The organism is Ruegeria sp. YTSA075, assembly GCF_059610245.1.
In genome coordinates this window covers 223,704-453,741 of record NZ_JBXWNG010000004.1, presented here as the reverse complement: position 1 = coordinate 453,741, position 230,038 = coordinate 223,704, and the positions used below count along the sequence as shown (strand labels likewise).

Annotated in this window: 215 protein-coding genes, 2 tRNA genes and 1 pseudogene (2 of these 218 only partly in view); 103 read left to right on the top strand and 115 right to left on the bottom strand. The window is 57.2% G+C overall.

The window, feature by feature from the left end:
* From AC2FGE_RS10755 to AC2FGE_RS10720, 8 genes are all read right to left on the bottom strand, one after another.
* On the bottom strand, window positions 1-559 hold the 5' end (the start) of the coding sequence (locus tag AC2FGE_RS10755) for a M81 family metallopeptidase (protein WP_496819217.1). Its footprint begins 998 nt before the window's first position; 559 of the gene's 1,557 nt are visible here — the first part of the coding sequence; it begins with the start codon at window positions 557-559; its stop codon lies beyond the left edge, outside the window.
* On the bottom strand, window positions 559-2,205 hold the full coding sequence (locus AC2FGE_RS10750) for an amidohydrolase (RefSeq protein ID WP_496819216.1): 1,647 nt from the start codon (window positions 2,203-2,205) through the stop codon (window positions 559-561). The genes AC2FGE_RS10755 and AC2FGE_RS10750 overlap by 1 nt, the downstream gene beginning before the upstream one ends.
* A gap of 11 nt (window positions 2,206-2,216) precedes the next feature.
* Entirely contained in the window at window positions 2,217-3,140 is a 924-nt protein-coding gene (locus tag AC2FGE_RS10745; RefSeq protein WP_496819215.1) for an oligopeptide/dipeptide ABC transporter ATP-binding protein, read from the bottom strand.
* Entirely contained in the window at window positions 3,137-4,117 is a 981-nt protein-coding gene (locus AC2FGE_RS10740; RefSeq protein ID WP_496819214.1) for an ABC transporter ATP-binding protein, read from the bottom strand. The genes AC2FGE_RS10745 and AC2FGE_RS10740 overlap by 4 nt, the downstream gene beginning before the upstream one ends.
* Window positions 4,114-4,971: an ABC transporter permease gene (locus tag AC2FGE_RS10735; protein WP_496819213.1), complete on the bottom strand. Its 858-nt coding sequence runs from the start codon at window positions 4,969-4,971 to the stop codon at window positions 4,114-4,116. The genes AC2FGE_RS10740 and AC2FGE_RS10735 overlap by 4 nt, the downstream gene beginning before the upstream one ends.
* A 10-nt stretch (window positions 4,972-4,981) precedes the next feature.
* Window positions 4,982-5,920: an ABC transporter permease gene (locus AC2FGE_RS10730; RefSeq protein WP_496819212.1), complete on the bottom strand. Its 939-nt coding sequence runs from the start codon at window positions 5,918-5,920 to the stop codon at window positions 4,982-4,984.
* 84 nt (window positions 5,921-6,004) lie between these two features.
* Window positions 6,005-7,570, bottom strand: coding sequence for an ABC transporter substrate-binding protein (locus tag AC2FGE_RS10725; RefSeq protein ID WP_496819211.1), 1,566 nt, complete (start codon window positions 7,568-7,570; stop codon window positions 6,005-6,007).
* A gap of 21 nt (window positions 7,571-7,591) precedes the next feature.
* Window positions 7,592-9,568: a CocE/NonD family hydrolase gene (locus AC2FGE_RS10720; RefSeq protein WP_496819210.1), complete on the bottom strand. Its 1,977-nt coding sequence runs from the start codon at window positions 9,566-9,568 to the stop codon at window positions 7,592-7,594.
* 131 nt (window positions 9,569-9,699) lie between these two features.
* On the opposite strand from AC2FGE_RS10720, the gene AC2FGE_RS10715 reads away from it, so the two are divergent.
* Entirely contained in the window at window positions 9,700-10,461 is a 762-nt protein-coding gene (locus AC2FGE_RS10715; protein WP_496819209.1) for a helix-turn-helix transcriptional regulator, read from the top strand.
* Between the two features lie 559 nt (window positions 10,462-11,020).
* Here AC2FGE_RS10715 and AC2FGE_RS10710 read toward each other — a convergent pair.
* Window positions 11,021-11,866: a LysR family transcriptional regulator gene (locus tag AC2FGE_RS10710; protein ID WP_496819208.1), complete on the bottom strand. Its 846-nt coding sequence runs from the start codon at window positions 11,864-11,866 to the stop codon at window positions 11,021-11,023.
* An 86-nt stretch (window positions 11,867-11,952) separates the two neighbouring features.
* On the opposite strand from AC2FGE_RS10710, the gene AC2FGE_RS10705 reads away from it, so the two are divergent.
* The 3 genes from AC2FGE_RS10705 to AC2FGE_RS10695 all read left to right on the top strand — a co-directional run bounded on the left by AC2FGE_RS10705 (window position 11,953) and on the right by AC2FGE_RS10695 (window position 13,780).
* Window positions 11,953-12,420, top strand: coding sequence for a c-type cytochrome (locus AC2FGE_RS10705; RefSeq protein WP_496819207.1), 468 nt, complete (start codon window positions 11,953-11,955; stop codon window positions 12,418-12,420).
* Window positions 12,421-12,514: 94 nt separating this feature from the next.
* Entirely contained in the window at window positions 12,515-13,342 is an 828-nt protein-coding gene (locus tag AC2FGE_RS10700; protein ID WP_496819206.1) for a c-type cytochrome, read from the top strand.
* A gap of 165 nt (window positions 13,343-13,507) precedes the next feature.
* Window positions 13,508-13,780 carry a cation efflux transmembrane domain-containing protein gene (locus AC2FGE_RS10695; protein ID WP_496819205.1) on the top strand — a complete coding sequence of 91 codons (273 nt, stop codon included), beginning with the start codon at window positions 13,508-13,510 and terminating at the stop codon, window positions 13,778-13,780.
* A 54-nt stretch (window positions 13,781-13,834) separates the two neighbouring features.
* Here AC2FGE_RS10695 and AC2FGE_RS10690 read toward each other — a convergent pair whose 3' ends face one another.
* Complete coding sequence (locus tag AC2FGE_RS10690; RefSeq protein ID WP_496819204.1) at window positions 13,835-14,734, bottom strand: hypothetical protein; 900 nt, start codon at window positions 14,732-14,734, stop codon at window positions 13,835-13,837.
* 188 nt (window positions 14,735-14,922) lie between these two features.
* On the opposite strand from AC2FGE_RS10690, the gene AC2FGE_RS10685 reads away from it, so the two are divergent.
* Both AC2FGE_RS10685 and AC2FGE_RS10680 read left to right on the top strand, forming a co-directional pair.
* The gene (locus AC2FGE_RS10685) at window positions 14,923-16,119 is read left to right on the top strand and encodes a DUF3800 domain-containing protein (protein WP_496819203.1); all 1,197 of its coding nucleotides are present in this window, start codon (window positions 14,923-14,925) and stop codon (window positions 16,117-16,119) included.
* A gap of 171 nt (window positions 16,120-16,290) precedes the next feature.
* Complete coding sequence (locus tag AC2FGE_RS10680; protein ID WP_496819202.1) at window positions 16,291-17,634, top strand: hypothetical protein; 1,344 nt, start codon at window positions 16,291-16,293, stop codon at window positions 17,632-17,634.
* A gap of 141 nt (window positions 17,635-17,775) precedes the next feature.
* Here the strand turns inward: AC2FGE_RS10680 and AC2FGE_RS10675 are convergent, their stop codons facing one another.
* Together AC2FGE_RS10675 and AC2FGE_RS10670 are read right to left on the bottom strand one after the other, a co-directional pair.
* Window positions 17,776-19,545: an AAA family ATPase gene (locus tag AC2FGE_RS10675; protein ID WP_496819201.1), complete on the bottom strand. Its 1,770-nt coding sequence runs from the start codon at window positions 19,543-19,545 to the stop codon at window positions 17,776-17,778.
* A gap of 131 nt (window positions 19,546-19,676) precedes the next feature.
* Window positions 19,677-21,653 carry a hypothetical protein gene (locus tag AC2FGE_RS10670; protein ID WP_496819200.1) on the bottom strand — a complete coding sequence of 659 codons (1,977 nt, stop codon included), beginning with the start codon at window positions 21,651-21,653 and terminating at the stop codon, window positions 19,677-19,679.
* Window positions 21,654-21,901: 248 nt separating this feature from the next.
* On the opposite strand from AC2FGE_RS10670, the gene AC2FGE_RS10665 reads away from it, so the two are divergent.
* Window positions 21,902-24,178 carry a TIR domain-containing protein gene (locus tag AC2FGE_RS10665; protein WP_496819199.1) on the top strand — a complete coding sequence of 759 codons (2,277 nt, stop codon included), beginning with the start codon at window positions 21,902-21,904 and terminating at the stop codon, window positions 24,176-24,178.
* Between the two features lie 21 nt (window positions 24,179-24,199).
* The gene (locus AC2FGE_RS10660) at window positions 24,200-25,783 is read left to right on the top strand and encodes an autotransporter outer membrane beta-barrel domain-containing protein (RefSeq protein ID WP_496819198.1); all 1,584 of its coding nucleotides are present in this window, start codon (window positions 24,200-24,202) and stop codon (window positions 25,781-25,783) included.
* A gap of 111 nt (window positions 25,784-25,894) precedes the next feature.
* Here the strand turns inward: AC2FGE_RS10660 and AC2FGE_RS10655 are convergent, their stop codons facing one another.
* Window positions 25,895-26,563: a hypothetical protein gene (locus tag AC2FGE_RS10655; protein ID WP_496819197.1), complete on the bottom strand. Its 669-nt coding sequence runs from the start codon at window positions 26,561-26,563 to the stop codon at window positions 25,895-25,897.
* A gap of 102 nt (window positions 26,564-26,665) precedes the next feature.
* On the opposite strand from AC2FGE_RS10655, the gene AC2FGE_RS10650 reads away from it, so the two are divergent.
* Window positions 26,666-28,198 carry an RNA-directed DNA polymerase gene (locus AC2FGE_RS10650; protein ID WP_496819196.1) on the top strand — a complete coding sequence of 511 codons (1,533 nt, stop codon included), beginning with the start codon at window positions 26,666-26,668 and terminating at the stop codon, window positions 28,196-28,198.
* Between the two features lie 968 nt (window positions 28,199-29,166).
* Here AC2FGE_RS10650 and AC2FGE_RS10645 read toward each other — a convergent pair.
* Together AC2FGE_RS10645 and AC2FGE_RS10640 are read right to left on the bottom strand one after the other, a co-directional pair.
* Window positions 29,167-29,988, bottom strand: a complete 822-nt coding sequence (locus AC2FGE_RS10645) for an HNH endonuclease (protein ID WP_496819195.1) — start codon at window positions 29,986-29,988, stop codon at window positions 29,167-29,169.
* 90 nt (window positions 29,989-30,078) lie between these two features.
* Entirely contained in the window at window positions 30,079-31,395 is a 1,317-nt protein-coding gene (locus tag AC2FGE_RS10640; RefSeq protein WP_496819194.1) for a hypothetical protein, read from the bottom strand.
* A gap of 311 nt (window positions 31,396-31,706) precedes the next feature.
* On the opposite strand from AC2FGE_RS10640, the gene AC2FGE_RS10635 reads away from it, so the two are divergent.
* Complete coding sequence (locus tag AC2FGE_RS10635; RefSeq protein ID WP_496819193.1) at window positions 31,707-32,450, top strand: hypothetical protein; 744 nt, start codon at window positions 31,707-31,709, stop codon at window positions 32,448-32,450.
* Between the two features lie 253 nt (window positions 32,451-32,703).
* On the top strand, window positions 32,704-36,495 hold the full coding sequence (locus AC2FGE_RS10630) for an anti-phage protein Upx-like protein (protein ID WP_496819192.1): 3,792 nt from the start codon (window positions 32,704-32,706) through the stop codon (window positions 36,493-36,495).
* Between the two features lie 462 nt (window positions 36,496-36,957).
* On the opposite strand, the gene AC2FGE_RS10625 is transcribed toward AC2FGE_RS10630, so the two are convergent.
* From AC2FGE_RS10625 to AC2FGE_RS10610, 4 genes are all read right to left on the bottom strand, one after another.
* A tRNA-Arg gene (locus tag AC2FGE_RS10625) sits at window positions 36,958-37,034 on the bottom strand.
* Between the two features lie 64 nt (window positions 37,035-37,098).
* Window positions 37,099-38,481, bottom strand: a complete 1,383-nt coding sequence (locus tag AC2FGE_RS10620) for an ATP-binding protein (protein WP_496819191.1) — start codon at window positions 38,479-38,481, stop codon at window positions 37,099-37,101.
* Window positions 38,482-38,500: 19 nt separating this feature from the next.
* Window positions 38,501-39,919: a dihydrolipoyl dehydrogenase family protein gene (locus tag AC2FGE_RS10615; RefSeq protein WP_496819190.1), complete on the bottom strand. Its 1,419-nt coding sequence runs from the start codon at window positions 39,917-39,919 to the stop codon at window positions 38,501-38,503.
* 4 nt (window positions 39,920-39,923) lie between these two features.
* Complete coding sequence (locus AC2FGE_RS10610) at window positions 39,924-40,655, bottom strand: TVP38/TMEM64 family protein (protein ID WP_496819189.1); 732 nt, start codon at window positions 40,653-40,655, stop codon at window positions 39,924-39,926.
* Window positions 40,656-40,951: 296 nt separating this feature from the next.
* On the opposite strand from AC2FGE_RS10610, the gene rpmH reads away from it, so the two are divergent.
* The 13 genes from rpmH to AC2FGE_RS10545 all read left to right on the top strand — a co-directional run bounded on the left by rpmH (window position 40,952) and on the right by AC2FGE_RS10545 (window position 51,678).
* Window positions 40,952-41,086 (top strand): 50S ribosomal protein L34, encoded by a 135-nt coding sequence (gene rpmH, locus AC2FGE_RS10605; protein WP_005980833.1) that lies wholly within the window; start codon window positions 40,952-40,954, stop codon window positions 41,084-41,086.
* 26 nt (window positions 41,087-41,112) lie between these two features.
* The gene (gene rnpA, locus AC2FGE_RS10600; RefSeq protein ID WP_496819188.1) at window positions 41,113-41,538 is read left to right on the top strand and encodes a ribonuclease P protein component; all 426 of its coding nucleotides are present in this window, start codon (window positions 41,113-41,115) and stop codon (window positions 41,536-41,538) included.
* Window positions 41,535-41,780: a membrane protein insertion efficiency factor YidD gene (gene yidD / locus AC2FGE_RS10595; protein WP_496819187.1), complete on the top strand. Its 246-nt coding sequence runs from the start codon at window positions 41,535-41,537 to the stop codon at window positions 41,778-41,780. The genes rnpA and yidD overlap by 4 nt, the downstream gene beginning before the upstream one ends.
* 57 nt (window positions 41,781-41,837) lie before the next feature.
* Window positions 41,838-42,731, top strand: coding sequence for a tRNA 2-thiocytidine(32) synthetase TtcA (ttcA, locus tag AC2FGE_RS10590; protein WP_496819186.1), 894 nt, complete (start codon window positions 41,838-41,840; stop codon window positions 42,729-42,731).
* Between the two features lie 64 nt (window positions 42,732-42,795).
* Window positions 42,796-44,349, top strand: a complete 1,554-nt coding sequence (locus AC2FGE_RS10585) for a putative bifunctional diguanylate cyclase/phosphodiesterase (protein WP_496819185.1) — start codon at window positions 42,796-42,798, stop codon at window positions 44,347-44,349.
* A gap of 111 nt (window positions 44,350-44,460) precedes the next feature.
* Complete coding sequence (gene yidC / locus AC2FGE_RS10580) at window positions 44,461-46,290, top strand: membrane protein insertase YidC (RefSeq protein ID WP_496819184.1); 1,830 nt, start codon at window positions 44,461-44,463, stop codon at window positions 46,288-46,290.
* Entirely contained in the window at window positions 46,287-47,024 is a 738-nt protein-coding gene (locus AC2FGE_RS10575; protein WP_496819183.1) for an MOSC domain-containing protein, read from the top strand. The genes yidC and AC2FGE_RS10575 overlap by 4 nt, the downstream gene beginning before the upstream one ends.
* Complete coding sequence (yihA, locus tag AC2FGE_RS10570; protein WP_496819182.1) at window positions 47,021-47,674, top strand: ribosome biogenesis GTP-binding protein YihA/YsxC; 654 nt, start codon at window positions 47,021-47,023, stop codon at window positions 47,672-47,674. Before AC2FGE_RS10575 ends, yihA begins: the two co-directional genes overlap by 4 nt.
* Window positions 47,671-48,039, top strand: coding sequence for a DUF2946 domain-containing protein (locus tag AC2FGE_RS10565; RefSeq protein ID WP_496819181.1), 369 nt, complete (start codon window positions 47,671-47,673; stop codon window positions 48,037-48,039). The genes yihA and AC2FGE_RS10565 overlap by 4 nt, the downstream gene beginning before the upstream one ends.
* 67 nt (window positions 48,040-48,106) lie before the next feature.
* Complete coding sequence (locus tag AC2FGE_RS10560; protein WP_496819180.1) at window positions 48,107-49,513, top strand: PepSY-associated TM helix domain-containing protein; 1,407 nt, start codon at window positions 48,107-48,109, stop codon at window positions 49,511-49,513.
* Between the two features lie 114 nt (window positions 49,514-49,627).
* Window positions 49,628-50,491: an acetylglutamate kinase gene (gene argB / locus AC2FGE_RS10555; protein ID WP_496819179.1), complete on the top strand. Its 864-nt coding sequence runs from the start codon at window positions 49,628-49,630 to the stop codon at window positions 50,489-50,491.
* A gap of 18 nt (window positions 50,492-50,509) precedes the next feature.
* Complete coding sequence (locus AC2FGE_RS10550) at window positions 50,510-51,184, top strand: ferredoxin (RefSeq protein WP_496819178.1); 675 nt, start codon at window positions 50,510-50,512, stop codon at window positions 51,182-51,184.
* Window positions 51,181-51,678 (top strand): SixA phosphatase family protein, encoded by a 498-nt coding sequence (locus tag AC2FGE_RS10545; protein WP_496819177.1) that lies wholly within the window; start codon window positions 51,181-51,183, stop codon window positions 51,676-51,678. Before AC2FGE_RS10550 ends, AC2FGE_RS10545 begins: the two co-directional genes overlap by 4 nt.
* 46 nt (window positions 51,679-51,724) lie before the next feature.
* Here the strand turns inward: AC2FGE_RS10545 and AC2FGE_RS10540 are convergent, their stop codons facing one another.
* The 7 genes from AC2FGE_RS10540 to AC2FGE_RS10510 all read right to left on the bottom strand — a co-directional run bounded on the left by AC2FGE_RS10540 (window position 51,725) and on the right by AC2FGE_RS10510 (window position 58,832).
* A complete protein-coding gene (locus AC2FGE_RS10540) occupies window positions 51,725-52,516 on the bottom strand; it encodes an amino acid ABC transporter ATP-binding protein (RefSeq protein WP_496819176.1) in 792 nt (263 codons plus the stop codon).
* A 12-nt stretch (window positions 52,517-52,528) separates the two neighbouring features.
* Window positions 52,529-53,827 (bottom strand): amino acid ABC transporter permease, encoded by a 1,299-nt coding sequence (locus tag AC2FGE_RS10535; protein ID WP_496819175.1) that lies wholly within the window; start codon window positions 53,825-53,827, stop codon window positions 52,529-52,531.
* Window positions 53,828-53,830: 3 nt separating this feature from the next.
* Window positions 53,831-55,063: an amino acid ABC transporter permease gene (locus AC2FGE_RS10530; protein ID WP_496819174.1), complete on the bottom strand. Its 1,233-nt coding sequence runs from the start codon at window positions 55,061-55,063 to the stop codon at window positions 53,831-53,833.
* Window positions 55,064-55,185: 122 nt separating this feature from the next.
* On the bottom strand, window positions 55,186-56,202 hold the full coding sequence (locus AC2FGE_RS10525; protein ID WP_170531599.1) for an amino acid ABC transporter substrate-binding protein: 1,017 nt from the start codon (window positions 56,200-56,202) through the stop codon (window positions 55,186-55,188).
* 207 nt (window positions 56,203-56,409) lie between these two features.
* A complete protein-coding gene (locus AC2FGE_RS10520) occupies window positions 56,410-57,117 on the bottom strand; it encodes an ATP12 family chaperone protein (RefSeq protein WP_496819173.1) in 708 nt (235 codons plus the stop codon).
* Between the two features lie 3 nt (window positions 57,118-57,120).
* Complete coding sequence (locus tag AC2FGE_RS10515; protein ID WP_496819172.1) at window positions 57,121-57,792, bottom strand: HAD-IA family hydrolase; 672 nt, start codon at window positions 57,790-57,792, stop codon at window positions 57,121-57,123.
* Complete coding sequence (locus AC2FGE_RS10510) at window positions 57,789-58,832, bottom strand: RluA family pseudouridine synthase (protein ID WP_496819171.1); 1,044 nt, start codon at window positions 58,830-58,832, stop codon at window positions 57,789-57,791. Before AC2FGE_RS10510 ends, AC2FGE_RS10515 begins: the two co-directional genes overlap by 4 nt.
* Before the next feature lie 199 nt (window positions 58,833-59,031).
* Between AC2FGE_RS10510 and AC2FGE_RS10505 the strand changes: the two genes are divergently transcribed.
* Window positions 59,032-60,072, top strand: a complete 1,041-nt coding sequence (locus AC2FGE_RS10505) for a serine hydrolase domain-containing protein (protein ID WP_496819170.1) — start codon at window positions 59,032-59,034, stop codon at window positions 60,070-60,072.
* Between the two features lie 8 nt (window positions 60,073-60,080).
* On the opposite strand, the gene AC2FGE_RS10500 is transcribed toward AC2FGE_RS10505, so the two are convergent.
* The 10 genes from AC2FGE_RS10500 to AC2FGE_RS10455 all read right to left on the bottom strand — a co-directional run bounded on the left by AC2FGE_RS10500 (window position 60,081) and on the right by AC2FGE_RS10455 (window position 68,888).
* Window positions 60,081-61,394, bottom strand: coding sequence for a replication-associated recombination protein A (locus AC2FGE_RS10500; RefSeq protein ID WP_496819169.1), 1,314 nt, complete (start codon window positions 61,392-61,394; stop codon window positions 60,081-60,083).
* A gap of 4 nt (window positions 61,395-61,398) precedes the next feature.
* Complete coding sequence (locus AC2FGE_RS10495) at window positions 61,399-62,784, bottom strand: trypsin-like peptidase domain-containing protein (RefSeq protein ID WP_496819168.1); 1,386 nt, start codon at window positions 62,782-62,784, stop codon at window positions 61,399-61,401.
* Window positions 62,785-62,926: 142 nt separating this feature from the next.
* Window positions 62,927-63,346 (bottom strand): 50S ribosomal protein L17, encoded by a 420-nt coding sequence (gene rplQ, locus AC2FGE_RS10490; RefSeq protein ID WP_496819167.1) that lies wholly within the window; start codon window positions 63,344-63,346, stop codon window positions 62,927-62,929.
* A gap of 130 nt (window positions 63,347-63,476) precedes the next feature.
* Window positions 63,477-64,493, bottom strand: coding sequence for a DNA-directed RNA polymerase subunit alpha (locus tag AC2FGE_RS10485; RefSeq protein WP_010437127.1), 1,017 nt, complete (start codon window positions 64,491-64,493; stop codon window positions 63,477-63,479).
* Between the two features lie 114 nt (window positions 64,494-64,607).
* On the bottom strand, window positions 64,608-64,997 hold the full coding sequence (gene rpsK, locus AC2FGE_RS10480; protein ID WP_008757289.1) for a 30S ribosomal protein S11: 390 nt from the start codon (window positions 64,995-64,997) through the stop codon (window positions 64,608-64,610).
* A gap of 15 nt (window positions 64,998-65,012) precedes the next feature.
* Window positions 65,013-65,381: a 30S ribosomal protein S13 gene (rpsM, locus tag AC2FGE_RS10475; RefSeq protein ID WP_170377641.1), complete on the bottom strand. Its 369-nt coding sequence runs from the start codon at window positions 65,379-65,381 to the stop codon at window positions 65,013-65,015.
* 569 nt (window positions 65,382-65,950) lie between these two features.
* Window positions 65,951-66,526 (bottom strand): adenylate kinase, encoded by a 576-nt coding sequence (locus tag AC2FGE_RS10470; RefSeq protein WP_480545392.1) that lies wholly within the window; start codon window positions 66,524-66,526, stop codon window positions 65,951-65,953.
* Window positions 66,523-67,887 (bottom strand): preprotein translocase subunit SecY, encoded by a 1,365-nt coding sequence (gene secY, locus AC2FGE_RS10465; RefSeq protein ID WP_496819166.1) that lies wholly within the window; start codon window positions 67,885-67,887, stop codon window positions 66,523-66,525. The genes AC2FGE_RS10470 and secY overlap by 4 nt, the downstream gene beginning before the upstream one ends.
* 109 nt (window positions 67,888-67,996) lie before the next feature.
* Window positions 67,997-68,470, bottom strand: a complete 474-nt coding sequence (gene rplO, locus AC2FGE_RS10460) for a 50S ribosomal protein L15 (RefSeq protein ID WP_496819165.1) — start codon at window positions 68,468-68,470, stop codon at window positions 67,997-67,999.
* A 202-nt stretch (window positions 68,471-68,672) separates the two neighbouring features.
* Window positions 68,673-68,888 (bottom strand): DUF1127 domain-containing protein, encoded by a 216-nt coding sequence (locus tag AC2FGE_RS10455; protein WP_496819164.1) that lies wholly within the window; start codon window positions 68,886-68,888, stop codon window positions 68,673-68,675.
* A 174-nt stretch (window positions 68,889-69,062) separates the two neighbouring features.
* Between AC2FGE_RS10455 and AC2FGE_RS10450 the strand changes: the two genes are divergently transcribed.
* Window positions 69,063-69,362: a hypothetical protein gene (locus AC2FGE_RS10450; protein ID WP_496819163.1), complete on the top strand. Its 300-nt coding sequence runs from the start codon at window positions 69,063-69,065 to the stop codon at window positions 69,360-69,362.
* Between the two features lie 243 nt (window positions 69,363-69,605).
* On the opposite strand, the gene AC2FGE_RS10445 is transcribed toward AC2FGE_RS10450, so the two are convergent.
* Window positions 69,606-71,888, bottom strand: coding sequence for an adenosylcobalamin-dependent ribonucleoside-diphosphate reductase (locus tag AC2FGE_RS10445; RefSeq protein ID WP_496819162.1), 2,283 nt, complete (start codon window positions 71,886-71,888; stop codon window positions 69,606-69,608).
* A 128-nt stretch (window positions 71,889-72,016) separates the two neighbouring features.
* Between AC2FGE_RS10445 and AC2FGE_RS10440 the strand changes: the two genes are divergently transcribed.
* Window positions 72,017-72,448, top strand: coding sequence for a DUF1489 family protein (locus AC2FGE_RS10440; protein WP_496819161.1), 432 nt, complete (start codon window positions 72,017-72,019; stop codon window positions 72,446-72,448).
* Here the strand turns inward: AC2FGE_RS10440 and hisG are convergent, their stop codons facing one another.
* From hisG to hisS, 3 genes are read right to left on the bottom strand one after another with little or no spacing between them, the layout of a single operon-like run.
* The gene (gene hisG, locus AC2FGE_RS10435) at window positions 72,449-73,138 is read right to left on the bottom strand and encodes an ATP phosphoribosyltransferase (protein WP_496819160.1); all 690 of its coding nucleotides are present in this window, start codon (window positions 73,136-73,138) and stop codon (window positions 72,449-72,451) included.
* Window positions 73,135-74,223: an ATP phosphoribosyltransferase regulatory subunit gene (locus AC2FGE_RS10430; RefSeq protein ID WP_496819159.1), complete on the bottom strand. Its 1,089-nt coding sequence runs from the start codon at window positions 74,221-74,223 to the stop codon at window positions 73,135-73,137. Before AC2FGE_RS10430 ends, hisG begins: the two co-directional genes overlap by 4 nt.
* Window positions 74,224-74,226: 3 nt before the next feature.
* Window positions 74,227-75,714 carry a histidine--tRNA ligase gene (gene hisS, locus AC2FGE_RS10425; protein WP_496819158.1) on the bottom strand — a complete coding sequence of 496 codons (1,488 nt, stop codon included), beginning with the start codon at window positions 75,712-75,714 and terminating at the stop codon, window positions 74,227-74,229.
* A 125-nt stretch (window positions 75,715-75,839) separates the two neighbouring features.
* Between hisS and AC2FGE_RS10420 the strand changes: the two genes are divergently transcribed.
* A complete protein-coding gene (locus AC2FGE_RS10420; protein WP_496819157.1) occupies window positions 75,840-76,034 on the top strand; it encodes a SlyX family protein in 195 nt (64 codons plus the stop codon).
* 4 nt (window positions 76,035-76,038) lie between these two features.
* On the opposite strand, the gene AC2FGE_RS10415 is transcribed toward AC2FGE_RS10420, so the two are convergent.
* The 3 genes from AC2FGE_RS10415 to dnaE all read right to left on the bottom strand — a co-directional run bounded on the left by AC2FGE_RS10415 (window position 76,039) and on the right by dnaE (window position 80,209).
* A complete protein-coding gene (locus tag AC2FGE_RS10415) occupies window positions 76,039-76,416 on the bottom strand; it encodes a hypothetical protein (RefSeq protein WP_496819156.1) in 378 nt (125 codons plus the stop codon).
* Window positions 76,413-76,625 carry a YMGG-like glycine zipper-containing protein gene (locus AC2FGE_RS10410; protein WP_496819155.1) on the bottom strand — a complete coding sequence of 71 codons (213 nt, stop codon included), beginning with the start codon at window positions 76,623-76,625 and terminating at the stop codon, window positions 76,413-76,415. The genes AC2FGE_RS10415 and AC2FGE_RS10410 overlap by 4 nt, the downstream gene beginning before the upstream one ends.
* Before the next feature lie 83 nt (window positions 76,626-76,708).
* Window positions 76,709-80,209 (bottom strand): DNA polymerase III subunit alpha, encoded by a 3,501-nt coding sequence (dnaE, locus tag AC2FGE_RS10405; RefSeq protein ID WP_496819154.1) that lies wholly within the window; start codon window positions 80,207-80,209, stop codon window positions 76,709-76,711.
* Window positions 80,210-80,553: 344 nt separating this feature from the next.
* On the opposite strand from dnaE, the gene xdhA reads away from it, so the two are divergent.
* The 8 genes from xdhA (at window position 80,554) to AC2FGE_RS10365 (ending at window position 91,144) form a co-directional block, all read left to right on the top strand.
* Window positions 80,554-81,915, top strand: coding sequence for a xanthine dehydrogenase small subunit (gene xdhA, locus AC2FGE_RS10400; RefSeq protein WP_496819153.1), 1,362 nt, complete (start codon window positions 80,554-80,556; stop codon window positions 81,913-81,915).
* Entirely contained in the window at window positions 81,912-84,314 is a 2,403-nt protein-coding gene (gene xdhB, locus AC2FGE_RS10395; protein WP_496819152.1) for a xanthine dehydrogenase molybdopterin binding subunit, read from the top strand. The genes xdhA and xdhB overlap by 4 nt, the downstream gene beginning before the upstream one ends.
* Window positions 84,314-85,249, top strand: a complete 936-nt coding sequence (xdhC, locus tag AC2FGE_RS10390; RefSeq protein ID WP_496819151.1) for a xanthine dehydrogenase accessory protein XdhC — start codon at window positions 84,314-84,316, stop codon at window positions 85,247-85,249. Before xdhB ends, xdhC begins: the two co-directional genes overlap by 1 nt.
* Entirely contained in the window at window positions 85,246-86,763 is a 1,518-nt protein-coding gene (locus tag AC2FGE_RS10385) for an ABC transporter ATP-binding protein (RefSeq protein ID WP_496819150.1), read from the top strand. Before xdhC ends, AC2FGE_RS10385 begins: the two co-directional genes overlap by 4 nt.
* Window positions 86,764-86,835: 72 nt before the next feature.
* Window positions 86,836-87,918 carry an ABC transporter permease gene (locus tag AC2FGE_RS10380; protein WP_496819148.1) on the top strand — a complete coding sequence of 361 codons (1,083 nt, stop codon included), beginning with the start codon at window positions 86,836-86,838 and terminating at the stop codon, window positions 87,916-87,918.
* Window positions 87,918-88,838 carry an ABC transporter permease gene (locus tag AC2FGE_RS10375; protein ID WP_480548726.1) on the top strand — a complete coding sequence of 307 codons (921 nt, stop codon included), beginning with the start codon at window positions 87,918-87,920 and terminating at the stop codon, window positions 88,836-88,838. The genes AC2FGE_RS10380 and AC2FGE_RS10375 overlap by 1 nt, the downstream gene beginning before the upstream one ends.
* 31 nt (window positions 88,839-88,869) lie before the next feature.
* On the top strand, window positions 88,870-89,943 hold the full coding sequence (locus AC2FGE_RS10370; RefSeq protein ID WP_496819146.1) for a BMP family ABC transporter substrate-binding protein: 1,074 nt from the start codon (window positions 88,870-88,872) through the stop codon (window positions 89,941-89,943).
* Between the two features lie 202 nt (window positions 89,944-90,145).
* Window positions 90,146-91,144 carry a LacI family DNA-binding transcriptional regulator gene (locus tag AC2FGE_RS10365; RefSeq protein WP_496819145.1) on the top strand — a complete coding sequence of 333 codons (999 nt, stop codon included), beginning with the start codon at window positions 90,146-90,148 and terminating at the stop codon, window positions 91,142-91,144.
* Here AC2FGE_RS10365 and AC2FGE_RS10360 read toward each other — a convergent pair whose 3' ends face one another.
* Both AC2FGE_RS10360 and AC2FGE_RS10355 read right to left on the bottom strand, forming a co-directional pair.
* A complete protein-coding gene (locus tag AC2FGE_RS10360; RefSeq protein WP_496819143.1) occupies window positions 91,145-92,278 on the bottom strand; it encodes a Gfo/Idh/MocA family protein in 1,134 nt (377 codons plus the stop codon).
* Between the two features lie 37 nt (window positions 92,279-92,315).
* Entirely contained in the window at window positions 92,316-93,419 is a 1,104-nt protein-coding gene (locus AC2FGE_RS10355) for a Gfo/Idh/MocA family protein (RefSeq protein ID WP_496819142.1), read from the bottom strand.
* A 113-nt stretch (window positions 93,420-93,532) separates the two neighbouring features.
* Here AC2FGE_RS10355 and iolC point away from each other — a divergent pair, with 113 nt between their 5' ends.
* From iolC to AC2FGE_RS10335, 4 genes are all read left to right on the top strand, one after another.
* On the top strand, window positions 93,533-94,513 hold the full coding sequence (iolC, locus tag AC2FGE_RS10350; RefSeq protein WP_496819141.1) for a 5-dehydro-2-deoxygluconokinase: 981 nt from the start codon (window positions 93,533-93,535) through the stop codon (window positions 94,511-94,513).
* A 9-nt stretch (window positions 94,514-94,522) separates the two neighbouring features.
* Window positions 94,523-95,359 (top strand): 5-deoxy-glucuronate isomerase, encoded by an 837-nt coding sequence (locus AC2FGE_RS10345; RefSeq protein WP_496819140.1) that lies wholly within the window; start codon window positions 94,523-94,525, stop codon window positions 95,357-95,359.
* Window positions 95,356-96,198: a class II fructose-bisphosphate aldolase gene (locus AC2FGE_RS10340; protein ID WP_496819139.1), complete on the top strand. Its 843-nt coding sequence runs from the start codon at window positions 95,356-95,358 to the stop codon at window positions 96,196-96,198. The genes AC2FGE_RS10345 and AC2FGE_RS10340 overlap by 4 nt, the downstream gene beginning before the upstream one ends.
* 190 nt (window positions 96,199-96,388) lie before the next feature.
* A complete protein-coding gene (locus AC2FGE_RS10335; protein WP_496819138.1) occupies window positions 96,389-97,087 on the top strand; it encodes an ImmA/IrrE family metallo-endopeptidase in 699 nt (232 codons plus the stop codon).
* 34 nt (window positions 97,088-97,121) lie between these two features.
* On the opposite strand, the gene iolB (AC2FGE_RS10330) is transcribed toward AC2FGE_RS10335, so the two are convergent.
* The 8 genes from iolB (AC2FGE_RS10330) to iolG (AC2FGE_RS10295) form a co-directional block, all read right to left on the bottom strand.
* Complete coding sequence (gene iolB / locus AC2FGE_RS10330; protein ID WP_496819137.1) at window positions 97,122-97,928, bottom strand: 5-deoxy-glucuronate isomerase; 807 nt, start codon at window positions 97,926-97,928, stop codon at window positions 97,122-97,124.
* A gap of 44 nt (window positions 97,929-97,972) precedes the next feature.
* A complete protein-coding gene (locus AC2FGE_RS10325; protein ID WP_496819136.1) occupies window positions 97,973-99,154 on the bottom strand; it encodes a phytanoyl-CoA dioxygenase family protein in 1,182 nt (393 codons plus the stop codon).
* A gap of 49 nt (window positions 99,155-99,203) precedes the next feature.
* Window positions 99,204-100,103 carry a myo-inosose-2 dehydratase gene (iolE, locus tag AC2FGE_RS10320; RefSeq protein ID WP_496819134.1) on the bottom strand — a complete coding sequence of 300 codons (900 nt, stop codon included), beginning with the start codon at window positions 100,101-100,103 and terminating at the stop codon, window positions 99,204-99,206.
* Complete coding sequence (gene iolD, locus AC2FGE_RS10315) at window positions 100,100-101,932, bottom strand: 3D-(3,5/4)-trihydroxycyclohexane-1,2-dione acylhydrolase (decyclizing) (RefSeq protein ID WP_496819133.1); 1,833 nt, start codon at window positions 101,930-101,932, stop codon at window positions 100,100-100,102. Before iolD (AC2FGE_RS10315) ends, iolE (AC2FGE_RS10320) begins: the two co-directional genes overlap by 4 nt.
* A gap of 148 nt (window positions 101,933-102,080) precedes the next feature.
* Window positions 102,081-102,899: an ATP-binding cassette domain-containing protein gene (locus tag AC2FGE_RS10310; RefSeq protein WP_480500018.1), complete on the bottom strand. Its 819-nt coding sequence runs from the start codon at window positions 102,897-102,899 to the stop codon at window positions 102,081-102,083.
* 1 nt (window position 102,900) lies between these two features.
* Entirely contained in the window at window positions 102,901-104,025 is a 1,125-nt protein-coding gene (locus AC2FGE_RS10305; RefSeq protein WP_480548690.1) for an ABC transporter permease, read from the bottom strand.
* Window positions 104,026-104,110: 85 nt separating this feature from the next.
* Entirely contained in the window at window positions 104,111-105,052 is a 942-nt protein-coding gene (locus AC2FGE_RS10300; protein ID WP_480548688.1) for a sugar ABC transporter substrate-binding protein, read from the bottom strand.
* 124 nt (window positions 105,053-105,176) lie between these two features.
* Complete coding sequence (iolG, locus tag AC2FGE_RS10295) at window positions 105,177-106,190, bottom strand: inositol 2-dehydrogenase (RefSeq protein ID WP_496819132.1); 1,014 nt, start codon at window positions 106,188-106,190, stop codon at window positions 105,177-105,179.
* A gap of 684 nt (window positions 106,191-106,874) precedes the next feature.
* Between iolG (AC2FGE_RS10295) and AC2FGE_RS10290 the strand changes: the two genes are divergently transcribed.
* Complete coding sequence (locus tag AC2FGE_RS10290) at window positions 106,875-107,372, top strand: BLUF domain-containing protein (RefSeq protein WP_496819130.1); 498 nt, start codon at window positions 106,875-106,877, stop codon at window positions 107,370-107,372.
* A gap of 132 nt (window positions 107,373-107,504) precedes the next feature.
* Here AC2FGE_RS10290 and AC2FGE_RS10285 read toward each other — a convergent pair.
* The 3 genes from AC2FGE_RS10285 to AC2FGE_RS10275 all read right to left on the bottom strand — a co-directional run bounded on the left by AC2FGE_RS10285 (window position 107,505) and on the right by AC2FGE_RS10275 (window position 108,391).
* Window positions 107,505-107,581 (bottom strand) — tRNA-Arg (locus tag AC2FGE_RS10285).
* 21 nt (window positions 107,582-107,602) lie between these two features.
* Window positions 107,603-108,079: a GNAT family N-acetyltransferase gene (locus tag AC2FGE_RS10280; RefSeq protein WP_496819129.1), complete on the bottom strand. Its 477-nt coding sequence runs from the start codon at window positions 108,077-108,079 to the stop codon at window positions 107,603-107,605.
* The gene (locus AC2FGE_RS10275) at window positions 108,080-108,391 is read right to left on the bottom strand and encodes an ETC complex I subunit (protein ID WP_353011777.1); all 312 of its coding nucleotides are present in this window, start codon (window positions 108,389-108,391) and stop codon (window positions 108,080-108,082) included. It lies immediately after the preceding gene.
* A 142-nt stretch (window positions 108,392-108,533) separates the two neighbouring features.
* Between AC2FGE_RS10275 and AC2FGE_RS10270 the strand changes: the two genes are divergently transcribed.
* Together AC2FGE_RS10270 and uvrB are read left to right on the top strand one after the other, a co-directional pair.
* A complete protein-coding gene (locus AC2FGE_RS10270; protein ID WP_496819127.1) occupies window positions 108,534-109,490 on the top strand; it encodes a thermonuclease family protein in 957 nt (318 codons plus the stop codon).
* A 285-nt stretch (window positions 109,491-109,775) separates the two neighbouring features.
* Entirely contained in the window at window positions 109,776-111,962 is a 2,187-nt protein-coding gene (gene uvrB / locus AC2FGE_RS10265) for an excinuclease ABC subunit UvrB (RefSeq protein ID WP_496819125.1), read from the top strand.
* Window positions 111,963-111,995: 33 nt separating this feature from the next.
* Here the strand turns inward: uvrB and AC2FGE_RS10260 are convergent, their stop codons facing one another.
* Window positions 111,996-112,727 (bottom strand): hypothetical protein, encoded by a 732-nt coding sequence (locus AC2FGE_RS10260; protein ID WP_496819124.1) that lies wholly within the window; start codon window positions 112,725-112,727, stop codon window positions 111,996-111,998.
* A gap of 182 nt (window positions 112,728-112,909) precedes the next feature.
* Between AC2FGE_RS10260 and AC2FGE_RS10255 the strand changes: the two genes are divergently transcribed.
* Both AC2FGE_RS10255 and AC2FGE_RS10250 read left to right on the top strand, forming a co-directional pair.
* A complete protein-coding gene (locus tag AC2FGE_RS10255; RefSeq protein WP_496819123.1) occupies window positions 112,910-113,068 on the top strand; it encodes an ORF6N domain-containing protein in 159 nt (52 codons plus the stop codon).
* A 50-nt stretch (window positions 113,069-113,118) separates the two neighbouring features.
* Window positions 113,119-113,547: a hypothetical protein gene (locus tag AC2FGE_RS10250; protein WP_496819122.1), complete on the top strand. Its 429-nt coding sequence runs from the start codon at window positions 113,119-113,121 to the stop codon at window positions 113,545-113,547.
* A gap of 27 nt (window positions 113,548-113,574) precedes the next feature.
* Here AC2FGE_RS10250 and AC2FGE_RS10245 read toward each other — a convergent pair whose 3' ends face one another.
* From AC2FGE_RS10245 to AC2FGE_RS10220, 6 genes are all read right to left on the bottom strand, one after another.
* Window positions 113,575-113,979: an excalibur calcium-binding domain-containing protein gene (locus tag AC2FGE_RS10245; RefSeq protein WP_496819121.1), complete on the bottom strand. Its 405-nt coding sequence runs from the start codon at window positions 113,977-113,979 to the stop codon at window positions 113,575-113,577.
* 120 nt (window positions 113,980-114,099) lie between these two features.
* A complete protein-coding gene (locus tag AC2FGE_RS10240) occupies window positions 114,100-114,426 on the bottom strand; it encodes an antibiotic biosynthesis monooxygenase family protein (protein WP_496819119.1) in 327 nt (108 codons plus the stop codon).
* Between the two features lie 102 nt (window positions 114,427-114,528).
* Window positions 114,529-116,814 (bottom strand): glycosyl hydrolase family 28-related protein, encoded by a 2,286-nt coding sequence (locus AC2FGE_RS10235; RefSeq protein WP_496819118.1) that lies wholly within the window; start codon window positions 116,812-116,814, stop codon window positions 114,529-114,531.
* 137 nt (window positions 116,815-116,951) lie between these two features.
* Window positions 116,952-117,353, bottom strand: coding sequence for a DUF4864 domain-containing protein (locus AC2FGE_RS10230; protein WP_496819117.1), 402 nt, complete (start codon window positions 117,351-117,353; stop codon window positions 116,952-116,954).
* A gap of 48 nt (window positions 117,354-117,401) precedes the next feature.
* Complete coding sequence (locus tag AC2FGE_RS10225; RefSeq protein ID WP_496819116.1) at window positions 117,402-118,976, bottom strand: lysine--tRNA ligase; 1,575 nt, start codon at window positions 118,974-118,976, stop codon at window positions 117,402-117,404.
* Window positions 118,977-119,241: 265 nt separating this feature from the next.
* A complete protein-coding gene (locus AC2FGE_RS10220) occupies window positions 119,242-120,372 on the bottom strand; it encodes a zinc ABC transporter substrate-binding protein (protein ID WP_496819114.1) in 1,131 nt (376 codons plus the stop codon).
* A 56-nt stretch (window positions 120,373-120,428) separates the two neighbouring features.
* Here AC2FGE_RS10220 and AC2FGE_RS10215 point away from each other — a divergent pair, with 56 nt between their 5' ends.
* The 4 genes from AC2FGE_RS10215 to AC2FGE_RS10200 all read left to right on the top strand — a co-directional run bounded on the left by AC2FGE_RS10215 (window position 120,429) and on the right by AC2FGE_RS10200 (window position 122,996).
* Window positions 120,429-120,941, top strand: a complete 513-nt coding sequence (locus AC2FGE_RS10215) for a transcriptional repressor (RefSeq protein ID WP_496819113.1) — start codon at window positions 120,429-120,431, stop codon at window positions 120,939-120,941.
* A 2-nt stretch (window positions 120,942-120,943) separates the two neighbouring features.
* Window positions 120,944-121,684 (top strand): metal ABC transporter ATP-binding protein, encoded by a 741-nt coding sequence (locus tag AC2FGE_RS10210; RefSeq protein WP_496819112.1) that lies wholly within the window; start codon window positions 120,944-120,946, stop codon window positions 121,682-121,684.
* A complete protein-coding gene (locus AC2FGE_RS10205; protein ID WP_496819111.1) occupies window positions 121,684-122,478 on the top strand; it encodes an iron chelate uptake ABC transporter family permease subunit in 795 nt (264 codons plus the stop codon). Before AC2FGE_RS10210 ends, AC2FGE_RS10205 begins: the two co-directional genes overlap by 1 nt.
* Before the next feature lie 95 nt (window positions 122,479-122,573).
* Window positions 122,574-122,996, top strand: coding sequence for a tellurite resistance TerB family protein (locus tag AC2FGE_RS10200; protein WP_496819110.1), 423 nt, complete (start codon window positions 122,574-122,576; stop codon window positions 122,994-122,996).
* A 12-nt stretch (window positions 122,997-123,008) separates the two neighbouring features.
* Here AC2FGE_RS10200 and dacB read toward each other — a convergent pair whose 3' ends face one another.
* The 3 genes from dacB to AC2FGE_RS10185 all read right to left on the bottom strand — a co-directional run bounded on the left by dacB (window position 123,009) and on the right by AC2FGE_RS10185 (window position 125,677).
* A complete protein-coding gene (dacB, locus tag AC2FGE_RS10195; protein WP_496819109.1) occupies window positions 123,009-124,487 on the bottom strand; it encodes a D-alanyl-D-alanine carboxypeptidase/D-alanyl-D-alanine endopeptidase in 1,479 nt (492 codons plus the stop codon).
* Between the two features lie 81 nt (window positions 124,488-124,568).
* On the bottom strand, window positions 124,569-125,174 hold the full coding sequence (locus AC2FGE_RS10190; protein ID WP_496819108.1) for a nicotinate-nucleotide adenylyltransferase: 606 nt from the start codon (window positions 125,172-125,174) through the stop codon (window positions 124,569-124,571).
* A 32-nt stretch (window positions 125,175-125,206) separates the two neighbouring features.
* Window positions 125,207-125,677, bottom strand: a complete 471-nt coding sequence (locus AC2FGE_RS10185) for an MOSC domain-containing protein (RefSeq protein WP_496819107.1) — start codon at window positions 125,675-125,677, stop codon at window positions 125,207-125,209.
* Between the two features lie 138 nt (window positions 125,678-125,815).
* On the opposite strand from AC2FGE_RS10185, the gene ettA reads away from it, so the two are divergent.
* The 4 genes from ettA to AC2FGE_RS10165 all read left to right on the top strand — a co-directional run bounded on the left by ettA (window position 125,816) and on the right by AC2FGE_RS10165 (window position 129,906).
* Complete coding sequence (ettA, locus tag AC2FGE_RS10180; protein ID WP_496819106.1) at window positions 125,816-127,483, top strand: energy-dependent translational throttle protein EttA; 1,668 nt, start codon at window positions 125,816-125,818, stop codon at window positions 127,481-127,483.
* On the top strand, window positions 127,480-128,496 hold the full coding sequence (locus AC2FGE_RS10175) for a hypothetical protein (protein WP_496819105.1): 1,017 nt from the start codon (window positions 127,480-127,482) through the stop codon (window positions 128,494-128,496). Before ettA ends, AC2FGE_RS10175 begins: the two co-directional genes overlap by 4 nt.
* 482 nt (window positions 128,497-128,978) lie before the next feature.
* On the top strand, window positions 128,979-129,185 hold the full coding sequence (locus AC2FGE_RS10170; protein WP_142635630.1) for a cold-shock protein: 207 nt from the start codon (window positions 128,979-128,981) through the stop codon (window positions 129,183-129,185).
* Between the two features lie 166 nt (window positions 129,186-129,351).
* On the top strand, window positions 129,352-129,906 hold the full coding sequence (locus AC2FGE_RS10165; RefSeq protein ID WP_496819104.1) for a L,D-transpeptidase: 555 nt from the start codon (window positions 129,352-129,354) through the stop codon (window positions 129,904-129,906).
* A gap of 4 nt (window positions 129,907-129,910) precedes the next feature.
* Here the strand turns inward: AC2FGE_RS10165 and AC2FGE_RS10160 are convergent, their stop codons facing one another.
* The gene (locus AC2FGE_RS10160; RefSeq protein WP_496819103.1) at window positions 129,911-130,525 is read right to left on the bottom strand and encodes an SOS response-associated peptidase; all 615 of its coding nucleotides are present in this window, start codon (window positions 130,523-130,525) and stop codon (window positions 129,911-129,913) included.
* A gap of 9 nt (window positions 130,526-130,534) precedes the next feature.
* A complete protein-coding gene (locus AC2FGE_RS10155; RefSeq protein WP_496819102.1) occupies window positions 130,535-131,170 on the bottom strand; it encodes an arylesterase in 636 nt (211 codons plus the stop codon).
* Window positions 131,171-131,220: 50 nt separating this feature from the next.
* Between AC2FGE_RS10155 and AC2FGE_RS10150 the strand changes: the two genes are divergently transcribed.
* Window positions 131,221-131,916, top strand: a complete 696-nt coding sequence (locus AC2FGE_RS10150) for an ABC transporter ATP-binding protein (RefSeq protein ID WP_496819101.1) — start codon at window positions 131,221-131,223, stop codon at window positions 131,914-131,916.
* Window positions 131,913-134,441, top strand: a complete 2,529-nt coding sequence (locus AC2FGE_RS10145) for an ABC transporter permease (protein ID WP_496819100.1) — start codon at window positions 131,913-131,915, stop codon at window positions 134,439-134,441. Before AC2FGE_RS10150 ends, AC2FGE_RS10145 begins: the two co-directional genes overlap by 4 nt.
* A gap of 2 nt (window positions 134,442-134,443) precedes the next feature.
* Here AC2FGE_RS10145 and AC2FGE_RS10140 read toward each other — a convergent pair whose 3' ends face one another.
* Window positions 134,444-134,890: an RrF2 family transcriptional regulator gene (locus tag AC2FGE_RS10140; protein ID WP_480548644.1), complete on the bottom strand. Its 447-nt coding sequence runs from the start codon at window positions 134,888-134,890 to the stop codon at window positions 134,444-134,446.
* A 93-nt stretch (window positions 134,891-134,983) separates the two neighbouring features.
* On the opposite strand from AC2FGE_RS10140, the gene AC2FGE_RS10135 reads away from it, so the two are divergent.
* The gene (locus AC2FGE_RS10135) at window positions 134,984-135,595 is read left to right on the top strand and encodes a gamma-glutamylcyclotransferase family protein (protein WP_496819099.1); all 612 of its coding nucleotides are present in this window, start codon (window positions 134,984-134,986) and stop codon (window positions 135,593-135,595) included.
* Between the two features lie 21 nt (window positions 135,596-135,616).
* Here AC2FGE_RS10135 and gltX read toward each other — a convergent pair whose 3' ends face one another.
* Window positions 135,617-136,942: a glutamate--tRNA ligase gene (gltX, locus tag AC2FGE_RS10130; RefSeq protein ID WP_496819098.1), complete on the bottom strand. Its 1,326-nt coding sequence runs from the start codon at window positions 136,940-136,942 to the stop codon at window positions 135,617-135,619.
* Window positions 136,943-137,147: 205 nt separating this feature from the next.
* On the opposite strand from gltX, the gene AC2FGE_RS10125 reads away from it, so the two are divergent.
* Complete coding sequence (locus tag AC2FGE_RS10125; RefSeq protein WP_496819096.1) at window positions 137,148-138,080, top strand: MBL fold metallo-hydrolase; 933 nt, start codon at window positions 137,148-137,150, stop codon at window positions 138,078-138,080.
* Here the strand turns inward: AC2FGE_RS10125 and AC2FGE_RS10120 are convergent.
* From AC2FGE_RS10120 to AC2FGE_RS10110, 3 genes are all read right to left on the bottom strand, one after another.
* The gene (locus tag AC2FGE_RS10120; RefSeq protein WP_496819095.1) at window positions 138,058-139,416 is read right to left on the bottom strand and encodes an NAD(P)/FAD-dependent oxidoreductase; all 1,359 of its coding nucleotides are present in this window, start codon (window positions 139,414-139,416) and stop codon (window positions 138,058-138,060) included. The genes AC2FGE_RS10125 and AC2FGE_RS10120 overlap by 23 nt on opposite strands.
* A gap of 143 nt (window positions 139,417-139,559) precedes the next feature.
* Window positions 139,560-139,769, bottom strand: coding sequence for a hypothetical protein (locus AC2FGE_RS10115; protein ID WP_496819094.1), 210 nt, complete (start codon window positions 139,767-139,769; stop codon window positions 139,560-139,562).
* Between the two features lie 311 nt (window positions 139,770-140,080).
* Window positions 140,081-141,739 (bottom strand): NAD+ synthase, encoded by a 1,659-nt coding sequence (locus AC2FGE_RS10110; RefSeq protein ID WP_496819093.1) that lies wholly within the window; start codon window positions 141,737-141,739, stop codon window positions 140,081-140,083.
* 153 nt (window positions 141,740-141,892) lie between these two features.
* On the opposite strand from AC2FGE_RS10110, the gene AC2FGE_RS10105 reads away from it, so the two are divergent.
* A complete protein-coding gene (locus tag AC2FGE_RS10105) occupies window positions 141,893-143,371 on the top strand; it encodes an MORN repeat-containing protein (protein WP_496819260.1) in 1,479 nt (492 codons plus the stop codon).
* Between the two features lie 4 nt (window positions 143,372-143,375).
* On the opposite strand, the gene AC2FGE_RS10100 is transcribed toward AC2FGE_RS10105, so the two are convergent.
* Window positions 143,376-144,041, bottom strand: a complete 666-nt coding sequence (locus tag AC2FGE_RS10100; RefSeq protein WP_496819092.1) for an SDR family NAD(P)-dependent oxidoreductase — start codon at window positions 144,039-144,041, stop codon at window positions 143,376-143,378.
* A gap of 289 nt (window positions 144,042-144,330) precedes the next feature.
* Here AC2FGE_RS10100 and AC2FGE_RS10095 point away from each other — a divergent pair, with 289 nt between their 5' ends.
* Entirely contained in the window at window positions 144,331-145,899 is a 1,569-nt protein-coding gene (locus AC2FGE_RS10095; RefSeq protein ID WP_496819091.1) for a 2-isopropylmalate synthase, read from the top strand.
* 225 nt (window positions 145,900-146,124) lie between these two features.
* Here the strand turns inward: AC2FGE_RS10095 and AC2FGE_RS10090 are convergent.
* The 10 genes and pseudogenes from AC2FGE_RS10090 to iolG (AC2FGE_RS10045) form a co-directional block, all read right to left on the bottom strand.
* A pseudogene (locus AC2FGE_RS10090) lies at window positions 146,125-146,271 on the bottom strand (IS30 family transposase); the annotation flags it as partial.
* Between the two features lie 253 nt (window positions 146,272-146,524).
* Window positions 146,525-147,304, bottom strand: coding sequence for a TIM barrel protein (locus AC2FGE_RS10085; RefSeq protein WP_496819090.1), 780 nt, complete (start codon window positions 147,302-147,304; stop codon window positions 146,525-146,527).
* A 1-nt stretch (window position 147,305) separates the two neighbouring features.
* Complete coding sequence (iolB, locus tag AC2FGE_RS10080) at window positions 147,306-148,112, bottom strand: 5-deoxy-glucuronate isomerase (RefSeq protein WP_496819089.1); 807 nt, start codon at window positions 148,110-148,112, stop codon at window positions 147,306-147,308.
* A 12-nt stretch (window positions 148,113-148,124) separates the two neighbouring features.
* The gene (gene iolE, locus AC2FGE_RS10075; RefSeq protein ID WP_496819088.1) at window positions 148,125-149,027 is read right to left on the bottom strand and encodes a myo-inosose-2 dehydratase; all 903 of its coding nucleotides are present in this window, start codon (window positions 149,025-149,027) and stop codon (window positions 148,125-148,127) included.
* Window positions 149,027-150,856, bottom strand: coding sequence for a 3D-(3,5/4)-trihydroxycyclohexane-1,2-dione acylhydrolase (decyclizing) (gene iolD / locus AC2FGE_RS10070; RefSeq protein ID WP_496819087.1), 1,830 nt, complete (start codon window positions 150,854-150,856; stop codon window positions 149,027-149,029). Before iolD (AC2FGE_RS10070) ends, iolE (AC2FGE_RS10075) begins: the two co-directional genes overlap by 1 nt.
* A 4-nt stretch (window positions 150,857-150,860) precedes the next feature.
* Window positions 150,861-152,771: a bifunctional 5-dehydro-2-deoxygluconokinase/5-dehydro-2-deoxyphosphogluconate aldolase gene (locus AC2FGE_RS10065; RefSeq protein ID WP_496819086.1), complete on the bottom strand. Its 1,911-nt coding sequence runs from the start codon at window positions 152,769-152,771 to the stop codon at window positions 150,861-150,863.
* Between the two features lie 116 nt (window positions 152,772-152,887).
* Window positions 152,888-153,709 (bottom strand): ATP-binding cassette domain-containing protein, encoded by an 822-nt coding sequence (locus tag AC2FGE_RS10060; protein ID WP_496819085.1) that lies wholly within the window; start codon window positions 153,707-153,709, stop codon window positions 152,888-152,890.
* A 1-nt stretch (window position 153,710) separates the two neighbouring features.
* On the bottom strand, window positions 153,711-154,820 hold the full coding sequence (locus AC2FGE_RS10055; protein WP_496819084.1) for an ABC transporter permease: 1,110 nt from the start codon (window positions 154,818-154,820) through the stop codon (window positions 153,711-153,713).
* Window positions 154,821-154,892: 72 nt separating this feature from the next.
* Window positions 154,893-155,813 (bottom strand): substrate-binding domain-containing protein, encoded by a 921-nt coding sequence (locus AC2FGE_RS10050; protein WP_496819082.1) that lies wholly within the window; start codon window positions 155,811-155,813, stop codon window positions 154,893-154,895.
* Window positions 155,814-155,917: 104 nt separating this feature from the next.
* The gene (gene iolG, locus AC2FGE_RS10045) at window positions 155,918-156,940 is read right to left on the bottom strand and encodes an inositol 2-dehydrogenase (RefSeq protein WP_496819081.1); all 1,023 of its coding nucleotides are present in this window, start codon (window positions 156,938-156,940) and stop codon (window positions 155,918-155,920) included.
* A 167-nt stretch (window positions 156,941-157,107) separates the two neighbouring features.
* On the opposite strand from iolG (AC2FGE_RS10045), the gene AC2FGE_RS10040 reads away from it, so the two are divergent.
* Complete coding sequence (locus AC2FGE_RS10040) at window positions 157,108-158,115, top strand: LacI family DNA-binding transcriptional regulator (protein ID WP_496819080.1); 1,008 nt, start codon at window positions 157,108-157,110, stop codon at window positions 158,113-158,115.
* 447 nt (window positions 158,116-158,562) lie between these two features.
* Here the strand turns inward: AC2FGE_RS10040 and rlmJ are convergent, their stop codons facing one another.
* Window positions 158,563-159,387, bottom strand: a complete 825-nt coding sequence (rlmJ, locus tag AC2FGE_RS10035; protein WP_496819079.1) for a 23S rRNA (adenine(2030)-N(6))-methyltransferase RlmJ — start codon at window positions 159,385-159,387, stop codon at window positions 158,563-158,565.
* Between the two features lie 155 nt (window positions 159,388-159,542).
* Here rlmJ and AC2FGE_RS10030 point away from each other — a divergent pair, with 155 nt between their 5' ends.
* Genes AC2FGE_RS10030 through AC2FGE_RS10005 form a run of 6 tightly spaced genes read left to right on the top strand, consistent with a single transcriptional unit; the run spans window position 159,543 to window position 166,109 of the window.
* The gene (locus AC2FGE_RS10030) at window positions 159,543-160,589 is read left to right on the top strand and encodes a rod shape-determining protein (RefSeq protein ID WP_170535929.1); all 1,047 of its coding nucleotides are present in this window, start codon (window positions 159,543-159,545) and stop codon (window positions 160,587-160,589) included.
* A gap of 58 nt (window positions 160,590-160,647) precedes the next feature.
* Complete coding sequence (gene mreC, locus AC2FGE_RS10025; RefSeq protein WP_496819078.1) at window positions 160,648-161,550, top strand: rod shape-determining protein MreC; 903 nt, start codon at window positions 160,648-160,650, stop codon at window positions 161,548-161,550.
* Complete coding sequence (locus AC2FGE_RS10020; RefSeq protein WP_496819077.1) at window positions 161,543-162,079, top strand: rod shape-determining protein MreD; 537 nt, start codon at window positions 161,543-161,545, stop codon at window positions 162,077-162,079. The genes mreC and AC2FGE_RS10020 overlap by 8 nt, the downstream gene beginning before the upstream one ends.
* Window positions 162,076-164,025 carry a penicillin-binding protein 2 gene (gene mrdA / locus AC2FGE_RS10015; protein WP_496819076.1) on the top strand — a complete coding sequence of 650 codons (1,950 nt, stop codon included), beginning with the start codon at window positions 162,076-162,078 and terminating at the stop codon, window positions 164,023-164,025. The genes AC2FGE_RS10020 and mrdA overlap by 4 nt, the downstream gene beginning before the upstream one ends.
* Window positions 164,022-165,161: a rod shape-determining protein RodA gene (gene rodA, locus AC2FGE_RS10010; protein WP_496819074.1), complete on the top strand. Its 1,140-nt coding sequence runs from the start codon at window positions 164,022-164,024 to the stop codon at window positions 165,159-165,161. Before mrdA ends, rodA begins: the two co-directional genes overlap by 4 nt.
* Window positions 165,162-165,176: 15 nt before the next feature.
* Window positions 165,177-166,109, top strand: coding sequence for a 2-hydroxyacid dehydrogenase (locus tag AC2FGE_RS10005; protein WP_496819073.1), 933 nt, complete (start codon window positions 165,177-165,179; stop codon window positions 166,107-166,109).
* 13 nt (window positions 166,110-166,122) lie between these two features.
* Here the strand turns inward: AC2FGE_RS10005 and AC2FGE_RS10000 are convergent, their stop codons facing one another.
* The 6 genes from AC2FGE_RS10000 to AC2FGE_RS09975 form a co-directional block, all read right to left on the bottom strand.
* On the bottom strand, window positions 166,123-168,138 hold the full coding sequence (locus AC2FGE_RS10000; protein ID WP_496819072.1) for a M3 family metallopeptidase: 2,016 nt from the start codon (window positions 168,136-168,138) through the stop codon (window positions 166,123-166,125).
* A gap of 77 nt (window positions 168,139-168,215) precedes the next feature.
* Complete coding sequence (locus AC2FGE_RS09995) at window positions 168,216-169,253, bottom strand: HesA/MoeB/ThiF family protein (RefSeq protein WP_496819071.1); 1,038 nt, start codon at window positions 169,251-169,253, stop codon at window positions 168,216-168,218.
* Window positions 169,253-169,711, bottom strand: coding sequence for a dUTP diphosphatase (gene dut, locus AC2FGE_RS09990; RefSeq protein ID WP_496819070.1), 459 nt, complete (start codon window positions 169,709-169,711; stop codon window positions 169,253-169,255). The genes AC2FGE_RS09995 and dut overlap by 1 nt, the downstream gene beginning before the upstream one ends.
* Before the next feature lie 28 nt (window positions 169,712-169,739).
* The gene (coaBC, locus tag AC2FGE_RS09985; protein ID WP_496819069.1) at window positions 169,740-170,936 is read right to left on the bottom strand and encodes a bifunctional phosphopantothenoylcysteine decarboxylase/phosphopantothenate--cysteine ligase CoaBC; all 1,197 of its coding nucleotides are present in this window, start codon (window positions 170,934-170,936) and stop codon (window positions 169,740-169,742) included.
* 63 nt (window positions 170,937-170,999) lie between these two features.
* On the bottom strand, window positions 171,000-171,824 hold the full coding sequence (locus AC2FGE_RS09980) for a ChaN family lipoprotein (protein WP_496819068.1): 825 nt from the start codon (window positions 171,822-171,824) through the stop codon (window positions 171,000-171,002).
* A complete protein-coding gene (locus tag AC2FGE_RS09975) occupies window positions 171,821-172,699 on the bottom strand; it encodes an RNA polymerase factor sigma-32 (RefSeq protein WP_496819067.1) in 879 nt (292 codons plus the stop codon). The genes AC2FGE_RS09980 and AC2FGE_RS09975 overlap by 4 nt, the downstream gene beginning before the upstream one ends.
* A gap of 100 nt (window positions 172,700-172,799) precedes the next feature.
* On the opposite strand from AC2FGE_RS09975, the gene cobU reads away from it, so the two are divergent.
* The 4 genes from cobU to AC2FGE_RS09955 are packed head-to-tail and all read left to right on the top strand — an operon-like array spanning window position 172,800 to window position 176,401.
* Complete coding sequence (cobU, locus tag AC2FGE_RS09970; RefSeq protein ID WP_496819066.1) at window positions 172,800-173,321, top strand: bifunctional adenosylcobinamide kinase/adenosylcobinamide-phosphate guanylyltransferase; 522 nt, start codon at window positions 172,800-172,802, stop codon at window positions 173,319-173,321.
* The gene (locus AC2FGE_RS09965) at window positions 173,318-173,896 is read left to right on the top strand and encodes a histidine phosphatase family protein (protein WP_496819065.1); all 579 of its coding nucleotides are present in this window, start codon (window positions 173,318-173,320) and stop codon (window positions 173,894-173,896) included. Before cobU ends, AC2FGE_RS09965 begins: the two co-directional genes overlap by 4 nt.
* A 58-nt stretch (window positions 173,897-173,954) precedes the next feature.
* Window positions 173,955-174,839, top strand: coding sequence for a glutathione S-transferase (locus AC2FGE_RS09960; protein ID WP_496819064.1), 885 nt, complete (start codon window positions 173,955-173,957; stop codon window positions 174,837-174,839).
* A gap of 47 nt (window positions 174,840-174,886) precedes the next feature.
* Window positions 174,887-176,401, top strand: a complete 1,515-nt coding sequence (locus tag AC2FGE_RS09955; protein WP_496819063.1) for a YifB family Mg chelatase-like AAA ATPase — start codon at window positions 174,887-174,889, stop codon at window positions 176,399-176,401.
* Here the strand turns inward: AC2FGE_RS09955 and gshB are convergent.
* The 3 genes from gshB to rsmI form a co-directional block, all read right to left on the bottom strand.
* Entirely contained in the window at window positions 176,398-177,330 is a 933-nt protein-coding gene (gene gshB / locus AC2FGE_RS09950) for a glutathione synthase (protein WP_496819062.1), read from the bottom strand. The two genes, AC2FGE_RS09955 and gshB, sit on opposite strands and share 4 nt — an antisense overlap.
* Window positions 177,331-177,391: 61 nt before the next feature.
* On the bottom strand, window positions 177,392-177,763 hold the full coding sequence (locus AC2FGE_RS09945) for a YraN family protein (RefSeq protein WP_496819061.1): 372 nt from the start codon (window positions 177,761-177,763) through the stop codon (window positions 177,392-177,394).
* A gap of 1 nt (window position 177,764) precedes the next feature.
* Window positions 177,765-178,622, bottom strand: a complete 858-nt coding sequence (rsmI, locus tag AC2FGE_RS09940) for a 16S rRNA (cytidine(1402)-2'-O)-methyltransferase (RefSeq protein WP_496819060.1) — start codon at window positions 178,620-178,622, stop codon at window positions 177,765-177,767.
* Between the two features lie 88 nt (window positions 178,623-178,710).
* Between rsmI and AC2FGE_RS09935 the strand changes: the two genes are divergently transcribed.
* The 3 genes from AC2FGE_RS09935 to murJ are packed head-to-tail and all read left to right on the top strand — an operon-like array spanning window position 178,711 to window position 184,200.
* Window positions 178,711-179,883 (top strand): penicillin-binding protein activator, encoded by a 1,173-nt coding sequence (locus AC2FGE_RS09935; protein ID WP_496819059.1) that lies wholly within the window; start codon window positions 178,711-178,713, stop codon window positions 179,881-179,883.
* Complete coding sequence (locus AC2FGE_RS09930; RefSeq protein ID WP_496819058.1) at window positions 179,843-182,662, top strand: [protein-PII] uridylyltransferase; 2,820 nt, start codon at window positions 179,843-179,845, stop codon at window positions 182,660-182,662. Before AC2FGE_RS09935 ends, AC2FGE_RS09930 begins: the two co-directional genes overlap by 41 nt.
* The gene (gene murJ, locus AC2FGE_RS09925; RefSeq protein ID WP_496819057.1) at window positions 182,659-184,200 is read left to right on the top strand and encodes a murein biosynthesis integral membrane protein MurJ; all 1,542 of its coding nucleotides are present in this window, start codon (window positions 182,659-182,661) and stop codon (window positions 184,198-184,200) included. Before AC2FGE_RS09930 ends, murJ begins: the two co-directional genes overlap by 4 nt.
* Here murJ and AC2FGE_RS09920 read toward each other — a convergent pair whose 3' ends face one another.
* Window positions 184,201-184,887 carry a rhomboid family intramembrane serine protease gene (locus AC2FGE_RS09920; protein ID WP_496819056.1) on the bottom strand — a complete coding sequence of 229 codons (687 nt, stop codon included), beginning with the start codon at window positions 184,885-184,887 and terminating at the stop codon, window positions 184,201-184,203.
* An 86-nt stretch (window positions 184,888-184,973) separates the two neighbouring features.
* On the opposite strand from AC2FGE_RS09920, the gene trpS reads away from it, so the two are divergent.
* The 13 genes from trpS (at window position 184,974) to AC2FGE_RS09855 (ending at window position 196,467) form a co-directional block, all read left to right on the top strand.
* On the top strand, window positions 184,974-186,002 hold the full coding sequence (gene trpS, locus AC2FGE_RS09915) for a tryptophan--tRNA ligase (protein ID WP_496819055.1): 1,029 nt from the start codon (window positions 184,974-184,976) through the stop codon (window positions 186,000-186,002).
* A gap of 58 nt (window positions 186,003-186,060) precedes the next feature.
* Window positions 186,061-186,924: a branched-chain amino acid aminotransferase gene (locus AC2FGE_RS09910; protein WP_496819054.1), complete on the top strand. Its 864-nt coding sequence runs from the start codon at window positions 186,061-186,063 to the stop codon at window positions 186,922-186,924.
* A 76-nt stretch (window positions 186,925-187,000) separates the two neighbouring features.
* A complete protein-coding gene (locus tag AC2FGE_RS09905) occupies window positions 187,001-187,456 on the top strand; it encodes a universal stress protein (protein ID WP_170535882.1) in 456 nt (151 codons plus the stop codon).
* A 1-nt stretch (window position 187,457) separates the two neighbouring features.
* A complete protein-coding gene (locus AC2FGE_RS09900) occupies window positions 187,458-188,051 on the top strand; it encodes a 2-hydroxychromene-2-carboxylate isomerase (RefSeq protein WP_496819052.1) in 594 nt (197 codons plus the stop codon).
* A gap of 69 nt (window positions 188,052-188,120) precedes the next feature.
* A complete protein-coding gene (locus AC2FGE_RS09895) occupies window positions 188,121-188,684 on the top strand; it encodes a NifU family protein (RefSeq protein WP_496819051.1) in 564 nt (187 codons plus the stop codon).
* Entirely contained in the window at window positions 188,674-189,264 is a 591-nt protein-coding gene (gene tsaB, locus AC2FGE_RS09890) for a tRNA (adenosine(37)-N6)-threonylcarbamoyltransferase complex dimerization subunit type 1 TsaB (protein WP_496819050.1), read from the top strand. The genes AC2FGE_RS09895 and tsaB overlap by 11 nt, the downstream gene beginning before the upstream one ends.
* A gap of 11 nt (window positions 189,265-189,275) precedes the next feature.
* Window positions 189,276-189,680, top strand: a complete 405-nt coding sequence (locus AC2FGE_RS09885) for a GNAT family N-acetyltransferase (RefSeq protein ID WP_496819049.1) — start codon at window positions 189,276-189,278, stop codon at window positions 189,678-189,680.
* A gap of 152 nt (window positions 189,681-189,832) precedes the next feature.
* On the top strand, window positions 189,833-190,831 hold the full coding sequence (locus tag AC2FGE_RS09880; protein WP_496819048.1) for a BMP family lipoprotein: 999 nt from the start codon (window positions 189,833-189,835) through the stop codon (window positions 190,829-190,831).
* Window positions 190,832-190,924: 93 nt separating this feature from the next.
* Entirely contained in the window at window positions 190,925-192,454 is a 1,530-nt protein-coding gene (locus AC2FGE_RS09875; RefSeq protein ID WP_496819047.1) for an ABC transporter ATP-binding protein, read from the top strand.
* A 3-nt stretch (window positions 192,455-192,457) separates the two neighbouring features.
* On the top strand, window positions 192,458-193,552 hold the full coding sequence (locus tag AC2FGE_RS09870; protein ID WP_496819045.1) for an ABC transporter permease: 1,095 nt from the start codon (window positions 192,458-192,460) through the stop codon (window positions 193,550-193,552).
* Window positions 193,552-194,520, top strand: coding sequence for an ABC transporter permease (locus AC2FGE_RS09865; RefSeq protein ID WP_496819043.1), 969 nt, complete (start codon window positions 193,552-193,554; stop codon window positions 194,518-194,520). Before AC2FGE_RS09870 ends, AC2FGE_RS09865 begins: the two co-directional genes overlap by 1 nt.
* Before the next feature lie 256 nt (window positions 194,521-194,776).
* On the top strand, window positions 194,777-195,697 hold the full coding sequence (locus AC2FGE_RS09860; RefSeq protein WP_170535866.1) for a sulfite exporter TauE/SafE family protein: 921 nt from the start codon (window positions 194,777-194,779) through the stop codon (window positions 195,695-195,697).
* A gap of 2 nt (window positions 195,698-195,699) precedes the next feature.
* Window positions 195,700-196,467 (top strand): TIGR02186 family protein, encoded by a 768-nt coding sequence (locus tag AC2FGE_RS09855; RefSeq protein ID WP_496819259.1) that lies wholly within the window; start codon window positions 195,700-195,702, stop codon window positions 196,465-196,467.
* Between the two features lie 3 nt (window positions 196,468-196,470).
* On the opposite strand, the gene AC2FGE_RS09850 is transcribed toward AC2FGE_RS09855, so the two are convergent.
* From AC2FGE_RS09850 to AC2FGE_RS09820, 7 genes are all read right to left on the bottom strand, one after another.
* Window positions 196,471-197,199, bottom strand: coding sequence for an SDR family oxidoreductase (locus AC2FGE_RS09850; RefSeq protein ID WP_496819042.1), 729 nt, complete (start codon window positions 197,197-197,199; stop codon window positions 196,471-196,473).
* Window positions 197,196-198,728 carry an ATP-dependent DNA helicase gene (locus tag AC2FGE_RS09845; RefSeq protein WP_496819041.1) on the bottom strand — a complete coding sequence of 511 codons (1,533 nt, stop codon included), beginning with the start codon at window positions 198,726-198,728 and terminating at the stop codon, window positions 197,196-197,198. The genes AC2FGE_RS09850 and AC2FGE_RS09845 overlap by 4 nt, the downstream gene beginning before the upstream one ends.
* 61 nt (window positions 198,729-198,789) lie before the next feature.
* Window positions 198,790-199,428, bottom strand: a complete 639-nt coding sequence (locus tag AC2FGE_RS09840) for an acyl-homoserine-lactone synthase (RefSeq protein ID WP_496819040.1) — start codon at window positions 199,426-199,428, stop codon at window positions 198,790-198,792.
* 83 nt (window positions 199,429-199,511) lie between these two features.
* Window positions 199,512-200,231 (bottom strand): helix-turn-helix transcriptional regulator, encoded by a 720-nt coding sequence (locus tag AC2FGE_RS09835; RefSeq protein ID WP_496819039.1) that lies wholly within the window; start codon window positions 200,229-200,231, stop codon window positions 199,512-199,514.
* Window positions 200,170-200,388: a hypothetical protein gene (locus AC2FGE_RS09830; RefSeq protein ID WP_496819038.1), complete on the bottom strand. Its 219-nt coding sequence runs from the start codon at window positions 200,386-200,388 to the stop codon at window positions 200,170-200,172. Before AC2FGE_RS09830 ends, AC2FGE_RS09835 begins: the two co-directional genes overlap by 62 nt.
* Window positions 200,389-200,595: 207 nt before the next feature.
* A complete protein-coding gene (gene ccrA / locus AC2FGE_RS09825) occupies window positions 200,596-201,882 on the bottom strand; it encodes a crotonyl-CoA carboxylase/reductase (RefSeq protein WP_496819037.1) in 1,287 nt (428 codons plus the stop codon).
* A gap of 113 nt (window positions 201,883-201,995) precedes the next feature.
* Entirely contained in the window at window positions 201,996-203,384 is a 1,389-nt protein-coding gene (locus AC2FGE_RS09820) for a 1-acyl-sn-glycerol-3-phosphate acyltransferase (RefSeq protein ID WP_496819036.1), read from the bottom strand.
* Window positions 203,385-203,528: 144 nt separating this feature from the next.
* On the opposite strand from AC2FGE_RS09820, the gene AC2FGE_RS09815 reads away from it, so the two are divergent.
* The 3 genes from AC2FGE_RS09815 to deoD all read left to right on the top strand — a co-directional run bounded on the left by AC2FGE_RS09815 (window position 203,529) and on the right by deoD (window position 206,667).
* Window positions 203,529-205,496 (top strand): protein meaA, encoded by a 1,968-nt coding sequence (locus AC2FGE_RS09815; RefSeq protein ID WP_496819035.1) that lies wholly within the window; start codon window positions 203,529-203,531, stop codon window positions 205,494-205,496.
* Between the two features lie 122 nt (window positions 205,497-205,618).
* Entirely contained in the window at window positions 205,619-205,936 is a 318-nt protein-coding gene (locus AC2FGE_RS09810) for an H-NS histone family protein (protein WP_496819034.1), read from the top strand.
* Window positions 205,937-205,953: 17 nt separating this feature from the next.
* A complete protein-coding gene (deoD, locus tag AC2FGE_RS09805; protein ID WP_496819033.1) occupies window positions 205,954-206,667 on the top strand; it encodes a purine-nucleoside phosphorylase in 714 nt (237 codons plus the stop codon).
* 271 nt (window positions 206,668-206,938) lie between these two features.
* On the opposite strand, the gene AC2FGE_RS09800 is transcribed toward deoD, so the two are convergent.
* From AC2FGE_RS09800 to AC2FGE_RS09750, 11 genes are all read right to left on the bottom strand, one after another.
* Window positions 206,939-207,082, bottom strand: coding sequence for a hypothetical protein (locus AC2FGE_RS09800; RefSeq protein WP_496819032.1), 144 nt, complete (start codon window positions 207,080-207,082; stop codon window positions 206,939-206,941).
* Window positions 207,083-207,212: 130 nt separating this feature from the next.
* A complete protein-coding gene (locus tag AC2FGE_RS09795; RefSeq protein WP_496819031.1) occupies window positions 207,213-207,992 on the bottom strand; it encodes a succinate dehydrogenase iron-sulfur subunit in 780 nt (259 codons plus the stop codon).
* Window positions 207,993-208,005: 13 nt separating this feature from the next.
* Window positions 208,006-208,632, bottom strand: a complete 627-nt coding sequence (locus tag AC2FGE_RS09790) for a sulfotransferase (RefSeq protein WP_496819030.1) — start codon at window positions 208,630-208,632, stop codon at window positions 208,006-208,008.
* Between the two features lie 99 nt (window positions 208,633-208,731).
* On the bottom strand, window positions 208,732-210,540 hold the full coding sequence (gene sdhA / locus AC2FGE_RS09785; protein ID WP_496819029.1) for a succinate dehydrogenase flavoprotein subunit: 1,809 nt from the start codon (window positions 210,538-210,540) through the stop codon (window positions 208,732-208,734).
* 25 nt (window positions 210,541-210,565) lie between these two features.
* Entirely contained in the window at window positions 210,566-210,937 is a 372-nt protein-coding gene (locus AC2FGE_RS09780) for a succinate dehydrogenase, hydrophobic membrane anchor protein (protein WP_496819028.1), read from the bottom strand.
* Between the two features lie 11 nt (window positions 210,938-210,948).
* The gene (gene sdhC, locus AC2FGE_RS09775) at window positions 210,949-211,332 is read right to left on the bottom strand and encodes a succinate dehydrogenase, cytochrome b556 subunit (protein ID WP_496819027.1); all 384 of its coding nucleotides are present in this window, start codon (window positions 211,330-211,332) and stop codon (window positions 210,949-210,951) included.
* A gap of 213 nt (window positions 211,333-211,545) precedes the next feature.
* Window positions 211,546-212,208 (bottom strand): DUF1194 domain-containing protein, encoded by a 663-nt coding sequence (locus tag AC2FGE_RS09770; protein ID WP_496819026.1) that lies wholly within the window; start codon window positions 212,206-212,208, stop codon window positions 211,546-211,548.
* Window positions 212,209-212,246: 38 nt separating this feature from the next.
* On the bottom strand, window positions 212,247-213,275 hold the full coding sequence (locus AC2FGE_RS09765; RefSeq protein WP_496819025.1) for a MaoC family dehydratase: 1,029 nt from the start codon (window positions 213,273-213,275) through the stop codon (window positions 212,247-212,249).
* Complete coding sequence (locus tag AC2FGE_RS09760) at window positions 213,275-213,481, bottom strand: DUF1737 domain-containing protein (protein WP_496819024.1); 207 nt, start codon at window positions 213,479-213,481, stop codon at window positions 213,275-213,277. The genes AC2FGE_RS09765 and AC2FGE_RS09760 overlap by 1 nt, the downstream gene beginning before the upstream one ends.
* 12 nt (window positions 213,482-213,493) lie before the next feature.
* Window positions 213,494-214,048 (bottom strand): NnrU family protein, encoded by a 555-nt coding sequence (locus AC2FGE_RS09755; protein WP_496819023.1) that lies wholly within the window; start codon window positions 214,046-214,048, stop codon window positions 213,494-213,496.
* A 6-nt stretch (window positions 214,049-214,054) separates the two neighbouring features.
* A complete protein-coding gene (locus AC2FGE_RS09750; RefSeq protein ID WP_496819022.1) occupies window positions 214,055-214,912 on the bottom strand; it encodes an HpcH/HpaI aldolase/citrate lyase family protein in 858 nt (285 codons plus the stop codon).
* 180 nt (window positions 214,913-215,092) lie between these two features.
* Here AC2FGE_RS09750 and AC2FGE_RS09745 point away from each other — a divergent pair, with 180 nt between their 5' ends.
* Window positions 215,093-215,398: a hypothetical protein gene (locus AC2FGE_RS09745; RefSeq protein WP_496819021.1), complete on the top strand. Its 306-nt coding sequence runs from the start codon at window positions 215,093-215,095 to the stop codon at window positions 215,396-215,398.
* On the opposite strand, the gene AC2FGE_RS09740 is transcribed toward AC2FGE_RS09745, so the two are convergent.
* Entirely contained in the window at window positions 215,395-216,150 is a 756-nt protein-coding gene (locus tag AC2FGE_RS09740) for a sulfite exporter TauE/SafE family protein (RefSeq protein ID WP_496819020.1), read from the bottom strand. The two genes, AC2FGE_RS09745 and AC2FGE_RS09740, sit on opposite strands and share 4 nt — an antisense overlap.
* A 161-nt stretch (window positions 216,151-216,311) precedes the next feature.
* Here AC2FGE_RS09740 and mdh point away from each other — a divergent pair, with 161 nt between their 5' ends.
* From mdh to lpdA, 12 genes are all read left to right on the top strand, one after another.
* Entirely contained in the window at window positions 216,312-217,274 is a 963-nt protein-coding gene (mdh, locus tag AC2FGE_RS09735; protein ID WP_496819019.1) for a malate dehydrogenase, read from the top strand.
* A gap of 307 nt (window positions 217,275-217,581) precedes the next feature.
* Window positions 217,582-218,775, top strand: coding sequence for an ADP-forming succinate--CoA ligase subunit beta (gene sucC / locus AC2FGE_RS09730; protein WP_496819018.1), 1,194 nt, complete (start codon window positions 217,582-217,584; stop codon window positions 218,773-218,775).
* Window positions 218,776-218,856: 81 nt separating this feature from the next.
* Window positions 218,857-219,258, top strand: a complete 402-nt coding sequence (locus AC2FGE_RS09725; RefSeq protein WP_496819017.1) for a hypothetical protein — start codon at window positions 218,857-218,859, stop codon at window positions 219,256-219,258.
* Window positions 219,259-219,373: 115 nt separating this feature from the next.
* The gene (locus AC2FGE_RS09720; RefSeq protein WP_496819016.1) at window positions 219,374-220,201 is read left to right on the top strand and encodes a glycosyltransferase family 25 protein; all 828 of its coding nucleotides are present in this window, start codon (window positions 219,374-219,376) and stop codon (window positions 220,199-220,201) included.
* 13 nt (window positions 220,202-220,214) lie between these two features.
* On the top strand, window positions 220,215-221,096 hold the full coding sequence (gene sucD, locus AC2FGE_RS09715) for a succinate--CoA ligase subunit alpha (RefSeq protein WP_170544616.1): 882 nt from the start codon (window positions 220,215-220,217) through the stop codon (window positions 221,094-221,096).
* 183 nt (window positions 221,097-221,279) lie between these two features.
* Complete coding sequence (locus AC2FGE_RS09710; protein ID WP_496819015.1) at window positions 221,280-221,840, top strand: hypothetical protein; 561 nt, start codon at window positions 221,280-221,282, stop codon at window positions 221,838-221,840.
* Between the two features lie 4 nt (window positions 221,841-221,844).
* Entirely contained in the window at window positions 221,845-222,387 is a 543-nt protein-coding gene (locus AC2FGE_RS09705; protein ID WP_496819014.1) for a DUF805 domain-containing protein, read from the top strand.
* Window positions 222,384-225,341, top strand: a complete 2,958-nt coding sequence (locus AC2FGE_RS09700; protein ID WP_496819013.1) for a 2-oxoglutarate dehydrogenase E1 component — start codon at window positions 222,384-222,386, stop codon at window positions 225,339-225,341. The genes AC2FGE_RS09705 and AC2FGE_RS09700 overlap by 4 nt, the downstream gene beginning before the upstream one ends.
* A gap of 3 nt (window positions 225,342-225,344) precedes the next feature.
* Window positions 225,345-226,859: a 2-oxoglutarate dehydrogenase complex dihydrolipoyllysine-residue succinyltransferase gene (gene odhB / locus AC2FGE_RS09695; protein ID WP_496819012.1), complete on the top strand. Its 1,515-nt coding sequence runs from the start codon at window positions 225,345-225,347 to the stop codon at window positions 226,857-226,859.
* A 2-nt stretch (window positions 226,860-226,861) separates the two neighbouring features.
* Window positions 226,862-227,131, top strand: coding sequence for a hypothetical protein (locus tag AC2FGE_RS09690; protein ID WP_496819011.1), 270 nt, complete (start codon window positions 226,862-226,864; stop codon window positions 227,129-227,131).
* A gap of 80 nt (window positions 227,132-227,211) precedes the next feature.
* Complete coding sequence (locus AC2FGE_RS09685) at window positions 227,212-227,622, top strand: MAPEG family protein (RefSeq protein WP_496819010.1); 411 nt, start codon at window positions 227,212-227,214, stop codon at window positions 227,620-227,622.
* 69 nt (window positions 227,623-227,691) lie between these two features.
* A complete protein-coding gene (gene lpdA / locus AC2FGE_RS09680; protein ID WP_496819009.1) occupies window positions 227,692-229,080 on the top strand; it encodes a dihydrolipoyl dehydrogenase in 1,389 nt (462 codons plus the stop codon).
* 21 nt (window positions 229,081-229,101) lie between these two features.
* Here the strand turns inward: lpdA and AC2FGE_RS09675 are convergent, their stop codons facing one another.
* A complete protein-coding gene (locus AC2FGE_RS09675) occupies window positions 229,102-229,680 on the bottom strand; it encodes a TetR/AcrR family transcriptional regulator (RefSeq protein WP_496819008.1) in 579 nt (192 codons plus the stop codon).
* Window positions 229,681-229,783: 103 nt separating this feature from the next.
* Here AC2FGE_RS09675 and AC2FGE_RS09670 point away from each other — a divergent pair, with 103 nt between their 5' ends.
* Window positions 229,784-230,038: the 5' end (the start) of an NAD(P)H-dependent oxidoreductase gene (locus AC2FGE_RS09670; RefSeq protein WP_480548535.1), read on the top strand. The gene runs 339 nt beyond the window's last position; 255 of the gene's 594 nt are visible here — the first part of the coding sequence; the start codon lies at window positions 229,784-229,786; its stop codon lies beyond the right edge, outside the window.

Genomic DNA, 230,038 nt, shown 5'->3' with positions numbered 1-230,038 from the left:
AGCGCTGCAGAACCGGAACGCAACGTGCACCCGTTTCCGCCATGTCCAAATGAGGGTAGGTTCTGAAAATCGATAAATAGTCCGCCTGTTCAACCATCTGAGCAGAGATATTGGCGTGCAGGTCCAAACTTGCGACTACTGGAACTCCGGGGCCCACAACATCGCGTACACGACGCAGAAGCTCGCCATCACCGTCAACAAGGCTTTCGGTGACCATTGCCCCATGGAGGTCAAGATAAACACCGTCGATTTGGCCAGCATTCCGAATTCCATCCAACAACTTCCCGCAAATTGTTTGGAACGCATGATCTGTCACATGCGCGGAGGGCTCGGCAGCGCACCACAGGATTGGCACGACTTCAAACCCGACCACCGAAGCAGCCTTGGCAAAACCCGCGATAGGAAGATTCATGCCATCAGTTTCTGAGGTTACCCGTGGACCAAACAACATACCGGGCCAGGAATCCGCCATTTCAAACTCGTGCAAACCGGCCTTTGTCACACCAAAACAATTGGTTTCATGCTGAAACCCTGCGATCACAATACGCTTGGTCGTCATTATGTATGCTCGATTTCTTGGTCGACATGCGTTGCAGCAAAAACACTTTGACCGTAGCGGATGGTTTCGAGCACGAAGGTATCTGACAGGCGGTCCGGATCGTGGAGTGGGTTGCGCGAAAGGACAACGAACTCAGCAACTTTTCCCGGTTCGATAGATCCGCGCTTGTCTTCCTTGAATACCTGCCAAGCCGCGTCGATTGTCTGGGCACGCAGAGCCGATAGAACGCTGATCTTCTGATCCTCGCCGAGGACGCGGCCCGAAACGGTTTTCCGACTTACCGCACAATGGGCCAGGTGGATCGGACGTGTCGGCGTGACCGAAGCATCGTTGTGGATCGTATATCGCACGCCATACTGTTCTGCTGACGCCGCCGGCGATATTCGCTCGGACCGCTCTGGCCCAAGGAAGGTGTCGTGGTGACGATCCCCCCAAAAATAGACATGAGCCGAGAAGAAGCTGACAGTAAGGCCAAGCCGAGCCATACGCTCTAACTGGTCATCCCGAAGGGCCTGACCATGAATAATGGTGTGACGGTGATCCTGGCGTGGATGCGCAATAAGCGCCTTTTCCACCGCATCGATGAACATCTCCGCACCGGCATCGCCATTGCAATGGCAGTGAATCTGGAAACCTTGGCTATGGAGTTTGCTTACGTCGGCATCCAACTGCTCTTGCGAGGTGTAAGTCATCCCGCAAGGATGGTCCGGATTGGCTGGTTGGTAATATGGGGCAGACAGAAACGCAGTCTGCAGCTGAAAGGCCCCGTCCGTAAACAATTTTCGCGGACCCAGAGTGAAGTGCGGGTTCCCCGGCCACTCAGCATCAATCCAATGCGAGGATAATTCTGGTTCCAGACTGCCGACAGGTAAGAGCTCTATGTCAATTCCCGGGTCCTGATCCGCAGGCAGGCTGGCGAAGTGATCCAACATGGTTTGCGACGCCCAGGCATTTTGGGCGTAGGTCACCCCATGAGACAGGTATTCGTCGCGACAGGCGTCGAAACCTTGCCAGAACCTTTCGCGGTCGATCAGGAAATCCGTGTCGCCCATCTCACCCATAGCCGAAAGTCCTTCAATCAATCCGGTCAGAGCCCCAGTTTCCGGATCACGGCCAAAACGGCCGCCCTCCGGATCAGTTGTTTGGCGGTTTATTCCGCGCTTCTCAAGCGCAAGAGAATTGGCGACGCCATTGTGACCCGACGCATGAATAACCCATATCGGATGGTGTTGTGATACATCGTCCAGTTCGGCCCGCGTAGGCATGCGGCCTTCAAGAATAGATGTATTGTCAAAGGACACCCCCAGGACCCATTCACCCTCGGGCGTTGCGTCGGCCTTCTCCCGAAGCCTGTCCAGCGCCTGCGACATTTGCGTGCAATCTCCTAAAGGAAACGACGACAGATCAACACGGAACAGCCGGATGAACCCTGGATCCGGAAAATGCCCGTGTGGATCGATAAACGCAGGCATAAGGGTACGACCCTGAAGGTTAAACTCCTGAGATCCTGTTGGCATGCGGGCGCGCAGGGCAGCTTCAGTACCCACTGCCTGAATTCTGCTTCCTTCGGTCAAAACAGCCTCTGGTGAAGAGTTCTGCGCATCCATCGTCAGGATTGTGCCGTTGAAATAGAGTGTGCTTGGCATTGAATTTCCTACTAAGACAGTGGCGCCAGACAACGCAGCCCGTGGCCGTCGTCCACTTCCCATTCCGGAGCCTGGGTGCAGATGTCCTTGGCAAAAGGACAGCGTTCGCGGAATTCACACCCGGAAGGGCGTTTGAGTAAGCTGGGGGGTTCCCCTTTGAGGGCGATCCGTTCCAATCGAGCATCCGGGTCCGGCTCGGGGTTGGCGCTTAGAAGACAACGGGTATAAGGATGGCGTGGGTCTTTAAAGATCGTCTCGGTCGTACCTTCTTCGACCAAACGTCCCAGATACATGATGCCCATTCTGTCGGCCACGTGGCGTACGACGCTGAGGTTATGAGTGATGATAACCATCGCCAAACCCAGCCTTTCACGCAAATCGTTGAGCAGATTCAGCAACTCACCTTGTACCGATACATCAAGACCAGCAGTTGGTTCATCCGCAAGGATCAACTTGGGTTCCAACGCCAGCGCGCGCGCTACGCCCACACGCCGTGCCTGACCTCCTGACAACTGATATGGATAGCGATCGGCAAAATGTGTCGGCAGGTTCACCATTTCCAACAAGCGTTTAGCCTCGGCATCCAAATCGCGATCCTTCATGCCCTGAATGCGGTAAGGCTCAGTGATTAGGCTGCGGATGGTCAGGCGAGGCGAAAGGCTTCCCACCGGATCCTGAAACATCATCGCCATGTCTTTGCGCAACGGACGCATGACACTTTCCGGCGCACCTCGAATTTCCTGGCCTTCGAAGGTGACAGAACCGTCCTGCGCGGGCGCAAGACCTGCTATGGCACGGATAACAGTTGTTTTTCCCGATCCGCTTTCACCGACCAGTGCGTAGGTCTGGCCAGGTTCTACGGTAAAGCTGACACCTGCCAATACATTCACCGGCCCGTAGCTGGTTTTAAGGTCCACGACGTTTAGCAAGCTCATGTTGCGACCTCCTCGTGATTCAGCCAGCAAGCGGCATGATGGCCTTCCTTCAATTGATCTAGCGGTGGCACTTCGGTGGCACAGCGTGACAAGGCTTGATCACAACGATCTCGGAAAATGCAGCCCCTTGGTAGATTGGCCAAATCGGGCACTTCACCGGGGATGGTTGGTAAAACACGGGCGCGTTCCTTGATATGACCGGGGTCGCATTCGATCAGACGGCGTGTGTAGGGGTGTTTAGGATTGTGGAAAATTTCACGCACATCACCGCTTTCAACAACCGCACCGGCATACATCACCACCACCCGGTCGCAGAGTTCCGCGATCACGCCGAGATGGTGCGAGATGAATAGGATGGCACAGTGAAACTCGCGCTGTAGTTCTTGCAGGCGCTCGATGATCTGCACCTCAAGGGTCGCATCCAGCGCCGTGGTCGGCTCATCCGCGATCAATAGATCGGGCTCAGACATCAGGGCCATCGCGATGGCGATCCTCTGGCGCATCCCGCCAGAGAATTCATGCGGATACTGCTTCAAACGTGCTTCGGGATCCGGAATACCTACCGCGCCCAGCATCTTGGCCGCGTGGGTCAACTTGTCCGCCTTGGACTGCTTGGAGCGGTGCTGAATGTCCAGCATCTGCTGCCCGATAGTCAGAATCGGATTATGCGTTTGCATAGGATCCTGAAAGACAATCGAAATATCTGCCCCACGCAGATCGCGCATATGTCGTTCGGCGGCCTTCAAAAGATCCTGCCCCTTGAACCTGATCTCTCCTTCTCGGAACCGCGTATTGGGCGCGGTCAGCCGCAGGATGGATGAGATCAGGGTGGATTTGCCGCAACCGGATTCCCCGACAATGCCGACGATTTCGCCCTTGTTGACGTCGAAGGTGATGTCTCGCAGGGCCTTAAGGTCGCCACGGCCTGTTTCGTAGTCGACGCTAAGGTGGTCGATTTCCAGAAGTGTGTCGGTCATCGCTGTTTCCTCAGTTTCGGGTCGACCACGTCACGCAGGCTTTCGCCCAGGAAGGTGAAGCCGAGCGTTGCGAGAATGATCGGCAGGCCCCCGCCAACAACCAGCCAAGGCGTTTGGCGGATCAGGGAATAGCCATCCTTCAGCAAAGCGCCCCAGCTGGGTGTCGGCGGCTTAACGCCCAGACCCAGAAAGGACAAACCGGCCTCAAGTGCGATAACCGTAGGGATATCCATGGCTGCCAACACCGCCAGAACGCCAATGATGTTGGGCAGCATATGCACACCAAGAATGCGCGCCATGCTGGCCCCCATCGACCGTTCGGCCAAGATGAATTCGGAATTGCGCAATGTCAGCGTTTGGGTCCGCGCGACACGCCCATAGGTTGGGATCGAGGTCGCCATGACCACAAACACCACCGTCTGCAAGCTGGGCCCAACCAGGGCAACAACAGCCAGCGCGAACATCACGGTCGGAAAGGATCTGATGGTGTCGAAAAACAGCATCAGAAGGTTATCCAGCCATTTCGGCCCATACCCGGCAATCATGCCCAGCGTCAGGCCTATTGCCATGGCACCGAACACCGCTGGCAACGCCACTTTCAGCGCGACCTGACCCCCGGCAATCACACGCGAAAACGTATCACGGCCCAGTTGATCTGTGCCCAAAAGGTGGGCGGCAGACGGTCCTTGCATGCGCGATTTGATATCCATCGCTATCGGGTCATAGGGCACGATCCAGGCTGCAAAGATGGCGCAGAACACGATGATGCCGACGATGATCAACCCCATCAGGCCAAGCGGATCGCGGGCGACGCCGATGATGATCTGACCCAGTTCGGAACGAGACTTGTCCATCATTCCCTCCTCAATGAGCCGTGCGCGCACGGGGATCGAGCAGCGCATTGATCAGATCGGCCAATGCGGTCGACACCACGAACAGTGCCGTTGATATGAGGACAGAGCCCATCACAATCGGGTAGTTGCGCGTGGTGATACTGTCGATGACCAGCTTGCCCAGACCCGGGCGTGCAAAGACGATTTCGGCAAATACGGCCGAGCTAAGCAGAAAGCCCATTCCGACACCGATCACGGTGACCACGGGAAGAATGGCAATGCGCAACGCGTAGACCATCACCACGCGGCGCTCAGCAATCCCAAAGGCGCGGGCTGTGCGTACGTGGCTTTCGCCCATAACCTCAAGCATCGAGGCGCGCACCAGCCGGGCAATATAGCCGACCCAACTGAGCCCGATGGCAAAGGCCGGCAGCACCAGATGGTCGAGACGATCCCAAAACCCTTCGCCAGCGCCGATGGCTGGAAACCACTGTAGATGCACCGCAAAAACCAGCAGCGCCAAAAGTGCAACAACAAAGGCCGGGGCAGCAACAAAGCTGACAGATATTGCTGCGGCAACTCGGTCGATCAATGTGTTGGGGTGGGCCGCAGCGTAAGCGCCAAGCGCAATACCCAAGCTTGCAGACCACAGGATAGATGCAAAAATCAGTTCCAGCGTGAATGGCAATTGCTGGAACACTATTTCGGTCACGGAACGGCCCGAAAAGACATCGGTTCCAAGGTCACCCTGCAAGAGGTTCCAATAGAAGATCAAAAGCTGTTTCCAGATCGGTTGATCCAGCCCCAGCGCCGCGGTGAGTTGGGCCTGAAGCTCGGGTGTAGCGCGTGGTCCCAGCATGATCTGGACCGGATCGCCAGGCACGGCGCGGATCATCAGGAACATGACGGTGACCGCCACGAGCAGGATGAGCAGCGACAGCCCGAAGCGACGGGTTGCAAAATTCAACATAGCCAACTGGCTCCTTGTGGCTTGATGGCTTTTTTGATCCGGCGGGCACTAGTCGCCCGCCGGTAACGGCAAACCTGGGGGAGATCAGGATGCCTTGCCGTAGTAGCGCAACAGTGATTGGCCATCTGGCCGCAAGGCAGGAATGACACGCGCGCTGTGTACAACAGGCGTCGCCTCATGTGTGATAAAGCGGTATGCACCGCTTTCTTCCATCAGATCCTGGGCACGCTCATACATCTCCGCACGCTTTGTGATATCCGTTTCAGCGGCTGCCGCTTCATGGATTTCATTGAATTCCGGGCTGTTAAAGCGTTCCCAGTTCCATTTTCCGATCTGTTCCGGGGTGAACCACGATGTTGCGTAATACGGATCCGGAGTCATCGAATAACGGTTCAAAACAAGCTGCAGGTTCTCATTGTCTCCAGACGCCCAGAACGCCCCGGATTCCAATACGTTCACTTCAACCGTGATCCCGATCTGCGCCAGCGTCGCCTGAATGATCTGGGCGGTTGTTGTAAAGGTTGTCTTGTTCAGGGTGTCGAGCGTCAGCGTAACATTGGTTTCACCGGATTCCGCCAGTAACTGCGCGGCTTTCTCGAAATTCGCAGCCGGCGGCACCAGAGAAGAAGGCCGATGCCCGGCCAGACCCGGTGCGATGATGCCGGTCGATGGCTCGGCGGCACCAAAATATGCGGCCTCCAGAATGCTGGGGACATCAATCGCGTGTTGAATAGCCTGCCGCAGCTTTTGATTCTGAAGCTTCGGATGCTCGACATTCATGCCCATCCAGACATAAAAGAGCGACGGCTTCTCAACCAATGATCCACCATTGGGAACCCCAGCGCGATACCGCTCAACCGAGCCCAGCGACACGCGTGTCATGTCCAGTTCACCTGCTTCGAACGCAATCTCGGCCGTGTTTTCATCGTCGATTGGATAGATTTCGACAGTATCCCAGGTGGGGGCATCGCCTTTCCAATCGGGGTTGCGCCTGAGAACCGTCTTTTCCTTGGGCGACCAACTGTCTCGCAGATAAGGGCCGGATTCCGCAACCGGATCAGCACCGATCCGGCCACCGGCGGCTTCGACCGCTGCCTTCGAGACGATGTTGCCAGTAATATACGGCAGGGCAATCGACCAGATCGGGGCAAACGGGCTGTTCAGCACAATCGTGCCTTCGCGTTCGCCCGTCACATCCACATGGCTGAACGGTCCCAGATCGGGCTTGTTCGGACTGTCGGTTGCATCGTCCACGATCCGCTCCATGCTGAACTTGACGTCCTCGGCGGTCATTGCACCAAATCCGTTGGTGAACCCGATATCGTCACGCAAAGCAAACTTGATATGGGTCGGATCGACCTGCTCGATCATCGTGGCGGCATCCAGCTGCCAGCCCCATTCTTCACCTGGTTTGTACTGGATCAGCTTGTTGTAGATCGAGGCATGAACCTCTTCTTCAACGACGCCAACGGAATGGGCCGGATCCATGTTCTGTGCATCCCCATAGGCCCGCACCCTCAGAACGCCGTCACCTGCGGCAAACGCGCGGTTCGCCCACCCCATCGGAAGCGCCGTAGCGGCCCCAAGCGCGGTTGCGCCTTTCAAAAACTTACGGCGGCCAACATTGGCCTTGGTCCATTCAATCTTCATTTTATCCTCCCTTGGATTAAGTCAAAGAAGCCCACGCGGAACGGTTTCAGACCATTCCTTTGTCAGGACTTCGGTTTCGTCTGCGCCCTCCGTGGCGCATAGTTTGCGGTAAAGGTAGAAATTCTGCGCATCACAGGTCATCCGGCATTCAGTTGCGATGGCGACCTGCCAATCCGCCCGCTCAAAGGTGAAATTCCAGGCGGTCTCAAACTTAGCGGTTGTCGGATCATCAGGGTGAATGCCGTAATGCATGCGTACATCGCTGCCGACGATCAGATCGTGATAGGGGTCGCGAGCTTTGCCGTAATCGTCAAACGTCTGCAGAACCACGCGCCCGTCTTCCAATACGCTATGGTCGGACTGCGCTGCAGGTGGGCGCAATTGCTCGGCATCGAGAACAGGAAAGTCCTGCGCCGGACCGGGCTCAGACGCCTGAATGTCATGGGCAACGTCGCGCACCGGCAGATGCAGGGCGCAGTTTTGCAAGTGCAGCGTCACCTCGGCATCTTGTGGCGCTGGCCAGATGATCGGCCAGTATGACGTTGACAGGGCCAGCCGCAACACGTGCCCCTCGCGCAAATGGTGCGCGCATTCGTTCAGGGCAATCTCACCCTCGTAAACCTCGCCCGGCTGCAAAACTTCGGGTGTTTCGTGACTGCGGTAATGGCACAGGTTCAGTGCTCGATAGCTGATCCGTTGCGACACTCCATCGGGCGAGACGTCACAAAGCCGCGCGACAAGCTGGGCCACGGGTTTGTCCACGGAAAATAGAAAATTCAGTTTTGCGCGGCCTAGGATCTCAAGCGGCGCTTGCAGCGGCGCGCTGTCGAAGCAGACCGACAGCGCGTCATCGTCTGCCTGATCGCCTGCAAGCTCGTTGTCGATCCGCATGCCTGCGCAGAAATACCCACTTTGCACCCCAACATAGCACGGCGTTACGATTGCAGCCGTGCCAATTGCGGGTTCTGCTGAGAACCCGCCAGGTGCCAGATGCCAAACCTGTTCAGTGACATGAGGCGAAGGCCACGCGGCTTCGGCAATCCAGCGCCCCTGCCGGGGGCTGTTTTGCGGCGTTGGGTTAAAGTGCTCCTGCATATATGTGCGATACGCGGGCAAGTCCTCGGCACCGTTCTCTTGCCCCTTCAACCAGCGGTCAAACCAGCCAATCACTTCGGAATGAAAGTCTGCAGGATCGAGTTTCGAGATATGAGGATAGCGGTGTTCCCACGGCCCGATGATGGCTTTGGTTGGCACCGTCAAGTTGGCCGCCAAAGCCGGGGGCGCATTGACGTAAGCATCTGCCCACCCGGTGATGGCCAAAACAGGGGTTTGGATCGCGGACCAATCCTCACAAACCGAGCCATGTTTCCAAAACGCGTCGCGCGTAGGATGGCGCAGCCAATCTGCGGCAGAGAATGGAACGTTTTGCAGCCGGGCCAACCAATCCTCACGCCAATCTGCACGAAGGTCCGGATCAGCGGGACGCGTCAGATAGGCAAACATCTGACTGCCCCAGTTCATGTTGTCACTCAGCAGGCACCCACCCATAAAATGGATGTCATCCGCATAGCGATCTACGGTCGAGGCGACGCTGACGACGGCCTTCAACGCAGGCGGGTGCCGAAAGGCCAGTTGAAGGCCGTTAAACCCACCCCATGATATCCCGATCATACCAACGTGACCGTCGCACCAATCTTGCGCGGCAATCCAGGCTATGACTTCCTCACCATCACGTAGTTCCTGCTCAGAGTATTCATCATCGAATTGCCCTTCGCTGTCCCCGGTGCCAGCTATGTCAACCCGAATGCAGGCATAGCCTGCCTCAGCGAATATCGTGTGCGTTGTTTCATCCCTTGGCGCTGTGCCGTCTCGTTTGCGATAGGGCAGATATTCCAGAATTGCTGGAGCAGGATTCGTTTCGGGCAACCAAAGTCGTGCAGCAAGCCTCCGCCCATCGGAGAGAGTGATCCATGTGTTTTCAAGGGTCTCAATCGGCATCTTGATGAGCTTGTCTGTTAGGAGCTGTTGTCGAAGAAGAAACCAGTTTGCTGGGAAAACAAATTGTGCGATCTTGTGCCAATTGATGCTATTTGCCGCGATATAGCGTCAAAACGCGAAAGGTTTTGTCTGTGTCAGAGTATTTTTCCGCCAACCTAAAATCACTGTGTGCAGAACACGGCAGTATTTCACAGATTTGCCGCGATATCGGCGTCAACAGACAGCAATTCAATCGCTACCTGAATGGCTCTAGCCTGCCTTCGGCCTACAACATGCGTCGGATTGCGCGCCATTTCGACCTGACAGAAGCTGAGCTGTTTGCCGAAACTGCGAGCTTCGAACGCATGCTAAAGGGCGTTCTGCCGCAAATTGGTAAAACACCCGTAGACACATTTCTGGATCCCTTTCGAGGTCAGCAGAAAAACCTGAGGCGCTACGTAGGTTTCTATCATTCATATTTCTGCACGCCATCGTGGGAAGGACGGATCTTCTGTTCGTTGATACGCATTCAGGAGGTTGATGGGCTTATCACGATCCGTTCCCGAGAAATCGCCACATCACCGGACAAAAGCACACACCAGATATCGCGCTACTCTGGCTTGGTGACAATGCGTGGAAACAGGATATTTGTGACCGAACACGAGCTGGCGCGCGAAGGCAGTGTCGCCAATACCATCCTATACTCCGCACACCGTCAGCAATTGAAGTATTTGCGAGGAATGACAATGGGTGTCGCATGGCGGCCATATCCACATCCCTACGCCGCCAAAACTATCTGGAAACGCTTGCACGAGCGTGTAAACGCGCGAGAGGCTCTCGGCGCTTGTGGTATCTACCCAATCCAAAGCAATAAGATCGATCCAACTGTCAGGAAACACCTAACCGAGGCTTGAAGCGTCGAACTAACATTGTTGGCTGCACAGTTCCCTCGGTACAGCATTCAGTTCCAATGACGCATTTTCTTTCAGGCTGCGCTAAGTCAACATCGCCAAACGCGCCGATGGCGTGACTTCATCCCATGCGATTTGGCGATCGTATTTAACGCCTGAGGTCATTTAGTGTCAGATTTGCAAGGCGGCTCTGTCGACGCCATCGGTCTTGCCTGTGCAATGGTTAATGTTCGACCTTGGTTGCAGTAAAAAAGCGGTTTTTGAGTTGCGCTTCACCGCGGCTGAGAATGACCGTTCTGGCGACCGCGCTGCCACACAACGATGGCCGCACTGCAAGAGCAAGTAAATGCTGCTTCAGCAATAGCCGCATGTGCATAAGTCCGGTTTGTCCGCGTTGCGGACATTCGGGGAATATCGATCAATGGCAGGTGTGCGGACTTTGCGGTCCTCCGCATATTCACTCCGGAAGGCCTCAGCCAGCCCTAAGCAGGCATTTACGAGTGAAGATTGCAAATTTTGAAAGTAAAAAATGCAAGAACTCGAAAATCTCTATTGCATGAAATTACTTAGCTAGTGCTTTAGATATGCGGTCAACTAACGCCTTTTGAACAACGGCAAACCTTGGGGTTTGCGCAATTTCCTCTAACGTTGCGACCCACAGCGGCACTTCAATCTTAGGATACACCTCCTGCGACCGTATTAGGCGGGTATCGACGTCGCCAAAAAATGAAGGCAGAAAGGTTTTTCCTGCTCCCGAGGCCGCCATCTGCTGTAGAACCAGAAAACTGTCTGCCCCGTTAGTCATTTCGTCGGCGCTTACATTCTGTGCCAACCATTTGGCAGGAAGTGAACGGCTCAACGCTCCGTCAAGCCTCATCCACCTGCGATTGGGTAAACCATCGTCAAAGACGCCGAAGGACAGCGTTCCGGCACGCTGCCCGATTAGCCCTTCCCCAAGCTTTATCGATGGGCGCACAGCAATGTCTGCTGTCAATCGGGAAAGATCATGGTGGCTGTTTTGGCTTAGTAGAGTCAGATTCAAACCTGGGTAAAGGAGCGAGATCTCGTTTATGATGCGAGGGAGAACAATCTGACAAAGACTATCGGTAGACGTAATGCGCACCTGACCCACAGGAGACCGATTTGCTCCGACAACTGCCCGCTCCACCGACAGCACTGCGTCTTCAACGCTTTCCATGGCCGAAAAGATCGCGCTGGCTTCGGGGAGAATGGAGTATCCTGACGGGCTTTTTTGAAAAATCCGGCAGCCATTGCGCTCTTCGAATGCGGCCACCCTGCGCAAGACTGTGGCATGCGTGACGCCCATTGCCGCCGCCGCCGCGTTCAACGAACCGTATTTGCTTACGGCTAGCGCGTACCGAATATCATCCCAGTTTTCGTTGTTCATAAATTAACAAGTGACGGCCAATAACAAACAATTACAAGAAAATTCGTTCAAGCTAACATTCGGAGCATTGAACAGGGAGACACATCATGATGAAGAAGTTCTCAATCTGCGCGGCAGGTCTTTTATCATTGGCCGCCATTGGCACAGCCATCGCCCACGAAAGTGAAAACCCGGCTGTGAAAGCGCGAACCTCAATCATGCAGCTCTATGCCTTCAATCTTGGTACACTTGGCGGCATGGCCAAAGGCGAGGTGGATTATGATGCCGAGGCCGCAACACGGGCTGCAAACAACCTTGTTGTGCTAACGCAGATCGACCAATCCGCTATGTGGCCCCAGGGATCTGACAATGTGTCCGATCCGTCCACCCGAGCGCTGCCGGCAATCTGGGAAAACTTCCCTGACGTTGGTGTGAAAGGGCAGGCTATGGCAGATGCCGCTGTTGCGATGCAGGCTGCGGCTGGCCAAGATGTTGATGCCCTGAAAGCGGCTATGGGCAATCTGGGTGGAAGCTGTTCGGCATGTCACAAAGCGTACAGAGCACCGCAAGACTAATTGGTAGATAGCTGTGAAGCGGTTTTTCCTTTTCACCGCTTTCGTTGCACTCTTGGTTGGGTTAGCCGGTTTGGTGCTGACCCGACCACAAAGAATGGATCAATCTAAACTCGACGGTTTGCACCCGGATCTCACCAGAGGTGAAATCGTGTTTCACGCCGCAGGATGCGCATCCTGTCATTCAGCGGCGGATGCGGTTGGTGCGGACAAGCTCATGCTCTCCGGTGGTCGCCGGTTTGAGACGGAATTCGGCACGTTCATTGCCCCCAACATTTCCAGTGACCCAGAACTTGGTATTGGGTCTTGGTCTGCCCTGGACCTGGCCAATGCTCTGATCCATGGAACGGGACCCGAAGGGCAGCACTATTTTCCAGCATTCCCCTATACATCTTACGCCAATATGTCGGAGGACGACGTCGTTTCGCTCCATGCATTCCTTGGCACCCTGCCAGCGTCCGAAGCCGAAAGCCTCTCGCATGAGGTAGGTTTTCCGTTCAACGTTCGGCGCGGATTGGGTGGATGGAAGCTCCTGTTCATGTCGCCAGGTTGGGTGGTCGAAGGTGATCTGACCGACCAACAACGGCATGGCCGGTACTTGGTGGAGGCTCTTGGTCACTGCGCCGAATGCCATACGCCACGCAACGGCTTAGGGGGTATGCAACACAATCTCTGGTTGACGGGAGCGCCAAACCCCAGCGGAAAGGGACGTATCCCCGGCCTAACCTCAGATCAGCTTGATTGGTCCGAGGCCGACATTGCCGAATACCTGAAATCTGGCTTCACGCCGGACTATGACAGCGCTGGTGGTGAGATGGTGGAGGTCATCGAGAACACGTCACGCCTCACGGATGAGGACCGTTTCGCGATTGCCGCCTATCTCAAAGCTGTTCCTGTTTCGTCAACGGGGCTTCCATCCGAGTAACAGTCCTTTGTCGCCATGCTGCGGGGACCAGATGCTGTTGCCGGTCGCCAGTAGGAAGCTGTGAGGCCTATTCCCTATTCACCAAACACCTGTTTTACGTTTTGAACATCGGAGCTCACCAATCACCCGAGTTTCTGTTCATGATTGACTGAGGGTCGTGACGGAATGACACAAAAAATCGCTCTTTGGTCCATTCCGATATCCATTGCGGTATTGGCACTAAAACTGTTGGCTTGGTGGCTGACAGGCTCGGTCGCGTTGTTGTCGGACGCAATGGAATCTACCGTGAATGTCGTTGCGGCGTTGCTGGCATACTTTGCAGTTCGGCTTCCTGAGACCTTTGCGACAGGCGACCCACTAAGCCTGTGCAGCTATTGGATCGCCTGCAACGGCCAAGCGCGGTTTGACGGGGCGCTGAAACAAATGGGCGTCAAGTGAAGCCGCCCCGCACAAACAAGGATCAGCGGCGCGCATAGCGCCGCTGACACACCTTTAGGTCTGAGTGCCCTCTACCACTAACACCACTGCCAGCCAGCGTTTGCACGCCTCTGCGTCCGTAGGGCGGGCCAGATAGTCCCGCAGAGTCCGTAGCACCGCCAGTTGCTTCGCTTCGTCTGTGATCCCTGCCATTACCGGTTCCAGTAGCACCGCGTTTTCCCGGTAGACCTGCGCCAGAACCAATAATTCATCTTCACGAGCAGGCTGCGTCCGGGGACGGCCACGCCGTCCGTAGCCCTTCCCGCGCTGATCTCTGGGGGCTTGGGGTTTGTCTGGCAAGGTTCGCTTAGAGTGGTGCTGATCCTGCCCGTCTCTCACTTTCCACGTCCGGGGTGTCGTGTCGGGCTTTGATTCACGTCCGCGAACATCAGCCGGGCGTCGCCCGGCATTAGCGACGCGCCGGGGCAAATCCTCTAACAGCGCCTTACGCCATGCTGTGCCATTCTGCCGGTCGATTTGTGTCCGCCGGTACCGCCACCGAAGCCAATCCGTGACTGCTGGGGGCAAGTTCTCTACAACCAAGTCGCCCAGCGCGTCACGAAACGCGCACTCGTGTTCGCCCAGGTCAATTGTGCTGCCCGGCAACCATGGGTTTTTCTTCCACTGATCCCCGAGCCGGTTCGCTGCACGGCGGGCTTCGGCACGGTTCCACTCTGCGGAGGACACTCTGCCGGTTTCAAACCGGCGTTTCTGGCGCTCACGATAGGCACGCGCGGCATGAGGCCCGCAGTGGCTAAGACACCGACCCTGTTTGCTTTCTTTGATTGGTGGATTGGCGCACGCGGCCCCTGTTTTCAACCGCGCGCCACAAGTCCGCGCACCGGGGCTACCCATTCGGTAGAGTTCACCCCGTTCGCGGAATAGGTGTTCGTGTTCTTTCGATGCGAATTTCATGGCTTATGACGATTGGTGCTTTGCGGCTCATGGGATATGTTACTTTATAACGTTGTCTCAATCTTTGACCAGCGGCGCGCTGACGGGGGAAACCTCGTGGACAACAGAACCCTGCATGCTTAACACCGCTCCAATACTGCAAGTAGTTTTGAGGCGCGTTCTCGCGGCTTAATGAACCGAGGTTTTGAATGTATGCATTTGTCGATGAAACTGGAAACACAGGACCAAACCTGTTTGACCCCGACCAGCCTGAGTTTTTGACGGCGGCGCTCATCACGCGAACCGACTTTGATGCTGTCCACACCAAAAAGTTGAATGAACTTTGCAGGCAGCACAGCGTAGACGCACTCCACGCCTCTGTGTTGGGGCTAGGTCCAATTGAATCAATGGCACCAGGAATCCTAAGGCTCCTAAAAAGTGCAGATGCCCGGTTCTTTGTCTCTCGCGTAGAGAAACGATACCTCTTGGCGACAAAGGTCTTCGATACGTTCTTTGACAGCGGCGAAAACCCTACCGTTCCTTGGGACGCCTACAATATACGTCCGCTGCGCATGAAGCTTTCGTTTGAGGTAGCAAGTCTACTTGATGACGATTTAGCTAAGTTGTTTTGGGCGATGCTCATGGCAAAATCCGAAGCTAAAGCCCGAGCAATGATCCCTGAAATTTGCAGTGTATTTTTGTCTCGCGTCGATGTTCTGCAAGATGAGAGAGCGAGGCAGATAGTCCGCGACGCTTTCACGTGGTCGTCTGAACATCCCGAAGCGTTGGATATCTTCATTGCCGGGCGTCAAGCAAAAAACGGGCATATGCCAAATATGGTCGCGTTCAAAAATCTGCTTGAGGGATTGGAGCATTTTTCAAAGAAGTGGAAGCGCTCTGTTCGCCGCATTGTTCACGACCGGCAGTCACAGTTTGAAGGAACTCTGGCAGAGTGGCACCGCATGACGGCAAATGCCTCACCCGAGCCTCTGCGGCTGCCCGGAGAGACCCACATTCTCAGACAAGTGTCAGGATCGGAGTTTTCTATTTCCGCTTCGGACAGGAGTGCAGGAATACAGATCGCCGACTGCGTGCTCTGGGTTTTCCGGCAGTTCCTGAAAGGCAAGCAGCTACCCCCAAATACGGTGCGGCTGTTGTCGTTTGTGATTAGACGCGCTTGGCAAAGTGATTTTTCTTTTAAGGGAGTCAGCCAAATGCTGAATGAGCGGTACGCTGACATACTCTCCACTGAATTGACGCCTCAGCAGTTAGCCGAGGCGTATGAACTTCGGGACAGTTTTGAGCGTCAGCGGAGAGAAAACATAGCCCTCTATGAGCAAGATGGCCTGATGCCTTACCAGCGCGAATTGCAGGTGAGATTATTGCCGCGAAAGGACTCGAACTGAAAAAGATGCACTTAGCCTTGGAACGAAAACTCAAATCGTTCGCAACGAGGGAGTAGGTTTGCGCAACTCAACGCTCGATGGTGTTGTGGAGTACCCAAAACTCAGAAACCACTTAAAATAGTTGGAAAAAAATTGCCTAGGTATGATGTTTTCGAACAAAACAAAAAGATCTTGTGCCGAGAAGAGGAAACAGGCCGTGGAGTAACAGGTTTCTTCACCTACTCCGGCAGCAACATCGAAACTAACTTAACCGCATTTGATGAACTAATCCCGATTTCGCAAGAAGGTTCGATAACGCTTTTGGCGGAAGATCTTCATTTCATCACCCTACGCGATAATCTGGTGATACATGGGGGCCGGGGAAGAATTTCTCCGACTGAACTGCGAACAGAAACTCTGCAAATTCTCTCTAGCGTAGCAGTTATTGGGCCTACACCGTGGACGGATGACATGGTTGTAAAGAAGATCAGCTTCGATGCCCCGGGGGCCGAACCAATAATTAACAATCAAGACTTGGTGTCAAAGCTTTCCGGCAAGAGTAGGTTTGCAGAACACGACAGGCGAATAATGGTATCCAAAGCAGAAGATATGACAGTTTCTGCTTGGTACGCGGCGTCCTACAGTAGAGCAGATTTTCCGACAGATTGGGGGCCTCGTATAGAAGTAAGCCTTCATAAACCATTGGGTATAGACCAAGTATTCTCCGCACTCTTTGGCGTTACCTCCTTTCTGTCGTTGACCATGGGTGCTGCAATTAAGTGGGAGAACGTCGATATAGCGCCGTACGACGATCAAGAAATTCAAACGTTTTTAGAAGAAAGAAAGGACTTTGAGTTTTACAAGCTAGTTCATCTTCAAAGTGACTTTGAATCTAGCCCGCGCTTGACACCATACGGGGCACCATATTCCTGTGCCGACGAAGACGAGAGTTCCACGTTCGGCGATGCCTTGGCGTTTTGGATCAACCGATATGATAAGTGGAAAACGGCGTACACTCTAATGCAGAGCATGATGGAGAAGCGTGGGTTCATTGGCCCCGAAAGGCTTTTGGCTGCTTGCAAGTGTTTAGAGCAAATTCCCGATACCGAGGGCTTAAGCACGATGACCGACGAACAGATTTCCAGCATCATTGCCGCCGCGCAAAAAACCGCAACCGACTTAGGCTTCAAGGAATCAAATGGCAGGATCAAGGACGCTTTAAAGCGTGTCGGGACCGAAGCACACTCTGAGCGATTTCAACGACTGTTATCGCGCGCGACGCAACGAGTATTTGTTGGTGAGAGGCGCGATAAGATGGTCAATGATTTAAAGAATGCCATGCGATTCCGAGGTCATGCTGCTCACCGCGCGCTGAACGCAGAAACAGAGGGTGAATCACGACGCCTGTACCGAGCGATCAGCGCCGTCGAGTGCCTGTGTTTTTTGCTTCTGATAGCAGACCTTCCGAAAACGCCGCGTGGGCAAGAGCGATTGTTCAATAACACTCTGGTAGAGGATTACTTGCACGCATATTGACGAGAGTCATCACTCTAACTATATGGCTATTCTCAAAGAGCACAATCTAGACCAATTCCTGCCCGAACAAGAAGAAAAAGGTTGAAGTGCGATTCCAAGCTAGCCTAGTGAAACAGCCCGAAATTTTGTCATAGTTTAAAATCAGTTCGCACTGCGAACAAACTTAACCAGCGTTTCAACACGCTCTGCCAAGTCCAACACGTCCAAATTTGCAGGTGCCTCACAAGCCACCCGGGCAACTTTCACCTTATCCACTCCTTTGAAAACCAACTCGCCATCTTCCTTGCCTGTATCGCCTCTTGTGCGCTTACGCACGAAATGCAGAGCATGGTCATATTTACCGCCCCGATGAGGCTTTGAATATCTGGTCGAGTGAACCTGTTGGACTGCGCTTTGCAGGATATCGTGGTCAACATAGTTCTCAATTTCCCGCCCGCTTGTTATCCAAGCCAAGCCTTCGGCATCTTCGAATTCTTGAGCCACGCGCTGTTTAGTATATCGAATAGTCCCTGCGGAATTCGCTAGATCACTGTCGATCACAACGGCACTGTGCCGGTTCAATGCCCGCAGGTCGATCAATCCTTCCACGTCCTCCTCATCGGCGCTGAGGTGACTTAGGAGGCGACCACCGTAGAACATGATCGAGTAGTGCGTCCCTTCTTTCAAAGTCTCATCGACCGCGTTTATCCAATGGCGCAGATAGATACGGTCTGACGGCCCTTCGACCCAGATCACGGCGTTTGCCTGTACAATGTCGGAAGCCTTATAGCCAAGATCGTTGCACAGCTGGCGTCGTTCTTTCTTGAGGCTGACGTTTCTCACACGGGTCTGCTCTCCGTCATTTGTAACGTGAAAAACCGACGCATCCGCACAATCAATAAAAGCCGCCGAGTGGGTAGCGATGAAGTATTGGTTCTTTGTGTTTTCTTTCAGATACTCAATCAGTTTTCTTTGAAGCAGCGGATGTAGATGGATTTCCGGTTCTTCGATGCAAATAATCGAATTCTGTTGGAGCGTGCAGTAGGACGCAATCAGAACAACTTCGTGAATGCCTGTACCCAGGGCGGACAAAGGCAGTGTTTTTTCGTCCATGTGGACGTGGACGTGCTCTTTGTCATGAGGGATTTCTATCTGCGCTTCCGGCTTGCCTGTTACGTCTCTTAGAAACGCGTTGATTTTTTCAAATCTCTTTTTGTCTTGGGCAAGGTTCTCTAGGCTAGGATTTTGCAGTTCGGCAAGACGGTTGATCAGTCCTTTGCCCCCGAATCCTTCGAATGGGTCGGACTTTGGGCCAAGTTCCCTCTTGGCTGGGATCAAGCTTATGGGAACTGTTGGTGCCTTAGCCATCTTACAGAAATAGGAATTCAATACGCGCGCAAATCCGGCACGCCCTACATTACCGGTCCCTACCACAGTGTCTGCTGCTTTGTGCAACCAGTAGTCATCAACTTTCGCATAGGAGTGCGCGGGAATATCCGGTTCGAGCGGGGACATTTGATTGCTAGATTGCGACGGAGGTTTTGACCAAACAGCGTTGTTTATGGATGACGCTTGGATCATCTGTTTAATCGTATCAAGGCAGTTTGTTCGGTTGGTTGCGTCTAGACGCGTCTTCTTTGCCAGCGCCTCGGTCGCGCTTGTCAAAACTTCTTCTACAGGAGTTCCAAAAGCAAAAGACAGGTTTCCTGTTGGTTTGCCTTGATAGACCTCAACCGGCGAAAGCTTAGTGTTGTAGTACCCACGGCTCTCGCGAGAAGTTAGCTGTTCCGCAATAAAGCTCAGAACTGTTGACTTCCCGGCATTGTTGGCGCCTACAAAGATATTCATGTCGCTGAACGGTGCTATGTGCTGCGTTTCGGAACCAATGCCTCGATAGTATTGCAAGGCCAAGCCGTGAAGAAAAACAGGCATTCTTACCTCAAATGATTTTTGCTCATAGCAGCTGCGTATCTGTCGCCGCCGTCGCCAAAAAGTGACACGAAAGTTTCATAACGACACCCCAACTTAGCCTGACGAAATAGTCAAATACTATTCCGGCCCAACTATTTCTGCGGGTTTCGTTTGACGCCGAATTCTTTATCAAGCGCAGCCAGCTTACGTTCTAGGTCAGTGTTGATCTTGGCCAGGTTCTCTCGCGACCGGCGATCTTTCTGTGCGAATTCTAGCGCCTTGATCACCTGCAAATCGCGTGAAATGGCAACGCGCAAATCGGGTGCGCCAAACGCTGGGTTTGTCAAGCGATGCTCAAACACCCGACGGGTGGCAGCCAAAGACGCCAATCGCATAGTGTGTTGTTCTTGAGCGTGTGAACTACTCGCCACGCGGTCACTCGTAAGGTGCATTTCAAGCAAGTTCATCCGGTCCTGAACTAGCATAGGGTCCGGTGCCCGTGCCGAAGTAGCAACTCGTAACGCGTCTAGTATTTCTTGCAACCGAGCAGTGCTCACCCGGCGCTCTCTTTCTTCCAACTGCGGATGTGACGCTCGTTCGTTTATCTCGCTTTGAACGTCCTCAACCCACTGCTGTTGCGCTGCGGCGCGTTCAGTCGGATCGCTCACGGCGTTCATTTGCTTTTGCAGAGAAAGTCGACCCTCGTGCCCGAGGCGGCGCACTGTGGTAGTCTTTGCGTTGGGTCCTGAAATTACTGTGCTGTGCTGATATGTGCTGCGATCACCCAGTGGTGATCTAGGTCGGTGTGGATCAGTGACTGGCGTGGCCTCAGTTCGATCCACGGCGGCGTCAAGGCCCACGGCCAGCGCTTCTGCCGGGGTGCGGCTGTCCTCGGGCGTTTCCGAGGGTTGCTGGTCCGCTTTGGCGTTCTTGCGGGACTGATAGACGGTTGCGCCGACTTCGACCGGGGCTGCGATCCCTTCTGCGAGAGCTTCGGTCACGATTTCACGGGCGGACATTTCTTGGCCGGTGGCAGCCCGGGCAGCAGCTTCGCCGCCTGCGCCGGTCGCCATCTGCGCGGTCACGTCCTTGCCTGCTTCTTTCACGGCACCTTTGAACAGTTGATTTGCAGCGATGCCCTGCCCGGCCATTTCGGCCAGCGCAATGACGACACCGCGTCCGAGACCGCGCCGGGACGCTTCGGCCATGAACGCCGGGTCACGGATCAAAGCCTCGGCTTCCTCGGGCGTTTTGGGCGACACGCCCTGTTCTGCAAAAAACTCGTTTACGCTCGAACCGAATTCCTGCGCCACGGTGCCGCCGCCCAAGACCAGCGCACCGGCAGCAGGGCTGCGGGTCGCCAGTGTGGTTGCGGCAGACGCACCCATCTGCGGCAAGCTTTCCGCTGCCGTCTCGCCCAGAAACGCCAGAGCCGTGCCCGGGTTCTGCGCATAGACTTTCAGGACGTCCAGCAGCGTGTCCGGTGCTTCGGATAGAACCTGCTTAAAGGCTTCTGCATTGGGGCTGCCCGGCAGCGCGGCGGCACGGTCGTTGAAACCCTGCGCCTCTTGGATGTTGCCGACGGCGGTTTGCAGGACTTCGCCTTCGTTGCCGACGGCTGCGGCTGCGTCACGCGCACGAATGTCGTAGGTCTGCCGGAAGGTGTTGGCGAATTGCGCCGGGTAGCCAAGACCCGCGATTGCAGCTGACGCCAGTTCCGGGGTCGAAATGTCCACGCCCTCGGGCACGTCAGGCAGCCGGGTCGTCTCAAGGAAAGCCTGCCGGATCAGATCGCCCTCAGACAGCGCCGCGTCCGCCAATACGGTTGCCCCTTTCTGCGCTTGAAGGGCCGGCAGCGACGAACGCGTCCGCAGCACGCCCCGCTTGAGCGCGCGGCCAAGCGCTGTTCCCTGCGGATTTGAGATAGACGGGTCGCTGTCCAGCGTGAAGCCGTCAGGCAGGCCGGGCAGCTTTGACAGGTCAAAGTCGGCAGCGGGTTTTGACTCGTTGTCGCGATGGATCGTGCCCGGGTTAGGAGCGCCGTCTAGAGTGAACCCATCGGGCAGCGGCGGTGTCGCCGGTGTGCTGTTGCCTGCGGTGCCTTGGAATAGAGCCGGGAAATCTGCCAATGGGTTGTTCCTTGTGCTTTCGGCGGACGTCGCCGCGTTGGGCACGATTCTATTCCTGACGGCGTAGCGCAACAACGATTGCATTTACTAGATTTGACCAATCAGCTCAGACTTTTTGGTGAGATCAAAGGCGTTCCAGCCGTCAATAGACCTGAGTTGGCTTTTCTGATAGAATGCTCGAATTAAATTGCTTTTTTGTCATATCCTCAAAGCGCGGCTGTGTGGGTGCTTTTTTGATGGGGTGAGTTTTGTTTTATACTGCTTTCATAAGCTACTCTAGGACAGACAAAGTTATTGGGACTAAGTTCCACGACTTCATCGAAAAATACAAGATTCCGAAACCTCTTCGAGATCGATCGAGCGGAAAGCGCCTGGGGAAAATATTTCGCGATCAGTCGGACTTAGCCGCTAGTCCAAGTCTTCGCGCGGAATTGGAACAATCATTACTCGATTCTGAGTATCTCATTGTTCTTTGCAGTCCTGAGGCCGCCAAGTCAAACTGGGTTAATGACGAGATTTACACTTTCAAATCAATTGGGCGCGCATCAAAAATAATTACAGTGCTTGTCGATGGACAACCTACTAAGTTTGACCCGCAAACCGCATCTAATGGGGCATTTCCACCCGCTCTTTTTGACAACGGTCGAGACATAGAGACACAACAACCGTTTGCTCCCGACCTTCGAGAGTCTTCGGACCAATCCAAGAACGGTGACGGCTTTGAGCTCGGATGCCTAAAGGTAATATCTCAGATTTTAGATGTGTCAGTGTCTGAACTCACCCAACGGCACATCGAAGCAATCAAAGCTGAACGCCGAAGAGCGATCATACTTGCGGCATCGGGTGTAACCTTATCCGTCGCCGCCATCATTGGAGCGAGTTTGGCGGTTGTTCAGACCAAACAGGCCAATAAGCGTCTTGGTCAAGCGATAGACTCTGCGACGAGTTTTGTCTCAGCGTCATCGCAAATAAGAGATGATTTTGGAGTACCATCATCCGTTCCAGAGCGTTTGCTGCAACATGCGGAAAATAGATTATCACCAATCGTGGTCGATGTGGATAACAACCCCAGGCTCTTGCTCGAAAGCTCGAAGTATCATCTGAGACTAGCTGAACTGTATGATGTTGTTGGTCGCACTCCCGAGAAGCTAGACGCGATTCAGGACGCTCGCAGCAGTTTAGCCACTCTCGATGATGGCTCCATGTTCAATTGGCAACAGACTCTTTTTGGGCAGAGTGTATCAAAAGAGGACACAGTCCTAACCAAACTATCACTCTATGACCTAGAAACCACGCATCACGTAAACGAAGAACTGAGAGGCCCAGCGATCGATACTTCAACCGCAGCGGTAGATGAGGCGCGGCATTGGTTCGAAGTTACCGGAACCGGACTCTGGAATGGCCAGCTAGCCTACAGCCTTTGCAATTTAGCGTCCGTTCACTACAACTTCGGCGAGTTGAAGCCAGCCAAAACTCGCTATCTTGAGTGTTTTGAAACCGCCCAGAATACCAACGCTCATGATCGCAATGTTGAGATAGACGCTCTTCAGATCAACGCGCTAACGCAAGTGGGCATGTTGCACAGGGCTCTCGAACAAAGAGAACGAGCGTTCGAAACCCATGGCCACACCCTAAAACTGGCGAGTGAGATCGCCGTCAACTATCCAGAATCCACAGAAGTACGGCGCTTGAAGATGCGGGCCCACGCGAACTACGCGGACTCCATACTCGGGAGCGGTCGGTCATTGGATGAGGCTCTGGCGGCTTATTACGACGCACTGACTGAAGCAGAGTATTTGACTCAATCTGATCCAACTAGAACCGATTGGAAACGGGACAAAGCGCTACTACTGGAAAGACTTGCATCAACCAAACTACAGTCTCTTGATGAGCTTCCGATTGAAGAGAGAAAGGCCTCGTTTGCAAGTATTGACCGGTACATCGACGAGGCCATCGAAATCTTTGAGCAACTGAACGCGGTCGGAGCGGGAGGCTCACAGCGATTGACGGATCTGTCTGTCGGGTTTGAGGTTCGGGCCAACAGGCACCTGATCTTCTCTATGCTAATTGAGGACGCCAGCTATCTGGAAAGAGCGGCAGCGGACATTATGAGAGCTATTGATCTCAGGGAAACGATATTGGCGCAAGCAGGTGGTGAAGAAGCGTCGATCCCTGAGACCTACAAACTAGCCAACGCACATTTTAACGCCGGTAGAGTTTTTGCTCAAAAGGACGTCGATTTAGGCATCGCATTCTTCCACTATGAGCAGGCACGTAAAATTCTTCTTGGACTTATTGCTGCTTCAGATGAGCAACCCGGATGGCTTTTCGAAATTGCTAATATTCATTACCAGAGAGCCGATGCGCTTTCCGCCAGTGGTGACGATGAAAGCGCATTTTCGGAACTAAAGAAAAGTGCAGAGATCATAGAAACACTCATCTCACGATACCCAGAGAACCACCTTTATGTTGGTGCCAAGACTGATGTCTCTGAGAAAATAAAAAGGATTACAAAACCTGAGTGAATTAGAAGAAGGGAAAGGATCATGGCTTCAAACAGGTTGTTGGCAATAACCGCGATCATAGCCACTGGTGTATCTACAGGCGAAGTTCGCTCAGAACCCATCTTGAGGTTCGAAAACTATCGTCAAGCTCTAGACAGTTTGCTCGCACCCAATAGCATAGATTTTGATGGGTTTACCAACTTCATGGGCAACCCCCCGACTTCTTGCCCTATGCTGTCAGATAATGCGAACGACTTGGATCCAAACCTTGAATACTTTGACGCCAGTGGTAATCCAGTGTCTCCGACCCCAACTGGCAACGGGAGTTTAGGTCCAAATCTGTCATGGCATTGTGCTGCGCCAAACAACAACTCATCATTTGGCTCTTCGCTTTCGTCAGGATTTAACTCCGGCCTACCTACACGCACTTTCCTTCCGTTTTCGGGCAACAAAAGACGCTTCACTAGCGCTCAAACTGGTGAGAAACGCAATCAAACCACAAACAACCCACGCCGAATGCGTTCGTACAACAGCTTTGTAGCAGAGGATCTGTTTCTTATCCCGTTGCTTGCTGAACCCAATCTCTCTCTTACCATCGAATTTGAAAATGAGAGTATTGAGGGAACAGAATTTGAGGCTGGCAGTTCTAGTCGAGAAGTTAACCTTGCTGCCATAGCGCAATACCCTGTCGGCGACCGCTCATTTTATGGCTTTGGTGTGAACTTTGGTTACAAAGACGGGACAGTCGACGCACCTTTTCTGGCCCCGTTGCCAAACTCGGTTGATTTGAGCAACACAGAAAACGAATACGCGGCAGTGTATCAGGATGCTTGCTCCCGTATAAGCGACGGCGAGATTCAAGAAACGTTTTTCGCAGCTTTTGCATTTGCCCAGCGGCCGTTAGGTGCACAATCTGCCATCAACTTCGATCTTGGTGTAAACTATTCGCGCCAGAAGTATAGCAACGACCTGTGCATATTCACGTTGCAAGACGCCAGTGAACCAAACCCGTTGTTTGCTGGCGAAATTTCTGGACGCCCAACGTCTGTTGAATTACTTGCGTCCGTTGCCTATCAAAGACAGATTCCGATAGGCCGAGCGCTTTTTTTCCCCAGTGTTGGTGTTCGATTTTCGCACAAGCGGATAAGCAGCTATTCGGAAACTGAAAGTCCAATCTCGGCCATCAATGATTTCCTAAAAAATAGCCCGGGTTGTCCAAGCGGTTGTAGCATAAATGATGAAGCAAACCTGACCGGCGCGTCACTAACTTACGATGCGCAAGAAATCACATCGATTCAATCAGAAATCGGCGGCACGTTGGCCGTTCCAGTATCAGGAAGGCGCTGGAACGGAAATTTGTTCCTCGACGCATTTTACTTTCACGAATTCAATGACGATCAACGTGAAGTGGTTGCTCAATTCGCCGAAGATGGACGGGACAACCCAACCCGGTTCAGTTTCTTGGTGAACCCACCCTCTCAAAACTACTTCGAAGTTGGTTTGGGGTTGCAGGCGGCCAGCACTAGGGATGGTCGCTCCGCTCTATATCTTCGTGCCTCTACCATTCTGGGAGATGATATTCGCGATGGCTATCGTTTGGGCGGTGCTTGGCAGTTCGTCTTCTAGACGCGGGAACCTCTTGGGGTGAGTCAATCCGATTAAGAAACACCCAAGATGCCTTCGTCTAGGGTGTCTCGGGCGTACAGGTTCAAAGCACACGGATGGGACTACTATTAGTCACTTAGTAGACACCAGCTCATCCATTTTTTCGCGGTAACGCATCAGGCGTTTATTGACTTCCAACAAATCCGCGCAAAGTTCTCGATAAACGGGAAACCCTCTTTGGATTTCTTGTGGAGATTTCTCAGGATGCTCTTCAATCTGTTGTTCATACCACCGGCGGTACCTTGCCTGCCACTTGGTCAAATGAGGCCTAAGCCCCAAGTTTAGAACCTCGATGGAGAGCCGAACAATCTTGCTGGTGCTGTCGCTGCGTACTTTAGAAACTGGTATCTCCTTAACCAGCTCTCGTGTCACACCGAAGAAATTGTACCAAGAATCATAAACTTCAACGATGACATCGTTGTCGAGATCAATAGGGAGACCGATTTTTCGTGTGCTCAGTTCGACCCAAATCGAATATGCGATCTGTCTGTCTACGTCATTCGGCTTGAACTTCATTTTGAACTTGCCGACGCCGAACTCCGCTCCATCGATTTCGAAGTCAGAAATTTTGTGCGATGACCAAAGCCTCCAAAACCAAAAAAAGCCCCCGGCAACTGCGAGCATGACCGCCAGCGGCACCGTGTCGATTTCAACGCTTAGATGCCAGTTGTCACTGACTACAAAGGAAAACAAATCAGAGGGAATATTCTGAGGATTTTGAGAACTATTCCGATCATCCATGATACGTACTCTACGAGAAATCGCGGTTCGTTGCTATCTTCTGTTACTATGTCGAGTTACGCGTGGCCTACAATCCAACTATTGTGCAAGTTAAAGTAGATTTTGTCCAAATTCGAAGCCTGGAATTTAATTTTGGAAGAACCAACTCTAGTTCATGAACTGACTCCCCAAGAAGCGCGCGATTATTTTTGCCGCACGGCATCGTATTTTGATATGGAGTTACCTCCATACTTCAACTTTCAGCCACTTCTCGAGCATTCGTTCGCAGAAGCGAAGAACACAGAACTGAAGACGCTCTTCAGTTGGAAGGCAGAGCAGTTCGAAGAATTAAACTATGTTTTGATGTACAATAAGGACGGAGACATAGGCTGGCGACCGTTCGAGCTAAAGCACCCCTTGATCTATGCAAAGTGTATTCAAGTACTGACTGAGCCGCAGAACTGGCGATTTATCCAAGAACGGCTAAAGTCCTTTGCAGGTGGGGTTGTCGAATGCTGCTCGCTGCCTGTTGTTGATCTCGGCGTAGACCCAAAACCAAAAAAGAAGCAAATCTTGCATTGGTGGAAATCAATTGAGCAGCGATCATTGGAGTTGTCTCTTGAGTTCAGCCACGTCAGTCTAACCGACGTATCAAACTGTTATCCTTCAATCTACACCCATGCCATCTCATGGGCACTTCACGGGCGCGAAGAGGCGAAGAAAAGACGAAATGATCCGAACCTCCTCGGGAATCAGCTTGATAGACTTATTAGAAGCTCAAGACAGGGGCAGACGAACGGGATACCGCAGGCCTCGTTGTTGTCTCACTTGTTCGCGGAATTGGTGTTGGGGTACTGTGACACTTACATCCAAAAGAAACTTGATGGTATCAAAGACGTTGTCATTCTCAGATACCGCGATGATTTCAGGATTTTCGCCAACTCCGATTCAGATTGCTCCAAGGGCCTCAAAGCCATTTCTGAATGCTTAAACGTCTTTGGCATGAAGTTGGGTGCCTCGAAGACGTCTCGCTCGTCAAATGTTGTCCTTGGCGCTGTCAAACCAGACAAAATCGATGCGTTGTCCCTAGCGCGGCGCCAGTCCACCCTGCAGAAAGAACTCTTGGTGATCCACCGGTTTTGCACCGAAAGACCAGGCTCCGGTGCCACCAAGTTCTTGATCCGAGAGTTTTTAGATCGTCTGGAACAAAGACTTCCTCGCAACGCCTGGAAGATTGAAAACCCAACTGTCCTTGCCGCCATATTGTTGGATATATCCGCTAAAACGCCCGCTGTGTTTCCGGCTGTCGCGACGACAGTCAGTAAGATCATGCTATACCTTTCTGATTCTAGCCGAGACGACCTTTTTCAACTTGTGGGAAAACGAACTAGCCGTATACCGAACAACGGGTACATGGAACTCTGGTTACAGCGAATTGCATATCCCAATCACCTCAGTTTCTCGAGCTCCGAACCGATGTGCGCACTTGTTGATGACCAAGCCACTCGGAGCCTTTGGTGCAACAAATGGATCCGGGAGAACCAAACCAGATCAAGCATTGAGCGGTATTCAATCGTAGACCGCGCAGTATTGGATGACCTGCCCCCCGATATCCAGAATGAAGAGTTCGATTCGTTCTGGAGAGAGTATGGCTGAAACTAGGGGACGCACAGGTGGTCGGACTCGCAGATGACTCATTGGTAGGGTTAATTTCAGGAACATACTGTGGCAGCCCCAACCGAAAGCTACCCACAATACGGATCTCAAACTTGGTGATTTCTCGCCATCATTGAGGATCTATCACTTTGGCCTTTTCGCCGAGCCTGTGAAAAACAAAATATCTTTCGAAAAATAGACGAACTCATCAAATGTACGTCACGAGCCACCAACCCTCATTTCGTCTGACCTATAAGTCAAAAAGCCCAGATACCCGGCGCTTGGTATACGTGGGGTATAAACAAAAGCGTGCGGCGTCCGGGTGAGGCCGGGGGGTGGGGTGCGACATTCCGACTCAAGTGCTAATTGCGTAGATACGCAGGTATCCGGCGTTCTTCGCATTGGGCTGGATCATCGCCCGTTTGGACATCGATTTTTGAACCCGGGTGCAATTTTGCGCGCGGCTCAAAGGCGAAATCTCATCTGACAACACGCACTGAACACAGAAAGCGCGGCATGGGCAACACAAACCAAGAACGAGACCCAACTTCAGGTCAAATCCCTCACAGGAGAACACCGAAAGGCGGTTTCACTGAAGGTCGGCGCATGCAGCATGTAGGGGCGCACCTCTCGGGCAGATTGGGGCACTGCTGGGAATATCCTCCAAGCAAGCCCAGCGCCTCTTTGACAAGCTGACAGATCGCCTGTTGTCGGAAGCAGAACAGGCAGATACCACAGCTCTAGTTGGCGAAGCACTTGCATTTTATCAAGCTGTTAGAACCGACTGCATGGAGATTGCAGCAACCAGTGCCGACGCATCAGTTCGCCTAAAAGCTATGGAGACAGCGCTCGCGGCAGAGGCAGACAAACACCGATTTCTTCAAGCTTTTGGGTTGTACAGGAATGCAAGATATGTCCCACAAAAGTAGACACTGCAAGTGAAATTCTTTCTTTTGAAGCTCGCATAGTTAGGCAAAAACCTCTTCGATGGTTTTGACAAAATCCAACATTTCCTCGTTAAGCGTTTTTGCATCGGAACCGTAGTGAGCTCTGCGATGGCAGTTTGGGCACAAGCCAATCATGTAACGCGGGTCATCAGGACCACCGTCACTAAGTCTACGAATGTGGTGCACTTCCAAAAATGGGGCGCCATTAGAAGTCTGAAATGGCGCTGGATCGCCGCAGCTTTCGCATATGCCTTTTGCCCGGGCGAAAACGTAATCCCGGACCGCTTTGCTCCGTTCGAAAACAGTGCCTGAGGAGGATTTCCCTTTGCTCGGTTGGTTTACAGCAGCGGCCATGGCACGCTTACGCAGGGTGGCAAGGTCAGAGGAGTTTATATCGATTGGCGCTTCGGCGATCTGTGCTTGAACGGCTCCAAGTGGGCGGAGCTCAAACACATACGCCTTTCTCATGCCGCCTAGACTGTCTGGAGCTTGTCGCTCCAACACATCTTCTACTAAGTATTGCCCTTCGAACCGGAGGCCGCCTTTCTGTTTCTGGAACAGCAGAAGGTCTTTTCCATTTGCGGCGTGATCGCGAATGGCCTTGTTGCCTTTAGCCATAATCATGTCGCCGACTTGCCCTTCGCCAAAATACTCGAAAACCCCATCTGAACGCAGACCATCCTTGTAACCGTGATGACCTCCTTCCTTTGCCGTTACGATAACGATCAGGTTGTGTTCTTTAGGGGTGATGATGCCTCCCTGTTGTTGGCCGGAGTATTTCGCATGGATGTCCTGGCGCCGGTTGTATGTCCGGCCAACTTCAAATCCCCAAGTCACTAACATTCCTTCCTTTTCAATATGCGATGAGTTCTGACAGCCCAGAATTCTAGTGTCGAGATTGGATGCGCGGCAAAGTTGTGCCAGCTTCAGTCGCTATTTAATTCGTTTGAGAACAGCAATACGCGCTAACTCGTGAGCATCGTTCCAAGTGTCGCCAGCTTGTCCTATCAGCCGTTTTCTACGATCGTCGGTCGGGCCGTGAATAATGGCAGAACGAACTTTGTAGAATTGTCTCATCTTGTCTTTGATGTTGTTTTTTTCCTCATCATCGTTGGCTAAGTAGTCGCCTGCCGCGTTTGCGAGCTCTCTAGCAATCGACCGTCCCCGAGGCTTGAAAAAGCGTTCAAAAACTATCGCCAAATCCAAAATCTTATCTTCAGTGGCGAACCGACCTTCTCTGCGGTGAGCTTCCGCAAGCCTTTGTATTATTGCAGCATATTCAGGGTACTCAGTCTGCCGCCTTCGGGCAAAGAGGTCTTTTACGGCTTCTATCTGTCTTTCTTCGACTACTTCAAACTCTTGAAACGGAGAATAAAGATGGCTTATCGAACGCCCTTTGTGGCTGTTCGCGGGGCCTCCATCTCTGCCAAGCAAACCACCCGCCCGTCGGGGAATACACCCTTCAAATGTCGCCAGCCAGGACACACGTCGACTTAGTGTTATCGAGAGAAGATTGGAAAATTCAGCTGCCCAACGATGAAAAAGAGGTGGGGGCTGTCTCGTTTGTGTACATGGTGGATCATACATTCCACCAAACTTTGGTTGCCACGGGAATCTGCGCGCAATTCCAAAAACCGGCTCCATACGACGCCCACTGACTTGCTGCGCCGCCACTTCATCCAACCATTCGATATCCACATGCGTCGAAAGCTCGTGAAATGGGATCAGAACATATTCTTCGCCAAGGTCGACTTCAGTTCCAAAATTTAAGCCGTGGAATACCGCCACATCTAACGCGACACCCAAAGGCTCGGGGTACTGCGACGATTTCGGTATCGAGGCGAGCCTCAGAAGCTTATCCAAGTCTTGAGAAGATCTGAGGAAGCGATTTGGATCGCTTTCCTCTTGGGCTTCCATAAGGCCAACAATCAAGTCTATCAGCGTCGTCAACGAGGTTCGATTCAAGATTCCGACTTGAAACTCATCACGACTAAGCGTGTTTCCAAAAGCAGTAGACAATGAGGGATGAGCGCGAAGAACCCCCCGAACTGGGTCTAATGCGGCTTTCAACTTTTTGAACTTGTCGGAGTTCTGGTGGCGAAACTCAAACATCGCGTCGTTATAGAGCTTATGTATGGCATCGGTGGGGTATGGGGTCTCGTCTACGCCATTTCGAAGAATGCGGGTGTACCCACTTGCACTAAAATACCATTCAAGAAAAGGTATTTGAACAGCGCTCAACTTGCTCAATGAACTGGAAAGTCGTTCGGTCCAATCGTTTGGTTCGAATTCGGAAGTAGTCATAAATCCACGTTAGGTGATGGTGTCGGGTTTGGCCCTTTAGAGTCTTCCAACTTCTATTGCAGAAAACCCAATGCTGATCTTGGTTGTCTGACGAGACGTCGCACCGCAGCGTCCCAGAGTGGACAATCATCGATCAGACGGCATTAGATCACGACGAGCCTCAGTTTGCGGTTTAATTCAGGCATTTAGTTTGAAACATAGGTGAAGCCGTGAGTCTAGGCTGGTGGCACGTTACAAACTGATAGGAACTGTTCTCAATGGCCTCGAATATTGAAGTTGGCGATAGTGTTTATGTCTGTCGAAATCGGCTGCCTGGAACGGACGACAATGGTAAAGCATTCACTTCTACCAAGGTCGTATCGCGAGAAGAACGGTCAATCAGTGTGGAGCTGCCAGGTGGTGCATTTAGTGACTTGATTTCTACAAAGTTTGCACACCACCGGGTTGGAGTGGCAATTGTTTCGTTTGCTGACTTTCATACGGAAAGTGTTCTGTTGGATCCATTGGCCAAGACGGTCCTGCAGTACTGCCGATTATTGTTTGGCGACGACAGCTACGTGCGTAACTTCAAGCTTCGGACCGAACAGGAACTTCGGTATCTTTGCAAAAATGGTGAATTCTCACCTTACGATCACATCGTTATACTTGGACATGGATCACGGGAGCTGAACTTGTGTGGAACTCTGGGAGATATATCCGCTGCTAAGCTCGCTGAGATGTTTGAACTCAACTTTGACGCTCCTTGGAATTTTACATTCTTGTGCTGTCATCTTGGCAGGAACAGATTTGCAAAACGGTTTTCGAGCAGCCGCGCTTGCAACAGCTTTATCGCACCTTTCAATTCTGTACACGGCGCAATTTCAGCCCAGTTTGTACAAACGTACTTGATCAAAAACCTCCTGGAAGGACATACGATTAGTGTCGCTCATCGCCAGGCTTCAGCATCAATTCCTCCTAAATCATCATTCCGATTGTGGAAAAATGGAACCTTGATCAGTTAGCCAGCACACGATCGTAAATTGACCGGAAAATCGCCGATGATTGCCTTCAGCCCGAAACTGCCGTTCAACCTACGCGACAGATGCTGCGTCGTAGCCGTTTATTTCGGACACCAATCGATCGCGCAGTATGCCTCCTCACACAAGGGCCTTATTCTTGCACGGCGAATTGGCACGCCCTCTAATCTGGTCTCAATCCTAACTTGTTCCCTCAAACGGGACAGAAGCGTCGCTCGCAATAGTAGAAGGATAAAAAATGCCAGTGCCCACTGATTCTGGTGATTGGGAAGAATTTAGAGACTTGATGGCCGAGCACCTGAAATGGGCCAATCTAGACGTTTCGATTAAGCAAATTGCAGAAGATAATAAGGCCCTCGTCCAGGACCTTGCAAAATATGACCCCGCTTCTGCCATACCGCTGCTTGCAAGCCTTTTGACGCTACCAAAATATCAATCAAACTGCATACGAATAGAGATATTAACATCTCTTGCGGTGGTTTATTGCCGCGGAAAGAAGAAGGCCAACATTGGTCAAGCGGTGCGATGGTTTTACAAGATCGGTAAATCTCAATGCGTGTTCAGTGAGGACCCGGCAGAAGACGTATTCGTTGCGCTTGTGCAAGATCCATCAGGCGGCGACTACCGAATACTGGAGGGGGTATGGGAGGCCTCTGGTTTTTATACACAGCGCGTATTTGACGTCATGAATTCTATGCCAGATGTTGGCCATTTTGGCCAAATCAAACGTTGCGTTCGCGCAATCCTAAAAATTTCGGATTTCGTTTGTGCCCGCTCTGACCTTCACCGCTATCAGTTGGGCTCCGATGAGCGACATTCAGCGCTCTCACCTAAAGAGCTTCCCCCAAAAAATGAACTGACTTCAAGGGTTAAGGTTACTTTTAAGGAGCTAAACGCGCTTGGAATCGAGCCCAACGATATCGACCCCTTTATTCTGGGCGCCGATAGCAAGGCTAAACTACCCAGCCAAGTACCCGGATCAGGCAATTTGAACCGGCATCCACTCATGTTGTTTGATGATGAAGGCATTGTCGTAGCGATGCCTAGCGCTCTTTCCATAGCCGCGCGGATTTACTTGATAGAGAACATCTTTGACGGAGCACTCGTCTCTTCCTTCGATAGCACACTTGCGAAGGGTTATTCTCGCCTCCTTTTTCATACTCCTCTGCTGGGTGGGCCATTGCACGCGCCAGTGCACTGGAAAAAGGTAGGAGATCACCGGTTCTCGACCTTCCATTTCAAGGTCGATGAAGGCTACATCATTTCCTATCATCTCTTTCTTCCATCGCTCAGCATCGATGCTGACAAAAGCTTCAATACGTTCGTTGAAGATGATGGGACGCTTACCGCAGCAGTCCAAGGAACCATCGATGACATCGTAAAGCACTGCGATAACCAAGAGACCTTCAAAGAGGGTGTTGCCGTAGTTGCAGGATGCGGTTGGGGAAAAGGATACGCGACGAAGTATATCGAACTTGATCACCCAAAATGGCGGGTCCAAATGATGTCAGTTGCTGATCTTGTTCGTGTTAGCTGGCTTTCCGAAATGAACCCGCTTTACTTTTGGCGCATTCAAGACGGTATCGAAGCGATCACCAAGGCCGGTGTTCAGATACAAAACATTAATGGTCTGCTGAATCTTATCGGCTGGGTGCAAAGTAATGACGGCCACTTTGTACCACATGCTCAGCTTCCCGAAGGTGAGATATCGCCTCAACGGCCCTTGATGTTGCAGCCGCCATTGAACCTCTTACGTGATGTGCGCGCGCGATCAGATCACGGCTATGACAGACACTCTCTGATGGATAACAACGGGGTGTGGCATGACGTACAGCGTGTAGGACCAGAGCCGTTTTTCTCTTCAGAGAGTTCCCGACGAGTATATGCCTCGACAAGTGATGTTCAGGCTGGACATTTGACCGCAGTCTATGAAGGCAAACTACACTACTGGCTAACAGTTTCTGTATCGAACACTGACATGGGAGATGTCGAATACCGCCTCTGGGAAATGCTAAGTGAGTGGCTGCATCGTGTTGGTAATGTGGTTGATGAACAACTCCCTGCCAATAATTCAGGGAAGAGTCTGAGGGTTTATGCCGAGTTTTACGATCACAAGCCGCCTGATGAGGCGGCCAAAAAACCGTCAGTACAAACCCTGGAAAAACTCTGCAAGGTAGAGTCGCATGAGGAGCCTAATGCCATCAGAGTTGTATTTGCCGTTGGCTTTCTAGATGGCTTCCGAATTGCTGAGAACGTAGCGGAACGGCTCGTCGCGCGTGCTCTCGCCCGTGGCTATCTCACGTTGCTGGGTTCTGATGAACCCGAGCGCACTGCAATCGAGCTTGAAGAGGAGATCGTTCCAAATGATCAAGCGAGGAGTTTCCATTTCTTCCGAGCCCGGAAGTTCCTGGACTTCACACGTCAGAAGCTACCTCATGAGTTGATTTCGATAGATCTCCTTGATGATGCCGCAGCAAAAGTTGGGTTAGGCTGGCGTGTCACTGATAAAGGCGGTTCAAACCAAATATCAGGACGGGATGAGTGTACCAATTTCCTCAATAAGGCCGTCGATGTTCTGCTATCTGAAATTTTTGCGGTGCTATCGAAGCTGGAGCGGACAGCCACAATCACTCGCCTCGTGGAGAATGTCGAGAAGGCTAGCTCTGATGAGGATCACTGGACGAGAACTTCCGCTGCTTTGCTGGGGCTTCATGGCGACCAGCCCGGCACTATCGACCGTTTTGTCGAACAAACCTCGAAATTCGCAGGTGCGAGCGTTTCAAGCCGTATCTTGGCTGAAATCGCTGTTTGTGTTTGCCCACTAGGAGAAGGTGCGCGCCCATCGGAAATCGAGCTCAGCAAGCTGATAGCAAAGATCGCGCTCGTCGTGCGGCTCGGCGGCCTATCTGATGCCATTCGCTTCAATGCGCTTTCCCCAGAGCTTACGATATCACCCCTCGGCGACATTTTGTTTCGAAACGACTTCGGAGAGAACGTGGTAGAGCCGATGTTATCTCAGCATGCTTCCGAAAATATGATAGCAAAAGCTCCTCAGCAAAAGAAAAACTACGAAGAACCGAAGGTAGTTGAAAAGGTCAAAGGCCAAATCTCAGATGAGTTTTGGGCGATTTGGCAAATAGAGATGGGCTTCGACATCGACCAAGCGCGCCTCATTATGGATGCCTTTGATGATAAAGGGATCAAAGATGAGAAAGCGCTGTATATAATGAATAAGTCGGATATCTTTGAACTTCTTGCAAAACGGGACATCCCTGAAGGCATTGCCGGGAAGTTTCTTGACAGGTTTTCCCTTTGGCCAAGGGCGCAATGGGAGAACCCGCCCAAGGGTTTCAAATTGCGAGAGATTTATCCTTGGCGCTTCGGGCGCAGGCTCTCGTTTGTAACGCGCCCAATTGTCAGGTTGGATGAAACAAAAGACCCGACATACCTTATTGCACCTAACGCACTTCGAACTGGCTTCGCGTACGTGATGGACGGAGCATACCGCGGGCAACTCGATCAGGATTTCTTCCAAACCAAAGAAATGAAAGATAATTGGTGGGGCAAGGCAAGCGAAGGCCACAGTTTCAATTCTGATGTAGCCAAAGCTTTAGAAGAACAAGGTTGGACGGTACGCGAGAACATTGGCCTTCCTGAAATCCTAAACAAAAAACTAGATCGTGATTTTGGCGATGTTGATGTTCTAGGTTGGCGATCTGACAGAGGAGACATCCTCGTAATCGAGTCAAAAGACCTTTCCTTCGCCCGAAATTACTCAGAGGTTGCGGCTCTTTTGGCAGATTATCAGGGCGGAACTAGAGATGGAAAAGCTGATAAACTCAGGCGACATTTGGATCGCGTCGCGTTGATTGCAGAGAACCGAGAGCGGGTTTCCAATTTCACTGGTGTTGCTAGTCCCAAGATCAAGTCTTGGCTTGTGTGCAGCGGCATAGTACCCATGCAGTATGCAGCGATAGACGCTCTCAAAGACACGGCTGTCGGAGGGATTGACGACGTGACGAAAGCGTAGCAATGCAAGACAATGCGTCCTTATGGATCGCCTGCAGTTCTCTGATTGTCGGCTCTTTGCTGGTGCCTCACGGCCTCGCGCTTGCAGAGAAGTTCCACATCCCGCCCTATCTTTTAATGCCCTTTCACTTAGAGCATAGAACTGGCGATTTCAGCGAGTGTACGAGAGGTGGTTGCTCTGCATAACTCGATCAGTGCAAGAACGTTTCATCATTCCGAGGAAAAATGTCAGAGCAAGGACGTTTTCGGCAGCAACTCACCTGAAAGATCGCAGCATTCATCTATTCTTGGATGCCAGGTCTGCGTTTTACCTGCCTTCGAATTACCCCTGATTCTTGACAGGCTTAGAAATCGACATCACGGCCAAAGAAATGACCTGATCCAATCAAATATGCAGTTTGGCGGGTATGTTGGCGGGTAGCTGGCAAAAACCGCCATTTTTTCCAATGAATTCAAAGGAAAGTGGCGGACCGAGGAGGATTCGAACCCCCGACCCCTTGATTCGTAGTCAAGTACTCTATCCAGCTGAGCTATCGGTCCGCGTTGGTGAGGCGCTATGTAGACCCGGGGCGGTGGACGTGCAAGTCGATTCTGTAAAAAATCCTCAAAAAGTCTCGTCTCCGCGCGGCAGCCGTATTTCAAAGGTCGTTCCGTCGGGTCCGGTGTCTTTCAGCACCAGATCCCCGCCATGGCCGCGCACCAGTTCCTGCGAAATTGCAAGACCTAGGCCAGATCCGCCCTTACGCACACCACCCTCAAACGGGGTGAACAGGTTTTCGCGCGCTTTGGGTGGCAGCCCGGGACCTGTATCGCTGACTTCGATGCACCAGATGCTCTCCAGCTCGCACCCCACGATGACGATCCGACCCGGTTTTCCAGAGGCAACCAGCGCCTGCCGCGCATTGCGGACAAGGTTCATGATGACTCGGTACAATTGCTCAGGGTCGGCACGTGCGATCAGGTCGTTCGGTACTTCGTTCACAATCTCGACGCAGGCATCGGCCACCGCCAATTGCTCGCTTGCAGCCACGTCCGCAGCAATGTCGCGAACCTTTACCATGTTCAGTGTCGGTGCGGGTTCTTCTGCACGGCCAAAGGCCAGTGTGCTTTCGCAAAGGGAAACCGCTCGGGTGATCGAGTTGACCAGCTTCGGCGCCATGCGTTTGACCAACGGATCATCGCTCGCCTCAATCCGGTCCGTAAAAAGCTGCGCCGAGGTCAGGATATTCCGCAAATCGTGGCTGACCTTGGCCACGGCACCACCCAATTGCGCCAATCGCTCGCGCTGTTTCAACGCCTGTGTCAGGTCCGTTTGCAACATTTGCAAGGCTTCTTCCGCCTCGCGCAGTTCGGTCACTTTCGAACTCGGCGAGATGATGCCACGCGCATCCTCGGGCGCGCTAGCATAGCGCTGCATATAGCCGACAACACTTTTGATCGGACGAACAAGAACAACACGTACTGCGAGAAACAGCAGCGACGCCGTTATGATCGAGATAACAAATGACAGTCCAAGGATTCGAAGGCCATAGTCCACCATCGCCATCCGCAAAGGTGCGCTTTCCATGGTCACTTCGATTAACAAACCAGCCCGTTTGACAGGTTCTCCGATCACACGAATTACTTCGTTCTCGACCGTGAATATCCGTGTCATCGCATCACGGATTAGAATCCAGGGGCCTGCATCCCGCAGATCGTAAGTATTGGTGATCTGTTCTGGGATGGGTGAGGACAGCATCAACTGACGCACCTCATCACGTCTGAGTACGACATTATAGACGCCCGCGTTTTCCAGCAGTTCGGCCTCAAGCTCATCGGCAAGCATGTCATCGGCTAACAGCGCCAGCGATGCGATCTGCGCGCGCTCCAGCCGGTTTAGTAGAAAGTCTTCCCGGAAGCGCGCTATCGACGGGACAAAGATCAGGATTTCGGCCAGCATCACGAAGACCGTCGTCAAGATCAGGAAACGGCCCGACAGCGAGTTCAATTGACGCTCCTTCTTTGGGTCAGGGAATCCAGCGCTGGACAAACCTGACCACACGTTTAACTGTCTGATTCTCAAACAGCCTCGGCGAGAAATAAGCACCCGCGACGCGTTTGTTAAGCTCTCCGATCGTCGGATAGGGCGAAACCATCGCGGCGATCTGACCCATCTTGAGGTTATTGGCCAGCGCCAGAGACCACAAGTTGATCAACTCTCCGGCCTGATGTCCCACGATTGTTGCACCAACCGGGCGGCCTTTGACGACCATCACCTTGATGAAACCCTTGGTCTTTCGTTCAGAAATCGCGCGGTCATTGTGATGATAGTCAAACCGGGCAATTTCCATCGCCTCACCATGTTGTTCGCGGGCTTGCACCTCTGTCAAACCGACCTGAGCGAGTTCCGGGTCGGTATAGGTTGCCCACGGAATATGCGCCGTTTTGGCTTTTGAGGGCAGTCCAAACAATGCTGACCGAATAATGATGCCAGCATGATACCCTGCAACATGGGTGAATTGCAGTCCACCTGCGACATCGCCAATCGCATAAACCTTGCGGTTGGTCGTACGTAATGCGTCGTCAACCTTGATACCGGTGCGTGTTCGGTCGATACCAGCAGCCTCAAGGTTCAAACGATCCACATTTGCCTTGCGCCCGGCGGCCATCAACAGATGGGTACCTGAAATGATATCGCCGTTCTCGGTCACAACTTCGATCTTACCGTCCTCACCACGTATCTGAGCGACCATGGCTTGCTCGCGGATATCGACGCCTTCTGCCCTTAGGGTGTCCACAACCACGGCCGCAGCCTCGGGGTCATCTTTGCCCAGCGCCTTCATGCCTTCGATCACTGTAACTTTGCAGCCCAACCGGATATGCGCTTGCGCCATTTCCATGCCGATAGGCCCCCCACCGATGATCAGCAGATGGTCCGGCTTGTCGCGCAGATCGAAAACGGTCTCGTTAGTGTAATACGGCACATCGTCCAAACCGGGGATCGGAGGCACCAACGGAGATGACCCGGTCGCAATCACAACACGGCGCGCAGCAATCACGGTGTCCCCGGCCTGCACCTCGGTTGGCGACAGGAAGGTGCCGAACTCTCGGATGACTGTCACGCCAAAGCCCTCGAACCGTTCCTGACTGTCCATCGGCTCGATCTGAGAGATTACATCATGAACGTGATCTTTCGCTGCACCATAGTCGACCTGAGGCACAACATTCACCACTCCAAACGACGTGGCGTGCCCCTGCGCGTAAGCCGCTTTGCCACTTGCGATCAGCGCCTTTGATGGGACGCAGCCAAAGTTCAGGCAGTCACCACCCATCTTGTGGCCTTCCAGCAGGATCACGTCGGCCCCCATCTGTGCGGCTCCTGCGGCAACTGACAATCCGCCCGATCCGGCTCCGATCACCAGGATATCCGTCTTCACTTTCTTCATGCGTTCAGGTGTCCTTTTTGCCGCGCAGGGCTTTGATCACAATTGGCAACGCGGCCAGCACACAAAGACCGATGATCGGGCCGATCACAAACGGTTCCCACAAAAGGGATACATCAGGCGTTTCACCCCGATCAAACACACCGCCCAGCCCGACGCCGATCCACGTGTACACGATCCCGCCCGGAATAATCCCCAGCGCTGTGGTGATCAGGAAGTTACGGAACTTCACACCGACCAGTGCGGGCACCAGATTGGCGACAAAGAAAGGTACCACCGGAACCAGCCGCAAGAGGAACAGCACAGAAATCTCGTTCTCGCGCAGCCCGTCTTTCAGCTTCTTGACCGTGCCTTCCGAGGATTCCAACCGCGCGGTCAGCGATCCACCCAAACCCCAACGGGCGGCCAGGAAAATCGCCGATGCGCCAATCGTCGCCGCGAAAACGTTGAAAACCGTTCCCGCGAACAAGCCAAACAGGAAGCCGCCAGTCATAGAAGCCACGGCTGCACCGGGCAAGGAGAAGGCCACAATCACGATGTAGATTGCGATAAAGGCACCGGCCATGGCCCAGTAATTTGCATCCCGCCAGGCCAGAAGCGCCTCACGATTATCGCGCAGGGTTTCGAAGCTGAGGTAATCGCCAAGCGTGAAGAACCCGAGCGCTGCGACCGCAAGGATCACCAGCAGTGGGATATGTCGCGCAACGCCGCTGCGCGGTGGCTGGGTTGTTTCACTCATGGGTGCGTCCGGCTTGGTCTGTTTCATTCTGACCCCAACATGCGTTGCCCGACCGCGAAACGACAGGTCCCTCACGCGGCCTTGAACTATGTGGCAGGGAATGTGAGGGTTTCGGGCGCAAAACCCGGAATCTGAAACCTTTTCGACGGCCCGGTTACAGAATTGTTGCAAAAGGTGTCAAAACCCCCGTCTTGGGGTTTGACTTACCCCCCGCTTAGCAGTAGAGGACGGGCTTCGAACACTAGGGCCAGGCGAATCCGCGCCGCACCCGACCGCTATAGATTGGAGACGGAGCGATGAAACGCACCTATCAGCCTTCGAACCTGGTTCGCAAACGCCGCCACGGTTTCCGCGCGCGCATGGCCACCAAGGCCGGCCGTAAAATCCTGAACGCGCGCCGCGCACGTGGCCGCAAGTCGCTGAGCGCGTAAACCGCTCGACCTGTCAGGTTATGAACATGACGCCGCCGGAGGCCCCTGAGGTTGGTAAGAACCACCCCCGGGAAAAGCCCCCGGCGGCTTCTGTTTGCGCGCCAATATCTCTGAATGTTCTCAAGAATCGGCCAGATTTCCTAAAAGCCGCGCGCGCGCGCAGGCAGGGCACATCGTCGATGATGGTGCAGGCCCGCAAACGCGCACCGGACGAAGCACCCGGAATACGGGTTGGGTTCACCTGTTCCAAGAAGGTTGGCAACGCTGTCGCCCGCAACCGCGCCAAACGACGCTTGCGCGAAGCAGCGCGTGCCATTCTGCCTAGCCGAGGGCATGACGGCTGGGATTATGTGCTGATCGGACGCGCCGAGGTCACCGGGGCCTGCCCCTATGACACTCTGCTGAACGATCTGAAATACGCGCTGCGCAAAATCCACGGCACGGGCAAATGACCTTTCTGGCTCATATCGTCGCCCTGCCCGTCCGGGCGTATCGGTTGATCTTTAGCCCCTGGGTTGGGTTCAACTGCCGCTATCAGCCCACCTGCTCGGCCTACGCGCTGGACGCACTTGAGAAGCATGGGGCGATAAAAGGGGCATGGCTTGCCGCACGCAGAATCGGACGGTGCCATCCCTGGGGTGGCGATGGGTACGATCCGGTTCCAGAATGCCGGACGCGTAAAGACAAAACCTGATGCTCAACACCCGGCAATTGTCTTGCCGGGATGCCTCAAACTCTTTAGGGCAGGCCCATGTTTGACGAAGCAGATGATATCCACCCGCTATTCGCTGGCGCGCCCTCGACCACCGAGTTCAAGAAGCTGCGCAAACGTATCGTACGCCAAACCCGCGAGGCCATCGAACATTACGGGATGGTGGATCCCTCTACCCATGACAAGGACGGCAAGCCCCCCCGATGGCTGGTTTGCCTGTCCGGGGGGAAGGACAGCTATACCCTGCTTGCCGTTCTCTATGAGCTAAAGTGGCGTGGCCTGCTGCCTGTCGATCTGCTGGCCTGCAATCTGGACCAGGGGCAACCCGGTTTTCCCGCCACCGTACTTCCTGAGTTCCTGAAGCGCATGGATGTACCCCACCGGATCGAATATCAGGACACCTACTCGATCGTAGTGGACAAAGTCCCACAAGGTCGCACCTATTGTGCACTGTGTTCTCGCCTGCGTCGCGGTAACCTGTATCGTATCGCACGCGAAGAGGGGTGTTCAGCCGTTGTGCTGGGCCATCACCGAGACGATATTCTGGAAACCTTCTTCATGAACCTGTTCCATGGCGGTCGTCTGGCCACGATGCCGCCCAAGCTGGTCAATGAAGAGGGCGATCTGTTCGTCTTTCGCCCACTGGCCCATGTGGCCGAAATCGATTGCGAGAAATTTGCCAATGCCATGCGCTACCCGATCATTCCCTGCGATCTGTGCGGAAGTCAGGACGGGTTGCAACGCCAGCAGGTCAAACAGATTCTGGATCAGTGGGAAAAGAACAGCCCCGGTCGGCGGCAGGTCATGTTCCGCGCGCTGACCAACGCCCGACCATCACACCTGCTGGACCCGAAACTGTTCGATTTCGCAGGGCTTTCTTTGGAACCAGGCAAAAAACCTGAAAATTCAGGCGAAATTCCGCACCTGCGTTAACGGCTGACTCAGATTGGTTTCATACGGTCAGGGCCTGTGATCACTTCTCAGGGCCTGGAAACCGATGCGGAACCTACCTTCTTTTGACCGTCTGGCGCGCAACCTTGCGTCGCTGCTGAATTCCTCATCCGCCCTTGCCTTCATTCCTGCGCTCAGCCTTGGTGCGTTCTGGATCGGGGGTGAACGCGCGCTTGTCGCCGCAGCTTTGGGTCTGCCGTTGATCGTCGCGGCAGCGGGCCGATTTGGGTCAAAGGCGGGTGGAAAGTTTGGGACAGATCAGGCAGGTGGTCTTCTCACCAACGACCGCTTCGATACAGAGTTGGAGGCGGTGTTTCATGCCTCACAGCAAAGCGGCGAAGTATCCGCCTGTATTGTCATTGCACTGGATGACTATACTCAAATTCTCGATCTGCACGGCCAGGCGGCAACAAGCCTTATATCCGAACAGGTTTGCAACCGCATCCTGACGGTCATCCGCAGCCAGGACTTTGTAACCCGGTTAGCCGGCAACAGGATTCTGATTGCCCTGCGTCCGGCGCAACAACTGGATTTAGAGGCCTGCATACAAATGGCGGGGCGCATCCAGTCGGCCATAGAAGATCCGATACCGCTGAACGGCACCGGTATATATGTCTCATGCTCCATCGGGTTCTGCCTCAGCTCAGGCGAACCTGACGGGACCCCGGAAATGTGGAAGGACGCCGCCAACAATGCACTGGTCGAGGCGCAGCAAAATGGCCCATCCACGATTCGCGCCTATTCGTCAGATACGCGCCGCCGCTCTCGCATTCGCACCAATCTGAAGAAAGAGTTCGCGGCCGCCCTCAACAGTGGGGAAATCCGCCCGTGGTTTCAGCCGCAGATCTCCACCGATACCGGCAGGGTCACCGGGTTTGAAGCACTGGCAAGATGGGAGCATCCACAAAAAGGCGTATTGGGCCCGCATGTGTTTCTGCCCTTTGCCGAGCAGGCCGAGATGATGGAGCGGTTCGGCCAAACCATCCGTCATCATGCCTTCAAAGCCATGCGAGATTGGGATCGGGCCGGAGTTGTCGTGCCGCGGATCGGCATAAACTTTTCATCTGATGAATTGCGAGACCCCGGCCTGATCGACCGCCTGAAATGGGAGATGGATCAATTCGACCTCACTCCGGACAGGCTGGCGGTCGAAATCCTGGAAACCGTTTTTTCGCGTAGGCCCGATGACGTGATCACGCGAAACGTCACCGGTATGGCCGCGCTTGGATGCTGCATTGATCTGGACGATTTTGGCACCGGGCATGCTTCAATTGCGTCGATCAAACGGTTTCAGGTCTCTCGGATCAAGATCGACCGGTCCTTTGTGGCCAAATCTGATCAGGACCCAAGCCAGCAACAGCTTGCGAGTGCGATCCTAACCATGGCGGAACGTCTGAAAGTTGAAACCCTGGCCGAAGGGGTGGAAACCCCTGGCGAACATGCGCTGATGGCGCAGCTTGGTTGCAACCATGTTCAGGGATTTGGCATTGGAAAACCGATGCCCTTTGAAAAAACCCTGGATTGGATTGCTGCGCATCGCAACAAGGTCAACGGTGTTCCGAAGATTGGCCGGCAAACGGGATCACAAGGCGGATTTTAAGCCCAATATGGGTGATCCGTGACGAATTGACAGCCGATTCCGCTTGACCTTTGGGCCTGCACTCTGTTGAACCCTGCGGGTGTCTTTCACTGCTCAAGGTGGCTGTCCCAGATGGACGATCAGAATAAGAACCTCATCCTCGCAACCGCGCTCAGCTTTCTGGTGATCCTGGTCTGGTTCGTCCTGTTCCCCCCGCCGGAGCCCAGCACAGTGACCGAGGATGCCGAAATCGCGGCAATAGGTGAGGCCGAGATTCAAACGCCCAGCGCAACCGCAAGTGGAACCGTGGGCGAAGCTACCGCCGCCGCCGAAGAAACGCTACCCGAAGAACAGGCCCCGCGCGTGGAAATCGACACGCCCCGCCTGAAAGGCAGCCTGTCACTGTCGGGCGGACGTATCGATGAGCTGTTCCTGAAAGATTACAAGGTCTCGATCGAAGAAGACGCACCGATTGTTGAACTGCTATCACCGGTTGGATCAAACTCTGCCTATTACGCCCTTTACGGCTGGGCACCCGGTACGGGCGTTTCGGGCGAAGACGTCCCCGGCCCCAACACGCTGTGGGCTCTGGAACAGGGTGAAACCCTGAGCCCGGACAGCCCCGTGACGCTCGCGTGGGAGAACGGCAATGGGTTGACCTTCCGCCGCACCATCTCGGTCGATGACAACTACATGTTCTCGGTGACCCAATCCGTTGAAAACGCCACCGCATCCGAGGTCAGCATGGCCCCTTATGGCATTCTGGCGCGTCACGGCATTGGCGAGGATGGCGATCTGCCTGGCTTGAAAAACTTCTTTATCCTGCATGAAGGGGCCATGGTCATGGCCGATGGCGTGCTGGATGAGATCGACTACGGCGATGTGCGTGATTTCGACATCGACCCGAACGAGCGCGCGCAGGCCGAAGTCTTTCAGGTGAAAGAGGGTGGCTGGGTTGGTTTCACAGATCACTATTGGATGACAACCCTGATCCCTGCCGAAGGCGCGACGTTCAAGGCCGCCGCAAAATACGACGCTCGGCGCAAAATCTACCAAACCGAGACAGTGCTGCCGACCATCACAGTCGCCTCAGGCGCGACCGAACAGACCACGACGCGGCTGTTTGCTGGCGCGAAAGAGTGGGAAACCATTCGCGAATACCAAGCCGAAGGCGTGCAGAAATTCATCGAAAGCATCGATTGGGGTTGGTTTGCTTTCCTGACCAAACCAATCTTCTGGTTGCTGCACAACATCAACGCGCAGATCGGCAACATGGGCTGGTCGATTATCGGCCTGACGCTGATCATCAAGGCCATCCTGTTCCCACTGGCGTTCAAATCCTATGTCTCGATGGCCAAGATGAAGGAATTGCAGCCGCAGATGGAGGCCCTGAAAGAGGCCGCTGGCGATGACCGCCAGAAGATGCAGCAGGGCATGATGGAACTGTACAAGAAGGAAAAGGTGAACCCGGCTGCGGGCTGTCTGCCGATCCTGATGCAGATCCCGATCTTCTTCTCGCTGTACAAGGTGATCTTTGTCACCATCGAACTGCGCCAAGCCCCATGGTTTGGCCCGTTCCAAGACCTCAGCGCGCCGGACCCGACCTCGATCTACAATTTCTTCGGCTTGCTGCCTTGGGCCGCACCTGCGCCCGAGACCTTCCTGGCACTGATCTTCATCGGCATCCTGCCCTTGCTGTTGGGTATCTCGATGTGGATGCAGCAGAAGCTGAACCCGGCACCAACCGACCCGACGCAGGCGATGATCTTTGCCTGGATGCCCTGGGTCTTCATGTTCATGCTGGGCGGGTTTGCCAGCGGTCTGGTCGTCTACTGGATTGCGAACAACACCATCACCTTCACGCAGCAATATCTGATCATGCGCAGCCAGGGATATTCACCGGATGTGTTCGGCAATATCAAATCGGGCTTCAAGCGCACACCAAAGACGGATGACAAATGAACGGCACCGTAACCTGCATATGGCGACACCCCATCAAAAGCCATGGGCGGGAGAGCCTGAGTGACGTGACATTGATCCCCGGGCAGACCATGCCCGGGGATCGCGTTTGGGCGGTCGCGCATGAGGCTTCGAAAGCTGATGGATCAAAATGGGTACCCTGCGCCAATTTCAGCCGCGGATCCAAAGCGCCCAACTTGATGGCGATATCGGCACGTCTTGAGGGGGATACCCTCACCCTCAGCCATCCCGACAGGCCCGATCTGCGCTTTGATCCGGAGAATGAACAGGACGTGTTTCTGGACTGGGTGAAGCCTTTGATGCCTGCCGACCGAGCCGCTTCGGCACGGATCATTCGTGTGCCCGGTCGCGGCATGACAGACAGTGACTTCCCGTCGATCAGCCTGTGCAACATGGCCTCGCACCGTGCGGTTGCGCAGAAGCTGGGTCAGGATTTGTCTATCGCGCGCTGGCGCGGCAATATCTGGTTCGATGGTCTGCCCCTGTGGGAAGAATTCGACTGGCTGGGCAAGGACGTTCAGATCGGCGAGGCTGTCTTGCATGTGCGCGAACGGATTGTGCGTTGTATGGCAACCACAGCCAACCCTGAAACCGGTGTACGGGATGCAGACACGCTGGGCGCATTGAACAGCTGGGATCATCAAGATTTCGGTGTTTATGCCGAGGTGGTCAAAGGCGGCAAGATCAGCCTGGACGACAAGGTGCAGGTGCTATGACCACCCTGCCCTTCCCACTGGCTGATGACCCAGATGAGATTTCGCTGGAACGTGGGCGCAAGCTGTTTGCAGGCCCGTCGGAATTCATCAAAGGGGTCGTGGCCATGAACGGCCTGCCTGCCCCGGACAGGCTGGAGGTTTGCTTTGCCGGGCGATCCAATGTCGGTAAATCCAGCCTGATCAATGCGCTGACCGGAACCAAAGGTCTAGCGCGTGCCTCAAACACCCCCGGCCGCACGCAAGAGATCAACTTTTTCACCCAAGGCCCCGAACGGTATCTGGTCGACCTTCCCGGTTACGGCTACGCAAACGCGCCGGTCAAAGTGGTTGAGAAATGGCAGCGGCTGCTCAAGCAGTACCTGAGCGGGCGGCAAACCCTGCGTCGGGCCTTTGTTCTGATCGATTCACGCCACGGCGTAAAACCTGTAGATGATGAGATCATGAAACTGCTGGACACCAGCGCAGTGACCTTTCAATGCGTAATGACCAAGGCCGATAAGGTCAAAGCAAATGACCGGGCAAAAGTGCTGGACCAAGTCCGCGCGGCCCTGTCGAAACATCCTGCAGCCTACCCGGAGATCGTGCTGACCTCGTCCGAAAAGGGTGACGGTATCCCGATACTCCGATCCATCATTGCGCATCTCGAATGACCCTGATCCTGCGTTCCATAAGCGTTCTGACCCTGCTTGCACTGCTGACCACCGGTGCCATCCCGCAGGGTTGGATGCCTACGCAGGGCAATGACGGCAAAATCCTGCTGGTGCTCTGCACCGGCGAAGGCACGGTCGCGCAATGGGTCGATCTGGACGCGGATGAGCCACTCCATGACGATGAAGACACCCGGATCATGTGCCCCTTCGCGGGACTGACAGCCGATGCTGATTTCTCTGGGTTCTCGGTCATACTTCCCGCGGATTTCCATATCCAATCCCGTTGGGATCAGTCCGACTTTAGCCATCGCAGCGCGGGTTTCTACACGCGCTATGACGCCCGCGGACCGCCCCAAATCTCCTAAAACAGCAAACACCTACTAAACCTGCATGTTGCCCATGCAGGGTATGTCTGCATATGGAGATTCTCTAATGGCGATGGATAGCCAAAATCCGGGTACACCCCCCCCGGCGCAGAATAGTGCTGCGCAAAAATTCTACTTTGCCGCCTGGCGGTGGCACTTCTACGCAGGGATTTTCGTGATCCCGTTCCTCATCATATTGGCCGTGACCGGCTTGATGATGATGTTCATCACCCAGTTCGATGGGCGTGATGGCGAAAAAATCGGCGTTACGGTTGACGGTGACGCCTTGTCCGTTTCGCAACAGGCTCAGATCGCTCTGCACCAAGTACCCGGTCAGGTCGTGGAATGGATCGGTCCCAAGGCCGAAGATCTGGCCACTGTGTTCCGCGTTAAAACCGAGGCCGGGAATCGTATGGTCGCCGTCGACCCCTACGCTGGTCAGGTGATCGAGATCTGGGATCGGCGTGCGGGTTGGTACGATCTGGCGGACAACATCCACTCGACCCTTTTGATCGGCACCACGGGTGACCGTATCCTGGAAATTGCTGCGGGTCTGAGTTTGGTTCTGGTCTTTACCGGCCTCTATTTGTGGTGGCCCCGTGGTAATGCGCTGGCCGCGTTCATCCCAAACCTGAAGGCGCGCGGCCGTGCGCTGTGGAAATCGCTACATGCCGTTGTCGGCTTCTGGATGTCGCTGCTGCTGATCGTTTTCCTGATCTCTGGCCTGTCCTGGGCCGGGGTCTGGGGCGGCATGATTGTCCAACCCTGGAGCAGTTTCCCCGCCGAGAAATGGGACAACGTTCCGCTGTCAGACGAAACCCACGCCAGCATGAACCATGGGCACCAGAACGATGTCCCTTGGGTGTTAGAACAGACACCAATGCCCGCCTCGGGTTCGGATGTGGGGATCACTGGCGTGCCCGAGGGTGCAAGCGTCGATATCGACGCATTGGTCGAACTCGGCACTGCTCTGGGCATGGCCGGACGGTTCCGTGTGGCCTATCCCAGCGGGGAAGCGGGGGTTTGGACCTTGAACCGCGACAGCATGAGCAGCGACTCGACCGATCCGGTGCACGATCGAACCGTGCATGTGGATCAGTACACAGGCAAAATCCTGGCCGATGTGCGATATGCGGATTATTCGCTGATGGGCAAGGCCATGGCTGTTGGAATCCCACTGCATATGGGGCTGATGGGCATGTGGAACTTTGTCCTGAACCTGATGTTCTGTCTGTCGGTGATCTTTGTCTGCGTCTCGGGCGTAGTGATGTGGGTCAAACGGCGACCGCAAAAGGCCGGGCGTCTGGCGGCACCTCCGATGCCAGCAGAACTGCCCCTTTGGAAAGGTGCGGTTCTGATCGGGTTGTTCACGGCCATGGCTTTCCCACTGGTGGGTTTGACCTTGCTGGTTGTTCTCGCCTTTGACCTGCTCATCCTCAGCAACATTCCCGCGATGAAACGCGCGATGAGCTGACCTGAACAGAGGCCGCGCCAATCCGGCGCGGCCTCAGATTTCAGCAATTGCCCGGTATGGTCTTGGCAGTCCGGTCCAAACGCCCTAACAGGGTGGATCAGAGGACTGACAGCCATGAAGACACGAGACATGAACCGGGACTGGATCGCCACTGCTGCAACCCTGAACAGCGCCTTGCCGTATCTGCAGCGCTATGACGGCGCCATCGTCGTCATCAAGTTGGGCGGGCACGCTATGGGCAGTGACGAGGCGATGGACAGCTTTGCCCGAGACGTGGTTCTGATGCGTCAGGTCGGTGTGAACCCGGTCGTCGTGCATGGCGGCGGGCCAATGATCAACGCGATGCTGGAACAGTTGGATATCCAATCGGACTTCGTGAACGGCAAACGCGTTACGGACAAAGCCACCGTTGAGGTGGTTGAGATGGTCCTGTCCGGCCTGGTCAACAAACGCATCGTGCAGGCGATCAACCGTCAGGGCGGCACCGCAGTGGGCCTGTCTGGCAAGGACGCCAATCTGATGACCTGCGAGCAGACAGATGCTTCTCTGGGATATGTCGGTACGCCGTCCGAGATGAACCCGAAGGTCCTGCATGACCTATTCTCGCACGATGTGATCCCAGTCATCGCGCCGCTGGGCGCTGGTACGGACGGAGAGACATTCAACGTCAATGGCGACACAGCTGCCGGGGCCATCGCCTCGGCCCTGAAAGCGGATCGCCTGTTGCTGCTGACAGACGTGTCTGGCGTTAAAAACGCGGCCGGAGACGTGGTGACCGAGCTGAAGGCAGGGCAAATCCGCGAAATGACCCGCGAAGGCACGATCGCAGGTGGTATGATCCCCAAAACCGAAACGGCGCTAGACGCTTTGCACAGCGGCGTTCGTGCGGTGGTCATTCTGGACGGGCGCGCGCCCAATGCGGTGCTGCTCGAGCTGTTCACCGAACACGGCGCCGGGTCTCTGATCCGGCCTGATTGATCTGAGCGCGGAGGCGATATGACAGACCAGGCAGACTCCGCAGAGATCACATATGAACGCGTTGAACAGGCGGCGCAGCAGGTCGGCCTGATTGTCATGGGCGCGCTGCATCCGCACCTGACCGACGCTAAGCAGCTTGAAGGCGGAACGTTGATCTTGCTGGGTGCAGGGCCGCAATTTTGGCTCACGCTCAAAGCGGCGCCTGAGTGGCAAGGTCTCGATCCGGTAGACAATTGGTCTTTGCGCGTTGTCGGACAGTTGGCGCAACAGATGCAGGCACAGGCACATTTTCCATTCGGTGGCCCACCCTATGCTCCTTTCATCGATTGGGCGCTTAAATCCGGGCGAACCTTCGGTAGCCCTGTTGGCGCCTTGGTTCATGACACTATGGGCATGATGATCTCATTTCGGGGCGCGCTGCATTTTGTGCAGGAGTTTGAAATCCCCAAAGCCGAAGGGGCATCTCCTTGCACCACCTGCCCCGCGCCTTGCACACGAACTTGCCCGGTGGGGGCCTTGAACGATCAAAGTTTTTATAATGTGGATGCCTGCCACCGGCACCTTTCCACGCCCGAAGGCCAGACCTGTATGACAGGTGGATGTCTTGCGCGGTTGGCCTGCCCGGTCAGCGCATGCTCTGGGCGCGACCCGGAACAATCCGCCCATCATATGAGGGCATTTCACCCGTCATGACCTGCACCTTGATCCTGACCCGCCATGCAAAATCCAGCTGGGATAGCCCCATGCTGCCAGATCACGACCGGCCCTTGAACAAGCGCGGGTGCAAATCCGCACCGGCGGTCGCCGAATGGCTGCGCAGCAATGGCTGGCTGCCGGATGAGGTGCTCTGTTCCACCGCAGCCCGTACGCGCGAAACCTGGGATCGGATGGGGCTGCAAGCCGAGAAGGTGCGTTTCCTGCGCACGCTCTATCACGCGAGCCCGGAGGATATGCTAGACGTGCTATCCGGGGCCACCGAGCCCACCGTTCTGATGCTGGGGCACAATCCCGGCATTGCAGACTTCGCCAACCGTATTGTTCGCCAGCCACCGGATCACCCGCGATTCTACGACTACCCAACCTGTGCGACGACTGTGATCCGCTTTGAAAGCGATGACTGGGCGCAAGTGAATTGGAACAGCGGGTTGGTTCTGGGCTTTACGATCCCGCGCGAGCTTCTGGCATGAAAAAAGGCGGGGCTAAACCCCGCCTTTTCTGTTCGTTTCTCCGGGATCAGTGCCCCAGAATCTGGCTCAGGAACAGCTTGGTCCGTTCGCTTTGTGGATTGTTGAAGAACTCTTCCGGTTCGTTCTGTTCCACGATCTGCCCCGCATCCATAAAGATCACGCGGTTGGCAACCTGACGGGCAAAACCCATCTCGTGGGTCACACAGAGCATGGTCATTCCTTCCTCGGCCAGCTCGATCATGGTGTCGAGCACCTCTTTGATCATTTCAGGGTCCAGCGCCGATGTCGGTTCGTCGAACAACATGATCCGGGGCATCATGCACAGGCTTCGTGCAATCGCCACACGCTGCTGCTGACCCCCGGACAGCTGACCGGGATACTTATCCGCCTGTTCAGGGATTTTCACCTTTTCCAGGAAGTGCATCGCGCGCTCTTCCGCCTCTTTCTTGGGCGTCTTGCGCACCCAGATCGGGGCCAGCGTGCAGTTTTCCAAAATGGTCAGATGCGGGAACAGGTTGAAGTGCTGGAATACCATGCCAACTTCGGACCGGATCTTGTCGATGTTCTTGAGGTCATTCGACAACTCGATCCCATCTACAACAATTGTGCCCTGCTGGTGTTCCTCCAGCGCGTTCAGGCAGCGGATCAGGGTGGATTTGCCCGAGCCTGATGGGCCCGCGATAACAATCCGCTCGCCTTGATTGACGGTCAGATTGATGTCGCGCAGCACGTGAAAGGACCCGTACCACTTGTTCATCTGGTTGATTTCGATGGCGACCTCGTCGCTCACCTGCATTTTGGAGCGGTCGATTTCGCGTTCTATTGCAAGTTCAGACATGTGTTGAACTCCTTAACGATGATCTGTGGCAAGGCGACGCTCGAGCCACTGAGAATATTGAGAAATGCCGTAACAGACGACGAAGAACAGAAGCGCGGCAAAGCCCAGAAGCTCCCAATAGACGCCGTTCCATTCGGTCGACGCCAGGATAGGACCCCGGATCATGCCCACCAGATCGAACATCGAGATGACCGAAACCAGCGTAGTATCCTTGAACAGGCCAACGGCCACGTTCACGATACCAGGGATCGAGATCTTCAGAGCCTGAGGCAGGATGATCAGACGCATCGCCTGAGGGTAATCCAAGCCCAAACTGTCCGCTGCCTCGTACTGTCCACGTGGAAGCGCTGCCAGACCGCCGCGGATCACCTCGGCGATATAGGCGGCTGAGAACATGGTGATCATGATCACAACGCGCAGGAACAGGTCGACCGTGCTGTCAGGCGGGAAGAAATAGGCCAGCATCACCGAAGCCACAAACAGTAGCGTGATCAGAGGCACGCCACGGATGAATTCGATGAAGATGACACAGACCCACTTGATCAGCGGCATGTCGGACTGACGGCCCAATGCCAAGGCAATACCCAGAGGCACCGACAGGGACACACAGGTCACGCCCAGCATCATGTTCAGCATGAAGCCGCCCAGATCACGACTGGGCACATAGGGCAGCCAGGCATCCTCTGACGCCCCTTCGGGGATCAGAGCCGCGCCCACGTTCCAGACGACCAACGCGACAACGATGGCGCCAAAGAAGCCGGCGGCAAAGCTGTTCTTGCCGAACTTCTGAAACACGGCACCAGCAGCTACACAGCCCACCAGAGCCACCAACGGCGCCAGGATTGTGCCACCCCAGATCAGCCAGAAGGCAATGAAGGGATAGAGGCCGGTAAAGATCAGCATCTTGCGGGGCAGATCGAAGAACAGCACCGGTGCGAAGGCAACCAGCATCAGCACAAAGGCCAGATTTGGGCGCCAATAGGCTTCCGCAGGGTATTTGAACCCATAGATCAGCTGCGGCCAGCGTTCCGTCAGAACCGCGAAACACGCCCCTGTCTTGCCCGCCAAAATCTCCCGACACTCGGCCAAAGAATTGGCATTCCAGACCCCATTCAGGATCCACGGCAGGGTGTTTTTCAGCAGGATATAGATCAGGATCAGCGACAGAACTGTCAGGACAGTGTTTGCAACACCCGAGAACAAGTTATCCCGCAGCCATTTCACCACACCGGTCTGGTTTGCAGGCGGTGGCGAGGGCGGAATGGTCCCATCAGCCACGAATGCGATCGGATTTGTTGATTGATCGGCCATGGCTCAGCGCTCCTTCAACTTGACGGATGCGTTGTAGATGTTCATCACCATTGAGATCAGCAGCGAGGCTGTCAGGTAGAACAGCATCAGCAGCAGAACACACTCGATCGCGCGACCTGTCTGGTTCAGCGTGATACCACCCAATGTTGCGGTGATATCAGCGTAACCTACGGCAATCGCCAGCGACGAGTTCTTGGTGATGTTGAGGTACTGCGAGATCAGCGGCGGGATAATCACCCGCAAGGCCTGAGGCAGAACCACAAGGTTCATGATCCGACCCGGACGCAGACCCAGCGCCGCTGCGGCCTCGGTCTGACCTTTGTTGATCGCCTGAATACCTGCCCGCACGTTTTCCGCGATGAAGGCACCGGTGTAGATCGACAAGGCAAACCATAGGGCGATCAAGGGGCCGCCAACTTTGATGCCGCCGCTAAAGTTAAAGCCCTTTAGCTCGGGAATGTTCCAGGTCAGGCCCATCAGAACCATCAAAACCACAAGTGGTCCGAACCACACAGCCAGCTTCACAAGTAACGTCTGAGGGCGTTCACCTGTTTGTTCCTGCTTCAAAGCCGCGCGTTTTTCGATCTCACGTGATGCAAACCACGAACCGACAAGGCCCGCGATCACCAGAACCCAGCTTAGCAATGTCGAGCCAAACAGCGCATTTGCGAATTCTGGCCGTGGAACATAGACACCCCGGTTGGTAAAGGCAAACGCGTCAAACAGCATCGTCGACGTTGGATCTTCACCCCGGAAGGCACGTGGCCCCGGCAGCACGGCTGTCATGATGGTGAAAATGATAATGATCCAGATCAGAACCGGAATGTTCCGGAAAATCTCGACATAAACCGCCATCAACTTTGAGACGAGCCAGTTGTTGGACAGGCGCAAAACACCTGCGATCACACCAAACACCGTGGCAGTGATGCAGGCCAGAAACGCAACCAGCAGCGTATTCAGAATCCCGACGATGGCAGCACGGCCATGCGAGGATTGACTGTCATAGTCAATCAGACGCTGGTTGATGTCATACCCGGCGGCGTCACCAAGGAAAGCGTATGAGATATTGAGCCCTGCGGCCCGAAGGTTCTGGATCAGGTTGTTGCCCAGATACCAAATGGATAGCGCAATAACGATGGCCGCAATCACCTGGAATGTCAGTGATCTGTAGCGGGTATCGTTAATGAGCATCGACAACCGAAAATCAGCTTTCGGTGGGTCAGTCATAGTCGACATATATGGAATCCCCGTAGCTTGCGGATATTTAACCCCGGCGAGGTATTCCCCGCTCTGTAGCGTCCGCAGCAGTTATGAAAGAAAAGGGCGCAGGTTGCCCCGCGCCCTTTCCCGTGGATGTCTTAGCGGAACGGCGGCGAGTACAGCAGGCCGCCTTCGGTCCACTGTGCGTTCAGGCCGCGTGCCAGACCAATCGGGGTTTCTTCACCGATGTTCTTGGCAAACACTTCGCCGTAGTTACCATCCGCTTTGATGGCGCGCATGGCCCACTGAGCGTCCAGGCCCAGCATCTCGCCCAGCGTACCTTCGGTACCCAGCAGGCGGTTCACTTCCGGATTGTCGGTGCCAGCTGCCAGCTCGTCGATATTCGCCGAGGTCACGCCCAGCTCTTCAGCCGAAACCAGCGCGTTCAGGGTCCAGCGGACAACATCGCCCCACTCGTGATCGCCATGGCGGACCAGTGGGCCCAGCGGCTCTTTCGAGATGATTTCGGGCAGCAGAACGTGGTCACCAGGGTTTTCAAACGTGGCGCGGGTTGCGGCCAGGCCCGAAGCGTCGGTGGTGTAAACGTCACATGCGCCAGCCAGATACTGCTGTTGCGCTTCGGCGTTGGTTTCGATCGGTACCGGCTCGTAGCTGATGTTGTTGGCACGGAAGAAATCGGCCAGGTTCAGCTCGGTCGTGGTGCCGGTCTGGATGCAGACGGTTGCGCCATCCAACTCCTTGGCCGAAGTCACGCCCAATGCCTTGGGAACCATGAAGCCCTGACCATCATAGTAGTTCACGCCGGTGAATTCGAATTTCAGGTCAACGTCGCGGCTGAAGGTCCATGTGGTGTTACGGGCCAGCATGTCGATCTCACCCGATGCAAGCGCGGTAAAGCGCGTCTTGCCAGTGGTCGGCACGAACTCGACAGCGCTGGCATCGCCCAGAACTGCGGCTGCAACCGCACGGCACAGCGAGACGTCAAAGCCTTTCCATTCGCCATTCGCATCTGGTGCCGCAAAGCCAACCAGACCGGTGGTCACACCACAGTTCAGAGTACCGCGCGCCTTGACGTCATCGATAGTACCCGCCACTGCAGCGCTTGCGGCCAGACCGGCAACTGTTGCCGCGCCCAAGATTACGGATTTTTTCATTTTTACCTCTTCCTGATTTTCCGCCCCTTTTCGGGACGGCTCTATCCGGCAAAGTGGATGCCGGTAACGTTACCCCAAAGGTGTCTCCCCTTTAGTGGGCACGAGTTTGGTCGCATTCATAAACAAACGTCAAGTGCCCGATCATGGAAATCGATTTATCACACCCTACGGCAGCGTTAACACGGCCAGTTTTTTAGCCGAGAGCGATCAAAACGATAGATCAAAGAAGGATTTAGCATGCAGAAAGGCCGCTTTCTTGATCTCGGCTGCGGCGTGGGCCTCGTCATCGTGGCCCCATTGTTCGATCTGCCAGTCTTCGTCCAGACGCGAAATGCGCCATATCTCATCCGGTTCGCGCCAATTCAGGGCAGCTGCAAAGCCCAGAATCAACGACCCCGACAGACTCACCAGATCATGGAACGCGGCCAATTGAAACGTATCCATCCCATGAACCCGTTCCCGCAGCCGCGCCAGCGCGTCTTCGGATTGCGGTTTGTGCAAAACCCCCGACACAGGAACCAACCGGGCTGACAGGGTTTCAGCGGCCCAATCCAGGGCCGGGTCCCATTCGACCGCTTGACGGTCTTGCAGCGCCTGAGGATGCGTTGCGCGATAGCAGAGCAGATCGGAATCCCCATAATCGGACAACATCTCAGCCACTTCGCCATGCTGGGCTCGAACCTTGTCGATGGCGGCATTGGCCGAGCGCGTGTAAGGCATGGTGGCGGGATCCACCTCATTCTCTTGCGCGTCCCATTCGGCGGCAACTTCCTTGGCCATCGCCTCTGTGGGCAGGATCAACGCCTGTTTAGCTGGGGTTTTGACCCGGCGGCCATCCAACTCGACCGTGTGGCCACCTTCGGTTTTGACCACCGCGCTCTGCGTCCAAAAGCGTTTCGGTTTCCAATCGCTCATATGTCAGTTCCAGATATCGGCCAGCGCGTCAGGCAACTGGTCAAAGGTTTCAATCACGCAGGCAGCCGCGCTCAATGCCGATCGATCATGGTAACCCCAGTCGACACCGATCCCGGTCACACCCGCCGCTGCGGCCATATCCATGTCATAGCTGGTATCCCCGATCATCACGGCATTCACGGCCTCAACCCCGGTTTCAGCCAATGCGGTCTGCACCATTGAAGGGTGCGGTTTCGACGGGTGATGATCGGCCACCTGTCGGGTGACGAAGTACCCTTCGAGCCCATGAGCCTCAATCAACGCGTCCAGGCCCCGTTGCGACTTGCCCGTGGCCACGCCCAGCAGGATGTCCGGCACCGCATGCAGGGCCTCGATCGCCGCGCGCGCACCGGGATAAAGCGGTGAGCTTGCCGCCCCAAGGTTCAAGCGATATGCGTGGAAGGCCTGCTTGTAGCCATCGACCAATTGCTCCCGCACCACATCGGACTGATCCGGCGCAAGCTGCGCAATCGCCTGTGGCAGCGACAAGCCCACAATCGACAGGATCGCCTCACGCGACGGGGCTGCGACCGAAGCGGCGTGAAAACTTGTGGTCATGCAATGAACAATGCTGCCCTGACTGTCGACCAGCGTACCATCGACATCGAACAGAACCAGCCGCAAGGGTGAGGTCATTGCAGTTCCTCAAACGGGTCATCCGAGGCCAGGTCCTCGGTCCAGCCGAACGTGTCCCAGCTGTGTTTCATATGCTCGGGCAGAGGCGCTTCGATTGTGATCGGCTTTCGCGTCACTGGATGCTGGAACGACGCGCTGCGGGCGTGCAGATGAAGTTTCTTGCTGATAATCCCGCCCAGCTGCGCGCCCCAGCCATCGCCGAGGTTTTCCTGACCAGATCCGCCGTATTTGCCATCTCCGATGATCGGATGCCCGATCGCCGCCATATGCGCGCGCAGTTGATGGGTCCGACCTGTAATTGGCTCCATCGCCGCCCAGGCGGCACGACCTGCTACCCGGTAGAGCGTGGCATAAAGCGTATGGGCACGTTTCGCACCGGGCGTGCTGTCGATGTCACCCATATGGACGGGGATCATCTTCTCACCCTCGCCCTGCTTGCCATGACCTGAAGCTTTGACCAGACCTGTCTTGATCTCACCCAGATAAGGCGTCGGCACGCCAGCGACCAAAGCCCAGTAAATTTTGCGCGTATCACGATGACGGAATGCGGCAGTCAGGCCCTTGGCAGCCTCGCGCGTGCGGGCCATCAGCAAGACACCAGAAGTGTCCTTGTCCAACCGGTGTACCAGACGTGGGTTTTCGTCATAGCCAAAGCGCAAAGCCTCGGAGAGGCTGTCCACATGGCGTGTCTGACCGCTGCCACCCTGGACCGGCAGGCCGTGCGGCTTGTTCAGCGCCAGCACGTGATCGTCGCGGTAGATCACACAGGATTGGATCATCTTTGCATCCGCATCGGAAACACGCCGTTTCACCTCTACCGGTTTGTGATCCGCATCAGGCAAAGGCGGCACGCGCACGACCTGCCCAGCCTCCAGCCGAGTCGAGGCCTTGGCGCGGCTGCCATCCACGCGTAGTTCACCCTTGCGGCACATCTTTTCGATGCGCCCCTGGCTGACATGCGGAAACAGACGGCGCAGCCAACGGTCGACCCGTTGGTCTCCGTCACCCTCTGCGATTGTAATCATCTGAACACCGCTCATGCTCGTATTCCCATTTCCGGGTTCAGCTGCAGGAACATTTCCGTCGCGCCAGCCAAAGCCTTGTGTAAAAGCGAAATCAACATGGGCGGTCTGTCGCGCGGGTGGGCATGGATGTCAAGTTTCTGCAACACCGGGACTTGTCCAAGCTGACCAACCAACCCAGCTATGATCCATAGATATTTCACAAAGGGTTTTTGTTTTGACTTTATTACATCACCTGGTTTTCGCCAGTACCCTGGCCGCAACCGTCGCCTCTGCCGGTGAGATCGAGGACTCTCTGCAAACAGCCTTTGACGCCGGAAAGCTGACCGGCCTGCACGGCGTGCTGGTTCAGCAGCGGGGGGACACGCTGGCAGAGATCTACTTTTCCGGCGTAGATGAACGTTGGGGCAGCCCGTTGGGCAAACGTGACTTCGGGCCGGAGGAATTGCATGATCTGCGGTCCGTGAGCAAAAGCATCGTCAGCCTGTTATACGGCATCGCGCTGGATCAGGGCCTGGTTCCACCGCCCGATGCGCCCCTTCTGGCGCAATTCCCTGAACATGCCGATCTGGGCAGCCCGGAACGCGACGCCATCACCATCCGGGATGTGCTGACCATGCGGATGGGACAGGAGTGGAATGAGAGCCTGCCATACAGCGACCCCAGAAACTCGGAGATCGCGATGGAACGTTCAGACGATCGTATACGCTATGTCCTATCACGCCCCGTGGTCGCACCCCCCGGCACACAATGGACTTATTCCGGCGGCAGTACAGCCCTTTTGGGCGCATTGATCGCACGCGGCAGCGGTATGGATATCGTTCAATTCGCAGAGGCCGACCTGTTTACGCCGCTTGGCATCACACAGGTGGATTGGGTGCGCAGCTTTGATGGCACGCCCTCGGCGGCCTCGGGCCTGCGACTAAGCGCGCGCGATTTGGCTCGGATCGGCGAGATGCTGATCGATGGCGGGCAGTACAATGGCAAGCAGATTGTGTCCGAAGACTGGCTGACACAAAGCTTCGCTGCCCATGCCGATACGGGTGATCTGCGCTATGGCTATCAATGGTGGCTGGCCCCTCAGGGAAACCCGCCCAACTGGATCGCAGGTTTCGGTAACGGAGGGCAGCGGCTGAACGTCGTGCCGAACGAAGGCATTGTGGTCGTAATTCAGGCCGGAAATTACAATCAGCCAGACGCCTGGAACGTGCCGGTGGCCGTGATAACACAACACATCCTGCCCAATTTGGAACGATAAAGCCCCGCTCAGCTGTTCCGCTGCGCCCGAAGCTTGGCGAAATAATCCAGCCGCTTCTTCAACTCACGCTCGAACCCGCGTTCGACGGGTTGATAGAGCGGTTCTCGCCCCACGCCGTCGGGAAAGTAGTTCTGACCAGAAAACCCATCCTCGGCGTCGTGGTCATAGGCGTAGCCCGCACCATATCCCTGATCCTTCATCAGCGATGTCGGCGCGTTCAGGATGTGTTTGGGCGGCGGTGTGCTGCCCGTCTTCTTGGCCAATCGCATCGCCGCCTTATAGCCCACATAGGCCCCGTTCGATTTCGGTGCGAGCGCCAGATAGACCAGCGCCTGTGCCAAGGCCAGTTCCCCTTCGGGTGAGCCGAGCCGTTCGTAGGTTTCCCAGGATTGCAGACAAACTGCCTGTGCCTGCGGATCGGCCAGCCCGATATCTTCGACCGCCATCCGGGTGATACGGCGTGCCAAAAAGCGCGGGTCTTCACCCCCGGCCAACATCCGGGCAAACCAGTAAAGTGCGGCATCCGGGTCCGAACCCCGCACGGATTTATGCAGCGCTGAAATCAGGTTGTAGTGCTCATCGCCCGATTTATCGTATTTCGCAGCCCGGCGCATCAGGCGCGTCGACAGTGCATCCGGGTCCAGCGGCGCATCCAGCGTCCAGACCCCCACCTGTTCGATCAGGTTCAACAGGGCCCGCCCGTCCCCATCTGCCATCTCCTGCAACGCATCCCGCGCGGCGGGTGTCAAAGGCAGCGCTTTGCCAAGTTCCTTTTCCGCACGCTGTGTCAACCGTTCCAGATCAGCCAAACCCAACCGTTCAAGCACCAGCACCTGAGACCGGCTGAGCACAGCGGCATTCAGTTCAAACGAAGGGTTCTCGGTCGTAGCACCAACCAGCAAGATGGTGCCGTCCTCCATATGCGGCAAAAATCCATCTTGTTGGGCCTTGTTGAACCGATGGATCTCATCAACGAACAACAGCGTGCCTTGCCCGTTCTGACGACGGATCTTCGCGGCCTCGAACACCTTCTTCAGGTCCGGAACACCTGTGAATATCGCGCTGATCTGGACAAAATGCAGATCGGTTTCCTGCGCCAGCAAGCGGGCAATGGTTGTCTTGCCAACACCAGGTGGCCCCCAGAAGATCAGGCTGGACAGGCTGCCAGAGGCCAGCATCACCCCAAGGGGCGCCTCCGGCCCAAGCACCTGTTCCTGCCCGATGACCTCGGCCAGTGTCTGCGGCCGCAGCCTGTCTGCAAGCGGACGGTGCTTGGCCGGCGCGGGGTCAGGGCCGCCACCGGTATCGAACAGATCGCTCATGGCCTCATAGCCTGAACCGCAAAGACAACGAGCGTCCATCACGCTCAAGCGTCATTTGCACCCGACGCCCGGGATTGGTCAGGGCGCGAACCGCATCGCGCGGGCGCTCAATCCTGTCACCGTTGATCTCCCCCAAGATGTCCCCTGCGCGCAAACCCGCACGTGCACCATATGGGCCGGGGTCAACTACAACGACCCCGGTTTGCGACATGCGCAGGCCCAGATCAGAGGCCACCGCGGGATTGACCCGTGCAATCGTCAATTCGGGCAGCACGGTATCATCATTCAGAGTAGTCTCTTCCGCTTCCGGTATTTCCGGCGCTTGGATCAGGGCAACTTCGACTTCGGCGCTCTCGTCGCCGCGCAACCGGGTCAGGATTGACGTCCCGCCAACGCCCGCAACGGACATGCGGTACTTCATTTCAGCAGGAGAGTTCACCTCGTCCCCGTCCACATGGGTCACGACATCGCCAACCCTCAATCCAGATTCTGCCAAAGGACTGAGCTCATGCAGGTTTGAGATCACGACACCCGATGGGACGGCCAGACCCAGCGACTCGGCGATATCGGCGCTCATATGCTGGCCGGTGATCCCCGCCCATGGGCTGATGAAACTGTCATTGCCCGCCTGTGCCTGCCGAAGAAACTCGGCCACCAAATTCGCCGGAATGGCAAAGCCGATCCCGTTAGACCCACCCGACCGGGTCAAAATCGAGGTATTGATGCCGATCAGATCACCATTCACATCAATCAGCGCTCCGCCGGAATTGCCGGGATTAATCGCCGCATCGGTTTGAATGAAGTAACCCCGCGCGTTGCCCGTGGCCGTTCCCGTACGTGCCAGCCCTGAGATGATGCCCGAAGAAACAGTCTGTCCGACCCCGAACGGGTTACCAATGGCCAGCGCAAGCTCACCCACCTCAACCTGATCGGAATCGCGCAAGCTCAGGTGGGGTAAGTCGGAAGCCTCTTCAAGTCGCAGGATCGCGATGTCGCTTTCCTCATGCCCAAGAACAACAGATGCTGAAAACTCCCGTCGGTCAGTTGTGACCACACGAATTTCTGTCGCCGAGCCTACCACATGGAAGTTCGACACAACATAGCCGTCGCCAGATAGGATTACGCCGGAACCCAGAGAGTTCTGCACGCGCGGCTGCGGTTCACCGAAGCCACCGCCGAAGAAATCCTGAAAGAACGGGTCCGAGAACAAGGAATTGGTACGTCCCTGTCGGATGATCTTGGCATAGATGTTCACCACCGCCGGCGCCGCCTGTTTCACAACCGGCGCAAAGCCGAGGCTGATTTCAGCCCGCGATTGTGGAACCTGTGTTTCGGCAATGGCAAAGGATGCCGATAGAATGGACAAAGCTAGTACTGTCGCACGAAGCATTCCGACCTCAATCTTCAGAGACCTGTAGGATATGCGGCCAAGCAGCAGCTATTGCAAGCACAGCACCCGCGACGGCCCTTAAGAAAAACAAAAACCCCCACGTCCGGGACGCAGGGGTTTCACAATCAGCCGACGGGTCGACTTATTCTTCTGCAGCCTCTTCGGCAGCAACGCGGGCTTTGTCAGCCGCGCCTTTGGCATCGAGGTCACGATCAACAAATTCGATGATCGCCATCGGAGCCATGTCGCCATAACGGAAGCCCGCTTTGAGGATGCGGACATAACCGCCCTGACGCTCGGCATAACGAGGGCCCAGAACTTCGAACAGCTTTGCGACGTCTTTGTCTTCTTTCAGCTGTGCTGCGGCCTGACGACGGGCGTGCAGGTCGCCGCGCTTACCCAGAGTGACCAGCTTTTCGATGATCGGGCGCAGTTCTTTTGCCTTGGGCAGCGTTGTTTTGATTTGCTCATGTTCGATGAGCGAGCCAGCCATGTTTGCAAACAGAGCCTTGCGGTGCTCATGAGTACGGTTCAGGCGGCGGTAACCACGTGCGTGACGCATTTTCTAGTTCCTTCTTTCGCGTTTTGCTTTGTCTGGCCGGCGATGCGTGTCACCGGCTCTCCTTGGGGCGGAAGTGCCCATATGATCCCCGGATAGTCCCAATTCGGGCCGGGCATTGGGGAAGACGCGCTTAGAACGCGTCTTCGAATTTCTTCGCCAGATCTTCGATGTTGTCGGGCGGCCAGTCCTCGACATCCATGCCGAGGTGCAGACCCATGCCGGACAGCACTTCTTTGATCTCGTTCAGCGACTTGCGGCCGAAGTTCGGGGTGCGCAGCATCTCGGCTTCGGTTTTCTGGATCAAATCGCCGATGTAAACGATGTTGTCGTTCTTCAGGCAGTTTGCCGAACGGACCGACAGCTCCAGCTCGTCGACTTTCTTCAGCAGCAGCGGGTTGAACTCCAGACCATCGTCCTCGTCCTGGCGGCCAGCCGATTCCGGCTCATCGAAGTTGACGAAGATCGACAGCTGATCCTGCAGGATGCGCGCAGCAAAGGCCAGCGCGTCTTCCGGCGTGATCGAACCGTCAGTGTCAATCTTCAGCGTCAGCTTGTCATAGTCCAGAACCTGACCTTCACGGGTCGGCTGAACGTCATAGGCGACCTTTTTGACCGGCGAATAGATCGCATCGATCGGGATCAGACCGATAGGCGCATCTTCGGGCTTGTTCTTCTCAGCCGAAACATACCCTTTGCCGGTGTTGACGGTCAGTTCCATGAACAGGTCGGCGCCATCGTCCAGGTGGCAGATGACGTGATCGCGGTTCAGAACTTCAATGCCAGCGCTTTCGCTGATGTCGCCAGCGGTGACAACTGCGGGGCCTTTGGCATTGATCGACAGGCGCTTGGGCCCTTCGACTTCCATGCGCAGCGACACGCCTTTGAGGTTCAGGATGATGTCAGTGACGTCTTCACGTACGCCCGCGACCGAGGAGAACTCGTGCAGTACGTTGTCGATTTGAACGCTGGTGATGGCCGCGCCTTGCAGCGAGCTCATCAGAACGCGGCGCAGCGCGTTACCCAGTGTCAGACCAAAGCCACGCTCCAGCGGCTCAGCAACCAGGGTTGCCTGACGTGCGGGATCATTGCCCGGCTTGCCGTCAAGCTGGGTTGGCTTGATCAATTCTGCCCAATTCTTGTGGATCATGTAATCCCTCCATTCCTGTCCGCGCCCCATGACCAACAAGGTGCAGACGCCCGAGGTTCAAAATGACGTGCTGGGGCCGCGCAAAAACGCAGCCCCAGCTGAATTCAAAATCGCTTAGACGCGGCGACGCTTCGGCGGGCGGCAGCCGTTGTGAGCAATCGGGGTCACGTCACGAATCGACGTGATGTTGAAGCCCACTGCAGCCAGCGCACGCAGAGCAGATTCACGACCCGAACCGGGGCCCTGAACTTCGACTTCCAGCGTCTTGACGCCATGTTCCTGCGCCTTCTTGCCTGCATCTTCTGCAGCCATCTGAGCAGCGTAGGGTGTCGATTTCCGCGATCCTTTGAACCCCATGGTACCGGCAGACGACCATGAAATGGCGTTGCCCTGTACGTCCGAGATCAGGATCTTGGTGTTGTTGAAGGTCGAGTTCACATGGGCAACGCCCGATGCGATGTTCTTGCGCTCTTTGCGCTTAACGCGAGTCTTGTCACGTGCCATCAGTCAGACCCTCCCTTATTTCTTCTTACCAGCAATGGCCTTTGCGGGGCCTTTGCGGGTACGAGCATTGGTGTGGGTACGCTGACCGCGAACCGGCAGGTTGCGACGGTGACGCAGACCGCGATAGCAGCCCAGGTCCATCAGGCGTTTGACGTTCATCTGAACTTCACGACGCAGGTCACCTTCGACGGTGAAGTTTTCGTCGATGAATTCGCGGATTTTCAGAACTTCGGCGTCGGACAGTTCGTTGACGCGACGGGTTGCTTCAATGCCCACGGCTTCGCAGATCGCTTTGGCCGAGGTGTTGCCGATACCGGTGATATATGTGAGGGCGATAGGTACCCGCTTTGCAGTCGGGATGTTTACGCCGGCAATACGTGCCACGTGTCACTTTCCTTTTTTGTTGCGGTTCCGTAGCTCCAGAACCTTTTTTCACAACACTTGACCGTGGCAGTGAGGCCAGAGGGTCCAGCATTTATACGAGGTGGTCGGGGCAATTGGGACGAATCCCGCATGCGGTCTTGATTCCCTTTAGGGATGGGGGTCGATATGGGCTTTTGGCGCCGGCGTCAAGGATATTTGATCACTTCACTTGTCTTCAAGTCCTTCAATGTCAAACTTTGTGCCTTTAGCTTGAAAAATCCTCAGCCCATGCTGCGAAAACTCGGCTTCAATTTCTAGCTTCTTTTCCTCAAAGGGTCTCTAAATAGTTCGAACGACGGACCAGAGGACGACGAGAAATACGCCCAAAAAAACAAATGACACAAGCGAAAGATCACTAAAGGTATGAGGTGCAGCAAACCACTCGAAAAATAGCATAGCCGCTGGAAAGAACACGAGAAAGCCGACCAAAAGTACAAACGCACAAATGCGAAGTTCGAGCCGGAGGAGATTGCCGTACCTTGCGACTGAAATAGTCAGCGTCTCAGGTACGGCAATAGATTCGCGTCGGCTCAACCCAGAACGGCCTCGATCGAAGCGGTAACGTCACCAATGTCCGCCAGACCATCCACCGGGCGCAAATCACCCTTGGCGTGATAGTAGCCAATCAACGGAGCGGTCTTTTTGTAGTATTCCATCAGGCGGATGCGTACGCTGTCTTCGTTGTCATCTGCACGAACAGGCTGACCAGCGGCGCGGGCTTCTTCGGCGCGGTTGACGATGCGCTGCACCAGTGTTTCGTCATCTACTTGAAGCTCGATCACGAAATCCAGTGTCTCGCCCTTCTCGGCCAGCAAGGCGCCCAATGCATCTGCTTGCGCCAGGGTCCGGGGAAAGCCGTCGAAGATAAAACCACCTTCGGCACCCTGCTCCAGCTTTTCGCGGATCAGGCCGATCACGATCTCATCGGTGACCAGTTCGCCCTTGTCCATCACTTCGGCTACGCGTTTGCCCATTTCGGTGCCGCTGCTTTTGGCTTCGCGCAGCATATCACCGGTGCTCAGCTGAACCATGCCGCGTGTATTGACCAGATGGGAGGCTTGCGTCCCTTTACCCGCCCCGGGGGGGCCAAGAAGAATAATGTTCATCGACGAGAGGGTCCCTTCCTACCGCGTTTCTTGTTTTTACCGCGCAATTGGGACTTTTCGATAAGACCTTCGTATTGGTGCGCGAGAAGATGGCTCTGCACTTGTTGGATGGTATCCATGGTCACAGAGACGATAATCAGAACCGAAGTGCCGCCAAAATAGAACGGGATGGCGAACTGGTTCCGCAGAATCTCAGGCAGCAGACAAACCGCTGCCAGATAGGCCGAACCCAGAACCAGCACGCGGTTGACCACGTATTCCAGATATTCGGCTGTCTTTTTGCCCGGGCGAATACCCGGCACAAATCCGTTTTGCTTCTTCAGGTTGTCCGCCACATCATCCGGTTTGAACGACACGTTGAACGTGTAGAAATAGGCGAAGAACACGATCATCGCTGCAAAGAACAGCAGATAGAGCGGCTGACCCGGGCCAAAATTGGCCAGCAACCACGACATGATCGGCCCGTTGGTCGCCCCGGCCGAGAAGGTCGAGATGGTGACCGGCAGCAGCAGCAGTGAGCTTGCGAAGATGGCCGGGATCACGCCCGCCGGGTTGACCTTGACCGGAAGGTGGCTGGATCCGCCCTCATACACTTTCATACCGGCCTGGCGGCGCGGGTACTGAATGTGGATCTTGCGCAAGGCGCGTTCCATGAACACGACAAAGGTGATCACGGCGATCACCATGACAATCACGCCAACGATAACAGCAGGGCTGATTGCGCCCGAACGGCCAGAGGCAAAGAACTGCGCCAGGGCAGCGGGAACTTCGGCAATGATCCCGACGAAGATGATCAGAGAGATACCGTTGCCGATACCCCGCGCGGTGATCTGTTCGCCCAGCCACATCAGGAACATGGTGCCGCCAACCAAAGTGATCATGGTCGACATGCGGAAGAACAGCCCCGGATCGGTCGCCAGATCGCCCGATTCCAACGAAACGGCCAGGCCATAAGCCTGAACGGTGGCCAGCGCCACGGTGCCGAAACGGGTGTATTGGTTGATCTTCTTGCGGCCCTGCTCGCCCTCTTTCTTGAGTTGCTCAAGCGCAGGAACCATGGATGTCAGCAGCTGCACGATGATCGAGGCCGAGATGTAAGGCATGATGCCGAGGGCAAAGATACCCATTCGACCCAGCGCCCCGCCGGTGAACATCGAAACCATACCACCGATGCCCTGCCCCGCCTGTTCCATGAACTCGCGCAGCGCTTGTCCGTCGATTCCCGGCACCGGAATGAAGGTGCCCAGGCGATAGACAATCAACAAACCCAGCGTGAACAGGATGCGGTTGCGCAGATCGGTGGCTTTACCCAAAGCAGCCCAGCTTGTGTTGGCTGCCATTTGTTCTGCTGCTGATACCATAAATCGGTCTCTCTTATGCAAACGCCGCCCGGAACCGTTTTCCGGCTCGGACGGCGTCTTGGAAAACTCTGACGTCTATGTAAGCGGGTCTGGGCCCGCTCACAAGCGCTTACTCTGCCGCAGCAGCTTTTGTGACTTTCAGTGAACCGCCCGCTTTTTCAACCGCCTCGATGGCGGTTTTCGAAGCACCGGTCACTTCCAGGTCCACTTTGGCGGTGATTTCACCTTTGGCCAGAACGCGCACGCCATCCAGTTTGCGGCGAACCAAGCCGGAGGCAACCAGCGCGTCTTCGGTGATCGCGGCTTTGGCGTCCAGCTTCTTGGCGTCGATGAATTTCTGGATCAGGCCCAGATTGATAACAGCAAAGGCCTTGCGGTTCGGCTTGTTAAAGCCACGCTTGGGCAGGCGCTGATACAGTGGCATCTGGCCGCCTTCGTAGCCATTGATGGCCACACCCGAACGGGATTTCTGGCCTTTGATACCACGGCCACCCATTTTACCTTTGCCGGAACCCGGACCACGGCCAACGCGAGTGCGTTTCGGGTTTGCGCCGGGGTTATCGCGCAATTCATTCAGTTTCATTTCGCTTCTCCTAAGCCGGATGTGACCCCCGAAGCGTGATGGGCCAACCACGGCATGTCTTGGTTTTGATTCTCGTGGATGGAAATCCACCGGAGCGCTCTACAGCGTTGCGGCCTTTGATGCAAGGTTTGTTATCAGTTGGGGCGCAATGCAAAAGAGGCGCCCGAATGGCGCCTCTTTCACTGTGAGTGGTGGGGTGTTGTTAGGAGCAGTACGCGTGCTCGCGCGCGATATCCGCGATGTCGCAACGACGGACGCCAATATCGTCCAGCTCACGGTTGGTGAGACGCTGCAGCTCAGAGTAAGTGCGCTGATATTCCGCCGCGCGTGCGCGGGCCGCTCGAACGCGCTCAACCAGGTTCGCGAAACGGGCGCTCAGGTTGAAGCCGCCATGTGTAAGTGTAGCTGTATGTGCCATATCTCTATTCCTTTCTGTGCCGAGGCGTATTCCCCGGTTGTTTCCATGAGTTCCTTTGTGGATAAGGATCAGATAGGAGCGTTCGATATCGCTAACAACGTGCGTTTTGGTCTAGCCGGTATGCAAAAGCGGAATGGCAAAACAGGAGTTTGCGCGCCAAGCTACATGCGATGAATGTCCACTTTACGGACGAATACTGCCGTTGCGATCGCCGCTTCAAGTGCGAAATGCTATGAATTTTGGGTGAGCCAGCAGTTCGCAATTCAGAAACTGATAGATGTTCCGCACATTGCAAATGAATGCAGTCGGTGGCTATTCGGGGAATGGGGCCATCGAAAGAAATCGACGCTCAGCGAGGCGCAAGAACGGTTTGATGTGCCTGAATTGGTGATCATAGCGCGGGCGCTCGATGTTCCTGCGGAACACTTTTTCGATGTAGTCATTAAGGCTGTGCCACCTGGTGAACGGCTTTAATACCCTGATTTAAATCAATTATATCGAACATCACAAATGGTTATTGCTGCTTCGGGTGTGACCAAAGCATGACTTTCAGGCCCCCCCCTAAACCCCATACTCAAAATAGAGACGGCTTCCCCCGAAAGAATCGTTGTGAAGCCGCTCAATGTACAAGCTATGTGTAGATAATGGGCCCAAGCTAGAACGAAATGGGCAAACTATAGGTCATTTCACACCACAAAAAGCTACATCATCATGTGGCTAACCACATTTGGAATGCCCGCAACTCCTGCAGGTCATGCAGCCCTCAATCATCACCATGTCATACTGCCCGCATGAAGGGCAGGCTTTGCTGCGTGGGGCGTCCATATTGACGACCTGCGCCTGGGGGTCGGATTTCAGGCCCATCCCCTCGCCTTCCAGAAAGCCGATGTTGATCATGTGCTGTTCGATGACACCGCCAATGGCGGCCAAAATCGATGGGATATACTTGCCTCTCACCCAAGCGCCGCCGCGCGGATCGAAGACGGCCTTTAACTCTTCCACAACAAATGACACATCCCCACCCCGGCGGAACACTGCTGAGATCATTCGGGTCAGTGCCAGTGTCCAGGCATAGTGCTCCATATTCTTCGAGTTGATGAACACCTCGAAGGGGCGGCGCCGGCCGCCGATTACGATGTCGTTGATCGTCAGATAGATCGCGTGTTCGCTGTCAGGCCATTTCAGCTTGTAGGTCGACCCTTCCAGAGATTGCGGGCGGTCCAACGGTTCGGACATGTAGATCACATCGCCGCCGTCCACCTCATGTGGTGCACTGGCGCTTTCACCCGGCGCAGTGTCTTCGCTCTCGGAAACGGTCAGAACCGACCCCGTCACATCGTTGGGCCGATAGGTGGTGCAACCTTTGCAACCCTGATCCCAGGCCTGCATGTAGACGTCCTTGAAAGCATCAAAACTGATATCTTCCGGGCAGTTGATCGTCTTGGAAATTGAACTGTCGATCCATTTCTGCGCCGCCGCCTGCATTTTCACATGATCGGACGGTGACAAAGTCTGCGCGTTGACGAAGTAATCCGGCAGTTCGGTATCATCAAACTTGTCGCGCCACATCTGGACGGCGTAATCCACCACTTCTTCCTCGGTACGCGAACCATCTTTCTGCAGCACCTTGCGGGTGTAGGCATAGGCAAAGACCGGTTCGATCCCTGACGACACGTTGCCAGCGTAAAGAGAAATCGTCCCCGTCGGTGCGATCGAGGTCAGCAGCGCGTTACGGATACCATGTTCGCGGATCGCGTCCCGCACATCGTCGTCCATCTGCTGCATCGTACCACTGGCCAGATATTTCTCGGCATCGAACAGCGGGAAGGCCCCTTTTTCCTTCGCCAAATCCACCGACGCCAGATACGCGGCGCGGGCGATGCTGTGCAACCAGCGCTCGGTCTGACGCGCTGCCTCATCCGAGCCATAGCGCAGACCCAACATCAGAAGCGCATCGGCCAGCCCGGTGACGCCCAATCCGATGCGGCGTTTATCCTGCGCTTCGGCCTCTTGCTCAACCAGAGGGAATTTCGATGCATCCACTACGTTGTCCATCATGCGGACAGCGGTCGCTACAAGCTCCTGGAGCGCGGCTTCGTCCAGATGCGCCGTGTCTTCGAACGGGTCTGCCACCAGGCGCGCCAGATTGACCGAGCCCAACAGGCAAGCCCCATACGGCGGTAAGGGCTGCTCGCCACATGGATTCGTGGCCGCGATGGTTTCGACATAGCTTAGGTTATTGGACTGATTGATCCGGTCGATGAAGATCACGCCGGGCTCGGCATAGTCATAGGTGGCCTGCATGATCTTGTTCCACAGATCACGCGCCTGCACAGTATGATAGACCTTCCCATCGAACACCAACTCCCACGGGCCATCGGCCTTGACGGCTTCCATGAAGGGATCAGTCACCAGCACGGACATGTTGAACATGCGCAAGCGCGCGGGGTCAGATTTGGCGGTGATGAAGTGTTCGATATCCGGGTGATCACACCGCATGGTGGCCATCATCGCCCCACGGCGTGAGCCTGCGGACATGATGGTCCGGCACATGGCATCCCAAACATCCATGAATGAAAGCGGGCCAGAGGCATCCGCAGCCACCCCATGCACATCCGCGCCGCGGGGACGAATGGTCGAGAAATCATAGCCGATCCCCCCACCCTGCTGCATGGTCAGGGCCGCCTCTCTCAGCATGTCGAAGATACCGCCCATGCTGTCCGGGATCGTACCCATGACGAAACAGTTGAACAGGGTTACCTGACGCGCGGTGCCTGCGCCGGCGGTGATGCGACCGGCGGGCAGATATTTGAAATCCTCCAACGCATCGTAGAACTTGCTTTCCCACTGCGCCGGGTCTTTTTCCACCCGCGCCAGATCGCGGGCGATGCGCCGCCAACTGTCTTCAACGGTCTGGTCGATGGGCGTGCCATCCGCTTGTTTGAAACGGTATTTCATATCCCAGATTTGCTCGGCGATGGGGGCAGCAAAGCGGCTCATTGGTGATTCCCTATCTGAAAGAGACGTAAACACTACCCTAAGTCACACCGCTGCCACAACACCTTGATGACAACACTCAGCAAGCTACAATATAAGGACAAGCCTCGGGACGACTCTGTGGGAAAGCTGTGGATAAATACATCAACCTCATCAAACTTTCGGTCGGGTCAGACAGCGTGGACACGTTGCAGGCGTGGCAGGACAGTCGCAAACCGCTGTATGAGGATGGCTGCCCGCGCCATGTCACCCGCATGTGGCCCAAGCGCGAAGCCGAAATCCTGAATGGCGGGTCCATCTACTGGGTCATCAAGGGTATCGTCCAATGCCGCCAGCGCATCCTTCGGCTGGACGAGGTGCGCGGCGAGGATGGTATCCGACGCTGCGCCATAGTGCTGGACCCCGAGGTACATCGCACCCAAAACGCACTGAAACGCCCGTTTCAGGGGTGGCGCTATCTCAAACCCGAAGATACACCCGCCGACCTGCCAAAGAACCGCGCGCTGGAAGACGCCCTGCCAGATGATCTGAACCGCGCACTGGCTGAAATCGGCGTTCTGTAGCTACTGCAACCGCTCCAGCAATTCAGTCAGAACCGCTTTGTCTGCCGTATCAAGCGAAGCCACTCGACTGCGCCACAATGTGGCCTGCGATTGCAGGATCAGCCCATCTGACAGAACCTTAAGGTGGTTGGCTCGCAGTGTTTCTCCGGTAGACGTTATATCGGCAATGGCCTCGGCAGTTTCGTTCGTCACCGTACCTTCGGTCGCGCCCTGGCTGTCGACCAGAGTGTAATCCGCAACACCCGCATCTGTCAGAAACTCGCGCACCAGCCGGTGAAATTTGGTGGCGATCCGCAACCGGTGGCCATGCACCTTGCGGAATGCGGCGGCCGCTGCATCCAGATCGTCCAACGTATCCACATCGACCCAGCACGCCGGGGTCGCAATAATCAGGTCCGCCCGACCAAAGCCCAGCGCTGAAATCTCGGCAACCTGCTGTTCCCAGCGCGGTAGCTTTTCCTGCACCAGATCGTTGCCGGTCACGCCCAGATGAATACGGCCAGAGGCCAGTTCGCGCGGGATTTCTCCGGCCGAGAGCAGGATCAACGACACCCCATCTACCCCGTCAACCGTTCCCGCATATTCCCGATCCGATCCGCTGCGTGACAGGGTAATGCCGCGCTTTTCGAACCACGAGAATGTCTTGTCCATCAACCGGCCCTTCGAGGGAACGCCCAGCTTTACAGTCATTGCGCGGCCTCCTCGATTTCCAGCATCAGGTCGGGTCGGATCACGCCGCCAATTGCGGGGATTTCAGACCCGTCACCCAATTGCCGTGTCAGCGCATCATAGCGCCCGCCCGTGGCAATCGGCGGCAGATCGGGTCGGCCCTCGGCATAGAAGCCAAAAACAAACCCATCGTAGTATTCCATCGAGGTCCGACCATAGGACGCCTCAAAATCCAACCGCTCGACATCCACGCCGCGCGCCTGCAACGCAGCAACCCGCGCTTCAAGTCGGTCCAGCGCCGAGGCGATTTGCGGCAGATCGACCGCCACATCTCGCAGCTGCTCCAGCGCAAAGGGCATCGTCTCGCGCACATTCAACAGGGTTTCCAGCCCAACCAATTCATTGTCAGAAATCGGCGGCGCATCACGATCCTCGCGCAGGGCTTCGATCCGTTCGGCAATCTCGGGCGCGCGCCGTTTTCCGATCATCGGAAAATCAAATGCCATCGGGTCAGCAGAGTCCAACAGCGCATCGCGCCCTTCGGGCCCACGCTTGCGACCCGCATACCGATCCAGCAGCACCCGGAACCGGCGTGGCCGCCACAGATGGCGCATCAACGCGGCCTTTCGGCGGTCTGTTGTGCGCAACCCTTCGACAGCGGCGATCAGAATTCCAATATCCCCAGTCGCCGCGCGCAGAGGCAGCCCGCGCAATTGCAAAGCGATAAGCGAGAACACTTCGGCATCCGCCCCGGCCGGATCGACGCGGTCAAACACCTCATAGCCGACCTGAATATACTCATTGGATCGGTCAGGGTCATGTTCCTGCCTGCGAAACACTTCACCCGAATAGGTATAACGCGCAGGTTCAGCGCCGTCGCGCATGTGCATTTGCACCACCGGCAAGGTAAAGTCCGGGCGCAACATCTGTTCGCCCCGCAGCGCATCCGAAGTGATGTAAGCGCGTCCGCGAATATCCTCGCCATAAAGGTCCAGCAGCGTGTCTGCCGGTTGCAACAAAGGCGTATCCACCACCTGAGCGCCCGCAGCCTCAAAACGGACACGCATCATCGCGGCGCGGGCCTGTATCTGGGAACGGTTGGGCATGGGTCAGTCCTGACTGTCCAGAATTTCACGCACTTTGGCGACCAGACCCCCACGCGGCACTTCGAACTGGCTGGGGCGTTCTTTCCATTCCTCAAGCGTGGCGCTTTCGGCGATCTTCGCACCAAGGATCAGGTCTTTGATCTGAACGATCCCGTTGGCCTTTTCGTCACCGCCTTCGATCACTGCTATCGGAGAGTTCCGCTTGTCCGCATATTTCAGTTGATTGCCGAAATTCTTTGGGTTGCCCAAATAAACCTCGGCCCGGATACCGGCATTGCGCAGTTCGGCCACTATCGCCTGATAATCAGCCATGCGATCACGGTCCATGACTGTGACGACCACCGGACCTGTGGCTTGTGCGCTCAGGCGACCTTTTTCGCGCAGGGCGGCCAGCAGGCGATCAACGCCGATGGAGATGCCGGTCGCAGGCACTTCCTGCCCGGTGAATCGCTTGACCAGATCGTCATATCGACCACCACCCGAGACCGAGCCAAACTGTCGCTTGCGGCCTTTCTCGTCGAAAATCTCAAAGGTTAGTTCTGCCTCATAAACCGGACCGGTGTAGTAGCCGAGACCGCGCACAACCGATGGGTCGATCTCAATCCGGTCAGACCCATAGCTGCCTGCATCCAGCAGCGCACCGATCTGTTCCAGTTCAGCAATGCCGTCAGCGCCGATCTTGCTGTCGCCCACAGCGGCGCGCAAGTTGGCCAGCGTACCGGCCGTATCACCAGCTTTGGACGTCAGGAAGGCAATGACCGGCTCAGCCTGATCTTCGCTGAGACCGACACCATCAATGAACGCACCCGAGGCATCCAGACGCCCTTTGGTCAGAAGCTCGCGGACACCGGCCTCTCCCACCTTGTCGAACTTGTCGATGGTGCGCAGGACATTGTCGCGGGCGGCAGCATCTTCGCCCAGTCCCATCGCCTCCAGCACACCGTTCAGGACTTTGCGATTGTTCACGCGCACCAGATAGTCACCGCGCGGAATGCCGACGGTTTCCAGCGCATCCGACAGCATCGCGCAGATCTCGGCATCCGCAGCCATCGACGCCGTGCCAACTGTATCCGCATCACACTGATAAAACTGACGATACCGTCCCGGCCCAGGCTTCTCGTTCCGCCAGACCGGCCCCATCGCGTAACGTCGGTACGGCGTCGACAGGTCATTGCGGTGCTGCGCATAGACACGTGCCAGAGGCGCGGTCAGGTCATAGCGCAAGGCCATCCAGTCGCCATTACCACCTTCGTCAAACTCCTGCCAAGCGAAGACGCCCTCGTTCGGGCGATCCACGTCAGGCAGGAACTTGCCCAGCGCTTCTACTGTCTCAACCGCACTGCTTTCCAAGGCGTCGAACCCGTAACGATGATACACGCCCGCAATCGTCCGCAGCATCTCGGTGCGCTGCGTGACTTCCTTGCCGAAATAGTCACGGAACCCTTTTGGCGTTACGGCCTTGGGGCGGGGCTGTTTCTTGGGCTTGGCCATGTGGGGCGTCCTTGGGGCATAGTGTTCCGCGCGCGGTCTATCCCATGGTCTGTTTCGGGGCAAGGCGGGGTTTCTCTGGCCAGGGCGTCACAGGGTCGCTATGAGACGCCTGTAAGGAGAACCCAATGCAGCATCTGGAAGAACAGATCGCCCATCTGACCCGCACGGTGGAAGAGTTAAACTCGGTCGTCACAAGCCAGCAGAGCGAGATCGACCGCCTGACCCGGCGTGTTGAGATGCTGTTACAGCGCGAGGCCGAACGTGCGCAGGAAGGGTCCGGCGGGGTTGTCTTTGGAGACGAACGCCCGCCGCATTATTGATACATCAAAGGCCCAGCGTCGATCTGACGGCGTCGTCCACGACCCCGCCCAGTAGCGCGTCTTTATCCTCGGCGCAGCCCGCTCTCAAAGCGGCGATGAACGTCTCACGCAGCTGAGCTTTGTCTTCGTCTGAGCCCGCATGCTCAGTGATGTCGATCTGACGGTTGTAGATCGACAGCGCTGTCATCTTTTCGACGACCCCGTAGATAAACGTCTCATCGCCATCAGCCTCTTCCACCACCGTGGCGCAGGTGTGATACATGAGCGGCAGCGCATCCTGCACCATCTGTTCAGCTGCTTCGTCAGCATGGGCCAGACCTGGCAGAGCCATGCAAAAGCAGGCCAATACGGGTTTCAAGGTGTTCACACGCATCACACTCATTTCCAGTTATGTCCGATGAAGGCCCCGGCCACGCCACCAATAGCCGCACCCTTGCCATCGCCCAGCAGCGCGCCGACCCCAGCGCCGATCAAGGCGCCTTCGATGGTGTTCTTTTTCTTCTTGTCGTCCGCCATCCCAGCCGACGCCAGCGCAAGGGACGCCACAGCCGCTAGTGCAAGGGATCGTATCATCACAGCCGATATCTTCATAAGGAAACCCTCCTGCGTAATTCCAGAACCAATCTGCAAATCAGCCTAGCGGGGCGGGTCTGGTCTGGCAACAAAAGCCGGGGTTAGAACTCCTCGACTGACATTACGCCTTCCAGCGATTTGATCGCCCCTTTGATCTGTGGATTTATCGGAAAAACCTGCCCCAAATCCATCTCAACTTCGCCCGGAAGGCCGGGATCCATCAGGCATAGTTGAATAGGCCCGCGTGCGGCGCCCTTGGCAGCGCTGGCCGCGTCATCCAACACCTTGGCCACAGTGGGCAGCACCTGAGGCTGATCCACAAAGATACGCAACCCGGTTGCACCAGCATCGGCCACGACAGAATCCACGGGTCCAACAGACCTGCCCAGCAGCTTCAACTGATCAGCCTCCATCGTCGCTTCGGCTGTCAGCACCACTTGCGCCCCGGTTTCAAGGAACTCGCGACACTTCTCCAGAGTGTCTGAGAACAGCGTGACCTCATAGGCTCCGGTCGGATCGGAGAGCTGAGCAAACGCAAAGCGATTGCCGCGCGCAGATTTCCTTTCCTGACGTCCGGCGACAACACCCGCCATTTTAGCAATCAACGGCCCCGAGCGTGCTTTTTCCATCACCTCATCCAAGGTCAATACCTGCTTGCGTTTCAAAGCTGGCATATAGTCATCCAGCGGGTGCCCCGAGAGATAGAAGCCGATCGCCTTGAACTCCTCACTCAAACGTTCCGCAGGCAACCAATCCGGCGTTGGCGACAGGCGCGGTTCGGGCAGGTCATCGCCCGCTTCACCAAACAGCGACACCTGGTTCGAGTTTTTCTGTTCATGAATTGCGGCTGAATATTGCACCAGCGGGTCGAGGCTTTCGAACACGCGGCGACGGTTTTTATCGAGCTCATCGAAGGCCCCAGCTCGCGCCAGCATTTCAAGCGGTCGCTTGCCGACCCGTTTCAGATCGACCCGCCGGGCAAAATCGAACAGGTTCACGAACGGTTTCCCGCCTCGTCCTTCGACCACCAGGTTCATCGCCTCAACGCCCACGTTTTTCAACGCGCCCAACGCATACACCAGATGCCCGTCCACAACATCGAAAGTTGCCTGAGAACGGTTCACGCAGGGCGGCACATAAGGCAGTTCCAACCCCTTACGGACCTCTTCGAAGTAGACAGCCAGCTTGTCGGTCAGATGGATGTCGCAGTTCATGACCCCTGCCATGAACTCAACCGGGTGGTTCGCCTTCAGCCAACCTGTCTGATAGCTGACCACCGCATAGGCCGCCGCATGGGATTTGTTGAAACCATAGTTGGCGAACTTGTCCAGAAGGTTCCAGACCTCGATCGCCTTGGCCTCATCCACATTATTCTCGGCGGCACCTTTCAGGAATTTGGGCCGTTCGGCGTCCATCGCCTCTTGAATTTTCTTGCCCATCGCGCGGCGCAACAGATCTGCCCCACCAAGGCTATAGCCTGCCATTTCCTGAGCGATCTGCATCACCTGTTCCTGGTAGACGATGATGCCTTGGGTTTCGTCCAGGATATGATCAATCGAAGGGTGTAGCGTGTCCCGTTCGCTGAGCTTGTTCTTGACCTCGCAGAACTTGGGGATGTTCTCCATCGGGCCGGGACGGTAGAGCGCGACAAGGGCGATGATGTCCTCGATACAGTCGGGCTTCATTCGCTTCAGCGCGTCCATCATGCCCGAGGATTCCACCTGGAACACTGCCACCGTCTTGGCTGCGGAATAGAGCTTGTACGTCGCCTCATCATCCAGCGGGATCGCGTTAATCTGGTTAACGGCTCCTTCCGCTGGTTCATACAACTCTCTACCATCTGGGGCGATGTGCAAATCCCGCCCGGATTTGAAAATCAAATCCATTGCATTCTGGATCACGGTCAGGGTTTTCAAACCCAGAAAGTCGAACTTTACCAGCCCGGCCTGTTCAACCCATTTCATATTGAACTGGGTCGCGGGCATGTCAGAGCGCGGGTCCTGATACAACGGCACCAGCGCGTCCAGCGGCCGGTCTCCGATCACCACCCCCGCCGCGTGGGTTGAAGCGTTGCGTAAAAGCCCCTCGACCTGCTGGCCGTAAGTCAGCAGGCGATCCACGACCTCCTCGCTGCGCGCTTCTTCGCGCAGGCGCGGTTCGTCTTTCAGCGCCTTTTCGATGGATACCGGTTTGACACCTTCGACCGGGATCATCTTGGACAGCCGGTCGACCTGACCATACGGCATCTGCAGCACCCGCCCGATGTCACGCACAGCAGCTTTCGACAGCAACGCACCAAAGGTGATGATCTGCCCCACCTTGTCGCGCCCGTATTTCTGCTGCACATAGCGGATCACCTCTTCGCGGCGGTCCATGCAGAAGTCGATATCGAAGTCCGGCATCGAAACCCGTTCGGGGTTCAGGAACCGTTCGAACAGCAGTGAATAGCGCAGCGGGTCAAGATCGGTAATCGTCAGCGCATAAGCCACGAGCGAGCCCGCGCCCGAGCCCCGCCCCGGCCCCACCGGAATATCGTGATCCTTGGCCCATTGGATAAAGTCCGCAACGATCAGAAAATAGCCGGGGAACCCCATGCCTTCGATGATCCCAAGCTCAAAATCCAGCCGTTCCTGATATTCCTCGGGCGTTACTGCATGAGGGATCACAGCCAAACGTTTTTGCAGCCCCTCATTCGCGATACGGCGCAATTCGGCGACCTCATCATCAGCAAATTTCGGCAAGATCGGATCACGACGATAGGCCATGAAGGCACAGCGCTTGGCGATCTCGACCGTGTTTTCGATGGCCTCAGGTAAATCGGCGAACAGAGTCGCCATCTCTTGCTGCGACTTAAAATAATGCTGCGCAGTCAGGCGGCGACGGCCTTCCTGTTGATCGACATAGGCACCCTCGGCAATACAGATCAGCGCGTCATGCGCCTCATACATGTCCGAGGTCGGGAAGTAGACGTCGTTGGTGGCAACAAGCGGCAGGTTCTTGGCATAAGCCATCTCGACATGGCCGCGCTCGGTCAGGCGCTCGGCCTCGGGCTGACCGTCCTCGCCGGGATGGCGCTGCAATTCAATATAAAGACGGTCCGGGAACATCCCCGCCAACCGATCCACCAGAACCTCAGCCGCTGGGCGCTGACCTTGCTGCAGCAAAAGACCCACAGGGCCTTCTGGCCCCCCGCTTAGGCAGATCAAACCCTCCGAGCGATCCGCAAGTTCGTCTAGCGTGACCTGCGGCAGCTGCCCGCCCTTGTCCACATAAAGGCACGAGCTTAGCTTCATCAGGTTCTCATACCCGACCTCCGACTGTGCCAACAAAACCAGCGGCGCAGGCGCCTTGGGCTTTTCCCCAGGCTGCGCCTGCACATAGGTCAGATCGACCTGACATCCCATGATTGGCTGTATGCCCGACCCGCTGGCCGTGACCGAGAACTCCAAAGCCGAGAACATGGAATTGGTATCCGTCACCGCAACTGCGGGCATCTCTGCCTTCTCGCAAAGCCCCGGCAGCTTTTTCAGCCGTACGGCGCCTTCCAGTAGGGAATATTCAGTGTGAACACGGAGGTGAATGAATCGGGGAGTACTGCTCATGTCACCTAAGCTACCTCAGCCGGACAGGCGGCAAAAGCCGGAACCGCAGCGTCGAAACGCCTAAATAATCAACAGCTATTATTCGGCTTTTTCAGAAGGTGCTTCGGAATTCCTCGGGCGGCACGACGAAAAATTGCTTTCATTACAAGCAACTATTCTGCAGATAGGTGCAACACACGTAAGCTGCGGATGTTCAATAGTGTATTATGTAGGCAGTTTTTCTTGCCAGATAAGCCATGCTGTTTCTAACATCACACGGCAAGCTATCCGCCCGCCACTCTTTCTACGTCGCATCGAAGGAGGGCACCGAAGGGCGCAACAGGGTAAGGCGACGGGTTTCTCGAATGAATATCACGTTTCTTCTGAACGGAGAGACAGTGGAGCTGACGGACATCAATCCGACAGCCACCCTGCTGGACTGGCTGCGCGAGGATCGCGGCCTGACCGGCACCAAAGAAGGCTGCAACGAAGGCGACTGCGGCGCCTGCACCGTCATGGTGACGGACGCAGATGGTCACAAGGCGCTCAATTCCTGCATCCTCTTCCTGCCCCAATTGCACGGCAAAGCCGTCCGCACCGTCGAAGGGGCCAATGGCCCGAATGGTGAGGTGCATCCCGTTCAACAGACCATGGTTGATCTGCACGGTTCGCAATGCGGCTTTTGCACACCCGGCTTTGTCATGTCGATGGTTGCTGGCCATACGAATGGCGTAACTGATCATGACACCCAGCTTGCTGGGAACCTGTGCCGTTGCACGGGCTATGCACCCATTGTCCGCGCAGCAAAAGCGGCTGAAGTTCGGCCTGTACCTGTCTGGGTGAAAGACAAACCGATCGAGACGCCAGCCCCTTCCCCGATATTACCGGGCTCATGCGACGAACTGGCAGTGGCTTACGCGGAACACCCGGACGCCACGCTTGTCGCCGGGGCGACTGATGTCGGCTTGTGGGTCACCAAGCAGTTGCGCGATCTCGACCCGGTGATTTTCCTCAGCCGCTGCGACGACCTGAAACAGATCACCATTGCAGATGACGAAATCCGCTTCGGGGCCATGGTCGATATGAACCGCATGGGCGAGGCGCTGGCCGATCTGCACCCCGCCTACGCCGAGATGATCCGCCGCTATGCCAGCATTCAGGTGCGCCATGCGGCCACCGTCGGCGGCAACATCGCGAACGGCTCTCCTATCGGGGACAACCCACCCGCGCTGATTGCTTTGGATGCAACTTTGCACCTTCGCAAAGGCGGCGCCCGCAGGTCCCTTCCTTTGGAAGATTTCTTCATCGACTACGGCAAACAAGACCGCGCTCCCGGCGAATTTGTCGAGGCCGTCAGTTTCCCGCGTCAGGCGGATCGACTGAAGGCTTACAAGCTCAGCAAACGGTTCGATCAGGATATCTCGGCCGTGTGCGGGTGTTTCAATGTCACCGTTTCAGAGGGCACGGTTACACAAGCGCGCATCGCGTTTGGTGGCATGGCTGGCACTCCGAAACGAGCAACCCATGTAGAGGCGGCACTCATCGGCAAACCTTGGTTGCGCGAGGTGATTGACGCCGCGCTGCCCGCGTTTGCCGAAGATTATTCACCACTTACGGACATGCGCGCCTCGGCGACCTACCGACTGGAGACCGCCAAAGCGATGCTGGAACGGTATTTCCTAGAAGATCTGGGCGAAGTGACCGACGTGCTGAAGGTGACGGCATGAGCGTGACCAAACCCCTCCCCCACGACGCTGCCCCGCTGCATGTGGCAGGTGCCGCGCGCTATGTGGATGACATCCCGGCGCCAAGGGGTACGCTCCATCTGGCTTTTGGTCTGAGCCCGATTGCCAAAGGCACGATCACCGCAATGGACCTATCGGCGGTGAAAGCTGCGGATGGCGTGGTGCAAGTGATGACGGCGGAGGATCTACCTTTTGCCAACGATGTCTCGCCCTCGATCCATGATGAGCCACTGTTGTCGGATGGCACGGTGCACTACATCGGTCAGCCCGTGTTTCTTGTCATCGCTACAAGCCATTTGGCCGCCCGCAAAGCCGCGCGTCTAGGCAAGATCAATTATGCCGAAGACACCCCGATCCTGACGGTCGAAGAGGCGCTGGCCGCCGACAGCCGGTTCGAAGATGGCCCGCGCATTTATGCTAAGGGGGATGCGGACGCAGCTATTGCAAGCGCAACTCATGTGATCGAGGGGACGTTTGAACTGGGCGGACAAGAGCACTTCTACCTCGAAGGTCAGGCCGCACTGGCCGTTCCGAATGAAGGTGCGGATATGCTGGTCCACAGTTCCACCCAGCATCCAACCGAGATTCAGCACAAGGTGGCCGATGCTCTGGGCGTTCCCATGCATGCCGTTCGGGTCGAAACCCGCCGGATGGGCGGCGGCTTCGGCGGCAAGGAAAGTCAGGGCAACGCCCTGGCCGTGGCCTGTGCCATCGCTGCCTGCGCCACCGGTAAAGCCTGCAAGATGCGCTATGACCGCGATGATGATATGACCATAACTGGCAAGCGCCACGCCTTCCGCATTGCCTACAAGGCCGGGTTTGATGAGAACGGCCATGTTCAAGGCGTCTCGTTCCATCACTATGTCATCTGCGGCTGGGCGCAGGATTTGTCGCTGCCCGTCGCCGACCGTGCGATGCTGCATTCGGACAACGCCTACCTGCTGCCCAATGCGCGGATAGAGAGCCATCGTCTGAAAACCAACACCCAATCCGCCACCGCCTATCGTGGGTTTGGCGGACCTCAGGGCATGGTGGGCATCGAGCGGGTGATGGACCATGCCGCGCATGAGTTGGGACTGGACCCGGTCGAACTGCGCCGTCGGAACTACTATGAACCGGCGCATCTCTTGGCGGACCCGCCAGTACCGGAGAAACCGCTGGGCCACCCCGACCCGCATGAAGACCTGACCAGCCGTGGCGCGGTTGAAACCGGCAACGCCCCGGTGCGCGCCCTGCCCGCAGACGGCAACACGACGCCCTACGGCATGGAGGTCAGCGACTTCGAACTGCATGGCATGACCGAAGCTTTGCTGAAATCCAGCGATTATGCCGCGCGTAAAGCCGCCATCGAAAAATGGAACACCGAAAACAGTGTGATCAAGAAGGGCATCGCCTTCTCGCCAGTCAAGTTCGGGATTTCCTTCACGCTGACCCATCTGAATCAGGCGGGTGCGTTGGTGCATGTGTATCAGGACGGCTCGGTTCACCTGAATCATGGCGGCACCGAGATGGGTCAGGGCCTGTTCCAGAAAGTCGCGCAGGTCGCTGCGTCGCGCTTTGGCATCCCGCTGGAGATGGTCAAGATCACCGCAACCGATACGGCCAAAGTGCCGAACACCTCGGCCACGGCGGCGTCTTCGGGCAGTGACCTGAACGGCATGGCGGTCAAAGCAGCCTGCGACACGATCCGTGACCGCATGGCCGACTATCTGGCAGAGCGCCATCAGGCCGACCCGTCGACGGTGGTCTTCGCCGATGGCCATGTGTCGGTCGGTGCAGAGCGATACACATTCGCCGAAGCCGTCGCACTGGTCTATCAAGGGCGCATCAGCCTGTCGGCAACCGGGTTCTACAAAACACCCAAGATCGAATGGGACAGGATCGCAGGCCGGGGGCGTCCGTTCTTTTACTTCGCCTACGGGGCCTCGGTGACCGAGGTCGCTGTGGACACACTAACCGGCGAAAACCGCATTCTGCGCACCGATATCCTGCATGACGCAGGTTCCTCGCTGAACCCCGCGCTCGATATCGGACAGGTTGAAGGCGGCTATGTGCAAGGCGCAGGCTGGCTGACGACCGAGGAACTGGTCTGGGACGGCAAGGGCAATTTGCGCACACACGCGCCCTCGACCTACAAGATCCCCGCCTGCTCGGACCGGCCTGACATCTTCAACGTCGCGCTTTGGGGTGGCGAGAACCGCGAGGACACGATTTATCGCTCGAAAGCGGTGGGTGAGCCGCCTTTCATGCTGGGTATTTCGGCATGGTTGGCCCTGTCGAATGCGGTCGCAGCTTGTGGTGAAGGCTATCCGGCGTTGGATGCACCCGCCACGGCCGAGGAAGTCTGGCGCGGCGTCCAGCGGATGAAAGGAGGTATCTGATGGGCTTCGACCTGGAGGCTTTGAGGGAGGCGGTCAAAACCCACGGAAAAGTGACTCGGGTGGTCATCGCCGCGATCAAGGGCTCGTCCCCGCGCGAGGTGGGTGCCGCGATGTTGGTCTGGCTGGGTGGCCAGAGCGGAACGATCGGCGGCGGCACGTTGGAGTTTCAGGCCGCCGAAGCCGCGCGGTCCCAAACCGTCCACGCCCGTCTGACCCACCACGCGCTTGGCCCCGAATTGGGCCAATGCTGCGGCGGTGCAGTATCACTGTTCAGCGAGGTCTTTGATCTAAACGCACTTGAAGCACTCGACGACACGGTTATTGCGCGATCCGCTTCGGAAGACGAAATGCCTCTGTCTGTGAAACGGTTGCTGGCAACTGCGCGCGGTCAGGGGATTGCCCCCGAACCGCAACTGATAGAAGGCTGGATGGTAGAACCTGTTCACAAACCCACGCGGGGTCTTTGGATCTGGGGTGCTGGCCATGTAGGCCGAGCACTGGTTGACGTTCTGTCCCCCCTGCCCGAAATCGCGATCACCTGGGTCGACACCGGACCCGAGCGTTTCCCGACTTCAATCCCAGCAGGTGTAACCACCGTTCCGGCGGCCAAACCAGCCGAGCTGGTTCGCCATGCACCGCCTAATGCCGAGCATCTAGTGCTTACTTATTCACACAATCTGGATTTAGAGCTGTGCAACCGGCTGCTTTCGCATGATTTCCGCTTTGCGGGGTTGATCGGCTCAGCTACGAAATGGGCGCGATTCCGGTCGCGGCTGGCAGCTCTTGGGCATTCGCCTGAACAGATCAGCCGGATCACCTGTCCAATCGGCGATCCAGCTCTGGGCAAACACCCACAAATGATCGCCGTTGGCGTCGCCGCGCAGCTTCTGCGTCCGGCCCGACAGACTGAGTTAAAGAAGGACCTGAGCGCGTGACCACTCCTCTTTTAAGCCTGCAAGGGCTGACCAAGGCCTATCCTGGCGTCGTGGCCAATGATCAGGTGTCATTCGACATCGGCGAAGGCGAAGTTCACGCGTTATTGGGCGAAAACGGCGCTGGGAAATCCACACTGGTCAAGATGATCTATGGGCTGGTGAAGCCGGACAGCGGCACCATGATGCTGCGCGGCCAACCTTTCGCCCCAGCGGAACCCCGCGCGGCGCGGGCGGATGGGATTGCGATGGTGTTCCAGCACTTCTCACTGTTCGATGCGCTGAACGTGGCCGAAAATATCGCACTGGGGATGGAGAACCCGCCTGCGATGGGTGATCTGGCCTCTCGTATCCGCGAGGTGTCGGAAACCTACGGGTTGCCGTTGGACCCCTATCGCACCGTGGGTGACCTGTCCGCGGGGGAGCGTCAACGTGTTGAAATCATTCGATGCCTTTTGCAAGACCCCAAGCTTTTGATCATGGACGAACCGACCTCGGTTTTGACCCCGCAAGAGGTCGAAATCCTGTTTGAGACGCTAAACAAGCTGCGGTCTGAGGGCACCTCAATCCTCTATATTTCGCACAAGCTCGAAGAGATCCGCACGCTGTGCGACCACGCCACAATCCTGCGTTTGGGTAAGAATGTGGGAGAATGCGTGCCGTCTGAAACTTCAGCCCGTGACATGGCCGAGATGATGGTGGGATCAACTTTGCAAACCCCGGAACGGTCTGGCCGCGCATTCGGCGAGGTCGCGTTGGATGTGAGCGGTTTGTCGGTGCCTTCCCCTTCGGAATTCGGAACCGCGCTGAAGAACGTCCACATGACCGTCCGCAAAGGCGAAGTTCTGGGGATCGGTGGCGTCGCTGGGAACGGGCAGGATGAATTGCTGGGCGTGTTGTCTGGTGAAATCCAAACCGCCGCTGATGCGATCAAGTTCAACGGCCAACCGATTGGCAAGCTGGGCCCCACCGCGCGTCGCAAGCAGGGCGTGCTGACCGCGCCCGAGGAACGGCTGGGTCATGCCGCCGCACCCGATATGAGCCTGACGGAAAACGCCCTGCTCACGGGATCGGTAAGGGAGGGGCTGGAAAACAACGGTTTTCTGAAATGGGCTGATACAAAGAGCTTTGCTGAGAAAATCATCAGCGCGTTCGATGTGCGCACGCCGGGACCCGAAAACGCCGCGCGGTCGCTGTCAGGGGGAAACCTGCAGAAATTCGTAATTGGTCGTGAGGTGCTGCAAAACCCGGATGTTCTGGTGGTGAACCAGCCCACATGGGGCGTGGATGCGGCCGCTGCGGCGTCGATCCGGCAGGCCATTTTGGACCTGGCCGCCAAAGGAACCGCCGTCATTTGTATCTCGCAAGACCTGGATGAGTTGATGGAAATCTCGGACAGTTTCGCCGCGTTGAACGAAGGCCGGCTGAGCGCCCCGCGCGAGACCACGGGCCTGACGGTCGACGAGATTGGCCTGATGATGGGCGGCGCGCATGGCATGGAGGTGGCCCATGTGTGATCCGATATCCGACTTTGGCGAGACTGATAAAAAAGACAAAGAACAAATGAGAACGCGCAGGGGGATGGGCAGATGATTGTGTTGGAGAAACGGCCGCAGCCGTCCAAAGCGTGGTCTTATGCGACCCCTCTGGTGGCTGTCGTGGCGACGATGGTGTTTGGAGGTGTCCTGTTCGCCATTTTGGGAAAGAACCCGGTCGAAGCGATCGGCACGATCTTCTGGGAACCGCTGTTTGGTGAATTCGCATTCTACTACCGTCCACAGTTGCTAGTGAAAGGCGCGCCTTTGGTGCTGATCGCCATCGGCCTGTCGCTGGGGTTCCGGGCGGGGATCTGGAACATCGGGGCCGAGGGGCAGTACATAATGGGGGCCATTTTCGGGGCGGGGGCTGGGTTGGCTTTCTACCCGATGGAAGCGTTCTACATCTTTCCGATCATGGTACTTGCCGGGGCGTTTGGTGGCTGGCTCTGGGCGATGATCCCGGCCTTTCTGAAGGTTCGTTTCGGGACGAATGAAATCCTCGTGTCACTGATGCTGGTCTATGTGGCCGAGCAGATGCTGGCCTCGGTCTCGTTAGGTTTGCTAAAAAACCCCGAGGGGTTCGGCTTTCCCGGGTCGCGTAACCTGCAATCCTATGACAGCGCGCATAATGCCGAGCTGATCGCAGGTTCCGGAATGCATTGGGGTGTTGTCGCGGCCTTTATTGCGGTGATCTTCGCCTATGTGCTGCTGAACCGGCATATGCTGGGGTTTCACATTCGACTTACCGGCGAAGCACCGCGCGCCGCGAAGTTCGCAGGGGTAAACCCGGCCCGTCTCATCCTGTTCTGCCTTGGCATGTCTGGCGCACTGGCCGGGTTGGCCGGGATGTTCGAAGTGTCTGGCCCCTCTGGGCAGGTCAGCATCGACTTCAACGTCGGCTATGGCTTCACCGCGATCATCGTGGCCTTTCTTGGCCGCCTGCACCCGGTAGGCATTCTGCTGGCCGGAGGCCTGATGGCGCTGACTTACATTGGGGGTGAAATCGCGCAGTCTCAGCTGGGCCTGCCGGCCGCCGCCATACAGGTATTCCAGGGGATGCTTTTGTTCTTCCTGCTGGCGTTCGATCTTTTGACAAACTACCGCATCCGTGCGGCCCGTAGCGAGGTGGCCTAATGGACCTTGGTGAAATCAATCCCGTCCTTCTGATCGCCTCGCTGATGGTGGCCGCAACCCCCCTACTGCTGGCAGCAATAGGAGAGCTGGTTGTCGAGAAAGCAGGCGTTCTGAACCTCGGTGTCGAGGGCATGATGATCGTTGGTGCAATCAGCGGGTTTGCGATATCGGTCGAGACCGGCTCTCCGTGGCTGGGCTTTGTCGCTGCAGCGATTGGAGGTGCGGTGCTATCCCTGTTGTTTGTTTTGCTGACGCAAGTGGCGCTGGCCAACCAGGTGGCCAGCGGACTGGCGCTAACCTTGTTTGGCCTCGGCTTCAGCGCGTTGATGGGCCAAAGCTATGTGGGCATCAAGCCGCCTAGCATGGGGGATATCCATATCCCAATACTCAGCGATATTCCTGTCATTGGCCCGATCCTGTTCCAGCATGATCCAATCCTCTATGTGGGCATCGCGCTGACGGCGGCAGTCTGGGCCACGCTGAAATACACCCGCGTGGGTTTGATCCTGCGCGCAGTGGGTGAAAACCACGATGCAGCCCATGCCTTGGGCTACAAGGTCATAAAGATCCGCATTCTGGCGATTCTGTTCGGGGGTGCCTGTGCGGGTCTCGGTGGCGCCTATATCAGTCTGATCCGAGTGCCGCAGTGGACCGAAGGCATGACCGCCGGTGTTGGCTGGATCGCCCTGGCGCTTGTGGTCTTTGCCAGCTGGAAGCCATGGCGCGCACTGCTGGGTGCCTATTTGTTTGGCGGCATCACCGTATTGCAGCTTAATTTGCAGGCAGCGGGCGTTGCCATTCCTGTCGAGTATCTGGCAATGTCGCCCTATATCATCACGATCCTTGTGCTTGTGATCCTTTCGGCCGACAAGAGCAGCGCACCTGCCTCACTGGGCCGAATATTCCATGCCTCACACTAGGGGCCAACTGAACCAACTTGGGGAGTAACACATGAAATTCACTACACTTCTGGCAAGTGCCGCCATGGCGCTGGGTCTGGCCTCAGGAGCCATGGCCGAAGACAAGACAAAGGTCGGTTTTGTCTATGTTGGTCCCGTGGGCGACGGTGGCTGGACCTATGAGCACAACAAGGGTCGGCTGGCGGTTGAAGAACACTTTGGCGACAAGGTCGAAACCGTATTTGTTGAATCCGTACCCGAAGGCCCGGATTCCGAACGCGTCATGACCCAGATGGCATTGGAGGGGGCCGATCTGATTTTCACCACCTCGTTCGGCTATATGGATCCCACGATCAACGTGGCCAAGAAATTCCCGAATGTGAAGTTCGAACATGCGACCGGCTACAAGACCGCCGAAAACGTCTCGGTCTATTCGGCACGTTTCTACGAAGGTCGCGCCGTTCAGGGTCACATCGCGGGCAATATGACCAAGTCGAACATCATCGGCTATATCGGTTCCTACCCGATCCCCGAAGTGATCCGGGGCATCAATTCGGCCTTTATTCACGCGCAACGGGTTAACCCGGATGTCGAGTTTAAAATTGTCTGGGCTTACACTTGGTTTGACCCCGCAAAAGAAGCTGACGCGGCGAAGGTTCTGATCGAACAGGGTGCTGACGTGATTCTACAGCACACCGACTCGACCGCGCCGCAGGCTGCTGCGCAAGAGGCGGGCAATGTTGTCACCTTTGGCCAGGCCTCGGACATGAGCGAATATGCTCCGTTCCCGCGCGTCTCCTCGATCATCGACGACTGGGCGCCCTACTACATCGCACGCACTCAGGCCGTGATGGACGGCACCTGGGAGTCCGTGAACACCTGGGACGGTATCCGCGAAGGTATGGTCGCCATTGGCGAAATCTCTGATGCGGTTCCCGCGGATGTCAAAGAAGAAGCACTAGCGCTAAAAGCAGCCATGGCTGCAGGCGAATACCATCCCTTCACCGGCCCGATTAAGAAGCAAGACGGCAGCGACTGGCTGGCTGATGGTGAAGTGGCCGATGACGGCACACTTGCCGGTATGAATTTCTATGTCGAAGGTCTGGAAGGCGAGATCCCACAATAGGCCACTGGCATAGAACCAAAATGAAAGCCCGCGCTTGGCCGCGGGCTTTTTCATAGGTACTGACGCAGGTCGCGCCCCGGGATTTGTGATTTCACTGGCATGCTTTTCACGCGGCTTGCAATCGGTTGCAGAGCCGTTGCTTTGATGCATAATGGTTTGCAATCACAATCCCAACGCCCGCACAGCACAGACGGTATCAATCTTGAGCGTTACACTGAAAGACGTCGCAGCACTTGCAGGCGTATCCCGGTCCGCAGTTTCGCGAACCTTTACCGAAGGCGCCTCGGTCTCGGCCAAGACCCGCAGCAAGGTCGAAAAAGCCGCGCAAGAGCTGGGGTATAGTCCAAATGCGCTGGCCTCATCGCTGACAACCGGACGGACCAAACTGATTGGTCTGATCTCGAACAACTTCCACAACCCAATTTTCCTTGAGGTGTTCGACCAGTTCACACGCGCCTTGCAGGAACGTGGGCTGCGTCCTTTGATCGTGAACCTGACGGATGAGACAGAGCCGGCCAATTCCGTTCGCATGCTGCGTCAATATTCGGTCGACGCGGTCATAGTGGCCTCCTCGACCCTGCCCCCCAGCTTTGCCAAAGCGTTCCATGATGCCGGTGTGCCCGTAGTGCATACGTTTGGCCGATCGGCAACGTCGCCCGAAGTGCATGTGGTTGGCATCGACAATGTGGAGTGCGGGCGCATGGCAGCGCGCGAGCTTGTCTCGCGTGGGTACAAGCATATCGGATATCTGGGCGGGCCGAAAAGCGCGACCTCGGCTCTGGACCGATATCGCGGATTCATTGAAGAAGCCGAGCAGCATCCGGACCTGCAGGTTTCCTACTCCTTCGCCGACAATTATTCGTTTGAGGCCGGACGGGCCGAGATGTTGCGCTTGCTAAGTGGCACCCCGGCAGACGGGTATTTCTGCGGTGACGATATCCTGTCTGTCGGCGCGTTGTCCGCCCTTTCAGATCATGCGCTGAAACCGGGTCAGGATATTGGCATCATCGGATTGAATGACATGGAAATGGCGCGCTGGGAAAGCGTTGACCTGACGACCATTCACCAGCCAATCAAACAGATCATTACGTCTTCGGTCGATCTGGTCGAAGAGATGTTGAAAGAGCCCCAAAGATACCCTGAGGCCCGGATATTCCCCTGCCGCGTGATTGAGCGGGGCACGTTGCGGCCCCGCCCCTGATTAGCGAAACATTGGCGGACGCGCATCTTTCCACGCGCCGTCTTCTTTGCCTGACGCCACGGCGGCATGAACGGCGGCGATGGAACGAACACCATCGGCGGCGCCTGGCAGACCATCCCGCACCTCGCCCCGGATCGCATCGGCTAGATCACAGTAGATATTGGCCACTGCCAGCGGGAAACCTTCGGGATGGGCGATGGCGACACGCGACAGGCGCTGAACTTCGTCATGCAGCCCGCCTTCGCCCTTTTCGATAATCTGGGTGCGCCCGCCAACAGGTGTGTAGATCAGTTGGTTGGGTTGTTCTGACGCCCAGCGCAGACCGCCGGTTTCGCCAAACACCTGAATATCAAACCCATGCTGTCGCCCAATCGCCACCGACGAGGTCCAGAGCCGCCCAACGGTGCCGCCTTCCATCCGGAAGTTGACCATCGCGTCATCTTCCAACTCCCTGCTGGCAATGGTCGAGGCCATATCTGCCGACAGGGATTTAACCTCATCATCACAGATGAAGCTGGCCATATGCAGCGCGTGAATGCCGCAATCTGCAAACTGGCCTGAGACACCGGCCATGGCCGGATCATAGCGCCAGCGCACGCGCGGATTGTCTGCGTCTGTGGCGTCGCCATGATGCCCATGGCTGAAATTGGTCACGACCAGACGAATCTTGCCAATCTCTCCTGCCCGCACCATGGCACGGGCCTGGCGCACCATTGGATAGGCAGAATAGCAATAGTTCACTGCGCAAATTTTACCTGACGCCTCGGCCACGCGCACGATCTCTTCGCCCTCTGCCACCGTCATGGTCATCGGCTTTTCGCACAGGACGTTGAAACCAGCCTCAAGAAACGCCTTAGCGATTTCGAAATGGGTGGAGTTCGGCGTTGCAATCGTGACCAGGTCAATCCGGTCGGGGCGGTCCCTTTCGCCCGTCAGCATGTCCTGCCAGCTGCCATAGGCGCGATCGGCCGCGATACCCAATCGCTGGGCAAATTCGCGACCTATCTCGGGCCGATGATCCAGAGCGCCAGCCGCGAACTCAAACATCCCGTCGGCCTGTGCGCCCAACCGATGAGCGGGTCCGATCTGGCTGCCCTCACCACCGCCGATCATACCCCATTTCAACTTTGCCATGGTCTTCAGTCTTTCTTCAGAACGTGTTGTTGAGCGATCAGAAATCGCTGGTGTTTTTCCACTGCCGCTGGTCCGAGGACGCCATTGCCGCCGCCAGCACGCGGTTTACCTCATGCCCGTCTCGGAAGGTGGGCCAGATCGCCTCGCCGGTGTGGATTGCCTGCAGGAAATCCTTAGCCTCGATGATGATCTGATCCTGATAGCCGGTGCCGTGGCCTGGGCCCTGACAGAAGGGCTCATAGTCCGGATGCGCCGGGCCGGTCAGAATCTTGGTGAACCCCTGCTGCGCCTCTGGGCCTTCGCGTCGATACAGCCATAGTGCATTCTGATCCTCTTGGTCAAAACGGATTGCGCCTTTTGTGCCCGATATTTCATAGGCATATCCCATCTTGCGGCCCGTCGCGACGCGGCTGAAATAGAGATTGCCCATCACGCCGTTTTCGAACCGGCACATCATCTGGGCGTGATCATCATTTGTGACCTCACCACCCGGGCGGGTGCGGTGTACGGTTTCCACATCGGCCATGACCTGCGCAATCGGACCGATCAAGGCCAGTGCGCCATTCACCATATGAGGGGCCAAATCGCCAATCGTCCCGTTTGCCACACCTGTTGTCCGCCAGGTGGCCGGGGCCTGCGGGTCGGCATAGAAATCCTCGGTATGCTCTCCGCGAAACCAGGTGACATCGCCGATCTCACCATCGGCAATCAGCTTGCGCGCGTATTGGCTGGCAGGTGTGCGGATGTAGTTGAAGCCGACCATGTTGACGACGCCCGCCGCCTCAGCAGCATTGACCATCGCCTGACTGTCCTCCAGCGAGGCGCCCAAAGGCTTTTCGCACAGAACCGGTTTGCCCAAAGCAAAGGCCGCTTCGGCAATTTGACGATGGGTTTCCTGTGGCGATGCGATGACAACCGCCTCGACCTTCGGGTCATCGACCAAGACCCTCCAATCGGCGGTTGCGCGCTGAAAACCGTATGCTGCGCGGTAACGCTCTGCACTTTCGGGGGTTGAGGCGCAAATCACCTCGAGCTTGGGTCTGAGCGCTGTGTTGAAAACTGCGCCCACAGCGGACATGGCAACGGAATGCGCCTTGCCCATATAGCCGCCACCCACAATTCCAATTCCGATATCAGGCATCTTTTTGCGGCTCCGAACATTGTATTTGCAACCGGTTGCAAAATGAGTATCGTGTGAATCGATTCAGCGCAAGGTCCAAACTTTGCCATCATCCCTGTCGGAGGACTAAAGACGTGAGCGCCCTGATCGACGGCATCAAAGGAAACCGATTTGCCATTCTGGGGCGCGCGGGCATGGATCTGACTGCGGCCCCTATTGGCGCCAAAAGTGAAGAGGCCGATACCTTCCACGCAGACCTGGGCGGATCATCCGCCAATATCGCGGCCGGTCTGGTCAAGCTGGGCAGTCAGGCGGCACTGATCACTTCAATCTCGGATGATGCGATTGGACGGTTCTGCATGAACCGCCTGCATCATTACGGCGTAGATACGTCTTGCATTCGCACCATCGGCGGTGAGCATCGCATGTCGCTTGCGATCTATGAAAGCCGAACGGAAGATTTCCAGAACGTCATCTACAGAAACAATGCGGTCGATTTTCAAGTCACCGAAGAAGATATGGACCGGGTTGATTTCAGCAGATTCACCGCCTTGCTGTCCGCCGGAACCGTTTTAGCCGCCGAACCTTCGCGCAGTGCGACGTTCCGCGGGTTTGAGATTGCACGAAAGGCCGGTCTGCCTATCATCTTCGATATCGACTATCGCCCGTATAGCTGGCCATCGCCCGAGGTTGCTGCCGATGTTCTCTCGCGCGCAGGTGAGGCGAGCGATCTGATCGTGGGTAACGATGAAGAATTCGGTTTCATGGCTGGCGGCATCGAAAAGGGCTTTGCCAAGGCGCAGGAACTTGCGGAAAAGCCGGGCCGGGTCGTCATCTACAAGATGGGCGAAAAAGGCGCTGTAACGCTGGCAGATGGGCAGGAAACCCAAACCGGCATCTACCCGGTAAATGCCATCAAGCCGGTCGGGGCTGGCGACAGCTTCATGGCCGGGCTCTTGGCCTCAATCGCGGCAGGATATCCGCTGAAAGACGCCGTGATGCGCGGCTCAGCCTGCGCATCTATCGTGGTCTCAAAACCCGGTTGCGCCCCGGCCATGCCTACGACTGCGGAACTCGACGCATTTCTGGCCGATCATCCCGGCCCGACCACATAGGAATATCCCATGCATATTGCGCCATATGACAACAAGAACACCGCCATCGTTGATATCGATGACCCCATGGTTCCCCTGAACTATTTCAACATCGTGAAACTGCAAAAAGGTGAAGCGTTCGAATATCAGGTGCCCGGCTACGAAACCTGCATCGTACCCGCAACCGGTACCGTAGATATCTCTGTCGAAGGAGCGCAGTTCCCCAAGCTTGGTAACAGGGGGGAGGATGTCTGGGACGGCGATCCCGAAGGGGTCTATGTTCCAGTCGGCGCAAAGGTGCAGATGGTCTGTGTCTCGGACGCGACCGAGGTTTTCGTTGCAGGGGCGAAGTATGACAAGGTACTGGACCCCTTCGACGTGCGTGAACACGACCTTGTGCAATACGGTAGCGATGACACTAAAACCCATCGCAAGATCAAGCACATCCTGGGTCAGAAGCAACATGATAAAGTGGGGCGTCTGCTGGTCAGTGAACTTTTTACCGTGGGTCAGGGCGGTTGGTCAGGCTTTCCCAGCCACAAGCACGACACCAACCGGCTGCCAGATGAAACGCGCCACGACGAGACCTATAATTTCCGCTTCAAACCCAACTGGGGCTCGGGCCTGCAAATGCTACAACGTGAAGACAATGAGCCGGGGGATGCATATCACATCGTCGATGGCTCGACCGTTTGCATCGACAAGGGATACCATCCCTGCTGCGTATTGCCGGGGTATGAGATGTATTATTTCACCATCCTTGGCGGGCTGACGCAGCGCTCATTGGTGCAGTATTTCCAACCCACCCATGCCTATCAGGTCGAGACAATCCCGGGCATCAAAGACATGATTGCAAAGTTCAAATGACCCTCGTGACATTGAAAGACGTGCTGCAACCCGCCTATCAGCAGGGCTATGCGGTAGGCGGGCTTGTGACCCTGGGCTGGGAAGATATGCGCGCCTATGTCGCCGCTGCCGAGGCCGAAAACGCGCCGGTCATCCTGCAAGCCGGACCCAGCTGCCGCGAGCACACGCCCCTGCCCATTCTGGGTAAGATGTTCCGCCATCTGGCCGAAGGGGCCTCAATCCCCGTCGTTGCTCATCTGGATCACGGTTATACATTTGAAGAGTGTAAAATCGCGTTGGACAGTGGCTTCACCTCGCTGATGTTCGATGGCTCGCGCAAGCCGTTGCAACAGAATATAGACGAGACCGCAGCTATTGCCGAAATGGCTCATGCAGCGGGGATTTCCTGTGAAGGTGAGATCGGGTTCGTGGGCTATTCCGGCGGCGAGGGATCAAACGGGACCGATCCGTCCGAGGCCGCACAATTCGCCCGTGACAGCGGAGTGGACGCGATGGCGATCTCGGTTGGAAATGTCCATTTGCAACAGGATAAAGAGGGCGGGCTGGACGAAGACCGTATTGCTCAGATCGACACCATGACCGATGTGCCGCTTGTCATCCATGGTGGCTCAGGCGTGCCGGTCGAACAGCGCGCACGCCTCGCGCGCGAGACGTCTATCTGCAAGTTCAACATCGGTACCGAGCTGCGCATGGCATTCGGTCAAGCCCTGCGTGAAGCTGTGAACGCTGACCCAGATCGATTTGATCGTGTGACCATCCTAAAGGAAACGCACGACCCGGTTGAGGCGGCCGCGCGTGTGGTAATCCGCGCATTCGGTGCACCGCCACAGGTTGGGTAGTCTGGCGCTTCGCGCTCTTTGCAAACATCTGGAAATATATCAAAATTCTGGCACAATCCTGCGCTAATCAACGGATATGACCAAAAGCGCCAGCCAACTTGTCGATAAGTTCCTTCGGGGGATTTCGACGCACCATATCGAAACCATCCGGGACACATGGCGAACGCTCTTGCAATGCCCCGAAAGCGCGGTGCCCGAAGTTCAAAAAAGGCTCTCATCCAAAGCCTGGAAAGACAACCCGCGCGGGCCTTCGCCCAGATACTTCGGCGCGCTCCTTACGCTCCTTGATGAACTGGACTCTTCTGTTTTCCGGGAAGAAGTCTGTCGCCTTAAGCGACTAAAACTACATCCCGTTCATCGTCGGACGCTGAATATTCTCGCAAAACGCATTGATGACCAACCAGCCATTGTCCTGAGCGACGATACCCCCGTGTTCATAAGCGACGACATCGTGGATCGCGCGCGGGTCATCAAAGACATGATCAAATGGAGCAGGACCAAGGATATCACCCTTGAACAAGTAACTCGGATCGATGTGATCGCCCGACGGGCCGACATGGACTACCTCGGCAAGTACAATCTGTTTTTCTCCTGCATCATCCTGACCTGGCCCTCGCCGTCCCCCAAGGGCCTGCAATTGTGGTGGGCGCGTATGATGGCAGAGTTCACCTTTTATCATGAAGTCGGACATCACGTTCTGGGGCACAGCGAAGACGGTCAGGTGGCTGATCAAGAAAAGGAAGCCAACGAATTTGCGAGTTCGATGCTGCGCAATTCGAGGCCTGTGTTTGTGCTGAGCAGGCGCGCGATCATTTGGCCGTTCAAACCGCTGCTTCGACGTCTTCTAAAACGTCCGGGTCGCGAAACCGCAGAAAACACTCCTCTATAGAGCAACCTGTCCGGTTTTGGGCAAAGCTACGAGCTTAGCTATCCCGTTCCATGATCCATTCGACCTCTGGGGCCGGGACGAACCGCCATTTACGTAACGGTCCGGCCATGACGTTCAGGTAGTACATCTCAAACCCGTAGGGTGCACCGCAAGGGTGATGGCCGCGCGGGACGAGTACAACATCGCCATCGGACACCGCCATCGTTTCGTCCAACTGCCCATCATCGGTATAGACCCGCTGGATTCCGAAACCGTTGGCCGGGTTGAGGCGGTGATAGTAGGTTTCTTCCAAATAGGTGATGCGGGGGTAATCGTCCTCGTCGTGACGGTGGCTGGGATAGCTGGACCAATGCCCGTTCGGGGTGAAGACTTCGGTCACCAGCAGGCTGTCGGCGTAGTCTTCATTCTCCATCGCGATGTTGTTGATATAACGCGTGTTCACGCCCTTGCCGCGTTCGGTCAGAGTAATGCCATCCGGCCCAATGCGCCGGGCCTGATGCCCGCCCATGCCCGGCGCAGAGCAAACGGCGATGACGCAATCGGTCTCGGCCACCGCCTCCCATTCGGCCCCGTTGGGCAGATAGAGGCAATGCGGCGGTGTTTTCTCGAACACATCCATCCGGTCACCCAGAACGCCCCAATCCTGCCCTGCCCCAGTGATCTGCGCTTTGCCCTCGACCATGACCAGAATGACCTCACGATCGCCGGTTGGCTCTGCCGCCTTGTCACCGGCGCGCAGGTGATAAAGACCGAACCCCACATACCGCCACCCGGCGCTGGCCGGGGTGATATCGTGAACTTTACCGCGCTTGCCGAGGGGTTTTTTGTGCAAATCCGCCATCTTTTCTCCTTGCGGGCGACCCCATAGGCCGCCCGGCTATTGTTTCAGGCAGCTTGCCTTTGGGTCAGAGCCAACAACGCGTCAGCCAGTCGCGCCTCGCTCCATCCCACCGAAACCGCGTGGTGCAGGATATCCGCCTGGCTTTCCGGCGCGTTGCCCCCGACCGGGGGGTCCGTGTCCAGATTGGTCGGGAACGGATATCCTTCAGCCGTGGCTGCAATCGCTGCTTCCAATTGAGCCGCACCCAATACCCCGCGTTGCTTCAAGGCAATCAGCGCTGGGAAGACTGCCAGAGACATCGCCTGACGGTCCACCACCTCCATCGCGCGCCCAAAGGCCGACGAGATTTGCAGCAAGTTCGCCATCCGGTGAATATCAGCGCTGCTGTTCTCGCCCGCCGCATGGAACAACGCCGGATTGAAGAACACCGCGTCACCTTTTTCTAACGGCAACTGGATATAGCTATCCTCGAAATGCGCCCGGTGGGCTTCATCGTGGAACGCCAGATAACCCGGCGGGTAGAGTTGTGAGAATGGCAGCAGTTTGGTCGGCCCGCTTTCCACCGGCATATCGCAATGGGCCACCGCACCCTGCAAGGTCAGCGAGGCTGTCACCAGATGCGCATGGGCCGGATATCGGGCGGCATTGTCTGCACTTTGGAACCCCAGATGGTAATCCCGATGCGCCTGCTGCGCCTTGCCTCCTGGGCGCACCTGATTGACTTGCGCAGTCACCTGATAGTTTGGCCCAAGCCACGCTTCACAGGCCGCCGCGATAGCCGTGTTGCCGAAATAAAGCGCGAAGCCTTCGGGATCGCGCAGGCACTGTTTTTGCAGCGCATTCCAAATCCGGTCGTTGGCGCCAGAGGCGGCGAAGTGATCGCCTTCACCAGACCCGCTTTGACGTTCCTCGTCAATAATCTGACGAAACACATCCGTCGCACGGTCGATGACGGACGTATCTGCATACGCCCCTTTCAAGGCGATCACCCCCGCGGATTTATCCAGTACCCGACCCCATTCCGCCAGCAAGGCCCGGCGTGTATCAGGCTGATCCAGCATCGGACATAGCGCCTGCATGTCATAGACGGGCACATTCTTTTCGACCGACACGGCATGAGGCACCGCCTCGGCCAGAAGGTTCTGTGAGGTCAACACCTTGAATTCATCCAGATCACAGGATTCCCGGTCGAAATAGCCGACATATCCGAGGTCTTGATCTACCATGACAGACTCCTTTCTCATGGCCTTCGGTGTTGCCCCTTGGGGCAGAGAGTTACGCCGCGATCTCCAATCCGGCCTGTGAGCAGACCTCAACAATGTGGTCATAACCCAGTTTGGAGTATTCATAGGGTGGTGCTTTGGCCGGGTCCTGTTCGGCCTCAACCACGATCCAACCGCTATAGTCCATGGCCTTCAGCGCGTTTGCGACGGCCTGAAAATCGATGCAGCCGTCACTAGGCACGGTGAAGGCCCCCGCGATCACTGCATCCAAAAAGCTGCGATTGTTCTCGCGCACATCCTGTACAACGTTCGGGCGAATATCCTTGAAATGCACGTGACGCACGCGATCTCCCCAGCGGTTCAGGGTTGCCATCACATCGCCACCTCCGAACAGCAGATGGCCGGTGTCAAAACACAAGCCCACCTCGCGGCCTGACCCTTCCATCAGCCAGTTCACGTCATCTTCACTTTCGATGATCGTGCCCATGTGATGGTGATAGGCCATCGGCATGCCCTGATCGGCCATCCATTTTGCCAGTTCGGTAATCTTGGCGGCGTAGGCCAGCACCTCATCCTTTGACAGTTTGGGCCGGTGATTGACTGGCGTACCTGCCTGCGTCTGGATGGTGTTGGAACATTCCGCATAGACAATGCACGGGCTGTTCAGCGCCACGAACTGCTCGACCTGTTCGCGCACGGCCTCACGCTCGGTTGCGAAGTCATTGAGCAACGATGCGCCGGAACACCAGCCGCCACACAGGGCAATATCGCTGGCATCCAGATAAGCCCGCAACCCTTCGGTATCGCCGGGCATCCGCTGGCCGCGCTCGACGCCCGTATAGCCAATCTCTCGCGCCTCTTTCAGCGCCTGTTCCATGGTGTAGGCCGCCGTCAGGTCGGGCAAATCATCATTCTGCCACGCAATCGGAGAGATGCCGATCTTCACGCTCATTTCGTGTTTCTTTCCTTGATCGCAACTTCATAGGCCGCGCGTTTTTCATTGACTTCGGGACGGATCGAGACCTCGGGCACGGCGACCTCCCACCACGTGCCGCCATATTCGGTGGACGGGTATGGATCGGTGTCGATGACAACCACGTATGGCCCTTTGATGTCGGCGCGTTTGACCAAGGCGTCTTCCAATTCCGCAATCGAACTGACCTTAACCGACGTTGCCCCCATTGCCGCCGCGTGGGCCGCAAAATCAATAGCTGAGGGCGTCTCGTGCACTGCGTGATCCAACAAGTTGTTAAACTCGGCCCCGCCAGTGCCCATCTGCAAGCGGTTGATACAGCCAAATCCACGGTTGTCGGTGATCACCACGGTGAACGAGATACCCATCATCGCGGCAGAGGCCATTTCCGAGTTCGCCATCATATAGGTGCCGTCGCCGGTAAAGCAGATCACGTCGCGATCCGGCTGGGCCATCTTGATGCCCATCGCACCGGCGATCTCATACCCCATACAGCTGAACCCGTATTCCATGTGATAGGCCCCGGGTCGCGGGGCTTTCCACAGCTTGTGCAGCTCACCCGGCATGGTGCCTGCCGCACACATCACAACCGTATCGTCATGCGAGGCACGCTGAACCGCGCCGACCACTTGCATGTCGGTAGGCAGTGCATTCCCGTCTCCGGGCGCGTCGGTCAGCTTGTCGACCTTGCCGAACCAATCCGCTTTAAGCGTGTCAGCGACAGGGTCGGCACTGTAACCTTGCAGACTTGCGCCAAGTTCTTCCAAACCAACGCGCGCATCGGTTTGCAGGGGCATCGCCCCGTGCTTTTCGGCGTCATAGGCTGCTGTGTTCAGGCAGATCATCTCGCGTTCTGGGTTCGAAAACAGGCCCCATGAGCCCGTGGTAAAATCCTGCAAACGTGTACCAACCGCCAGAACCAGATCAGCCTCGGCGCAAACGTCATTGGCCGGTTCGCCACCAGTTACACCGATGGGGCCGAGGTTAAGCGGATGATCCCAGGCCAAAGCGGATTTACCAGCCTGCGTTTCGACAATTGGGATATTGTGGGTTTCAACAAAGCTTTGCAGCGCGTCAGTCGCACCCGAATAATGCACCCCGCCCCCAGCCACAATAACGGGGCGTTTGGCGGTTTTGATCGCGGCGACAGCGCGGGCCAGTTCGCCTTCATCCGGGCGGATACGGCGCTGATACCAGACGCGCGGTTCAAAGAAGCTTTCGGGGTAGTCATAAGCCTCGGCCTGAACGTCCTGACAGAAGGCCAGCGTCACGGGGCCACAATCGGCCGGGTCCGTCATGGTTCGGAAGGAGCGCGGCAGGGCGGTCAACAGATGTTCAGGGCGCGAGATGCGGTCATAGTAGCGGCTGACCGGACGGAAACAATCATTAGCGCTGACGGTGCCGTCGCCGAAGTTTTCGATCTGTTGCAACACCGGATCAGGGCCGCGCGTGGCGAACACGTCACCGGGGATGATCAGAACCGGCAGGCGGTTGGCATGGGCCAAGGCCGCCGCCGTCACCATATTCGTGGCCCCCGGCCCGATGGACGACGTCACCGCCATCGCGCGCGTGCGGCGCATCTGTTTGGCATAGGCAATTGCGCAATGCGCCATGGTCTGTTCATTGTGGCCGCGATAGGTGGGCAGGCTGTCTTTGACAGCGTGCAAAGCCTCACCCAACCCTGCCACGTTGCCATGACCAAAGATCGCCCAGACACCGGCGATATAGGGCTCTCCGGCCTCATTCATCTGCGCCCCGATGTAGCGCACCAGAGCCTGCGCCGCGGTCAATCGAACTGTCTTGCTCATCATGATCCCTTTCAACACGAAGCCACCATGGGCATTCCGTCGGTTTTCACATTCCTGAAGGTTTCAGGCCATCTAACTGACCCAATGTTTGTGTGATCTCGCACCACTGAATGGCCTGATACCCCGCATGTTTGCGGAGAATTGGTGTTTAAACTGTTCCGCCCAGCGAGCCTTCCAGCTGGGCCAGTTCCTGCCCCCCTGCCATCAGGTCCTGAAGCTCTTCTGGCGTGATCTCACCCCGTTTCGCGGTGCCGAGTGTCTGACCCCGGTTCAACACGGTAAAGCGGTCGCCCACGGCCAACGCGTGGCGCACATTGTGGCTGATGAACACCACGCCGACGCCCTGACTGCGCACCTTGTCTATGGTTGCCAATACGTTCGAAGTTTGACGCACCCCAAGGGCCGAGGTCGGTTCGTCCAAAATCAGGATCTTCGCTCCGAAATGCACCGCGCGCGCGATCGCAACGGTCTGGCGTTCGCCGCCCGACAATGTGCCAACCGCCTGATCCGGTCCCCGCAGGTTGATGCCCATCTTGCGCATCTCTTCCATGGTGATCTCATCCGCCAGCTTCTTGTCGAAGAAGTTGATACCGGCCACCTTGCGCGTGGGCTCATTACCCATGAAGAAGTTGCGGCTGACGCTCATCAACGGGATCATGGCCAGATGCTGGTGCACCGTAGCGATGCCCGCAGAAATCGCGTCGCGCGGATCTTCGAAATGCATAGGCTTGTCTTCGAAGAAAATCTCACCCGCTGTTGGCTTGTGCACACCGGACATCGTTTTGATGAAGGTCGACTTACCCGCGCCATTATCGCCCAGCAGGCAATGACACTCACCCGGTTTGAGGTCGAAACTGACACCGGCCAGCGCAATCACAGACCCAAAGTGTTTCTGGATGTCGACCATACGGATGATCGGTTTTTGCTCTTGCGCGTCGCCATGATGGAATTTGGTGTCTTCAGTCATCTCAGTGTTCTCCTGTGATGATGCGACGGATATAGGTGTTCAAGATCACCGCACCCAGCAGGATCACACCCAGGAACACCCGGAAGAGCGAACTTTCGACTCCGGCAAAGAACAGCCCCTGCTGCACTACGCCAAAGATCAGCGCGCCGAGCGCCGCGCCCAGAACCGAGCCATAGCCGCCGGTTAGCAGCGCACCGCCAATGACCACCGCAATGATCGCCTCGAACTCTTTCAGCAAACCACGATCCGCACCAGCCGAGCCGAACTCCATCACCTGACAGGTGGCAAACACGGTGGCGCAGAAGGCGGTGAACATAAACATCAGGATTTTCACCTTGTTCACAGGCACACCCGAATTCCGTGCGGCCTCGGCGTCTCCACCTGCGGCAAAGATCCAGTTTCCGAACTTGGTTTTAGTCAGCAAAACATGGCCAAAAATGATGATGCCGATGGCCCAGATGATCAGCATCGGAATGCCGTCCACCACTGGTTCGCCTAGGCGCGATCCGCGCTCGAACGTGGCAATGATCCCATTGTCACCCAGCCAAACGAAAAGGCCCTGAAACACCTTGCCGCCAAAAACCGAAGCGAGCCAATCGCCTTCTGCTGCATCCTTGATGCCGCCGATGATGGTCTTGCGTTCAATCGTCTGCGGCAGAAAGATCGTAAAGCCGCGCAGGATGAACAAAAACGCCAGCGTCACAATAAAGCTGGGCAATCCGGTGCGCACGACAATAAAGCCGTTGAGGGCACCGATAGAGACACACAGAACAAACGTGACGATGATCGCCATCCAGACCGGCCAAGTCAGCGTGACCGAGAAGATGGCAATCATCATCCCGGCAAACCCGATCATCGACCCGACGGACAGGTCGAACTCACCCGCGATCATCAACAGGCAAGCCCCTACGGCGATGATCATGAACTGGGCTGAAACGATCGACCAGTTCATCACGCCTTGAGAATTGAACATGCCGCTGTCAAAGGCAAACAGCAGAAAGAAGGTGAAAACGGCGACGGTTCCGACCATACCGCCCAGTTCCGGGCGGATCAGGGCGCGGCGCAACGGCGAGATCTCTTTGATCCGTTCGTCGCCGCCTGCCGTGGATTGAGCTGACTCTGACATAAAGGTCCTCCCCTCGCGGGTGATCCCGAAGAATAAGAAAGTTGGGTTGAGCGGGCGTCAGATCGCGCCCGCTCGGGTGTGAAGATCAGCGGTATTCGCCCGCGAATTCTTCGATTTTCTCAAGGCCGTCAGCAGTTACAAAACCGGGGCCCGAGTTGATGTTGTTGCCGGGCAGAACGCCATAGCGGTGGTAATTGGTCATCACAACAACCGGCAGGTAAGCCTGCAAGAAGGGCTGCTGGTCGATCCCCCACTGAATGGTGCCGTCTTTGATCGCCTTCACGATTTCACCACCAAGATCGAAGGTGCCGAAATAGATGTCACCAGCCATGCCGTTTTCCTGCAGCGCCAGAATGGTCGGATCAGCCGATGTCGGGCCAAGCGTCAGAACAGCATCCGTATCCGGATTGGCCGACAGATAGGCCAGAACGCGGTTCTTGATCTCAGCCGGGTCCTGACCCGCATCGATCATCTGCTCGCCCAGTTCAATACCCAGACCATCTGCGAAACCCTGGCAGCGCTCTTGGCTGGATGGCTGAACGATATAGTGGTTCACGCACAGGAACGACCCGATGCCATCGCCTTTGGCACGCAGGCCGGCGGCATATCCTGCATCATATTCGGGCTGACCGACATACATCAGCGCACCCACTTCGCGCGCCTTCTCCGGCGTGCCGGTGTTCATGATGATCACATCGATACCGGAATCCACAGCGGCCTTGATGGGGCCTTCCAGAATATCCGGGTCAGCCAGAGTGGTGATGATCCCGTTCGGACCCGAGGCTGCCGCCTGATCGATGATCCGCGCCATGTCGGCAAGGTCTCCGGTGGGCGGGTTGCGGTATTCAACCTCAACACCCATCTGGTCACCCGCGAGCGCGATCCCGTTCTTGATCGTGTTCCACCAGCTGTCACTGTCAGGCGCATGGCTGACCAGAATGTACTTCTCGCCTTCTGCGGCAGCGCCTGTCGCGGCTGCAACCGCAAGCGCGCTGGCCGCAAGAACACTTTTGACAAATTTGTTCATTTGGTTTCCTCCCATAAAAACCGTCGATTTTTTGCTCTGGGCGTTTACCCCTGTTCATCCGGCCAGGCCGAATCTCCAAGGCTCGGGCTAGGTTCCGAGCTGCGTTCAGTTTGAATAAATTCACTCATTTTGCAACCGGTTTCAAAATATCGCTAAGTTGAACCGGCCTTCCGGACCCGGCGGATTGGGTCGCCGCCTCGGCCATGGCCAGCGCCGCGACACCGTCTTCCAGCGTGACCGGGACGGCTGTACCCGCAGTGATTGCCTCGACAAAAGCGGCCCATTCAGCCTTGTAGGCGGTCATGTACCGTTCGAGGAAAAAGTATGTCGGCTTGGCACCGACAACGCCATCAGCGGTGGATTTGATCACGGTGTTTTCCAGCACGTTCTGAGCCTGCAGCAGCCCTTCGGATCCCAGAATCTCGACCCGCTGGTCATAGCCATAGGCCGCGCGGCGCGAGTTCTTGATGACCGCGATCCGACCATCCGCATAGGTCAGCGTCGCGACAGCTGTATCAACATCGCCAGCCTGTCCGATTTCGGGATCAACTACCGAAGATCCAACCGCTGAAATCGCCACAGGCAGGTCACCCATAAGGTAGTTCGCCATATCAAAATCGTGGATCATCATGTCCCGAAACAACCCGCCAGACACTTTGATGTAGCTTACAGGTGGCGGGGCAGGGTCGAAGGACGTGATCGAAAGCAGCTCGGTCTTGCCAATCTCTCCGGCATCCGAGGCGGCTTTCATCGCCGAGAAATTCGGGTCGAACCGGCGGTTGAACCCAATCATGATGGGCTTTTGGTGATCCGCCACGTTTGCCTGACACGCCACCGCACGCTGCAAATCCAGATCCACCGGCTTTTCACACAAAACCGCCTTGCCCGCCTGCGCCGCCACCTCGATCAGGTCGGAATGCGTATCTGTTGGGGTTGCGATTAGAACGGCATCAATCGCGGGATCTGCAATGATTTCATCTGAACTGCGTACCTGCGCGCCATATTCGCCCGCAAGCTGGCTCGCCGCGTCGGCGACCGCATCTGAGACCGCAGAGAGGGTGCTGTCAGGATGCGCCGTAATCGCCTGCGCATGAACGCGCCCAATCCGACCGGCCCCAAGCAGTCCAACACTCAGCATGCATCTCTCCCGAATCCTGTTGCGCTTCACAATGTTAATTTTTGCAACCGGTTGCAAGATGTTTTTTTAGGCGATCCCTCCATATCACCAAAGCGCCGGAACCACTTGGAAATTTCAGGCCTTTTGGGCGCGACAGCCTGTTGGATTCTCGATGTTTTCCCGCAGCATTTCCCAGAGACCAAACAAAAATCGTCTGTTCTACGGGAATCCCCCAATTTCGCGGATCGTCGGCTTTCGCTAGATTGTGAATCAGCGGTTAACATTACCACTGAATAACCCCCTTGCGAGGGGCTGGCCCAAACCCCCTCACCCAGCCCCTCGAACCCCCTTGTACAATACGATAATTGCTAAGGCTACTTGTGGGGTGGTGTTTCATTGGTTTTGTCTGGCAAGCAAATGGAAGACGGTGTCTGAGATGATGGCGGCAGATGCATTCTGCCTCAAACAAGCCTCCAAGCAGACAGGCGTCGTCAGAGTGCCCCCGGAACCAAACCCTTGCTTGCCACCATCACTATAATGTCAAAAAGATACACGGTGGCAATGACAGCATGGGACTACCACAAGCCTAGACCTTCGTCACATTCTTGCCCGATTACTTCGCTAACGAAAGCAACGTTTTTTCTATGCGCCCCCCAATTTCGACTGGGTTGCAATAGTTTGTGTAGGTTAGATCGGGGTATCGTTATGTCTCAACTCAGTGGAATCCTCTACTATAGCTTTGCCCGAGATGGTATCTCAGACGAAGCTCTTCAAAATATCGTCACGCGCGCCAGAGCACGGAACAGCGCTCTCTCGGTGACGGGTCAACTACATTTTGAGAATCGGTTGTTTTTGCAATGGCTTGAGGGGGAGAAAGCGGAGCTGAACAAGATATGGGATATCGTCTCTGCCGATCCGCAGCATTCAAGCCTGTCGTTGGTTTTCCAGGGAGAGATACCCAAAAGGTATTTTCCTAAGTGGAAAATGGCCCATACTAACCGTAAAGATGCTCTTCTCCTTCACTACCTACAAAAGAGGGGGCTAATACTAAGTGACAAAAAAGAGAGACTGAGTGAACCACTACTTGAGTTCCTCTGCAACATGGCCGTCGCGTCTGACCGTCCGATCCGGAATATTCGTAGCCTGCCAGATAGCCATCCTGTCAAAGACTACTACCTACTTGCATCTGCTCCTTCGAAGTAGCTTAGACGAGCATCGGAAGGTTCGGCGACGCTGATGCCCATGAGAGGTTGCGGGCTATTCGATGAAATCGCCGGAACAGAAGGTAGATTTCAAAACAATGGTAGCGTTCCGCCTCAACGGTTTGTTTGCAATTGGCGATCCCTGAAGGACTCGAACCCTCAACCTGCTGATTAGAAGTCAGCTGCTCTATCCAGTTGAGCTAAGGGACCGCTGCGCCCTTCTTGCGGTTTTTATAAGCGGGGTTCAAGGGCCAAGCGCATGAACGCGCTGTTGAGATCTTCTTCATAGCCAAAGATCGGGCCGCAATAAGAATATCCCAGCGCCTCGTAGAGTTTGCGTGCCGCGTCGTATTCGGAAAGATGGGCCGCGCCGGTTTCCAATACAAGCGCGGAAACTCCCTCGGCTTTGGCCAAGTCAGCCAAATAGGTCATGATCTCACGTGCAAGGCCGCGACCGCGTGCTGACGACACAACATGGACCGATTTCACCTCGGCCGTGCCATCGGGAAGGGTTTTGAGCGCTCCGCACCCAAGCGCCACATCATCTTCGAAAACACCCCAAAACCGAATCTCGGGCGCGCGCAGAGCCTCGACATCCAGAGTATGATTTGAGGTCTGCGGCGTTGCCTCCCAACTATGGGCAAGATGGGCCTCAATAATCGGACGCAGAGCCTCTGATCCGGGATCAGCGGCGCGAATCTCGATCATTTAGTGGGTCCAGGGCGCGCGGCGGTCGGTGGCAAAATTCTCGCCATAACCGCGTTGCCGCAGGTTGGGTTTGCGCTTGTGCGGCTCGCTTACCTGTGCATCGATGCCATTGTCTTTGGCATAATCCAACGCTTCTTCCTTGGTGTCGAACTTCAGACGCACCTGGGTCTGGGTATCGTTGGATGAGGTCCAGCCCATCAGCGGATCAACCTCGCGCGCCGAGGCAGGGGCATATTCCAGCACCCATTTGCGGGTCTTGGCCATGCCCGAGGTCATCGCATTTCGGGCGGGCTGGTAAATCCGTGCGCGCATGTCGCCTCTCCGTACTCACTTGGCTGGCGTGTTTATGCGCCAGTGTGCCGTAAGGGGCAAGACTGCACGCACAACAGTTAACAAACTGTCGCGCAAACATGGTATCCTTGGAGTGTTTGTTTCAATTGATTGGAGAAGCCCGATGTCAGGGACATCTTTTACCGCCCGTGTGGACCGTGTTGTTGATGGGGATACCGTTCGTGTCTTTCTGGACGACGATGCCGACAAAAGCGAAAGCTTGCGCATTTTGGCGCTTGATACCGAAGAAGTATTTGCCGGCAGTAAACCGGTTACCCCGCTTGGTCACGCTGCATCCGACCGCGCCAAGGAACTGATTGCACCCGGGGATACGGTCAAACTGATCCTACCGGGAAACGAGCCACGTGCCGAAGCCTTGCAGAAGTACCGGGGTAATTTTGGTCGGGTTCTCTGCTATCTCGAACTGGAAGACGGCACTGATTTTCAGCAAGTGATGATTCAGGAAGGCCTTTCACCCTATTTCCAGAAATACGGCTATGCCGAATTTGCCCATTTGCATGACCGCTATCGCGAGGCCGAGCGCATAGCGCAATCGGCCACGCTGGGCATCTGGGACCAGGTGGCCAACAATGGCTCGGTCATGCGCAACTATGCCGCCCTGACAACATGGTGGGACCTGCGGGCACGCATCATTGAAGGCTACCGCGAAATCAAGCGCCGGAACCCCGAGATCAACATGTTCAACACTCGGCTGGATTACGATCGCCTGGTCGAAATCGCCAAGGCTGGTCAAGAAACAACCGTATTCATTGAATTGCGCGATTTCACGCCCACCTCGGGCGATCATATCCTGTTTCACACCGGCAGCCTGACCCAGCCCTACCAGTTGTTCATTCCAAACGGGAATGTCGGCGGCGGCGAGGATGTGATGAACCTGATCCTGAACCGCTATCGCGCGGATGGAGAGGAGCAACCGCGTCGCTCCTACGCGTATGTCACAGGCCCCACCAAGATGTTCCCGGATGATGACACCGGGCGGCCGGAGATTATCGTGACCGACCCCGCGCAGATCACGGATTGGCCCGGCCTGGCATTGGAACGGGCTGGCGTATCTGGATAGGACCGCGTCAGCATGTTGGCCCATCCCGTACAGTCGGGCCAACACTTTGCCAACCATCGGAAATTTTGGGACCCAGCTTATGACAAAAACTGTCATCAGCTGGGTTTAAGTGATCATACGAGCCCAGTTTTCAGGATCGATCCCATGTATCCACCCATACGGCACGGGTAGCCGCTACGCCGCTGCGGCCTGATTTCAGCCGCATAAGTCCATATCTTACCAGGATCAGCCCTTGCAGACGGACAAAATAAGAACAAATGTAGGGGCCTGACCCGGAGCCTGCCCATGCCATACGCCCATTCCGACAAGACCCAAATGACAACAGAAGATGTTCGCGCGCGCCTGAAACTGGAGGGCGGCAAGCAGTTTGTCATGCACACCGAATTCGCCCCCGCAGGCGACCAGCCGACTGCGATTAAAGAGCTGGCGGGCGGTGTTCTGGACGGCGAGCGAGATCAGGTTCTGCTAGGTGCGACCGGCACGGGCAAAACCTTCACCATGGCCAAGGTGATCGAAGAGACTCAGCGCCCTGCGATCATCCTTGCACCGAACAAGACATTGGCGGCGCAGCTCTATGGTGAGTTCAAGGGCTTCTTCCCTGAGAACTCGGTCGAATACTTCGTGTCCTACTACGACTATTATCAACCCGAGGCCTATGTCGCGCGCTCCGACACCTATATCGAAAAAGAATCCCAGATCAACGAACAGATCGACCGGATGCGGCACTCGGCAACGCGGGCTCTGCTGGAACGCGATGACGTGATCATCGTGGCCTCGGTGTCCTGCATCTACGGTATCGGCTCGGTCGAAACCTACGGGGCGATGACGCAGGACCTGAAAGTGGGCAATGAGTACGACCAGCGACAGGTGATGGCTGATCTTGTGGCCCAGCAATACCGCCGCAACGATCAGGCGTTTCAACGCGGCTCGTTCCGGGTGCGCGGAGATTCCTTGGAAATCTGGCCTGCTCACCTGGAGGACCGCGCATGGAAGTTCTCGTTCTTCGGTGAAGAACTGGAGACCATCACCGAGTTCGATCCGCTGACCGGTGAACGCGCGGCCACGATGGAACACGTGCGCGTTTACGCCAATTCGCACTACGTGACGCCTAAGCCGACGATGAACCAAGCGATCATCGGTATCAAAAAGGAACTCCGCATCCGGTTGGATCAGCTGGTGGGTGAAGGCAAACTGCTGGAGGCCCAACGGCTTGAACAACGCACCAACTTCGATCTGGAAATGCTTGAGGCGACCGGCGTCTGTAACGGAATCGAGAACTATTCGCGCTACTTGACCGGCCGTGCACCGGGTGAGCCGCCCCCAACCCTGTTCGAATTCATCCCTGACAATGCCATCGTCTTCGCCGACGAATCCCACGTGTCAGTGCCGCAGATCGGCGGCATGTACCGGGGCGACTATCGGCGCAAGTTCACGCTGGCCGAACACGGGTTCCGCCTGCCATCCTGCATGGACAACCGCCCCCTCAAATTCGAGGAATGGGACGCCATGCGCCCGCAATCCATCTTCGTCTCGGCCACCCCGGCCAAGTGGGAGATCGAACAGACCGGCGGCGTTTTCACCGAACAGGTGATCCGCCCCACCGGCCTCTTGGACCCCGAGGTCGAAATCCGCCCCGTCAGCATGCAGGTCGATGATCTGCTGGACGAGGTCCGCAAGGTCGCCGCCGATGGTTACCGCACGCTGGTCACCACGCTGACCAAACGCATGGCCGAGGACCTGACCGAATACTTGCACGAACAGGGAATAAAAGTCCGCTACATGCACTCGGATATCGACACGCTGGAACGGATCGAAATCCTGCGCGACCTGCGGCTGGGGGCGTTCGACGTGCTGATCGGCATCAATCTGCTGCGCGAGGGGCTCGACATTCCCGAATGCGGGCTGGTCGCCATTCTGGACGCGGATAAAGAAGGCTTTTTGCGGTCCGAGACCTCGCTGATCCAAACCATCGGCCGCGCCGCGCGGAACGCCGACGGCCGGGTGATCATGTATGCCGATAAGATCACCGGCTCGATGGAACGTGCCTTGGGCGAAACCAACCGCCGCCGCGCCAAGCAGATCGCTTATAACGAGGAACACGGCATCACGCCTGCGACGGTGAAAAAGAATGTCGAGGACGTTCTGGCCGGCCTTTACCAAGGTGACGTCGACATGAACCGCGTCACCGCCACCATCGACAAACCGATGCACGGCGCCAACCTTGAGGCCCATCTGGACGGGTTGCGCGACCAGATGCGCAAAGCCGCCGAGAACCTGGAATTCGAAGAGGCCGCCAACATCCGGGATGAGATCAAACGTCTGGAAGCGGTCGATCTGGCCGTCGCCGACGACCCAATGGCACGCCAATGGGCGGTGGAGAAGGCATCCGAGGATGCTGTGAAATCACGCGGAAGGTCAACGGCTGGCAGACCGGGGCAACGGGGTGGAAATGTAAAGAGGCGGAAGCGGTAACTCAGACGGTTGAAAGCTACCAGCGACTGGGAACTAGCTTCTTAAGGCCCAAATTCCCACTCCTTTGCCCTCAGGCAAGCAAAACCAATCCTCTCCTCGCACTTCGTCGTAAACTTCCGAGTCAGATGATCGCATTTCCAGTTCTTTCCGAACCACTTCCTCTAGACTCTTAGGCGTAGATCTACCTGCACCTTGTCTGATTTCTTCCACTTTCTCGTAAATCTTCGACAGGTGCGCCCTGCCACCCAATTCATTTAAGGCCGACCTAACATCGTCACACCATCTTGCATCGGTCTCCATCATGTCATCATTACTCCTTTGAGGGTTCGCTTTTTTTTGGTTTCGTGTGGTGACAGTATTTGGGTCTCGAAGAACCGAAACAGGTTGGCGTTGACCGGATGCATCAATAAAAAACCAATTGACCCATGCGTTTTCAGTTTTTGTTCCGATCGCGCGGCTTAACTCATTTAACGTTGAATATCTGCCATTTAATCCGGAAATTTGCCACTGCCCGCCAACGACGATTGCTTGGTACTCTATTCCCAGATACGTTCTGTGTATCTGGAAGCCTTCGCTGAACTGCACTCCAAATCGACGATCAACCAAACCGTGTCTATCATTAGACTTTTGCTGCTTTGACTCTGGTGATTTATTATTCTCCCGACTCAAAACCCTTCTGAGAATATCGTCTTCGTTTTCTTCGCCGCGAATTCGCAACGACCAGATCAAGGCAAAGACGTCGGTTGATACTTGAATTTCTTTCATCTAGAACCTCCAATCTAAGTTCTAGATAATCTAGATAGATCTAGAATTCAAGGGCAATCGTTCGTCTGATGAAACCACCATATCGTCACAGTCGCGGTAATACCTGTTCATATTCCACTCTTGCAGCCCAGCGCTCCCTCCTCCACGTTTGAAATCACAAATTGTGATTCCAAACGGTTGCCATGACGAACACCCTGCCCTCCACACATGAGGTCCAAAGCGCCATTCACCGGGTGCGCGGCACCCGCGTGGTGCTGGCCGAGGATCTGGCGCGCCTCTCAGGAAAATCCGTCAGCGCCTTTAATCAGGCCGTATCGCGTAGGGTCTGCCTCAGTCGTTGAAGCGGATCCCCATCCTTGCCCGAGGCCCATTGGCAGCTAAGTTACCAATCATGCGTACCGTCCTGCTCTCAATAATCCTCGCCACCCCGGCCTCTGCATGGGAGGCGACAGTCGGGCAAATCTGCACCCTGTCACACAGCACCGACCAAGCAGAGATCTTCCTGACCTACGACCCAGCTCAACCGCTTTATACGCTGACCGTCACCCGCAAGACCGAGGGTTGGACTCAGACCCCATGGTTTGCCATGCGCTTTGACGGCCCGAACCCGATTGAAATCGCCACGCCGCGCCATGTGTTGTCGGACAATGCGGCCTCGCTGACCGTCACGGATACCGGGTTTGGCAATGTTCTGGATGGGCTGGAATATAATCAGACCGCCTATGCCTTTACGCAGGACGGTCTTGCCGAGTTTCCATTGGATGGCGCGGCGCCCGAGGTGCGCATCTTTCGCGATTGTGCGGGCGCTCAGCTCTCATAGCAGCGGCGGGTCACCCCGACCTTCAGATCACGGCCGCACGAATTTCGCGTTTCCGACCGAGCGTACGGGCGCATCATTGCTGCGTTGCGCGGGGGTGCTTTGAACCTGCACCGAACCCGATCTTTCACAGGACACACCGTTCCCGTCCGGGTCATAGCGTTCGTGATAGCCCGCATAGCCTTTGCGGAACGGGCCAAAGCCAATCGCCTCGGGCGCTGAGCAACCTGTTAAGGCGATCAGATGCAGGAGGGCCCCGTTACGGTCATATTCGGACGTCCGGATATAGATATTCACAGCCAGCAACAGCGTGGTAATGGGCAAAGCAAGCAGCATGAGCGAAATCCGGAAGGGCGACAGCGCCTTGCGGCGTGTCGCTTCGGCTCGCAATTGCCGCTTTGTCGGTGTCTGGCTTTGGCTCTCAGGCTTTTGCATCGTGTTATCCAGATCCATGGGCCGAATCTAAACCTCATTTGTGGCGAAGCCGAGGCGAATTCAGCCTAATAGCTCAAAGCTGTGACACATACGCCCATCTGGTCATTGGAAGACCGCCGGTTACGGGTGATCAAACGTATCGGCCACGTCATACATGACCGGCTCAAAGCTCTTGCACATCTCGTTGATCTTGCGGTTCCGGTTGCGCATCTCGGACGTGCGCAACATGGCAAGAAAATCCTCGCGCCGTTCCCATTGTGAGTAATTGGCAATCCGGGTCTGGGCATCGTTCACGTGCAACCCGGCCGAAATGAACCCCGGTTGCTTCGAGATGAACTCGGCATAGGCATCTTTCAACGCGTCAAGCAGATCGTGACAGGTGCCCGGGGTCATTTCAAACGTTGTGATGACGGTCTGTACGCTGGTATTTTTTGCTATGGTCGGCATCTGCTCCTCCTGTGGCTAGATCAAGCGTAGCACAGAGAACTGATATGTCGTCCATTTCCTTTGTACGGAAAGTAGCCGCCCTAAAAAGGGCGGCCGCAATCATCAGCTTTCCATCCTGACCAGAACAGATGCTGCGCCCCACAGGTTTTCTGGCCATTGCAGATTGACGCTGCTGCCATCGACACCCTGTTCAAGCTGGACATAGGGCGTGAAGAACCTGACCGATCCGAAGAGACTAACGGTCGGCCCCAACAGCGTAACCGCATCACAACTCCGGGCTTTGCCTCCAAATGGCAGCTGTTCGGATGTCCCGATGGCCCAGAAGCTGCTGGCCGTATTCTGGTTATGACGAACCCTCAACGGGTTCGCCGCCTTCTTGTCGACCCCGTGATATGTGTTGTTCTGGAACGTCACGTTGATGTGTGCATCTTTGTTGAGGTCGGCAAAAGTGGTATCCACGCGCTCAGCACGTTCAATATCACTGCTGCTGGACCGGAACTTGTTTCCCGTCACCGCAAGACCATTCAGAAAGTGGCCGGGCCCGTGCGGGCGGATCACGATATAGCTGAACCAAGGCGGTGCCTCGCTTGAATAGAAGATATTGTCCGTGATGCTCATTGCACTGAAAGAATAGCCCGAGACGTAACTGGGTTCCGCGTCCCGCTCATTCGTCCATTGGATAAAGCAGTTGTCCACATAGTTCTCGGCAATCGTCGAACTGTTATAGGTCCCGATCATGATCAGACCTGCCGTCCGTACGCCTTGAGGGATGCTATCACCTTGGAAAAAGTGGTTGCCAAGGATCATGTTGTTGTCACCGCCGACAACAGCAAAGTGCTTGAACCGAACAATGCGATTGTGGCGCAATTTAACATCATTTGCGTTTGTATTCAGCGCGATCGAGTTCCGGTCGGGGACGATAAAGGATTCCTCGGCCGACAAGAACTGGCAGTTGTCGATCAGCATCCCTTTGCAGCCCGTGCCAATTGACGAGATGCCTCGATCCTTAGGACGGCTAACAAAGCAATCGGTCAGCGAAAACGTACTGCCCGATGGGGCCAGCCGAATAGCGCTGCATCGGCTGTTGCACTGAAATTCAATCTGCTCCATCCCAAACTTGCGCAAGGTGCTGAAGCCGCTGAAATCCAGCAGGTATTTAAAGGACCGGAACGTATATGTCTGCGTTCCCGAGGCATCATAAAGCGGTGCGTTCAGTGTGATTTCACCTGCGCCCACATCCTTGGATCGCACATAAATCTCACGCCCGACGCCCGCACCCTGCACCAACGAACCAACGGGAATATTCGCCACATTCGCCACATCTGTCAGGCGGGTGGCATCCGAAGGGTCATATGTGGCAACTGAAGTGAAGCTCTCTGTATCCCAATCCGAACTGCTTTTGACATCAAACTGGCCGTTTCGGATAACACGGCGTGTCGAGAAACCCTGTTTGTTTGGCACAGCAGCGGCCATATCAATCGGACCTGTAACCGAGATCTTCCGGCCCGCCAGATCCAACGAGTCGTGGTCGGCATTGTTAAGCAAGGCCTGAAACGCCTTCTTAAAGGCCAACTCCTCATCACCGAATGCAGTGATATAGGCGGGCAGATCGAAATTCTTGGTCAGCAGCAGCATCTTGTCATCAGGCATCGTAACCGTGCCCTCAAAATCCATCTCGGACGCAATGCTGGTGTTCTCACCCAGATGGTATGTGCCTTGTGGGACATAAATCCGACGCCCGCCAGCGGCCTGGTCAGCGGCCTCAAATGCCGCTGAATCATCGGTGATACCATCACCAATTGCACCAAAATCCCGAACATCGACGATGCTGATCATCTCGCGCAGAAAAACGCCGGTCACGTCTGTAATTTCTATATCGTCCACACGCACCAGCGCGCCATTTGCGCCCTCAATGTCCAGGCCAAAATGCCCATACAAGGCTGAAACGCCCCACGGCATGTCGACACCCGGTCGGCGCCCGGTTCCAACGATGGCGGTGATTTCATGCACTTCGCCATAGCCGGACAGCTGCGTCGCGGGACCCTCTTCGATCACACCGTCAACATGAACCTCTCCGGCACCACCTGCCCAGGCCGCGATCCGCACCTCAGGCAACGGACCACTGATCGCCTTGACGCGCGCCTTGATCTGCAAATAGCAGCCCGGCAGCAACGGTGTTTGGCCCATGTAACGCAATTGCTGCGTCGGATTGACCTTCAGAATCTCAAGGCAGCCGCCAAAATCTGCATCCGCCGGAACAAACACGCCTGTGCCGGAACCGGCATAAGTTGGCGTACCCGGGGTTCCATCCCCTGCGGACCAAACGTCCAACCCATTGGCGAACTGAGGCGGCATGAAGACGATGCCGTCGGTGATTGCCTTGTTCATAGAAATCCCTTTCCCAATCGCGTCGCGCATCACAGCGACACGTTCAAACCCGGTGCTCGGGTCCAGCCCGAACGCGAAAGTCTGAGTATCGAAAAGGAATTAACCGCAGTTCATCCCACCGTTACGGTGGTGTTGCATCAGGCAGAGGGATCAGTGTTGCGTAGCAGCTGTACACCATTGATTTTCCAGGCATCGCCTTGCTGCACCATCTGGTAATCCAATATGTGGATCTGGCCATCCCCATCCACAATCATCACCTTTTGCCACAACAACCCCGCGATCTCACGCAGTTCCAGAAACCGCACCTCCGCTGGCCGCCAAACCATCGGGTATCCACCACGCACCATCGCGCCGAAATTGTCAGGGTTTTGGAACAACCTTTGAATATTGGGGCTGGCATAGGTAAAGGCGGTGTCAAAATCATCCGCTTCGAAAGCCTGTATCTGAGCCGCGATATTGGCTTCGATCTCGGCGTTCTGGGCCGCTGCGATTGGGGCCAATCCAAAGCTCAGAAACAGAACAAGCAAAATACGACGCATGGGGCCACCTCCTGAACAAAGGGTAGCCCCACGCGGTTTCAGGTCAAATCAGACCAATTCTCCGGCCAGCCCCTTGTCAATCAGGGCAATGGTTTCGGGCACACCATAGAGCGCGATGAAGCCACCAAAACGCGGACCTTGCGACGCGCCCAGCAGCACCTCATAAAGCGCCGTGAACCAGCCCCGCAGGGGATCGAACCGCTCGCGTCCGATAGAGTAGACGACCGATTGCAGTGCCTCGTCTTCCATCGGACCATCATAAGTTTCCAACGCCGCTTTCAACGCCTCCAACGCCTCACGTTCCTGATCCGTCGGCGCGCGGTGTATACGCGTCGGTTTGACGAAGTCGTTAAAGTACCGCACCGCAAAGCCCGCCGCCTGATCCAGATCAGGATGAGTCTCGGGCGTGGCCTCCGGCGCATAGCGCCGCATAAAGCCCCACAGTGCCTCTTTGTCTTCCGCCCCGGACACCGATGCCAGATTGAGCATCATCGCAAACGGTACAATCAGCGTCGATTCGGGAACATCCCCGCCGTGGATATGCCAGACTGGGTTGTTCAATTGTGCCTTCAGGTCTTGCCCCGGATAGGCGCGAAGCTGCTGATGATACTCATCATAGGCCTTGGGGATCACATCAAAATGCATCCGCTTTGCCGTCTTGGGCTTCTGATACATGAAGTACGCCAGCGACTCGGTCGGTGCATAGGTGAGCCATTCATCAATCGACACACCGTTGCCCGACGATTTCGAAATCTTCTGCCCGTTCTCATCGAGAAACAGTTCATACGAGAAATGCTCCGGCGCACGACCACCCAAGGCTCGGCAGATCGCGTCATAGATTTTCTCGTTGGTGGCATGTTCCTTGCCATACATCTCAAAATCGACGCCCAAAGCCGCCCAGCGTGCGCCGAAATCCGGCTTCCACTGCAGCTTGACGTTGCCACCGGTGACAGGAACGGTCCATTCCTTGCCGGTCTCATCGTCAAAGGTCACGGTATAGGTCTCGGCACAGACCTTTTTCATCGGCACATACATCACACGGCCGCTTTCGGGGTGCAGCGGCAGGAAGATCGAATAGGTTTGCTGGCGTTCTTCGCGCAGGCTTTTCAGCATGATCGCCATGATCTCGTCATACCGTTCGACCGCGCGCTTGAGCACCTCGTCAAACTGGCCGGATTCGTAGAATTCCTTGGCCGAATAGAACTCGTACTCAAACCCAAACGTATCCAGAAAACGCCGCAACATCGCGTTGTTATACGCGCCAAAGCTATCGTACTCGCCAAACGGATCGGGCACCGAGGTCAACGGACGCTGCAAATGCTGCTCCAGAATCTCTGGGTTCGGCACATTGCTGGGTACTTTCCGCATCCCGTCCAAATCGTCCGAAAAACAGATCATCTTGGTAGGGATATCAGATAGCGCCTCGAACGCGCGCTTGACCATCGTAGTCCGCGCAACTTCGCCGAACGTACCGATATGGGGCAGGCCAGATGGGCCATAGCCCGTCTCGAACAGCACATATCCTTTCTCCGGAGCACCTTGTTTGTACCGTTTGAGCAACCGGCGCGCCTCCTCAAAAGGCCAGGCCTTGGACGTCATGGCGGTATCGCGCAGTTCAGACATTTTTTGGTGTGCTCCATAAGGGAAAACCGTCCCGATCGCCCCATGCCATCGGACCGACCCCTCCTATTGTGCAAGCGCAGCATGAGTCAATAACGACACATGCTTTTTCCGATTCGTCACAACTGCGTCGGGCAATCAGGACGGCCTGCCAAGCTGACGAATGCGGACATTAAAAGGGAAAACTGGAAACCGTGTTCAACAGCTACGAAACTTCCAGCAGGGTATCCCGACCGAACTTGCGGATCCGGTCGGGATCGGCGCTACTTTAGAGGCACTCAGCCAAAGTCTTGGCCATGTTTTGAATGAGCTGTGGATACAGGTCCTTGCCCGGCTCAAGGTCCGAGCCCAGCGGATCAATCACACCGGTATTCGCCTCGGTTCCCCCCAGAACCGTTTCGATGATCCCCGGATTGAACTGCGGTTCCGCCAAAACGCAATCGACACCTTCACCGGTGATGCGACCCTGGATTTCAGCGATGCGCGCCGGGCTTGGATCGGCCGCATCCCCCAACGAAATGGCACCCGCCGCCGGAAAATCAAAATCGTTTTCGAAGTACTGATAGGCGTCATGGAAAACGATAAAGCTGCCACCGCGCACTGGTTCGAGCGTCTGGGCAACCTCAGCAGACAGCGCGGCCATCTCTTCACGCGCCGCAGCAGCATTTGCAAAATAGGTGCCGGCATTGTCCGGGTCAGCAGCCGACAGTTGTGCCGCGATCAGGTTCAGCCATGTGCTCGCATTTTCAGGCGATAGCCATGCATGTGGATCATGCGCCCCGTGATCGTGCCCGTCATGATCATCATGATCGTCGTGACCTGCATGGTCTTCGTGGTCATGATCGTCATGGTCCGCGTGTCCTTCGCCGTGGTCATGGTCGTCATGATCTTTCGCGTCAGCATGATCGTCATGATCGTGATCGTCTTCCTTGGCATGATCATGGTCATCATGTTTGGCGTGATCATCCTCGTGGTCATGATCGTGATCATCATGCCCATGGTCATCGTGGTCGTCATGATTGTCGTGGGAATGCGCTTCGAACAGCGCGTTTTCACGGAAATCCAGCAAGATCGTGCCGTCTGACTCCAGCAAAGTAGTAACGGTCGCACCATCTGTCAGCGTTTCGACCGCGCCTTCCATCCACGGCGTCAGGTCCTCGCCCATCCAGAACACCAGGTCCGCCTTTTGCAATGCGGCAGCTTCAGACGGGCGCAGGCTGTATTCATGAGGGGATGCGCCTGCTTGTACAATCAGATCTGGCTCACCAACACCGTCCATAACACGCGCGACAAGTGAATGAACCGGAGCGATATCGACGGCCACATTGGGGACCTCGGCCAAGGCCGTCCCCCCCATCAAAACCGCCGTGATCGAAACAGGAAGAAGCTTTCTGGACATCAGACACCCTATGTGATTTTATAACGTCAGCAGCGACATACATGATATATAATAACATGACAAGCGAGACACCATCGACCCCGGCCGACAACGCCGACCTGATTGGCTTTGCCAAGCACGATCACGCCTCCTGCGTTGAAACCGGGCTGGCCACCGCGCAGGCACGCTGCGAGGCAGAAGGGCTACGGCTAACGCCTGTTCGCCGCAAGGTGTTAGAGATGCTGCTGCAGGAACATCGCGCACTGGGCGCATATGGTATTCTGGATCGCCTGCGCGACGAGGGGTTCGGATCACAGCCACCCGTTGCCTATCGTGCCCTGGATTTTCTGGTGGAGAATGGCTTTGCCCATAAGATTGAGCGTCTCAATGCCTTCGTCGCCTGCGCACATCCCGGCGGGTCCCATTCACCCGCCTTCATGATCTGTCGCAAATGCGATGCCGTGGCCGAGGCCTATTCAGCCCCCGCCAAGGGTGCGCTTGGGGCTGCAGCACGCGCCGTAGGGTTCGAAATCGAACGTACAGTCGTCGAGGCCGAAGGCATCTGCCCCGATTGCATCGAGAAACGCTGACGATGGCACTCGTCTCTGTCAAAGACCTTGTCGTCCGATATGGCGCGCACACCGTGTTGAGCCATGTAAACATGGACATCAACCCGGGCGAGATTGTAACGATTGTTGGGCCCAACGGCTCAGGCAAAACCAGCTTGTTGCGTGCAATCATCGGCGCCACACAACCCGCAGCCGGGCGCGTCGAGCGCAAGCCAAGGCTACAAATCGGGTATGTTCCGCAAAAACTGCATATCGACCCAACGCTGCCCATTTCGGTTGATCGCTTCATGCGCCTTACAGATCGGGTATCAAAACAGGATTGCGCCGAAGCGTTGAAAACAGCGGGCGTACCAGACTCGCTGAAACGCCAGATGTCGCAGCTATCCGGTGGTCAGTTCCAACGGGTCCTTCTAGCCCGTGCCCTGATCAACCGTCCTGAACTCCTGCTGTTGGACGAAGCGACCCAAGGTTTGGATCAGCCCGGCTCTGCCGCGTTTTATCGCCAGATTGAGGATGTCCGGCGCGATACTGGCTGCGCAATCCTGATGATCAGTCACGAACTACACGTGGTGATGAGCGCCTCGGACCGCGTGATCTGCCTTAACGGGCATATCTGTTGCGAAGGTTCACCTGCAGTGGTCGCCTCGGCCCCTGAATACCGCGCCTTGTTTGGCACAGGCACGGGCGGCGCACTGGCTCTTTACCGCCATGATCACGATCATCACCACCACGACCACGCAAACCCGCAGGAAGCCGCTGAATAATGCTTGATGATTTCATGACTCGGGCAACGCTCGCCGGGATTGGCGTGGCTATGGCAGCAGCGCCCTTGGGGTGTTTCGTCGTTTGGCGTCGGATGGCCTATTTCGGCGATGCAACCGCGCATGCCGCCATCTTGGGCGTCGCCTTGTCCCTGACATTCCAGATTTCCGTGTTTACCGGAGCGCTTGCGGTAGCTTTGATCATGGCACTTACGGTGACTTTGTTGGCAGGCAGAGGCTATGCAATGGATACCCTATTGGGCGTGCTGGCCCATTCAGCGCTGGCCTTTGGTCTTGTCGCCGTCTCGTTCCTGTCGGGTGTTCGCATTGACCTGATGGCCTATCTGTTTGGTGATATTCTCGCCGTCTCGAAATCCGACCTGATCGTCATTTGGGGTGGGGCCGCATTGGTTGTGGCCTTGATCACTTGGCGCTGGTCTCCTCTGTTGACCGCGACCCTGAATGAGGAATTGGCCTACGCGAGTGGCTATAACCCTAAGCGCGAACAGTTGATCCTGACCCTGGCGCTTGCTGTCACGGTTGCCGTCGCCATCAAGGTTGTGGGAGTTCTGTTGATCGCAGCCATGCTGATTATCCCAGCCGCCGCCGCGCGCAGCCTGGCCCGCTCGCCAGAATCGATGGCAATGATTGCCGCCGGGATCGGCGCGCTTTCGTCGGTTGCAGGCCTCAGGGCGGCCTACATTTTCGACACGCCCGCCGGCCCATCAATTGTCTGCGTGGCGGCAGTGATATTCGCCTGTTTCAGCCCGCTTGGCTGGCAGGGTCGGCGCACCTGAACCAACGACAAAGAATGCGACGAAACAAGCTGTTGAACCCGCACGCGCCCACACATATCGTACAGCTTTGAAAACCTTCACGCAGGACACACTCCATGCCCGATCAAATCCCTCATCCCATGTCCCCGCAGGATTGCCTTGTGGCGATCATGGTTGCGGTCTCCGCTTCGGACGAAAACATCCGTACCGCCGAGCTGGTCAAGATTCAGGGCGCCGTGAACATGCTACCGGTTTTTGCAGGCTATGACGCCGATCGCATGCGCCGTATCTCGCAAACCGTGTTCGATCTGTTCGAACAAGAAGACGGTCTGGATGCGCTGTTTGGCTTGATCCGCGACAACCTGCCCGAGCGTCTGAACGAAACGGCTTATGCGCTGGCCTGCGACGTGGCCGCCGCAGATGGGTCTTTGGCCGAGTCTGAACTGCGCCTACTGGAAGAAATCCGGTACGAGTTGAGCATTGACCGCCTGCATGCTGCCGCCATCGAGCGTGGTGCACGCGCGCGTCACGTCGTTTAACGCAGTCCACGCTCAACTGCCGTAGAGCGCACCCCATCGTTCAATCAATGCACGCTGAAACTTGCGCGACCGCCGATTCCAGGCGCGCGCGCCTTCGGGGCGTTCACGCTGCGCACGGGTGATCGTGGCACGATGAGCCACATCTGCGGTGAAAATCGCAAAGGCCAGCTCTGACCCGTCCGCCGTCGTCAGAAAACCACCCAAACCTGATACGAAGTTCAGGGTGCCGGTTTTGGCATCAACCTTGATCGGGTGATCCTTGACCGCCCGACCCTGACTGTCGGTCAAGGCAAATGGTTTCAGCAAATGCCTCAAGGCCCCCGTTTTCCGTGCCTGAACCAGGGCTGAGACCAGATCTCCCGGTGCCATACGCGACGCATCGCCCAAGCCAGAATGATCCACCATCGCAATTTGATTGACGCCATAGGTCTCAGACGCCCACCGGTTCATCTCAGCCGCTGACTCTGCCAGTGAATGTGGCGTCACACCGCGCGCCCGGGTGGCAGCCATGCCCACGGTTTCAGCCGTCAGGTTCGTCGAATACTTCAGCATCCCGCGCAGGATACTGTCCAAACGATCACTTTGGTGCACGGCCAGAACCGTGCCCATTGGTGTTTGCCGGGTGACCTCAACCCGCCCCAGGACAATCCCATTAGCCCGTGCCAGCGTTTTGAACACATCCCCGGCATAGAGCGCAGGCTTGCGCACCGGTAACCAGCGCGCACCTTCATTCCCCAAAGCCGCCTTGGCTACTGTCCAGCGATCCTGACGCGCACTGGCCTGGTAGGTATAGATCGGCAGGCTGCGCCCCTCGACCTGCATCGCGGCCATATCCACATCGGGGCGATACTTGGCGGTACGGGCGTCCATGCTGACAGCGTAGTCAGTGCCCTCCCGCTTCCATTCAAAATGCACCCGGTTGAAATTCAAAGAAATTCCGCTGATGGCCGGGCTATAACCCAGATGATCCGGCTGACCCGGATCAATGCTGAACACGAAGGGCAGCGCGCCATCATAGACTTTGAAAGCCCCGCGTACCTCGGTGATCCCAGCATTTCGCAAATTGGCCGCCATCGACGCCAGGTCATCCGTGTCCAACAGCGGATCGCAGCCGCCTGCCAGGATCAGATCCCCCTGCAAAACCCCGTTTACGACAGGCCCATCCGCCAGCAATCTGGTCTCAAAACGGTGATCGGCGCCTAAAACATCCAGCGCATAAAGCGCCGTCAAGGCTTTGCCGACACTCGCAGGGGGCAATCCAAGCTCTCCCTGATAGCTCTCAAGTTGCGCGCCTGTGTCCACATCGGCCACGGCGAACACAACTTCTCCACGCAGCCCGGCCGCTTGAACCAGGCGATCCGCCCCAGTCAACTGCTTGCCGCGAAGCTGAGGACGCAACGAGGTCAAAGGCGGCCCGGCCAGACCCATCGCCGGGATCAATGACGCCCCAACACCCCCTAAAAACAAACGACGTGAAATACGATCGACCATGGGTCAATTAAAATCCCAGAGATGAAAATCAGACAACCATTGCATGAGAATATGCAGATAGTGTGGCTATTCCGGCAACACCTAAGCGCTCCAACCCCCACGTTTACGGATCTGGGTCGAGCTGACATCCACCATCGGCACGTTCACAAAACACCAGGCCGGGGCGTCCGCCCGCCCCAGCAAATGCCGCGCCTGCCCGTCGATACGGTACTTTGCATAGAGCCGCGCCGCTGGCGACATCCGGGCCGAGATCCGATCCCCCGGACGCGCCACAACGCCCACCGGCACGCTGTCCATGATCAAACGCCAATCTTTCCACTTGTGGAACTGCGCCAGATTGTCAGCCCCCATCAGCCAGACGAATTTGACCTGAGGATAAAGCCGCTGCAACGCTGCCAAAGTATCCGCCGTCGCCCGCGTTCCAGTCCGCGCCTCGATACCAGTGATCTCAACACCCGGGTGTTGCATCACAGCCTTCGCCGCCTGCAGCCGTTGCGCCAATGGCGCAGGCCCGTGCTCTTTCAGAGGGTTCCCCGGAGATACCAACCACCACACGCGATCCAGTCCGAACGCCTTCATCGCCTCGCGCGTGACATGCACATGGCCTTTGTGTGGAGGGTCAAAAGACCCGCCGAACAGCCCGATGACCTGCCCGGGTCGCGCATATGGAATATGGTATCGCTCCATCCCTCGCTGATGTTCAGAACTGGGGGGCGTTGTCAATCAACTGGTTGCACCGCGTCACCCAGCTTAACGCGCCCCGGTCTAACGACTTCAGCGCACCAGCCGCCATGCCCCCGCACCGCAGAATAGCCCCCTTTGCCCAGCGCCTCCTCCATCCGACTGCAGGGCGCGCAGATCACGGTAAATCGCAGAATCGCCTCCCCCACCCGCACCTCACGCCCTTTGAAGGCCGCCAGATTGATCCCCGATACCACCAGATTGCGTCGAAGGATTTCCGGGGTGACCGTCCCCAGCCCGAGATACGACCCAATCGCTGCTAAATGCTCCTGCTGGATTAACGTTACCGCCCTCTTGCCCGCTCGACTGCGATCTCCATCCAAACCATCGGTAGAAATCACAGCGTCGCCTAAAGTAACAATATCTGTCCGCCGGGCTGGACGCACACCGATCCAATCGACCCCACCAGGCTTTGCCCACCCAGCAATCAAATCCGCAAGTTCTGTCATCTCACGCGCCTTTCAAACCTTGGCCACTCTAGCCCGGGCAAGGTCTGTGCAAAAATCGCGAAGCCACCAGCTTGCCCCGCCCGCCCCGCTTGGATATCAAGCGTTTCAACCCAATTTCCCCGACCCAGAGGACGCGATATGGCCGCCTATCAATATGTCTACCACATGCAGGGTGTCTCAAAAACCTATCCCGGTGGCAAGAAGTGCTTTGAAAACATCCACCTGAGCTTTCTGCCCGGCGTGAAAATCGGTGTTGTCGGCGTCAACGGCGCGGGTAAGTCGACGCTGATGAAGATCATGGCCGGACTCGACACCGACTTCACCGGTGAGGCGTGGGCGGCTGAGGGTGCCAAGGTTGGTTATCTGCCGCAGGAACCTCAGTTGGACGAAAGCCTCAGCGTTCGTGAAAACGTCATGCTGGGCGTCGCCGCGAAGAAGGCCAAGGTCGACCGGTTCAACGAGATCGCCATGGAGATTGCCGAGAACTACTCGGACGAGCTGATGGAGGAGATGACCACCCTTCAGGACGCGATCGACGCGGAGAATCTCTGGGACCTCGACAGCCAGATCGACGTCAGCATGGAGGCGCTGCGCTGCCCGCCGGACGATGCCAACATCGCCAATCTCTCGGGCGGTGAGAAACGCCGTGTGGCGCTCTGCAAGCTGCTGTTGGAAGCGCCCGACATGCTTCTGCTCGATGAGCCGACCAACCACCTTGACGCCGAGACCATCGCCTGGCTGCAACAGCACCTGATCGACTACAAGGGCACCATCCTGATCGTCACCCATGACCGCTATTTCCTGGATGACATCACCGGCTGGATTCTGGAACTCGACCGTGGCCGCGGCATTCCTTACGAGGGCAACTATTCCGCGTGGCTGGAACAAAAGGCCAAGCGCCTCGAACAGGAAGCGCGCGAGGACAAGTCCAAGCAGAAAACCCTGCAGCGCGAATTGGAATGGATGCGTCAGGGTCAGAAGGCCCGTCAGGCCAAATCCAAGGCCCGGATCAACGCCTATAACGAGCTGGCAGACCAGTCCGAACGCGAAAAGCTGACCCGCGCCCAGATCGTCATCCCCAACGGCCAGCGCCTTGGTGGCAAAGTGATCGAGGTTGAGGGCCTGTCGAAACACATGGGCGACAAGCAACTGATCGAAGGGCTGGATTTCGCCCTGCCCCCCGGCGGCATTGTCGGCGTCATCGGCCCCAACGGTGCGGGTAAATCGACCCTGTTCAAGATGCTCACCGGGCAGGAACAGCCCGACAGCGGCACCATCACGCTGGGCGACACGGTCGAACTGTCCTATGTCGACCAGTCCCGCGACGACCTGAAAGACAACGACACCGTGTGGGAGGCGATCACCGGCGGCGCTGAGATCATCCAACTGGGTGACGCGCAGGTCAATTCCCGCGCCTATTGCTCGTCCTTCAACTTCAAGGGTGGCGACCAGCAGAAAAAGGTCTCGCTGCTATCCGGCGGTGAGCGCAACCGTGTCCACATGGCCCGCCTGTTGAAAGAGGGCGGCAACGTCCTGCTGCTGGATGAGCCGACCAACGATCTGGACGTCGAAACCCTGCGCGCACTGGAAGACGCACTGGTCGACTTCGCAGGCTGTGCTGTGGTCATCTCGCACGACCGCTTCTTCCTCGACCGGATTTGTACGCATATTCTGGCGTTCGAGGGTGACGCGCATGTGGAGTGGTTCGAGGGCAATTTCGAGGATTACGAAGAGGACAAAAAGCGCCGTCTGGGACCAGACGCGCTGGAGCCCAAGCGGTTGAAGCATAAGAAGTTTGCGCGGTGAAGCAGAACCTATCTCAGGGGTTGGCTAAGCTCAAAAAGCTTGTTGGAAGAAGACCAGAACAATGCCTCTATCGCGACATCCAAGACCTTAGATGCAAGAACCGTACGATAGGTAGCCATTCATTACACAATAAAGGCGCTCTCAAAAACATATCCGAAAACGGTCACGTTCTCGGATTAGACCCGCTGGCACTACCTACTATGAAGCCTCAGCTGTTCAAAAAGATTGGGGTTCGGCAAGCATCCGTTTTTGACGGGTTTTGTAAACGGCATGACAACGACATTTTTCTTGAAGTCGAAGACGGTTTTCATGGAATGACTGAGCGCACAGCACTACTGCTTTGCTATCGCGCCATTTCGCTGGAATGCTTCAAGAAAAGACGATCTATCACGTTCAACCAAGAGCTACTGAACTCGAAGTTGGTTTCATCCAAAGAGTCTAAAAAAGTGTTCGAAGCTAACCTTCGTGGTGCAAAGATGGGCTACGAGGATGTAAAATTGACTCACAAAAAGCTTCAGAAGAGCATTCACACCAGCAGTTTAAAGGACTTCTACTGTTTTGCTGCAGAATTCGATACACCATTACCCTTCTCGGCAACTGGCGCATTTGCACCAATGCAAAGCGTCACGGGAGAAGAAGTAATGGTCGGAGAAAAGTTGGCGTTTCAATGGAGCCATGTCGGACTGTTCACTGGCAGTATCGGCGACAGGAGCTACTTGGTTGTTGGTGGGTTTCAAGGAAACAAACGACAAGATGTTAGAAAGTACATCTGCGACATGTCTGTCATCAACCCTAGCGAACTAGCAAAGTTTGCTCTGGCAGTGTCTCTGTCACATGTTGAGAACATCTACTTCAAACCTTCGTGGTACGAAAGCCTTGGAGTCGCAGAGACAGCGGCGATTCAATCCTCAATGCATCCGTATTCAGATGATAGATATAGATTTGAAAGTGACGAATTTTCGTCTCTTGAAACCATAGGTGTTAGCTGGTCAAAAACGCTGCATCAAAGCTAATTTCTGCGTTATGATCAGCAAGCGCAGGATGGGGTTTCACCCCATCACCCACTCAACGATCATACCCGAACACTCGCACGATCTGTTCCCGTGCACCAATAGACTTCCAAGCTCCAACCTCTCAAAGGATGGGGTGAAACCCCATCCTACGGCTCTCCGAACGGTCCCTCGGTGATCACACCGCTCCACTCCGCATCAACCCGACCTGCGCGAATATCGCGATGGATTGACGAATACTGGCGAGCGGACGGTTAGTTTTCACTCGGCGGATTTCCGTTCAAAACACCCATTGAGCCTTGAAAGCAAAGTATATTCCGCACACTCCACCCTTGCCACAAGCCCACCCCAATGCCATATCAGGGATGCTAACGTTTTTCTATTTCGACCCACTGTCTCCTTCTACGGCGCTCAGTCTATCGATCCGGACAACGACGCCAGGCTGCCGCAACTCCGTGGGCAGCACCAAAACAGGAGACACGGACATGCCTTCAGGCACCGTAAAATGGTTCAACACCACCAAGGGCTACGGCTTTATCGCACCCGAAGATGGCGGCAAAGACATCTTCGTTCACATCTCGGCTGTCGAGCGTTCGGGCCTGACCGGTCTGGCCGACAACCAGAAAGTCACATACGAGCTGCGCTCGGGTCGTGACGGCCGTGAAAGCGCGGACGATATCCAGCTGGCCTAAGCCAAGCGCAGGGTGAGGGGAAATCCTCACCCTTTTTTGTTCCGCCAGTGAGTGCGCAGGCGGCACATATCGCGTTTTTGCGATATCTGCCCTAGAATTGTCCAGATTTGCTATCATTCTGACAGCATAGTCATGATTGCGTTGGTCATTCTTAAGGGGTTCACCCATGTTCACACGCCGCGTGTTTCTCGCCGGAACGGCTGTCAGCCTTATGCCCGGCATCGCCAGCGCCAAGAAGGCGGTGGAGTATGATCCAACGCCGCAATATGTGCGGATCAAAAAGCAATTCCTGCCCGGTCAGTTGCTGGTCGTGCCCCGATCCTTCTACCTCTATTTCGTGACCGAACCGCGCAAAGCGATCCGCTATGGCTGCGGTGTCGGCAAAGCGGGGCTGGAGTTTACGGGGACCGCGACCATCGACGTCAAGAAGGAATGGCCCACCTGGCGACCGACGAATGAGATGATCGAGCGCGACCCTGTCGCCTATGCGCGCTTCAAAGACAATGACTATGTACAACCCGGTGGAAACGACAATCCGCTTGGTGCGCGCGCGCTGTATCTGTTCCAGAACGGGGTCGATACCTATTTCCGCATTCATGGTACGACGCAACCTCAGACCATCGGGCGAGCAGCCTCGAACGGGTGCATCCGGATGCTGAATGAACATGTGGTCGATCTGTACAACCGGGTTCCGATTGGAACGGTGGTGACAGTGGTCTGAGCCGCTACGGTGCGGTCCAATCTACGTCAGTTGCTTCTTCAATCAGTAACAACCCGTCAGGCCATGGGCGCATCAGATCTTTAGCCTGATCCTCAGAGCCGGTCAGCCAAGTATTAGCATCCGTAGGGTTCAACAAAACACCCATCCGATGGTGGATGGGTTTCACATCGCCATTCGGCTCACAAGTGACGGTCGCAAACTGATCAACCTGCAACCCGCCCGGTGCCTGCCATGTATCTGTGATCGCCGCAAAGAACAGCGGGGCTCCGTCGGCGGAACAGATACGCCACGCGGCCTTGCGGCGCTTCTCACCGGTCCATTCGTACCACCCGTCGACAGGGACTACGGCACGACCAACGCCTTCGAATGCGGTTTTGTCGAACACGGTCTCAGAGCGGGCGTTGATGATCGTTTCCATCACAGGACGACCACGGGCATTGACCCGACCAACCGGGATCATGCCCCAACGCATCGGCACCAGGCCCGATTGGGTCAGCACCAACATCTCTTGACCGGGTTGGATGTTGCGGCGGGCGGTTTGCGCGGGGACGTCGCCCGAAAGATCAAGCGCTTCGGCAATGTCAGAAATTGGTTGCGTCAGAAAGAACCGCCCAGGCATATGCCCCCCTTAATCTGCAGTCGTGTTGACCAATTCCAAAACCTTGGGGCCCAAAGCCTCGACAATAAGCGCAACGCCCTTGGCGTTGGGATGAATTCCATCGGGTTGCATGAATGCGCCAACAGCATTGGGATCACCATCCGCTGCCAACCCTTCGAAAAAGCTGGTCGCATAAAGCGTATCATATTCTTGCGCCAACTCGGGGTACATATCATCGAAGCTTTGCTTGTATGCAGGCCCGTAATTGCCCGGGGCTTGCATGCCCACTAACAGGACCTCGACATCCCCCGCCTGCGCCACGCTTAGAATTTTCTCCAGATTGGCGCGCGACACACCCGGGTCAATCCCGCGCAGCAGGTCATTGCCGCCCAACGCCACGATCATGCCGTCTACTTCGGGGGTCAGGGTCCATTCGACCCGTGCAGCACCCCCGGCTGTTGTATCCCCCGAGACACCAGCGTTGATCACGCGAACTTCTGCTCCCTCAGCCGCAAGCCAACGTTCCAGCTGCGGGACAAACCCGTTCTCTTCAACCAACCCATAGCCTTGCGTCAGCGAATCCCCCAATGCTGCAATGACAACGGGTTCTGCTGTGGCCGCAAATCCGCAACAGGCAAACAGGCCCGCCAGAAAGCCCTTGCGCATTCTCGTAAGTGCTCCATATCCCAAGATATTGCTCCTATATGGAAAGTCTTATGCCACAGCCCGTACTCTCCCTCCAAAATGCTGCTTTGTCGTTAGAAGGCAATGCCGGTCGGGTGGATATTCTGCACGGCATAACGCTGTCGGTAAACCAGGGCGAGACGCTGGGACTGGTCGGGCCATCAGGGTCGGGCAAATCCTCGCTGTTGATGTTGATGGGCGGTTTGGAACAAGCGACCGGAGGCTCGGTGATAGCCTTGGGTCAGGACCTAACCGGTATGGACGAGGATCACTTGGCACGGTTCCGCCGGGATACGATGGGCGTGGTGTTTCAGAATTTCCACCTGATCCCGACGATGACGGCATTGGAAAATGTCGCCACGCCTTTGGAATTGGCGGGTCACAAGGATGCCTTTGCCCGGGCCGAGGCCGAGCTTGACGCGGTTGGCCTGTCGCATCGGCGAGATCACTACCCGGCCCAATTATCCGGGGGTGAGCAGCAACGCGTCGCACTCGCCCGCGCCTCGGCGCCGCGCCCACAGATCCTGCTGGCAGATGAACCGACGGGAAATCTGGATGAGGCAAATGGCGCCGCGATCGTCGACCTATTGTTTGGCTTGCGTGACAAACATGGTGCGACATTGGTTTTGGTGACCCATAGCCACACCCTGGCCGACCGCTGCGACCGGGTAGTTCGGTTGCGCGATGGGCGTGTCGCCGAGGATGCACAAAAAGAGGCGGCAGAATGAGCCTGCGACTGGCCGGACGGCTGGCGCGACGTGAACTGCGCGGTGGTCTCAGGGGATTTCGCATCTTTCTTGCCTGTCTGGCGCTTGGCGTCGCCGCAATCGCTGCGGTGGGTTCGGTTCGATATGCAATTCAAACCGGGCTGACTCAGGAAGGTGCAGCCTTGCTCGGGGGTGATGCCGAGCTGGAGTTCACCTATCGGTTCGCCACCCCTGAAGAACGCGCTTGGATGGCAAAAGAAGCCCAGGTGGTATCAGAGGTCGTGGATTTTCGCTCACTTGCCGTTGTTCAACAAGAAACAGACCCCGAACGCGCACTGACGCAGGTAAAGGCCGTTGACGTCCGCTATCCTCTGCTGGGCGAGGTTGGACTGAACCCAGACATGCCGTTGTCCGATGCTCTGGACGGTGACTTCAATCTGCCGGGCGCCTTGATGGAACAGGTCTTGATGGACCGGCTAGGGCTTTCCATCGGGGATACCTTTGCCTTGGGCACGCAGGAATTCGTCCTGATGGCTGCGCTGACTGCAGAACCTGATGGCGCGGCTGGAGGCTTTGGCCTTGGCCCCAGAACACTGGTCCGAACCGAAGACCTAAGCGCCTCGGGCCTGTTGGAACCGGGCACTCTGTTCTCGACCAAATACCGGCTGGATCTGCCGGATGCGACCGCGCTGGAGGTGATCTCGGCCGAGGCTGCAGAAACGTTTGATGGCACAGGTATGCGCTGGACGGATGCTCGAAACGGCGCGCCGGGCATAGCTGAATTCGTCGGAAGGCTCAGCGCCTTTCTGGTTCTGGTCGGCCTGTCCGGGCTTGCTGTGGGCGGCATCGGTGTGTCTGCCGCTGTCCGGGCCTATCTGTCACAGAAAACCGAAACCATCGCCACGCTGCGCACGTTGGGGGCGGATCGGGCAACCGTGTTTCAGACCTACATGATCCAGATCGGGCTGTTGTCCGGGGTTGGTATCGCAATAGGTCTTGTCCTCGGCGGGCTCGCCCCTCTTCTGTTGGCCCCAATCATTGAAAGCCAACTGCCCGTGCCTGCGGTGTTTTCGATCTACCCCCAACCCCTGGCCGAGGCCGCGCTCTACGGGCTGCTCACGGCGTTCCTGTTCACCCTCTGGCCATTGGCCCGGACCGAGGAGGTCCGCGCAGCGACCCTGTTTCGCGACGCCTTGACATCGGCCCGACAAATCCCCCGACTGACCTATGTGATGGCGACCGGGCTGGGGCTGGCAATCCTGATCGCAGCCGCTGCTTGGTTCAGTGGCTCAACCGAACTTACACTTTGGACAAGCGGCGGTTTGGTCGGGGCGCTGGTCCTTCTGTCCGTAGCTGCCATCGCCATTCGCTGGCTGGCGCGCCGGGGCGTTCCATACTCGCGTGGTCGACCCTCATTGAGGTGGGCCCTGACGGCCATCTCTGATCCGCGCGAAGGGGCCGGTTCAGTGGTCTTATCTCTGGGCTTGGGCCTGTCGGTGCTTGCAGCAGTTGGTCAGATCGATGGCACCTTGCGGAAAGCCATTTCTGGCAACTTGCCCGAGGTCGCGCCCTCCTATTTCTTTGTAGACATCCAGAAAGACCAAATGCCCGGTTTCACTGAAAGGTTGGAAACGGACCCTGCTGTCAGCCGCTTGGAAAGCGCGCCCATGTTGCGTGGGATCATCACCAAGATCAACGGCCAACCTGCGCGCGAGGTTGCGGGGGGTCACTGGGTTTTGGAAGGCGACCGAGGCGTCACCTACTCTGTCCTCCCCCCAGAAAACGCACGGATCACAGCGGGGGAATGGTGGTCGGAAGACTATGCAGGCAGCCCTCAGATCAGTTTTGCCGCTGAAGAGGCCGAGGAAATGGGTCTGAACATCGGCGACGATCTGACCGTAAATATTCTGGGCCGGGATATCACCGCCACAGTCACATCCCTGCGGGAGGTGGATTTTTCGACGGCAGGCATGGGCTTTATCATGTCGATGAACCCTTCGGCCCTGGCCGGTGCACCGCATAGTTTCATCGCAACCGTCTACGCCGAAGAACAGGCCGAAGCCGCCATTCTGCGCGATCTGGCAGGACAGTTCCCCAACATCACTGCAGTGCGCGTGCGGGACGCCATCGACCGGGTCTCGGACCTGTTGGCAGGGCTTGCCTCTGCAACCTCTTATGGTGCGGGCGTGTCACTTCTGACCGGGTTTCTTGTCCTAATCGGTGCGGCCGCTGCGGGCGAACCGGCCCGCCGGTATGAGGCCGCCATCCTTAAGACAATCGGGGCCGACCGCCGTCGTATTTTGCTAAGCTTCACGCTGCGCGCCATGCTGCTGGGGGCTGCTGCGGGCTGTATTGCCTTGCTGGTCGGCATTTTGGGCGGCTGGGCCGTTGCCACCTATATCTTCGACACGGGGTTCCAGGTGATCTGGCCCTCGGCCTTGGGTATCGTGATCACAGGGGTCGTTGTCACACTAGGTGCAGGATTGATCTTTGCCTTGCGACCCTTGTCTGTCCGGCCGGCCCGCATATTGCGCGCCAGCGATTGATCCTAGCGTGCGCAGGCCACTGGTTGCAGGATTTTCAGCAACGGATCATTGTCACAGACCAGCGCGTCCAGTGTGACATCATCGAGCGATGCATAGAAAACCTCGGCCGCATCCCGCAACGCCACACGGAGACGGCAGGCATCGGTCAGCGGGCAAGTGTTGTCAGCATCCGCGAAACACTCGGCAATTGGCAGCGATCCTTCCACATGCCGGAACACTGCACCGATCCGGATCTGATCTGCAGGGCGCGCCAGCGACATGCCCCCGTTTCGGCCACGCTGCGTGCTCAGATAGTCCAACTGACCAAGTTGATTGATCACCTGCGCCAAGTGGTTTTCCGAGATGTTGCACACCTCGGCAATCTCGGATTTCGTCACCAGCCGATCCGGATGCGCCGCGCAATACATCAGCAGGCGCACAGCAATATTCGTTCGTTTGGTAATCCGCATAGGGACCTCCCTCGCTCAAATATACAGCCTTATTGCATGTTCGGCGAAAAAGCGGTTTGACATACATCAATTACCCGAAAAGGCTCCTAGCAGATGGCAGACCCCTATTTCTTTGGCTACGGCAGCCTTGTGAACCTAGCCACCCATGACTTCCCTGATCCACGCCCGGCAAAGCTCAAAGGGTGGCGACGAGCGTGGAAGCATACGGATTTGCGGTCTGTTGCCTTCCTGACTGCCGTGCCCGATCCCGAGTCCGAAATCGAAGGCATGATCGCGCATGTCCCCCAGAACGACTGGGCCGCGCTGGATGAACGGGAATGGGCCTATGATCGCATCCCGACGACGCGGTCGGTCTCCCATCCGCTGGCCCATAAAGTCGAAATCGCGGTTTATGCCGTACCGGAGGATCGGCACAATCAGCCTTCGCATCACCACCCTTTGCTGCTCAGCTACATCGATGTGGTTATACAGGGATATCTGCGCACATTCGGGCCAGACGGGGCGGATCGTTTCTTTGCCACAACCGATGGCTGGGACGCGCCTGTGCTGAATGACCGGGCCGAGCCAAGATATCCGCGCCACCAACGGCTTAACCCAGATGAGACCGCGTTTGTGGATGACCGCTTACAGCGCGCGTCGGTAACGATCCTTCAGCCGCAGCATCAAAAAGAGGCAGACGAATTGCCTGCCTCCTTCAAATTCTAGTTTGCTTTCGGTTCAGGGCTTTCAGCCCCGCGCGCGGATCACCTGTAGCAGCGGCAACAAAGCCGCCATCTCTGGTCCCCGCTCCATCCCTGTCAGCGCCTTGCGCAGCGGCATGAACAAGCCTTTGCCCTTGCGGCCTGTGGCCTCTTTCACCGCTTTGGTCCAGCTGCTCCATGTTTCATCGTCGAACGGCCCGTCGGGGAGCAGCGCAACCGCCTCGGCGATGAATTCACGGTCTTCATCGGCGATCAAGGGCTCTGCCCCGTCACGGCACAGCTCCCACCAGCCCTTGAGATCGGACAGAGTGGTGATGTTCTCACGAGCCATCGCCCAGAACGGCTCGGCCAGTTCCGTCGGAACGCCTGCCTCGACCACGGCATCTGCAACATCCGCCAACGGTAACGATTGCAGGTGCTTGGCGGTCAGCGGGAACAGGTCCTGCACATCGAACTTAGTCGGGGCCGCGCCAAAGCGGCTTACATCAAAGCCTTCGATCAGCTCGGCCATGTCAGAGCGCAGTTCGACCGGATCGGACGAGCCCAAACGCGCCATCAGGCTCAACAAGGCCATCGGCTGCACGCCTTGTTCGCGCAAGTCGCGCAAGGCCAGCGTGCCAAGTCGTTTCGACAGTGCCTCACCCTGCGGGCCAGTCAGCAGCGAGTGATGAGCAAAGCGCGGGCAGTTTCCGCCCAGCGCTTCGATGATCTGAATTTGGGTCGCCGTGTTGGTCACGTGGTCCGACCCGCGCACCACATCCGTGACACCCATCTCCGTGTCATCCACGACCGACGCAATCGTATAGAGAACCTGACCATCCCCCCGGATCAGCACCGGATCAGACACCGAGGCCGCATCGATCGAAATGTCGCCCAGAATGCCATCATTCCATTCGATCCGCTCGTGATCCAGCTTGAAGCGCCAGACACCATTGCCGCGTTCAGCCCGCAGCGCCTCTTTCTCCGCTTCCGACAGGTTTAGCGCAGCGCGATCATAAACCGGAGGCTTGCCCATGTTCAGTTGCTTCTTGCGCTTCAGGTCCAACTCGGTCGGCGTCTCGAACGCCTCGTAGAAGCGGCCCATCTCGCGCAGCTTGTCAGCGGCTTCGGCATAGCGGCCCAGCCGGTCCGACTGACGCTCGACCTTGTCCCAGTGCAGGCCCAGCCATTCCATATCCCGCTTAATCGCATCTACATATTCTTCTTTCGACCGCTCTGGGTCGGTATCGTCGATACGCAGGATGAACGTTCCGCCCACCTTGCGAGCGATCAGATAGTTCATCAATGCGGTGCGCAGGTTGCCCACATGGATGTAACCGGTGGGCGACGGGGCGAAACGGGTGGTTGTCATGGGTGTCTCCTGTTGGCGCGGCTCTTGTCACAAAGGCGCGTTTTTGTCCAGCAAGGTTTCCGATCACCCTATCACCCGGATCACGAGATGAACAAATGTTCACACGCAATGTTCATCCATGCTGATAACGAACCCAAGTATATACTGGCAGAGGAACCGTAGCGATCTATGTTCCGATATGGCATTTTCACAGGGAGACTAAGAAATGGCCATCAATTTGACACGCAGAGCGGCCCTTGGCGCCGCCGCAGCCCTTCCATTCGCATCCGCAGCGGCTCCGCTGTTGGCGGCAGGGGCCGAGACCAAGGCAAATTCGACCATCGCCAAATCCTTCGCGCTGGGTGATTTCACCGTTACAACCTTGCTGGATGGCAGCGCCGCGCGCGACGATGTCCGAACACTGTTTGGCGCCGATGCGTCTGAAGAAGAATTTAATCAGATTTCGTCGGATAACTTCATCTCCCCCGACAAGGGATTGTTGGCCTTCACACCATCCCTGGTCCACACCGGATCAGAATTGGTGCTGTTTGACACGGGGCTGGGTCAGGGTGGAATTCAGGCCGCGCTGGCGGATGCAGGTGTATCACCTGACCAGATTGACGTGATTGTCATCACCCATATGCACCCCGACCATATCGGCGGCATGACCACCGATGGTGCGGTAACATTCCCGAATGCGCGCTATGTTACGGCGGCAACCGAGTATGACTTCTGGTCCGGTATGGACGCTGGCAACCCTGTCGGAGATTTGGTGGCATCCAAGGTCAAGCCGCAGGCCGAAAAGATGACGTTTGTCGAAGACGGCGGCGAGGTCACATCAGGCATCACCGCAATGGCCGCCTATGGCCACACACCGGGTCACATGGTTTACCATCTGGAAAGCAATGGGCAGCGGCTGGTTTTGACCGCCGACCTGGCGAACCACTATGTCTGGTCCTTTGCGCGCCCCGACTGGGGGTTCAGCTTCGATGGCGACAAAGAGGCCGCCTCGGCGTCGCGTCGCAATGTGCTGGGTATGCTGGCGGCAGATAAGGTGCCGATGATCGGCTATCACATGCCTTTCCCCGCCGCCGGTTTCGTGGAAACACGAGGCGACGGGTTCCGCTTTGTGCCGGTCAGCTATCAGATGATGGGCTAAGCGCTTGATATCCCGGGTCCGGCCGCACCTTTGAGCCATCGCTGAACCGCGACAGGCGAAAGGCGGCCGGGTCCACACAGGGCGCGCGCTGGGTGACCAGATCAGCCGCCAAGCGCCCGGCCCCCGGCCCAATCCCAAAACCATGCCCCGAGAACCCTGTGGCAATGACCAGTCCGGCGACGTCATCGACCGTGGAAATCACCGGGATTGCATCTGGTGTGACATCGATTAACCCAGCCCAGCTTTGTATGATTTCTGCCTTGTGAAGGGCCGGGAATCCTTTTGTAGCGCGGGCCCAGGCATTGCGCAGAACCTTCTGCGATGGTTCGGGATCCAGGACCCTGCAATGCTCGAACGGGGTGACATCAGTAGGTAGCCACTTCCGATCTTGCGCGGCTTCAACCTTCCAACGGCCAGACAGGCGAAAGCGCAGCGACCTCCATTCCTGAAAAAACGCTGGCAGAAACTGCAATGCCAACCGGAAACTATCAGGCACAAGATCATAGGTGTTTTCATGGCCCGACGCGATGGTATATCCCCCATCTGCCCGCTTTCGGATAGCAAAATCATCTGACCAAAGCGCGGCTTCGGGGCCGTCTTCAACGGGCGAACTGCGCATGACGGTGTTCAGGACCTTTAGCTGAGGTAAATCGATCCCGGCATTTCCGGCAAACAGGCGCGACCACGCACCACCCGCAAGCACCACATGGTCACAGGCAACGCGCCCGCGTTCCGTGAAGACCCCGGTGATCTGACCAGCCTGCAGATCAAGACTGCGAACAGCACAATTGGTCATCACCGCAGCGCCTTTGTCGCGCGCACCTTCGGCAATTGCAGGGGCCGCTAGCTGTGGTTCCGCGCGCCCGTCCTGCGGCATGTACAACGCGCACTTCAAGTCGGTTTCCTGCCCGGGCAGCAGCACTTCCAGTTCAGGTCCCGAAACCATCCGTGCCCCGGTCTGCAGCCCGTCGACGTTGCGCAACCAGCGTTCCAGATTGCCTGCATTCCGCGCTCCAGACGCTCCGAACAGGATGCCCGCTTGTGTGTAGCCAGTCGATCGCCCGATACGCGCATCCAAATCCGGCCAGATACGCAAAGCCTCTTGCATCAACGGTATCTCGCGCGGGTCACGCATGCCAAGCCGAACCCAACCCCAATTGCGAGAGCTTTGTTCCCCAGCAATCTGCCCTTTTTCGCAGACCAGAACCGACACGCCGCGTTCAGCCAGTTCCAGCGCAGTGGACACGCCAATGATGCCGCCGCCGATCACGACAACATCAACAGATTTTGGCAGCGAGAGATCAGGTTCAAATGGGTTTGGCTTGGGGCCTGGCATCAATGACTCGTTCTTAACACATACGAGCCCTCAAGATGCCAGAGCCGGATGCTCTGACAACAGAAATCGAAACTATCAAACCGATAGTATCAGCCTGTGGCAAAGGTGCCAGCAGGCGCAGTGCATGATAGATTTGGCAGCGCTTAAGCTGCGCCGGACAGTTCAGCCCATTTCTGGCGCAACACGCCAGACAAACCGCCGTCTTTGGTATCAGTTTTTGCCGAAATTTCAGGTTGTGACTTCAAATCAGGGAATTCCAGACGCTGCGGGGGCTCCGCGGTTTGCTCCCCAATCAGATCGGCAATTGCTGCGTCTAGCTTTGCTTCATCCAGCTCCTGAGCCGGAGATTCCATTGTTCTGTACTGCCACGGCTTGTGCAGAGACCTATCGTATTCCTCGTACATGTTAACACCACACCATTAACTCAGACATCCAACCCCGGATGCATCACACAGACAAAACACTTGTCAAAAACTGCAAACTCTACAGCAATGCGTCACATCCGCCCCATATAGGGCAACTTCCAAGCATAAATGTGGCAGAAAAATGTCGACCAAACAAGCACTGACACAGTCAGAACCGCCTGAAATCGCTTGGTTTTGTCAGATTTTGGAAACAGTTACCGCAATTTATGGTCACTGTTTATGATTTAGGGCCAGCGTGCTTAACCACGATCTCGCCAGCGATTCACAATCGGATAGCGCCTGTCCAACCAAAACGCGCGGCTGGTCAAACGTGTGCCAGGGGCGGATTGAAAACGCTTGTATTCGCTGATGTAGACCAGATGTTCGACCTTGCGCGCGTCCTGTTCATCATATCCAGCGGCAACGCAATCCGCGATGGATCCATCCTGATCCACCAGAATCTCAAGAATACCGTCCAGCACGGGATAATCCGGCAGGCTGTCGCTGTCTTTCTGATCCTCCCGCAGCTCAGCGCTTGGAGGCTTGTCGATGACCGAGGGGCGAATGACCTCGCCATCCGGTCCCATCATCCAATCGCGGTGATTGGCATTGCGCCAGCGACAGGTTTCAAACACGCGGGATTTGTACAGGTCCTTGATCGGGTTATAGCCGCCATTCATGTCGCCATAGATCGTGGCATAGCCAACCGCGACTTCGGATTTGTTGCCCGTGGTCAGCAACATCTCGCCAAACTTGTTCGAGATCGCCATCAGCAACACGCCACGCAGGCGCGATTGGATGTTTTCTTCGGTCAGGTCCGCGTCCCGCCCGGCGAACAACGGGGCCAGAGTGTCCGTCACAGCGGCGCGACTGTCTGAAATCGGAACAAAGTCATAATGCACGCCCAGCGCTTTTGCGACCGCCTCGGCATCATCCAGCGAGGCCTGGCTGGTGTATTCCGAAGGCAACATCACGCAGCGCACATTCTCGGCCCCGATGGCATCCACGGCGATGGCCGCGACAAGGGCTGAATCCACACCACCCGACAAACCCAGCAACGCCTTTTTGAAACCGGTTTTGCCCATGTAGTCACGCAAGGATTCCACCATGGCGCGATAGTCCTGCTCCCACGCATCGGGCTGGGGCACGATTTCTGCGGGGATAATCCGCCAACCTTCGTCGCCGCGCTCAAGGTCCACATGAGCGATCGTCTCATCAAAGACCGGCATGCGAAAGGCCAGCTCTCCGCCCGGGTTCAGGCCGAACGTGGCGCCATCGAACACCTGATCGTCCTGCCCGCCGACCATGTTCAGGTAAATCAGCGGCAGTCCGGTTTCGATCACCCGCGCGACCATATGGTTCAAGCGCACATCGTATTTGTCACGGAAATAGGGCGATCCATTGGGGATCAGCAGAAACTCGGCCCCCGTTTCTCCCAGCGTTTCGGCAACATCCGGGTGCCAGCTATCTTCGCAGATCGGGCTGCCTATGCGCGAATTGCCAACCGAATACGGCCCACCTAGAGGGCCTGAATCATAAAGACGCACCTCATCAAATACCGTTTCATTAGGCAGGTGATGTTTCAGCACTTTGCTGGTGATCCGCCCGCCCTTAAGGATCAGATAGGCGTTGAACAGGCTGTCATCCTCGGCCCAAGGACCGCCGATGGCCAGTGCCGGGCCGTCGGCGCATTGCTTGGCCAGGTCCTCAACCGCAGCCATGGCCGCATGGTGGAACACCGGCTTCATGATCAGGTCCTGCGTGTTGTATCCGGTGATGAACATCTCGGGCAGCGCGACCAGATCAGCTCCGGCCTCGCGACCTTGTTCCCAAGCCGCAAACGCCTTGGCTGCATTGCCTTCGAGATCGCCCACGACAGGGTTGAGTTGCGCCAGTGTGATACGGAAACGGTCGGCCATGCTGCCCTCTTGCCTTCGCCAGTCCTACTGCATTTAGCAGATCATTGCGCGAGTGGAAGACCAATGGCTCAAAAGCCGTTGCTCTGATCTGTGCGGTCCCCTATTTTTGCCCAAACGCATATGAAACCGATGATCGGGCAGGCAGGACAAACCATGAAGCTGATCCGCAATTCTCTCACGGCTGTGATTCTAAGCCTGTCGATCACGGCGGCATGGGCCCAGGATGGAACAGTGATCGTCAAGGATGACGAACTTGGCGGGGTCTACGAAGGCACGTTTGAAAACGGGCTACGCCACGGCACTGGCACATATCGTTTGCCAGACGGGTTTGAGTATTCCGGTCAATGGGTCGAAGGCGAAATTCAGGGCCAAGGCACGGCCCGCTTCGCCAACGGGTCAGTTTATGAGGGCCAATTCGCGAAAGGACAGCCCGAAGGGCAGGGCAAAATCAGCTATGCCGATGGCGGGACCTACGAAGGTGAATGGCTCAACGGTGCAATCAACGGCTCAGGCATTGCTGAATATGCCAATGGCGTGCGGTATGAAGGTGGGTTTCAAAATGCCCGCCATCACGGCAAGGGCACCCGGACTGACCCAAATGGCTATATCTATGACGGCGATTGGGTTGACGGTGCACAGCAGGGCACGGCCCGGATCACCTACCCGGACGGGTCGGTCTATGAGGGCGATGTGCAGCAGGGTCAACGCCACGGGCAAGGCCGTTTGGTCCAATCGGACGGGTTGGAGTATGACGGGCAATGGGCTCAAAACCTGATGACCGGAACCGGGCGGCTGACACTGGCCAATGGCGATGTCTACGAAGGCGAGGTCACCGAAGGTCGCCGACAGGGCAAAGGCAAAGAGACCTATGCCAATGGCAATGTCTATGAGGGCGACTACCAAGACGACCGCCGCCATGGCAAAGGCACCTTCATCGGCACAGATGGCTATCGCTATACCGGCGAATGGTCCGAAGGTCAGATCGAAGGATTTGGTGAGATCACCTACCCCGACGGCTCGGCCTATATCGGTGCGCTCAGCGCCGATCTGCCGCATGGCAAGGGCCAAAGCACCTATGCCGACGGGACCATCTATGACGGCGAATGGATCGCGGGAGTGTTTGAGGGGACCGGTACTGCAACTTATCCCAACGGGACGGTTTACACCGGCCAGTTCCGCAATGCGGTGAGCCATGGAACCGGCACCGTCACCTTCGCCAATGGGTATCGATACGAAGGCGAATGGGTCGATGGTGTCCGTCAGGGCAAAGGCAAATCTACCTTTGCCGATGGCACGGTGTACGAGGGCGATTTCATCAACGGCGCGCGCCATGGCAAAGGGACTATTACCGCGCCCAGCGGCTTTACCTATTCAGGAGATTGGGCTGACGGAAAGATCACCGGTGTTGGCGCGGCGACCTATCCCTCGGGCGATGTCTATGAGGGCGGTTTTTTTGAGAACAAGCGTCAGGGTCAGGGCACAATGCGCTATGCCAATGGACAGGAAGAAGCGGGTGTCTGGGACAACGATGCCCTATCGTCCGAAGAGACACCTGAAACCGGTGGCGAAGCAGCAAACGCGCCAGAGCCTGCGACAGACGGCGAAAACCCCGAAGCGCCTGCCGACAATTAAGCCGCTACCACGGTACGCGCGCACCTGACCAGTCAAAGAACCCGCCTGTGTCTTCCGGTGTCAGTCCCTGGATGACACTCAGAAGGTTTTCGGCAGCTGTATCCGGTTCAACCGCGGGATGGCGACCAAGATATTTCTGTGTGAACGCTGTTTTAACGGTGCCGGGATGCAGCGCGACGCAGATCGCTTGCTTATGCGTGCGGGCCAGTTCAATCGAGGCTGTGTGGACCACCTGATTAACCGCCGCCTTGGACGCGCGATAGCTGACCCAACCGCCCATGCGATTATCCCCGATCGATCCAACCCGCGCCGAAAGCACCGCGATCACAGAGCGCCTGTTTCGAGTCAGCAGCTTATGCGCACGGCTCAGAACCAATGCCGGTCCAACCGCATTCAAAGCGAACTGATCCATCATGGCCTGCGCTGTCACCGCGCGCATAGTCTTTTCAGGCTGCGCGCCATTAATCTCCAAAGCTCCAGACGCGACCAGAACCAAATCGAACCGATCTTTAAAAGCATCAAGTGTTTTCAGGGCTACCTCGGGTTCAGTCAGATCGAACCCGTCACCTGACCGCGACAATCCTGTCACCGCCACATGCTGCGCAGTGAGCCGATGACTCAGCGCACTGCCGATGCCACCTGATGCGCCAATGATCAAAGCCGTTTGCATATTGGGCGACCTAGTGGTCTGCACCTTCAGTTCAATGACATGTGCAAAAGAAACCTCAGCAAATCGGCCCTGGCTAAATTTTGGTTCTTTTCATTCGCCGTGCGCTCTGTATAACCTGATCCCATGATCAACCGCGCAGATATCCTTGTTGCCGACACCGCCCTTCGCGGTGCGTCGCTGCGTGGCCTACTGATCCTAATCCGCCTCTGAGCGTGCCATCCGGCGCGCCCGCTCAGAGGAGGACGCCAGCGCGCCATAGGCTTTAGGACAGAAGAAGAAAGAGAATCCCATGACCAACGTGACCGACCAAGACCGCGTCTTGATCTTTGATACCACTCTGCGCGACGGAGAGCAGAGCCCCGGCGCCACGATGACCCATGCCGAAAAGCTGGAGATTGCCGAGCTGCTGGACGAGATGGGCGTCGACATTATCGAAGCCGGTTTCCCAATCGCATCCGAAGGCGATTTCAAAGCAGTATCTGAGATTGCCCAAAGGTCGAAAAACAGCCGCATCTGCGGACTCGCGCGCGCCAATTTTGCCGATATTGACCGGTGTTGGGAGGCGGTGAAACACGCCGAACAAAACCGCATTCACACCTTTATCGGCACGTCCCCGCTGCACCGCGCGATCCCAAATCTGACCATGGACGAGATGGCCGACAAGATCCACGAAACGGTCAGCCATGCGCGCAACCTGTGCGAAAACGTGCAGTGGTCGCCGATGGACGCGACGCGGACCGAATGGGATTACCTGTGCCGCGTGATCGAGATTGCCATCAAGGCCGGTGCTACAACCATCAACATCCCCGATACCGTGGGCTATACTGCTCCGGTCGAAAGCGCTGACCTGATTAAACGCCTGATCGAAACCGTACCGGGCGCGGATGAGGTGGTTTTTGCCACCCATTGCCACAACGACCTTGGCATGGCGACTGCGAACTCTCTGGCCGCTGTTGCCGGGGGTGCGCGCCAGATCGAATGCACCATTAACGGTCTGGGCGAACGTGCAGGCAATACAGCCTTGGAAGAGGTCGTCATGGCGTTGCGCACACGCAATGACATCATGCCCTGGCACACCGGTATCGATACGACCAAGATCATGCATATCTCGCGTCGTGTGGCGACGGTGTCAGGCTTCAACGTGCAGTTCAACAAAGCCATCGTCGGTAAGAACGCCTTTGCACATGAAAGCGGCATCCATCAGGACGGGATGCTCAAGAACCGCGAAAACTTCGAAATCATGCGCCCCGAGGATATCGGCCTGTCGGGCACCTCTTTGCCATTGGGAAAACATTCAGGTCGCGCTGCGTTGCGCGACAAGCTGGAAACGCTGGGCTTCGAGGTTGGCGACAACCAATTGCGCGACATCTTTGTACGGTTCAAAGATTTGGCCGACCGCAAGAAAGAAGTGTTCGACGACGACCTGATCGCGCTGATGACCCTGGATGAGGCGGATGACTATCTGCAACTGGTGTCAATGAAGGTCACCTGCGGTACCGGCGGGCAAGCCGAAGCGACGGTCGAGCTGGAAATGGATGGCAAGGACATTATTGCAACCGAACATGGCGACGGCCCGGTTGATGCCGCGTTCAAGGCCATCCGCGCAATCCACCCAAACACAGCCCGCCTGCAACTCTATCAGGTGCATGCGGTGACCGAAGGGACAGACGCGCAGGCGACCGTTTCGGTGCGCCTGGAAGAGGATGGCATGATCGCAACAGGCCAATCAGCGGATACCGATACGGTCGTGGCATCGGCCAAGGCCTATATCCACGCCTTGAACCGTTTGATCGTCCGCCGGGAAAAAGCAGGCCCGGGGGCCGATGCGCGCGAGATCAGCTACAAAGACCTGACCTGAGCAAAAAACGTCCAAGCATAGGGTTCCCGCGTTCGCGGGGCCCCGACAGCAGCGACATGAATGAGTGACTGGCTCGTACGCTGCCCTTCAAACCCAGTCCAAACCGCTATATCCCGGCTGATGCTTGCGGTGACGTCACGCCTGAAGCCCACGAGCGCGCGATGGACCGCCTGGTTCAAGCAGGTGCAATCCCGATGAATTCGCTGCAGTTCGTGTTCGAGCTTCAGCAGGATTGGGCCCGCGGTGATAGATCGACGAGGAGTTCCGATCAAACAGTCGACCAATCGAGCTCATCGACTCTCCGCGTTGCCACCGATCCCAGATCTCCGCCATTTGCTTCTCTGTAAAATAAATTCGACGTCGATAGGCCATTCCAACACTCCATCTTTGCTCTCAAAGTGAAGTGTTGCGTCGATCCATTGAGACCGCCGCAGAAAGCTGCCGAATGCGTCCGCAGCGCCAACGCTGAGCGGCAATGACTGGTAAGGGCTCTGTCCGTAACGCGCAGCTACTGGCTTGTCTGGCACGAAAACCAGGCCGTTGCCCGCCGCGTTCGCGCCGTTGTGGACCTTTTGGAGCAGATTCTCAGCGAAGACCGCAGCATGTTTCTGCCGGCATCCGAACCCTAAAGCGTGAATGCGTCCCGGAAGGCTTCCAGCGCGGCGTCCTCGTCGCCTTTTGCAAACGCCTCCATGCCGACAGGGCCGGAATAGCCTAGTTCAGACAAAGCGCGCGCAACCGCCGCATAGTTGATTTCGCCTGTTCCTGGCTCGCAGCGGCCCGGGTTGTCTGCGACCTGGACCTCACCGATCCATGGCAGGCAGGCTTCACACCAGCGGATCAAATCCCCTTCTCCGATCTGGGTGTGGTAGAGGTCGAGGTTGATCCTGAGCTGCGGGCGGTTGACAGCGGACACAAGGGATAGCACGGCCTCGGTGGATCCGAACGGGCATCCCGGGTGGTCCAGCGGGTTGAGATTCTCGAGCGTAAACGTCACGCCCTCTTCTTCGGCCATGTCGCAGATGCGATTGAGCGTGTCGCGTGCGCGCAGTTCCATCCCGGGCGCAAACGTGCCGTGGCGCGGGATCGGGATGCCGCCATCGCCAAGCCCGGTGCCATGCAGGTTCAGACGGTCAACACCCAACCGTTTGCCAACCTGCGCTGTCTCGTGCGCCGATTTCAGAAGCATCTCGGCGCCCTCGTCGTCGGTCAAGCGTCCTTCGAGGTAGCCGTTCATGATGGTGAAGTTCGCGCCGGTTCTCTGCAGCGCGTCCAGGTCCCATTCGGGCCAGTTCCACAGACCGACGCCAAAGCCCATCTCGTGAAGCTTCGCCGCGCGCCAAGCGATCGGTTTGTTTTGCCAAAGCATCTCTGCGCAGGCGGCGAGTTGAAATCTTGCGGTCATCTCAGGCGTCCCGTTCCATAATCCATTCGACCTCAGATGCAGGCACAAAGCGCCATTTGCGCAGCGGCCCGGCCATGACATTGAGGTAGTACATTTCGAAGCCGTAGGGCGCGCCGCACGGGTGGTGGCCGCGCGGGACGAGGACCACGTCGTCATCTGCCACGGCCATGGTTTCGTTGAGTTGCAGGTCGTCGGTATAGACGCGCTGGATGCCGAAACCGTTCGCAGGGTTCAGGCGGTGGTAGTAAGTCTCTTCGAGGTAGGTGATGCGTGGGAAGTCATCCTCGTCGTGGCGGTGGCTGGGATAGGACGACCAGTGGCCCGCGGGGGTGAACACCTCGGTGACCAGAAGCGAGTCACAGTAATCCTCGTTCTCCATCGCGATGTTGTTGATGTGGCGCGTGTTGGTGCCCTTGCCGCGTTCGGTGAGCGTGATCCCGTCGGGCCCGATCCGGCGCGCTTCGTGGCCGCCCATGCCGGGCGCTGAACAGACGGCAAGAACGCAATCGGTTTCGGCCGTGGCCGCCCATTCCGTGCCATTTGGCAGGTAGAGGCAATGCGGCGGGGTCTTTTCGAAGACATTCATGCGATCGCCCAGAACGCCCCAATCCTGCCCTGCGCCGGTGAGCGCGACCTTACCCTCGACCACCACGAGGATCACCTCGCGGTCGCCCGTCGCCTCGGCGGCGGTATCGCCCGCGCGCAGGCGGTAGAGAGAGAACCCGACGTAGCGCCACCCGGCGCTTTCCGGCGTGATCTGGTGCACCTTGCCGCGTGTACCAAAGGGTTTTCTGAGAAGATCGGGCATATCGAGGTCTCTCTATTCGATGGTCAGACCGGAGCGGCCACAGATTTCGGTGATGTGGTCGAAACCAAGCTTCGAGTATTCATATGGCGGTGCCTTGGCGGGGTCCTGTTCCGCCTCGACGACAATCCAGCCGGCATAGTCCATGGCCTTGAGTTTGTCGGTGATCGTCTGGAAGTCGATGCAGCCCTCTGGGTCGCCCGGGACCGAGTATATGCCTGCCGCGACGCCATCGAGGAAACTGCGGTCCTCGGCCCGAACCCAATCCAGCACGGGCTGGCGCACGTCCTTGAAGTGGACGTGGTGAACCCGGTGGCCCCACTTTTCGAGCACCGCGACGGGGTCCGCCCCAGCAAAATGCAGATGACCGGTATCATAGAGCAGAGTCAGATCCTCGGTTGACCCCTCCATCAACCAGTCGATGTCTTCGGCGTCCTGCACCATCGCGCCCATGTGGTGGTGATAGCTCAGCACACAGCCCTCGTCGGCGGACCATTTGGCAAGCTCCGAGAGCTTGGCGCCATAGGCCATGACCTCGTCGCGCGAGAGCTTGGGGCGCTGGCTGACGGGTTGGCCGTTGTTTCCCTGGATCGTGTTGGAACACTCGGCATAGACGATGCAGGGTGCGTTCAGCGCAGCGAACTGTTCGACCTGCTGGCGGATCGCCTCCTTTTCCTCGTGGACCGAGGCCACCATCAGGTTGCCCGAACACCAGCCGCCGCACAACGCAACGCCGTAGCGGTCGAGATAAGCGCGCAGACCTTCAGTGTCGGTGGGCATCCGGCGGCCACGTTCAACGCCGGAATAGCCGATCTTGGCCGCATCCTCCATGGCGCCTTCGGTGGTGAAGGCCGCAGTCAGCTCCGGCAGATCGTCGTTCTGCCACGCGATCAGGGATATTCCGATCTTTACACTCATCAATCTGCTCGCTGGGTTTTCTTGTTTTGGATGTATTTCTCATGGGCCGCGTTGACCTCGGCCCGCTCGGAGACTTCTGGCACGCCGACATCCCACCACGTTCCACCGGGTTCCGTGGACGGATAAGGATCGGTGTCGATGACGACCACGTAAGGGCCTTTGACATCGCCGCGTTTCGCCAACGCCTGCTCCAGCTCAGCGATCGAGGCGACCTTGACGGATTTCGCGCCCATCGCTTCAGCGTGTTTGGCAAAGTCGATGTTGGAGTTTTCGCCGCCGATCGCGTGATCCAGCAGGTTGTTGAACTCCGCCCCGCCGGTGCCCATTTGCAGCCGGTTGATACAGCCATAACCGCGGTTGTCGGTGACCACGACGGTGAAGGAGACACCCTTCATCGCGGCTGTCGCCATCTCGGAATTGGCCATCATATAGGTGCCGTCGCCAGTAAAACAGATAACATCCCGCTCCGGCTGGGCCATCTTGATACCCATGGCACCAGCGATCTCGTAGCCCATGCAGCTAAAGCCGTATTCCATGTGGTAAGAGCCCGGCTTTCCCGCCTTCCACAGCTTGTGCAGTTCGCCCGGCATAGTGCCTGCGGCGCACATCACCACCGTGTCTTCGCCTGCAGCGCGTTGGACAGCCCCGATCACCTGCATGTCGGTGGCAAGTTCGTTGCCTTCAGGCGCGTCGGTCAGCGGATCGACCTTGGCGAACCAGTCCGGTTTCAGCCCGTCGATTTTGCCGGGAGATTGGTGTCCGCCAAGCGCCGCACCCAATTCATTGAGGCCGACCATCGCATCCGATTGCAACGGTACGGCCCCGTGCTTCATGGCGTCATAGGCCGCAACGTTGAGCGAGATCAGCCTGCGTTCGGGATTGGCAAACAGTCCCCATGATCCGGTGGTGAAATCCTGAAAGCGGGTTCCGATGCCGACCACCACATCTGCCTCGGCGCAGACCGTGTTGGCCGCTTCGCCCCCAGTAACACCGATGGGCCCAAGATTGAGGGGGTGATCCCAAGGCAGGGCCGACTTGCCCGCCTGCGTCTCGACAACGGGGATGTTGTGCGCTTCGGCAAAACCCGCCAGCACCTCGGTCGCCTGCGCATAATGCACACCGCCGCCCGCCACGATCACGGGGCGCTTGCCTGCGCGGATCAGCGCGGCAACCTCAGCCAACTCGGCTTCATCGGGGCGGATACGGCGCTGACGCCAGACCTTTGGCTCGAAGAAGCTCTCGGGGTAGTCATAGGCTTCGGCCTGCACATCCTGACAGAACGACAGGCAAACCGGACCGCACTCCGCCGGGTCGGTCATGGTGCGGAGGGCGCGTGGCAAGGCTGTCAGCAACTGCTCTGGCCGCGTTATGCGGTCAAAATAGCGCGTTACCGGCTTGAAGCAGTCGTTCACGGTCACGGTGCCGTCAGAGAAATCCTCGACCTGTTGCAAGACAGGGTCAGGGCCACGATTCGCAAAGACATCTCCGGGGATGAGCAGAACCGGCAGGCGGTTCACATGTGCGAGTGCGGCAGCCGTCACCATGTTCGCAGCACCAGGACCAATCGAGGACGTCACGGCCATCGCCTTGCGCCGATTTGATTGCTTGGCATAGGCGATGGCGGCATGCGCCATCGTCTGCTCGTTATGCCCGCGCCATGTCGGGAAGTCGTCCTTGGCAGCATGCAGAGCCTCGCCGATCCCCGCCACATTGCCATGACCGAAGATCGCCCAGCAGCCTTCGATGAAACGCGCGCCATCGTCATTCTGTTGCGCCACAATATAGCGCACCATGGCTTGCGCGGCCGTCAGTCGGATTGTCTTACCCATTAGATCACTCCACGTTCAGACGAGCATCAGCCCGCGCCTTGTCCCAAATTTCGCAGAGCCGTGTATAGCGCTCGGACATCTGAGCCACGGCCGCGGCATCTGACATCTCACCCTTCAACCAAGCGCGTGCAGCATCGCCGAATATCGTCCGCCCTACGGCAAAGCCTTTGACCAGCGGCTGCTTGGCCGCCAGCGCGAAACTTGCCGCCAATTCGGCTTCCGGCGCGTCGAGGCCCAGAACCACGATGCCACGGGTGCGCGGATCGTTCCGCTCGATGGCGTCGACCGCATTTGCCCAAGCGGCATCTGTCTTGAATGGCTCCAGCTTCCACCAATCAGGATAAACGCCCGCGTCATAGAAGGACTGGATCAGCGTGGCAGATGTATCATCATCCACAGGACCAACTTTCGACGGGATGATCTCGAGCAGGAACTCCAGCCCGTTGCGCCGCGCGGCTGAGAACATGCGTTTCACGCGCGTCAGGTGCTTTTCTTGCGTTTCCGCGTCATCATCGGGATGCACAAAGACCAACAACTTAACGACGTTTTCACGCGCCCATTCGCCCAAACCGCCAAGATCTTCGCCCAGTTCCGGCTCAAATTCGATGGGCCGAGGCCCAGGAAGTTCCGTCGGTCTGCCAATCCAAAGCCCGGTACCTGTGGCCTTGTGCAACGCAGATCGCCCGATCCGGTTATCGCAAAGGATACCGAAGCCTGATCGTCCGCCTTGCACGTTCAAGGCCGCCTCAAGACAAAGTTCCTTGAAAGCGCCGCCTTTTTCCAGCGTGTAGCCGGCCATCTCTTCCAGTTGCAGCCGGTGATCAAAGGCAAAGGTCTTGACCGAAGCCCAATCCCCCGCACGGTTCGTGGCCCAGTGCACCTGTTCAAGCTCCGCATCGTTGCGCAGATCGGGCCGCTTGATCCCGCGATCAAAGAAGAACTGAAGCTCTTCCCATGATGGATACGCTGGCGTGCACCCATGGCGGCTAACTGCAAAAGCACCGCAAGCATTCGCGTATTTCAATGCCGTCGGCCAGTCCTCGCCATCCAGCCAGCCTTTCAGCAGGCCAGACATAAAGCCGTCGCCAGCCCCCAGGACATTGAACACCTCGATCGGAAAACCCGGGCCCGCTTGCCCATCATCCAGACTGTCCGGTACGTCGCCAGTGAAGGCCACCGCGCCTGCCGCGCCGCGTTTACACACCAGCGTCGCGCCAGACACCGCACGCACCGCGCGCAGTGCAGCGATCGTATCGGTTGAACCACCCGCGATGTGGAACTCTTCCTCGGTGCCGACGATCAGATCAAAAAGGTGCAACGTCGATTGCAGTTTCGCCGTGACCGCTTTGCTTTCGACAAAGCGACTTTCGCCATCGCCATGCCCGGCCACACCCCATAGGTTCGGGCGATAATCGATGTCGAGCGCGGTCTGCTGTCCGTTTGCACGAGCAAGTTCCAGAGCCTTGATGGTTGCCGCCTCTACCTGCGGGTGACTCAGATGCGTCCCCGTTGCTACAACCGCGCGGGCTGAACGAATAAAGTCCGGGTCGATATCATCAGCCGTCAAACCCATATCCGCGCAATTCTCGCGGTAGAAAATCAATGGGAACTGTTCCTGATCGCGGATGCCCAGAAGCACAAGCGCGGTCAATCGGTCCGGATCGGTCTTGACGCCGTCAGTGTTGACGCCCTCGCGCTGCAACTGCTCCACGATGAACCGGCCCATATGCTCGTCGCCGACACCAGTAATCACCGCCGACTTGAGGCCCAGCCGCGCCGTGCCGCAAGCGATATTGGTGGGCGAGCCGCCAATATACTTGTCAAACGACCCCATATCTTCCAGTCGTCCGCCAATCTGCGCCCCGTAGAGATCAACCGAGGACCGACCAATGGTGATGAGGTCAATTTTTGTCATTGTCCGTGCCTTAAACGTCATTTTGAAAAAGTGGGGCCGATAAGACTTCTCTCACCAGCCCCACTGACCACTTTTTTATCCTTGGGAGGAATCCGAGTGGTATTCGGCAAGCTTCGCTAAACTGTCCCGCCGAGCGACCCTTCGAGCTGGGCCATTTCTTGGCCCCCAGCCATGAGATCCTGCAACTCTTCTGGGCTGATCTCACCGCGCTTTGCGGTTCCAAGCGTTTTGCCACGGTTTAGCACAGTGAATCTGTCTCCAACTGCTAGCGCATGTCGGACATTGTGGCTGATGAAGACCACTCCGATGCCCTGCTTGCGCACCTTGTCGATTGTCGCCAACACGTTGGAGGTTTGACGCACGCCAAGTGCGGAGGTCGGTTCATCGAGGATCAGGACTTTCGCTCCGAAATACACGGCACGGGCAATGGCAACCGTTTGGCGTTCACCCCCTGAAAGGGTGCCAACCGCTTGGTCGGGCGCACGCAGGTTAATGCCCATCTTGCGCATCTCGGCCATCGTGATTTCGTTCGCCGTTTCCAGATCGAAACGCTTCATCGGCCCGCGCCCTTTCGTCGGCTCGCGCCCCATAAAGAAGTTCCTAGATACGGACATTAACGGGATCATTGCGAGATCCTGGAACACGGTTGCTATACCCGCTTCCATAGAATCCCGCGGTGTGGCGAAACTCATCGGCTTGCCTTCAAACAGAATTTCCCCATGCGTAGGCTGGTGCACGCCTGACATTGTTTTGATGAAGGTCGATTTACCTGCACCGTTATCGCCCAGCAGGCAGTGGCATTCGCCGGGGCGGATATCAAAACTGACACCGGCAAGCGCGATGATGTTGCCGAAGTGCTTTTCAATGTCCTTCATCTGGACGATTGGGGCAACGCTATCGTCAACATCGCCGTGGTGGAATTTGCTGTCTTCGGTCATATCAACGCTCCCCCGTGACGCGCTTGCGAATGGCATTGTTGAAGAGAACCGCGATCAGGAGCATGCCGCCCAGGAAGACCTGGAACCAATCCTGGTCAAAGTCGGTGTACGTGAGGCCGATAACCACCATCCCGAAGATGATTGAGCCGAAGAAGGCCCCGATGGCCGACCCGTAACCGCCAGTCAGAAGGCAGCCGCCGATCACCGCGGCGATGATCGCCTCGAATTCCTTCTGGAAACCGCGACGCGCGTCGGTCGAGCCTGCGTCGATCACGGTGATGATGGCGACAAGCGCAGCGCAGCAAGCCGTGACCATGAAGAGCGAGATCTTGACCCGGTTTACTGGCACACCCGAATTTGAGGCTGCGCTGCTGTCACCGCCCGCTGCAAAGATCCAGTTGCCGGCGGGTGTGCGAAGCAGGATGTAAGTTGCAGCCAAGGCAAGAACGATGAACCAAAGGATCTCAACCGGGATCCCCGTGACTTTGGGCGTGCCGTTCTTGAAGGTCTCGACCAGACCGCGTTCGGCCAGCCAGCCGAAGAGAGCCGGAAAGGCATCCCCGGAGAAGACAGGTGCAAGCCAATCGTTCTCGGTCGCATCACGTACACCGCGCAACTGGGTTGAGCCTCCGGACGCCCATTTCAAGCCGACGAGCGACAGACCGCGCAGGATGAAAAGGAACGCCAAAGTCACGATGAAGGACGGCAAGCCAGACCGGATCACGATGAGCCCGTTGATCGCCCCGACGAAAGCCGAGAACAGGAAAGTCAGAGGAATGGCGATTATCAAGGGCAAGCCCCAAACCATGACGCAGACCCCAAAGAAGAGACCGGCGAAGGCAACCATGGACCCGATGGAGAGGTCGAACTCGCCGCCGATCATCAGCATCGCGGCACCGATTGCGAGGATGCCAAGCTGTGCGGCGGGTGTCAGAAAGTTGATGATGCCCGAAGTGGTGAACATCGCGCTATCGGCGGTGATCACGAAGAAGATAGCCACCAGCACAACACCCGCGATGGCGCCAAGCTCGGGCCGTTTCATCAGACGTGAGAGCAAAGGCTCTGCCTTGATCCTTTCGTCTGTCATTGAATTCGGTGTCGTGTCGCTCATTGGATTCCCTCCCCCTTTTGGCTTGTGAGTGGCACACACATGCGCCACTCACTTTTGCTCTTCGCTAAAGGCTTAGCGGATGCCTTGAGCGGACAGTTCGATCACTTGCGCGGCTTTGTCGGCGGTGATCAGGTTCGGGCCGGAAGCCACGTCGCCACCCGGCATCAGGCCGTACTTGGCCTGCAACGCCATGATAGAGACGCCCATGTAGCCCTGCAGGTACTGCTGCTGGTCCAGAGCGAAGGCGGCATCGCCGTCAACGATCGACTGCAGGAAGCCAGCCGAAAGGTCGAACGTGGCGACATTCACGTCGCGGCCCGAAGCTTTCGCTGCAGCAACGGAAGGCTCACCAGCCGTGGATGCGCCCAGTGCCATCACGGTGTCGACGCTTTCGTCGGATGCCAGAGCAGCGGCAACCTTGGATTCGATTTCCGCCGGATCGTTGGTAGTCGGCAGAACCGTCACGGTGCCGCCGAAACCTTCCTCAAAGCCAGCACAGCGCTGGTCGAGAGAGATGTTGCCGACTTCCTGGTTCACGCAGAGCGCGTTCGTGCCTCCCATTTCGGCAAGCGCTGCACCAGCGGCGACACCTGCGTCATATTCGTCCTGGCCCACGTGCATCGCCGTGCCCAGCTCTTTGCCCTGCGCACCACCGGCGTTGATGGTGATGACAGGGATGCCAGCCGCAATCGCACGTTCAACCGAGGGCCCGAGCGCATCGGGGTCGGGGAACGAGATGATCAAGCCATCGGGCTCTTCGTTCACGGCAGCGTCGATCAGTTGCGACATCAGAACCATGTCGAAGGTTTCAGGCGAGTTGTAAGACACGTTCGCGCCGGTATCGGCAGCGGCCTGATCGACGCCGGCCTTGACGACGGACCAGAACGCATCGTTGGCCTGACCGTGGACAACAACCGAGATGTCCTGGGCAACGGCGGGTGCTGCGACAGCGATGGCCGTGGCGGCGACCGCGCCTTTCAAAAAGGTTTTCATTTGGGATCCTCCCTTGGTTTGCCTTTCACGCCGGTCACCCGGCGGCTCTTTCACGCGACTCCGTCGCGCATTTCGCATCGCCCCGAGAGGACGAGTGCCTCTTGTCAGGCCGCCTCCCCGCGACCCGAAATCTCTAAAACGTCTGCCATTGCGACGGGCTGGCCTCTCTGCGCAGAGCGCGTCGCGGCCTCAGCCATGGCCAATGCCTCGACGCCGTTGTGCAGGTTGACTGGCATGTCCGACTTGCTCTGAACGGCTTCCACGAAAGCGGCCCATTCGGCCTTGTAGGCGGGCATGTAGCGTTCGAGGAAAAAATATGTGGGCTTGGCACTGCTGACGCCAGCCGTCGTGGATTTAACCAGTGTGTTCTCGAGCACGTTCTGTGCCTGAAGCAAACCTTCTGAGCCGAGCACTTCGACCCGCTGGTCATAGCCATAGACCGCGCGCCGGGAATTCTTGATCACAGCAATGCGACCGTCCGCGTAGGTCAGTGTCACAGCAGCGGTGTCAACGTCACCAGCCGCGCCGATGGCGGGATCGACCACCGATGTCCCGACGGCGCTTACGGACACGGGCGCTTCGCCCATGATGAAGTTCGCCATGTCGAAGTCGTGGATCATCATGTCCCGGAACAGGCCGCCGGAAACCTTGATGTACTCGACCGGCGGCGGGGCGGGGTCAAAGGACGTGATCGACAGCAACTCAGGCTTGCCGATCTCACCCGCGTCGATGGCTGCCTTGAGCGCGCCGAAGCTCGGATCAAAGCGGCGGTTGAAACCGATCATGATGTTTAAGGCCTTGTCGCCGACATTGCCAAGACAGGCCGATGCGCGTTCGAGGCTGAGGTCCACAGGCTTTTCGCAAAGGACTGCCTTCTCTGCTGCTGCGGCTGCTTCGATCAGGTCGGAGTGCGTGTCGGTCGACGTTGCGATAAGGACGGCATCGATGGATGTGTCTGCGATGATCTCATCCGAGGTGCGAACTTCACAGCCATAACTCTTCGCCAGAGCCTGGGCGTTCTTATCAAACGCATCCGAAACCGCGACCAGTTCGCTCTCCGGATGCGAAGAAATCGCCTGTGCATGAACATTTCCGATGCGCCCTGCGCCGAGCAATCCAACCCGCATCCTGAGACCTCCCGATTCTCGTTTGAGAGAGACCATCAACATTTCTGCACCCGCGTGCAAGAAAAATTTGCACCCGCGTGCAAATTCCTGCTAGCCTTGCACAGAGTACCGGGCATGGATCGTTTGTGATTCCAAGAGTTTCGAGCGCTGGGAGGTCTGCGAAAAAGATGAACGATCAGGGAGGATCCACTACAGCAGATGATGTCGCAGCGCTTGCTGGCGTGTCCCGCTGGACAGTGAATCGCGCCTTCAAGAAGGACGCGTCAATCTCTGCCAAATCACGCGAAAAGGTTATGAAGGCAGCCGAGGAGCTTGGCTATGTCCCGGATCTGCTGGCAACCAGTCTTGCGACGGACCGAACCAACCTCGTCGCGCTTCTGGTCGATGACTTTGCCAACCCGCACAAGCTGATCATGATGGAGCGCCTGACGCGCATATTGCGAAAGAACGGCTATGACACCCTGCTCGTCAACACGAGCGACGAAGAAGACGCCTCGGCCGCCCTGCTCAATGCAAGCCAAAGACGGGTAGATGCGGCTGTCCTCATTGGGGTCAGTTTCAATGACCAAAGCCTTGAAACCGCGCTTGGGGCTAAAAGGGTCAAGAAACTGATCGTTTTTGCCCGTATGTCCAGCAATGACAACACGATCTCTATCTGCTGCGATGACCGCGCTGCCATGACCGCGATCACGCGGCATGTCTTCTCGGCGGGCTATCGCAATCCGCTATTTATCGCAGGCCCGCAATCTCAATCGGCACATCTTCAACGGAAGGAAACGTTTCTTTCGCAATGGGAAAGGACCACAGGATCACGTCCCAAATTCGCGTCGGTCGACCGGTATGATCCCAAGATGGCATACGATCTTGTGGCTGAGTGGTTCCGGGATACACCAAAGTCCGAGCTACCGGACGTTCTGGTCTGCGAAAACGATGCACTGGCTATGGGAACGATCGACGCGATCCGCTTTGAGCTCGGTCTGCGCGTGCCCGAGGACATCGCTGTTACTGGTTTCGACAACGCGCCTCAAGCCTCCAGCCCGCATTACGAACTGACAACCTATCGCCAGCCCCTAACGGACATGGCAGAAGCGTTGGTGGATGTCCTTGACGGCAAAAAACGCACCAAGAAGTTGAATGCATTTCTGGGAAACTTGATTATCCGCAAGAGCGCATAGGCTACTCATTGATCAAAAGCCTCTGACGGGCCTGCCGAGTTCGCTGTCTTGGGCTTGAGTTTGTCGTCATGCCTCTGATGCTAATACGAAGTGCGCAAAGCGGATTTTGCCCAAGGAAGTAAGGCAGATTGCATTGGTGCTTCTTGGTGTCGATCTTGCGTCGGACAACGGGTGGATTGGGATAGCTGAAGCCCTTTCCTCCAAACGACCGGTTCGGTGAAGTCCAGGGCAGAATTGAAATTTGAGTGCTGCGGTCGCGAAGATTTTCTGCTTCGGCGAAAGCGGCAGGTGCATAAGTCCGGTTTGTCCGCATCTTGTCCCTGCACGCGTGTTGCAACGAAGGTGATCTACAGCGTGGATCCGCCGCTGCCGCCAATTTCATTGCAAAGGAACAATTCAGGCAGGTGCATCATCTGACTTGGGGCGAACATCTCACTCCTGGTCATACTATGACGGTTGGATCAGGTTCGTGTAACGTTCAACAGCTCCAAGAGACGCGAACCGATCCGAAAGGCGGGTCATCTCTTCCTCAATACCAAACGGCGCGTTCAACATGAACATCCCCGACCCAACCATTCGATGCCCATTCCGCGCAGGCGGGAACTGCACTTCATGGAAGACGGCTTTGGGGTATTTCTGCAACCTCAGCGCCTCGATCATTGAAGTGTGGCGCCCATCCGTCAGGATCGGATACCACAAGGCAATCACACCGACATTCCATTTGTGGTGAAACTTGGCGATGAGCCCCGGTAAGCGCGCATAATCGGCCTTCACCTCATAGCTGGGGTCAATCAGCATCAACCCGCGCCGAGGAGTCGGTGGCAGCAGGGATTGCGCCAGTTCAAACCCATCTTGCTGGTAGGTCTTCGCGCCAAACGGCGACACCGCCAGTGACAGGGCTGTATGCTCCTGCGGGTGCATCTCTGCGAAATGCAGCGCGTCCTGATCCCTCAATAGTTGCGCCGCGATCAGAGGTGACCCGGGATAGGCCGCTGCGCCATATCGCGCCTGTGTCGCCTGCAGCACCTGTGTCATTGGATGATCAGCACCGAACCATGCCTCACGCCGAGCACGTTCGATCCCGGCTGCGGCTTCGCCAGTTCGAAGCGCCTCGACCGCGTCCAATTGGTACAGACCGCGCCCGGAATGGGTCTCGACATAGCTGATCGGCTTGTCCTTGCGGGTCAGATACTGCAGAACCGACGCCAATAAAGCGTGTTTTTGTACATCAGCCAGATTTCCTGCATGGTAAATATGTTGATATGAGAGCATTTTGCCTTCTAAAGTCCTTACCAATGAGGCGAAAAGGTGCTGATTGTCACGGAATCAGCCCTTTTACCGGGCGAGTTGGCACCCTATAAGTCATCCGTCCCGGAACCGTCGAGTCGCGGGCAGAAGAAAAACTGACATACAGGATCAGGGGAAACATGGGGATCTTAGGCAATCTGGGCGGCCTGTTCACTTCGGACATGGCCATCGACCTTGGGACAGCAAACACGCTGGTTTATGTCAAGGGTCGCGGTGTGATCCTGTCTGAACCGTCCGTTGTTGCCTACCACGTCAAAGACGGGGTCAAAAAGGTTCTGGCCGTCGGCGAAGACGCCAAATTGATGCTGGGCCGGACGCCCGGTTCGATCGAGGCCATCCGCCCAATGCGCGAAGGTGTGATCGCCGATTTCGACACCGCTGAAGAAATGATCAAGCACTTCATTCGCAAAGTGCACAAACGCTCGACATTCTCTAAACCCAAGATCATCGTCTGCGTCCCCCATGGCGCGACACCAGTGGAAAAACGCGCGATCCGTCAGTCGGTTCTGTCTGCGGGGGCCCGCCGCGCCGGTCTGATTGCCGAACCAATTGCCGCGGCGATTGGCGCAGGGATGCCCATCACCGATCCGACCGGAAACATGGTCGTGGATATCGGTGGCGGTACAACCGAGGTTGCCGTTCTGTCGCTAGGTGACATCGTCTATGCCCGCTCGGTCCGTGTGGGCGGAGACCGCATGGATGAGGCGATCATCTCGTATCTGCGCCGTCAGCAGAACCTGCTGGTGGGTGAGTCCACGGCTGAGCGGATCAAAACAACCATCGGCACCGCACGCATGCCCGACGATGGCCGCGGCCAGTCGATGCATATCCGAGGCCGCGACCTGTTGAACGGTGTACCGAAGGAAATCGAGATCAGCCAGGCTCAGGTGGCCGAAGCGCTTTCAGAACCTGTGCAGGCGATCTGTGAGGCCGTGATGACCGCCTTGGAAACCACACCACCCGATCTGGCAGCGGACATTGTCGACCGGGGCGTGATGCTGACCGGTGGGGGTGCTTTGTTGGGCGATCTTGATCTGGCACTGCGTGAACAGACCGGTCTGGCGGTGTCGATAGCCGATGAAAGCCTGAATTGTGTGGCTTTGGGCACTGGCAAAGCGCTAGAATACGAAAAACAACTGCGCCACGCGATTGACTACGAAAGCTAAGGCGCGCACCCTTTGAATGTAGGGTAAATTCGGCACGAGCAGCACGGGAAGGTAACCTGTGGCAAAAGACCGATCACAGCGCGATGACTACACGACCCCGCTGCGCCGACTGTTGCTGGGGATTGTTATACTGTGCTTGCTGGGCATCTTCCTTGTCTGGCGCATTGACAGCCCAAGGGTCGAACGGTTCCGCGCACAGGTGGTGGACGCCGTTGTTCCATCAATGGAATGGGCCATGGTCCCGGTCACGGCAACAGTAAATTTGGTGCGTGACTTTCAAAGCTACCAAAGCCTCAGCGAACAAAATCAAGAGCTGCGCAGCGAATTGCGCCTGATGCGTGCGTGGAAAGAGGCCGCGCTGCAGCTAGAGCAGGAAAACGCGCGCCTTTTGGATCTGAACAATGTGCGTCTTGATCCACGCCTGACCTATATCACCGGTGTGGTGATGGCCGATAGCGGCTCTCCGTTTCGGCAGTCCGTTCTGTTGAACGTGGGCGCACGGGATGGGATCGTTGATGGCTGGGCCACGATGGACGGGATCGGACTGGTAGGGCGTATCTCGGGAGTGGGGCCCGATACAGCGCGAGTGATCTTGTTGACCGACGCCTCCAGCGCGATACCGGCAACCATCCAGCCTTCGGGGCAAACCGCCTTGATTGCAGGCGACAACACGCCTGCCCCCGCGGCCGAGTTCCTGGAGAATCGGGAACTCGTGCGCCCCGGGGACCGGGTGATTACGTCCGGGGATGGTGGCGTTTTTCCTGCCGGGCTGCTCATCGGGCAAATCGCAGAGGACCCGGGGGGCCGCCTGCGCGTGCGCCTGTCTGCCGATTTTGAGCGGCTAGAGTTTCTGCGGGTTCTGCGCTTCAATGCAGCCCCAACCATTCGGGACCCCGGCACGGTTGTAGGACCCACACAACCCGAAGCGTCGCTGACATCCGAGGAGGCAGGCGATGGATAGACCCGCCTCTTACAATTGGGCCATGCGCGGGCTTTACGTCCTGATGGCGTTTCTTGTTCTTTTCCTGCACTTGCTGCCGCTGAACGCACAGCCGGATCGCTGGCCCTTTCCGGATGTGATGATCGCGCTGACCTTTGCGTGGGTATTGCGCCGCCCAGAATATGTTCCAACCTTGTTGATTGCGGCTGTGATGCTGATGGCAGATCTGCTCTTGCAACGCCCACCCGGATTGCTGGCGGCTTTGATCGTACTCGGCGCGGCCTATCTGAATGCAGCCGCGCCCAGCATGCGAGACGCCGGGTTCATCGGTGAATGGATATCCGTCAGCATGGTCACTACAGCGGTATTTCTCGGCAATCGTATTTTGCTGGCCCTCGTATCTGTCGACCAAGCTGCCTTCGGACCCGTTCTGTTCCAGCTGATCGTGACGATTGCAGCTTATCCTGCGATCGTCCTTCTCAGCCAATCCGTGTTCGGCGTTCGCAGGATATCAGCGGCGGACGCTAGTGTTGCGGGGGCGCGGGCATGAAGCAACGCAAATCCAAAGCGCAAGGCCTTGCCTATAAACGCCTCCCGCGTCGGGCGCTGATACTGGGCGGTTTGCAAGCCGCCTTTGTCGGCGGGCTGGCCGCGCGGATGCGGTTCATGCAGGTTGAACAAGCCGACCAGTACCGGCTTTTGGCCGAAGAAAACCGCATTAACCTGCGCCTGATCCCACCAACACGCGGTCGGATCTATGACCGCAATGGTCAGATCATCGGGCAGAACACGCCATCATATCGTATCGTGATCGTTCCCGAAGATGCAGGTGATCTGGACAAGGTGATTGCCAAGCTGTCCAACCTAATCCCGCTGACCGAGGATGAGATAGAGCGCGCCAAGACCGAGATACGCCGCTCGGCCCCATTCCTGCCGGTCACACTGGCCGATCAGGTGACGTGGGAGGATATCTCGAAAGTTGCGGTGAACGCACCTGCACTTCCTGGCGTGACGCCCGAGGTCGGCTCAACCCGGCAATATCCCAGATACGAGGATTTCGCCCATATCGTCGGTTATGTTGGCCCGGTCAGCGACTATGACCTCAGCCAGATCGAAGACCCCGAACCGGTGCTGCGCATCCCTCGGTTCCAGATTGGCAAGGTCGGGTTGGAGGCAAAACAGGAAATCTCGTTGCGCGGTCGGGCCGGGTCCAAACGGGTCGAAGTCAACGCGACAGGCCGTGTCATGCGCGAGTTGGATCGGCAGGAGGGTCAGCCCGGTGCCGATCTACAATTGTCAGTCGACGCAAACCTGCAACAATACGCACAGGCAAGACTGGCCGGGGAAAGCGCCGCCGCTGTTGTGATCGATTGCGAAACCGGCGATCTGCGCGCGATGGCCTCGGCCCCCAGTTTCGACCCCAACTTGTTCGTGCGCGGTATCTCAGTCGCAGATTATCAGTTCCTGACACAGGACAAGTATCGCCCGCTGGCCAACAAGACAGTTCAGGGCACTTATCCGCCGGGGTCGACCTTCAAGATGGTCACCGCACTGGCCGCACTAGAAGCTGGTGTCGTGGGCCCCGGTAATACCGTCTATTGTCCCGGCCATCTGAAAGTCGGCAGCCGCCGCTTCCACTGCTGGAAACGCGGCGGTCATGGCATGGTGGACTTGAATACATCTCTGAAACGCAGCTGCGACGTTTATTACTACGACGTGGCGATCAAGGTCGGCATCGACAAAATATCTGAGATGTCCAACATCCTTGGCCTGGGAATCAAGCATGACATCCCCATGTCCGCCGTGCGCGCCGGGCTGGCGCCCAATCAGGCATGGAAACAGCGGGTTCATGGCGAGGAATGGCTGATCGGTGATACGGCCAACGCGTCCATCGGGCAGGGCTTCATGCTCGCCTCGCCCATGCAACTGGCCGTAATGACCGCAAGGATCGCCACGGGACGCGCCGTTGCGCCCCGACTGGTGCGGTCGATCAACGGAGTCGAACAGCCCTCGGGCGCGGGTGAAGCGCTACCGATCAGCCTGACCAACCTGCGCTACATTCGCGAGGCGATGTGGTCGGTGTCGAACGACCGGCGCGGGACGGCCTATCGCAGCCGGATCATCGCGGATGATCTGCGTATGGCGGGTAAGACCGGCACCAGCCAGGTTCGCAACATCACCAAGGCTGAACGGGCCGCCGGTGTGATCCGCAACGAAGATCTGCCCTGGGAACGGCGCGACCACGCCCTGTTCGTCAGCTTTGCGCCCTATGACAACCCCAAATACGCAATTGCCGTGGTGGTGGAACATGGCGGTGGCGGATCAAAAGCTGCAGCCCCCGTCGCGCGGGATATCATGCTACAGGCGCTTTACAACGGCACCCCGCCACTTGAGGCCTATCCGGTTGCCGACCGCGACCGCATCAAGGAACAGCAAAAGAGGCTTGAGGGCGATCGTCGCCCCAAAGCGCGTCCTGACGAAAAGGACCGCGCATGAGCTATCTTGAGTATAACGTCAAATCCACGCCATCGGGGTTCCGCAAGTTTCTGTACATGAACTGGCCCTTGACCCTGTTGCTGATCAGCACGGCGAGCGCCGGGTTCCTGATGCTGTATTCAGTGGCAGGTGGGTCGTGGATGCCCTGGGCCGAACCTCAGATGGAACGGTTTGGTCTGGGCCTCACGGTCATGTTCATCGTCGCGCTGGTGCCGATCTGGTTCTGGCGGAACATGTCTGTGCTGGCCTATCTGGGCGCTATCGCCCTGCTGGTTTTTGTTGAGCTTTTTGGCACCGTTGGGATGGGCGCGCAACGCTGGATCGATCTGGGGTTCATGCGGCTGCAACCCTCTGAGGTCATGAAGGTCACGCTGGTCATGCTGCTGGCGGCCTACTATGACTGGCTGCCGTCACACAAAACATCGCGCCCGCTTTGGGTGATCCTACCGGTGATCCTGATCCTGATCCCAACCTTCATGGTTTTGCGGCAACCGGATCTCGGAACCTCGATCCTGTTACTGGCTGCCGGTGGCGGGCTCATGTTTCTGGCTGGTGTGCACTGGGCCTATTTCGCTGCTGTCATCGCTGCGGTCGTCGGCCTGATTGCGACCGTGTTCAACAGTCGGGGGACCGAGTGGCAATTGCTGAAAGACTATCAGTTCCGCCGCATTGATACGTTTCTGGACCCGTCCACAGACCCATTGGGGGCAGGCTATCACATCACCCAGTCCAAGATCGCGCTCGGATCGGGTGGCTGGAACGGTCGGGGCTTCATGCAAGGCACCCAATCACGCCTGAACTTCCTGCCCGAGAAGCACACCGATTTCATCTTCACAACGCTGGCAGAGGAATTCGGCTTTGTCGGCGGTATCACCCTGCTGGTACTCTATGCCCTGATCCTGATCTTTTGCATGGTCACGGCGCTGTCGACCAAAGATCGGTTCTCCTCACTGGTCGTGCTCGGGATCGCTCTGAATTTCTTCCTATTCTTTGCGGTCAACATGTCGATGGTCATGGGGCTGGCCCCTGTGGTGGGCGTACCGTTGCCGATGGTCAGCTATGGCGGATCGGCCATGTTGGTCCTGATGGCCGCCTTCGGCATCGTCCAAAGCGCACATATCCACCGCCCTCGCTGATCTGAAAGGCCCTTCATGCCCATCAACGTTCTATTCTCTGCGCGCCCTGAACTGTGGCCGATATATGAACCGCTTCTGACCATGGGGCTGGCTGAGGCGGGGTTAGACGTGCATCTGGCCACAGACATCGAACCGGATCAGGTAGACTACGTCATTTATGCACCAAATGGCGGCTTACTGGACTTCAAACCCTATTCTCAGCTCAAAGCCGTGCTGAGCCTCTGGGCCGGGGTCGAAAGCATCGCCGACAACGAAACCCTGACCGTTCCGTTGGCCCGTATGGTCGATCATGGATTGACGCAAGGCATGACCGAATGGGTCGTGGGTCATGTTCTGCGGTATCATCTGGGCATGGACACCCATATCACCCAGCAGGACGGTGTTTGGACCCCGATCGCGCCACCGCTTGCGACCGAGCGCACGGTTTGCGTGCTGGGGCTGGGAGAGTTGGGTCAGGCGGCAGCGCAGGCGCTGGCCGCGTTGAACTTTCGCGTCCTAGGGTGGAGCCGCACGCAGAAGGACATCCAAGGCGTGACCTGCCTGCATGGTGCCGACGGTCTGCACACCGCCTTGTCCCAATCCGAGATTGTCGTGTTGCTGCTCCCCGACACACCCGCGACGGAAAACACTCTGAACGCCGAAACGCTGGCGCTGTTGCCGAAAGGGGCAAAGATCATCAATCCTGGACGCGGCCCGCTGATCGATGACGGCGCCCTGCTGGATGCGCTGAACGCCGGGCAGATCGGACACGCGACGCTTGATGTATTTCGGGTCGAACCCCTGCCGCCCGAACACCCCTATTGGACACATCCGAACGTCACGGTCACCCCGCACATCGCGTCCGAGACCCGACCCGTCACAGCCGCGCAAGTGATCTGCGAAAACATCCGGCGCGGTGAGACGGGTGAGCCCTTCGTGCACCTGGTGGACCGCCAGTTGGGGTACTGACGGCCCGATCCGATCAGGCCGCGATCAGACCCCGCCCTTTCAGCAAAGCCTCGACGCCCGGCAGGCGGCCACGGAATGCCAGATACAGATCTTCGGCCTCGCGCGAGCCGCCAGTGGATAGGATATTGTCTTCCAGCGCTTTGGCCCGTTCGGGGTCAAAGGCGCCTCCAGCCTCTTCAAACGCGGCAAAGGCGTCGGCGTCCATAACCTCGGACCACATGTAGCTATAGTAGCCCGCGCTGTACCCGTCGCCCGCAAAGACATGGGCGAAATGCGGGGTGGCGTGGCGCATCCCGATGGCCTTTGGCATGCCGATTTCGGCCAGAACCTCGGCCTGTTTTGCCATCGGATTCTCAGGGGCTACGCCTTCGTGGAAGGCCAGATCGACCAATGCCGAGGCCACATACTCAACCGTCTGGAAGCCTTGATCGAAATTGGCCGCCTTCAGCACCTTCTCCAACATCGCCTGAGGCATCGGCTCACCCGTTTCTGCATGGGTGGCGTATTCCGCCAGAACCTCGGGCACTTCCAGCCAGTGTTCGTAAAGCTGGCTGGGCAGTTCAACGAAGTCCCGCGCGACGGACGTGCCCGAGATGCTTTCATAGGTCACGTTCGACAGCATCTGATGCAACGCATGGCCAAATTCATGAAACAGCGTCCGCGCGTCATCATAAGACAGCAGCGCGGGATCGCCCTTCGCGAAGTTGCACACGTTGATCACGACGGGGGCTTGTTCTTCGGGGAACTTGGCCTGCGCCCGCATAGCGCTGCACCACGCGCCCGACCGTTTCGAACCACGGGCAAAATAATCGCCAATAAAAACCGCCACATGGCGCCCGTTCCGCGTCACTTCCCAGGCCCGGCAATCTGGATGATAGAGCGGCACGTCCAGCGGCGCAAACTCCAGCCCGAACAGACGGTTGGCGCAGGCAAAAGACGCCTCGATCATCCGGTCGAGTTGAAGGTAGGGTTTCAGCGCGGCCTCATCCAAATCATGCTCGGCCTTGCGGCGCTTTTCGGCATAGTAGCGCCAGTCCCACGCCTCCAATAGGCCGTTCACACCATCCTCCTGCATCATGCCGGTCAGAATCTCGGCATCCGCATCGGCGCGGGCTTTGGCGGGCTCCCAAACCTGCATCAACAGATCGCGCACGCGGTCGGGCGAGCGGGCCATTTCGGTTTCCAGTTTGAAATCCGCAAAACTGTCGTAGCCAAGCAATTTCGCCCGCTCTTCCCGCAGGGTCAGAATTTCGGCTGCAATCTCGCGGTTGTCGGTCTCGTTCCCGTTCGCCCCTCGCGCAGCCCAGGCGCGATAGGCTTTTTCCCGCAGGTCACGGCGGGATGAGAATTGCAGAAACGGCACAATCAATGAGCGGGACAGGGTCACAACCGGCCCGTTCGCACCCTTTTCCTCACCCGCAGCGCGCGCCGCAGCGATCACGAAATCGGGCAGACCGTCCAGATCATCCTCGGCCAGTTCCATGAACCAGTCACGCTCATCCGCCAGCAGATTCTGGGTGAAAGAAGTGCCCAACGATGCGAGGCGAGACTTGATCTCTTGCATCCGGGAATCGGCCTCACCTTCCAGCGCAGAACCGGCGCGGACAAAGCCGCGATGGGTTAGCATCAGAACGCGGGCTTGCTCATCGCCCAGGTCCAGATCATCGCGCCGCTGCCACAAATCGGCCACCCGGCGGAACAAATCCTTGTTCGATGAAATGCCCGAGAAATGCGCCGAAAGCTTCGGCGAAAACTCCCGCTGCAACTCTTCCCGCTTGGGATTGCTGTCGGCACCCGCCACAGTGAAGAACACTGACAGGACCTTGTCCAACTGCTCACCCGCCGCCTCAAGCGCTTCGATTGTGTTGGCAAAGGTGGGCGCGTCCTGGTTGTCAGCAATCGCGTCGATCTGGGCATTGTGCGCCGCCATCGCTTGGTCCAACGCAGGGGCAAAATCCTCATCTGAGATCGCGGCAAACGGGGCGACCTCAAAAGGTGTGGTCCAGTCGGACAGGATCGGGTTGGTCATACAGGTCTCCTTTGCCCCTCAAGCTATGTAGAGGGTCGCCAATGGTCCAGAGGGGGGTGTGAATTTACGGCCCCGACCTAGCCGCAAATCGGGCAATCAGCACGTTTCGACAGGGTGATCTTACGGCTTTCCCCATAGAGCGCATCATAGATCAGCATCTCACCGCGCAAGGAGGCACCCGCGCCTGTGATCACCTTGATCGCCTCGACCGCCATCATAGACCCAACCACGCCGGGCAGCGGCCCGATCACTCCAGCCTCGGCACAGGACGGGGCGAGCCCGGCGGCGGGTGCTTCGGGGAAAATGCACTGGTAGCACGGGCCTGCGGTTGCAGGATCAAAAACGCTCAATTGCCCTTCCCATTGTGATAAGGCACCTGAAATCAGCGGTTTGCCCAAAGTTACAGCCGTTCGGTTGGCCAGATAGCGGGTATCGAAGTTGTCCGTTCCGTCTAGGATCAGGTCGAAATCAGCGAACAGATCGGCCGCGATCTCCTCTGTCAGGCGGCGGTGATATGGCAGTACCGCCACGTTCGGGTTCTGCGCTTCCATTGCCTGCTGTGCGGAAAAAACCTTGGGCATTCCGATATCGGCATCGCGGTGAATGACCTGTCGTTGCAAGTTGGCGTTCTCGACCACATCGTCATCGACCACCCCGATGGTCCCCACGCCCGCAGCCGCCAGATATTGCAGGGCCGGCGCACCCAAACCCCCTGCACCTATCACCAGCACGCGCGCCTGTTTCATCTTCTTCTGACCCGGTCCACCCAATTCGCGCAGTACGATGTGGCGGGCATAGCGGTCGAGTTCCGTTTCCGAAAACCGATCCGTGCGCGCCTGAGGGTCCTGTTCAGACACGGATGTTGCGCGGCTGCGCAGAGCCTTGATAATCTTGCCATAGCCCAGAACCAACCCGACGCACCCCGCCAGGATCAGCCATATCGCCGCGGACCCGCCTGTCGCCTCGCGCAGGGGGTTGCCATCCGGCAGAACCAACTGCGCCAAAATGACACCCGTCAGCAGAACGCCCACAGAAACCATACGCGCGCTGCGGGAAACGCCCGCGACATAACCGACACCCCAAAGCCCGGCAGCAAGCAGCAGAACCAGTAGCATCAGCCGCGCCCGGTAGACCCGAACCCGCCCGATCCGCGTTCGGTTTCGCTGAGTCCATCGACAAACTGGAAATCTGCCTGAACCACCGGAGCAACAACCAACTGCGCAATGCGTTCGCCATGCGCAACTTCGAAACTCTCTTGCCCCGCGTTCATCAGGATCACACCCAGTGGCCCGCGATAGTCGCTGTCGATGGTACCCGGCGTATTTGGCAGGGTAATACCGTGTTTCAACGCAAGCCCGGAACGCGGCCTGACCTGCACTTCATACCCTGCGGGAATCTCGATCCGCAGCCCCGTCGGGATCAGCGCACGCTGCCCCGGTTCCAAAGTGATTGAGATACCGCCCGGAAGATTTGCACGCACATCCGCCCCTGCGGCTCCGGTCGTCTCATAAGACGGCAGTGCCACCAAAGCGTCTGCGCCCGCCTCACGGATCACGCGGATTGCAACCATCATCGTACCTCTTTGTTCAGGGCTGGGGGCATCAGTTACCCAACGCCTCAGCAATCTTTTGCGCCAGTCGGGCCGCAACGGCATCCTTGCCCATGCGCGGCCATTCTTCAGCACCAGCATCCGAAATCAACACAACCGCATTCTCTGTGCCGCCCATGATACCCGTCGCGGGGCTGACATCATTGGCAACGATCCAGTCGCACCCTTTGCGCTGGCGCTTTGCCGTCGCATGTTCAAGAACGTCATTGGTTTCAGCAGCAAAGCCAACAAGCAACGTCGGACGTCCTTGCTCCATGTGTGAGACGCGTTTCAAGATGTCCGGGTTTTCGGCAAACTCAAGCGCGGGCAAGCCATCCTGGGTTTTCTTCAGCTTCCGGTCCGATGCACTGGCCACACGCCAATCCGCCACCGCTGCAGCAAACACGCCCGCATCCACGGGTAAGGCCGCATCCACCGCGTCTGACATCTGCTGAGCTGTTTCGACGCGTACAACCTGCACACCTTCGGGTGGCGGCACATCTGCGGGACCGGTGACAAATGTCACCTCTGCTCCCAGGGCTGCCAGTGCCCCTGCCACCGCCGTACCCTGCGCGCCCGAGGATCGGTTGGCAATGTAGCGCACGGGATCGATCGGTTCATGGGTGGGGCCTGATGTCACAAGGATGCGTTTTCCTTTAAGCGGACCATCTTCCAGTTGCGCTTCGATAGCCGCAACAATCTCCAACGGTTCAGACATTCTGCCGGGGCCGTATTCGCCACAGGCCATATCACCTTCATTCGGTCCGACAAAACGCACGCCATCGGCCTGCAATTGCACAAGATTACGTTGTGTTGCCGGATGATCCCACATCCGCACATTCATGGCGGGCGCACATAGAACAGGCGTATCCGTGGCCATCAACAGGGTTGAGGCCAGATCGTTCGCCAACCCTGCCGCCATTTTGCCCATCAGATCCGCCGTCGCCGGGGCGACCACAACCAGATCGGCAGAGCGCGACAACTGAATATGGCCCATCTCAGCCTCATCCGTCAGGTCAAACAGGTCGCGATAGCATTTCTCGCCCGCCAGTGCGGACACGGACAAAGGTGTCACGAATTCTTCAGCAGCGCGGGTCAGAACCGGGGTCACGGCAGCGCCACGCTCTTTCAGGCGGCGGATCAGGTCCAGCGACTTGTAGGCCGCGATCCCTCCGCCAATGATCAGCAGGATACGTTTGGAAGCCAGCATGTTCAGCCTTTCCCGTTCTGGTCGGCGCTGACATTAGGCAAGGCCACAGCGTAGTACCAGCGGTTAATTCTGCACCTCGAAGGCTTTGCAGGGGTCTTCGCGATCTACTGCAGGGCTATCGATGACCACATCAAAGGTGCCATCGATCTGCCCGTCTTCGGATTGGCCAACGACAAAGACCTTCAAACCGGGACGCAAGCGGGACAGGAAGGTGGGGATACCGCGATCCTTGCGCGCATGGCCGTTGCCAGTGATCACAGCTACCGGCCCGCCGGTATCGTCCACCGCCAGCAGGATCGACCGCGTCAGCACTGCATCACGCAAGCGTTGTATCGCAACCATCTGCGGCAGCACCTGTTCGGGCAGGGCATTGCAATGCGCCACAAGCTGATCCGCCTCACGCGCCGCTTGTTCTTGCGCAGGCAGTGGAACCGTCAGACCGTAGCGTGCCGCATCTGCGCCAAGTGCGGTTGCCGCGCCGCGTTCCATGGCCGCGCGTGCTGCGGCGCGAGGCACCATCGCACCGTAGACCGGCGCATCTGTCGCCTGAAAGATGGGATAGTACATGCTGAGCGGCGGCCAGCCCGTTTCTGCCCAGCGCAGGATGCGACCCAGTTCTTCTGGATTGGACGCCGCTGTCCGCGCCAAACGTTGTGCGCCCTCTTCGGTAACCATTTCCCAAACGACAGCAGACGGGGCGATCACCTCAATCGCCTCGGTCTGAACCTTGTGATGGTCCGGATTGTCGTGAATCTCGCCCAATATCACGACATCCGCTGCCTGCATCGCAGCAACCACGTCGTCAGGGATAAGGTCAGAGGCAATACCCGGGCACGCCGGGATTGCCGTAACTGTCAGAGCAAAAAGAAGAATCGCAAGCCGTGTCATGCGATGAAGTGTTGCACCTCACGCGATTGGGCTTCAAGGTTCTTACGCATCTTCGTGAAGGCGGCAGCCTCAAGCTGGCGCACGCGTTCCTTTGATAGACCAAGCTCGTCACCCAAGCTTTCAAGGGTTCGTGCCGGTTCCCGCAGCTTGCGTTCACGCACGATGAACCTTTCCCGGTCATTCAGCGATTTCATCGCGGTTAGCAACCATTCGCGTAATTGCTCGGTATCATGGCTGTGTTCTACCGCTTCGGCGGCCTGCTCACGATCATCTTCCAGCGCGTCGATCCATTCGCGCCCATCCTCATCGGCGGATTGCACCGCATTCAACGAGAAATCCGATCCGGACAGGCGACCTTCCATCATCTCGACATCGCGCAGCGGCACACCAATCTCGGTCGCAATCATCTGGTGCAATTGATGGCGATCCAGCTCAAGGCCTTCGGTTGCGGCCTCGCGCTCCAACCGCGCCTGAACACGGCGCATATTGAAAAACAAGGATTTCTGAGACGAGGTCGAGCCAGTGCGCACCATAGACCAGTTGCGCATCACATAGTCCTGAATGCTGGCCTTGATCCACCAGACCGCATAGGTCGAAAACCGCACGCCCCGGTCGGGATCGAATTTGTCGGCTGCTTTCATCAGGCCCAACCCGGCCTCTTGGATCAGATCGTTCATCGGCGCGCCATAGCGTTTGAACTTGGCCGCCATTGAAATCGCCAAACGCATGTAAGCGGTGATCAGACGGTGCAGGGCCTGTTCATCGCGCTCGTCTCGCCACGCATAGGCCAGTTTCAACTCTGTCTCTGCATCCAGCAGTTCGGCCTTCATCGCTCGCCGGGACATCGAAAAGTCGGTCGTGTTGTCAAGTGCCATGAAACTCTCCCTATTTCATATTCGATGGCCGGGCTTGCCTTGCCGACCTATGGTCGATACGCAGAACCCAACAGACCGGATCACTTGAAAGGTAAGAATTGTGCTTCCCGATTTAACCTTTGTTCTGGGTGGGGCTGCATCGGGCAAGTCTGTTTTTGCCGAACAACTGGTTGTTTCGTCGGGCAAAAGCCGCGTTTATCTGGCCACTTCACAAGTGTTTGATGATGAGATGCGTGCGAAAGTCGATCACCATATCGCGCAGCGTGGGCCGGATTGGCCTACGGTCGAGGCTCCGCTGCATCTGGCTCCCGTGCTGGCTGATCTGCACGCCGAACAGATTTGCCTGATCGATTGCGCCACAATGTGGCTGACCAATCATCTGTTGGCAGAAAGTGATTTGCATGTTGCGCAGACTGCCCTGTTACAGGCCCTTAAGAATTGCCCGGCCCAAATCGTCATCGTATCGAACGAGGTGGGGCACGGTATCGTCCCCGAAAACACGCTGGCCCGCCGGTTTCGTGAGGCGCAGGGCCGATTGAACATCGCATTGGCCGCCCAAGCCGGGCTGGTTGTTCAGGTGACAGCAGGTCTGCCAACTGTTCTGAAAGGGGCCCTTACGTGACGCTATTACATCTGGTCCGGCACGGCCCAACCCATGCCAAAACCATGGTCGGGTGGTCTGATGTTCCCGCCGATCTTAGCGACACCGCCGCCCTGAAGCGGTTGCATGATTACTTACCTCGTGACGCCGTTGTTATCTCATCAGACCTGACGCGCGCCGTTGATACCGCATCCGCTATTCAAGGCGCACGCGCACGCCTGCCCCATCATCGTGATTTGCGAGAGATTAATTTCGGGGCATGGGAATTGCGCGGTTTCAAGGAGATCGAGGCAGAAGACGCCGAACTGGCCTTTGCCTATTGGGATAATCCCGGTGATGTGCGCCCACCAAACGGGGAAAGCTGGAATCAGGTCCGCGCGCGTGTCGACCGCACTGTTGACGCCCTAATCGCGGATCATAAGGGCCGCGATATCGTAATCGTCGCCCATTTCGGGGTTATCCTGACGCAGGTCCAGCGGGCCCTTGATCTGGACGGACAACAGACCTTTGCCCATCGTATCGACAACCTGTCGGTCACCCATCTGACCTGTAAGGGAACAGGCTGGTCCGCAGGGGCGATCAATCACCGTCCGTGATCCCACTGCGCACAAATCACTGATTTACCAATTGCCTGTCCGACGCCATCGTGGGCTCATGACCTATGATCTCTTTATCGGTGACAGGCTGTTTTCCAGCTGGTCTTTGCGCGGTTGGCTGATGCTGGAGAAGTTCAGCCTGCCTTATCGAACCCATATGATGGGGCTGTATTCCGGCACTATGGCGCAGGATATGCAAACCCTCGCACCCGCACGGCTTGTGCCCGCCTTGCGCCTGCCCGACGGAACGGTCGTGGGTGAAAGCCTGGCGATGGCCGAAACACTGGCAGAACGCCATCCGGATGCCGGGCTCTGGCCAAAGGATGCGGCAGCACGGGCAACGGCCCGCTGGCTCTGCGCCGAGATGACCGCCGGATTCAACGCCTTGCGTGAAGACTGCCCCATGCAGTTGAAACACGCCTGGCAAGACTTCAACCCATCGCAGGATACGCTGGCCGATTTGGCGCGTGTTGAAACGCTTTGGGCCCATGCCCGCCAGATATCCGGGGCTGCAGATGGCCCATTGTTCGGGGCCTATTCGCTTGCGGATGTGTTCTACACCCCCGTCGCGGCGAGGATTGTGGGCTATGGTCTACCGGTGTCTGACCCCAATCGCGACTATTGCCATTTTCTGCTTGGGGAGACCTCGGTACGGCAATGGCGGGCCATGGGACTGACAGTTGAGTACGATCCATTTCCCTACAATCATGGCTCCGTTTCTTCACCCTGGCCCGTTGGTGGTGTTTCAACTGCCAAAGCTGTCGAGACCGGCCCTTCCTTGAATGCGCACTGCCCGTATTCCGGGGAACCGGTAACGGATTTTCTGGAACTCGATGGGCAATGCTGGGGTTTTTGTAACGCATTCTGCCGCGATAAAACTGCCGCAGACCCCGAGGCTTGGCCAAAATTCATCGCCATACGAGACGCCGTTAACGATTCCTAAACCGCAACCATGGCAGCAACGTCCTGTTAACCAAGAACAGGATTGCCATGGTCGCCCGCGCCCATACTGTTGCGTTTCAAGGGGTTGATGCCCGCCCGGTCGAGGTGCAATGCGCCGTTTCGCCCGGACTGCCCGCGTTTTCGATCGTAGGGTTACCGGACAAGGCGGTCTCGGAAGCCCGCGACCGGGTGCGCAGCGCGCTCAGCGCCATGGCCATCGCTCTGCCATCGAAACGGATCACCATCAACCTGTCCCCAGCGGATCTACCGAAAGAAGGCAGCCATTTCGACCTGCCCATTGCCGTCGCATTACTTTCGGCGCTTGAGATTATTCCTGCCGACGCGGCAGAAGGAACGGTCGCTTTGGGCGAATTATCGCTGGATGGGTCACTGGTTCCTGTAGTCGGGGCTCTGCCTGCCGCGATGACCGCCGCGTCCGAAGATCGCGCCTTGCTGTGCCCGCGCGCCTCCAGCGCCGAGGCGGCTTGGGTCGATGCAACCCAGGTGATTGGCGCTGGGTCATTGGGCGATGTGGTGCGCCACTTTTCGGGCCAGACGCCGCTTGCCGCCGCAATTCCGGGTGAGGTGACCCTCGCAACCAACCAACGTGATCTGCGTGATGTGAAGGGGCAGGAACGGGCCAAACGTGCGTTGGAGATTGCGGCAGCAGGTCGGCACCATCTGATCATGATCGGTACGCCCGGCTCTGGGAAATCCATGCTGGCGGCCCGCCTTCCCGGGATTCTTCCCCCATTGACCCCGATTGAAGCTTTGGAAACGTCAATGATCCAATCGCTCTGCGGTCTGTTGGATGAAGGCGGAATCAGCCGTGCCAGGCCTTTTCGGGAACCACATCACACCGCATCAATGGCGGCGATTGTCGGTGGCGGTAAGGGCGCGAAGCCGGGTGAGATATCGCTGGCCCATAACGGCGTGCTGTTCATGGACGAATTCCCTGAATTCCCCCGAACAGTGCTGGAAACCCTGCGCCAGCCGATTGAAACCGGCGAAGTCATGGTCGCCCGTGCCAATGCACATGTGAAATATCCCTGCCGCTTCATGCTGATCGCAGCAGCCAACCCTTGCAAATGCGGATACTTGACCGACCCGTCCCGCGCCTGTTCGCGTGCACCCGGATGCGGCGAGGATTACCTCAACCGCATTTCCGGCCCGTTGATGGACAGGTTCGACCTGCGGATCGAAGTGCCACCGGTTGCATTTACCGACCTTGATCTGCCGCCCTCAGGCGACAGTTCGACCACCGTCGCCGCACGCGTCGAACAAGCACGGGCGGTGCAGTCCGCCCGGTTCGAGGGACACACTTCTGTGCGTCAGAATGCCGACGTAGAGGGTAAGCTTCTGGAGGAAGTTGCGGCGCCCGATGCAGAAGGGAAGGACTTGCTGCTTAAGGCAGCTGACCGGTTCGGCCTGTCAGCCCGCGCATTTCACCGCATCCTTCGGGTCGCACGAACCATTGCCGATCTTGAAGGGACCCCGGATATCCGCCGCCCCCATGTGGCCGAAGCGCTGAGCTTTCGCATCAGCGCCAAGGTGATGGCTTAAACTTTGGCCTCAATCGCCTGCCAGATTTTTTCGGCAATGTTCTCACCATTGAACCGCTCAAGCTCTTGTATGCCGGTTGGGGAAGTGACGTTGATCTCGGTGAGGTAGTCGCCAATCACGTCGATGCCGACAAAGATCTGACCTTTTTCTCTCAGAAGCGGGCCGATAGCAGCGCAGATTTCCAGATCACGTTCTGAAAGTCCGATTTTCTCGGGCCGCCCTCCCACATGCATGTTTGATCTGGTCTCACCTTCGGCCGGAACGCGGTTAATGGCTCCAACGGCTTCGCCATCCACAAGGATCACGCGCTTGTCGCCATTTCTGACATCCGGCAGGAATTTTTGCACAATCAACGGCTCACGCGAGAAGCCAGTGAAAAGCTCATGCAGAGAGGTCAGGTTGCGATCACCCGCATCCAACCGAAACACGCCCGCACCGCCATTGCCATATAGCGGTTTCAGGATGATATCCTGATGCTTGTCCTTGAACGCTTTGATGGTTCGCAAGTCCCGCGCAATCGAGGTGGGCGGCGTCAATTCCGGGAAATCCAACACCAGTAGTTTTTCAGGATAGTTGCGGACCCAGAACGGATCATTCACCACCAGAGTCTGACCTTTGAGCCGGTCCAACAGGTGTGTCGAAGTAATATAATGCATGTCGAACGGAGGGTCCTGACGCAGCCAGACGACATCAAAATCGGCCAGATCAACTTCGCGCTCAGGCCCAAGAACTGCCGGATCGCCGGGGACGCGCTGCACTGTCATGTCCTGACCACGTGCCGTGATCCTGCCTTCCTGATAGGCCAATTGGTCCGGGCCGTAGAAGAACAGCTCATGACCTCTGGCCTGCGCCTCTTCCGCCAGGCGGAAAGAGCTGTCGGCATTTATGTCCACGTCCCCGATCGGGTCCATTTGAAAGGCGATTTTCATGGCATGTCCCTCAACTTCATGCCAGATACATGGCCCAGCAGGCCGAGGGGTTCAATGGGGCTTACGCCTGCCCAAAGGCGTTTTCGATGATTTGAACAGCCCCCGTGTGGTCAACCAGGGCGGCGTCAAACCGAACATTCGTCAGTTGCCCGCCCGGTTCGTTTTCCAGAAACTGCGCGGCAGAGGCGCAAATCCGTTCCGCCTGCCGCCGCGTGATCCGGGCAGCGGCCTTGTCAAAACTGCTGCTTTTCTTCACCTCGATGAACACCAGCCCATCCGCATCACGTGCGATCAGATCAATCTCTCCGCCTGCACCGCGCCAGCGTCGATGCGCAATCGAGTATCCGCGGCGTTCATAGTCCGTCGTCACCTGCAGTTCAGCGGCCTGTCCCGAGTGATAAGAAACCGATCCCTGAACCGCGCGCTGCGCCATCTTATCCCTTTCCCAGTTTCAGGGCCTTTTGATAGATCGGGCGACGCGGCAGATCGTACATTTGCGACACCAAATCCGCCGCATCCCGTACCGAATGGGTTTGCAGGGCCTGTTTCAAAGCGTCTTCTACGTCAGACTCGTTAACGCTTTGCGAATGGCTGCGATCCACCAGCAGAACAACTTCACCTTTGACGGATTGCTCCTGATAGGCTTCCGAAAGTTCACCCAAGCTGCCGCGCCGAACCTCTTCGAATTTTTTCGTCAATTCACGGCAAAGCGCGGCTTGGCGGTCCGATCCCAGAACGCCTGCCAGATCAGACAGGCACGCCGCTACGCGCTTAGGCGATTCGTAAAAAGCAAGCGTGCCGGGGATATCACGCAGCGCTTCGATGCGGCTGCGGCGCGCGCCAGAGGCATTTGGCAAAAAACCCGCAAAAAAGAACGCATCCGTTGGCAATCCGGCTAGCGTGAGTGCGGTCAAAACCGCCGATGGGCCGGGCGCGCAGGTCACCGCATACCCGGCCTCAGACGCCTGCCGCCCCAGATCATAGCCCGGGTCCGCAATCAGCGGCATTCCGGCCTCGGACGCATAGGCCACCGAAAGCCCTTGTTCCAGCGCATCCATGATTTTGCCGCGTGCTCCTGCACCGCTGTGATCGTGATAGGCCTGAATGCGCCGCCCCTCCAGTGGAACGCCATGAATCTCCATCAGTCTGCGCAGGCTGCGGGTGTCTTCTGCCGCGATCATGTCGGCAGAGGCCAAGACGTCCAAAGCCCTGAGCGTAATGTCGCGCGCGGTGCCAAGGGGTGTGGCAACAAAATACAGGCCCGCAGCCAATCTGGTCTTTTGGAAATTCAAAGCTGGACCCTCACCGCGTGACGTTTATTATCCCGGATCGACAGAACAGCGGCGTCGCGCGCTGCCGGATCAGGGAGTTTTCTTTTAGATGTTTACTGTTTGCAAGCCCGTAAGCAAGCTGGCGAAAGCCGCAGCGGTCCTGGCCACCGCAGCATTTCTAGCGGCCTGTGAGCCTGGCGGCCTTGGCGGCGGTCCGTCGATCGATACATCCGATCCCGTTCCCGTCGCCCTTTTGGTGCCGCGCGGATCAGGTCAGGCCGGTGACGCCGCATTGGCGCAGAGCTTGGAGAATGCGGCGCGGCTTGCCATGTCTGATCTACCGAACGTGAAAGTCGACCTTCGGGTCTATGACACGGCCGGAAATGCCGGTACCGCCTCGACAGTCGCGCAACAGGCTGTGGCGGACGGAGCAAAGATAATCATTGGCCCGGTTTATGCGCAGGCTGCAAATGCCGCCGGACTGGCAGTATTGAACAAAAACGTCAATGTCCTGTCTTTCTCGAACAATACCAGCATCGCCGGAGGCAATGTTTTTGTTCTTGGGCCTACGTTCCAAAACACTGCGAACCGGCTGGTGAACTATTCGGCCTCTCAGGGCAAAACCGGAACCGTGATCGTCTACAGCAACGACGCCGCAGGTCAGTTGGGTCAATCTGCGATTGCCTCGGCCTTGGGCAGCAGCCCTGTCAACAACGCGGGCACCGTTTCCTATGATCGTTCGCAACAAGGAGTGATCAACGCGGTGCCGACCATCAAGGCAACCGTCGATTCTTCGGGTGCGGATTCGGTTTTCTTGACAGCGACAACGGCCGGGGCACTGCCTTTGCTGACGCAGCTTTTGCCCGAAGCGGGTGTGTCCCCCGCCACAACCCAGTTCATTGGTTTGACGCGTTGGGACATCCCGCCGCAAACGCTTGAACTGCCGGGGGTTCAGGGGGGGTGGTTTGCCCTACCCGATCCATCGAAGGCGCAATCCTATCGTCAGCGTTATAACGCAACCTATGGCGAAGCACCGCATCCGATCAGCGGCCTGGCCTATGACGGGATCGCCGCCATTGGCGCTTTGGTCGCGCAGGGCAAATCCAATGCGCTGACCGGAGCAGCCCTGACCCAGAACGCCGGCTTCCAGGGCGTTGGTGGCATTTTCCGCCTGCGACCGAACGGCACCAATGAACGCGGTCTGGCCGTCGCCACGATCCAAAACAAACAGGTGGTTGTGATTGACCCTGCCCCACAAAGCTTCGCTGGCGCCGGTTTCTGACCGGCCCGGCCTGATCCCCGCGCCTGATGCTGCACTGATCTGCCCCGCCGAAGACATTTTCGACAGCGTCAGCGTGAATGAACAACTGGCCGCTGCGTTTGAGACATGCACGGACAATACCGCTATGCGGGCCGAGACCGTGCGTATTCTGCGGGAGGCGCAAAAATCCGGGCGCAACGCGATTGCACATGCCTTTGCGACGCGCCCATTTGAGGCGCGCGCCTTGACCCGCTCGTACACCTACCTGACCGATCAGCTGGTGGGCTCAGCAATGCGCGTATCCAGCGAGCGGCTGCACCCGCTTGCCACCCCCACACGTGGTGAACGGATTGCCGTTCTGGCGGTTGGCGGCTATGGGCGGGGCGAAATGGCCCCCGCATCCGACGTGGATCTGCTGTTCCTGACACCTTACAAGATCACTGCCTGGGCTGAGAGTGTGATCGAATCCATGCTCTATATCCTGTGGGACCTGCGGTTAAAGGTCGGGAACTCCTCTCGCACGATCAAAGACTGCCTGCGCCTCGGGGCGGAAGATTTCACCATCCGTACCGCCATGCTGGAACAGCGTTATCTGGCGGGTGACAACGCACTGGCGGATGAGTTGGACAAGCGGCTCAAATCTGAACTGTTCAAAGGAACCGAGCGCGAGTTTATCGAAGCCAAGCTGCAAGAACGCGACGCCCGGCACCTGAAACAGGGCCAGCGCTATGTGGTCGAGCCCAATGTGAAAGAAGGCAAAGGCGGATTGCGCGACCTGCAATCTCTGTATTGGATTGCCAAATATATCTACGGTGTGCAGGACGTGGCCGAGCTGGTGCCTCTGGGTTTGTTTACGCCTGAGGAATTCAAAACATTTGTCGAGGCCGAAGATTTTCTATGGGCCGTTCGATCTCATCTGCATCTGGTGACCGGTCGGGCAACGGAACAGCTGACCTTTGATCTGCAAGTCGAGGTGGCGGCGCGCATGGGATACAAAGACCGTGCCGGGCGACGCGCGGTCGAAGTGTTCATGCAGCGCTATTTCCGCGAGGCGACACGCGTGGGAGAACTGACGCGAATCTTCCTGACCAAGCTGGAAGCGGCGCATATGAAAGGCGCCCCGCTGCTGGAACGGATTTTCCGCCGGCGTCCCCAGGTCAAAACCGGATACAAGGTTGTGCATGGGCGGCTGGACATTGCCGACCCAGATGCCTTTCTGTCTGACAAGGTCAACCTGCTGCGCCTGTTTGAAGAAGGGCTGCGGACAGGCATGCTGATCCATCCCGACGCCATGCGCCTTGTCACGGCCAATCTGAACCTGATCGATGACGAGATGCGCAACGACAAAGAAGCGCGGCGCATCTTTCTGGACCTGATGCTCAAACACGGAAACCCCGAACGTGCCCTGAGACGCATGAACGAGCTTGGCGTGCTATCGGCCTTCCTGCCCGAGTTCGAACACATCGTCGCGATGATGCAATTCAATATGTATCACAGCTACACGGTGGACGAGCATACCATCCAGTGCATTACGAACCTTGCCCAGATTGAACGTGGCGAATTGGTTGAGGCTTTGCCATTGGCCTCATCGATTCTGGAAGGCGGCGTCAATCGCAAGGTTCTGTATGTGGCGCTGTTGCTGCATGATATTGCCAAAGGGCGACCCGAAGATCATTCGATCCTAGGCGCGCAAATCGCGCGCAAGGTCACCCCCAGGCTTGGGTTGAACAAGACCGAGTGTGAAACGGTCGAATGGCTTGTGCGGTATCACCTGCTGATGTCGGACATGGCACAAAAACGCGATGTTTCGGACCCGCGCACGGTGCGCGACTTTGCCAAGGCTGTTCAGACGGTCAAGCGGTTGGACCTGCTGACTGTGCTGACGGTCTGTGACATTCGCGGTGTCGGGCCGACCACCTGGAATAACTGGAAAGCCACTCTGCTACGTGCGTTGCATGCTGAAACCAAGCGCGCGCTCGAAACCGGACTGGAGGTCCTGAACCGCGCCAATCGCGGGGCAGAGGCCAAAAAGGCGCTGCGCGCCGAGCTGGCGGACTGGTCCAAGGCTGACCTCAAGGCAGAGACCGGACGCCACTATGCGCCCTATTGGCAAGGTCTGCCTCTGTCGGCCCACGCAGAATTTGCAGAGATGTTGCGCGCCCTAGAACGCAGCGGTGATCCCGGCGCGATGGAAATCCGCCTGCACCCGGATGAGGACCGCGATGCAACCCGCGCCTGTTTTGCGATGGGTGATCATCCCGGCATTTTCGCACGGATCGCCGGTGCGCTGGCATTGGTTGGGGCCAATGTCGTGGACGCACGCAGCTACACGACCAAGGATGGCTATGTCACCGATGCGTTCTGGATACAGGATGCCGAGGGACACCCGTTCGAAGCCTCGCGCCTGCCGCGACTGACGCAAATGATCCAGAAGACGCTCAAAGGTGAGGTGGTCGCCGGTGAAGCACTGAAATCCCGCGACAAGATCAAGAAGCGCGAACGCGCCTTCAACGTGCCGACCCATATCACCTTCGACAACGAGGGGTCCGAGATCTATACGATCATCGAGGTGGATACTCGTGATCGGACCGGGCTTTTGTATGATCTGACCCGTACGCTTGCATCCTCGAACGTCTATATCGCCAATGCGGTGATCGCGACCTATGGCGAACAGGTTGTGGATACCTTCTACGTGAAAGATATGTTTGGCCTGAAGTACCACTCGGAAAGCAAGCAACGCGGGCTTGAGGCAAAGCTGCGCAAAGCCATCACCGAAGGCGCCGAGCGCGCGGTCTCATGAAGCAAATCCGTTTGTTTTCGGGCCTGTTCACGGTTGGGTTCTGGACCCTGGCCAGCCGTATCCTCGGGTTTCTACGAGAGATTCTGCTAACCGCCTACATAGGCCCCGGACCGGTGATGGACGCGTTCGTGGCGGCGTTCCGCCTGCCCAACATGTTCCGTAGGTTCTTTGCCGAGGGGGCATTCAACGCTGCCTTTGTCCCGATGTTTTCGAAACGGCTGGAGAGCGATGAAAACGCCGAAGGGTTCGCGCAGGATGCCTTTAATCTGCTCGGTACAGCCGTGCTGGCACTGGTTGGTCTGGCGATGGTGTTCATGCCCGGCCTTGTCTGGCTCACGGCAGAAGGATTTTATGGCGACGAACGGTTCGATTTGGCCGTCGACTACGGCTATGTCGTCTTTCCCTACATCCTGTTCATGTCTCTGGCGGCTTTGTTTTCGGGTGTCCTGAATGCAACCGGACGCTTTGCCGCCGCTGCTGCCGCCCCTGTTTTGCTGAACATCTTCGCTTGCACCGCCCTGATCTTCGGCGCGCTGTCCGGGGGTGAGGTCATTCGCTGGCTGATCGCCGTGATCCCGATCGCCGGCATCGCGCAATTGGCGTTGGTCTGGGTGGCGACAGAACGGGCAGGCATCCGCATTCGACCCGGCATGCCCAAACTCAGCCCCGAAATGCGAAACATGGTTCGCATCGCCATCCCGGCGGCTTTGGCCATGGGTGTCACGCAAGTCAATCTGGTGGTTGGGCAACTGGTTGCTTCGAAAACCGAGAAAGCCGTCAGTTGGCTTTTTGCGGCAGATCGGCTGTATCAACTTCCCTTGGGCGTTGTCGGGATTGCTATCGGCATCGTCCTGCTGCCCGACCTGTCCCGACGCCTGCGTGCGGATGACAAAGACGGCGCACGCAACGCCTTTTCCCGCGCCGGGGAGTTCATGCTGCTGCTTACGCTGCCCTCAACCATCGCCTTTTTGATCATCCCGATCCCACTGGTTTCGGTCCTGTTCGAACGGGGCCAGTTCAGCGCCGAGGATACCGCCGCCACAGCGCTGGCCGTCGCCGTCTATGGCGTCGGGCTTCCGGCCTTCATGCTGCAGAAACTTCTGCAACCCCTGTTCTTTGCGCGCGAGGATACGCGGTCGCCGTTCCGCTATGCTATGGTCGCCATGGTCATCAATGCGGCTTTGGCCTTCGGGCTATATCCGCTGGTCGGATGGATTGCGCCCGCGATTGCCGCCTCTGCCGCTGGATGGGCCATGGTCGCCTTGCTGGCCATCGGCGCGCGCCGCATGGGGGATGAGGCGCGATTTGATGATCGGTTCAAACAGCGGGCCTGGCGGATTGTTGCGGCCTCGGTTGGAATGGGTGTCGTGTTGTTTGTTGCCATCCAGATGTTTGGCTGGGCCTTCGAGTTGGCAGGCTGGCGTTATCTTGCCCTTCTAGGACTGATCGGCGCGGCAGCCGTAGCGTATTTTGTGCTTGGACACCTATTGGGTGCCTTCAAACTGGCCGAGTTCAAACGCGCCTTGCGCCGCGCCTGATCAATCCCGCCGAATGCGACCTCTGATCCGGGCCCAACCACCCGGTGCCAGAAAGAACGACAATCCGAACCCGGTGGCAAACCCCGCCAGATCGGCGATCCAATCCGGCGCACCGCCAAAAATCAATCGAAACAGAAACTGAATTCCCATCAGCACTGCGATCAGTTGAAACGCCTTGGCTTGGTTTGCGCCCACCAAAGACAGCTTGCGCCACAAAAGCCACGTGAACGCGCCGATCAGCCCGTAAACAGGTGGGAAGCCCCCAACCAGATAGGCGCCAGGCGCCAGGATCAACGCATAAACGACCGCTGCGCCGACGCCAGACAGCACAAAGATCAGCAACATCGCAACGCTGCCGAACACTTCGGCAACCATCTTGCCCATGGCCAGAACAAAGACGCAGACAAAGACGGATTGCGTGAAGTTGAACGAGACAAACGGGTAGGTGATCAGGCGCATCAGATAGTCGACCCGCCACTGCCCTGTCTGCAACATCCGATCAAACTGGCTGACAAAGAACGAATAGCTGTCAATCGCCTGCGTGCGCCAGCCTATGGCCCCCGGGCCGCCGATCAGGCCGCGCTCGCCCAGAATAAAAGCCAGCTCGATCCCCATGATGAACAGAACCAGCGCCACGACGACAGGCGGCAGAGGGTTCACGGCGGGTGTATAATGCTCACTGCTCATCTGCCGGGCCTTTCGCGGCTGTTGACGTCCCTTACCCTCATGGGTAAGCGACGAGGGCTGATTTTTCCAGACGGGAGTTCCCTTCGATGACCCAGACCCAATTCACGCCGCGCGTGTTTTCCGGCATCCAGCCCTCGGGCGGGCTGACCTTGGGCAATTATCTGGGCGCGCTGAAGCGCTTTGTGGATATGCAAGGGCCAGAGTTCGAAACCGTTTATTGTATGGTCGACCTGCATGCGATCACCACATGGCAGGACCCCGCAGTGCTGTTGCACAATACCCGCGAACTATGCGCCGGGTTCATAGCCGCAGGTATCGATCCGGAACAGTCGATCCTTTTCAACCAAAGCCAGGTGCCTGAGCACGCGCAACTAGGCTGGATTTTCAACTGCGTGGCCCGGATGGGCTGGATGCAACGGATGACACAGTGGAAAGACAAGGCGGGCAAGAACACGCAGAACGCCTCGCTGGGTCTGTTTGCATATCCGTCACTGATGGCGGCTGACATTCTGATCTACCACGCGACGCACGTACCCGTGGGAGACGATCAGAAACAGCACCTTGAACTGACACGCGATATCGCGATCAAGTTCAACAATGACTTTGGTGTGGATTTCTTTCCGATCACCGAGCCGGTGATCGAAGGGGCAGCCACGCGGGTTATGAGCTTGCGGGACGGGTCCAAGAAAATGTCCAAATCCGACCCGTCGGATATGAGCCGTATCAACATGACGGATGACGCGGATACGATCGCCAAGAAAATCCGCAAGGCCAAAACGGACCCGGATGCTCTGCCATCCGAAGCTGACGGCTTGGACGACCGGCCCGAGGCGCGCAATCTGGTCAATATCTATGCGGCGCTTTCGAATCAAAGCGTGGAACAGGTGCTGTCCGATGTGGGCGGCAAGCAATTCGGAGACTTCAAACCGATGCTGGCCGATCTGGCGGTCGAAAAGCTTTCGCCCATCTCGTCCGAAATGGCCCGATTGATGAATGATCAGTCCGAGATCGACCGCATCCTGGCCCGTGGTGCCGAACGGGCGCGCGAGATCACCAAGCCGATTCTGAAACGGACCTACGAGATCGTAGGCATGGTCGGCGCGTCAGTGCGCTGATTGCACTGGACCTTCGCCTGGCGCACTCCTAGGTTTGCCCAAAGTTTGGGAGGGCGTCATGGCAACGGGCAAGAATATCCGCACCTATTTCGAAGGCCAATGGCATGATGGGGATGCACCTATCATGCGCGCGGCAGATCATGGCGCGTGGCTGGGATCCTCTGTCTTTGACGGGGCGCGGTATTTCAATGGTATGGCACCGGATTTGCTGGCACATTGCGAGCGCGTCAACCGATCCGCCAAAGCGCTGATGCTGACCCCGACCGTGACCCCCGAACACATGGTCGAATTGGTGCATGAGGGGTTGCAAACCTATGCCCCGGACAGCGCTGTCTATATTCGTCCAATGTATTGGGGCATCGATGGCGATCACACCGCAATTGTGCCACAGGAAAACAGCACAGGGTTTGCAATCTGTCTGGAAGAAATCCCGATGGCACCCGAAACGGCCTCTGCCACGCTTACGACCACGCAGTTTCGGCGGCCAGTTCTGGAATCTGCCGTGGTGAACGCCAAGGCCGGGTGTCTGTACCCCAACAATGCCCGCATGTTGGCCGAAGCAAAGGCCAAGGGTTTCTCAAACGCTCTGGTCGCAGATGCGATGGGCAATGTTGCCGAGACTGCAACCGCCAATATCTTCATGGCCAAGGATGGAGAGGTGTTCACCCCAATCCCAAACGGCACGTTCCTAGCCGGGATCACCCGCGCGCGTCATATTGCAAACTTGCGCGCGGATGGTGTCACGATCCACGAAACCATCCTGAGCTTTGATGATTTCCACGCAGCGGATGAGGTATTCATGTCCGGAAATATGAACAAGGTGACGCCTGTGACGGCTCTGGACGATACGCAATATCAGATTGGCCCTATTGCCCGGCGCGCCCGCGCGCTTTACTGGGATTGGGCTGCAAGCGAAGGCTAACCGATCACCTGGGATTTACCCGAGTTGCCAGCACGCAATCGGTCGGGCATGATCCCCGAAATGAATGAGGACCCCCATGCGCAAGTTTCTGGTCGTATTGGATGATAGCCGCGAATGCCTGAACGCGATGCGTTTTGCCGCCATGCGCGCCTCGCACACCGGTGGCGGCGTCACGATCTTGTCGGTGATCCCGCCGGATGAGTTCAACCATTGGATTGGCGTGGCCGAGGTGATGCGGGAAGAAGCGCGCGAGCGTATCCATGCCCATTACGAGGTGTTCGCCAAATGGATGCGCGACAAACAGGGCGTTGATCCAGAGCTCGCGATCCGGGAAGGCGATCCCGTGCCTCAGATCATCGAACATGTTCAATCGGACCCTGAAATCGGAGTGCTGGTTTTGGGCGCAGGAACCGACAAGAAAGGCCCCGGCCCCCTGATCACCCAGTTGACCAAAAGTTCGGGCAGTCTGCCAATTCCGATCACGATCGTACCCGGTGATCTGAGCAAGGAAAAACTTGAGGAAATCACCTGATATGGCGTCGCGGGTCGAGTTCTGGTTCGAATTCGCCTCGACCTACTCCTATCTCAGCGCCATGCGCATTGAACAGGTCGCTGCCGACCGGGGCCTTACGGTCGATTGGCAGCCCTTTCTGCTGGGACCTATCTTTGCGGAACAGGGGTGGACCACATCACCGTTCAACCTCTACCCCGCCAAGGGCTCCTATATGTGGCGCGATATGGAAAGGTTATGCGCGGCGCGGGGTCTGCCTTTTCAGAAGCCCGACCCCTTTCCCCAAAATGGCTTGCGTGCGGCGCGGCTGGTTCTGGCAATCGACGACCCCGATCATAAAGCCCGGTTTGTACGTGCGGTCTACAGCGCTGAGTTTGGTGAAGGGCGTGATATCTCAGACGAGGCGACGCTGCTGGCTTGTTTGGACAAAGCCAGGCTATCGCCTGATTTGCTGCTCCGCACCAGTGAACCGGGCATCAAATCCGCTCTGTTCCAGCAAACTGAGCGCGCCAAGGACAAGGGCATTTTCGGCGCCCCCAGTTTATATGTCAAAGACGAACTGTTCTGGGGGGACGATAGGTTGAGTGAAGCGTTGGACTACGCGGCCCAAATTTAGAACCGTTCCAAATCTTGACTTCCACGAGCGCCACGCGCATATCAGAGGCAACTCAGATGGAGCTGTCCCATGTTCATTCAGACCGAATCCACCCCAAACCCGGCCACACTAAAGTTTTTGCCCGGCCAGACGGTGCTGGAGGCAGGAACTGCGGATTTCCCAAATGCCGAAGCGGGTGAGAAGTCCCCCTTGGCCAAGCTTATCTTTGGTGTCAGCGGTGTGACCGGCGTGTTTTTTGGTAATGACTTTGTCACGGTCACCAAATCTGATGACGTAGAGTGGGACCATATCAAACCCGCCATCCTTGGCGCGGTGATGGAGCATTTTCAGTCCGGCCAACCTGTCATGGGTGCTGGCGCAACAGCGGCATCGGGCCATGCGGAGCATACCGGCGAGGATTCGGAAATCGTGGATCAGATCAAGGACCTGCTGGACAGCCGCGTCCGGCCTGCGGTAGCGCAGGATGGGGGTGACATCACATTCCACGGTTTTGACCGGGGTGTTGTTTACCTGCACATGCAGGGCGCCTGTGCAGGCTGCCCGTCTTCGACCCTGACCCTGAAAATGGGCATCGAAAACCTGCTGCGCCACTATATTCCCGAAGTGACCGAGGTTCGCCCGGTTGCCGTCTGACCCAACAATACTGGCATTTGACACATCGGCCGCGCATTGCGCGGCCGCTTTGCTACGGGACGGTGCGATTGTTGTGTCCACCGCCGAGTCCATGTCACGCGGGCAGGCAGAACGGCTGATGCCCCTGCTGGAAGACGTTTTGGAGCAATCTGGTTGTGCCTGGGCCGATCTGGATGCAATCGGGGTTGGTGTCGGACCCGGTAACTTCACCGGCATTCGCATCTCGGTCTCTGCAGCGCGGGGGCTGGCATTGGGGCTGGGTGTTCCAGCAGTCGGGGTTTCAGGCTTCGATGCCTTGGCCGAAATCGCACCGAACGGTCATCTCCCAGCCATTCAGGCACCGCGCGAACAGGTCTATCTGCAGCAAGACGACGGCCCCGGGCGCCTGATGCCCAAAGCCGAGGCAGATGTGCTTGGACAGCTGTTCTTTTGCTCCGATCCGGCGGCGCACGCAAAGGCAATTGCCACGGTTGCTGCGCGTCGATGGACGACCGTCTCACTCCCGCCAGCACCGTTGTATGTCCGGGCTGCTGATGCCGCGCCATCCAGCGACCAACCTCCGGTGCTACTGGACGAATGACCCCACACGAAATGGCCCAAACACATGCGGCTGCGTTCACACAATCCCGCCCGTGGACAGCGGCAGAGTTTGCCGACTTGCTGGCAAACCCGTTTACGCACTGCGTTGGATCAAGTGATTCTTTCGCCCTGTTTCAGGTCATCGCGGATGAAGCGGAACTGCTGACCATTGCGACTCACCCCGCGTATCAGCGGCGGGGTCTTGGCCAGCAATGCATGGCGGACTGGCATGCTAAGGCCAAAACGCTTGGGGCAAAACGCGCCTTTTTGGACGTGGCCGCCGACAACCTGCCCGCAATTGCGCTGTATGAACGGTGCGGATACCGGCCTTGTGGGCAGCGAAAGGGCTACTATGCCCGAAAATCCGGCGAAACCTGCGACGCAATGGTCATGGAATACCTGTTGCACCTTAACTAAGGCACAATTTTTGGACCAACTGGTCAAAAACCTCTTGACCCTGCCGGTTGCAAACACCCTTAATTCCCGTCATCACAACGGTTATGCTCGCTCTGAGTGGGTAAACGGGGCTATCTTGGTTCCGGACCGACAAAAACCAACGGGAGTAAAAAATGACCCTGATGAAATCTTTGATGGGTGCCGCTGCGGCGGTCGCACTGACAGCTGGCGCAGCTCTGGCCGAGCCGGCGCTGATCTTTGACCTGGGCGGTAAGTTCGACAAATCGTTCAACGAGGCGGCCCACAATGGCGCCACACGCTGGGCCGAGGAAACCGGCGGTACATACCGCGAGATCGAACTGCAATCTGAAGCCCAGCGCGAACAGGCATTGCGTCGCTTTGCCGAAGCGGGCGCGAACCCAATCATCACCATGGGCTTTGCCATGGCCGATCCGCTGTCCGCCGTTGCCGGTGACTATCCGGACACCAAGTTCGTCGCCGTCGACGTCACCTGGCTGGATGCCCCAAACATCCGTCAGATCGGATTTGCCGAGCATGAAGGGTCATATCTAGTTGGCATGATGGCCGCGATGGCGTCGGAATCCGGCACCGTTGGCTTTATCGGCGGTATGGATATCCCGCTGATCCGCCACTTTGGCTGCGGCTATGCGCAAGGCGCCAAAGCTGTGAACCCAGATATCGAAGTTGTTGCCAACATGACGGGCACCACCCCGGCGGCCTGGAACGACCCGGTGAAAGGGTCCGAGCTGACCAAGGCGCAGATCAGCCAGGGCGCTGACGTGATCTATGCGGCCGCGGGTGGCACCGGCGTTGGTGTTCTGCAAACCGCAGCCGACGAAGGTATCCTGTCGATCGGCGTGGACAGCAACCAGAACCACCTGCACCCAGGCAAAGTTCTGACCTCGATGCTGAAACGCGTGGACGTGGCCGTCTATGACGCGATGAAGGCAGGCGAAAACCTTGAAACCGGTGTCTTCGCAATGGGTCTGGCCGAAGAAGGTGTGGGCGTTGCAATGGATGACAACAACGCCACGCTCGTCTCGGATGACATGAAAGGCGCGATCGACAAGGCGCGTCAGGACATCATCGACGGCAACGTCACCGTTGTCAGCTACTACGAGAACGACAGCTGCCCTGCACTGCAGTTCTGATCTTTCGCGGGACGGAGGCTTTCAGCCTTCCGTCCCGTTTCCATTTTGCCGCTTTGTGCAAACGCGGCCCTTTCGGCAACCCAAGGACAAGACATGATCGTCCCCGCCATTGAGCTCAAAGGGATTTCCAAAGCCTTTGGGCCGGTTCAGGCCAACAAAGACATTTCCATCAGTGTCGCCCCCGGCACGATCCACGGGATCATCGGTGAAAACGGTGCGGGCAAATCCACGCTGATGAGCATTCTCTACGGCTTCTACAAGGCCGACAGAGGTGAGATCTGGATCAACGGCACCAGGACCGAGATACCGGATAGCCAGGCGGCCATCGCCTCGGGCATCGGGATGGTGTTTCAGCATTTCAAGCTGGTTGAAAACTTCACCGTTCTCGAAAATATCGTTCTGGGTGCCGAAGATGGCGGGCTGCTGGCCCCGTCTTTGGCCAAGGCCCGCAAAGAACTGAAAGCGTTGGAAGAAGAGTACGAACTGTTCGTTGACCCCGACAAGCGCATCGACGAGATTGGCGTCGGCATGCAGCAGCGTGTCGAAATCCTCAAGGCGTTGTATCGCAAGGCCGAGATTCTGATTCTGGACGAACCCACCGGTGTTCTGACGCCGTCTGAGGCGGATCAGCTTTTTCGCATCCTCGATCGGCTGCGGACCGAAGGAAAAACGATCATCGTGATCACGCATAAACTGCGTGAAATCATGGAAAACACCGACACCGTGTCGGTCATGCGACGCGGTGAGATGACGGCGACCGTAAAAACCGCCGAAACCAGCCCCGAAGAACTGGCCGAACTGATGGTAGGCCGCAAGGTACTGCTACAAGTCGACAAAGTACCCGCCCAGCCGGGCAAGCCCATACTGGAAATCGAGAACCTGCAGGTGTTCGACAGCGCGGGCGTTGAGCGGGTCAAAGGCATCAATCTAACGGTCCGCGCGGGTGAGATTGTCGGCATCGCGGGCGTTGCGGGCAATGGTCAGTCAGAACTGTTGGAAGTTCTGGGTGGAATGCGACCCGGTCAAGGCTCGATCAAGCTGAACGGCACCTCTCTGGCACTCAGCGGTGCCGGATCGGATGGTCAGGCGCGACGTGCCCAGCACATCGCCCATGTGCCCGAAGACCGCCAGCGCGAAGGGTTGGTGATGGACTTCCACGCGTGGGAGAACGTCGCCTTTGGCTACCACCGCGATCCCGCTTATCAGCGCGGTCTGTTCATGGACAACGCGGCTTTGCGCGCCGATACTGAGGCCAAGATCGCCAAGTTCGACGTGCGCCCGCCCGATCCGTGGCTGGCCGCCAAAAGCTTCTCGGGTGGCAACCAGCAAAAAATTGTTGTCGCACGCGAGATTGAACGGAACCCTGATCTGCTGCTGGTCGGTCAACCGACACGCGGCGTGGATATCGGCGCAATCGAATTCATTCACAAACAAATCGTCGCCCTGCGCGACCAAGGCAAAGCGATCCTGCTGGTTTCGGTCGAGCTGGAAGAGATCTTCTCTCTGTCCGACCGGATCGCTGTGATGTTCGACGGACATATCATGGGTGAACGTTTGCCTGCCGAAACCGATGAAAAAGAGCTGGGCCTGCTGATGGCCGGTGTTGCGGAAGAGGCCGCTTAAAGCATGGAAAAGATGCCTAAATGGGCCGATGTGGTTCTAATCCCGGTGATCAGCTTGCTGTTGGCCACGATTCTGTCGGCGCTGGTCATTCTGGCCATTGGAGAGAACCCGGTTGAAGCCGTTAACCTGATGGTCACGGGCGCGCTGGGGTCGACCTATGGCTGGGGCTATACGCTCTACTACGCAACCAACTTCATGTTCACCGGGCTGGCCGTGGCCGTGGCTTTTCATGCGCGGCTGTTCAACATCGGCGGCGAAGGCCAGGCGATGCTGGGCGGTCTTGGCGTGGCCATGGTATGCCTCTACATCGACTGGCCGCATTGGAGCATTGCACTCGTGGCCGCAGGTCTGGGCGCCGCTTTGTTCGGCGCGGCATGGGCTGCAATCCCTGCTTATCTTCAGGCCAAGCGCGGTAGCCATATCGTGATCACTACGATCATGTTCAACTTCATCGCTGCCGCCTTTTTGAACTACATGCTGGTCAATGTGATGCGTCCACAAGGCTCACAAGACCCTGCAACCGCACGCTTCCCCGAGGCAGTGCATCTACCGACCTTCCAATCCATGTTCTCAACCGCTGAAAACGTGATGTTCCGGGGCGCACCGGCAAATATCTCATTCTTCGTTGCGATCTTGGCCTGCGTCGTGGTGTGGGCCCTGATCTGGCGCACGCGCCTTGGGTATGAGATTAGATCCTATGGCAAAACCGAAACCGGAGCCGTTTACGCAGGGATTTCGCCGGTACGGATCACCATCATTGCCATGCTGATCTCAGGCGGGCTGGCCGGCATGATGGCTATCAACAACGTTATGGGTGAGGCGGAGCGTCTAGTACTGAATTCTACCGAAGGCGCCGGATTCATCGGTATCGCCGTGGCACTCATGGGCCGTTCGCATCCGTTTGGTGTGTTCCTTGCCGCGCTGCTGTTCGGCTTCCTGTATCAGGGCGGGGCCGAGCTTGCGCTTTGGACCTCGATCCCTCGCGAACTGATCGTCGTCATTCAGGCGCTGGTTATCCTGTTCACCGGGGCGCTGGACAACATGGTGCGTATGCCGCTTGAGAAGCTGTTCCTGGGTCTGCGGAAGGGGGTGGAGTGATGGAGTTCTTTATCACCCTCATTCAGGTCCTCGATTCGACCATTCGCCTTGCAACACCCCTGCTGCTGGCCTGTTTGGCCGGGCTTTATTCCGAACGCGCTGGAATCTTTGACATCGGGCTTGAAGGCAAGATGCTGATGTCTGCCTTCTTCTCGGCAGCCGTTGCAGCGGTAACGGGGTCTGTCTGGTTGGGCCTTTTGGCAGGTATTGGTGCGTCGCTTGTCTTGTCGGCATTGCACGGGGTGGCCTCGATCACCTTCCGTGGCAATCAGCTGATCTCGGGCGTGGCGATCAACTTTCTGGCCTCGGGGCTGACCGTTCTGATCGCCCAAAGCTGGTTCCTGCAGGGCGGCCGCACCCCGTCCCTGTTTGGCGGAGGCCGCTTTGAACCGATCGAGTTCCCCTTTGCAGAGGCGCTGAGCAACGTTCCGATCATCGGACCAATCTACTCGGAACTTTTGTCCGGGCATTCAATACTGGTCTACGTCGCCTTCCTGATGGTGCCCCTTACATGGTGGATCCTTTATCGCACCCGGTTTGGCCTGCGCCTGCGAGCCGTGGGTGAAAACCCGGCGGCGGTCGATACAGCTGGCGTTTCGGTCGTTGGCTTGCGGTTTGCGGCCGTTGCCATCTGCGGCATCCTGTGCGGGATTGCCGGGGCCTATCTTGCTACGGCCTTGCAGGCAGGTTTTGTCAAAGAAATGACCGCCGGTCGCGGATTCATCGCTTTGGCAGCTTTGATCTTCGCAAAATGGCGCCCATGGCATGCGATGTGGGCGTGCCTGTTGTTCGGTCTGTTGCAAGCCATCGCCTTGCGGTTCCAGAACATCGATCTGGGCGGGGTCGTGATCCCGGTTCAGGTGATGGACGCCCTGCCCTATATCCTGACCGTGGTGATCCTGGCGGGCTTTGTCGGCAAGGCCGTTCCCCCACGTGCAGGCGGCGAACCTTACGTGAAGGAACGCTGATAGGTCCAGTTTGGAACAATTTTGGGTCCTGTTCGCTGCAAAGCGGCATGCAGAGTTGATTTTGCATGCCGCAACCGCTCTAAGAGGGTATGAACCTGTGTTTTTTAAAAAGTGGCGCAGCTTTGCGACCCCAGCATACCGCTAAGGTCGAGCTTGTGGCTGCGAGAAACACAGACCGAACCCAGTTACCAACCCGTTCCCGCCGCGACAGCATTGCACCGTTGCGCAATCGGTCCCGGCGCGTCTAGAAGAAACCATGCAAATATACCTTCCCATTGCCGAAGTCTCCGTAAACGCCTTTCTTCTACTAGGGCTGGGGGGGATGGTCGGCATCCTGTCCGGTATGTTTGGTGTTGGCGGGGGGTTCCTGATGACCCCGCTGCTGTTCTTTATCGGCATTCCCCCGGCAGTCGCTGTTGCGACCGAAGCGAACCAGATCGTCGCGTCTTCGTTCTCGGGTGTGCTGGCGCATCTTCGACGAAAAACCGTAGACCTGAAGATGGGCACGGTGCTTCTGGTGGGTGGCCTGATCGGGGCCGCCGTCGGCGTGGTGATCTTCAACTATCTCAAAAGCCTGGGCCAGGTCGATCTGCTGGTCACGCTCTGCTACGTCGTCTTTCTGGGTGTCATCGGCAGCCTGATGTTCGTCGAAAGCCTGCGCGCCCTGCGGCGGGTGAAGAAAGGCACAGGTGGGCCTGCTAAACGACGGCAACGTGGCTGGGTGCATTCACTGCCGCTGAAGATGCGCTTTCGCACTTCTGGCCTATATATCTCGGTCATCCCGCCGGTTGTCGTCGGGCTGTGTGTTGGCATTCTGTCCGCCATCATGGGTGTGGGCGGAGGCTTTATCATGGTCCCGGCCATGATTTACCTGCTGGGCATGCCGACGAAGGTTGTGGTCGGAACTTCATTGTTCCAGATCATCTTCGTCACCGCCTTCACAACCATGCTGCATGCCACCACCAACTACACGGTCGATATCGTGCTGGCGGTTCTGCTGCTGGTTGGGGGCGTGATCGGCGCGCAGATCGGTACCGTGATCGGCGCCCGCATGCCTGCCGAACAGCTGCGCGTGCTTCTGGCGGCTTTGGTCCTTGTAGTCTGCGGCAAGCTGGCGCTTGATCTGCTTTTGGAACCGAGCGAGCTCTACTCCCTCGGCGCAAGCGGAGGGCATTGATGATGGTCCGCGCATTTTTTGCCGCCCTCTGCCTGTTGTGCCTGCCTGCCGCCGCTGCAGAAGAACAGGTGGTTCTTGGGCTTAGCCAAGATCGCGTCGCGATCACCGCCAATTTCGATGGCTCCGAGATTCTGATCTTCGGCGCCATCAAACGCGAAGCCCCGATTCCCGAAGGCCCCCCGGTCGAGGTTATCGTCGCCCTGGCAGGCCCGTCAGAGCCAATCACCGTGCGTCGCAAGGCGCGTCGGCTTGGGATTTGGGTCAACACCGACAGCGTGCTGGTCGACCTTGCGCCCAGCTTCTACGCGGTCGCCACCAGCGCGCCCTTTAACGACATCATCACCGATACCGAAGACCTGCGCTATCGCATCTCAATCGAGCGGGCCATTCGGTCTGTTGGTGCCGCGATGAACATCCAAGGCGCTCAGGACTTTGCCGAAGCAGTTGTGCGCATTCGGGAAAGCGAAGACCTGTATTCCATCCGTGAAAACACGGTGGCAGTGGATGAGCAAACACTGTTTCGCACCTCAGTTGCGATGCCGGCGGACCTCACCGAAGGCGACTATGTGGCGCGCATCTACCTGACGCGCGACGGGCAGGTCGTATCGCACTATGAGACAACGATTGACGTGCGCAAGGTGGGACTTGAGCGGTTCCTTTATACCATGTCGCGCGAGCAACCTGCGCTATATGGTTTGATGTCGCTGGTCATCGCAATCGTGGCAGGTTGGGGCGCATCGACCGCCTTCCGTTTGCTGCGCGAGAAGTAACGCCTATCCCCTTCCGATATAGGGCATGGTGGTGGCCATCACCGTCATGAACTGGACATTCGCCTCAGGCGGCAGGTTGGCCATATGCAGGACTGAAGACGCGGCATCCTGAACATCCATGGTCGGGTCGGGCGTTTCACCGTTGGAGATGGCGGCATCGACCAGCCCTTGCACCATCTGCGTCCGCGCATTTCCAATGTCGATCTGACCGCAGGCAATGCCAAAGCTGCGCCCGTCCAGGGACAGGCTGCGAGTCAGCCCTGTGATCGCGTGTTTCGTCGCTGAATAATGTACCGAGTTCGGACGCGGTACATGTGCAGCGATTGACCCGTTGTTGATAATGCGGCCGCCTTGTGGAGATTGGTTGCGCATGGTCCGAAACGCTGCTCGGGCGCACAGGAACATGCCGTTCAGGTTCACATTGACACTGTGATACCAATCCTCCAGCGTGATTTCATCGATCGTGCCGCCGGGGGCAAAGATACCGGCATTATTGAACAGCACATCCAACCGACTCGTTTGGCCCTCAAACTCCTGAAATGCGTCATCGACAGCCTCGGGATCCGTGACATCCGCAACCAGCGGTATCGCATGCGCCTGACTTTCGGCAATTGCGGCCAGTTTGTCAGCACTGCGGGCCAAAAGGCCCACGGTCCAACCTTCGGCCAAAAACAACTCTGCAGTGGCTTGCCCGATGCCTGAACTCGCTCCGGTAATAATGATCGTTTTCACGTCTCTTCCACCTCCAGCGTCAGTGAGGCCGCCGGAACGGCCCTCAGGTCATCTACACGCAACGGATATGTGGGCTTCGATAGCCGGTTTCGCACAACCCAGATCAATCGTTCCTGTGCCCGTGTTATCGCCACATAGGCCAACCGCTTCCAAAGAGGTTGCCCGGCCTCGGTCCGGCCCATCCGAGCTGCTGCGTAGATATCTGGAGCAAAAACCTGAACCGTGTCCCATTGCGACCCCTGCGCCTTGTGGATTGTCACCGCGGCGCCATGCAGAAATGTTGCGCCCATGCGGGCGGCATAGGGGATAAAGGGTTCTTCCTCATCCGGCTGTTCGATCTGCACAATCGAAGCCGCGCTAACCTGCGGGTCTTCTGCGCCCATCACATGCAGACGCGAAAAACCCGGCTTGCGCCCCGGTCCCAGATAGATAACCTGAGCGCCCTTGATGAGGCCACGCGCCTCAAGGTCCAGCCGCTTTTTGCGATGCTTCAAAGGCAGTTCAAGGCCGTCACAGATCAGCGGCTCGCCTTCCAGCAATTCAGTATCCGGCGCGCCATGGACCTGTCGGAAGGCCTGGATCAATCGAATACGTGTTGCATTGCGCCAGACCAGAACCGGGCTGCGGGCCATCAGATCGACCTCAACCCTTTGCCCCCATATGACACGGTCGTCGCGGCGTGCGGTGTCTTCGACCATCCGCTCGAAATCCTCAAACCCCATGGCCGGGTCCGCCAGCGCGTGCGCCAAATCAAGTATCGGATTGTCCGCGTCCTGACGATGCACGCGATGCAGTTCCAGCTTGCGCGGCTCGGGCAGGGTTTCAAACACCATGCTGCCGGATTGATTGACCGGGGCCAGCTGCGCCGGATCGCCAAACATCAGCAAGGTTGGAAAAATCTCTTTCAGGTCTTCGAACTGACGGTCGTCCAGCATCGAGGCTTCATCAACAAAGCCGATATCCAATGGCTCGTCGCGGCGTTTCCAGCCGGTGATGAAATCCGACCCTCGCAACCCGGCTGCAGCCAGTGCGCCGGGAATTGATTTGTTATTTTCATAGAATGCCGCAGCACGGTCCAGCGCTTCGTCGGTCAGGCCTTCAATCTCGGGCCGTTCGCCATTTCCGGCCAGCCATTCCGCAATGCGCTCGTATTCCGGATCATAAACGGGTGTATAGAGGATGCGGTGAATGGTGGTGGCGGGCACGCCCCGCAAACGCAGCACACTGGCAGCCTTGTTGGTCGGGGCCAGAATCGCAAGCGTTCGCTTGTCTCGCGATTTGCGGCTTTCATAATCGCCCGAGACGATCTGAACACCGCTTTCAGCCAAAGCCTTATAAAGTTCAGCCAGCAGCAGAGTCTTACCCGACCCGGCCTTGCCAACCACGGCCATCACGCCTGACTTACCCGCCCCCGGCAGTTTCAGCAAAGCGTCATCTTCCAGGTCGACACCGGCTGATCGCAGCATCTCGGCGATGCTGTCATAGGCGGCGGCCTGGTCTTCAGAAAAGATCACGTTCGGCAAAGACATGGCGCGACCCTACAAGGCCGCGCCAGCCATCACCAGATACCGAATGGTGTTTTCGCGCTCGTCACGCAGACAAAGCAAACCGATGGTGTTTTCCGGGTCCAAACGCCGTTTTGAACCACAGCCTGGAGAGCTCGCGCGGAATACCCGCCCGCGCCGCCACACGGTTGCAATCATCCGCCGAATAAGGCCACAGCCCCACGGAAATCTGATCACGTCCTTTACCTTCGGTGCCCAGCACAACCGGTGATGAACCAATCATCCGGTAAATCCGGATCATACGGGCATCAAAGACGCCAGCAATATGGGTCAGCCCGAACCCTTCCATCATCTCGCCACCGCTGAGCATGATGGCCCCGGCTGTGTGCGGGCTGGCTGTGCGTGACAAGCAAAAGCGTGTCACCTCCCAGATCAGAGGGCTGCAAATCGGCTCCCCCTCGTTCAGATGCCCGAACACTTCGTTGATCATCACAGGCCCGGTGGTCGGCAACACGCGCATCGAACCGCCATGACTGCCATCGGATTCTTCCCAAATGACATAGAGCGGGTTCAGATCATCGTATTGATCCCGCTCTTCCCCTTTTGCATTTACGTGAACGTCCCAACCCAACCGGGTTTTGAACTGATCCGCACGATCCAGAAACATCCCCTCGGCCAGAGTCGGAAATTTATGCAACTCGTCAGCATACAGATAACGCAACATGACTTTTTCCCCTTGTCGTCCTGTGCAGGAACGAAAGGGGTACAGAGTCGTGGTTAATTATCTGTTCTCAGGACGTGCGGGGCTTAAACCACTATTAATCCTCGGCTAAGCGCCGTGGCGATAGCATGGGTTGTGTTTTGCGCGCCCAGCTTTGCGCGGGCGCTTTCAATATAGACCCGCAGCGTATGTTCGGAAATCGACAGGGAATGCGCCACCTGCGCACGGCTATAGCCCAAAGCCAATAACGTCATCGCGTCGATCTCACGCGGGGAAAGGCTACGTGTCGATTCGGGTTGTCGGTCCGTTTCAAACTCCAGCGCTTTGCGGTTGATGAAGTGGGCCACTAGAATCAATTCGCGCCCGTAATCTGCAATGAAGTTCTGCCAGGTTTTATCGTCACAACTGTGATTGACGGTAAACAGCGCGAACTGACCATTAGGCCCCCGGATCGGGATCGAATATCCCTGATTGCCAACCCCATGATCCAGCGCGTCCTGCAAAAACGCTTTTGAAACTTTACCGGACCAGTCTAGGGCCTTCCAATCGACCGGGTGAAATCGTTGGAAACAGCCTAGAATAACAGGGTCAATGCGGTGATAGTTTTTGTCACGATACCGTGCGTCCCAGGCATCGGAATAGGTTGTACAGCCGTATTGATCTCCGGCCCCGTCAACCCAATGGTATGTCAGATGTTCGACCTTCAGATGGTCGCGTAGTCGAAAGGCAACGACGCTGAGCTCATCAAGCGTGCTGGTGTTTTCCAAATCCTGCAGGATCTGACTCAAATCGAGTTCTGTTGCCATCCGCCGGCGCCTGTGCCTCATCCTTGATGGACGCGATCTCGGCGGCGGCAATCAGCCGGGTGTCATCCAACTGTTCAGCCAACGCGGTCAACCCATTCGCAACTGCGAACGCGTTGAGGTCCGACAATACGTCCAAAATCCACTCATTCTGCGCCATCAGGGTCTCTCTGAAACAGTTAACGAACAGTTAACACAACCATAACATGTATGATCTTTTTCGGCATATTCACTGGTTTCTACTCCCCAAAAGCAGCGAGGGTCGGTTTGGCAACTTATTGAAAGCCTTCAAACTGGTTCCAAAAAGTAGAGCCCCCGCGAACCGAAACGGTGATTCGCGGGTGCGGATAGCGTACTTGCGGATATCTTAAGCGCGCGCGTCCAGAACCTCTTCCAACGTGCGCATTCCAGTGCGCGGCGCCTGAACAAGGACCGACATATTGCCAGGTTTGTGCTCGTTTCGCAGCATTTTCATATGCGCCTCGGGCAGGTCGTTCCACGTGAACACTTCGGACATGCACGGATCCAGACGACGTTCGACCATCAGCTGGTTCGCCGCTGCCGCCTGTTTCAGATGCGCAAAATGTGAGCCCTGCAGGCGTTTCTGATGCATCCACATGTAACGCACGTCGAAGGTGCAGTTGAACCCGGTGGTTCCGGCGCAGATCACAACCATACCGCCCTTTTTCACCACGAAGGTCGAGACCGGGAACGTGCTTTCACCCGGATGTTCGAACACCATATCGACATTGTTGCCTTTGCCGGTGATGTCCCAGATTGCCTTGCCAAACTTGCGGGCCTCTTTGAACCACTCGGCATATTCAGGGGTGTTCACCGTGGGCAATTGACCCCAGCAGTTGAAATCCTTGCGGTTCAGAACCCCCTTGGCACCCAGCCCCATGACAAAGTCACGCTTGCTTTCGTCCGAGATCACGCCGATCGCATTCGCTCCTGCTGTATTGATCAGCTGGATCGCATAAGAACCCAAACCACCCGACGCACCCCAGACCAGAACGTTCTGCCCGGGTTTCAGATCGTGCGGCTCATGACCAAACAACATCCGATAGGCAGTGGCCAGCGTCAGCGTATAGCACGCCGCCTCTTCCCATGTCAGATGCTTCGGGCGCGGCATCAACTGTTGCGCCTGTACGCGGGTGAACTGACTGAACGAGCCATCCGGAGTCTCATAACCCCAGATTCGCTGGCTGGGCGAGTACATCGGATCGCCGCCATTGCATTCCTCGTCATCGCCATCGTCCTGGTTGCAGTGGATGACCACCTCATCGCCCACTTTCCAGCGCTTGACCTTGTCACCAACGGCCCAAACGATTCCCGACGCATCCGAACCCGCAATGTGATACGGGGCTTTGTGGCCGTCAAACGGGCTGATCGGCTGGCCCAGTGCAGCCCAGACTCCGTTATAGTTGACGCCCGCCGCCATCACGAGGACCAGGACCTCGTTGCTGTCCAGCTCGGGCACATCGACCACTTCCTGCTGCATCGCAGTATTTGGTTCTCCGTGGCGCTCTTTGCGGATCGCCCAGGCGTACATCTGTTTGGGCACAAACCCCATCGGAGGGATTTCCCCCATCTCATAGAGGTCCTTTTCGGGTGCCTCGTACGACGCGATACCACTTTCGGTGTCCAAAGCCATGCTGGCCTCCTTCTCTCAATACCTTTGCCGCGCCGCAGAATCGTGCGCGTCTCAAGATGTGAATATTGACCACTAAGTAATATTGCAACCGTTTTTGCGTGTAATTTGTAATTTTATGACCCTGCGGGTGCAGAAATTTCCTTTGCACCTGCAGTATTGCCAGAATCTACACGCGCCGGAACCGACGCCGCATAGTAGTTTTGAAGATCAACGCGTTGATCTGAGAGGCTGAGGATGCCCTGATCGCGGCGCAAGATCCGACGCTCGACCAATTGATCCAAAGCGTCGCTCACCGCGTCGTCATCTTCGGGCAGCAGATCATCATCTGCCTTCATTAACGCTGCAATGCGCGCTTTCAATTCCTGCTCTGACAACGGGCCCTGGTCACGCAGCAACGCACAGGCAGCCGGTGCCGGGACTACAGGGATCGCAGCGCCAATTCGCTGCATGAGCTCGCGGGCCAGATCTGTCATCAGATCACTCCGGCCCTCCTCACTGAACTGTTTCAACGAAATCGGCCGGCCATATCTGACCGATGCCATTCCAAACCGCTTGTACCGGCCAATCAAGCGACGCCAGATCTGTTTCAAAATCCAGCGTGTGATCACCCCGATACGGGCCCGAAATCGCCGCTCAGCCCCCAATGCGGCACGGGTCAAGATCGTATCCTCTAGAACCCGGTCGTAATTCAGCGCGACGGGAACAAAGACCACATCCCGCCCTTCTGCCGAAGTCCCGTCGATGATGTATTTCAACAGCCCCAGCTTTGGCCGCCCCAAAGCGCCGGTCAGGCTAAGCCCCCCTTCCGGGAACATCGCTTGTGTCACCCCGGCCTCGGTCGCATGGCGGACATAGCTGGCCAGCACCTGACGATACAGGTCACTGCCAGATTTGCGACGGATGAAATAGGCCCCCATGGCCCGTATCAGGCGGCTGAGCGGCCAAACCCGCGCCCATTCCCCAACCGCATAAGACAGCGCCGATTGCCGTGCAGCCAGATAGGTGACCAGCACATAATCCATGTTGCTGCGATGGTTCATGACAAAGACCACTGTCGCCTCAGGATCAATCTTCTTGATCGCGGCTTCGTCCGTATAGCTGAGGCGGACATCATAGAACGTATTGCTAAGCAGGCGGGCAAGACGAATGGCGAAGCTGAAATAGACGAAGGTCGAAAAAGACGGCGCGATCTCACGCGCGTAGCGACGCGCCTGTTCAAAGGCGACCGCTTCGGGGATGCCTTCTTCATGCGCATGCTGCTGAACGGCCTGACCAACCTGCGGGTCATAAATCAGCCGCTGGATCATGTCATGCCGCCTTGCCAGCTTGAACGGCTGGATCGGTCGCTGCAGGCGTTGGTTCAACCGGGATACAGCCCGTTCCAATCGACGCCGAAAGAACCAGCGCACCGAGGGGAACAGAAAATGCGAGGCAAAGGTAACCATGGCGAAAACCACGATCAACAAAAAGAGCCACAGCGGAAGTTCCACAGTCTGAGTCATGCCAGCACAGTGCCACTAATCGGAACGGCTCACAATCTGAACAAATTTGAAATGCCGCAACGCAGCGAATTGACATAGCCCGAAAATTGCGCTTTAGAACCCCGAGACGTAATTTTGTTACTTTTTAATATGCGAGGCCCACCAATGACGCAGACGCAGAAAGACCGCCCCTGGCTGATCCGCACCTATGCTGGTCATTCCACCGCCAAAGCGTCGAATGCCCTGTATCGCGGCAACCTTGCCAAAGGTCAGACTGGCCTGTCGGTGGCCTTCGACCTGCCCACTCAGACTGGCTATGACAGCGACCATACGCTGGCACGGGGCGAGGTGGGCAAAGTGGGCGTACCGATCTGCCATCTGGGTGACATGCGGGTTCTGTTCGACCAGATTCCGCTGGAACAGATGAACACCTCGATGACGATCAATGCGACAGCCCCTTGGTTGCTGGCCTTGTACATCGCGGTGGCCGAGGAGCAGGGCGCGGATGTCTCAAAGCTGCAGGGCACGGTTCAGAACGACCTGATCAAGGAATACCTGAGCCGTGGCACGTATGTCTGCCCGCCCAAACCGTCGCTGAAGATGATCGCGGATGTGGCCGAGTATTGCTATACGCACGCGCCGAAATGGAACCCGATGAACGTGTGTTCCTATCACCTGCAAGAGGCAGGCGCGACGCCGGAACAGGAACTCGCCTACGCGTTGGCCACCGCCATCGCGGTGCTAGACGAACTGCGCCCGCGCGTCCCCGCCGAAGATTTCCCTGCTCTGTGCGGGCGGATTTCTTTCTTTGTGAATGCAGGCATCCGATTTGTCACCGAGATGTGCAAAATGCGCGCTTTCGTCGACCTTTGGGATGAAATCCTGCAAGACCGCTATGATGTCGAGAACCCCAAATTCCGCCGGTTCCGCTATGGTGTTCAGGTAAACTCGCTGGGTCTGACCGAGCAGCAGCCAGAAAACAACGTCTACCGCATCCTGATCGAGATGCTGGCCGTGACCCTGTCGAAAAAAGCCCGTGCCCGTGCCGTGCAGTTGCCCGCGTGGAACGAGGCGCTTGGCCTGCCGCGCCCGTGGGATCAGCAATGGTCGATGCGAATGCAACAGATTTTGGCCTATGAAACCGACCTGCTGGAATATGGCGATCTGTTTGATGGAAACCCCGCCGTCGATGCCAAGGTCGAAGAACTGAAGAGCGGCGCGCGTGCCGAACTGGCGAACCTGGATTCGATGGGCGGTGCCGTCGCCTCGATCGAGTACATGAAGTCCCGCCTTGTGGATTCCAACGCCGAACGCCTGAACCGAATCGAGCGCAACGAGACAGTTGTTGTGGGTGTGAACAAGTGGATCGAGGGTGAACCCTCGCCCCTGCAAACCGAAGATGGCGGCATCATGGTTGTTGATCCGGCTGTCGAGCAGGAGCAGATCGACCGCCTGAACGATTGGCGCGCTGAACGCGACGATAGCGCGGTTGCTGTCGCCTTGGCCGCGCTGCGCGAGGCTGCGCAGAACGGCACCAATGTGATGGAACCCTCAATTGCGGCCGCAAAGGCAGGTGCCACCACCGGCGAATGGGCCGAAGAAATGCGCAAGGTCTATGGCACCTATCGCGGCCCGACCGGGGTATCAGGATCGGTCTCAAACAAAACCGAAGGCTTGGACGACCTGCGCGCCGCAGTTGATGCGGTCAGCGACAAGCTGGGCCGTCGCCTGAAGTTCCTGGTCGGCAAGCCCGGGCTGGATGGTCATTCGAACGGGGCTGAACAAATCGCCTTCCGTGCGCGAGATTGCGGCATGGACATCAGCTATGAGGGCATCCGCCTGACGCCCGAAGAGATTGTGACCGCCGCCGCCGAGGATGAAGCGCATGTCATCGGGTTGTCTATCCTGTCCGGCAGCCACTTGCCGTTGGTCGAAGACGTCCTATCCCGCCTGAGCAAGGCTGGTCTGGATCACATACCAGTCGTTGTTGGCGGAATTATCCCGGATGAAGATGCAGTGAAGCTCAAGGCCATGGGTGTCGCCAAAGTCTATACCCCTAAGAATTTCGAACTGAATTCGATCATGGGGGACATTGTCGACTTGGTGGATCCGCAAAACCTGGCCGCAGAATAATGGACATTTAATCCAATAAATTCCCCGTTTCTATTCCCAATTCTTTGGGGGTAAGGTATCGCGTTGTGTGAATTCGCGCGCGCCTTTGCGTGCGGCACCAAAATACCGGACGGAGAATACCAATGGGGATCAATCTTGAAGAAATGTCGCGGAAAGAGCTGTTGTCTTTGCGTGATAACGTCGAAAAAGCGTTGACCAATGCTGAAAAACGCGAACGCAAAGAAGCCCTGAAAGCGGCGGAAAAAGCCGCGGCTGAATTTGGTTTCTCGCTTTCTGAATTGTCCGATGATGCGCCTCGCGCAGCAAAAGGCACCAAGGCAAAAGCGAAATACCGCAACCCGACCGATCCGGCACAAACCTGGTCCGGTCGTGGCCGTAAACCGCAATGGATTCATGATGCGCTGAAATCTGGTGCAGATATTTCCGATTTGGAAATCTAAGCGGGGCAGGTGCCGAAATGACAATTCATATTGGCGCGGAAAAAGGCGAAATCGCAGAAACCGTTCTTTTGCCCGGCGATCCATATCGGGCAAAATGGGCGGCTGAAACGTTTCTTGCCGACGTAAAGCAAGTCAATAATGTTCGGGGCATGCTGGGCTTTACCGGCAGCTGGAATGGCCATGCGGTAACGATTCAGGGCAGCGGCATGGGCATGCCGTCCCTGTCGATCTACGTAAATGAACTGATCCGGGACTATGGTGCCAAAACGCTGATCCGGATCGGGTCATGCGGCGGGATGCAGGACAGTGTGAATGTGCGCGATGTCATTCTGGCGATGACGTCGACAACGCTCAGTACGCCTTCACGCGGCATCATGAAAGAGCTGAACTTCGCCCCCTGCGCAGATTGGGGCTTACTGCAAGCGGCCGCTGTGGCAGCCAAAGCAAAGGGTACGCTAACCCATATTGGCGGCATCTATTCATCGGATGTGTTTTACGATGAACGCCCTGATCTGAACGAACAGATGGTGCGTCATGGTGTGTTGGGCGTCGAGATGGAAGCCGCTGAGCTGTATATCCTCGCCGCGCGGCACAAATGCAGAGCCCTGGCCGTCCTGACGGTGTCTGATCATCTGCTAACCGGTGAGGCCCTGCCCTCGTCCGACCGCGAAAGCAGCTTTGGCGATATGGTCGAAATTGCACTGCACGCCGCTTTTCCGGACGCAGGCTAAACCTGAACGGGCAGAGTACGCCTCTGCCCGGTTTCTATTTGCCCAAAGTCTGCCGTAAGCACTGCGTTGGGCTATCCACGTCTTCCACCTTCGCGCCACAATAGGCGCAGACCCACAGACCTTGATCGCGATGCTGCCGCCATCGGCATTCTCGCGTCAGTGAGGACGTGCGGGAGCGCCATAGGAAATATGCAAAGACCCCGGCGGCCAGAAGAAGCAATAGAATGGGCATGCATCTGTTTCGCCCATTCTATCCATTGATGGCAAGCCGTCAGGCTGCGTTTGCATACTCAAAAAGCTCGGGCTCACGCGGCTGAACAGCCGCCGGCTCGGGCGTGTAGTAGGCCCATGCCTGTTCAAGCATTTCCACCGCCTCCTTGGCGGTTGGTTTTGGGGTTTGTGGTGTTGTTTTCATCGGAGTGATCCTGAGTTGATCCCATCACTCCTCCCTAAGGCAAATCTAGGGTGTTTTGCGCCCGTCGACATCGGTTGATTTCGCAACAGGGACATGCGCTTGCCGCAACTCGGCAAGCGCGATTTTTCGGTCAAACCGAACGTTCAACCATCATCTTTTTGATCTGCGCAATCGCCGCCGCCGGGTTCAAGCCCTTGGGGCAGGTCTTAGCGCAGTTCATGATCGTGTGGCAGCGGTACAGCTTGAAGGGATCTTCAAGCTCATCCAGACGCTCACCCGTGGCTTCATCGCGACTGTCGATGATCCAGCGATACGCATGCAGCAACGCTGCGGGGCCGAGATAACGGTCGCCGTTCCACCAGTAGCTGGGGCACGAAGTCGAGCAACTGGCGCACATCACACACTCATACAGGCCATCAAGTTTCTTGCGGTCTTCGATCGACTGCTTCCACTCTTTCGCGGGGCGGTTGGTCTTGGTTTCCAACCACGGCATGATCGAGGCATGCTGGGCATAGAAATGCGTCAGGTCGGGGATCAGGTCCTTGACCACCGGCATATGCGGCAGCGGATAGATTTTCACGTCGCCCTTGATCTCGTCCATGCCATAGATACAGGCCAACGTGTTGATCCCGTCGATATTCATCGCGCAGGAGCCACAGATGCCTTCGCGGCACGAGCGGCGGAAGGTCAGCGTCGGATCAATCTCGTTCTTGATCTTGATCAGCGCGTCCAGGATCATCGGACCGCAGTTATCCATATCGACAAAATAGGTGTCGACCCGCGGGTTTTGCCCGTCATCCGGGTTCCAGCGGTAAATCTGGAACTTGCGCAGGTTTTTCGCGCCGTCCGGTTTGGGCCAGGTCTTACCGGTTGTTATCCGGGAATTCTTGGGCAGGGTCAGTTGAACCATGTCAATTCTCCATTCAGCCTGTCCGGGCGCGATCAGATGCGCCGCGATTGTGGTGCCCCCAATGGGCAATGTTCACGTCAAAATCCGGAGACAGCCAGTCGGCAATCGCCTGTGGCGCGTCCCGGTCGATATCAAAGCGCAGAAACCGTGGGTTTCCTGCGAAATACTCCTGCACCTCAGCATGGTGCACGTCATACATACGGCGCCATCCTTGCTTGACTTCGTCGGCGGTCTGGCCGTTGGCCTTGCAGCACCGTTCCAGATATCCGCCATTGCTGTGGCGCGCGCGTGAGGCGATCCAATCGTCCGCGTTACGCGTGTTCAGCAGGAAATAAGCGTCCGGATAAGCCGCATGCAATTCGCGGAAGAACCGTGTGCCATCCAGCATGAAACGCGCGTTCACAAAGGAAATATCTGTAAACGCCCGAACTGCACCAAACCCATCCAGCGGTTTGCGGCCCATGGCAATATTGGTCACCATGCGGTGCGCCAGATTATCACCCTGCTGGTCTACCCAATGCACCGATGCGATGCCATTGTCCTGAAACAGCCTGTGGAACGAGGTCGTCGCGCAGCGGTTCAAACCGATCAGAATGATTTTCGGATCTGTTTGTGCAGAGCGCAGCATCTCGACCGTCATGACCGCCTCCGGGCACTAAACGATGCCAAACGGCCAGAGGTCGGGGCGTTGTCCTTGGGTATGTGGCGTTCGCACACCATTGCCTGGTCAATACGCTCCTTAGAAGGTCCGCGCCTTGGGCGCGATTTTCTTGAGGCTGATGCCGCCTTCGGCTTCGGTGCTCAGCGGGTCGACGATGACCGGACGATAGCTGAGGTCGACCTTGGTGCCGTCAACACGGCTAACGGTGTGGACACGCCAGTTCTTATCATCCCGTTCGCTGAAATCCTCATGCGCGTGCGCGCCACGAGATTCCTTGCGCGCCTCAGCACCGACAATAGTGGTCAGAGCATTTGGCATCAGGTTGGTCAGCTCCAACGTCTCCATCAGGTCGCTGTTCCAAACAAGCGAGCGGTCGGTGACTTGCAGATCGTCCATCTTGGCGGCAATCGCGGTCATCTTTTCGACCCCTTCAGCCATGGTTTTGGCGGTCCGGAATACGGCTGCGTCAGCCTGCATGGTTTTCTGCATTTCAAGCCGCAGATCGGCGGTTGGGATCGCGCCACTGGCGTTACGCACCGTATCAAAGCGATCAAAGGCCTTATCGACGGAAGCCTGGTTCAGGACCGGGTTCGGAGCCTCAGCATCGACAACCTTACCAGCGCGGATCGCAGACGCGCGTCCAAAGACCACGAGGTCGATCAGCGAGTTCGAGCCCAGACGGTTCGCGCCATGGACCGAGGCACAGCCAGCTTCACCCACGGCCATCAGGCCCGGCACAACGGCGGTCGGATCTTCGGCAGTTGGGTTCAGAACCTCACCCCAATAGTTTGTCGGAATACCGCCCATGTTGTAGTGCACGGTGGGCAGAACCGGGATCGGTTCTTTGGTGACATCCACGCCCGCAAAAATCTTGGCGCTTTCCGAGATACCGGGCAGACGTTCGGCCAGAGCTTCGGCAGGCAAGTGCGACAAGTTCAGGTGGATGTGATCCCCTTCCGCCCCAACGCCTCGACCTTCGCGGATTTCCATCGTCATGGAACGGCTGACATAGTCGCGTGGTGCCAGATCCTTGTACTGGGGCGCATAACGCTCCATGAACCGTTCACCTTCGGAGTTGGTGAGGTACCCGCCCTCGCCGCGCGCGCCTTCGGTGATCAGGCAGCCCGAACCGTAGATGCCGGTCGGGTGGAATTGCACAAACTCCATATCCTGCAGGGCCAGACCTGCGCGCGCCACCATACCACCGCCGTCGCCGGTGCACGTATGGGCCGAGGTTGCGCTGAAATACGCCCGGCCATAGCCGCCGGTCGCCAGCACCACCATCTTGGCGTTGAAGACATGCATCGTACCGTCGTCCAGCTTCCAGCAGACGACACCCTGACACTGCCCATCCTCGGACATGATCAGGTCGATGGCGAAATATTCGATATAAAACTCGGCGTTGTTCTTCAGCGACTGCCCATACAGAGTGTGCAGGATCGCATGGCCGGTCCGGTCGGCAGCGGCACAGGTGCGCTGCACGGCGGGGCCTTCGCCAAACTCGGTCGTGTGGCCACCGAACGGGCGCTGATAAATCTTGCCTTCTTCGGTCCGACTGAACGGCACGCCGTAATGCTCCAGCTCATAGACCGCCTTGGGCGCTTCACGTGCCAGGTATTCCATTGCGTCGGTATCGCCCAGCCAGTCCGAACCCTTGACGGTGTCATACATGTGCCACTGCCAATGGTCCGGGCCCATGTTGGACAGCGACGCGGCGATCCCGCCTTGCGCTGCAACCGTGTGCGAGCGGGTCGGGAAAACCTTGGTCACACAGGCCGTACGCAGACCCTGCTCCGCCATACCCAGCGTTGCGCGCAGACCGGCGCCGCCTGCCCCGACAACCACGACGTCATATTCGTGGGTTTCATATTCATATGCTGCTGTCATTATCTCTGATCCTTACCGCGCGTCGTCACAGGGCCAGCTTGACGAGGGCAAACAGCCCCGCAGCCATCAGCGTGTAGCCAAACGCCCACATCGCAACGAGTGTGATCTTTTCCGCGATCCCGTGCACGTAGTCCTCGATGGTTTCCTGCGCCTCATACATGAGTTGCAACAGACCAACGACCAGTGTCAGTGCAGTGATGATGGCCGGGAAGGGTCGGGCGAAATAGGCCAGAACCTCTTCGTAGGTTCCGCCGATGCCATAACCAAAAGTGAAGATGAACAAGGGCACCAGAACGGTCAGGATCATCGCCCGAACCATGGTGCGCCAATGGGTTTGAGTTCCGGATTTCCCGGCACCCAAGCCTTGCGCGCGCTTGCGGTCGGTAAGGTATTGCATCGCCATCCTCCTTACACCAGCGCCATGGTGATGATGGTCAGAACCGTCGCCCCGACAAACATGCCGACGCCCAACTTTTCGGACACCGCAACATCCAGGCAATAGCCGAAATCCCAAATCACGTGGCGCAGACGGCCCAGCGTGTGATACCACAGCGCCCAGACACCACCAGTCAGGATGAGCTGACCAAACCAGCTGCGCAGAAAGCCATCAATGCCAGCAAATGCGGCCTCAGACGTGGCAGCGGCAAGCAGCCACCAGACCACCAGTGCCGCAATAGCGAACACCGCAAGACCGGACAGTCGAACCATGATCGACGATATCGAGGTTATCTGTGGGCGATAGATCATTATATGTGGCGAGAGCGGGCGGTTGCCCCGATTGACATCGGCCATGGCGGCTCCTCTTACTTTGGCTACTTGTCGTTTTACCCGTTTTTGGTGCTCTGTCACGTGCTGCACCCGCAAAAACAGGTAAAATTGCCGCAAAAGGGGCGATTTCTTCAAAATGTGATCACGCAAATAAAAGCTGTGATCACAAATAGTATTTAACACTGCCTATGTTAGCGATTTCAGTAGGAAAGCAATGTGATCACGAATCTGCCTTCCCTATTTCAAGTCGGCGGATTGCTGTGTGACCTCGCGCAGCAGCTTTTTTCGAATACGTTCAGGGTAATCTGCAAATCCGGCGGCAGACACAACAAAGGCACCCTCGCCCACAATGACGTTTTCAAAGAAGTAGGCCGTCAGATCAGGTTCAGATTCTTCGATGGCAATCGCATTCACGATTATGCCATGGGCACGCAGCAGCGGGTGAATCTGTGAAGGCTCAACTCCTTCATTCGAAACCCCATCGCCAGAGATATCAATCAACAAACGTTTGCAATCTTCCACAGCATCAAAGCTGGCCAGCGTCATCTCCAACGCTTCGCCAATTGCCGTTGAGAAATTCCGCCAGATACGCGGATCTTGCGCGACCTGGCTGGCAAACCCATCCAATGCGTCGAAACTGTCGATCCGGGTCCAGGGGATGGTCACACGTTGGCGCGACGCGCCGGTCCATTGCACCAGCATCAACCGCGCCTGCCCGCGCACCAGCGCTTCGGACACAATCGGGTCGCGCAACCCCGCCGCCAGCCCATCCATCTGGATGCGATATTCGTCACTGTCGACCGACCCCGAAACATCCACTGCCAAAGCCAATGCCAGATCGCAAGACCAAGCGGGCGGTGTTAAACACAGGCAAGCGATCAAGGCGCGAAACAGGATCATAGCAGTACCCTAGCATGTATCGCAGGGTCTGCACGAAATCACATTGGCATGAGCGCCCAGTAGTCCAGATCCAGCAGAACCTGCGGCTGATACTTGCCGTCGTCATTGCGCAGCTCAAACGGCGCGCCGCCTTTTGTGGCAACCAACCGCAAGCGGATAGCCCCAACGCCGGGAACGCTGGTTTCGGCTTTGTCTAAAACCTCGGACCACGCTTTGATGGTTTCACCCGCAAAACAGGGGTTCGCATGGGCCCCACCGTTCAGGCCAACAATCATCTGCGCATTGGCCAACCCGTTAAATGACAACGCCCGCGCCATCGAGATCACGTGACCGCCATAAATCAATCGCCCCTCGGGCCGGAAGGTCAGATCAAAATGCACCTTGGCGGTGTTCTGCCACAGGCGTGTGGCCAGCATATGCTCGGCCTCTTCTACGGTGACACCATCCACATGGTCTATCGTTTCACCGATCTCATAGTCACCCCAGCGATGGGGCTCACCCGCCAGCGTGAAATCGTAGTTCGAGAAATCCAGGCCCTCGGGGATCACCAGATCTTCCGGTGCCAAAACCTTTTTCAGGTCCGGCACAACGGTTTCCGGTGCGGGCGTATCCGGGCTCGACTTTCGAACCATGACCCAGCGCACATAGTCGATCACAACCTCGTCCAGCTGGTTCAGACCACGGGTGCGCACCCAGACCACCCCGGTTTTGCCGTTGGAATTCTGCTTGACCCCGATCACCTCAGAGACCGACCTTACAGTGTCACCGGGATAGACCGGTTTTATCCAACGCCCCTCGGCATAGCCCAGATTGGCCACTGCGTTCAGCGAGATATCCGGAACAGTCTTACCGAACACCACATGAAACGCCGCCAAATCATCCAGCGGGCTTTCTTGTAGACCACAGGACCGCGCGAACTCGTCCGAGGAATAGAGCGCGTGGCGCGCCGGATAGAGCGCGTGATACAGCGCCCGCTCCCCATCCGTCACGGTACGGGGCACCGCATGGGGCAAGACCTGCCCAACGGAATAGTCCTCGAAAAAGCGGCCCGGATTGGTTTTTGCCATTATTGCTGTCCCAGTTTCATGTCAGGTGAATAGTCGCCCTCGACCTCTTTGGTCACGGCCTGCGCACAACGCATGACACCGTTTTTCGCGTCAAACGCGTAGGATGGGTCACCATACAGGTCCCAGCCTTTGGCCAGCGCATCTGATACTTTGTGGCAGAACGCGGAGGTGTCTTCCTCGGTCAGCAATCGATAGAGCTTTGCCATGACTGGTTCTCCTTATCCGCCGAACGGGGATGGACCGACCAGCCCGTGGATATATCCGATGATACCCAGCAGAACGATTGAGGCGCCAAAGAACATCGCATCCTTGCCGTATGTACCGGGCTCACCCGGCGTCCAATCCGGTTCGGATTTGTTGATCACAATGACTTCGACGACGGCCCAAGCCAAAAGACCACCGAACAGGACGATCGAAGCCAGATCGCCATTCACCAGCAAATGCGCAAAGGCCCAGAGCTTGAACCCGCCCAGCATCGGGTGGCGCAGTTTATTGAGCAGGCGGCCTTTCTGGCCAGCCGGGCTCATCATGAAAATCGCGATCAGAACCAGCAGGTTGTTGACGTGGATCAGGAAGGTTGGCGGTGCCCAGACATAGATGAAATCGGTCATGCGATAACCGAAGATCATCAGCAGGATTGAGGCGACCAGCGCCAGCGCCACGACGCCCTTGCCAGCATCGCCCATAGCTGCCCGCTGTTCGGGCATCACGCGTTTGAAAAGATGCGCGGCCCACCATAGTGCCACGCCCAAAATTAGAAGAACAAAGCCCATGCTGGCTTACCCCGCTTGCAAAGCTGAAATCGCCTCTGCTTTTGCCAGAATTTCACGGGCAGTTACAACATGCAGGTTCTCAACGATCTTGCCATCCACAACGGCGACGCCCTGCCCCTGCGCCTCGGTCTCTTCAAAGGCGGCGATCTGGCGGCGCGCCAGATCAATCTCGGCCTCAGACGGGGCGAAGGCGGCGTTGGTCACTTCAACCTGCGCCGGATGGATCAGGGTCTTTCCGTCAAAGCCCATATCCCGACCTTGCGCGCATTCAGCGGCCAGACCCTCGGTATCTTTGAACGCGTTATAAACCCCATCGACGATAATCAGGCCTTCGGCCTTTGCGGCCAGTAGACACAGGCCCAGCGAGGTCATCAATGGCAGACGATCCGGGCGAAAACGGGTCTGAAGCTCTTTGGCCAGATCGTTGGTGCCCATCACGAAACCGGCCATCAGGGGATGGGCGGCAATCTCGGCTGCGTTCAGCATACCGCGTGGCGTTTCCATCATCGCCCAGATCGGCAGATCGCCGGTGATAGCGGCCAGCGCGTCCACATCTGCGGCCGAATTCACCTTGGGCAGCAATACCACATCCGCGTCCATATCGCGCACCGCTTCGGCGTCTGCACGGCCCCATTCGGTGTCCAACCCGTTGATCCGAACGATCTTGACCCGCGCGCCATAGCCACCGGCCGCCAGCGCCGCCTTTAGCGTTTCGCGGGCGTTAGGTTTTTCATCGGCGGCGACTGCATCCTCAAGATCAAAGATGATCGCATCCACAGGCAGAGTGCGCGCCTTTTCCAGCGCCCGCTCTTTCGAGCCTGGAATATACAAAACCGAACGATAAGGACGTTGACGCGGGTCCATCGACCTCTCCCTTAGGTAATAAAGTTGCGTGGAATGGGGCATTTTTTTCGAGAAACTTCAAGATCAAATTTGCCGCATCGCAGCATAGGCGCGTATTAGTGACGCAACGCACTTTGGTTTAATCAAATCTCCGGCCCTTGTTCGCAAGCTGGCCCTCGGATCAGACAAATGGGGCCAGAGATGAAGAAATCGCTTTTGAACATGACGATCGGGCTGGGGATCATGGTGCTGGCCGCGCAGCATGTGAGCGCGCAGAACCGCAACTGCGCCCCGCGCCCGGACGTGATCAAACGCCTGTCGGAAGGGTACGGCGAAACACGCAAAGGGATCGGGATTGCTGGCCAGGGCGCGGTGATGGAATTGTTCGCCTCTGACGAAACAGGTAGCTGGACGATCACCGTAACGCTGCCAGATGGCACCACCTGCCTTGTCGCCTCGGGTCAGTCCTATGAGACTTTGGCCGAAGCCTTGCCGCCGAATGCCTAAGCCAAAGCGTCCCAGATGAGTTTGCTACCGGTCAGTGTCAGCAGAACATAGGTGATCCTAAAAAACACCTGTTCGGACAACATGAAATGTGCACGCACCCCAAGCCACGCACCGATTAGTGCGAAGGGCGACAGCAGAAGATTGGCCCAGGCGGTATGCCACGTAAAAAGGCCCAGATATGCGTAAGGTACAAACTTAACGATGTTAATGGCCCAAAAGACCAAAACGGTTGACGCCTGAAACTCAGTCTTTGTCAGACGCTGCGACAACAGATAAACGGCGGCAGGCGGGCCGCCAGCATGGCTGACAAAGCTTGTGAACCCGGCCACCAATCCAGCAAACAAGCCGGCCGATGGCGGCAACTGCCGCGTGAAGCCGCCAATCCAATCCCTGGCGCGCGCCGCATGCCAGATCACAAAACCAATTGAAATCGCACCGATCAAAAGGCGCAAAACGTCGTCATTGGTCGCGCGATACAGAACCGTTCCCAAAATCACGCCGGGTATTGCCCCCAGCATCAGCAGGCGTGCACTTGGCCAATCCCAGCGCTTCCAGTAAGGCTTCAGCGTCGCCAGGTCGATGATCATCAGGATCGGCAGCATCAGCGCCAGCGCCTGTCCCGGGCTTAGGATGATCGCCAGAATCGATGAAGACACGAAGGCCACTCCCGAACCAAACCCGCCCTTGGAAATACCCGCGAAGATAACCGCAGGGATCGCCACGGCAAAAAACATCAGATTCAATTCGAACATGTGGCAGCCTGCGAATTGGCTTGTCTCACTAGCCGTTTAGCGCAACCACCAAGGGTAAGGCAAACGGTATGCGGTTGCATGCCGCGCCGCACAGGCCTTGCGCTGCGGCGTTTTAAGGACTAGCAAAACCGCGATTTCAAAACCGACCGGAGATATTCCAAATGGCCAGACCCAAGATTGCGCTGATCGGCGCGGGGAACATCGGCGGCACGCTCGCGCATCTTGCAGCTGTCAAAGAACTGGGTGACGTTGTCCTGTTTGACATCGCTGACGGGCTGCCCCAAGGCAAAGCGCTAGACATCGCAGAATCCGGCCCGTCCGAAGGGTTTGACGCGTCAATGTCCGGCAGCAGCGACTATGCCGATATCGCGGGCGCAGACGTCTGCATCGTCACCGCTGGTGTCGCCCGCAAGCCGGGCATGAGCCGCGATGACCTGCTGGGCATCAACCTGAAAGTCATGAAGTCGGTCGGTGAAGGTATCGCCGCCCATGCGCCCGACGCGTTCGTGATCTGCATCACCAACCCGCTGGACGCCATGGTTTGGGCGCTGCGCGAATTCTCGGGCCTGCCCCATAACAAGGTCTGCGGCATGGCTGGCGTGCTGGATTCGGCCCGTTTCGCGCATTTCCTGTCGGAAGAATTCAACGTCTCGATGCGCGACGTCACCGCCTTCGTTCTGGGCGGCCATGGCGACACGATGGTGCCTTCGGTGCGTTACTCGACCGTTGCCGGCATCCCGCTGCCTGATTTGGTTGAGATGGGCTGGACCACGCAGGAAAAACTGGATGCCATCGTACAGCGCACCCGTGACGGTGGCGCCGAAATCGTTGGCCTGCTGAAAACCGGTTCGGCATATTACGCACCGGCTACTTCAGCAATCGAAATGGCCGAAGCGTACCTGAAAGACCAGAAGCGCGTTCTGCCCTGCGCCGCGTACTGCAATGGCGAACTAGGTGTTGACGGGCTTTACGTCGGTGTCCCAACCGTGATTGGCGCCGGTGGTGTTGAGCGTATCGTTGACATCAAACTCAACGAAGACGAGCAGGCCGGTTTCGACAACTCGGTCAACGCCGTTAAGGGCCTGATCGATGCGTGCAAGGGCATCGACAGTTCACTGGCATAAGTCTGCTGAAAGCTTCCAGGAACCGGCCCCCATACGGGCCGGTTTTTTTGTACCCGGTCCATCCGTTATTTCGCAAATGTTTGCGCAACCGTCGCAAACCCCCTTTTTTGAATATGTTTTCCGCACGCGCGATGCGAGATTCGAATCAAAACCACGGGCCCTTCTATTTGTGATCACACGCTAAAAAAGCGTGATCACAAATAGTGAAAATCTTCGTGAAAAACCTCTACCCTGTCAAAAAACCCTTTAAACTTGCCCGCTAGACACCCCTATAACGGTTTAATCGTAGTCAGACGGGACAGTTTCGATGAATATTCACGAATACCAAGCCAAAGCGCTTCTTCGCAGCTATGGCGCTCCGGTCTCCGACGGTCGCGCGGTTCTGCGCGCCGAGGAAGCCAAAACCGCAGCCGGTGAACTGGATGGCCCCCTGTGGGTTGTCAAAGCACAGATCCACGCAGGTGGACGCGGCAAAGGCAGCTTTAAAGAGGCCGATGCAGGCGAAAAAGGCGGCGTCCGTCTGACCAAGTCGGTGGAAGAAGCCGCCGAAGAAGCCAAGAAGATGCTGGGCCGCACGCTGGTCACACACCAAACAGGCCCCGCAGGCAAACAGGTCAACCGTATCTATATCGAGGCCGGTTCGGGCATCGAGCGTGAACTGTACCTGGCCCTGCTGGTGGATCGCCAAACCAGCCGCATTTCGTTTGTCTGTTCGACCGAAGGGGGAATGGACATCGAGGAAGTGGCAGCTGCTACGCCCGAGAAAATCCTTTCCTTCTCGGTCGACCCGGCCACCGGCTATCAGGCCTATCACGGCCGCCGCATCGCGTTCTCGCTGGGTCTGCAAGGTGCGCAGATCAAGCAATGTGTGAAGCTGATGAACCAGCTCTATAACGCCTTCGTCGAGAAGGACATGGAGATGCTGGAGATCAACCCGCTGATCGTCTCAGACAGCGGCGACCTGAAAGTGCTGGACGCCAAAGTCGGCTTTGACGGCAACGCGGTCTACCGCCACCCGGATATTGCCGAGCTGCGCGACACGACCGAGGAAGACCCCAAGGAACTGGAAGCCTCGAAATACGACCTGAACTACATCGCGCTGGATGGTGAGATTGGCTGCATGGTCAACGGTGCCGGTCTGGCAATGGCGACGATGGACATCATCAAGCTCTACGGTGCCGAGCCTGCCAACTTCCTTGACGTGGGCGGCGGTGCCACCAAAGAAAAGGTAACCGAGGCATTCAAGATCATCACCTCGGACCCGCAGGTCAAAGGTATTCTGGTCAACATCTTCGGCGGCATCATGCGCTGTGATGTGATTGCCGAGGGCGTGGTCGCCGCGGTGAAAGAGGTCGGCCTGCAGGTTCCGTTAGTCGTGCGTCTGGAAGGCACAAATGTCGAGAAGGGCAAAGAGATCATCAACACCTCTGGCCTGGACGTGATCGCGGCGGACAACCTGAAAGACGGTGCCGAGAAGATCGTGAAGGCGGTTAAGGGGTGAGCGCCGATCCGGGGCATTTGCCCCGGCAAACGCTCTGGTAGAGCGTTTGAGGCACGAACGGGCGGAGCCCCGGAGAACATGATGCAATATGTGGAAGCCTTCAATTCACTCGGATACGACGTTCCCAACCCTCGTCAGGATTGGAGCGCCGAGAAAAATGACGGCATCTGCATCACACTCTGGAAATCCGAAGTTCAATGGACGCCTGTACCTCCTCGCCTTGATCTTTGGAAACGGGCAACACCCGGCACGACCGATTGGGAGAACTTGCCAGGGCACAAGAAGCGCACCGCCCATTTGGAGCGTGCTGTGTCGGAGTTTGATGGTTGGGTCGATGTGGTCGTCGTGAATGGCATCCCCGGGCAAGGATATGGCGCTGCCGACCCTTGGCTACCGAAACAACGCGCCGAACATGGTTGGCGCGTTCAAGAATTCGATAAGGCGACGGGGTTCTTTTCTGTCGCCGCAGAGAAACTGATATAGGAGAACGCCAGATGGCAGTCCTCATCGACGAAAATACCAAAGTGATCTGTCAGGGCTTTACCGGCTCGCAGGGCGCGTTGTGCTCGAGGTGGGCGGGCTGAGGAATGTTTAAGCCATGACCATACCCATCTTCCTCATAGGCCTAGAACGCGCCACCGGACGGGCACGTTTGATGGAGCAGGAGCTGCAAAAGGCGGGCCTGTCGGCAACGCGGGTCAACGCTGTGGACTGCGACGCCGTCACCCGTGAGGATTTTCTGCGGGAGTGTCAGCCAGAAGGACCCTGGGGGTATTTTCATACCAAAGACATGGCCTGCACGCTGAGCCACGCCAAGGCGTGGGAGGCCGTGGTCGCCTCGGGTGCGGAGCAGGCGTTGATCCTTGAGGATGACGTGTTTCTGACACCCGAACTGGCAAATTGGCTGAACGATCCGTCATGGTGGCCTGATGATGCCAATATCGTGCGGTTCGAACGCTGGCGCAGCACCAAGCTGTATGTCGCTTTGGGGCGCGAGCGGAGGCGCCATCTGGGGCGGGACCTCCGCCTGATGCGGTCGCGAAACCCCGGCGGTGCGGCCTACGCACTCACCCGCAATGCGGCGCAGCATTTTCTGGCCCAAAAGCCCTATGACATCACCTTGGACGGGTTGTTGTTCAACCCATCCGCCTCTGCCGCCGCACGGCAGATCAATATCTATCAGGTCGTCCCGGCCATGGTGGAACAGGGCAACGAAGCACCCGGTGAACACCAGATGGGTGCGCCACGTCGTCGACCGACGGGATGGCCTCTGTTACGTCAAAAAATCCGGCGCGGGATTGCCGAGATCGATGGCAGCGCCCGTACCATCGCCAATTTGGCCCTTGGCCGCGCAACGCTCGAAAAAATCACTTACGCGCCGCAGGTTCTGCCGGACGCGCGACCCAATCAAACCAGCATCGCCTAAAGAAAGGGACATCATGGCAGTCCTCATCGACGAAAATACCAAAGTGATCTGTCAGGGCTTTACCGGCTCGCAGGGCACATTCCACTCCGAACAGGCCATCGCCTATGGCACCAAGATGGTCGGCGGCGTGACCCCCGGCAAAGGCGGGATGACCCATCTTGACCTGCCCGTGTTCAACTCGGTCCACGAGGCCAAGCATGTGACCGAGGCCAATGCCAGCGTGATCTATGTGCCGCCGCCCTTCGCGGCTGACTCGATCCTGGAAGCGATTGATGCCGAGATGGAAGTGATCGTCTGCATCACCGAAGGCATCCCGGTTCTGGACATGATGAAGGTGAAGCGCGCGCTGGAAGGCTCGAACTCGCGCCTGATCGGCCCGAACTGCCCCGGTGTCATCACGCCGGATGCCTGCAAGATCGGCATCATGCCCGGCCACATCCACAAACGCGGCTCGGTCGGCGTTGTGTCGCGGTCCGGCACCCTGACCTATGAGGCCGTCAAGCAGACCACCGATGTGGGTCTGGGCCAATCCACCTGTGTGGGCATCGGCGGCGACCCGATCAAAGGCACCGAGCATATCGACGTGCTGGAATGGTTCCTGGCCGATGATGAAACCCACTCGATCATCATGATCGGTGAGATCGGTGGCTCGGCCGAGGAAGAAGCCGCGCAGTTCCTGGCGGATGAGGCCAAGAAGGGCCGTAAAAAGCCCACGGCGGGTTTCATCGCAGGCCGCACAGCCCCTCCGGGCCGCCGCATGGGCCACGCGGGTGCGATTGTCGCCGGTGGCAAGGGTGGTGCCGAAGACAAGATCGAAGCCATGCGCTCGGCCGGAATCGTCGTGGCCGAAAGCCCCGCCCAACTGGGTGAGGCTGTGCTGGAAGCGATTGGGTAAGTGACCAAGGACCGGGCATATGCTTGTAGGGCAGCGCCTGGCCCGAGGGTGGGCGAGAAGCGCCCGCCCTGTGGGGCGGGTCGGGCGCTGCCCGGCGGTACCCGTCGGGCGGTTCGCTTTGCATTCAGCCTTGCTCTTTGCCTTTGGGCCCCAACAGTTGGACTTGCCGAACAAAACAACCCTATGAAAACTGTTCTAGATGTTTGTGCAAGTGACGGTTCCACATTTGAAAAAACCGTTGCGGAATTTTATGCGAACGGTTGGATTAAAGTTTCTCCAGACAACCGTAGTTCCGCCACCGGTGCGATCGCTGACGCACATTTGTTCTCGGGCAAAATAGCTTCGGAGAATGAGTGGCCAAGACTAAGGTTCGAGGAACGAAGTCAGGTTGGTAGCCGCGTAAACAGAGTAGACAGCCGTTACTTCCAATCAGCAACACTGTCTTCTCAAGACAAGAGTAGCTACGTAAATGTTTTCTTCGAAGAGCGGCGAAAACGGTTGGACTGTATGGCATCTACCACGAACACCAACGGCTTAGATGATTTAACTTACTCAATTGCCGACCGGTCCTCAAGCGGAAGACTTGGCGAACTAAGCGTTGAATGGGTGGCTCACTCGGAAACTTCTGAGCGTCCAGACGTGCGAGCAACCCTGTATTTGATCAAACCACACGTTCAAGACAGCTTCAAAGCTGATCCGCTTCTTGCACCGGCAGGATTAACTGTCCTTCGGTATTTGGAGTGACCCCATGACCTTCTCCGACGCCATCCGCACCTGTTTTTCGAAGTTCTTCACCTTCTCAGGGCGTGCCTCTCGGCCCGAATACTGGTTCTTTTTCCTGTTCATCGTGATCTGGAGCATCATTGCCGGGATCATCGACGCGCAGTTCTTCACGCAAGTTGCAGTGACCGAAACCGAAACATCCAAATCCGTCGCAGCTAAGTCCTCGCAACCTGTACAAAGCATCGTCAGCCTGATCGTCTTCTTCCCGCATCTCGCTGTTGCGTGGCGGCGGATGCACGATACCGGGCGCAGTGGCCTCTACGCTTTGCTGCCACTCCTTCTGATCCTCGGCGCGTTTGCGACCCTGTTCTTTGGCATCGGACTCGCCTCCAGTTTCCAGCATGGCGGCAATCTGGACATCCTGTTCACCCGCGCCACGCTGCTGATCGTCGTTCCGACACTACTGATCCTGTTTGTGTCGCCCCTCCTGGTTCTGTGGTGGCTGTCCCGCCCCAGCCAGCCAGGCACCAACCAATACGGTCCCAACCCATATGAGGTAGCCCAATGACCGAACATACGCCCAACACTGCCTTTCATGCTTCTAGCTTCATGCAAGGGCACAATGCCGAGTATCTGGAACAGTTATACGCCCAGTATACGAAAGACCCCAACGCGATAGATGCGGTATGGGTTGAGTTCTTCCGGCAGATGGGCGACGCCACACCGGACGTTCAGAAAGAGGCCGAAGGCCCCTCTTGGGCTCGCACAGACTGGCCACCGATGCCAACAGATGATCTGACCGGGGCGCTGACAGGTGAGTGGGCCGAGATTGATGCCAAGGCTGCCGGCAAAAAGATTCAAGAAAAGGCGGACGACACGGGTGTGCAGGTCAGCGAAGACCAGATCAAACGCGCGGTGTTGGACAGCCTGCGCGCTCTGATGCTGATCCGGGCCTACCGGATCCGGGGCCATCTGGCCGCCGATCTGGACCCGCTGGGCATGCGCGCGGCCAGCAATCATCCGGAACTGGACCCGAAGACATACGGCTTCACCGATGCCGATATGGATCGCCCGATCTTTATCGACAATGTTCTGGGCCTGCAGATGGCCAGCATGCGCCAGATCGTCGAGATCGTGAAACGCACCTATTGCGGCACCTTTGCGCTGCAGTACATGCATATCTCGAACCCGGAAGAAGCTGCCTGGCTGAAAGAACGCATCGAAGGGTATGGCAAGGAAATCCAGTTCACCAAGGAAGGCCGCAAGGCGATCCTGAACAAGATGGTCGAGGCCGAAGGGTTCGAGAAATTCCTGCATGTCAAATACATGGGCACCAAGCGCTTTGGTCTGGACGGTGGCGAAAGCCTGATCCCCGCGATGGAACAGATCATCAAACGCGGCGGAGCCTTAGGGGTACAGGACATCGTCATCGGCATGCCGCACCGCGGTCGCCTGAACATTCTCGCCAATGTGATGGGCAAACCTTACCGCGCGATTTTCAACGAATTTCAGGGCGGCAGCTTCAAACCTGAAGACGTGGATGGCTCGGGCGACGTGAAATACCACCTCGGCGCATCCAGCGACCGTGAGTTTGACGGCAACAGCGTACACCTGTCGCTGACCGCGAACCCTTCACACCTTGAAGCGGTGAACCCGGTTGTACTGGGCAAGGTTCGTGCAAAGCAAGACCAACTGAAGGATAGCGACCGCACCAAGGTGATGGGCATCCTGTTGCACGGCGATGCGGCCTTTGCCGGGCAAGGTGTGGTCGCCGAAGGGTTCGGTCTGTCCGGTTTGCGCGGGCACAGGACCGGTGGCACCATGCATATCGTGGTGAACAACCAGATCGGTTTCACCACCGCGCCACACTTCAGCCGCTCCAGCCCCTATCCAACGGATATCGCGCTGATGGTCGAGGCGCCGATCTTCCACGTGAACGGCGACGATCCCGAGGCGGTGGTACACGCGGCCAAAGTTGCGACCGAGTTCCGTCAGAAATTCCACAAAGACGTGGTGATCGACATCTTCTGCTACCGCCGGTTTGGTCATAACGAGGGCGATGAGCCCATGTTCACCAACCCGATCATGTACAAGAAGATCAAGACGCATAAGACCACGCTGTCGCTGTACACGGAACGTCTGGTCAAGGACGGGTTGATCCCCGAGGGCGAGATCGAGGATATGAAAACCGCCTTTCAGGCCCGCCTCAACGACGAGTTCGAGGCTGGAAAGGACTATAAACCCAACAAGGCCGATTGGCTGGATGGGCGGTGGTCGCATCTGGACAAGAACAAAGACGAATACATGCGCGGTGAGACTGCCATTGCGCCGGAGACTTTGGCCGAGATCGGCGCTGCACTCTCTCGTGCGCCGGACGGGTTTGCGATGCATAAAACCGTTGGCCGTCTGCTCGAACACAAGAAACAAATGTTTGAGAGCGGCAAAGGGTTCGACTGGGCGACAGGTGAGGCTCTGGCCTTTGGCTCATTGCTGACCGAAGGCTACCCGGTTCGTCTGTCCGGTCAGGATGCCACGCGCGGGACCTTCAGCCAGCGTCATTCGGGTTTCATCAACCAGGAGAATGAGGAACGGTACTATCCGCTCAACAACATTCGCGCGGGTCAGTCGCAGTATGAAGTGATCGATTCGATGTTGTCGGAATATGCGGTTCTGGGTTTTGAATATGGTTATTCACTGGCCGAACCCAACGCGTTGACCCTATGGGAGGCGCAGTTTGGTGATTTCGCCAACGGCGCGCAGATCATGTTCGACCAGTTCATCAGCTCGGGCGAGAGCAAATGGTTGCGCATGTCTGGTTTGGTTTGTTTGCTTCCGCATGGCTTTGAAGGTCAGGGCCCGGAACACAGCTCGGCACGACTGGAACGGTTCCTGCAGATGTGCGGCCAGGACAACTGGATCGTGGCAAACTGCACGACGCCGGCGAACTATTTCCACATCCTGCGCCGCCAGCTGCACCGGACCTTCCGCAAGCCGCTGATCCTGGTAACGCCCAAATCGCTGCTGCGTCACAAGCTGGCTGTCAGCACGGCCGAGGAATTCACCACCGGCTCCAGCTTCCACCGCGTGTTGTGGGACGATGCGCAGCATGGCAATTCGGATACCAAATTGGTTGCCGACAACAAGATCAAGCGGGTCGTGATGTGTTCCGGCAAGGTCTACTATGACCTACTGGAAGAACGTGACGCACGTGGCATCGACGATGTCTACCTGATGCGGATTGAACAGTTTTATCCGTTCCCTGCGCATTCTCTGATCAATGAGCTTGAGCGTTTCAAAGGCGCTGAAATGATCTGGTGTCAGGAAGAACCCAAGAACCAGGGTGCCTGGACCTTTATCGAGCCCAACATCGAATGGGTCCTATCCCGCATCAAAGCAAAACATACACGGCCAAGCTATGTCGGCCGCGCCACATCGGCTTCACCCGCAACGGGTCTGGCCAGCCAACACAAAGCCCAACAACAAGCGCTGGTGAACGAAGCGCTGAGCATTGAAGGAAAGTAAACGATGACGATTGAAGTTCGTGTTCCCACGCTTGGCGAGTCGGTAACCGAAGCCACGGTTGCGACATGGTTCAAGAAACCGGGCGACGCAGTCGCCGTGGATGAAATGCTGTGTGAGCTTGAGACCGACAAGGTCACCGTCGAAGTCCCCGCCCCCGCTGCCGGTGTGATGGGTGAGGTCATTGCAGCCGAAGGCCAAACCGTCGGGGTCAATGCATTGTTGGCGACCATCGCAGACGGTGACAGCGCAACGGCTGCCCCTGCGGCCGCGGCGCCAGCCCCTGCAACAGCGCCAACGGCTTCGGCGGGCAGTGTCGACGTGATGGTGCCAACGCTGGGCGAGTCCGTGACCGAGGCAACCGTGTCGACCTGGTTCAAACAGGTTGGCGACAGCGTCGCTCAGGACGAAATGTTATGTGAGTTGGAAACCGATAAAGTCTCTGTCGAGGTGCCTGCTCCGGCGGCAGGTGTTCTGGCGGAAATCACGGCCCCTGAAGGCACGACCGTCGACGCTTCTGCGAAACTTGCGGTGATCTCTGGCGGTGCGGCAGGTGCTGCCCAGGCCCCTGCCCCGGCAGCAGTTCCTGCCTCTGGCGGGATAGACAGTGGTGGCGGCAAAGACGTGGCCAATGCACCTTCTGCTGAGAAAGCCATGGCCGAGGCTGGCCTGTCCGCTGATCAGGTCACCGGGACCGGTCGTGATGGTCGCATCATGAAAGAAGACGTGGCCCGCGCCGTGGCAACCGCCTCCGCCCCGGCCCCAGCGCCTGCGGCAACCCCTGCTCCGGCCCCGCGTGCACCGGTTGCGGCCAGCGACGCTGCGCGCGAGGAACGGGTCAAGATGACCCGTTTGCGTCAGACCATCGCCAAGCGCCTGAAAGACAGCCAGAACACCGCTGCCATGCTGACCACCTATAACGAGGTTGACATGACCGAGGTGATGGCCCTGCGCAGTCAGTACAAAGACCAGTTCGAGAAGAAGCACGGTGTGCGTCTGGGCTTTATGTCCTTCTTCACCAAGGCCTGCTGCCACGCGCTGAAAGAAGTGCCCGAGGTGAATGCCGAGATCGATGGCACCGATATCGTTTATAAGAACTTCGTCCATATGGGCGTGGCCGCCGGAACGCCAACCGGTCTGGTGGTTCCGGTGATCCGCGATGCCGACAGTATGTCCTTCGCCGCGATCGAAAAGGCGATTGCCGAGAAAGGCAAACGCGCCCGCGACGGCAAGCTGAGCATGGAAGAGATGCAGGGCGGCACCTTCACAATCTCGAACGGTGGTGTCTATGGCTCGCTGATGTCCTCGCCGATCCTGAACCCGCCGCAATCGGGCATCCTTGGCATGCACAAGATTCAGGACCGTCCGATGGCGATCAACGGTCAGGTGGTGATCCGTCCAATGATGTATCTGGCGCTGTCCTATGACCACCGGATCGTCGACGGCAAAGGCGCTGTAACCTTCTTGGTGCGCGTGAAAGAAGCGCTGGAAGACCCGCGCCGCCTGCTGATGGATCTGTAACCATGGCAACGCATATTCTCTGGCAGGCCGATGTCGCTGATTTCGATGTCTGGCTAAAGGTGTTCCAAGAGGACCAAAAGATGAGAGAGGCCGCGGGCATCCGCGACCTCCACATCTGGCGGGACCCGAATCTGAAAGATCACGCGGTGGCCTTGTTTGAAGTCACCGATCTGGAACGCGCTCAGAGTTTCATCGAGTCTGAAGAATTGGCCATGCATCACGAACGCGGCGGCGTGGCCCATATCCAGGTCAAGATACTGACACCCGCCTGAATGCGACTGCCGCTGGACATAGACCCCAAGCATGGCCCGGGCGCGACAACGCCGAGCCGCACAACAAAAGTTTCTCACGCGTGACCCCTGAACTCACAGCCCTGACATTGGCCGCACTTTTGCAGGTTGTTCAGTATGTGGTGATGGCAGTCCCTGCGAATCGGGAACTCGGACCCGGCAAGACGATGTCTGCTCGCGACCGAAGCCGCTTGGGCGGCGGGTTGGAAGATCAGCTTTCGGAAAAAACAGCGCGCCTGTACCGCGCATTGAACAATCACTTCGAAGGGCTGATCCTGTTCGCAATCGCCTGTGTCGTCGTCACGCTCAGCGGATCATCCGATGGCTTTACGACGACCAGCGCGTACATCTATCTGGCTGCGCGCATCCTGTATGTTCCTGCATATTACTATGGCCTCAGACCCTGGCGCACGTTGATCTGGCTGGTCGGATTTCTGGCCACAACCCTCATGCTTTTGGCGGTGTTATTGTGACCCCGCTGTTGTACAAATTGTTCATAGGCCCAAACCCTGTGACAGCCCGACTTCTCAAGGAGACCCCTCATGGCAAACTATGACGTCATCGTAATCGGAGCAGGCCCCGGCGGCTATGTCTGCGCCATCCGCTGCGCCCAACTGGGCCTGAAAACCGCCGTGGTCGAAGGGCGCGAGACGTTGGGCGGCACCTGCCTGAACGTGGGCTGCATCCCATCCAAAGCGCTGCTGCATGCCAGTCATCAATTGCACGAGGCCGAACATAACTTTGCAAAGATGGGCCTGAAGGGCAAGTCGCCTTCTGTCGATTGGAAACAAATGCAGGCCTATAAGGACGAGGTCATCGAAGGTAATACAAAGGGCATCGAGTTCCTGTTCAAAAAGAACAAGATCGATTGGCTCAAAGGCTGGGGCTCGATCCCTGCCGCGGGTCAGGTCAAGGTTGGGGACGACGTGCATCAGGCCAAGAACATCATCATCGCGTCGGGATCCGAACCGGCATCCTTGCCCGGTGTAGAAGTTGACGAAAAGGTCGTTGTCACCTCAACCGGTGCGCTGTCTTTGGGCAAGATCCCCAAGAAGCTGGTGGTCATCGGCGCGGGTGTGATCGGTCTGGAGCTGGGTTCAGTCTATCAACGTCTGGGGGCCGAGGTCACGGTGATCGAATTCCTCGATGTGATCACTCCGGGCATGGACCCCGAGGTGCAGAAAACATTCCAGCGTATCTTGAAGAAGCAGGGTCTGAAATTCGTGATGGGGGCTGCAGTTCAGAAAACCGAGGCCACCAAGACAAAAGCCAAAGTCACGTACAAACTGCGCAAGGATGACAGCGAACATGTGGTCGACGCAGACGCCGTGCTGGTTGCCACCGGGCGCAAGCCATTCTCAGACGGTCTGGGGCTGGACGCTCTGGGCGTCGAAATGACACCGCGTGGTCAGATCAAAGTCGGTGCCGACTGGCAGACCAACGTGCCCGGCATCTACGCCATCGGCGACGTGACCGAAGGCCCAATGTTGGCGCATAAGGCCGAGGATGAGGGCATGGCCGCAGCCGAACAGGTCGCGGGCAAGCACGGTCATGTCAACTATGGCGTCATTCCGGGTGTGATCTACACCTGGCCCGAGGTCGCCAATGTTGGCGAGACCGAAGAGACGCTGAAAGAAAAGGGCCGTGCCTACAAGGTTGGCAAGTTCATGTTCATGGGCAACGGTCGCGCCAAGGCGAACTTTGCTGCCGATGGGTTCGTCAAGATTCTGGCCGATAAGGAAACTGATCGTATCCTCGGCGCACATATCATCGGCCCGGCCGCAGGTGATCTGATCCATGAGGTCTGCGTGGCGATGGAGTTTGGTGCCTCTGCAGAGGACCTCGCCCTGACCTGCCACGCCCACCCGACTTATTCCGAAGCCGTGCGAGAGGCCGCACTGGCCTGCGGTGACGGACCAATCCACAGCTAACACTCATGACCCCGGCCGCGATCAGCGCGCTGGGGTCAGCCACGCCTGCAGATAGGTTTCCAGTCTGTCGGTGAATGTCGTCGCAGAATGCAGCGCGCAGAATCTCAGAGACATGGCCTGAATCGCAAAAGCCTGCACGCCCTCGGCCAACAGCTCTGATGGCACATCCTTGCGCATCTCGGCGGCATCAAGCCACATCATCACCACGCGGAAATACCGCTCAAAGCAATAGGCGATGGGCCCGATTTCAGCGATAGCGGTTGCACCTGAATATCGGATCAAGAGATCGAAGACATACCGCTCGGACGTCATGAAACTGTGAACTGGTTCAAGGGCGGTGATGATCTCGGCGACGGTTCCGGGCTTTGGCCCGTTGTCAGCCTGATCCAGACAGGCATTCAATTTGTCCGCGATCATGATCTCCATCAACGCATCTTTGTCGCGGAAATGGGCGAAGAACGTGCCTTTGGCAACGCCAGCCAGTTGCACCACCTCCTCGACCCTTAAGGCCTCGTATCCGTTTTTCTGAATCAACTCTTCCGATGCTGCCATCAGGCGGGCGCGGGTTTTCAGTGTGCGTTTTTGAACTGTCTTTTGCATAAGCCCAGATTGCATATTTTTTGACCGTGGTCAAATTTATTATTGACCGTGGTCATTTTTTGATTCTATAAGATGACCGCGGTCACTTTTTAGGAGAAACCCAATGCAACCGAAGAAAATTCTGATCCTGGACGGGCACCCTGGTAAAAACAGCCTGTCACGCACCTTTGCGCAGACATATGGCGACGCGGCACGCCAGAATGGTCATGACGTGCGCGTCGTTCACTTAAGCGATCTCCAGTTTGATCTGGATTTCGGTCAGGGCAATTATCACGATTTCAAACCCCTCGAACCCGAACTGGAACAGGTTCTGCAGGATATTGAGTGGAGCAATCATCTGGTCCTCACTGCGCCTATG

Excerpts from the sequence above, each read along its gene's own strand:
- AC2FGE_RS10750 (WP_496819216.1), bottom strand. The coding sequence starts at position 2,205 with ATGCCAAGCACACTCTATTTCAACGGCACAATCCTGACGATGGATGCG.
- AC2FGE_RS10745 (WP_496819215.1), bottom strand. The coding sequence starts at position 3,140 with ATGAGCTTGCTAAACGTCGTGGACCTTAAAACCAGCTACGGGCCGGTG.
- AC2FGE_RS10740 (WP_496819214.1), bottom strand. The coding sequence starts at position 4,117 with ATGACCGACACACTTCTGGAAATCGACCACCTTAGCGTCGACTACGAA.
- AC2FGE_RS10735 (WP_496819213.1), bottom strand. The coding sequence starts at position 4,971 with ATGGACAAGTCTCGTTCCGAACTGGGTCAGATCATCATCGGCGTCGCC.
- AC2FGE_RS10730 (WP_496819212.1), bottom strand. The coding sequence starts at position 5,920 with ATGTTGAATTTTGCAACCCGTCGCTTCGGGCTGTCGCTGCTCATCCTG.
- AC2FGE_RS10725 (WP_496819211.1), bottom strand. The coding sequence starts at position 7,570 with ATGAAGATTGAATGGACCAAGGCCAATGTTGGCCGCCGTAAGTTTTTG.
- AC2FGE_RS10720 (WP_496819210.1), bottom strand. The coding sequence starts at position 9,568 with ATGCCGATTGAGACCCTTGAAAACACATGGATCACTCTCTCCGATGGG.
- AC2FGE_RS10710 (WP_496819208.1), bottom strand. The coding sequence starts at position 11,866 with ATGAACAACGAAAACTGGGATGATATTCGGTACGCGCTAGCCGTAAGC.
- AC2FGE_RS10705 (WP_496819207.1), top strand. The coding sequence starts at position 11,953 with ATGATGAAGAAGTTCTCAATCTGCGCGGCAGGTCTTTTATCATTGGCC.
- AC2FGE_RS10700 (WP_496819206.1), top strand. The coding sequence starts at position 12,515 with ATGGATCAATCTAAACTCGACGGTTTGCACCCGGATCTCACCAGAGGT.
- AC2FGE_RS10695 (WP_496819205.1), top strand. The coding sequence starts at position 13,508 with ATGACACAAAAAATCGCTCTTTGGTCCATTCCGATATCCATTGCGGTA.
- AC2FGE_RS10690 (WP_496819204.1), bottom strand. The coding sequence starts at position 14,734 with ATGAAATTCGCATCGAAAGAACACGAACACCTATTCCGCGAACGGGGT.
- AC2FGE_RS10685 (WP_496819203.1), top strand. The coding sequence starts at position 14,923 with ATGTATGCATTTGTCGATGAAACTGGAAACACAGGACCAAACCTGTTT.
- AC2FGE_RS10675 (WP_496819201.1), bottom strand. The coding sequence starts at position 19,545 with ATGCCTGTTTTTCTTCACGGCTTGGCCTTGCAATACTATCGAGGCATT.
- AC2FGE_RS10660 (WP_496819198.1), top strand. The coding sequence starts at position 24,200 with ATGGCTTCAAACAGGTTGTTGGCAATAACCGCGATCATAGCCACTGGT.
- AC2FGE_RS10655 (WP_496819197.1), bottom strand. The coding sequence starts at position 26,563 with ATGGATGATCGGAATAGTTCTCAAAATCCTCAGAATATTCCCTCTGAT.
- AC2FGE_RS10645 (WP_496819195.1), bottom strand. The coding sequence starts at position 29,988 with ATGTTAGTGACTTGGGGATTTGAAGTTGGCCGGACATACAACCGGCGC.
- AC2FGE_RS10635 (WP_496819193.1), top strand. The coding sequence starts at position 31,707 with ATGGCCTCGAATATTGAAGTTGGCGATAGTGTTTATGTCTGTCGAAAT.
- AC2FGE_RS10630 (WP_496819192.1), top strand. The coding sequence starts at position 32,704 with ATGCCAGTGCCCACTGATTCTGGTGATTGGGAAGAATTTAGAGACTTG.
- AC2FGE_RS10615 (WP_496819190.1), bottom strand. The coding sequence starts at position 39,919 with ATGAAGAAAGTGAAGACGGATATCCTGGTGATCGGAGCCGGATCGGGC.
- AC2FGE_RS10610 (WP_496819189.1), bottom strand. The coding sequence starts at position 40,655 with ATGAGTGAAACAACCCAGCCACCGCGCAGCGGCGTTGCGCGACATATC.
- rpmH (WP_005980833.1), top strand. The coding sequence starts at position 40,952 with ATGAAACGCACCTATCAGCCTTCGAACCTGGTTCGCAAACGCCGCCAC.
- rnpA (WP_496819188.1), top strand. The coding sequence starts at position 41,113 with ATGACGCCGCCGGAGGCCCCTGAGGTTGGTAAGAACCACCCCCGGGAA.
- yidD (WP_496819187.1), top strand. The coding sequence starts at position 41,535 with ATGACCTTTCTGGCTCATATCGTCGCCCTGCCCGTCCGGGCGTATCGG.
- ttcA (WP_496819186.1), top strand. The coding sequence starts at position 41,838 with ATGTTTGACGAAGCAGATGATATCCACCCGCTATTCGCTGGCGCGCCC.
- AC2FGE_RS10585 (WP_496819185.1), top strand. The coding sequence starts at position 42,796 with ATGCGGAACCTACCTTCTTTTGACCGTCTGGCGCGCAACCTTGCGTCG.
- yidC (WP_496819184.1), top strand. The coding sequence starts at position 44,461 with ATGGACGATCAGAATAAGAACCTCATCCTCGCAACCGCGCTCAGCTTT.
- AC2FGE_RS10575 (WP_496819183.1), top strand. The coding sequence starts at position 46,287 with ATGAACGGCACCGTAACCTGCATATGGCGACACCCCATCAAAAGCCAT.
- yihA (WP_496819182.1), top strand. The coding sequence starts at position 47,021 with ATGACCACCCTGCCCTTCCCACTGGCTGATGACCCAGATGAGATTTCG.
- AC2FGE_RS10565 (WP_496819181.1), top strand. The coding sequence starts at position 47,671 with ATGACCCTGATCCTGCGTTCCATAAGCGTTCTGACCCTGCTTGCACTG.
- AC2FGE_RS10560 (WP_496819180.1), top strand. The coding sequence starts at position 48,107 with ATGGCGATGGATAGCCAAAATCCGGGTACACCCCCCCCGGCGCAGAAT.
- argB (WP_496819179.1), top strand. The coding sequence starts at position 49,628 with ATGAAGACACGAGACATGAACCGGGACTGGATCGCCACTGCTGCAACC.
- AC2FGE_RS10550 (WP_496819178.1), top strand. The coding sequence starts at position 50,510 with ATGACAGACCAGGCAGACTCCGCAGAGATCACATATGAACGCGTTGAA.
- AC2FGE_RS10545 (WP_496819177.1), top strand. The coding sequence starts at position 51,181 with ATGACCTGCACCTTGATCCTGACCCGCCATGCAAAATCCAGCTGGGAT.
- AC2FGE_RS10540 (WP_496819176.1), bottom strand. The coding sequence starts at position 52,516 with ATGTCTGAACTTGCAATAGAACGCGAAATCGACCGCTCCAAAATGCAG.
- AC2FGE_RS10535 (WP_496819175.1), bottom strand. The coding sequence starts at position 53,827 with ATGGCCGATCAATCAACAAATCCGATCGCATTCGTGGCTGATGGGACC.
- AC2FGE_RS10530 (WP_496819174.1), bottom strand. The coding sequence starts at position 55,063 with ATGTCGACTATGACTGACCCACCGAAAGCTGATTTTCGGTTGTCGATG.
- AC2FGE_RS10525 (WP_170531599.1), bottom strand. The coding sequence starts at position 56,202 with ATGAAAAAATCCGTAATCTTGGGCGCGGCAACAGTTGCCGGTCTGGCC.
- AC2FGE_RS10520 (WP_496819173.1), bottom strand. The coding sequence starts at position 57,117 with ATGAGCGATTGGAAACCGAAACGCTTTTGGACGCAGAGCGCGGTGGTC.
- AC2FGE_RS10515 (WP_496819172.1), bottom strand. The coding sequence starts at position 57,792 with ATGACCTCACCCTTGCGGCTGGTTCTGTTCGATGTCGATGGTACGCTG.
- AC2FGE_RS10510 (WP_496819171.1), bottom strand. The coding sequence starts at position 58,832 with ATGAGCGGTGTTCAGATGATTACAATCGCAGAGGGTGACGGAGACCAA.
- AC2FGE_RS10500 (WP_496819169.1), bottom strand. The coding sequence starts at position 61,394 with ATGAGCGATCTGTTCGATACCGGTGGCGGCCCTGACCCCGCGCCGGCC.
- AC2FGE_RS10495 (WP_496819168.1), bottom strand. The coding sequence starts at position 62,784 with ATGCTTCGTGCGACAGTACTAGCTTTGTCCATTCTATCGGCATCCTTT.
- rplQ (WP_496819167.1), bottom strand. The coding sequence starts at position 63,346 with ATGCGTCACGCACGTGGTTACCGCCGCCTGAACCGTACTCATGAGCAC.
- AC2FGE_RS10485 (WP_010437127.1), bottom strand. The coding sequence starts at position 64,493 with ATGATCCACAAGAATTGGGCAGAATTGATCAAGCCAACCCAGCTTGAC.
- rpsK (WP_008757289.1), bottom strand. The coding sequence starts at position 64,997 with ATGGCACGTGACAAGACTCGCGTTAAGCGCAAAGAGCGCAAGAACATC.
- AC2FGE_RS10470 (WP_480545392.1), bottom strand. The coding sequence starts at position 66,526 with ATGAACATTATTCTTCTTGGCCCCCCCGGGGCGGGTAAAGGGACGCAA.
- secY (WP_496819166.1), bottom strand. The coding sequence starts at position 67,887 with ATGGTATCAGCAGCAGAACAAATGGCAGCCAACACAAGCTGGGCTGCT.
- rplO (WP_496819165.1), bottom strand. The coding sequence starts at position 68,470 with ATGAAACTGAATGAATTGCGCGATAACCCCGGCGCAAACCCGAAACGC.
- AC2FGE_RS10455 (WP_496819164.1), bottom strand. The coding sequence starts at position 68,888 with ATGGCACATACAGCTACACTTACACATGGCGGCTTCAACCTGAGCGCC.
- AC2FGE_RS10450 (WP_496819163.1), top strand. The coding sequence starts at position 69,063 with ATGTCCACTTTACGGACGAATACTGCCGTTGCGATCGCCGCTTCAAGT.
- AC2FGE_RS10445 (WP_496819162.1), bottom strand. The coding sequence starts at position 71,888 with ATGAGCCGCTTTGCTGCCCCCATCGCCGAGCAAATCTGGGATATGAAA.
- hisG (WP_496819160.1), bottom strand. The coding sequence starts at position 73,138 with ATGACTGTAAAGCTGGGCGTTCCCTCGAAGGGCCGGTTGATGGACAAG.
- AC2FGE_RS10430 (WP_496819159.1), bottom strand. The coding sequence starts at position 74,223 with ATGCCCAACCGTTCCCAGATACAGGCCCGCGCCGCGATGATGCGTGTC.
- hisS (WP_496819158.1), bottom strand. The coding sequence starts at position 75,714 with ATGGCCAAGCCCAAGAAACAGCCCCGCCCCAAGGCCGTAACGCCAAAA.
- AC2FGE_RS10420 (WP_496819157.1), top strand. The coding sequence starts at position 75,840 with ATGCAGCATCTGGAAGAACAGATCGCCCATCTGACCCGCACGGTGGAA.
- AC2FGE_RS10415 (WP_496819156.1), bottom strand. The coding sequence starts at position 76,416 with ATGAGTGTGATGCGTGTGAACACCTTGAAACCCGTATTGGCCTGCTTT.
- AC2FGE_RS10410 (WP_496819155.1), bottom strand. The coding sequence starts at position 76,625 with ATGAAGATATCGGCTGTGATGATACGATCCCTTGCACTAGCGGCTGTG.
- dnaE (WP_496819154.1), bottom strand. The coding sequence starts at position 80,209 with ATGAGCAGTACTCCCCGATTCATTCACCTCCGTGTTCACACTGAATAT.
- xdhA (WP_496819153.1), top strand. The coding sequence starts at position 80,554 with ATGAATATCACGTTTCTTCTGAACGGAGAGACAGTGGAGCTGACGGAC.
- xdhB (WP_496819152.1), top strand. The coding sequence starts at position 81,912 with ATGAGCGTGACCAAACCCCTCCCCCACGACGCTGCCCCGCTGCATGTG.
- xdhC (WP_496819151.1), top strand. The coding sequence starts at position 84,314 with ATGGGCTTCGACCTGGAGGCTTTGAGGGAGGCGGTCAAAACCCACGGA.
- AC2FGE_RS10380 (WP_496819148.1), top strand. The coding sequence starts at position 86,836 with ATGATTGTGTTGGAGAAACGGCCGCAGCCGTCCAAAGCGTGGTCTTAT.
- AC2FGE_RS10375 (WP_480548726.1), top strand. The coding sequence starts at position 87,918 with ATGGACCTTGGTGAAATCAATCCCGTCCTTCTGATCGCCTCGCTGATG.
- AC2FGE_RS10370 (WP_496819146.1), top strand. The coding sequence starts at position 88,870 with ATGAAATTCACTACACTTCTGGCAAGTGCCGCCATGGCGCTGGGTCTG.
- AC2FGE_RS10360 (WP_496819143.1), bottom strand. The coding sequence starts at position 92,278 with ATGGCAAAGTTGAAATGGGGTATGATCGGCGGTGGTGAGGGCAGCCAG.
- AC2FGE_RS10355 (WP_496819142.1), bottom strand. The coding sequence starts at position 93,419 with ATGCCTGATATCGGAATTGGAATTGTGGGTGGCGGCTATATGGGCAAG.
- AC2FGE_RS10345 (WP_496819140.1), top strand. The coding sequence starts at position 94,523 with ATGCATATTGCGCCATATGACAACAAGAACACCGCCATCGTTGATATC.
- AC2FGE_RS10340 (WP_496819139.1), top strand. The coding sequence starts at position 95,356 with ATGACCCTCGTGACATTGAAAGACGTGCTGCAACCCGCCTATCAGCAG.
- iolB (WP_496819137.1), bottom strand. The coding sequence starts at position 97,928 with ATGGCGGATTTGCACAAAAAACCCCTCGGCAAGCGCGGTAAAGTTCAC.
- AC2FGE_RS10325 (WP_496819136.1), bottom strand. The coding sequence starts at position 99,154 with ATGGTAGATCAAGACCTCGGATATGTCGGCTATTTCGACCGGGAATCC.
- iolE (WP_496819134.1), bottom strand. The coding sequence starts at position 100,103 with ATGAGCGTGAAGATCGGCATCTCTCCGATTGCGTGGCAGAATGATGAT.
- iolD (WP_496819133.1), bottom strand. The coding sequence starts at position 101,932 with ATGAGCAAGACAGTTCGATTGACCGCGGCGCAGGCTCTGGTGCGCTAC.
- AC2FGE_RS10310 (WP_480500018.1), bottom strand. The coding sequence starts at position 102,899 with ATGACTGAAGACACCAAATTCCATCATGGCGACGCGCAAGAGCAAAAA.
- AC2FGE_RS10305 (WP_480548690.1), bottom strand. The coding sequence starts at position 104,025 with ATGTCAGAGTCAGCTCAATCCACGGCAGGCGGCGACGAACGGATCAAA.
- AC2FGE_RS10300 (WP_480548688.1), bottom strand. The coding sequence starts at position 105,052 with ATGAACAAATTTGTCAAAAGTGTTCTTGCGGCCAGCGCGCTTGCGGTT.
- iolG (WP_496819132.1), bottom strand. The coding sequence starts at position 106,190 with ATGCTGAGTGTTGGACTGCTTGGGGCCGGTCGGATTGGGCGCGTTCAT.
- AC2FGE_RS10290 (WP_496819130.1), top strand. The coding sequence starts at position 106,875 with ATGTCTCAACTCAGTGGAATCCTCTACTATAGCTTTGCCCGAGATGGT.
- AC2FGE_RS10280 (WP_496819129.1), bottom strand. The coding sequence starts at position 108,079 with ATGATCGAGATTCGCGCCGCTGATCCCGGATCAGAGGCTCTGCGTCCG.
- AC2FGE_RS10275 (WP_353011777.1), bottom strand. The coding sequence starts at position 108,391 with ATGCGCGCACGGATTTACCAGCCCGCCCGAAATGCGATGACCTCGGGC.
- AC2FGE_RS10270 (WP_496819127.1), top strand. The coding sequence starts at position 108,534 with ATGTCAGGGACATCTTTTACCGCCCGTGTGGACCGTGTTGTTGATGGG.
- uvrB (WP_496819125.1), top strand. The coding sequence starts at position 109,776 with ATGCCATACGCCCATTCCGACAAGACCCAAATGACAACAGAAGATGTT.
- AC2FGE_RS10260 (WP_496819124.1), bottom strand. The coding sequence starts at position 112,727 with ATGAAAGAAATTCAAGTATCAACCGACGTCTTTGCCTTGATCTGGTCG.
- AC2FGE_RS10255 (WP_496819123.1), top strand. The coding sequence starts at position 112,910 with ATGACGAACACCCTGCCCTCCACACATGAGGTCCAAAGCGCCATTCAC.
- AC2FGE_RS10250 (WP_496819122.1), top strand. The coding sequence starts at position 113,119 with ATGCGTACCGTCCTGCTCTCAATAATCCTCGCCACCCCGGCCTCTGCA.
- AC2FGE_RS10245 (WP_496819121.1), bottom strand. The coding sequence starts at position 113,979 with ATGCAAAAGCCTGAGAGCCAAAGCCAGACACCGACAAAGCGGCAATTG.
- AC2FGE_RS10240 (WP_496819119.1), bottom strand. The coding sequence starts at position 114,426 with ATGCCGACCATAGCAAAAAATACCAGCGTACAGACCGTCATCACAACG.
- AC2FGE_RS10235 (WP_496819118.1), bottom strand. The coding sequence starts at position 116,814 with ATGAACAAGGCAATCACCGACGGCATCGTCTTCATGCCGCCTCAGTTC.
- AC2FGE_RS10230 (WP_496819117.1), bottom strand. The coding sequence starts at position 117,353 with ATGCGTCGTATTTTGCTTGTTCTGTTTCTGAGCTTTGGATTGGCCCCA.
- AC2FGE_RS10225 (WP_496819116.1), bottom strand. The coding sequence starts at position 118,976 with ATGTCTGAACTGCGCGATACCGCCATGACGTCCAAGGCCTGGCCTTTT.
- AC2FGE_RS10220 (WP_496819114.1), bottom strand. The coding sequence starts at position 120,372 with ATGTCCAGAAAGCTTCTTCCTGTTTCGATCACGGCGGTTTTGATGGGG.
- AC2FGE_RS10215 (WP_496819113.1), top strand. The coding sequence starts at position 120,429 with ATGACAAGCGAGACACCATCGACCCCGGCCGACAACGCCGACCTGATT.
- AC2FGE_RS10210 (WP_496819112.1), top strand. The coding sequence starts at position 120,944 with ATGGCACTCGTCTCTGTCAAAGACCTTGTCGTCCGATATGGCGCGCAC.
- AC2FGE_RS10205 (WP_496819111.1), top strand. The coding sequence starts at position 121,684 with ATGCTTGATGATTTCATGACTCGGGCAACGCTCGCCGGGATTGGCGTG.
- AC2FGE_RS10200 (WP_496819110.1), top strand. The coding sequence starts at position 122,574 with ATGCCCGATCAAATCCCTCATCCCATGTCCCCGCAGGATTGCCTTGTG.
- dacB (WP_496819109.1), bottom strand. The coding sequence starts at position 124,487 with ATGGTCGATCGTATTTCACGTCGTTTGTTTTTAGGGGGTGTTGGGGCG.
- AC2FGE_RS10190 (WP_496819108.1), bottom strand. The coding sequence starts at position 125,174 with ATGGAGCGATACCATATTCCATATGCGCGACCCGGGCAGGTCATCGGG.
- AC2FGE_RS10185 (WP_496819107.1), bottom strand. The coding sequence starts at position 125,677 with ATGACAGAACTTGCGGATTTGATTGCTGGGTGGGCAAAGCCTGGTGGG.
- ettA (WP_496819106.1), top strand. The coding sequence starts at position 125,816 with ATGGCCGCCTATCAATATGTCTACCACATGCAGGGTGTCTCAAAAACC.
- AC2FGE_RS10170 (WP_142635630.1), top strand. The coding sequence starts at position 128,979 with ATGCCTTCAGGCACCGTAAAATGGTTCAACACCACCAAGGGCTACGGC.
- AC2FGE_RS10165 (WP_496819104.1), top strand. The coding sequence starts at position 129,352 with ATGTTCACACGCCGCGTGTTTCTCGCCGGAACGGCTGTCAGCCTTATG.
- AC2FGE_RS10160 (WP_496819103.1), bottom strand. The coding sequence starts at position 130,525 with ATGCCTGGGCGGTTCTTTCTGACGCAACCAATTTCTGACATTGCCGAA.
- AC2FGE_RS10155 (WP_496819102.1), bottom strand. The coding sequence starts at position 131,170 with ATGCGCAAGGGCTTTCTGGCGGGCCTGTTTGCCTGTTGCGGATTTGCG.
- AC2FGE_RS10150 (WP_496819101.1), top strand. The coding sequence starts at position 131,221 with ATGCCACAGCCCGTACTCTCCCTCCAAAATGCTGCTTTGTCGTTAGAA.
- AC2FGE_RS10145 (WP_496819100.1), top strand. The coding sequence starts at position 131,913 with ATGAGCCTGCGACTGGCCGGACGGCTGGCGCGACGTGAACTGCGCGGT.
- AC2FGE_RS10140 (WP_480548644.1), bottom strand. The coding sequence starts at position 134,890 with ATGCGGATTACCAAACGAACGAATATTGCTGTGCGCCTGCTGATGTAT.
- AC2FGE_RS10135 (WP_496819099.1), top strand. The coding sequence starts at position 134,984 with ATGGCAGACCCCTATTTCTTTGGCTACGGCAGCCTTGTGAACCTAGCC.
- gltX (WP_496819098.1), bottom strand. The coding sequence starts at position 136,942 with ATGACAACCACCCGTTTCGCCCCGTCGCCCACCGGTTACATCCATGTG.
- AC2FGE_RS10125 (WP_496819096.1), top strand. The coding sequence starts at position 137,148 with ATGGCCATCAATTTGACACGCAGAGCGGCCCTTGGCGCCGCCGCAGCC.
- AC2FGE_RS10120 (WP_496819095.1), bottom strand. The coding sequence starts at position 139,416 with ATGCCAGGCCCCAAGCCAAACCCATTTGAACCTGATCTCTCGCTGCCA.
- AC2FGE_RS10115 (WP_496819094.1), bottom strand. The coding sequence starts at position 139,769 with ATGGAATCTCCGGCTCAGGAGCTGGATGAAGCAAAGCTAGACGCAGCA.
- AC2FGE_RS10110 (WP_496819093.1), bottom strand. The coding sequence starts at position 141,739 with ATGGCCGACCGTTTCCGTATCACACTGGCGCAACTCAACCCTGTCGTG.
- AC2FGE_RS10105 (WP_496819260.1), top strand. The coding sequence starts at position 141,893 with ATGAAGCTGATCCGCAATTCTCTCACGGCTGTGATTCTAAGCCTGTCG.
- AC2FGE_RS10100 (WP_496819092.1), bottom strand. The coding sequence starts at position 144,041 with ATGCAAACGGCTTTGATCATTGGCGCATCAGGTGGCATCGGCAGTGCG.
- AC2FGE_RS10095 (WP_496819091.1), top strand. The coding sequence starts at position 144,331 with ATGACCAACGTGACCGACCAAGACCGCGTCTTGATCTTTGATACCACT.
- AC2FGE_RS10085 (WP_496819090.1), bottom strand. The coding sequence starts at position 147,304 with ATGACCGCAAGATTTCAACTCGCCGCCTGCGCAGAGATGCTTTGGCAA.
- iolB (WP_496819089.1), bottom strand. The coding sequence starts at position 148,112 with ATGCCCGATCTTCTCAGAAAACCCTTTGGTACACGCGGCAAGGTGCAC.
- iolE (WP_496819088.1), bottom strand. The coding sequence starts at position 149,027 with ATGAGTGTAAAGATCGGAATATCCCTGATCGCGTGGCAGAACGACGAT.
- iolD (WP_496819087.1), bottom strand. The coding sequence starts at position 150,856 with ATGGGTAAGACAATCCGACTGACGGCCGCGCAAGCCATGGTGCGCTAT.
- AC2FGE_RS10065 (WP_496819086.1), bottom strand. The coding sequence starts at position 152,771 with ATGACAAAAATTGACCTCATCACCATTGGTCGGTCCTCGGTTGATCTC.
- AC2FGE_RS10060 (WP_496819085.1), bottom strand. The coding sequence starts at position 153,709 with ATGACCGAAGACAGCAAATTCCACCACGGCGATGTTGACGATAGCGTT.
- AC2FGE_RS10055 (WP_496819084.1), bottom strand. The coding sequence starts at position 154,820 with ATGAGCGACACGACACCGAATTCAATGACAGACGAAAGGATCAAGGCA.
- AC2FGE_RS10050 (WP_496819082.1), bottom strand. The coding sequence starts at position 155,813 with ATGAAAACCTTTTTGAAAGGCGCGGTCGCCGCCACGGCCATCGCTGTC.
- iolG (WP_496819081.1), bottom strand. The coding sequence starts at position 156,940 with ATGCGGGTTGGATTGCTCGGCGCAGGGCGCATCGGAAATGTTCATGCA.
- AC2FGE_RS10040 (WP_496819080.1), top strand. The coding sequence starts at position 157,108 with ATGAACGATCAGGGAGGATCCACTACAGCAGATGATGTCGCAGCGCTT.
- rlmJ (WP_496819079.1), bottom strand. The coding sequence starts at position 159,387 with ATGCTCTCATATCAACATATTTACCATGCAGGAAATCTGGCTGATGTA.
- AC2FGE_RS10030 (WP_170535929.1), top strand. The coding sequence starts at position 159,543 with ATGGGGATCTTAGGCAATCTGGGCGGCCTGTTCACTTCGGACATGGCC.
- AC2FGE_RS10020 (WP_496819077.1), top strand. The coding sequence starts at position 161,543 with ATGGATAGACCCGCCTCTTACAATTGGGCCATGCGCGGGCTTTACGTC.
- mrdA (WP_496819076.1), top strand. The coding sequence starts at position 162,076 with ATGAAGCAACGCAAATCCAAAGCGCAAGGCCTTGCCTATAAACGCCTC.
- rodA (WP_496819074.1), top strand. The coding sequence starts at position 164,022 with ATGAGCTATCTTGAGTATAACGTCAAATCCACGCCATCGGGGTTCCGC.
- AC2FGE_RS10005 (WP_496819073.1), top strand. The coding sequence starts at position 165,177 with ATGCCCATCAACGTTCTATTCTCTGCGCGCCCTGAACTGTGGCCGATA.
- AC2FGE_RS10000 (WP_496819072.1), bottom strand. The coding sequence starts at position 168,138 with ATGACCAACCCGATCCTGTCCGACTGGACCACACCTTTTGAGGTCGCC.
- AC2FGE_RS09995 (WP_496819071.1), bottom strand. The coding sequence starts at position 169,253 with ATGCTACTGGTTCTGCTGCTTGCTGCCGGGCTTTGGGGTGTCGGTTAT.
- dut (WP_496819070.1), bottom strand. The coding sequence starts at position 169,711 with ATGATGGTTGCAATCCGCGTGATCCGTGAGGCGGGCGCAGACGCTTTG.
- coaBC (WP_496819069.1), bottom strand. The coding sequence starts at position 170,936 with ATGCTGGCTTCCAAACGTATCCTGCTGATCATTGGCGGAGGGATCGCG.
- AC2FGE_RS09980 (WP_496819068.1), bottom strand. The coding sequence starts at position 171,824 with ATGACACGGCTTGCGATTCTTCTTTTTGCTCTGACAGTTACGGCAATC.
- AC2FGE_RS09975 (WP_496819067.1), bottom strand. The coding sequence starts at position 172,699 with ATGGCACTTGACAACACGACCGACTTTTCGATGTCCCGGCGAGCGATG.
- AC2FGE_RS09960 (WP_496819064.1), top strand. The coding sequence starts at position 173,955 with ATGACCTATGATCTCTTTATCGGTGACAGGCTGTTTTCCAGCTGGTCT.
- AC2FGE_RS09955 (WP_496819063.1), top strand. The coding sequence starts at position 174,887 with ATGGTCGCCCGCGCCCATACTGTTGCGTTTCAAGGGGTTGATGCCCGC.
- gshB (WP_496819062.1), bottom strand. The coding sequence starts at position 177,330 with ATGAAAATCGCCTTTCAAATGGACCCGATCGGGGACGTGGACATAAAT.
- AC2FGE_RS09945 (WP_496819061.1), bottom strand. The coding sequence starts at position 177,763 with ATGGCGCAGCGCGCGGTTCAGGGATCGGTTTCTTATCACTCGGGACAG.
- AC2FGE_RS09935 (WP_496819059.1), top strand. The coding sequence starts at position 178,711 with ATGTTTACTGTTTGCAAGCCCGTAAGCAAGCTGGCGAAAGCCGCAGCG.
- murJ (WP_496819057.1), top strand. The coding sequence starts at position 182,659 with ATGAAGCAAATCCGTTTGTTTTCGGGCCTGTTCACGGTTGGGTTCTGG.
- AC2FGE_RS09920 (WP_496819056.1), bottom strand. The coding sequence starts at position 184,887 with ATGAGCAGTGAGCATTATACACCCGCCGTGAACCCTCTGCCGCCTGTC.
- trpS (WP_496819055.1), top strand. The coding sequence starts at position 184,974 with ATGACCCAGACCCAATTCACGCCGCGCGTGTTTTCCGGCATCCAGCCC.
- AC2FGE_RS09910 (WP_496819054.1), top strand. The coding sequence starts at position 186,061 with ATGGCAACGGGCAAGAATATCCGCACCTATTTCGAAGGCCAATGGCAT.
- AC2FGE_RS09905 (WP_170535882.1), top strand. The coding sequence starts at position 187,001 with ATGCGCAAGTTTCTGGTCGTATTGGATGATAGCCGCGAATGCCTGAAC.
- AC2FGE_RS09900 (WP_496819052.1), top strand. The coding sequence starts at position 187,458 with ATGGCGTCGCGGGTCGAGTTCTGGTTCGAATTCGCCTCGACCTACTCC.
- AC2FGE_RS09895 (WP_496819051.1), top strand. The coding sequence starts at position 188,121 with ATGTTCATTCAGACCGAATCCACCCCAAACCCGGCCACACTAAAGTTT.
- AC2FGE_RS09885 (WP_496819049.1), top strand. The coding sequence starts at position 189,276 with ATGGCCCAAACACATGCGGCTGCGTTCACACAATCCCGCCCGTGGACA.
- AC2FGE_RS09880 (WP_496819048.1), top strand. The coding sequence starts at position 189,833 with ATGACCCTGATGAAATCTTTGATGGGTGCCGCTGCGGCGGTCGCACTG.
- AC2FGE_RS09875 (WP_496819047.1), top strand. The coding sequence starts at position 190,925 with ATGATCGTCCCCGCCATTGAGCTCAAAGGGATTTCCAAAGCCTTTGGG.
- AC2FGE_RS09870 (WP_496819045.1), top strand. The coding sequence starts at position 192,458 with ATGGAAAAGATGCCTAAATGGGCCGATGTGGTTCTAATCCCGGTGATC.
- AC2FGE_RS09865 (WP_496819043.1), top strand. The coding sequence starts at position 193,552 with ATGGAGTTCTTTATCACCCTCATTCAGGTCCTCGATTCGACCATTCGC.
- AC2FGE_RS09860 (WP_170535866.1), top strand. The coding sequence starts at position 194,777 with ATGCAAATATACCTTCCCATTGCCGAAGTCTCCGTAAACGCCTTTCTT.
- AC2FGE_RS09855 (WP_496819259.1), top strand. The coding sequence starts at position 195,700 with ATGGTCCGCGCATTTTTTGCCGCCCTCTGCCTGTTGTGCCTGCCTGCC.
- AC2FGE_RS09845 (WP_496819041.1), bottom strand. The coding sequence starts at position 198,728 with ATGTCTTTGCCGAACGTGATCTTTTCTGAAGACCAGGCCGCCGCCTAT.
- AC2FGE_RS09840 (WP_496819040.1), bottom strand. The coding sequence starts at position 199,428 with ATGTTGCGTTATCTGTATGCTGACGAGTTGCATAAATTTCCGACTCTG.
- AC2FGE_RS09835 (WP_496819039.1), bottom strand. The coding sequence starts at position 200,231 with ATGGCAACAGAACTCGATTTGAGTCAGATCCTGCAGGATTTGGAAAAC.
- AC2FGE_RS09830 (WP_496819038.1), bottom strand. The coding sequence starts at position 200,388 with ATGGCGCAGAATGAGTGGATTTTGGACGTATTGTCGGACCTCAACGCG.
- ccrA (WP_496819037.1), bottom strand. The coding sequence starts at position 201,882 with ATGGCTTTGGACACCGAAAGTGGTATCGCGTCGTACGAGGCACCCGAA.
- AC2FGE_RS09820 (WP_496819036.1), bottom strand. The coding sequence starts at position 203,384 with ATGACTCAGACTGTGGAACTTCCGCTGTGGCTCTTTTTGTTGATCGTG.
- AC2FGE_RS09815 (WP_496819035.1), top strand. The coding sequence starts at position 203,529 with ATGACGCAGACGCAGAAAGACCGCCCCTGGCTGATCCGCACCTATGCT.
- AC2FGE_RS09810 (WP_496819034.1), top strand. The coding sequence starts at position 205,619 with ATGGGGATCAATCTTGAAGAAATGTCGCGGAAAGAGCTGTTGTCTTTG.
- deoD (WP_496819033.1), top strand. The coding sequence starts at position 205,954 with ATGACAATTCATATTGGCGCGGAAAAAGGCGAAATCGCAGAAACCGTT.
- AC2FGE_RS09800 (WP_496819032.1), bottom strand. The coding sequence starts at position 207,082 with ATGAAAACAACACCACAAACCCCAAAACCAACCGCCAAGGAGGCGGTG.
- AC2FGE_RS09795 (WP_496819031.1), bottom strand. The coding sequence starts at position 207,992 with ATGGTTCAACTGACCCTGCCCAAGAATTCCCGGATAACAACCGGTAAG.
- AC2FGE_RS09790 (WP_496819030.1), bottom strand. The coding sequence starts at position 208,632 with ATGACGGTCGAGATGCTGCGCTCTGCACAAACAGATCCGAAAATCATT.
- sdhA (WP_496819029.1), bottom strand. The coding sequence starts at position 210,540 with ATGACAGCAGCATATGAATATGAAACCCACGAATATGACGTCGTGGTT.
- AC2FGE_RS09780 (WP_496819028.1), bottom strand. The coding sequence starts at position 210,937 with ATGCAATACCTTACCGACCGCAAGCGCGCGCAAGGCTTGGGTGCCGGG.
- sdhC (WP_496819027.1), bottom strand. The coding sequence starts at position 211,332 with ATGGCCGATGTCAATCGGGGCAACCGCCCGCTCTCGCCACATATAATG.
- AC2FGE_RS09770 (WP_496819026.1), bottom strand. The coding sequence starts at position 212,208 with ATGATCCTGTTTCGCGCCTTGATCGCTTGCCTGTGTTTAACACCGCCC.
- AC2FGE_RS09765 (WP_496819025.1), bottom strand. The coding sequence starts at position 213,275 with ATGGCAAAAACCAATCCGGGCCGCTTTTTCGAGGACTATTCCGTTGGG.
- AC2FGE_RS09760 (WP_496819024.1), bottom strand. The coding sequence starts at position 213,481 with ATGGCAAAGCTCTATCGATTGCTGACCGAGGAAGACACCTCCGCGTTC.
- AC2FGE_RS09755 (WP_496819023.1), bottom strand. The coding sequence starts at position 214,048 with ATGGGCTTTGTTCTTCTAATTTTGGGCGTGGCACTATGGTGGGCCGCG.
- AC2FGE_RS09750 (WP_496819022.1), bottom strand. The coding sequence starts at position 214,912 with ATGGACCCGCGTCAACGTCCTTATCGTTCGGTTTTGTATATTCCAGGC.
- AC2FGE_RS09745 (WP_496819021.1), top strand. The coding sequence starts at position 215,093 with ATGAAGAAATCGCTTTTGAACATGACGATCGGGCTGGGGATCATGGTG.
- AC2FGE_RS09740 (WP_496819020.1), bottom strand. The coding sequence starts at position 216,150 with ATGTTCGAATTGAATCTGATGTTTTTTGCCGTGGCGATCCCTGCGGTT.
- mdh (WP_496819019.1), top strand. The coding sequence starts at position 216,312 with ATGGCCAGACCCAAGATTGCGCTGATCGGCGCGGGGAACATCGGCGGC.
- sucC (WP_496819018.1), top strand. The coding sequence starts at position 217,582 with ATGAATATTCACGAATACCAAGCCAAAGCGCTTCTTCGCAGCTATGGC.
- AC2FGE_RS09725 (WP_496819017.1), top strand. The coding sequence starts at position 218,857 with ATGCAATATGTGGAAGCCTTCAATTCACTCGGATACGACGTTCCCAAC.
- AC2FGE_RS09720 (WP_496819016.1), top strand. The coding sequence starts at position 219,374 with ATGACCATACCCATCTTCCTCATAGGCCTAGAACGCGCCACCGGACGG.
- sucD (WP_170544616.1), top strand. The coding sequence starts at position 220,215 with ATGGCAGTCCTCATCGACGAAAATACCAAAGTGATCTGTCAGGGCTTT.
- AC2FGE_RS09710 (WP_496819015.1), top strand. The coding sequence starts at position 221,280 with ATGAAAACTGTTCTAGATGTTTGTGCAAGTGACGGTTCCACATTTGAA.
- AC2FGE_RS09705 (WP_496819014.1), top strand. The coding sequence starts at position 221,845 with ATGACCTTCTCCGACGCCATCCGCACCTGTTTTTCGAAGTTCTTCACC.
- AC2FGE_RS09700 (WP_496819013.1), top strand. The coding sequence starts at position 222,384 with ATGACCGAACATACGCCCAACACTGCCTTTCATGCTTCTAGCTTCATG.
- odhB (WP_496819012.1), top strand. The coding sequence starts at position 225,345 with ATGACGATTGAAGTTCGTGTTCCCACGCTTGGCGAGTCGGTAACCGAA.
- AC2FGE_RS09690 (WP_496819011.1), top strand. The coding sequence starts at position 226,862 with ATGGCAACGCATATTCTCTGGCAGGCCGATGTCGCTGATTTCGATGTC.
- lpdA (WP_496819009.1), top strand. The coding sequence starts at position 227,692 with ATGGCAAACTATGACGTCATCGTAATCGGAGCAGGCCCCGGCGGCTAT.
- AC2FGE_RS09675 (WP_496819008.1), bottom strand. The coding sequence starts at position 229,680 with ATGCAAAAGACAGTTCAAAAACGCACACTGAAAACCCGCGCCCGCCTG.